Genomic DNA, 216,642 nt, shown 5'->3' with positions numbered 1-216,642 from the left:
GACGAACCTCTGGTGTGCCAGTTGTCCCGCCAGGGGCACTGCTGGTTAGCTACGTTCGGAAGGGATAACCGCTGAAAGCATCTAAGCGGGAAGCCTGTTCCAAGATGAGGTTTCTCACCCCCTTCGCGGGGTTAAGGCCCCCCACAGACCATGGGGTTGATAGGCCAGAACTGTACGCACAGCAATGTGTTCAGGTGACTGGTACTAATCGGCCGAGGACTTACCAACAACACCCACAACATCACCAAACACGGTTTTGGTGTGTTCGCATCCACTATGTACTTCTGAAACAACACACTCCTCCGGGTGGCTTCGCCCCCCGGACACCCCCCAACAACACCACGGTGTGACCGGGGTGGTGAGAGGTGACAAACAAACACACGCACACTACGTGAGCGTGTTGTTTCACAAAGTTACGGCGGCTATAGCGGAGGGGAAACGCCCGGCCCCATTCCGAACCCGGAAGCTAAGCCCTCCAGCGCCAATGGTACTGCACCCTAATCAGTGTGGGAGAGTAGGACACCGCCGAACACAACATCCCATTGTGGCCCCTTGCGATTCGTGAGGGGCCACAATGCTTTTCCAGGTCGAGACGTGATCAGTCGGTGCCCTTCGGAACGACGATCATCGGAACCGACACCGTGCGAAGAATCTTCGCCGCGGTTGTGCCGAGGAAGAGCGTGTTGGGCGCCGCCAGCCGGCTGGAGCCGACCATGACCACATCGCCGTCCTGCCAGTCCAGGGAGCCGACTGCCTCCTCGATGGTCGAACCCTGGGCGATCGCCGAGCTGACCGGAAAGTCCGGTGGCAGTTGTTCTCTGGCCGCCTCGAGACTGCGTCGCGCGTGTTCGCGAGCGTGGTCGAGGGCCCGTTCTTCCGGCTCGGTGCGCCAGGGTTGGACGTCGTCGACGGCCACCAGCGAGATCAGCCGGATGGGCCRATGTGCACGGACACCGCTGCGCAACGCCGTCTGGAACAACAGCTGGGTGCCTGGCCGGCTACCGATCGCGACCGAGATCTCTCGCACCTCGTCGGCCCCGAGATGCGCGAACCCCGGTGGCGCCACCGCCACCGGGACCGATGCGGAATGCAAGATGTCGTTGACCACGGTCCCGAGTGTGTGCCGGCCGCGGATACCGCCACCTGCGCCGCCGATGATCAGCATGTCCGCCGATGTACGCCGGGCCTGCACGACGAGACCCTCCCCGGGGTTGGCGTGTTCGGCGATCGTCGTGGTGGTCTCGATGTCATCGGGGAGTCTGGCGGCAGCGGCGTCGAGCCAGCGGCGGGCCGCACTGTCCAGGGCGTTGGCGAGGCGTTCGACCGAGACCTGTTCGGACGGGTCGGCGCTGTCCGGCTCGGGTGGGATGACGATGCAGAGCTCGAGTTCGGCGTCGAAGGTCCGCGCGAGGCATGCGCCGAGGGCGACCGCGTCGTCGCCTCCCGAGGTGGCGATGTATGCGACGAGCAGCTTCATCGGTACTCCCAGCGTCGGTGTCTCGGTCCCCGGTCATCGCCAGCCTAGTCATCTCCGACGGGGTGCCGGGGGACACGCTTAGATGGGGTCATGGACTCCCTCGTCGACGGTTACCTCAGCCACATCATGGACGAATGCCATTCGGACCGGTCCGGTCATGTCGCCGACTACATCCCGGAACTGGCCGCCGTCGACCCCGAGGGTTACGGCCTGTCGATGTGCGTGCACGACGGCCACACCTACTCACATCGTGACTCCGCGACGGCGTTCACCATCCAGTCGGTCTCCAAGCCCCTCACCTATGCGATGGTCCTGAAGAAGCACGGAACCGCGGCGGTCGACGCGAAGATCGGCGTCGAGCCGTCCGGAGAGGCATTCAACGAGATCAGCGTGGACGAGCGCCGACGCCCGAAGAATCCGATGATCAATGCGGGGGCCATCTTCGCCGCATCGATGCTGTTGCCGCCGACCCGAGACGTGGACGAGGCGGCGGTCGACGCCGCTTTCCGGGAGGTGCTCGAGTTCTACTCCGGATGTGCCGGACGGCGACTCACGATGGACGAGGAGGTCTATGCCTCCGAGGCCGCGACGGGATCGCGCAACCGCGCGATCGCCTACATGCTCGACAGCTTCGGGGCTCTCGAGACGAGCCCGGACGCCGCTCTCGACCTCTACTACCGACAGTGCTCGATTCGGGTGACGACCGACGACCTGGCCGGGATCGGCGCGACGATCGCGAACGGCGGGATGAATCCCCGCACGGGTCGGACGGTCTTCTCCAACGAGACCGCGCAGCGGTTGCTGAGTGTCATGACGACGTGCGGGATGTACGTTGGCGCGGGGGACTGGGTCACCTCCGTCGGCCTGCCGGCGAAGAGCGGCGTCGGTGGCGGGATCCTCGCGGTGCTGCCGGGGCAACTCGGCATCGGCGTGTACTCGCCGCGGCTCGACGGTCACGGCAACAGCGTCCGCGGCGTCGACGTGTGTCGGCATCTGTCCACCGATCTGGGCCTGCACATGTTCAACGTGACACGGGAGAGTCGGGTGACGATTCGGTCGGTCTACGACCTCGCCGACACCCCCGTCAGCGCGGAATGGGGCGAGCAGGAGCGCAGCTATCTGCGGACCTGTCGCGACCGGATCCGTGTGTACGAACTCCAGGGAGATTTGACCTTCGCCGGCGCCGAGAGCGTTCAGCGGCGACTGGAGGCCGACATCGACGCATACACCGTCGTCATCGTCGAGATCTCCCGCATCGGGGTGATCGACGCGGTCGCACGCACGATGGTGCTGAGCATCAAACGGCTGCTGGACGACAGCGGCCGGCGGGCCGCGCTCGTCGACCCGGACGGGGTCGTCCGCGCCAGCGTCGATCGGCACCGTGACGACGCGGCGGTGCCCGATCTCGATGCGCCGCCGGAACTCCGGGGATTCGACCCGGCGCTTCCGCACGTGCACTCGACGATGGACGACGCGGTCGTCGACGCCGAGACGTTTCTGCTGAAGCACTACTACGACGAGTGAGCGGGCCGCGCCGCCTGGTCCCGGGACACACCACTAGGGTGGGCACGTGCGTCTCGTCATCGCGGAGTGTCAGGTCGACTACGTCGGGCGGCTGACCGCCCATCTGCCCATGGCCCGGCGGTTGCTGCTGATCAAATCGGACGGATCGGTGAGCGTGCACGCCGACGACCGGGCCTACAAGCCGTTGAACTGGATGAGTCCGCCGTGCTGGCTCACCGAGGCGCAGGTTCCCGACGGCACGCAGGCGGAGGCGTACTGGGTCGTCACCAACAAGGCGGGCGAGGAACTCCGCATCACCATCGCGTCGATCGAGCACGACTCCCAGCACGACCTCGGCATCGACCCCGGCCTCGTCAAGGACGGCGTCGAGGCGCACCTGCAGGAGCTGCTCGCCGAGCATGTCGAGACGTTGGGTCCGGGTCACACGCTCATCCGCCGCGAGTACATGACCGCGATCGGGCCGGTGGACCTGCTGTGCCGGGACGCATCGGGTGCCACGGTGGCGGTCGAGATCAAACGGCGCGGGGAGATCGACGGCGTCGAGCAGCTCACCCGGTATCTCGAGTTGCTCAACCGCGACACCACACTTGCCCCGGTGGCCGGCGTCTTCGCCGCCCAGCAGATCAAGCCGCAGGCCCGCACGCTGGCCGAGGACCGCGGAATCCGTTGCGTGGTGCTCGATTACGACGAGCTTCGCGGCGCGGAGAGCACGGAGTTCAGGCTCTTCTGAGGGGCTTCGACAAGCTCAACCAGCGGAGGGGACAAGCTCAACCAGCGGAGGGGACAAGCTCGATTAGCGGAGGGCCGTCAGGCGTTGGAGCGGGCCTCCGGCGACCGCGCCTCGGGCGAGAGCTTGCTGTTCAGGAGGTCGAGATCGTCGGCGTCGGACAGCACGGAGTACTCGGAGTCGTCGGGCTGGGCGAGCAGTTCCGGCAACTCGGCCAGCTCCTCGCGGAGCCGGCCGAGGTTGGCGGCGATGTCCTGACGCGTGCGGTCAGCGGCCTGCGCGAGTTCGCGTGATCGATCGAGTCGTTCGGTCGCGATGTCGAGCGCGGTCTGACGGATGTGTGCCGCCTCGTCGAGTGCGCGTTCGCGCTGATCGGCGAGTTCGGCGTCATGGCGTTCCCGCTCGGCCCGGCGTTCGGCGGCGCTGACCGCCTCGAGTTCGGCGACCTCGGCTTTCGCCTTCTCCACCACTCGGCGGGCCTCGTCCTTGGCGGCCTGCATGGTCTTGGTGTGTTCGGCCTCCATCGCGGCGGTGCGCTCGGCGATGAGGCGGGCGGACTCCGACTCGTTGGCGGCCGCGGTCTCCTTGACCTGCCGTGCCCGGGCGGCGGCCTCGTCGACCAGCTTCTTCGCGGCCGTGCGTGCCTCGCCCCGGACGCGCTCGGCGTCGGCCGCGGCCGACGACCGCATGTCGGCGGCCTCCTGGCGCGCGATGGACAGCGTCTCGGCGGCTTCGGCGGCCGCTTCGGCGCGCATCTCCGACGCTTCGTCGGACGCCAGCTGCAGCATCCGCGACAGTCGCTCGCTCATCCCTTGCGCGGTGGTCGGCGGGACCGAGAGCTTGTCGACCTCCCGGCGCAGTTCGGCTATCTCGTCGCGCGCGTCCTCGAGATGCGCGGCGAGTTCGTGTGCGTTGGCGGTGGCGGCGTCGCGATCGGCGGCGAGGACGCGCAGATCGGCGTCGAGGCGCTGGAGGTGATCGGCGACCTGCTCACGGTCATAACCGCGCATCACGATCGCGAAGGGTAATTGCCGTGCGGGACCTGGCATGGCGGCCAGTGTATCGGAGAGAGTGCGGGATCTCCTCGACGTCGGCGACGCCGTGCGTGGAGGTGCCGAGCCGGCCGGTCCACGGATGGGAGCGGCCGGCTCGGCATGTCGAGTCAGCTAGCGGCGCAACGGTTTTCGGCCGTTGCGGCGGATCAGTGTGCGGTGGCGGCGGGTTCCACGAGTTCGAGCAGCACGCCGCCCGCGTCCTTGGGGTGGACGAAGTTGATGCGGGAGTCCGCGGTGCCCCGCTTCGCGGCGGGGTAGAGGACCCGGACGCCGGCTTCGGTGAGTCGTGCCGTGACCGCGTCGACGTCGGTCACCCGCACGGCGAGCTGCTGGAGCCCAGGACCGTTGCGGTCGATGAACTTGGCGATCGTCGACGACTCGTCGAGCGGGGCGAGCAACTGGATGACCGCACCGGTGCCGCCGGCCGGGCCGACCATGGCCTCCTCGACGCCCTGCTCGGCGTTCGTCTCCTGATGCAGCGTCTCGAACCCGAGGTGGGTGGCGTACCACTCCTTGGCGGCGTCGAGATCGGGGACGGCGATGCCGACGTGATCGATGGCGACGATCAGGTCGGAGATGAGTGCGGTGGCGCTGGGGTCCGTTGCTGAGGAAGACATGGGACAACGGTAGCGTTGAGGTGTTGAGCGCACAGAGCGGGCGCTCGGTTGGCCCCCCTATCTAGACACTTCCCGGAGGTTCCCTCATGACTTCGACTGCCGACAAGACCACGGTCATCGTCGCCGGCGCACGCACCCCCTTCGGCCGCCTGCTGGGCTCCCTGAAGGACTTCAGCGGGGTCGATCTCGGCGCGGTCGCCATCAAGGGCGCACTCGAGCGGGCCGGCGTTCCGGCATCCGAGGTCGAGTACGTGATCATGGGCCAGGTGCTGACCGCGGGGGCCGGTCAGATGCCCGCCCGCCAGGCCGCGATCAAGGCCGGCATCGGCTGGGACGTCCCGACCCTGACCATCAACAAGATGTGTCTGTCGGGGATCGACGCGATCGCGCTGGCCGATCAGCTCATCCGGGCCGGCGAGTTCGACGTCGTCGTCGCCGGCGGCCAGGAGTCGATGACCCAGGCGCCCCATCTCCTGCCCAACAGCCGCGGCGGCTTCAAGTACGGCAACACCGAACTCGTCGACCACATGGCGTTCGACGGGCTCTTCGACGCCTTCACCGATCAGCCGATGGGGGCGCTGACCGAGCAGGGCAACGACGCCGACGGGTTCACCCGTGAGCAACAGGACGAGTTCGCGGCACGAAGCCACCGGCTCGCCGCAGCCGCGTGGAAGAACGGCGTCTTCGACGACGAGGTCGTGCCGGTGGCCATCCCGCAGCGTAAGGGCGACCCGATCGAGTTCGCCGAGGACGAGGGGATTCGCGCCAACACCACCGTGGAGTCGCTGTCCGGGCTGCGGCCGGCCTTCCGCAAGGACGGCACGATCACCGCGGGCAACTCGTCGCAGATCTCCGACGGCGCGGCGGCCGTCGTGGTGATGAGCAAGGCCAAGGCCGAGGAACTGGGCGTCACGTGGCTGGCCGAGATCGGCGCTCACGGCGTCGTCGCCGGCCCGGACTCCAGCCTGCAGGCGCAGCCGGCCAATGCGATCGTCAAGGCCTGTGACCGCGAGGGCATCGCACCCGCGGACCTGGACCTCATCGAGATCAATGAGGCCTTCGCGGCGGTCGGGCTGTCCTCGACCAAGCAGCTCGGCGTCGATCCCGAGATCGTCAATGTCAACGGTGGTGCGATCGCCGTCGGACATCCGATCGGGACCTCCGGGGCGCGCGTCGCGCTGCATGTCGCGCTCGAGCTGAAGCGACGGGGCGGTGGCGTCGGTGCAGCCGCGCTCTGTGGAGCCGGCGGCCAGGGTGACGCGCTGATCATCCGGGTTCCGAAGTCCTGAACGAACGAGATGTCTACGACATCTTGTAGTAGTTTGCTGTCCGATTCGGCACAATGAGGGCCATGCTGTCATTCTTCGACCTGACCACTCCCGCCAAGCGCTTCCGGTTCGTCGCCGTCGCCGAGGCGATCACCTGGGCGGTCCTGCTGGTCGCCATGGTCGTCAAGCGGGTCAACGACGACGACGAGGCCATCGCCAAGCCGGGCATGATCCACGGGATCGTCTTCGTGATCTTCGTGGTCGTCGCCCTGATCACGGCGATCCAGCTCAAGTGGAACGCGGTGAAGTGGGAGCTGCCGGTGGGTTCGCGGCGGATCGGAATCCCGATCGTCACCCTGCTGGCGCTGGTCTCGAGCCTCCCGCCGTTCGGCACGATCGTGTTCGAGTGGTGGGCGCGCCGTAACGGCCATCTCGCCGAACTGTCCGCCGACCGCGCGCCCAGGCAGGCCACGGCCTGACCGCCCCGATCCCGCCTTCGATCGCCCCGACGCTCCGGCGCTCCCGCCGCAGCGTCGGGGCGATCTTCGCGCTCAACGGGTTTCTCGCCGCGATGTGGGTGGCCCACATCCCGGTCATCAGTGCCCGCACCGGAGTCGATCACGACCAACTCGGCGGACTGTTGCTGTTGCTCGGCGCGTCGGCGTTCGTCGGCATGCAGGTCTGCGGCCGTCTGATCGACCGTCGGGGGTCCCGGCCGGTGACGATCGGTGCCGCGCTGCTGCTGTCGGCGGTCATCGTCGCCCCGGTGCTCGCCGCCGACGCCCTGACGCTCGCCACCGCGCTCGTCGCCTTCGGATTCGCCAACGGTTGCCTGGATGTGTCGATGAACGCGCAGGCGGTCGTGGTCGAACGGGCCTACGGCCGACCGATCATGTCGTCGTTCCACGGGTTCTTCTCGGCGGGCAGTCTCGTGGGTTCGGGAGTGGTCGCGGCAACCCTGTGGGCCGACGTCGGTGTCGTCCTCACCGTGGCCTGCGCCGCGGCGGCCGGCATCGGCGTCGTGGCGTGGAACGCGCGCGGTCTCGCCGGTCGCGAGGTGGGGACCGACGAAGCGAGTGCACGCGGTGCAGACGCCGACGGCCCCGCGTCCGGGAAGTGGTGGCACACCGTGGACCGGCGCCGCCTGGTGCTGCTGGCGGTGGTCGCGTTCGCACTCATGCTCGCCGAGGGCACCGCCTACGACTGGAGTGCACTGCACGTGGTCGAGACCTTCGGTTCCGCCGAAGCCGTCGGCGCCATCGCGTTCGGCGCATTCAGCGCGACGATGACCGTCGCGCGATTCGTCATCGATCCGGTCGTCGGGTCGGTGGGACCGGTGGCGGTCGTCCGCTACGGCGGCCTGCTCGGCACCGCCGGAATCCTGATCGCGGTGCTCTCGCCCGTACCCCTCCTCGCCATCGTGGGATGGGGCGTGTTCGGACTGGGTCTGGCGGGGCTGATCCCGCAGATCTTCACCGCGGCGGGCAATCTGTCGGGGGAGTCGAGCGGCCGGACGATCTCCGCCGTCGTCGGATGCGGCTATCTCGGCATGCTCGCCGGTCCCGCGGTCGTCGGCTTCATCAGCAGCCGGACCTCGCTGAACACCGGGTTGCTCGCGGCCGTGGCGGCGCTCGTCCTCGCCGTCGTGCTCGCGCCGGTCGTTCGCCCGGACCGCACGCGCACCGCCGCGCCGGACCGAACGCGTTCGCCCGACGTCGTCTGATTCCGCGTGGGCGGTCGTGACACACTGGAGGGGTGACGCGACCAACCAATCGTCAGCAGGCCGCCGCCGCGGCCCGACAGCAGGCGGCAGCAGCCATGGCCATGTCCGGCGCGGTGGATCTCGGCGTACTCAAGGAGCGGGCCGAAGCCGAACGCGCACAAGCGCAACGGGCCCAGTCGCAGGCCGCAGCACGACCTGCCGCGCCCGGTGAGCCGCCCGCCGAGGGCGGGCAATCGCCGGCCGCCGGTGCGGGAACCGCGGCGGCCGCGGTCCTCGACGTCACCGAGGAGACGTTCGAGGCCGAGGTGCTCAACCGGTCGATGCAGCAGCTCGTGGTCATCGACCTGTGGGCGGAATGGTGCGGGCCGTGTAAGCAGTTGTCGCCGGTCCTCGAACGCCTCGCCGCGCAGTCGGGCGGGCGCTGGGTGCTGGCGAAGGTCGACGTCGACGCCAATCCCCGTATCGCACAGGCGTTCCGGGTGCAGTCGATCCCGATGGTCGTCGCGATCGTGCAGGGACAGCCGGTGACCGCCTTCAACGGGGTGCGCTCCGAGGCCGAGATCACCCAGTGGATCGACGACATCTTCGCCCAGATCGGCGACATCCTCCCGGGCGTTCCCGACGGGCCCGCACCCGAGCCGGAGCCCGAGGACCCGAGGCTGGTCGCCGCCGAGACGAAGCTGAACGACGGCGACTTCGACGGCGCACTCGCCGACTACCGGGCGATCGCCGAGGCCGAGCCGGAGAACCTCGAAGCGGTGTCCGCCGCGCGGAACCTCGAGTTCATCCTGCGGGCGCAGGCGCACGATCCCGCCATCGTGGAGTCGGCGTCCCCCCGTGACGTCGACGCGCAGCTCGCGGCCGCGGACGTCCTGCTGCTCAACCAACAGCCCGAAGCCGCGTTCGACCGCATCATCGACGTCGTGCGCGTGACCGCGGGGGAGGAGCGCACCCGGGCGCGCACCCGGCTGCTCGAGCTGTTCGAACTCTTCGATCCCGCCGAGCAGTTCGTCGTGAGCGCCCGCCGCAAGCTCGCCAGCGCCCTCTACTGACGGGCTGAGGCCACTGCCGCGGGAGTTTGAGTGATGTGTTTCGGAACCAGGCGACTGATTCCGAGACACACCACTACTCCCGCGGCACCAGCCAGATCGCCGAGTTGGCGGGCAGCATGACCCGAGCCGACACGGGACGTCCGTGATAGGACGGCCCGTCCGCCGTGATCGAACCCATGTTGCCGCGCCCGGCACCGCTGTAGGCGTCGGCATCGGTGTTGAGGATCTCGTCCCAGACCCCGGCCGAGGGCAACCCGACCTGATAGTCGGCGCGGTCGGAGCCGCTCAGGTTGAACAGGCACGCGACGACCGATCCGTCGGTGCCGTACCGGAGGAAACTGATCACGTTGTTGGCGGTGTCGTTGGCGTCGATCCACTCGTAACCCAGTGAATCGATGTCCTGGGTGTACAGCGCCGGTCGGGACCGGTAGATCCGGTTCAGGTCGGTGACGAGGGCCGAGATGCCGGAGTGCAGTTCGCCCTCCCAGCCCTCCAGCTGATGCCAGTCCAGACTCCGGTTGTCGGCCCATTCGCCGGTCTGCCCGAACTCCTGTCCCATGAACAGCAGTTGCTTGCCGGGGTGGGACCACATGTAGGCGAGGTAGACCCGCACGCCCGCGGCCTTGGCGAACGAATCGCCCGGCATGCGCGTCCACAGGGTGCCCTTGCCGTGCACGACCTCGTCGTGGGAGAGCGGCAGCACGAAATTCTCGCTCCACGCGTACACCAGCGAGAAGGTGATCTCGTGGTGGTGGAAGCTGCGGTGGATCTGATCGCGGGACAGGTAGTCGAGGGTGTCGTGCATCCAGCCCATGTTCCACTTGAAGCTGAACCCCAGCCCGCCGAGATCGGTCATGCGGGTCACGCCCGGCCATGCGGTCGACTCCTCGGCCACCGTGATCACGCCCGGGAAATGTTTGTGCACAGTCGCGTTGGTCTCCTGGAGGAACTGCACCGCCTCCAGGTTCTCGCGACCGCCGTGCACATTGGGGCGCCATTGCCCGGCCGGTCGTGAGTAGTCCAGGTAGAGCATCGAGGCCACCGCGTCGACGCGGAGACCGTCGATGTGGAACTCGCTGAACCAGAACAGGGCGTTCGCCACGAGGAAGTTGCGGACCTCGTGCCGGCCGAAGTCGAAGACGTAGGTGCCCCAGTCGAGCTGCTCGCCGCGCATCGGATCGGCGTGCTCGTACAGCGGGGTGCCGTCGAATCGGGCGAGCGCCCAGTCGTCTTTGGGGAAGTGGGCCGGCACCCAGTCGACGATCACGGCGATGTCACGGGAGTGGAGGTGATCGACGAGGTAGCGGAAGTCGTCGGGCGTTCCGAAGCGCGCCGTCGGCGCGTAGTACGACGTGACCTGGTAACCCCAGGAACCGCCGAACGGGTGCTCGGCGACGGGCAGGAACTCGACGTGGGTGAAGCCCTTCTCGACGGCGTAATCGGCCAGCTCGTGCGCGAGTTCGCGGTAGCCGAGGCCCTGACGCCAGGACGCGAGGTGGACCTCGTAGACGCTCATCGGCTCACGCTCGGGCGCGGACCGTTCCCGGCGCGCGATCCACGCGTCGTCGGTCCAGACATGTTCGGACACGGTGACCCGGGACGCGGTTGCCGGGGGCGTGCTGGTGCGGAAGGCCATGGGGTCGGCCTTGTCGCGGATGACGCCGTCGGCGCCATGGACGCGGAACTTGTAGTGGGTCCCGTCGCCGACGTCGGGGATGAAGACCTCCCACACCCCGCTGACCCCGACCTTGCGCATCGGCGCTACGCGCCCGGTCCAGTCGTCGAAGTCGCCGATCACGGTGACACCGTGGGCATTCGGCGCCCACACGGAGAAGGCGGTGCCGTGCACGTCGCCGTCGGTGGTCGTGTACGACGTCACCCGCGCACCGAGGGCGTTCCACAGTTCCTCGTGGCGGCCCTCGCTGAACAGATGGATGTCGACGTCGCCGAGGCTCGGCAGGAACCGGTAACCGTCGGCCACGACGAATTCCGACGTGCCCCCGGTGGAATCGGGGTAGACGACGCGGTACCGGTAGTCCATCAGGTCGGCCATCGGCACGGTGACCACCCACAGGTCGTCGGTCTGACGGGTCATCGGATGATCGACTCCGCCGATGACCGCCGACACCGAGATCGCGTTCGGGCGCAGGGTGCGCAGGATCGTCGCGCCGCCGGGCGCGTCGTGGGCGCCGAGGAAGGCGTGTGGATCGGGATGGGTCTGCGCCGCGAGCCGACGCAGGTCGTGGTCGGTCGCGTAGGGGTCGGGTAGGTCTGGCGGATCGGTGCGATCGGTCACTGATACCTCACTGGATCCGATAGGCGAGCTGTTGTGCGGCAACAGGTTCGAGGGGCGGCAAGGCGAGGATGTGCGCCACCGCCCGCCAGGGCTCGAGCCGGACGTAGTTGTCCTGGCCCCACCAGTACTCCTCGCCGGAGACCTCGTCGCGGACGGGGAAGCGGTCGTACCACTCAAAGCCGAGCTTCGGCAGGTCGAGCCAGACCGTGGAGTCCTCGGGACCGAACGGGTTCAGGTTGATCACGACGATGACCCGGTCGCCCGACACCGGGTCGATCTTCGAGTAGGCGATCAGCGACGGGTTGTCGACATGGTGGAAATGGATGTTGCGCAGCTGCTGCAGTGCGGGGTGCCGGCGCCGGATCTCGTTCAGCGAGGTGATCCACGGCTCGAGCGACTCGCCGCGGCTCGCCGCCGCCTTGTAGTCACGGGGCCGCAGCTCGTACTTCTCCGAGTTGAGGTACTCCTCGCTGCCCTCGGTCACGGCGACGTGCTCGTACAGCTCGTATCCGCTGTAGACACCCCATGTCGGGGCCAGGGTCGCGGCGAGCGCGGCGCGCAGTGCGAACATGCCCGGACCGCCGTGCTGAAGGCTCTCGTGCAGGATGTCGGGGGTGTTGACGAAGAGGTTGGGGCGGGCCTCGTCGGCGTGGTCGGCGATCTCCCGGCCGAACTGCTCGAGCTCCCACTTCAGCGTCTTCCAGGTGAAGTAGGTGTAGCTCTGGCTGAAGCCGAGCCGGGCGAGGCCGTAGAGCCGCGCCGGCCGGGTGAAGGACTCGGAGAGGAAGAGCACGTCGGGGTGCCGCTTCTTCACCTCACTGATCAGCCACTCCCAGAAGTTCGGCGGCTTGGTGTGCGGATTGTCGACGCGGAAGATGTCGACTCCGAGCCCGACCCAGTGCAGGACGACCTTGAGGACCGCTCGGTAGATGCCGTTGCGGTCGTTGTCGAAGTTCAGCGGGTAGATGTCCTGGTACTTCTTCGGCGGGTTCTCCGCGAAGGCGATGGTGCCGTCGGGCTGGGTGGTGAACCACTCCGGATGCTCGAGCGCCCACGGATGATCCGGTGCGCACTGCAGAGCCAGATCGAGCGCGACCTCGAGGCCGAGTTCGCGAGCCCGGCCGACGAAGTACTCGAAGTCCTCCTCGGTGCCGAGGAGGGGATGGATGGCGTCGTGCCCGCCGTCGGACGATCCGATGGCCCACGGCGAACCGACATCCTCGGGCCCCGCGACGAGGGTGTTGTTGGGGCCCTTGCGGTTGATCTCACCGATCGGGTGGATAGGTGGCAGGTAGACGACGTCGAAGCCCATGTCCGCGACGCGCGGCAGATCCTGGGCGGCGGTGAGGAACGTGCCGTGGACGGGATTGCCCTCACCGTCCCAGCCGCCGGTCGAGCGCGGGAACAGTTCGTACCACGAGCCGAACAGTGCGCGCTTGCGATCGACCCACACCCGGTAGGTACGACTCTTGGTGACGAGCTCCCGGACGGGATGGGCGGTCAGCAGTTCGACGACCTCGTCGGAAATCGCGAGGCCCACCCGGTTCTCGACACGGCGACGACGTGCGCGGAGCTGGCGCGCGGCGTCGAGCAGGAGTTCTCGGTCGTCACCGGCGACCAGGTCGGCTGCGGTGTCCAGTACCCGCGCGCCGGTCTCGATGTCGTTGGCGAGGTCGGCGGCACCCTGCCCGGCGTCGAGCTTCTTCAGAACGGCCGAGCGCCAAGTGGCGTAGGGGTCGCTCCAGGCCTCGATCCGGTACGACCAGAATCCGACGGCGTCGGGGACGAAGGCTGCGTTGAAGGTGTCCGGTTCCGGCGCGGGAACCATCCGGACATCGAACGGCCCGCGTCGCGGAGCCTCGACGTGCAGTGTGACGCCGAGCGCGTCGTGTCCTTCACGCCAGGCCGTGGTGCTGACCGGGAAGTATTCTCCCACAACGGCTTTGGCAGGTTGCTGGCCCGCCGACACAAGGGGTGCGATGTCGTCGATACCCATGCGCCCGATCACGTGGGGCCTCCTGTCGTCAGCTCCCGTGAGTGGCCGGGGTGCGCTGTCGGTCTCGCCTTCGTTGGTATCACCGATACCCAACCTAGTGCCCCGCGGACGGGATTGTCTTGTCATGGATCGCCCGCCGTGTCGGGCGGGCCGGGCGCGGCGGGGTCGGTCGAGGTCAGCCCACCGAACGGGCGGGATCGGTCAATCGGGTCAGTGCCGAACGGACGACCGCGGGGTCGGTGGTACGCCACATCGGGGGCAGCGACGCGAGCAGATAACCGCCGTACCCCGCCGTGGCCAGTCGGGAGTCGAGGACCGCGACGACCCCGCGGTCGTCGACCGAACGCAGCAGGCGGCCGGCGCCCTGGGCGAGCAGCAGCGCGGCGTGGTTGGCCGCCACCGACAGGAATCCGTTGCCGCCGCGCGCATCGACCGCACGCTGCCGGGCGGTCAGCAGCGGATCGTCGGGACGAGGGAAGGGGATGCGGTCGATGAGCACGAGGCTCAACGACGGGCCCGGCACGTCGACCCCCTGCCACAGGGACAAGGTGCCGAACAGGCAGGTCGCCGGGTCGTCGGCGAACCGCCGGACCAGGGTGGACGTCGTGTCGTCACCCTGACACAGCACCGGGTGGTCGGTGCGGTCGCGGATCGCGTCGGCGGCTTCGCGCGCCGCGCGCATCGAGGAGAACAGACCGAGCGTGCGTCCGCCGGCGGAGTTCACGAGCTCGGCGATCTCGTCCATCGTCCGCGACGAGATGCCCGAGCGGTCGGGTCGGGGGAGGTGACGTGCGACGTAGAGGATCGCCGACCGCGGATAGTCGAAGGGCGAGCCGGCATCGAGGCCGGTCCAGCGTGCCGAACCCGAATCGGACGGGACCGCCTTCCCGCTGGCGGTGACGTCGGCTGTGCTCGACCCCGCTGCGGGGCTCGTCTCGTCTGTCACCGGACGGTCGGTCCCGCGCCCCGACGCCGGGAGTCCCCAGGTCGCGGCGAGGGCGTCGAAGGAGCCGCCGATCGTGAGGGTCGCCGAGGTCAGGATGACCGTGGCGTCGGCGAACAGGGAGGCCCGGAGCAGGCCGCCGACCGACAGGGGTGCGATGTGCAGGATGGGCCGGGGCTCGGCCCCGCGGCGTGAGGTGTCCAGTGACGCCCACACGACGTCGCGCCGCTTCGCCTCGTCGGGTTCGTCGAACGCACCGAGTACGCGGACGACGGTGTCGTGCATGTCCTCGAGTGAGGTCAGGGCCGCCGAGCGGGCGGCCGCCGCGCCGTCGTCGGCGCCGGCCATCCGTACCGGTCCGATCGCGGTGCGCGCCTGCCACAGCCGGTCCCGGAGCATCACGAGGACAGCGGTGGCGTCGGACGGCAGGCCGGTCCACTGGCGCATCGGCGCGTTGTCGAGCAATTCGCCCAGCTGTTCACCGGCGCCCAGGAGGGCGTCGGCGGTCTCCTCGTCGACGAGCTTCCCGCACCGGCGTGCGACGAGCGCCACCGAGGCCGCCGACAGTTCGTCGGTGGCCACCGACGTCATCCGGTCGACGAGCTCGTGGGCCTCGTCGATGACGACGACGTCGTGCTCGGGCAAGACGTTGGCCGGGCTCGTGGCGTTGATGGCCAGCAGCGCGTGGTTGGTCACCACCACGTCGACCTTCCCGGACCGACGGCGGGACTGCTCGGCGAAGCAGTCCTCGCCGTAGGAGCAGTTGGCCGCGCCCAGGCACTCGCGGGCGGTGACGCTGACCTGTCGCCACGACCGGTCGGAGACGCCGGGGACGAGGTCGTCCCGGTCGCCGGTCTCGGTCTCGCTGCTCCACTCCCGCAGACGCGTGACCTCCCGGCCGGTGCGCGACAGCTCGAACGGGTCGAACAGCTCGGTGTCCGGCTCGTCGGCGGTACCGGAGTGGATCTTGTTCAGGCACAGATAGTTTCCGCGCCCTTTGAGAATCGCGAAGGTGGGCTCGCGGCCGATCGGCTTCTTCAGCGCCTTGGCCAGGCGGGGGAGATCGCGCTCGATGAGCTGGCGCTGCAACGCGATCGTCGCGGTGGACACCACGACGGTGCGGCCGCTCTCGACGGCGTGCCGGATGGCCGGCACGAGGTAGGCCAGCGACTTGCCGGTGCCGGTGCCGGCCTGGACCGCGAGATGCTCGCCGGTGTCGATGGCATGCGCCACCGCGGAGGCCATCGCGACCTGACCGTCGCGGCGGCGACCGCCGAGTGCGGTGACCGCCGCGTCGAGCAGGTCGGTCACCGGGGGTGTGTTGGGCATGAGGTGTGTTCCGGTTGTCCTTGCTGGGTTCGCCGTGCGCGGGAACGGTGTTCTTTCAGACGTATCGCGGGCCCGGTCGGTTCCCGCTGTCGAGATCGGGATCGTGGTCGGGACCGCGGCGCTGCTACCCGGTCCGACTCGACCCGTCGTAGAGCAGGTCGCCCACGAGTTCGACACCCGCCTGCCGCAGCGCCGAGAGAGCCTTCGACGTCGTCTCGGGCGCGACACCGGCGGTGAAGTTGAGGAGGACGCGGGTGCTGAAACCGGCCTCCACGGCGTCGAGCGCGGTCGCCCGCACGCAGTGGTCGGTGGCGATGCCGACGATGTCGACCGACTTCACCTTCCGTTCCCGCAACCACACGGCGAGGGTGGAGCCGTCGGCGGCCGCGCCCTCGAAGCCGGAGTACGCGGCGCTGTACTCGCCCTTGGAGAAGACCTCGTGTGCCGCCGCGGCGTCGAATTCGCGGTGGAACGCTACACCGTCGGTGCCGACGCGGCAGTGCGGTGGCCAGGTGTCGACGTAATCGGGGTCGTCGGAGAAGTGCGCACCGGGGTCGATGTGGTAGTCGCGGGTCGCGACGACGGTCCGGTACTCGTCGAGGATCGACGTGACCGCCCGTGCGACCGCGGCGCCGCCGTTCACCCCGAGGGCGCCGCCCTCGCAGAAGTCGTTCTGCACGTCGACGACGATCAGCGCGTCGGCGGGACGGGTGCCGTCGCTGCGTTCGGCGCTCATCCATTTCTCCTGTCGTCGGGGGACATCGGTTCCGGGCGTCGGGGTGCGGTCAGCCGAGCTCGTAGCGGGTCGGCACCGCGGGATCTCCATGGGACAGGCCCAGACCCTCCCAGGGCAAGCTCACCAGGCCGGCCGCGAGGTGCGCGCGGGCATCGGTGAGAGTGGGCAGCGACGCCACGGGCGTCCCACCGCGGACGAGCGGGATCTGCAGGTCCCGGATGCCGAGCCCGTCCGGCGCGGGGCGGGTGCCGTCGGCGCGATACACGATCTCCTCGACGATCGTGCCGCTCGACCGGGCCGCCCGCACGGCCGACTTGGCGCCGCCGCGCGACTCCTTGTGACTCGCCCGTTTGGCCACCGGCAGGCCGTCGACCTCGACGAGTTTGTACACCATCCCCGCCGTCGGCGCCCCGCTACCGGTGACCAGGGACGTCCCGACCCCGTAGGTGTCGACCGGTTCGGCGCGCAGCGAGGCGATCGCGTACTCGTCGAGATCACCGGACACGACGATCTTCGTCTCCGTCGCGCCCAGGTCGTCGAGCTGCGCGCGGACCTGGCGCGCCAGCACCCCGAGGTCGCCGGAGTCGATGCGCACGGCACCGAGTCCGGGGCCGGCGACCTCGATGGCGTTGCGCACGCCCTGGGTGATGTCGTAGGTGTCGACCAGCAGCGTGGTACCGATCCCGAGGGCCTCGATCTGCGCGGCGAACGCGGCCTTCTCGTCGGGCCCGTCCGGGCCGGTGAAACCGAGGGTGAAGGCGTGGGCGGCGGTGCCGGCGCTGGGCACGCCGAAGCTTCGGGCCGCCTCGAGGTTCGACGTGGCGGCGACGCCGGCGATGTAGGCGGCGCGCGCACTGGCGACCGCGGCGCGCTCATGGGTGCGCCGCGAGCCCATCTCGATGATCGGGCGCGACCCGGCCGCGCTGACCATGCGGGCCGCGGCCGACGCGATCGCGCTGTCGTGGTTGAGAATCGAGAGGATCAGCGTCTCGAGCAGGACCCCCTCCGCGAAGGGCGCGCGGACGGTGAGGATCGGCGAACCGGGGAAATAGAGTTCGCCCTCCCGGTAACCGTCGATGTCACCGGAGAACCGATAGTCCCGCAGCCAGGCCACCGTGTCCGCGTCGAGGAATCGCTCGACCACGGCGATCTCCTCGTCGCCGAACCGGAACGCCGCGAGCTCGTCCAGAACGCGGCCGGTTCCGGCCACCACGCCATAGCGCCGGCCGTCGGGGAGGCGGCGGGCGAAGACCTCGAATGCGCACTGGCGGTGCGCAACCGGGTGGCGAAGTGCCGCTGCGACCATCGTCAGTTCGTACTGATCGGTCAGCAGCGCGGTGTTGTCGTTGCTCACAATCGCCTACCCTGTCCTCATGGCGCCTGACGAAACTCGTGCGCACGAGGCTACCCCCGGCGGTACGGCGGTTGCCGAACCAGAGGTCGCCGACGGCGCGGCGGGACTCGACAAGCCCTGGATGACGATCGTGTGGGACGACCCGGTCAATCTGATGCGGTACGTCACCTTCGTCTTCCAGAAGATCTTCGGCTACTCCGAGTCCCGCGCCAACGAACTGATGATGCAGGTCCACACCGAGGGCAGGGCAGTGGTGTCCTCCGGGGACCGGGAAAAGGTCGAGGCCGACGTCGCGAAGCTGCACGCCGCGGGGCTGTGGGCGACGATGCAGCGGGATTCGTGACCCGGACCGGCCGCGGACGACTCCGAACCGGTCGGGCGGCCTTCGCGGCGCGGCAGGCACACTGAGACGCGTGCGCACCTGGAAACGCAAGGGGCGCGGCGAGACGATGCGCATCGCATCGCAACTCGACGCGCACGAAGCAGAGCTGCTCGCGTCGATGGTCACGTCGATGTGCGAATTGCTCACCGAACGAGCCGATTCCGCGCCCCGCGACGACCTCGCGAGGCTGACCGGGATCGACGTCGGGCACTCGCAGGCACCCGACGATGTGACCCTGGGCCGTCTCCTCCCGGATTTCCACCGGCCCGACCAGGACGACGTACTCTCCGCCGAGGTCGTCAACGGCGAACTGAACTCGGCGCTGCGGAGCGTTCACGAACCACAGATCATCGACGCCAAGCTGGGCGCCGCCCGGGTGTTGCTCGACACCCTGCCGGCCGGGGGCGGGGACTTCGCCCTGACTCCCGACGAGGCCGCGGCGTGGCTCACCTCGCTCAACGACGTGCGACTGGCACTCGGCGCGATGCTCGGGATCTCCGAGGACACTCCCGAGCAGTTGCCGCCCGACCACCCGCATGCGGCGCATCTCGACGTCTACCACTGGCTCACGGTGATGCAGGACCTCCTCGTCGAGGCCCTGATGTGACTAGTGGTGTGTCTCGGAAATAAGCGACTGGTCTCCGGCGCTCGATCGGCGCCTGGCTGCGTTGTCGTCGGTCGAGATAGCTCCGCTATCCCTCCCTCCTCCGCCTTGCCAGACCACCGATCGCTCCACCGGATACCGGCCACCTGTTTCCGAGACACACCATTAGGGTTCCGTTCGGGAACTTCGTCCGCTTCGACGTCAGGGGTCTCGTGAGCACACTCGGCCGACCGGCCCCGGCCGGCAATCGCATCACCGACATCGCCGGCCTCGCCGTCGGGCACGCGCACCGCGTCGACCCCGACGCCCGGGTCGCCGGTGCACCGGAGGCCCCCGACGGTCACGGGTGGGCCACCGGGACCACCGTCGTACGGGTGTCGGCGCCGGGCGCCATCGCCGCCGTCGACGTCCGCGGTGGCGGTCCGGGTACCCGCGAAACCGATCTCCTCGACCCGTCGAACACGGTCCAGACCGCGCACGCCATCGTGCTCAGCGGAGGTAGTGCCTACGGACTGGCCACCGCCGACGGGGTCATGCGCGCGCTCGAGGCCGACGGGATCGGACTCCCGCTCGACGACCGCGGGCACGTGGTGCCGATCGTTCCCGCCGCGGTGATCTTCGACCTCCCCGTCGGTGCCTGGGACCACCGACCCGGCGCGGACTTCGTAATGGACGCGGTCCGCGCGGCGGACACGGAATTCGCCGTCGGGTGTGTGGGTGCGGGTGTCGGCGCCCGGGCCGGCGCGCTCAAGGGCGGGGTCGGGACGGCGTCGATGACGTTCGACGCCGGTCCCGCGGCCGGCATCACCGTCGGCGCAGTGATGGTCGCCAACCCGGTCGGGGCGGTCATCGACCCGCAGACCGGGCTGCCGTGGGACCTCGGCGAGACCGAACTGGGCCGCCTGGGGTTGCGCCGGCCATCGGCCGCCGACATCGACTCGCTCGCCGACCTCGCGGCGAAGCACACCGTGCTCAACACGACGATCGGTGTCGTGGCCACCGATGCCGTGCTCGACGCGCCGATGACCAAGCGGCTGGCGATGGCCGGACACGACGGTCTCGGGCGGGCGATGAGGCCCGCGCACTCCCCGCTCGACGGTGACACGATCTTCGGCATCGCCACGGGCGCGGTCCGGCCGGCGACACCGATGCCGGCGCCGGCGGGTATGCATGCCGACGTCGCGGTGGTCGCCGAGGTGTGCCGGGCCGCGGCCGACGTCGTCCAGCGGGCGATCGTGAACGCGGTCCTCGTGGCGGAACCGGTCGCATCGATCCCCACCTACGCACAGACGGCCCCGTCGGCTTTCCGCTGAGTCGACTTTCCGCGGACCCGGGGTCGTCGCGAACGGCGAACGGAATAGGTGCCGCGGGGACGATGTTGCGCCTCGGGGAACCCGGGTTTCCCGGGTGCGGACACGTCTGGACAGGAGAATGCGACACCGATGCTGAAGATCGGGCAGGAGCTGGTCGATGCCATGGTCGCGCACGCGCGCGCCGACCATCCCGACGAGGCCTGCGGGGTGATCGCCGGGCCGGAGGGTTCCGACGATCCGCAGCGTTTCATCGCGATGATCAACGCCGAGCGGTCGCCGACCTTCTACCGTTTCGACTCGGCCGAGCAGCTCGCGGTCTGGCGGGAGATGGACCGCCGTGACGAGGAACCCGTCGTGATCTACCACTCGCACACCGCCACCGAGGCGTATCCGAGCCGCACCGACATCTCCTACGCCGGCGAGCCCGGCGCCCATTACGTGCTGGTGTCCACGCGCGACCCCGAGACCGCCGAGATCCGTAGCTATCGCATCGTCGACGGTGCGGTCACCGAAGAAGAGATCGAGATCAGGAGCTGAGCATGTCTGTCACCGTATCCATCCCGACGATCCTGCGTACTCACACCGGCGGGGAGAAGCGCGTCGAGGGGTCGGGTTCGACGCTGGCCGCCCTGATCGACGACCTCGAGACGGGCAACGCCGGGCTGAAGGAACGACTCGTCGCGCCCGACGAGAACGGCACCGCCAAACTGCACCGGTTCGTCAACATCTACGTCAACGACGAGGACGTGCGTTTCTCCGGCGGCCTCGACACCCCGATCGACGACGGCGACGAGGTGACCATCCTGCCCGCGGTCGCCGGCGGCTGAGCGTGGCCCGCTACGACTCCCTGATCGACTCGGTCGGCAACACCCCGCTCATCGGTCTGCAACGGCTCTCGCCGCGCTGGGACGACTCCGACGAGGGCCCGCACGTCCGCCTGTGGGCCAAGCTCGAGGACCGGAACCCGACCGGATCCATCAAGGACCGCCCCGCGCTGCGGATGATCGAACAGGCCGAACGCGACGGGTTGCTGCGGCCGGGCTCGACGATCCTCGAACCCACGAGCGGCAACACCGGCATCTCGCTCGCGATGGCGGCGAAACTCAAGGGCTATCAACTGATCTGCGTGATGCCCGAGAACACCTCGGAGGAACGGCGCTCGCTGTTGCGGATGTTCGGCGCGCAGGTCATCTCCTCACCCGCGGCGGGCGGCTCCAACACCGCGGTCGCGGTGGCCAAGGGCCTCGCCGCGGACAATCCCGACTGGGTGATGCTCTACCAGTACGGCAACGCGGCGAACGTCGCGGCGCATTACGAGGGCACCGGCCCCGAGTTGTACGCCGACCTGCCCGAGATCACCCACTTCGTCGCCGGGCTCGGCACGACCGGAACGCTGATGGGCGTCGGGCGGTTCCTGCGCGAACGCAACCCCGATATCGAGATCGTCGCCGCCGAACCCCGGTACGGCGACGAGGTCTACGGCCTGCGCAACATCGACGAGGGTTTCATCCCCGAGCTCTACGACGACTCGGTGCTGACCCGCCGCTTCTCGGTGACCGGCGTCGACGCGGTCGCGCGGGTGCGGGAACTGATCGACCTCGAGGGCATCTTCGCGGGGATCTCCACCGGTGCGATCCTGCAGGCCGCGCGCGGTATCGGCCGACGGGCACTGAAGGCCGGGACCCGCGCCGACATCGGCTTCGTCGTGCCCGACGCGGGATGGAAGTATCTGTCGACCGGGGCGTACGAAGGTAGTCTCGACGACGCGGAGCAGGCACTCGAAGGCCAGCTCTGGGCCTGACCCCGCTACCGAGGACTTTCCAGCCATGAGCTCGTACACCCCGCCGGTCGGGCAGCAGCCCGCGCGACGCGCGCGTCCGCTGTGGCTGCGTTCGGCGATCATCACCGCGTCCATCGTCGCGGTGCTGTTCGTCATCGAGGCCATCGACGTGGCGACCCACTACGACCTCGACCAGAACGGCATCGAACCACGACAGGTCGACGGACTGGACGGCATCCTGTGGGCGCCGATGCTGCACGGCGACTGGCAACACCTGTTCGCCAACCTGATGCCCGGCGCGGTGCTGTGCTTTCTCGTGTTGATGACGCGGCGGTTCCTCGTCGTCACCGGCATCATCTGGGTGGTGTCGGGGGTCGGTGTGTGGCTGTTCGCAGCGCCGTACTCGATCACCGTCGGGGCGTCGGGCATCGTGTTCGGCTGGCTCACCTTCCTCATCGTCCGCGGCCTGTTCAACCGCGATCTGTGGCAGATCCTCGGCGGCCTCGTGCTGTTCCTCGTGTACGGATCGATCCTGTGGGGCGTCCTGCCCTCGGATCCACTGATCTCCTGGCAGGCCCACCTGTTCGGCGCGATCGCCGGCGTGTTCGCGGCGTGGGCACTCGCGGCCCGGGATCGACGGAAGCCGGCGGTCACCGCACCGGGGGTTGCGCCATAATCGCGGCGGGCGGCCAGGACGCACCCATCGGGATCTTCGACTCGGGTGTCGGGGGACTGACGGTGGCGCGCGCGATCATCGATCTGTTGCCGGACGAGGACATCGTCTACATCGGAGACACGGCCAACGGGCCGTACGGTCCGCTGACGATCCCCGAGATCCGACGCCACGCCCTCGCGATCGGCGACGACCTCGCCGAGCGAGGGGTCAAGGCCATCGTCATCGCCTGCAACACCGCCTCGGCCGCCTGCCTCCGCGACGCGCGCGAGCGATACGCCCCCATCCCGGTCATCGAAGTCGTGCTGCCGGCGGTGCGCCGCGCGGTGGTCGCCACCAAGACGGGCCGGATCGGCGTGCTGGGCACCGAGGCGACGATTTCCTCACGGGCATATCAGGATTCGTTCGCGGCGGCACGCGATGCGGTGATCACCGCGGTGCCCTGTCCGCGGTTCGTCGACTTCGTCGAACGCGGGATCACCAGCGGCCGACAGATCCTCGGGCTCGCGCAGGGCTACCTCGAACCACTGCAGCAGGCCGGCGTGGACACCGTGGTCCTCGGCTGCACCCACTACCCGCTGCTGTCCGGGGTCATCCAGTTGGCGATGGGCGACGAGGTCACCCTGGTGTCGAGCGCGGAGGAGACGGCGAAAGACCTCTTCCGGGTCCTCACCGAGGCCGACCTGCTGCACCCGCACACCGGCCGCGACGCCACCCGCGTCTTCCAGGCGACCGGTGACCCGGAGCTCTTCGCGAAACTGTCGAACCGATTCCTGGGGCCGGTGATCGGAGCCGTGCAGCACGTGTGAGGGGTCAACCGCGCATCGCCGCGCACTTGTGACCCGTATGCCGCCGCCCGCGCGCGGAATCGTGGCACAGTGGGGCCTATGCGTCTCACGGTCCTCGGGTGCTCGGGCAGTGTGGGCGGACCGGGAGCCGCGTGCTCCGGCTACCTGCTCTCCGTACCCGGTGAACAACCGGTCCTCGTGGACTGCGGCCCGGGTGTCTTCGGCGAACTGCAGCGCGTCACCGACCCCAACAATGTCGCCGTCGTCCTCAGTCATCTCCACGCCGATCACTGCCTCGATCTGCCCGCGATGCTCGTCTGGCGTCGGTACGCACCACAGCCGGCACGGCGGCGGGCGCCGCTCTACGGCCCACCCGGCACCGCCCTCAGGATCGGCTACGGGTCGTCGGAATTCCCCGGACAGCTCGACGACATCACCGACACCTTCGACGTCCACGAGTGGAGCGACGACCAGGAGATCACCCTGGGCGGGATGCGCATCCGGGCGATGAACGTCAATCATCCGCCCGACACCTTCGGTCTGCGGATCACCGGTCCAGACGGACAGGTCATCGCCTACAGCGGAGACACCGCGCCGTGCGACGAACTCATCGACCTCGCGGCCGACGCCGACCTGTTCCTGTGCGAGGCGTCGTGGACCCATGCGCCCTCGGAGCGCCCACCGGATCTGCACATGTCGGGTATCGAGGCGGGGGAGGCCGCGACCAAGGCGAACGTCCGAACACTCGCGATCACCCACGTCGCCCCGTGGTCCGATTCGGCGGAGATCCTCGCCGAGGCCCGCAGCACGTTCTCCGGTCCGACGGAGCTCGTCAGCCAGGGACAGGTCTTCGACCTCACCTAGCTGTCGTGTCCGCGCCGGTCGTTACAGTGAGACCCGTGACCACACGAGCTGACGGCAGAGCCGACGACGAACTCCGTCCCATCACGTTCACCCGCGGTTTCACCAGCCATCCGGCGGGTTCGGTCCTGGTGGAATTCGGCAAGACGCGGGTGATGTGCACCGCGAGTGTCACCGAGGGTGTCCCGCCGTGGCGTCGTGGTTCAGGCTTGGGCTGGCTGACCGCGGAGTACGCGATGTTGCCCGCCGCCACCCACGACCGGTCGTCACGTGAATCGGTCAAGGGCCGGGTGGGTGGTCGCACCCACGAGATCAGTCGACTCATCGGCCGGTCGCTGCGTGCGTGCGTCGATCTCGGTGCCCTGGGCGAGAACACCATCGCCCTGGACTGCGACGTCCTGCAGGCCGACGGCGGTACCCGCACCGCAGCCATCACCGGTGCCTATGTCGCGCTGGCGGACGCGATCACCTACCTGCGTGCCGCGGGCAAACTGTCCGACCCGCAACCGCTTTCGTGCGCGATCGCCGCGGTCAGCGTGGGGGTCGTCGACGGCCGCGTCCGACTCGACCTTCCGTACGAAGAGGATTCGCGCGCCGAGGTGGACATGAACGTCGTGGCGACCGACGCCGGCACGCTCGTCGAGGTGCAGGGCACCGGCGAGGGTGCGACGTTCCCGCGCTCGACGCTCGATGCGCTGCTCGACGTGGCCGCGATCGGTACCGAGAAGCTGTTCGAGGCGCAGCGAGCCGTGCTCGCCGAGCCGTACCCCGGCGAACTCCCCGGACGGGCCTGATGTCCTCGGTGCTGCTGGCCAGCCGTAATCGCAAGAAGCTCGCCGAATTGCAGCGCGTCGTCGACGCCGCGGGAATCACCAGGGTGGAGGTCATCGGTCTCGACGCCGTGGCCGAGTACCCGGAGGAACCCGAGACCGGTGCCACCTTCGAGGACAATGCGCTGATCAAGGCCCGCGCGGGCGCTAAGGCCATCGGAATCCCATGTCTCGCGGATGATTCCGGTCTCGCGGTGGATGCCCTGAACGGCATGCCGGGCGTGCTGTCGGCGCGTTGGTCGGGCCGGCACGGGGACGACCCGGCCAACAACGCGCTGCTGCTCGCCCAGCTGTCGGACACCCCGGACGAACGACGCGGCGCCGCGTTCGTCTCGGCCTGCGCGCTTGTGCTGCCGGACGGGACGGAGACGGTGGTGCGCGGCGAGTGGCGTGGGCGGGTCCTGCGGGAGGAGCGCGGGCCGCACGGTTTCGGGTACGACCCGTTGTTCGCCCCGGACGACGAGATCGCCGACGGCCGGTCCGCGGCGGAACTGTCGCCGGCGGAGAAGGACGGGCTCAGTCACCGCGGAAAAGCGTTGGCGCAGTTGGTTCCGGCGCTACGAGCGCTCGCGGGCTGACCCCCCTTTTGCGCCGGCGTCGGCGTCGGCGTCGGGACGAGCGTCAGCTCGCGGTTCCGGTGTACATGTAGACCCCCAACGTGTGCGGCTCGCCGTCGAGCAGGATGTCCATGTCGTCGGCGCCGGCACGCGACATCCCCTGTCGCTCGTAGAACCCGAAGGTGCAGAGCGAGTCCGTGTACAGATGGAAGTCCGAACGGCCACGGTCGCGGAGATGGTCCAGGAACGCCTGATAGAGGGTCGCCCCGACGCCGTGTCCCCGTGTCGTGGAGGCGACGGCGAACAGGGTGAGTTCGTCGTCGAGCGGCTGTCCGGTCTGGGCGCCGAGCCGGTGGGCCACCGATTCGTACGCGAAGAAGCCGCGTAGCGCCTTTAGCTGGGGCAGCCCGAGAATCGCGGCTCGAGCGGTGTGCGCCCAGAGCAGCGCTCGGTTCTTCGTCCGTTCGCGCAGGTGCGGCTCGCCGGCGACACGTCCGAGAATGATCCCCACCACGTGGCCGCCCTTCACCGCGACATGGCTCCAGGTGCTCGCCACCAGTTGCTCGCGCAGATAGACCTCAAGCGCGCTGTCGAGAACGCGGTGCCCGTGGACGTATCGGTGGATGTAGAACGCCTCGTCGATGATCTTCTTCACATCGTCGGCGTCGGTGGATTGGTATGGGCGATAGGTGATGTCGGTCATGACCCCTTCTTTGCGTGTGTGTGGGTGAGAGCGATCAGGTCCGCTTCGAGGGTGGCCCGGTCGGAGTCGTCGAGGACGGCTCCCCACAGGGGAGCGGTGTTCGAGCCGTCGGCGGCCGCGATGATCAGTCGCGTGACCGCCGGGTCGAGACCGTCGTCGGACAGCGCGGCGCGCCAGTGATCGGCGTCCTGCTGGGCGAGGGCGGCCGGGCCCGGTTCGTACATCAGGCTGGCGGCCAGCGCGATCTGGTCGCGGAGGCCGGCGGAGTCCCGCGCGTCGGCGAAACTCACCCGGATGTAGGCCCTGGTCAGCCGTCCCGGCGCGTCGTCCTCCTCGTCGGCGAGTCGCTCGACGGTCGACCGGAACTGGGCCATCAGGTCCGCCGCGAGTTCTTCGAGCAGGCCGTCCTTGGCGGGGAAGTGGTAGAGCAGCCCGCCCTTGGACACCCCGGCCGCAGCGGCGATCTCGGACACCGACACGGCGGCGCCGTGTCGCGCGACCAGACGGGCCGCGGCGTCGAGGATCAGCCGTCGGGTGTCGGCGGCACTCCGCCCGGACGTGCGTGCCATCGGACCCTCCGTGCTCGATGTCCCGGGAACTTCCCGGATCGCTTATTACTATACCGTCCGGACGGTACAGTTTCAATGGACCGTTGATTGTGCGCTCGATCCCGTCGACCGGGCGTCGAAATGCATCGCCTGTGCACGGGGCGAAGCAGAGGGGCGCTCAGCAGCCCGTGTGGACTCCCAACATCCGCGCGACCGACTCGGGCCAGGGGTACTGCGCCGCTCGATGCCGCGCCGCCCGTTCGCGGTCGACGCGGGGGAGGCTGAGGACCTGTCGGATCGCGCTGGCGAAACCCGGGCCGGAGTCCTCGGCAGCCGCGCCACACGTGTCGTCGACCAGGGTCGCGACCGCCGACGACTGCGACCCGATGACCGGTGTGCCGGCGGCCAGTGATTCCAGCGCGGAGAGGCAGAAGGTCTCGTGCGGGCCAGGGGAGAGGGAGATGTCGGCGCTGGCGAGGAGGGCGGCGACCTGACTCCGCTCCGTGAGATGACCGAGGAAGGTGACCGGCAGTCCGCGCGCCAGATGTTGCAGCGGCCCACGCATCGGCCCGTCGCCCGCGATCACCAGGTGCGCCGGCGTTCCCGACCGATGGAGTCTGCCGAGCGCGGCGATGCTGCGGTCGGCGCGCTTCTCCACCGAGAGGCGTCCGCAGTGGGCGATGAGCGCTCCGGTGCCGTCGGACCACCGTGCGCCCAGGTTCGGGTCGAGGTGTCGTGGGTCGAAGACATCGAGGTCGACGCCGAGCGGGGCGCGGACGACGTTGGTCGCCCTCACTCGATTGAACTCCGCGGCGGCGAAGTCGGTGGTGCACACGACGGTGTCGTAGTCACGGGCGGTGGCCGCGTTCGCGCGGTCGGCCAGTGCACGTGCGGAGCGGCCGGGCATGACCTGGCCGAGCAGCCGGTCGAGGCGTTCATGGGACACCATCGTCGAATGGATGTCTCGCGCGCGAGCCCACCGGCCGAAGCCGCGCAGGGTGAGGCGGTCGGACACCTCGAGGGCGTCGGGACGGAGATGGGCGAGGACGTCGGCGACGCGGCGGGCCGACGCCAGGCGGTAGCCGCCCGAGGCGGGAATCCGCGGTGCGGCCACGGTGATCCGTGTGACCCCAGAGTTCAGCGTCTCCTCGCCGGGATCGGCGCCGGGAACGATCAGGACGACGTCGTGACCGGCCCCGGCATACCCGGCGCCCCAGCGGTCCACCGCGGTGCGCAGGCCGCCGGAGCGGCCGCCGTAGAAGTTCGCGAGCTGGACGATCCGCACGGGGTCCAGTCAGCCGGACCCGGGTGAACGGCCGACCAGCGCGAGAAGATCAGAGGTTGAACTGCGCCTTCACTTCCTTGGTGCGCTTGTGCTCGAACCAGAAGGACAGGAAGGGGATGGTGCCCGCGATCGCGGTGATGATGGTCTTGCCGACGCTCCAGCGGACCTTGATAGCGAGGTCGATGGCCATGATCAAGTAGACGAAGTACACCCAGCCGTGCACGAACGGTACGAAGTCCAGAGCGTGGTTGTCGTAGCCGTAGGTCAGGACGAGTTCGACGACGAGCAGCAGCAACCACACGCCGGTGATCCAGGCGAGGACGCGATACCGCAACAACGCGCCGCGGACCTTCTCCACCGGGGCGGCGAGGGCGGGGGCGGTGGGGTCGGTCTCGGTCACTGCGGGCCTTTCGATGAGGGGGTGGGTCGAGCGTCGGTGGTGTGCGCGTCCGCGTCGCGGAGCTCGGCGAGATAGCGGTTGTATTCGACCAGGGCGACATCGTTGGCGGGGTCCGGCGATGTCAACGACGACGCGCTGGGGGTGGTGGGTCGCTCGGGCAGGATGCCCTCCGGGATCTCGGCGACGGAGTTCTTCGCCGCGACCTTGCGGGCTTCCTCGGGATCGCTCTCCAGGATGACGAAGCGGCGATAGGCATAGATCACGGCCGCGGCGAACGCCGGCCACTGCAGGGCGTAGCCGAGATTGAGTCCGGAACCGGATGCGGACTCGTACCGTGACCACTGCCACCACGCGAGCACCAGGCACACCACCGCAGCGGATACGGCGAGCACCGTGAGCGCGGGCCGGTGGGTGCGGCGACGGGTGGGGGACATGGCTACGACGGTACCTGGCCTGCGATGATCAGAACGCGGCCGGTAGGGTGGTCGCCGTTACACTGCGTGACTCACACTCTGGCGAGTCGCGCCCACGCGCGAGTGGCGGAATTGGCAGACGCGCTGGATTTAGGTTCCAGTGTCTCAGGACGTGGGGGTTCAAGTCCCCCCTCGCGCACTCTGTGCTTGTTCGGCGCCGGCCGGCCTGACGGCGTCTGTCGAGGAGAAGCGGAGCGGCATCGATGGTCGACGACACGGGCTCGTCGGCATCGAAGCGGGCGTGGACCTACGCATTGGCACTGGTATCGGTTGTCGCTCTCGCCTTCGTGGTGGTCGGGCTGGTGCTGCCGCCAACCGATCCCGAGCTGACAACGCCGTCCCCGGCGTCCTCAGCGACCGAACATTCCGATTCCGCTGCCGTGAAGACACCGGTTGTCGTCAGCGAGCCGGTCGACCCGAACGCCCCGATCCCTGGATGCACCGTCGTCGAGGCTCCCGACCAGTCGGGCTACACCGCGTACACGGGGATGGGGCAACCGACATACGACAACCCTCAGTTCCCGTGGTTCAACGGGCCGAAGGCGACCGCGATGTCGACAGCGCTGGTGAACGCGCTGCCGGTCGAAGCCGAGATCGAATTCGCGAGTCCGGAGCAGTCATTTGTCTTCCAGCCGATTATCGCCTTCGGCGAGCCGGATCCGGAGCCTCGCGGATTCACTTCGGCCCGAGGCGTATTGATCAATGGTGAGGGCAGAGGCGCTGTTTCGGTCGATGTCCGGCGCGCGTCAGCGCCTGTTCCGTCATGTGTGGCCGGGCAACTCGACGAGCGTCGTACGCTGCCCGACGGCGTGGTGGTCGACGTCCACGACACCTGGCAGGAAGTGGACGGGGTGCGCGCGCTGAGCAGGACGGCACGTGCCTACGTGCCCGACGGATCGTGGATCATCGCGCGAGCCGATGACGCGATCGGCGGCAGCAGGCAGGACCACAGTGGGTCGATCCCGCTGACTGTCGACGAGCTGGTCCGGATCGTCCGTGATCCGGGGCTCCGCGTCAGCACACCGGTCGACCCGGGTACACCGGCGCCGATGGAAAACTGTGAAAGCTCCTTCGGGTCGTACAACGGCCAGTCGGTAACGCGTGAGCAGGCACGCGAACTCGACGCCGTTCTCGCCACCGTCGATCTGGGCAGCACGCGGTTGCCGCCCTTGGTGCCGGTCGGTTCGCCCGCGGAGGGCATGCTGTGCACCGGTGTCGCGGATCTCGGAGATGGTGTGGCACTCGAGATCACGATCGTTGGCGGTCAGCCGAGGCCGTCCGGAGAACGCCCGGTTCCGGGTCGGGGTAGCGAGAAGACGCAACGCACCCTACTCGACGGCACCGTGGTCGAGACCGACGTCGTGCGGCAGTCGAGGCCTTCGACGACCGACCCACGGCAACAGATCAGGGAGACCACCCATTCGGCGGTGGTGACCCGCCCGACGGGCAGCCGCGTCTCGGTCAGTTCTACGGCTGCCTCACCGACCGAGCCGCTGTCGATACAAGAGCTGGAAACGATCGCCCTGACACCAGGATTGGAGCTCTGACCGATGCCGGCCCGAAGCACGTGGACACTGATTGTCGCCGCGGTGGCCGCGGTCGTGACGGTCTCCGCGGCAACCGTGGTGTGGGTGGACCGGGTTCCGACCACGGTGCAGAAGATCACCGGAACGACCGCGGCGACACCGGGTTTGGCGTGGTCGCTCGACCCTGCCGACCGGCTGGGTCGCCCCTTCGCGGCTTTCGCCGACCCGCGCGCGGGCACTGCGTACGGGGTCGGCGAACCCGGAATGATCCGGTCCGGCGACACGCTTCTCACCGTCGTCGGTACCCCGAACGAGGGAATGACCCTCGGTGACCCGTGATGATCGGCATCGACGCGACAAACGGACAGGTTCGCTGGCAGGCTCCGGCACATGACCTCGTCAGCTGCAGTGACGTTCCCCTCCATGGCAAGATCTACTGCCACGCCCTGCGCAAGAACCACGAACTCGTCAGCTATGACATCGACTCGGGTGAATCCGTACGACGCAGGGTGTCCGAGAACATCTTCGCCATCACGACCACGTCGGACGCCCTGTACGTCGCTGAGGGCAACGTCGAGGAGGACGACGTGCGAGTCCACTCGGGCACCTTCGACGACGTGTCCGCCCACTGGACCCGCCGATTCGACATGGGCGCCTCCTATGAGGAGGTGTACCCCAGTGAGGCTCTCACCGTGATCGATGGTGTGGGCCTGGTGCGTACCGGCGGCGACCTCGCGCAATTCGATGCAACGTCGGGCGCAGAATTGTGGACCAACGGCTCACAATGCGTCGGAACGTCGTCACTGCTGCCGGGCGGGTTCCTCGTCCACGCCGACACCGGTTGCCGGTCGGCCGGTCACGCGACCGAGCAACTTCTCCGGGATCCGGACGGGAAGGTGATCGCGTCGAGTTCTGCCCCCACCGTGCAACGACCGGGGTACGAGTCCACGACCGACGCCGACCCCGTCCTGCTCGGCGACTCGGCCTACGACCGCGCCACCGGCGACCGGCTGTGGACCAACGGCGACCTCATTTCGCGCGACTCCAACGCAATAGGAACCGTCACAGCGGTCGTCGACGGCGTTGTGTACCTGCTCGACACCAACAGCAGGGTCCGCAGCGAGAGTGGCATCGACCTCCACACCGGGAAACGCCTGTGGCACAACGTGTGGGACGAGTATGCGAACGCCACGGTGAGTCCAGATGCTTACCGTGATGGTCTGTTGGCCGGTAGTGATGGCACCGCCCTGACCGCTGTCGACGTCACCACCGGCGAGGTCGCGTGGACGGCGCCGTTCCTCGCGATCGATTCCGACCCGGAGGTGTTCGCAACCGGCAGGGCACTCGAGGCCTACGGCGACGGCTGGATCTTCTCGTCCGACCGTCGAATGATCGGGCTCGCGCCGCTCTGAGTCACAGCTCGGCCGAGATGACCTCGACCGCGTCGTCGTCGGCGAAGACGATCTGGTGATCGTCGGTCGAGATCGCCCAGCGGCGTAGTCGTGCGGTGCGCTCGTCGTCGATACGGGTCTCGACGGTGGTGTCGCCGGCCAGGTCCGCGAAGTCGTCGACGACCTCGCCCTCCCTTGTCGAACCGTCGTCGAGCGTGACCCTGACCCGGGCCGCCACGGCGACCTCCCCTGGGGCCTCGCCGTCAGCGTGGTCGGCGTCGACCGACTCGTTCTCCGTTGTGCTCATCCGGTTGTCCTGTCCCCCTCGGGTGGCCTCCGACGGTGACTGCATTGCACGTCGGTGGCACACCATGCGTGGACATCAGTTTATCAAAGATGTCCATTGACAGGATGAAGATGGGGAAGCTGCTGATCGGTGGCGGAATCCGCGCGGCATCTCGATTCGACGCCGCTGCAGGGTTTTTCCGCCCTGCCGACGGAACTCCTTAGGGCAGAACGCAATCGGCGGGGGATCGACAATCAGCCTCGCGGAAGAACAATCGCCAGAGTCCGAGGCATCGGGCTCTGGCGATCAATGTGACAACGCGGTTGGCTACATCAGTGTGCGGAGTTGTATGCCTCGACGATGTCGTTCGGAATGCGGCCGCGTGCGGACACCTCATATCCGTTCTCGGCTGCCCAGTCTCGAATCGAGGCATTCACCGACGCACCACTCCCGGCGGAATTGGTCTTCGTCCGTGCGGATGGCGACCGTCGTCGGCCACCGACCCGGGTCGATGCCTTGAGTAGTTTCGCGACTGTCACCTTGCCCTGCTCGATCTTGTCGAGATTGGCCGCGGACACGTCGAGTTCGTAGTCGACACCGAGCCACGACCACGAAACGGTCTGTGCGTCTTGGGGATCGAGTTCGCGACCGTCCAGGTCGTCGACAAAGGTCACCGTCTGAATTTTCGACACGCCCTCAACGGTAGTCGATAGACGCGCGGGAAGCATGAACCTGCGCTTTCCCGGTGTCGGGATTCTCGGGCGAATTGTCCGACATCGCGATTACCGAATGCGCATCACGGAGTCAATTGAGCCCGGGAATGGCGAACCGGGGCGGTTCGGGATGGCGAATGGATTCTTCCGGACGTGACGGTTCCGATGTTCTCGACGCCGATGACCGGGAGGCTTCCGGCTTTCGCGTCGGCTTGATGCGGGGAGTCGAGTCGGTTGTCGTCCGCCGATTGGCCTCCGCGCCGAGTCCGCTGCCCGTCGTGTCGTCGACGCGTAGGCACATCGACCGGATCACGTGGTGCGCAGTCACCAGCCCGTAGGTCATCGGCAGGCCCAGGACCGTGACGAGCAGTCTGGTGGGTCGTAGCGGGCTGTCACCGAGGATCGACGGCTCGATGACGTTGCCGACTTCCCGGATCAAATGCAGCGCCAGCTTGTATGCATAATGCGCCGCGGTGATCGGCTTGCTGACGGTGAGCTCGTCGAGCGACACGGTCTCCCACGGATCCGCGCCGTGGCCGACGTTGTGTCCGATGCCGAGGAGGATGTCGAGCGGGGCGCCACCGAAGATCGGGATCAGCGAACCGAACAGCGACGCGCCCATCTCGCCGATGGAACGGTCCTCCGCCGGGTCGAGCGGAATGAGGTTGTGGTGAATGCGGATTCCGCGCATGGCGCCGAGAATCCTGGTGGTCTCGGCCCGGATGCGGGGTGCGTCGGCGGGAGTGTTCTCCTGCGCCTGCGCAGACACATACCGCACCAGCCGGCCGAGTGTGAGCGACCCGATCGGCGTACACGTCTCGACATCGGCCAGTGCGAGGTGGTCGGCGATCTCGGCCACCATCGGCGGGATGGGGATGTCGAAATGCACGGTGTCGCTCGCGCGTCCGGCGAGGGCGCGCTGTTCATCGGTGACGCGTGCGAGGCACTGCTCGAGGACCGTTCTCGCGGTGGCCCGCAACAGGGCCTTCACCGCGAACTCCGACGAGAAGACGAACGCCGTGATGAGCCAGTTGTAGGTGACGAACTGGGCGAGGCCGTCGGCCTCGGTCCCGGCGAACGGGCTGCCGAGGTCGGGTGCCGAGCCGATGAGGAGCCGTGCCGGGACCAGGACGGTGGTGAACATGTAGAGCCACACCGTCTCCACTGCCTGGATGACGGTGATGTTCCCGAGCGGAATAGCCTCGGTGTGGCGGCCGTCGCGGATCTTGAGAAGGTTCGAGACCAGCAGTTGGGAGATCGGGTCGCGGTAGTCGAGTGCGGGATCGTCGTCGTCCGCCCCGAGGGTCAGCGGATGTTCGGTGACGGCGAGGGTCGAGATGTGTAGGCGCCGCATGTCGCGGTGCGCCGCTATCCGACTTGCCCGGGCCGACGCGTGCATAGATGGCGGCAGGATGTCGTACACCGCATCGAAGATCGAGTCGTACACCACTGCGAGGGTTGTGAAATCGCCGCTCGCGCATCGCGTCTCGACGCCCTCGAGCGACTTCGGCGTCGGCAGTAGCGGGCTCGTCAGGGTCTCGATGCGCTCGAGTCGCTCCGGGTAGGTCTCGGTCTCCGGGTCGACGGTCGGAGTCAGTTCGTGGACCGGCGTCGCACGCAGGGGTGACGTGGAGAAGGGTGCCGGGCTGCCGAGCACCGCGGCGGTGCCCGACCCGCCGGCAAGTGTGGGCAACGACATCGCCAGTGTGAACACGGCGATCATCCGCAGAACCCATGGCGGTACACCCCGCGCCGCATTGCCCCGACCTGAACTCATGCACCCACTACCCGAATAGTCGTCCGATGACCCGGCGACACCGCCGGCGATCGTGCGCCGCGGCGGCGTCGTGCGTGACCACAGCAGTCCGCGAAGGGAAAGTTAGTCGAACGAAGCTCAAGGTGCGCGGCGAGAACCCGCGCACCGGGTCGGCGAACGGGGATGTCGGTGCGCCGTGCAACGATTCCGGGGTGAGGCGTCGAGCGGCATGGTTGTCGGGAGTACTCGCCGCGGTGCCGGTCGCCGTGGCGCTCGTGTCGTGCGTCGACGTCGAACCCGCCCCGGGCCTCGAGCGCCCCTCATCCGAGCGCACCCAGTCCATGCCCTCGACGACGGGGCCATCGTCACCGCCGGCTGGTGTGTCACCTGATATGCCACCACCGGCGGCCGGCCGTGAACAGGCCGATCTCGCGTCGCTGCAGGTGAAGGGTCGCGCGCCCAAGACCGGATATGAACGGTCGCGATTCGGTAGGGCATGGGACGACGCGGTCGACGTGCAGTACGGCCGCAACGGTTGCCGGACCCGGGAGGACATCCTGCGGCGAGACCTCACCGGCATCATCTTCCATGCCGACGGGTGCCGCGTGCTCGCCGGCACACTGGCCGACCCGTACACCGGTACGACGATGCCGTTCACCCGAGGCGAGGACACCTCGGCGCTGGTCCAGATCGACCACGTCGTCGCGTTGTCGGACGCCTGGCAGAAGGGCGCGGCCGGGTGGACCGCCGGCAAGCGCGTCGAGTTCGCGAACGACCCGCGAAACCTCCAGGCCGTGTCGGGAGCCGTGAACCAGCAGAAGGGAGACGGCGACGCGGCGACCTGGCTTCCCCCGAACAAGTCGTACCGGTGCACCTACGTGAGCCGGCAGATCGAGGTCAAGAAGTCCTACGGGCTGTGGGTGACGCGTGCCGAACGCGACGCGATGAGTCGGGTCCTCGCGTCGTGCTGAACCCGTCGAGCCGCGGGCGCGCCGGTCGTCGGTAGCCTTGGGGACCGTGACCGCGGACCAGGGACGACCCCAGCCACTCGCCGACCGCGCGGATCGTCATCCTCTGTCCGAGCCCGCCGCCGTGGCGGCCCTCGGTGCCGATCTGCGGTCGGCGGGATACACGAACGACGGTGTCACCGAACTGCTCGGCGAAGGCGCTCACGATGCCCTCGTCCGCGGTGTCTGGTGGCCGGCCCTCGCCGCGACGCGTGATGTCGCCGGCGACCACCGTCGGCTGGCGACCCTCATCCGGCTGTTCCTGCTGGGCTCGGACGAACCCGAAGCCGCTGTCGCGGAGGCGTTTCCGACGACGGGCGTCGATGTGCTGGTCACGCAGGGCGTGCTGGCCCGGGTCGATGAATCGCTTCTACGGGCCCGCCTTGACATCCGTCCGCACGCCGACGACACCCGCGACTACCTCGTGATCGCCGACCAGGATGCCGCGATGCGACCCGGACCCGTTGCCCACGACCACGTCCTGGGGATCGGCGGCGCGTCGATCTCGCTGGCCCGGGCCGTCATCCGCGAACCCGTCCGCCTCGCTCTCGACATCGGGACCGGATGTGGCATCCAGGCGCTGCACCTCGCCGCGCACTGCGAGCAGATCGTGGCCACCGACACGAACGACCGGGCGCTGGCGCTGGCCGCCGCGACGGCCCGTCTCAACGGGATGTCGTGGGATCTGCGGGCGGGGAGCATGTTCGAACCCGTCGCGGGGGAGCGGTTCGACCTCATCGTGTCCAACCCTCCGTTCGTCGTCGGCGCGGGCGGGCAGGACTACATCTACCGCGACTCGGGCGTCGTCGGGGACGGGCTGTGTGAACAACTCGTCCGCGAGCTGCCCGGGCACCTGAATCCTGGTGGCACCGCACAGATCCTGGCGAACTGGGTCATTCGCGACGGCGACGACTGGCCGGAACGGGTGCGGTCCTGGCTCGCCGGAACCGGACTCGACGCCTGGGTGGTCCAGCGGGAGGTCGCCGACCCCATCAGCTATGTGTCGCTGTGGCTGTCCGATGCCGGTGAGGACGAGGCGACCGCCGCGCGGCGAGGTGCGGAGTGGCTCGAATGGTTCGAGGCCAACGGCATCGTCGCCATCGGGATGGGCTCGATCACCGCCCGCGCCCCGCTCGACGGTGAGCACCGCGAGCCCGACGTCGTGATCGAGGAGATCACCGGCGCCGGTGAAGAGGTGACCGGGCCCGAGGCCCAGGCGTTCCTCGCGCGACGGCGCTACCTGCGGGAGACCTCCGACGAACAGTTGCTCGCTCGGCGGCTGTCGGTGGCCCCGGTCATGCTCGAGGAGCTCTCGCTCCCGGGGGACGAGGGCTGGCAACAGGTGTCGGCCGCCGTCCGCCGGCCCGGGGGTCCCGGCGCCGTTCTCGGTGTCGACGAGGTCTCGCGCGCACTGCTCGCCGGCAGTCGGGGGCAGGTCCCGCTGGGCGTACTGCTCGAACTCCTCGCCGACTTCCACGGTGTCGACGCCGACGCTCTCGCCGAGGCGGCGCTGCCCGTGGTGCGCGAGGCGATCGGCCGGGGGATTCTGTACGAGGCGACGTGACTCAGGCCGGGAAGGTCGCGTCGAGCGCCGCGGCGAGGTCCGCGATGAGATCGTCGGCGTCCTCGAGTCCGACCGAGAACCGCAGATGTCCCCACTCGCGGAACGGTTCGGGGTAGGCGGCGACCCGCGGTCCGTCGGTGCCGACATGGACGATGAGTGACTCGTCGTGTCCCAGCGACACCGCCGAGGTGATCGTCGTCAACGCCGAGACGAAACGGTTCTGGGTGGCCGGATTGCCGCGCACCGCGAACGCGATCATGGCCCCGAAGCCGCGGCCGCCGAACTGTCGTGCCGCGAGGTCGTGTTCGGGATGCGACGCCAGACCCGGGTACCGCACGTAGGCGATGCGCGGGTCGTCGTCGAGGAAGGCCGCGACCCGCTCGGCGTTGCGTTGATGCTGGGCGAACCGGAGCGGCAGGGTGATCGCGCCGCGGGCGATCAGCCATGCGTTGAACGGCGAGATGACGCCGCCGACGTCGACCATCGCCTGTTCCCGGATCTGCGACATGAGCTCCGACCGGCCGAGCACGGCACCGCCCATGGCGTCGCCGTGCCCGTTGATGTACTTGGTCAGCGAATGGACGACGAGGTCCGCGCCGTCGGCGAGCGGACGGTACAGAGTGGGCGGCGTGAAGGTGGCGTCGACGAGCAGCAGGGCGTCGGCGTCGGCGGCGATCTGCGCCAGCGCGCCGATGTCGGCGACCTTCGTCGTCGGATTGGCGATCGTCTCGGCGATCAGCATGCGGGTGCCGGGGCGCAGGGCGGCCCGGGTCGCGCCGAGATCGCCGACATCGACAAAGGTCGCCTCGATCCCGTACTTGGTCGGCAGCAGTTCCGACCAGAGCTTCCAGGTGGCCTCGTAGGTCGTGTCGGACACCACCACGTGGTCCCCGGCGGACAGGAACGTGAAGAACACCGCGTGCAGCGCGGCCACGCCCGAGGCCAGGACGACGGCGTCGTCGGCCTCCTCCAGCGCGGCCAACTTGTTCTGCAGCGCAACCTGATTGGCGCCGGTGTTGCGTGTGTAGAACAGTTGCTCGGTGCCCGACCAGCTCATCGCCTCGGGTTCGGGCGGGAGGTGATACGAGTTCGCCATCGTGATCGGCGTCCGCACCGACGGGCCCGACGAGTCGTTCCCGGCGTGCACGCTGCGTGTCATCTCACCCGTCACGGATGAACTCCCATCGGCTCGGTCGCACGTGTCCCGGCCGGTGCTGTTCCGGCCCGGACTGGCCCGTCTCGTTCTGGCCCGTCTCCGGCTGTCCCGGTCCGGTCGACGCCGGGCAGGTCGTCGACGACCGGTCCGGGTTCCCGGGTGACGTCCGAGCTCTCCGGGGTGGGGACGCCGGGCTCGGGGCCGAGGACGATGTCGGGTCGATGCGGACGCACGAGCCGGACCATCCGCAGCGGTAGTTTGTGCAGTTTGTCGACGTGCGCGAAGTACCGGAACTCGGCCCACCCCCAGCAGGCGGCGAACACCAGGAGCGCGACGGCGTCCATCGTGACGGTGTTCCAGGGGCGGTGTGCGATGTGGATCGGCACCACGACGAGGGCAATCGCCTGGATGACGTAGGAGTCGAGACTGCGGGTGCCGGCCATGACCAGTAGACGCAGCCAGTCGTGATGCCACCACCTGAGCAACAGTCGGAAGATCCCGTAGACGGCCGGGATGGCCAGATAGGCGCCGATCGCGCGGGCCGGGCGGAAGTCGAGTTTGTCGGCGACCGCCGGTTCGAGATGGGCCCACGGCCCGTAGTCGATGCCGAAGTGGAAGAACAGTGCCACCGCGAGCGCGACGGCGACGATCGCGATGATCCAGCGGTCGACGAACTCCGGCACACGCCACCGCGACCAGTTCCAGCCGATCACCAGTGCCGGGACGAACATGATCTGCCAGCCGGCGACGTTCTGGATGTGCGGTGCCGCCTGGTAGGCGCTCAGATAGAACCAGTCGGGGGAGTGGACCAGCGAGATCAGGTAAAGGGCGATCGAACCGGCGAGCACCCAGCGCGACCAGCCCTGACGCAGGAGGGGGAACAGCCCGAACGCGGAGATGAGCAAGACCATGTACAGCAGCAGGATGTTGCCCCCGCTGGGCAGATAGTCCATGGTCAGCGCCAGGCGCAGGCCGTCACCCCACCCGTCGACCGGCAGCAGGAGCGTCAGCCATCGGTGACCGGCCAGGGCGGCCGCGACCGCGACGAGGGCGATCGCCAGCTGGCACAGATAGAGGACGACGATCCGCTTGGCAAGACGCTTGTAGGCGAAGGCCAGCCCATGGCGAGCGACCCATCGTTGATAGACCAGACCAAGCACGACGCCCGAGAGCATCACGAACGCGGACATGCCGTCGACGTACGGAAAGGCGTGGGTCGGGGTGGCCAGCACGGACTCATGCGCGAAGTGCGCGGTGATCATGCTCCAGATGGCCACCCCGCGGGTGGCATCGATGGCCAGGTCTCGTTTCATTGACTTGCACGATAGACAGCGCCGCGGCCCGGGGGCATCCCGGGCCGCGGCGAGTCGTGAAGAGAGATCCGCTCAGGTGTAGAGGTCGGCGATCGCTTCCTTGTGCGCGTCGTGGATGACGTTGCGCTTGAGCTTCATGGTCGGGGTGAGCTCACCGGTGTCGATGGTGAAATCGGTGTCCAGGATCGAGAACTTCTTGATCGCCTCGGCGTTGGAGACCTTGGTGTTCGCCTCCTTCACCGCGGCGTCGATCTCGGCCTTCAGGTCGGCGTTCTCGACCAGGTCCGAGATCGGGGTGTCGGCGGGGAGGTCATGACGGTCCAACCAACCGGGCACGGCCTCCGGGTCGATCGTGATCAGCGCGGCGATGAACGGCTTGTTGTCGCCGACGACGAGGCACTGGCTCACCATCGGGTGCGCCCGGATGGTGTCCTCGAGCTGCGCCGGCGAGACGTTCTTGCCGCCCGCGGTGACGATCAGTTCCTTCTTGCGGCCGGTGATGAAGAGGTAGCCGTCGTCGAGGGTGCCGATGTCACCGGTGTGGAACCACCCGTCGCGGATCGCGTCGTCGGTGGCGGCCTGGTTCTTCCAGTACCCACCGAACACGACCGGCCCCTTGAGCAGGACCTCGCCGTCCTCGGCGATGGCGACGGTGACGCCGGGGATCGGGCGTCCGACCGAACCGACCTTCTGGTTCTCCTCGTTGTTGGCCGTCACCGCGGCCGTGGTCTCCGACAGTCCGTAGCCCTCGTACACCGGGATGCCGACGCCGCGGAAGAAGTGGCCGAGGCGCGCACCGAGCGGAGCGCCACCGGAGATCGCTCCCTCGCACTGGCCGCCGAGGGCGTCGCGCAGCTTTCCGTACACGAGCTTGTCGAAGACGGCGTGCCGGAGCTTCAGGCCGAGGCCGACCTTGCCGGCCGCCGTCGCCTTGCTGTATTCGATCGCCGTGTCGGTGGCCTTGTCGAAGATCGACCCCTTGCCGCCGTCGTAGGCCTTCTGCTTGGCCGAGTTGTACACCTTCTCGAACACGCGCGGCACCGACAGCACGTAGTTCGGCTTGAACACGCCCAGGTCCGCGACGAGGTTCGTCAGGTCGTTGGTGTGGCCGAGGATCACGCCGTTCTCGACGCAGCCGACGGCGACGACGCGGGCGAAGATGTGCGCCAGCGGCAGGAAGAGCAGCGTCGACTTGCCCTCCCGCATACCGGCGCCGACCGCGTCGCGGGTCGCGGCCGTCTCGGCGAGGAAATTCGCGTGCGTCAGGACGACGCCCTTCGGCCGTCCGGTGGTGCCCGAGGTGTAGATCAGCGTGGCGGCATCCGACGACAACGCATTCGCCTGACGCTGGTCGAGGTCCGCGTCGGCGGTCTTCGCGCCGCGCTTGGTGACCGTGGGGAGCGCGTGGTCGTCGATGACCAGGGTCTCCTTGAGGGTGGGCGTCTCGTCGATGACCCGGAGATGGCGGGTGTAGTGCTCATGGTTCTCGACGAACAGGAGCTTGGCGCCGGAGTCCTCGAGAATCCACTGGACCTGGTCGGGGGCGGACGTCTCGTAGATCGCGACGGTGCACGCCCCGGCGCGCCAGATCGCGTAGTCCAGCACGGTCCACTCGTAGCGCGTCGACGACAGGATCGCGACGCGGTCGCCGGCCTGCACACCCGAGGCGATCAGACCCTTCGCGACCGCGTCCACCTCGTCGGTGAAGTGCTTGGCGGTGACGTTGACCCACTGGTTGTGCGAGCGCTTGCGGAAGAGCGGCATCGTGGGGCGCTCCGCGCGGTAGCGCAGGATCGTGTCGACGGTCGTCGCCTTGTCGTCGATCGTCAGATCGGACGGGGTGGCGTACTGCTGCTGCATGGCACTCCTGAGACGAGAGAACAAATGGACATTCCGGACATCGGTGTGCGTGTGACCGGGACCGATGGCCGGATGAGTGGCACTGACAGTACCAGTATTCGTTAGATGCATCACACCGGTTACCGAACGTGGCTCGTGCCCTGCTCAGGGGGCTGATGCGACCCCGCCCGGGCGTGATGCCGACTTTCTGGTGGACGGCCATTACAGTTGAGGGCGATGAATGAGACTTCCGCCGCATGAGTACCTCGAATCACGGCGAGCACGACGCCCCCGCCGACCCGCAGGTCGGCTCGTTCGACGACCTCGAGATCGACCCGCGGGTACGCGCGGCCATCACCGACGTCGGCTATGAAACCCCGTCGCCCATCCAGGCGGCGACCATCCCGCCGCTCATGGACGGACGCGATGTCGTCGGCCTCGCGCAGACCGGTACCGGCAAGACCGCCGCGTTCGCCATCCCGATCCTGTCCCGCCTCGACACCTCCGCGCGTACCCCGCAGGCGCTGATCCTCGCGCCGACGCGAGAGCTGGCACTGCAGGTCTCCGAGGCCTTCGGCAAGTATTCGGCGCACATGCCCGAGGTGAAGGTGCTGCCGATCTACGGCGGGCAGTCCTACGGCGTCCAACTCGCGGGTCTGCGTCGCGGCGCGCAGGTCATCGTCGGCACACCCGGTCGGGTCATCGACCACCTCGATCGCAAGACCCTCGACATCTCCGGTCTGGAGTTCCTGGTCCTCGACGAAGCCGACGAGATGCTGACGATGGGCTTCGCCGAGGACGTCGAGCGCATCCTCGCCGAGACCCCGGACACCAAGCAGGTCGCGCTGTTCTCGGCGACCATGCCCAGTGCCATCCGGCGCCTCGCGCAGAAGTACCTGAACTCGCCGCAGGAGATCACGGTCAAGTCCAAGACCGCGACCGCGCAGAACATCACGCAGCGCTATCTCCAGGTTTCCCACCAGCGCAAGCTGGACGCGCTGACACGCTTCCTCGAGGTCGAGACCTTCGACGCGATGATCGTGTTCGTCCGCACCAAGCAGGCGACGGAAGAACTCGCCGAGAAGCTGCGCTCGCGCGGGTTCTCCGCGGTCGCCATCAACGGCGACCTCGCGCAGGCGCAGCGGGAACGGACCATCAACCAGCTGAAGAACGGCTCGATCGACATCCTCGTCGCGACCGATGTCGCGGCCCGCGGGCTCGACGTCGACCGCATCTCGCATGTCGTGAACTACGACATCCCGCACGACACCGAGTCCTACGTGCACCGCATCGGCCGTACCGGGCGCGCCGGCCGCTCGGGCAACGCGCTGCTGTTCGTCTCGCCGCGCGAACGCCACCTGCTGCGTGCGATCGAGCGCGCCACGCGGCAGACGCTGACCGAGATCGGCCTGCCCAGCGTGGACGATGTCAACGCACAGCGGGTCGCGAAGTTCGCCGACTCGATCACCCAGAACCTGTCCTCGGACAACCTGGATCTGTTCCGCGGGCTGATCGAGAACTACGCGCGGGACAACGACGTCGCGATGGCCGACATCGCGGCCGCGCTGGCGCTCGAGACACGAGACGGCGGTTTCCTGATGACGCCGGACCCGCCGCAGTCGGAGAAGCGCCCCGAGCGTGAGCGTGCTCCGCGGCGCCCGGGCGCGAGCTTCGCGACGTACCGCATCGCCGTCGGCCGCAAGCACAAGGTGTCGCCCGGTGCGATCGTCGGTGCCATCGCCAACGAGGGCGGCCTGACCCGTGCCGACTTCGGCAACATCAGCATCCGCGACGACTTCAGCCTCGTCGAGCTTCCCGATGATCTCGACAACGAGACCCTCTCGTCGCTGCGGCACACGAAGATCGGGAAGAACCCGATCGACATCCGCAAGGACATGGGCGCACCGCGCACGCGCGGGGGCGCCAAGCGCGGAGCCGGCGGGCACGGCGGCGGTCGGGACGGTCGTCGTGGCGACAACTGGGGTAAGCGTCCGTCCCCGCGTGTCGCGGGGCGCGGTCGCCATTCCTGACCCTGACGGTTCCGCTGCGGCTCGTCTAGCAGAGGGAGCGCATGACTGCGCCCTTCTGAGAGCTGTGTGAGAAAACTTGTCAATTCGAGATCGTTCCGTAACCTGGTCGACGGGGGTCATTCACGCCACGGCCGTCACCCGATGGCCGTCGCGAACGCATGAACACGGACAAATTCGAGCAACAGGATTGGTGAGTCACCGGTGTCAGTGGTGAATTCGATTTCGGCAGTCGAGGCAATGAATCACAGCCGCGAGGGGAACGCGGTCGTCGTCGACGCACGGCCCCAGGTGGTCCGGCATCAGGGGAGTCTGCCCGGTGCCCTCGTGGTTGACCCGACCGAGGTGCCGAAGCGGTTCACCCCGACTCCGTCGGGCACCTTCCCGGTGATCCGCGACCGCGACACCGAGATCGCCGTGGTGTCGGTCCGTTCGGAGGCCCCGCGGATCGCCGAACAGATCGCCGAGTGCGGATACACCAACGTGCGCTATGTCGACGGCGGATACCGCGCGCTGCGTTCGAGTTCCGTCGGCTGACCGGCCCGGTGTCGGGAATCCGGCCGACCCGCGCGGCGGCACGGAGTTCCTCTGACCAGCGTCTTGTAGCGTAGGAGTCGCCGGCGACGAGAGGAACACATCGGTATGCAGGATGACACGCGCGAGACGTTGCGCGATCAGGTCACCCGACTGATGACGTTTCTGGCCGATCTCGTCCGGTCTCGCTCCGGTGACGTCCACGACATCTCCGACCACCCCGGCCATGTCTGGGTCGGTCCGTCCACCGCCGTCGCCGTACGGTCGAACGCGGTGCCGGGCCAGGTCGTGGTGGAGGTCGGCCCGGACGATCCCGACGCCGCTCGGGCCGGCGCGGTCCACGCCGAACTCGCCGCGTTGGTCGACGCGCTCGGCGCGGAGCCCGAAGAACTCGAACTCGTCATCGCGTCCGCACTGGTCACGGTGCGGGACGCAACAGACGCTGACGCCGACCCGTTGGTCCGCGAACATCTCCTCAGTCAGGTTCTGGTCGCCGACCGCGACGCGGACGACACGATCCGGTTCTCGCTCGGGGCGGGCTCGTCTCCCGCGGTTCGCGATACCCATCTGCTCGCTGCTCTCGACGGTCTCGATCTCGCGGGCGCGGTCGGGATCCGCGGCAAGCTGTCGGCGCTGACCTCGGTGCTGTCGCCGAAGACCGCCGAGCTGATGGCCGAGTGGCGCGAGGCGATCGAGGTCGACGCCGAGCGTGTGTCGTTGACGGTCGAGAGCCGGCCCGCGGTGGTCCTCCGCCGTCGCGGGGTGGAGAGTTCCCTCGCGTTCTACGACGCCATCATCGACGACCTGCGGGACGGGGAGTCGGAGGTACCGGTCGCACTGACCCAGCTCGTCCGCCCGATCGAGGCGCCCGACCGACTCGCCGCCCTCCGCGCCCCCGGCGTCCTCGATCCAACGGACCTGGTCGCCGATGCGCTGTTCCCGCTGCCGTCCAATGCCGAACAGCGCGATGTGCTCGCCCGGCTCGGGTCCGACACCGGTGTGGTGGTCGAGGGTCCGCCCGGAACCGGCAAGACCCACACCATCGCCAACGTGACCTCGGCCTTGCTGGCGAAAGGACAGCGCGTCCTGGTCGTCAGCGAGAAAGCCCATGCGCTCCACGTGCTCCGGGACATGCTGCCGCCCGCTCTGCGGGCGCTCACGGTGTCGATCGCCGACGTGTCCCAGGACAGTTCCGAGGGCATCGTCGATGCGGTGACCGAGCTCGCCGAACGCAAGGCGTCGTTCACGCCCGGGGTCGCCGACGCGGAGATCGCCGACCTGGCCGCGCGCCGCGATCACGCTCTGCGACAACGGGATCACCTGCTCCGCGAACTCTGGGACCTCCGTGCGGAAGAGACCGAGGTCCACGAATGGGTCGCGGGGGACTATCGGGGATCCCCGGCGGAGATCGTCCGCCGGGTGCGGGCAGACGCCGCCGCGTTCGACTGGCTGCCCGGGCCGGTCCACGGCGCGGTGCCCCCGCTGGACTCGGCCGAGTTCGTCCGGCTGGCAGACCTGCTCGCGAGCACCGGTGGCTCCGGATCGCGTCTCGCGCAACGGTTCGTCGACCTCGACCACCACCTGCCCGAGCCGGCGGAGATGGACTCCATCTGCACCCGGATCGCCGCGCGGCCCCGCGAGCCGATGGCCGGCGCCGGGACGCTGCTGTCCGTGCTCGACGGGGTCGACAGTGACCGGTTGGTCCGGATCAAGGACATCTGCGACGAACTCGCCGTCGCCTCCGGCGAGGTGGCGTCGTACCCGGAGCCGATCGTCGACATGGCGGACCGGCTGCTCGCCGGACGCGCCGCGCACCTCTGGTCGCGGGTGACGACGCTGTCACCGGTCATCGCCGAGGCCGCTCGTCGGGACCGTGACCTGGGCGCGCACGCGGTCGTCGTCGACGGGGCGCGGCCCGGCGACGCCGCGTTGTTCGACGCCGCCGCCGACCTCCTGCGAGACGGCGGTCAGTGGCGGGGACGGTTGCGACGTTCGCCCGAGCAGCGCGCGGTCGAGGAGTCGCCGGTGCGGGCCACCGTGGACGGAYGGCCTCCTCGCGACGAGGCCTCGTTGCGCCGGGTCGCCGATCACCTCACCGTCATCGACGCGGTACATCAGGTGCATCGCATCCTGGCGGACCTGCACGTCCCGGTGGACGCGTCGGGGTCGCGGTCGGCGCAGCTCGACCACCTCGTCCGCCTCGACAACCAACTGGCGTGGATCTCGAGGCTGCTCACCGGCCGGGAGCATCTCGTCCGTGAACTCGAGGCGATCAGCCCCGGCGGCCCGAGACCACGCACCGTCGCCGAGGCAGCCGAGGTGGCCCATCAGGCGCGATCGGTGGCGGCCGCCAACGACGCGGTCCGCGCCGAACAGGAACTCGCCGACCGCGTGTACGGCCTGACGACCGAACTCGAACAGGGGCCGTCGCCGGAGGGTGACGCGCTGCTCTCGGCACTCGCCACGGCCGACCCGGTCGCGATCCGAGACGCGCGGCGCGCGTTCGCGGCCGCCGCAGCCGAGGCCGACGAGCAGAATGCCCTGGAGCTTCTCGGGCTCCGATTGCGCAGCCGGGCACCCGAACTCGCGAAAACGATGTGGGCGAGCGCGCAGGACCCGATCTGGACCGAACGCGCCCGGGACATGGGCGCGGCGTGGGCGTGGCGGTTCGCCCACACCTGGGCGGAGGAACGCAGCGATCCGTTCGCCGAGGACCGGTTGCAGTCCGACCTCGACGCCGTCGAGGTCGACATCGCGGCCCTCACCACCCGGCTCGCCTCTGCGCGCGCCGTCCGCGAGGTGCTGGCGCGCACCACGGCCGGCGAGTTGCAGGCCGTCCAGTCCTACCGCGACCACATGATCAACCTGGGCAAGGGATCGGGCAAGCACGCCAATCGTTTCCGACGCGCGGCGCGCGAGGCCATGGCCGAGGCGCGCAACGCCGTGCCCGCCTGGATCATGTCGATCAGCCAGGTGGCCGAGACCCTCCCACCGCGCCGCAACTCCTTCGACGTCGTCATAGTCGACGAGGCGTCCCAGGCCGACATCACCAGTGCGTTCCTTCTCTGGCTGGCCCCGCGCGTGATCGTCGTCGGTGACGACAAGCAGTGCGCGCCCGTCGGTCTCAGCGGCACCAACCTCGATTCCGCGTTCGCCGAACTCGATGCGGCGCTGCCCGACCTCCCGACGTACCTACGCGACGGGTTGACGCCGCGGTCCAGTCTGTTCTCGTTGTTGCGCAGCCGTTTCGGCAACGTCGTAGGGCTGCGGGAACACTTCCGGTCCATGCCCGAGATCATCGAGTTCTCGTCGCGCCAGTTCTACGGGTCCGCGCCGCTGATCCCGGTGCGCCAGTATGGTTCCGACCGGCTCGAACCATTGCGGACGGTCGCGGTCGACGGAACGGCCACCGGGACCGGCAACGGCATCAGCAACGAGGCCGAGGCGGCCGCCATCGTCGATGCCCTCCGGGGGTGTCTGGCCGATCCGGCATACGACGATCTGGACTTCGGTGTGATCGCGTTGCAAGGCGTCAAGCAGGTGGAGACGATCGAGAAGGCGCTGCGCGCCGCGATCGACACCGAGACCTGGCGCTCGCGTCGTATCCGCGTCGGCTCACCCCCGGATTTCCAGGGAGACGAGCGGCACGTGGTCTTCCTGTCGATGGTCGTCTCGGACGCCGGTGCGATCTCCGCGCTGACCCGCGCGGAGTCCCAACGCCGGGCCAACGTGGCGGCCACCCGGGCCATGGACCAGTTGTGGCTGTTCCATTCGATCGGACTCGACGAGTTGCGCCCCAACGACCTTCGTGCCTCGCTGCTGTCCTATGTGTCCGCCAACGAGGGTCCGTCGATCGGGGCCATGCCGTCCGACGTGCCCGACGATCGCCGCGTGAGCCCGTTCGACAACCTCCTCGAACAGCGCGTGTTCAACCGTCTCGCGGCGCTCGGCTATCACGTGACCCCGAAGGTCACGGTCAACAACCGGATCGTCGACCTGGTCGTGTTGGGGGCCGATGCGCGCATGGCCGTCGAATGTGATGCCGACGAGTTCGCCGGGACCGGGCAGCAGGCTCGGTCGGATCTGGAACGCGAGCGTGAATTGCGCCGTTGCGGTTGGGAATTCGTCCGCGTGCGCGAGTCGGAGTTCGAACTCGATCCCGACCGCGTGCTCGACCATGTCGCCGCCGTGCTCGACGAGCGCGGATGCAAGCCGGGGTCGCTCGTCGCGGTTCAGACGACGGATGACGTCGGGAGATGGCAGCCGATCGATCTCACCGCGGGGGAGTGACGCCGCACCACGTCAGCCGAGTGACGCGAGCAACGCCGGCAGACCGACGGCGGCGGGCATCCGCAGACTGTGGGTCACGATGTCGGACAGCGCGGACGGCGACGGGTTGAACTCGATGACCGGGATGCCCGCACGCACCGCGCGTTCGGGTAGCGCGGCTGCCGGGTAGACGATCCCGCTGGTCCCCACGACGAGCACGACCTCGGCCGCACGGAACGCCTGATCCGCTCGCTGCCAATCCGATTCGGGCAGTGCTTCGCCGAACCACACGATGCCGGGCCGCACCCTCCCGCCGCAGCGCGGACACGTGGGCGGGTCGACGCGCGGGTCGTCCGGCGCGGTACCGGTGTCGCCGGGATCGGGGAATGCGCCCGGGCCGTCGTACGGGGTCCCACAGACCGAACACCGGGGGGCGAACAGGCTGCCGTGCAGGTGGCTGACGACGTCGCTGCCGGCCCTCTCGTGGAGATCGTCGACATTCTGCGTCACGATCATGACGGTGCGGCTCGTGGCGAGTTCGGCGAGCGCGCGGTGGCCCGCATTGGGCTGCGCGGCAAGCACTTCGCGGGCGCGCCAGCGGTACCACCCCCAGACCAGTGCGGGGTCGCGCGCCCACGCTTCCGGGGTGGCGAGTTCGGCGGGATCGAACTTCTCCCACAAACCGGTCTGGGCGTCCCGGAAGGTGGCGATGCCGCTCTCGGCCGACATACCCGCGCCGCTGAACACCGTGATCCACTCCGCGCGGCGCACGAGGTCGGCCACCGCGTCCGGAATCCGGGTCTCGGCCCCGGTGTCCGGGTCGGGCTCGCCGAAGGTCATCCGACGGACTCGATCCCGGCGCGCACCGCAGCGGCGGTCTCGTCGGGGTCGGGGTCGCGGCGGACGAGGAAGCCCTTGGCGAAACTCAGCTTGTCCCCGTCGTGTCTGGGGACGACGTGCAGGTGGGTGTGGAAGACGGTCTGGAAGGCCGCGCGGCCGTCGTTCAGTGCCAGGTTGACCCCGTCGGCGGACACCGGTCCGGTCTTCATCGCGGTGGCGACTCGTTGACCGGCGCGGAAGAGAGCGGCGCCGAGGGTGGGGTCGAGGTCGTCGAGCCCGGAGGAGTGGACCCGGGGCACGAGGAGGGTGTGCCCGCGGGTCACGGGCCGGATGTCGAGGAACCCGAGGACGTCGTCGTCGGAGTAGACGATGCGACCCGGGGAGGTGCCCGCGATGATGGCGCAGAAGATGCAACTGCTCATGCGGCCGACTCTAGTGGGGTGTCTCGAGGGCACTCGGCCTGCGGCACGGCTGGACCGCGACGCGCAAGGGTGCCCCACATCACATAACGGTTTGATAACGGTTGACCGAGCGAGAGTTCGGGCGCACGCGTACCCCTGGGTATGTTGCCTGGCCTGGCGGTTTTCCGACGCTTCCCATGGTGGTTGACACGGTGCCAAAAGTTACCCGCGCGGTTACTGGTCGGTATACCGACAGGTCACCGACAAACATGAGGTTTCCCTCACTTTCGTGTGTCATCATAGGTGGCACGTTCACGCCGACGCCGGCTCGGGACAAAACCGGTGCGCGCCAATGTTGTTGTGCGGCAGGCGTGTTCCTTTGTTGTACCAGCTAGTTCGACCCGGCGGTGTCGCCACCGCGGCCGGTCGTGCGCGACGGCGGCGAGACCGATCACGTCAGCGCACGGAAAGGCCGCTGCCGACAGCGTTTTTCGCGCCGCAGCGACTCGCAGACCAACCGCACAACACCCACAGACATCTACTGCACCGCACCTACGCACTCCGCAAATCCACACTCTGAGACCGACCACCACAGAGGAGTATCCGTGACCGTCGACCAGTTCCGCTCCGGCTCGCAGGGCGCCGCCAACGCAGAACGGCCCACCACCACGCTCATCGAGCGGCTCACGCAGGGCGAGCCCTACGCGATCAGCTTCGGCGGGCAGGGCGGCGCATGGCTGCCCACGCTGACCGAGCTGGTCGTCGACGCCGACCTGGAACACCGGGTCGCCACCATCGTCGATTCCGCCGAACGGCTCGTCGAGCCGGTTGCCGACGAACTCGTCGTGGCACGGGTGTCCGGGTTCCACCCGCTCACCTGGGTGCACGCGCACGACGCAGGTGAAGACGTGCCCGCCGAGGCCACTCTCGCCGATTTCACCCTCTCGGGTCCGGGTGTGCTGCTCACCCAGCTCGCCGCCGTGGAGGCACTCCGCAAGCAGGGCCTGGACACCGCCGTGCTCCCGCCGAAGGCCGTGGTCGGGCATTCCCAGGGCTCGCTGGCCACCGATGCGGTGGGCGCCGACGGCCGTATCGCCGAGTCCGGTCAGGGCCTGCTGCTGGCCGTCGCGCACCTCATCGGCGCCGCCGGTTCGTTGACCGCGCGTCGCCGCGGGCTGGGTGTCACCACCGACGGCACGCCGATGCTCGCACTCACCAACGTCAGCCCGGCTCGCGTCGACGAGATCCTGGCGCAGTACCGCGCCGGCCTGTCCGACAACGATCTGACGACCGCCCCGGTGGTCGCCATCAAGAACAGCCGCACCGCCGTCGTGCTGTCCGGGGCACCGCGGCACCTCGCCGCGTTCGCCGCCCTCTGTGAGCGGGTCGCCGCGACCGAGGCCGACGAGCGCAAGCGCAAGCTCACCGGCGGGGCGCCGTTCGCGCCGAAGTTCGACCACCTGCAGGTGTCGGTGGCCTTCCACCACCCGGCTATGGCCGAGGCTGTCGAGCTGGTCGGCCAGTGGGCTGACCGCTGTGGCATCGACCGTGACCTCGCCACCCGCCACGCCCACGACATCCTCGTCGGGCACGTCGACTGGGTCGCCTCGGTCGACTCGATCGTGGCCGGCGGCGCCAAGTGGGTCCTGGACTTCGGTCCCGGGGACATCGCGACCCGTCTCACCGCATCACTGGTCCGCGGGCAGGGCGTCGGCCTGGTGCCCGCCGCCCTGCGCGTCGGACAGCGCAACCTGTTCAGCCCCGGCGGCGTGCCCGAGGTCGCGACCCCGTGGTCGCAGTTCGCGCCCACCCTTGTCGAGCTGCCCGACGGCCGTACCGTCGTCGAGACCTCCTTCACCCGCCTCACGGGACGTTCGCCGATGCTGCTCGCCGGCATGACGCCGACGACCGTCGACCCGGCCATCGTCGCCGCCGCGGCCAACGCCGGACACTGGGCCGAGCTGGCCGGTGGCGGCCAGGTCACCGAGGAGATCTTCGCGCGCAACATCGCCACTCTCACCGATCTGCTCGAGCCGGGCCGCGAGGCGCAGTTCAACGCGTTGTTCCTCGACCCCTACCTGTGGAAGCTGCAGCTCGGCGGCAAGCGCATCGTGCAGAAGGCCCGCGCGCAGGGAGCCCCGCTCGACGGCGTCATCGTCTCGGCGGGCATCCCCGAACTCGAGGACGCGGTCGCGCTCGTCGACGAGTTCGTCGAGGCCGGACTCCGGTTCGTCGCCTTCAAACCCGGCACCGTGGAGCAGATCCGGTCCGTCGTGCGCATCGCGGCCGAGGTTCCGCATCACCCGATCATCGTGCAGATCGAGGGCGGCCGCGCCGGTGGCCACCACTCGTGGGAAGACCTCGACGACCTGCTGCTCGCGACCTACGGCGAGCTCCGCGCCCGCCCGAACGTCGTGATCTGCGTCGGCGGTGGCATCGGCACACCCGAGCGCGCCAGTGAATACCTCACCGGCAGCTGGTCGGCCGGCTACGGCTACCCGACGATGCCGCTCGACGGCATCCTCATCGGCACCGCCGCCATGGCGGCCAAGGAAGCGACGACGACCCCCGAGGTCAAGCAGCTCCTCGTCGACACCGCCGGCATCGACGAGTGGATCGGTGCCGGTCACGCCACCGCCGGAATGGCCTCCGGCCGCTCGCAGCTCGGCGCCGACATCCACGAGGTCGACAACACCGCGTCGCGCTGCGGCCGGTTGCTCGACGAGGTCGCCGGTGACGCCGACGCCGTGGCCGCCCGCCGCGACGAGATCATCGCCGCGATGGCCGACACCGCGAAGCCGTACTTCGGCGACGTCGCCACCATGACCTACCGCGAGTGGCTCGACCGGTACGCCGCGCTGGCCGTCGGTGACGCCCGCGGCGAGCAGGTCCCGTGGGCCGACATCACCTGGCAGCAGCGCTTCGTGGAGATGCTGCAGCGCACCGAGGCGCGCATGCACCCGCAGGACTCGGGGCCCATCCCGACGATGTTCGCCGAGGTCACCGCCGCCGCCGATGCGTATGCCGCGATCGACGCGCTCGGCAGCGTGTACCCCGAGATCGACACCGACATCCTGCATCCCGCGGACGTCGCGTTCTTCCTGGAGCTGTGCCGCACCCCCGGCAAGCCCGTCAACTTCGTGCCGGTGATCGACAAGGACGTGCGCCGCTGGTGGCGCAGTGACTCCCTGTGGCAGGCCCACGACCCGCGCTACGGCGCCGACGCCGTCTGCGTCATCCCGGGGCCGGTCGCCGTCGCGGGCATCACCCGCGTCGACGAGCCCGTGGGTGAACTGCTCGATCGGTTCGAGGCCCGGGTCGCGTCCGATCTGCAGGCCACCGGCGAGCGCCCGGTCGCCGTCGCCTCCCGGCACCGGGCCGGGCTGGCCGAGGAGGCCGGCGTGCTGACCTCGGTGCTGGAGTCCGACGACGTCAGCTGGGCCGGCCGGATCGTGGCGAGCCCGATCGCGCTGCTCGGCGATCGCGACGCCTGGACCGTGGTCGGACCCGAGCGGGCCGAACACGCCGTCAGCGGCGCCGTCCTGGAGCAGGTCTCCGCCGACTCCGACGCCACCCGTTTCGATCTCGTCGTCCCCATCTCGGGTGCCTCCGTGCGTATCCCGCTGCTGGCCGGCGAGAGCCTGCGCGACGGTGGTTCGCCGCTGGTGGGCCTCGACGACGCGTCGACCGCGATGCGCGAGATCCTCACCGTGGCCGCCGGCGGCGGCCTGGCCGAGGTGACCGACGGCGTGTCGGTCACGACCGTTTCCTGGCAGCCGGATTCGGTCGCCGATCACGCTGCGGTGACCGGGTTCTCCCTGCCGCCGCACCTGCGTCCGACCACCCCGACCGACCCGTTCGGTTTCGCCGTGCCCGACACCCTGGTCGGCGCGTGCTGGCCGAGCGTGTTCAGCGTCATCGGCGCCGCCCGCACCGATTCCGGTGACCCGGTCGTCGAGGGTCTGCTCGACCTGGTCCACCTCGATCACGCGATCGCGCTGACCGGGGAGATCCCCGCCACCGCAGCCGACCTGACCGTCACCGCACGGACCGGCGCGGTCCGGGATGCCGACGTCGGTCGTGTCGTCGAGGTCACGGTGGAGATCGCCGGACCAGCCGGCCCGATCGCGACGCTCGAGGAGCGTTTCGCGATCCGTGGGCGTCTGGGCGCCGCCGAGCTCACCGACCCGGCCCGGGCCGGCGGTGCACCCGCCGCCGAACTGTCGGCCACCCGCAAGCTGCTCCGGACGGCCACCATCACCGCGCCGAACCGGATGACCGGATTCGCCGTCGTGTCCGGTGACCGCAACCCCATCCACACCGACGCCGCAGCCGCGAAGCTGGCCGGTCTCGGCGACCCGATCGTCCACGGGATGTGGCTGTCGGCCGCCGCGCAGCAGGTCGTCACCGCGACCGACGCGAAGAATCCGACGCCGTCGCCTCGTCCGCTGATCGGCTGGACCGCACGCTATCTCGGCATGGTCCGGCTCGGTGACCGCATCTCGGTGCGCGTCGACCGCGTGGGTCTCGACAACGGCCGCGAGGTCGTCGAGGTCAGCGCCAAGGTCGGCGACAACCTCGTGATGAGCGCGACCGGTCTGCTCGCCGCGCCGCGGACCGTCTACGCGTTCCCCGGCCAGGGCATCCAGAGCAAGGGCATGGGACTCGACGCCCGCTCGCGGTCGAAGGCCGCCCGCAAGATCTGGGATCGTGCCGACAAGCACACCCGTGCGGCGCTGGGCTTCTCGATCCTCGCCGTGGTCCGCGACAACCCGACGACGCTCGTCGCCAACGGGACCACCTACAACCACCCCGACGGCGTGCTGTACCTGACGCAGTTCACCCAGGTCGCCATGGCGACGCTCGGTGTCGCGCAGATCGCCGAGCTCAAGGAGTCCGGTGGCTTCGTCGAGGGTGCCATCACGTGTGGTCACTCGGTCGGTGAGTACAACGCGCTCGCCGCATGTGCCGGCGTCCTCCCGCTCGAGGCCGTCCTCGAAGTCGTGTTCCAGCGCGGCGAGGCCATGCATCACCTCGTCCCGCGAGATGCACAGGGGCGCAGTGACTATCGGATGGCCGCCATCCGGCCGAGCCAGTTCGGTCTGGCCGACGCCGAGGTCACCGACTTCGTGTCCGGCGTGGGCGCCGCGGGCGGCGAGTTCCTGGAGGTCGTCAACCTCAACCTCCTCGGCTCGCAGTACGCGATCGCCGGCACGGTTCGCGGTCTCGAACTGCTCGAGGCCGAGATCGACCGGCGGCGTGCGGAGTTCGGGGGCAAGCGCGCGTTCATCCTGATCCCGGGCATCGACGTCCCGTTCCACTCGAGCGTGCTGCGCGCCGGGGTCCCGGAGTTCCGCGGCAAGCTCGCCGAGCTGCTGCCCGCCGACATCGACATCGACATCCTGATCGGCCGCTACATCCCCAACCTGGTGCCGCGCCTGTTCAACCTCGGACGCGACTTCGTCGAGGAGATCGCGGCGCTGGTGCCGTCGGATCCGCTGAACGAGGTCCTCGCCGACTGGGACGCCTGGGAGGCGACCCCGAACGAACTGGCCCGGGTGATCCTGATCGAGCTGCTCGCCTGGCAGTTCGCCAGCCCGGTGCGGTGGATCGAGACCCAGGAACTGCTGTTCAGCGGTCCCGAGCGGAACGGGCTGGGAGTCCAGCGCTTCGTCGAGATCGGTCTGAAGGGCGCCCCGACGCTGTCGGGTCTGGCCACCAACACCCTCAAGCTCGACGACTACGCCGCGGCCACCACCGAGGTGCTCAACGTCGAGCGCGACACCGACACGATCCTGGCCAAGGACGCCGGGCACGAGCCCGACGAGGACGAGCTCGACGTTCCCGCAGCGGCCGAGACGTCGGCGGCGGACGCGGCTCCGGCCGCCGCGGCGGCGCCCGCGCCTGCTGCTCCCGCGGCACCGGCGGCACCAGCCGGCGGCCCGCGTCCCGACGACATCGCGTTCACGCCGTCGGATGCGGTGAAGTCCGTGATCGCGCTGTGGACCAAGATGCGCGTCGACCAGATCGGGTCCGCGGACACGATCGAGGCGCTCTGCGACGGCGTGTCGTCGCGTCGTAACCAGCTGCTCCTCGACATCGGCGGTGAGCTCGGGCTCGGCGCCATCGACGGTGCCGCCGAAGCCGACATGACCGCGCTGTCGTCGACCGTGGAGACCCTCGCCCGTGGCTACCGGCCGCTGGGTGCGGTGCTCACCGATGCGGTCAGCGACCAGGTCCGCAAGGTGCTCGGCCCGCTGGGCAAGCGCCAGAACTACATCACCGACCGCGTGTCGGGTGTCTGGCAGCTGGGTCCGGGGTGGGGTCTGCACACCACGGTCGCGCTGGCGCTGGGCACCAGGGACGGCGCGTCCGTCCGCGGCGAGGCGCTGGGCAATCTGCTCGACGGCCCGCTGACGAACACCGATTCCCTCGACGCCCTCATCGACAAGGCCGTGTCCGCGGTGGGTGCGGTCAAGGGCATCCCGGTCGGCAAGCCGGCCGCCGAATCCGGTGGTGGCGCAACGGTCGACGCCGCGGCGCTGGGAGAGTTCACCGAGCAGATCACCGGCCGGTCCGGCGCGCTGGCCTCGGCCGCGTACACCCTGCTGGACAAGCTCGGACTCGCCGAGGTCGCCGATCTCGCCGAGGCCGCGGCCGACCCGAATGCCGAGCTCGCCGAGCTGGTCAGCGCCGAACTCGGGTCGGACTGGGCCCGTACCGTGGCGCCGGCCTTCGACGCGGCCAAGGTCGTCCTCATCGACGACCGGTGGGCAACCGCCCGTGAGGATCTCGTCCGACTCTGGCTGACCGACGAGCAGGACCTCGACGCCGACTTCGACACCATCGTCGGCGGGTTCGCCGGAGCCGGTGACACCGTCGCCGACCACGCCACCTGGTGGCAGGGCAAGGCCCTCGCGAACGGAAACGCCGTGCACGGCCGCGTCTTCGGCGCGATCGCGCACGCTGCGGAGAATCCGGAGAAGGGTGCCTACAGCCGCGAGATCGCCGTGGTGACCGGTGCGAGCAAGGGTTCGATCGCCGCCGGCGTGGTCGCCGGGCTGCTGGCCGGCGGCGCGACCGTGATCGCCACGACCTCGCGCCTGAACTCCGACCGTCTCGCCTTCTACAAGAAGCTGTACCGCGAGAACGCCCGGGCCGGTGCCGCGCTGTGGATCGTCCCGGCGAACATGGCGTCGTACGCCGATGTCGACGACCTCGTCGGCTGGCTCGCGGGGGAGCAGACGGAGAACCTCGGCGGCACAACGGCAGTCGTGAAGCCGGCGATGAAGCCGACGCTGCTGTTCCCGTTCGCCGCACCTCGGGTCGCCGGTGATCTCACCGACGCCGGTGGTCGCGCCGAGCTGGAGATGAAGGTGCTCCTCTGGTCGGTGGAGCGACTCATCGGCGGTCTCGCCGACGTCCATTCCGATCACGACATCGCGGCCCGCGTGCACGTCGTGTTGCCCGGTTCGCCGAACCGCGGCATGTTCGGCGGCGACGGTGCCTACGGCGAGAGCAAGGCCTCGCTCGACGCACTCGTCCAGCGCTGGTCGGCGGAGGAGTCCTGGGGTTCCAAGACGACGCTCGCCCACGCCCTGATCGGCTGGGTGCGCGGCACCGGGCTGATGGGTCACAACGACGGGATGGTCGACGCGGTCGAGGCGGCGGGTGTGCGCACCTGGAGCACCGACGAGATGGCGGCGAACCTGCTGACCCTGTGCAGCCCCGAGCAGCGGTCGGCCGCGGTGAGTGCGCCGATCCTGGCCGACTTCACCGGCGGCCTGGACAGCTCGACCGACCTCAAGGCGCTCGCGGCCACCGCGGCGGCGGCTGCCGAGGAGTCCGCGGACACCGACGAGGAGTCGGCGACGACCGTCGCGGCGCTGCCGGCACCGGCGCGCGCCCCGAAGGCGATGCGTCCGCAGTGGCCGTCGATCGACGCCCGACCCGAGGACCTCGTGGTCATCGTGGGTGCCGGCGAGCTCGGTCCGTTCGGTTCGGCCCGCACCCGCTTCGAGATGGAGGTCGACGAGAAGCTGTCGGCCGCAGGCGTTCTCGAGCTTGCCTGGAACACCGGACTGGTGCACTGGGATTCGGCGCCGAAGCCGGGCTGGTACGACACCGCGTCCGGAGACCCGGTGCCGGAGAGCGAGATCGCCGAGCGGTACCACGACGAGGTCGTCGCCCGCTGCGGTATCCGCCGCTACGCCGACGACGGGGCGATGGTCGACAACACCTCGCCGCTGCTGACCTCGGTCTTCGTCGACGAGGACCTGACCTTCACGGTCAACTCCGAGGCCGAGGCGCGAGCATTCGCCAGTGCCAACCCGGAGAAGACCCGGGTCACGCAGAACGCCGACGGTGACTGGCAGGTCACCCGGTTGGCGGGCACCGAGATCCGCGTTCCGCGCCAGTTCGCGCTGACCCGGACCGTGGGCGGGCAGATCCCGACCGGTTTCGACCCGACCCGCTGGGGCGTCAGCCCCGACATGGTCGAGTCGATCGACCGGGTCGCCCTGTGGAACCTGGTGGCCACGGTCGACGCCTTCCTGTCGTCGGGCTTCACGCCGAGCGAACTGATGCGCTGGGTGCACCCCGGCCTGGTCGCCAACACGCAGGGCACCGGTATGGGCGGCATGACCTCCATGCGCGACCTGTACGTCAACACCCTGCTGGGCGAGGCCAACGCCAACGACATCCTGCAGGAGGCCCTGCCGAACATCGTTGCGGCACACGTGGTCCAGTCGTATGTCGGTAGCTACGGCGCGATGATCCACCCGGTGGCGGCATGTGCGACCGCCGCGGTGTCGGTCGAGGAGGGCGTCGACAAGATCCGCCTCGGCAAGGCGCTGTTCGCGGTGGCGGGCGGCTTCGACGACCTGGGTATCGAGGGCATCGTCGGCTTCGGCGCGATGTCGGCGACCGCCGACTCGGCGAAGATGACCGCGCGCGGCATCGACGATCGCCGGTTCTCGCGTGCCAACGATCGCCGACGCGGCGGGTTCGTCGAGTCGGCCGGCGGCGGCACGATCCTGCTCGCCCGCGGCGATGTGGCGGCCGAGATGGGTCTGCCGGTGCTCGGTGTGGTCGCGTGGGCGCAGAGCTTCGGCGACGGTGTGCACACCTCGATCCCGGCTCCGGGTCTCGGTGCCCTGGGCGCGGCTCGCGGGTCGTTGTCCTCGCCGCTGGCACGTGCGCTCGGTTCGCTCGGTGTCAGCGCCGACGACGTGGCGGTCGTGTCCAAGCACGACACCTCCACCAAGGCGAACGATCCGAACGAGTCCGAACTGCACGAGCGGCTCGCGGCGGCCATCGGCCGCGGCAAGGGCGCACCGCTGTTCGTGGTGTCGCAGAAGTCGCTGACCGGTCACGCCAAGGGCGGCGCGGCGGCCTTCCAGCTCATCGGTCTGTGCCAGATCCTGCGTGACGGCGTGATCCCGCCCAACCGCAGCCTCGACTGTGTCGACGACAAGATGGCCGAGTACCCGCACCTGGTGTGGCCGCGCGAGACGCTGCAGCTCGGAGAGCGGTTCCCGCTCAAGGCCGGCCTGCTGACCAGCCTCGGCTTCGGTCACGTGTCCGGACTGATCGCGGTGGTGCACCCGGAGGCGTTCATCGCCTCGCTGAACCCGGAGGAGCGCGACGCCTACCGTCAGCGCGCCGACGAGCGGACCCGCCAGGGCAGTCAGCGCTTCCTGCAGTCGATCTGCGGTGGCGAGCCCGCCTACCAGCGACCGCCGAACCGTCGCTTCGACGAGTCGGTCGACGAGCACGACGCCGAGGCGGGCATGCTCCTCGACCCGCAGACCCGTCTGGACGGCGCCGACGTCTACGTCGCCGGTGAGCCGGTGGCGGGTGGTCGGTGACACCCGGTGACGCGAACGGCGCGAGTGACTCCCAAGGGATGAGCGTGCTCGGTGTGGGCATCGACATCGTGTCGATCCCGGAGTTCGGCGAGCAGCTCCGGCAGCCGGGTACGACGTTCGCCGACCGGTTCACGGTCGGCGAGCGTCGGGACTCGGCCGCCGGGACCGGCGACGACGCCCGGCATCTGGCCGCCCGCTGGGCGGCCAAGGAGGCCGTCGTGAAGGCGTGGTCGGTGAGCCGCTTCTCGCGGTCTCCGCTGCTGCCGCTGATCCGGCACAGCGACATCGAGGTCGTGACCGACACGTGGGGCCGTCCGGCCATCCGCCTGTCCGGCGAGATCGGCGAGCATCTGCGCGACACGACCGTGCACGTGTCGCTGACCCACGACGGGGACACCGCTGCGGCGGTGGCCATCCTCGAGGGCAGGTAGCCCGCACGGCTCTCAGACCGTCGTCGACTCCTCGAGCAGCAGATAGCCCGCGAGCATCCGCTTGAGTTCGGCGACGGTCTCGTCGTGGTCGTGGCCGTCCTGTACGGAGAAGCTCAGCAGCGAGTAGGCCGTGTGGACGAGCACCTGGGACATCATCTCGCGGCGTTCGCGCTGCGACGGCGTGAGCGGCGCGATGATCCGCGCGACCTGTTCGGCGAGCACCCGTTCGTTCAGCGACGCCGTGGCGCGGGTCGCCGGTGTCGACTGGACGGCCAGCCACACCGCCCGCCGCGACGGGTCGGTGCGCCACAGGGCCGCCAGGTGATCGAGGAACTTCTCGAGCAGGCTGGGCCACTCCAGGGACGGCACCTCCGAGGAGAACGCCGTGAGTTCCTCGCGGACGTCGACGGTGTCCTGGCGGTCCAGCTCGCACACGATGACGTACTTGTTCGCGAAGTACTGATAGAGCGTGCCGATGGGGACCTCGGCCCGGGTCGCGATCTCCTCGCAGGTCAGCGATTCGAACCCGACGTCGATCAACAGCTCGCGTGCTGCTTCGAGCATCGCCTGGAACTTGCGCTTGCTGCGTTCCTGAGTGGGCCGCTTGCGCGGCACCAGCGGTTCGGCGGACTCGGGCATCGGGGCCGGCTCAGACGGACAGGTCGCGGCGCAGCTTGGCGACGTGTCCGGTGGCCCGGACGTTGTACTGCGCGAGTTCGATCGTGCCGTCGGCGTCGACCAGGAACGTCGACCGGATGACGCCGGTGACGGTCTTGCCGTACATCTTCTTCTCCCCGAATGCGCCCCACTCGGTGAGCACCTTCTTCTCCGGGTCGCTGAGCAACGGGAACGTCAGGCCCTCGGCCTCGACGAACTTCGCCAGCTTCGCGGGCTTGTCGGGGGAGATGCCGAGGACCGCGATCCCGGCCTCGTTCAGCTCGCCGAGGTTGTCGCGGAAATCGCACGCCTGCTTGGTGCACCCCGGGGTGGCCGCTGCGGGATAGAAGTAGACGACGACCTTGCGGCCGGCGTAGTCCGACAACGAGACCGGGTCGCCGTTCGCGTCGGGCAGCGTGAACGACGGCGCCGTGTCGCCCACGGACAGTCGGGTGGTGGTCTCAGCCATGAGAGCCAGGCTAGTGCATGGCGACATGCCCGGATGCCGGGATGTCGTAGCATCGAGACGCTGCCATCTGGCGGTTCGTCCCCGGCGCCGAGAGGTCGTGCGGCGGCCGGGAAGTGAGAAGACCAACGAGAAGCGCCGGAAGGATGCAACGTGGCCGGAGATACCGAACGTATCGAGCAGGACATCGCCAAGGCCCGTGAGGACCTCGCCAGTACGCTCGACGCGCTGGCCGAGCGCGCCAACCCCCAGCGGCTCGCCGACGACGCCAAGTCGAAGGCTCTCGCGACACTGCAGACGCCTGCGGTGAAGTACGCACTCGCCGGGGTCGGCGCCCTGGTCCTGCTCGTCGTCGTCCGCAAGGTCGCCTCGCGATGACCCGCTGATCCAGCAATCGGCGGCGCGACCTCGTCCGCACGGGCCCGTCGAACGGCAGAAGCCGCTCCGACCAGGCGATTTCACTTCTGCCGCGGGGGTCCTGTAAGGTTCCATCTCGCACCGCCAAGCGCCATTAGCTCAATTGGCAGAGCAGCTGACTCTTAATCAGCGGGTTCGGGGTTCGAGTCCCTGATGGCGCACAGAGTACTCAAGACGTCTCGCATCGAGCGAGGCGTCTTGTGGCGTCTCAGACGGTTTCGACCGCGGCCGGTGGTCGATGAACGGCAGATGAACGTTCGGCGTTTCGGGTGCGCAACACGCCGCTCGAATGGATGACGGCCGAAGCGTTCGGTCCGATTTCTCGTACACTGGTCCGCGACATCGGGGTTCGGAATGTCCGTTTCGGATTCGGGGTGTGCAGTGTTCTCAAGGTTGCGAGGCAGCGTGACCGACCGGTTCGGGGTCGGGGCGTCGACAGGCGGGAGTGAGATGGGGATCGGTCGTACTCGGCGGATGCCGCTGATCATCAGCGGTGTGATGTTGGCAATCGTCGCGCTGGTGACGTCGTGCACGCAGGAGGCGTCGTACTCCGACAACGTCAGCAGTTCGAGTCTCTTCGACGATCTGCTCAAGCCGGGTCTCGAGATCACCGAGTGGGCCGAACGTCCCCTGAACGACAACGCCGTCGGCGTGCAGCCGGGTGCGCCCATCAAGGTGAAGACCAGTGAGGGCACCATCAGCCGGGTGCTGATCAAGAAGTCCGACGGCACCCCCGTCAAGGGCACCCTCGCCGACAACGACACGGTGTGGGTCAGCAACGAGGCCCTGGGCTACAACCGCACCTACACCCTGGAGACCGACGCGGTGGGCATCGGTGGTGCGGTCACCAAGAAGGTCACCTTCACCACGAGCAGCCCCAACAACCTGACGCAGGCGTATCTGACACCGAGTCCCGGCGAGACCGTCGGTATCGGACAGCCGGTCGCGGTGAAGTTCGACGAGCCGATCGCGGATCGTCGTGCGGCGCAGCGCGCCATCCGGATCACCACCGACCCTCCGGTCGAAGGGGCCTTCTACTGGATCAGCCCGAGCGAGGTCCGGTGGCGGCCGGCGGAGTACTGGAAGCCGGGCACCAAGGTGCGGGTCGCGGTCAACACCTACGGCATCGACCTGGGTGACGGACTCTTCGGCCAGGAGAACGTGCGGACCAACTTCACCGTCGGACGCTCGATGATCGTCACGGCCGACGACAACACCAAGCAGGTCGTCTTCGAACGCGACGGCAAGGTCATCCGGACCATGCCGACGTCGATGGGCAAGGCCGGCGACGAGACCGACAACGGCATCTACCTGGTCTCGGACAAGCACGACCACATCATCATGGACTCGTCGACCTACGGCGTGCCGGTCAATTCGTCGAACGGTTACCGCACCCCGGTCGACTACGCGACCCGGATGTCCTACAGCGGCATCTTCTTCCACTCCGCACCATGGTCGGTGTGGGCGCAGGGCAACACCAATACGAGTCACGGCTGCCTGAACCTGAGTCCGGAGAACGCTCTCTGGGTCATGGAGAACACCCTCCGCGGCGACCCGGTCATCGTGAAGAACACCACGGGCGGAACATTGTCGGGCACCGATGGTCTCGGCGACTGGAACATCCCGTGGTCGGTGTGGCGCAAGGGCAACGCCGACAACGCCTGACGCTCAGCACGCCTTCGGACGCCACCGAACCGCAGCGCGGTCGGTGGCGTCCGTGCGTCAGCGGGACCCGACGCGGAACGTGCGACTCGTCCCGGAGACGGGCCTCGTCGACCCGTTCGCATCGCGGCTGTCCCCGAAGTAGCGGATGCGGTACATCCCGGACGCGTCCGTCGGCGACCGCCAGGTGATCGTGATCCGCGACGTGTCGGTGCTGCCGGCCGGGCGCGCCCACCGGAACTCCGTGGACCAGTCGTTGTCGTCGGCGACCGTCGTCCACTCGCTGCCGGTACGCCGCTGCACCTCGAGATAGGTCCGGCCGTGCCGGAAGTCGTTGTTGGGATGCGCGCCGACGAACTGCACGGTCACGATCGAACCGGGGCGGTACGTGGCGTCGGGTTCACGCAGGACGTCGCCGTAGCGTCGGCCCGGTATCGGACGGTCGGCGGGGACCGGGGGCACCAGGTCGGGTTGCAGTCCGGACTTGTCGACCGGCGCCGGACCACGGCCGATCCGGCGTCCGGACGACATGGCCGCGGCGAGCGCGGCGAACTCCTGCAGGTAGGCGGACAGGGTGTACCGCCCGAATTGGGTCTCGCCGCCTTCGTAGTGCTGCAGGTCGTATTCCTCGGGCGTCGTGACGTACTGGGTGTAGGCGTTCGCGAACCCCTGCACGAGGACGTTGTCGACGTCGGTCCGCAGTTCGTCGGCGACCACTCGACGCAGCCGCAGACCCGCGACGACGGTGACCTCGGCGGGTACGGCGACGAGCACGAGTTCGCCGATGCGCATGAGCTGCAGCGGCACCACCGCCGGGATCCAGCCCGAGGGCGGCAGCAGACCGAGCGGGAACGCGATCAGTTTGGGCGCCTGCATGTCTCGCATCCACGGTGCGATCGGCGGGACGCGGTCTCCGCCGAGCGCGGTGACGAGGGGATTGGTCATGCCCTCCACGAGGAAGGGGAGCGGTTGCTCGTAGTTGTCCTCGCTGCTGGTCGCGACCGCGCCGGCACCCATCATCGCGGGGGTGGTCGACGCCGGTCGGCCGTCGGGTGTGTAGGTACCGGAGATCCGGACCGCCGACATGTCGACGTACCGCACGATGGAGTCGACGCCGCCCCGGGTCATCGGGCGGGCCGCCTCGAAGCCTCGCCGTCCGGCGACGTACTGACGCTCGCCGATGAGTTCGCAGTTGCGTCTGTTGTCCGATGTCGGTCCGCGCGGATCGAACTGCGCGAGTGCGAGGTTCGGCGTCATGTCGCCGGAGTTGGTCTGTGGGAACGCGGCCACGAACCCGGGCTGGGTTCGCTCCCACAGGTGGCTCGCGTAACCCTTGTTGTCGCCGGCGATGAGGACGTTGCGGTCGGTGAGAGACGTGCCGTGTGTCGGGAACCAGGTGATGGCACCGACATCCCGGCCGCCGGAGGCGTCGTGCTGCCGCAGTCGTAGCACCGTCACCTGAGGGTCGATCGCATCGGGGAAGTGCCGCTTGTCTGCCGACGGGTTCGCGTCGAAGGCGACCCGGGATCGATTCCGGCTGGCGTCGTGCAGTTCCTCGCGGCCGATCGTGACGCTGCCGGGCGCGAGATTCTCGTGCGCGCGAACGATCGCGGCGAACATGCCGTCGATCTCGGCGTCGTAGGAGTTCTTCTTGAACCCGAACGCGGCGAGCGAATACGCGTAGTCCCAGGACGTGCCGCCGCAGGAGGCGTGCGTGTGCTGTGCGTTCAGATTCACGTTCGATTCGGTGTACAAGGAGCCGAATCGGTTGCGCAGCTTGACCATCAGGCCCATGTGGTGCGACTGGAACAGGCACGCGAGGTCGGCGGTCAGGAAGACGACGCGCTGCCCGGTGGCGGGATCGACGATGATGTAGGCCCGCGCCCAGCAACGCTGCAGGAGCCCGGCCGCGACCTGCTCTGGATTCGAATACCCCATCATGCCCTGGCCGGCGACCGCGCCCGTGACATCTCCGATGCCGCAGCCGACGAGGTAACTCGTCGACCCCGGGGGCGACGCGCCGGCCGGGGCGGCGGACAGGCCGGACCCGAGCCCGGCCGCGGCGGCGGTCGCGGCGGCACCGGCCATCAACTGTCTGCGCGTGAGGTCCACGTGCCGTCCTTCCGGGCGTCGGACGACACCGGCAGACGTGCGGTGTCATCGCGGCACACACCCTGACGGCGCGGCCGTGTGGTCGAGATCAGTTCAGGGCGTCGAACTCAGTCGTTGTCGTCGCCGCCCGGGATCCCGATGATGAACCCGATCCCGATGATGATGCACGAGATCAGGGCAACGGCAGGCATGACCCAGTAGGAAGGCATGTGGTGAACGTTACTGCGAGGCATGCCCATGCGCCCGGCTTCGGGGACTTTCGGGGACGAAGGTCCCCGGGCGCCGTCGACCCCCCGACCCCTGGACTTCAACTCGACCGGCAGACCTCGATCGAAGTCTGCCGGTCGAGTTAAAGTCTGGCGGTCGGGAGGTCACGCCTGGCAGACAACGACGGACCGTGAATTGTCCACAGCAACGACCTGACCGGAGACGCGTATTCGGCAGTGCACCGTCCCGTAGCCGATTGCGGCGATGTACATTGCGGCCGGCCTGGTCGCAGGTCCGGTGTTGAGTGTCAGTGAGTACCGTCCGGCGAGGTTCGAGTACGGAATCACATAGTCCTGCCACTGTCCAGGGGCATACGCGATCGACACGTGAGGGGCATCCGCCTCGATTGTGTAAAGCACGTTGACGCTGGCGTTCGCTGGCACCTAGACGGGGATCTCAGTGTGATACATCGCGGGTTCGGCGYAGTGAGGTTGACACCTATTCGTCCGACTGGACGACGGCTTCTGCAACGAGATCACATCTCGCCCAGCTTCCTGTCGTCTCGGACCGGGTCGGTGAAGAGCCCGGACAGGGCGTCGGCGAGATAGTCGTCCTCGGCGCCGTTGCCGGGTAGTTCGAGCGCGCGGCGGTATGCGGTCGCCGCGCCGCGGTCGTCGCCGAGTTCGCTCAGCGTGAGGGCACGGGCGATGTGAAAGGGCCGGAACCGGTCGAGTTGTGTGTCCGCCTGCAACCGATCGAGCATCGCGATGCCGCGGGCCGGACCGTAGGCACGCCCGACGGCGACTGCGCGACCGACGCGCACCACGGGTCCGGGGTCGTGCGCTTCGAGTAGTCGGTACAGGACGGCGATCTGGGTCCAGTCGGTCTCGTCCGCGGTGGCGGCCTCGGCGTGCACGGCCGCGATCGCCGCCTGGATCGTGTACAGACCGGCGTCTGCTTGTGCCGCAGCGTGTTCCGCGAGCGCGACGCCCTCGGCGACGAGCGCCCGGTCCCAGAGCCGGCGATCCTGGTCATCCAGCGGAACCGGTCGGCCGTCGGAGTCGAGTCGAGCCGGCCGGCGGGACTGGGTGAGCAACAGAAGGGCGAGCAGTCCGGTCGTCTCGGCGCGTGGGAGCAGTGCGCGCAGGGTCCGAGCGAGGCCGATGGCTTCCTCGGTGAGATCGTCGCGGATGTGCGCGTCCCCGGTCGAGCGCGCGAACCCCTCGGAGAACAGCAGGTAGATGACTCGCAGGACCCCGCCGAGCCGACGCGGGAGATCGCCCTCGCGCGGCGGCGCGAACGGAACACCCAGCGCGCCGATCCGCTTCTTGGCGCGCACGATTCGCTGCTGGGTCGTCGGTACCGGGATCAGCAGCGCATGCGCGACCTCCGCGGTGGTCAGCCCGGCGACGAACCGGAGGGTGAGCGCGATCCGGTCCTCGGCGCGGAGCACGGGATGGGTGCAGGCGAAGAACATGCCGAGGCGTTCGTCCGGCAACCCCGGTGGCGGCGCCTCGGCCGGGTCTGCGAACTCCGCAGGGGTGGAGGCACGTTCGCTCTCGGTGTGCAGGCGGGCCAGTTTCCCGGCGAGGACGGATTCACGCCGCACCACGTCGAGCGCCTTGCGTTTGGCCGTCGTCGTCAGCCATGCCTCCGGTGAATCCGGGACTCCGGTACGCGACCAGGTGATCAGGGCCTGCGCGATCGCGTCCTGCAACGCGTCCTCCGCGAGGTCGAGATCGCCGAACTTCTTCGTGAGCGTGGCGAGTACACGAGAACGGACGTCGCGATCGACGGCCGACACCGCCCGGCGGGCCACGGACCCTGCGGAATCCGTGGCCGCCGAACGGTGTGAATTGTTCGTCATCGCTCAGTACGGTGCGAGCGGCCGGATCTCGACATGGCCGCCGGGCGCCGAACCGGGGCTGCGGCGGGCCCACTCGATCGCCTCGTCGACGTTCGCGACGTCGATGACGTACACCCCGCCGACGAACTCCCGCACCTCGGCGAACGGCCCGGACGACGCGACCACCCGCTCGCCGCTGTCGTCGGTGTGCACCACCGCGCGCTCGTCCTCCAGCGCGAAGGAGTTGACGACGACACCGGCCTTGGTGATCTCCTCGTCGAAGGCGAAGAACTCTTCGGGGCTGGCGCCACCGTCCTCACCACAGGCCGGATCGTTGACATGTCCCATGAGCAGCAATGCGTACTTCATCGTTCCTCCAGTCTCGGCCGACTGATGTGGCCATGATGCCGAACCGGATCGGTCCGACACCATGGTGACGTACGGCGATTCCGGATATCGACAGCAAGCCGGGGAAGAGACCGCAGCACCAAAAAGCCCCGCCTGCGGATCGCAGACGGGGCTTCGTCGGGGTGGATGACGGGACTCGAACCCGCGACAGCCAGGATCACAACCTGGTGCTCTACCAACTGAACTACATCCACCATCGGCGTCGGAAACCTGGGCGTCAGCGCCGGGTCTCAGAGCCATCAACACTCTAGCGGGTCGGTGCCGCAGAACTCCAATCGGTTACCCGACCTGCGTGTTCAGGCGGGGCCGAGGTCTTTGACGATCTCGGCGAGGGCATCGGTGTCCGGGCCGGGGGCGGGCACGAACGCCGCGGCCCGGTAGTAGCGGAGTTCCCGGATCGACTCGCGGATGTCCGCGAGGGCCCGATGCGCGAGGCCCTTCTCGGGCTGGCCGAAATAGACCTTGGGGTACCAGCGCCGGCACAGTTCCTTGATCGAGCTGACGTCGACCATGCGGTAGTGCAGGTAGGCGTCGAGTTCGGGCATGTCCCGCGTGATGAATCCACGGTCGGTACCGATCGAGTTGCCCGCGAGGGGGACCGCGCCGGCGGTGGTCACATGCTTGCGGATGTAGTCGAGCACCAGCTTCTCGGCTTCGGCGAGGGTGACGGTGGACGCCCGCACCTCCTCGGTGAGACCCGAGGCCGCATGCATCTTGGTCACCACGTCGGGCATCGACGCCAGCGACTCGTCGTCGGCGTGGATCACGACATCGACACCGTCGCCGAGGATGTTGAGGTCGCCGTCGGTCACCAGGGCCGCGATCTCGATGAGTTTGTCCGACTCGAGTCGGAGTCCGGTCATCTCGCAGTCGATCCACACCAGTTTGTCCTGCACCCGACAACCTTAGCCAACCTCGCGCGCGAATCCGCGGGACATCGGCCCCCGAGGTCTATCGTGTGCTCGTGACCGAAGCCTCCAGTCCGGCGCAGCACATCGCCGCCGGATACGCGTTCAGCACCGCCGCACTCGAACTGGGCGCCGTCTCGGTGGCGGGGCAGGTGGATCCCGCGGCGAAGGTCCGAATCCCGCTGTCGATGATGAACCGGCACGGTCTCGTTGCCGGCGCGACCGGGACGGGAAAGACCAAGACGCTGCAGCTCATCGCCGAGCAACTGTCGAGCAACGGCGTTCCTGTCGTCATGGCCGACATCAAGGGCGACCTGTCCGGACTCAGCCGAGCGGGCGTGGGCAACGACAAGATCGCCGAACGCTCCCACCAGACCGGCGACGACTGGCAACCGGCAGCGCACCCGGTCGAGTTCGTCTCGCTGGGTGCGGAGGGAATCGGGGTACCGATCCGTGCGACCATCACCTCGTTCGGGCCGATCCTGCTCAGTAAGGTGTTGGGGCTCAACGCCACCCAGGAGTCGACGCTGGGCCTCATCTTCCACTGGGCGGACAAGAAGGCCTTGCCGCTTCTCGATCTGAAGGATCTGCGGTCGGTCATCGCCTTCCTCACCAGCGACGAGGGCAAGGCCGAACTGAAGGGGATCGGCGGGGTGTCGCGGCAGACCGCCGGCGTGATCCTGCGGGCGCTGTCGAATCTCGAGGCCGACGGCGGTGACACGTTCTTCGGCGAACCCGAGATCGATCCCGCCGACCTCATCCGGACGGCGCCCGACGGACGCGGCATCATCACGTTGTTCGAGCTCGGTACCCAGGCGGCCCGCCCCGCGCTCTTCTCGACCTTCCTCATGTGGATTCTGGCCGATCTGTTCGAGTTCCTGCCGGAGGTGGGCGACCTCGACAAACCGAAGCTGGTCTTCATCTTCGACGAATCGCATCTGCTGTTCGACGACGCGTCGAAAGCCTTCGTGGACCAGGTCGTGCAGACGGTGAAACTGATCCGGTCGAAGGGCGTCGGCGTGTTCTTCTGCTCCCAGCTGCCGACGGACATCCCGAAAGAAGTGTTGTCCCAGCTGGGTGCCCGGATCCAGCACGCGCTGCGCGCCTTCACCCCCGACGACCAGAAGGCGCTGCGTACGACGGTCAAGACCTACCCCGTGTCGGAGGTCTACGACCTCGAGCAGGTGCTGACCTCTCTCGGTACGGGCGAGGCGGTCGTGACGTGTCCGAGCGCGGTGCGCCGACCCCGGTGGCGTGGACGGTGGTCCGAGCGCCCCGGTCGGCGATGGAGGCGATCGGCGCCGACGCTGTCACCTCGGCGGCGAAAGCCGGGCCGTTGTACGCGAAGTACGGCACGCCCATCGACCGCGAGTCGGCGTACGAGATCCTGGCCGCCAACACCCTCGCACCGGGGGAGCCCGCCGACGCACCGGCACCCGTGCCGCCGACGCCGGCCCCGGAGCCGATGCCGGAGGAGCCAGGGCTCCTGACCGAGGTGCTCACGAGCAAGCCGATGCAGAGTTTCCTGCGATCGGCGGCGAGCGCGGCCGGACGTGAATTCAGTCGCGCGATCTTCGGCACGGGGCGTCGCCGGCGGCGCTGAACGGCGCCCGGACGACTCCTACTCCGCGCTGAACTTGCGGTAGAACCCACCGACGATCGGGGCCACCACCCCGCGCGGTGTGTACCCGCCGGCCACCGACATCGCCTTGGACAGGGTGCCTGGCACGACGCGCATCTTGTTGTGCGCCAAGGCATCCAAGCTCATCTCGGCGACCTTGGCCGAGGAGTGCCACAGGAAGTCCGGGACGACCTTGTCGACGATGGACGCCTCGTCCGGGGTGGGAGTGTGCGTACGCACCGGGCCGGGCGCGAGCAGGGTGACGTGCACGCCCTGCCCGCACACCTCGCCGCGCAGGGACTCGCTGAAGCTGTTCACGAAGGCTTTCGATGCCGCGTACGTCGCGTTGTTGGGAATCGGCATGTTTCCGGCGGCCGACCCGACCATCAGGATGCCGCCCGAGCCGCGCCTGACCATGTGCGGGAGCACCGCCAGGGTGAGGTCGTGGACCGCGTTGACGTTGAGCCGAACCTGCGCGCGTTCGTAGTCGGCGTCGAGGTCGGCGACCGGCCCGAAGGTCGCGATGCCCGCGTTGTTGCAGAGGATCGAGATCTCGCGGCCCGCGAACTCGGCGGCGAGCACTTCCACCTTCGTCGGGTCCGACAGGTCGACCGCGCGGACCTCGACCGAGACCTCGTGTGCCGTGCGGAGTTCGCCGGCTAGTTCCTCGAGAAGGTCGCCCCGACGGGCGACGAGGATGACCGAATGACCCCGGGCGGCCAGCGCGCGTGCGAGTTCCCGTCCGATCCCGGACGAGGCCCCGGTGACGACGGCACGGGCGGTGGCGGAGGGCGGCGGTACCGGCATGTCGCAATGGTAGCCGCCGCCTCTCGCGCCGAGACCGAGCGTCAGTCGATGCCGGCGGCGACCTCGGTGCCCTGCCGGATCGCGCGCTTGGCGTCGAGCTCGCCGGCGTAATCGGCCCCGCCGATCACATGCGTCGTGACCCCGGCCAGCGTCAACGGATCGACCAGATCGCGTACCGACTCCTGGCCCGCGCAGATCACCACGTTGTCGACCTCGAGCACGCGGGTGTCGGTGACGTTGCCCTCGTCGTCGCGGAAGCTCAGATGCAGCCCCTGGTCGTCGATCTTGTCGTAGGTGGCGCCGCTGATCTGCTCGACGCCCTTCATCTTCATCGTCGCGCGATGGACCCAGCCGGTGGTCTTGCCGAGGGACTTGCCCTGCTTACCGACCTTGCGCTGGACCAGGTAGACCTGACGCACCGGCGGAAGCGGCCGCGGCTTGGTGACGAAGCCGGGCTTCTCCGGATCCTCCGTCACGCCCCATTCCTGTTCCCACTCTTTGAGATTCATCGTCGGCGACTCGTCGGTGGTGAGGAACTCGCTGACGTCGAAACCGATGCCGCCGGCACCGATCACGGCCACGCGCTTGCCGATCTCCCGATGTCCGAGCACGGCGTCGGCGTACGACATCGCCATCGGGTGATCGACGCCGGGGAAGCTCGGGATGCGCGGCACGACGCCGGTCGCGACGATCACGTCGTCGAACTTCTCGGCGATGATCTGCTCGGCGTCGGCGCGGGTGTTCAGCCGGACCTCGATACCGAGCACCTCGATCTGACGGGTGAAGTAGCGGATCGTCTCGCTGAACTCCTCCTTGCCGGGAATGCGTGCGGCGATGGAGAACTGGCCGCCGATGGAGTCGCCGCCCTCGAACAGGGTGACCTTGTGGCCGCGCTTGGCGCCGGCGACGGCGGACGACAGGCCGGCCGGGCCCGCGCCGATCACGGCGAGGCGCTTGGCCTTTCGTGTCGGACCCAGGATGAGCGTGGTCTCGCGTCCCGCGATGGGGTTCACCAGGCACGACACGTGTTTGCCCACGAAGGCGTGGTCAAGGCAGGCCTGGTTGCAGCCGATGCAGGTGTTGATCTCGTCGGAACGACCCTCGCGGGCCTTGTTCGCCAGGTGGGGATCGGCAAGGAACGGCCGGGCCATCTGGATGGCGTCGACGCGTCCGTTCGCGAGGATCTCCTCGCCGAGTTCCGGGGTGTTGATGCGGTTGGCCGCGATCAGCGGGATCGAGACCTCGTCGCGGAGCCGTTCGGTGAACTTCACGAATGCCCCGCGCGGCACCGAGGTGACGATGGTGGGAACCTGGGCCTCGTGCCAGCCGATGTCGGTGTTGATGGCGTCGACGCCGTACTGCTCGGCCTTGCGAGCCATCAGCGCGACCTCGTCCCAGGTCTGTCCCTTGCGGATCAGGTCGGCGATCGACTGACGCAGGATCACCGGGTAGTCGCGGGGGACCTGACGGCGGATCTCCTTGATGACCTCGACCAGGAAACGCTGGCGGTTCTCGGTGTTGCCGCCCCATTTGTCGGTGCGGTCGTTGGTGTGAGGGCAGAGGAACTGGTTGATGAGGTAGCCCTCGCCGCCCATGATCTCGATGGCGTCGTAGCCGGCCTTGCGTGCCAGCTTGGCGGACTGCCCGAACGACCTGATGACGTGGCGGATGATCGGCTCGGTCATCTTCAGATGCTTGAAGGGGTGGATCGGCGACGGATCGGTGCCGGGAGCGACCTTGAACGGCGTGTATCCGTAGCGGCCGGCGTGGATCAGCTGCATCGCGATCTTGCCGCCTTCGTCGTGCACGGCCTTGGTCACGCGCTTGTGGCGGGTCATGTCGACGACGTTGGTCATCTTGCCGCCGGCGAAGGCGAGCAAACCCGTCCGGCTGGTGCCGAAGCCGCCGGTGATGATCAGTCCCGCACCGCCTTTGGCGCGTTCGGCGAAGTACGCGGCCAGCTTGTCGGTGTCCCAGAACCGGTCCTCGAGACCGGTGTGCATCGAACCCATGACCAGTCGGTTCTCGATGGTCATGCCGCCGATCTGCAGGGGCGTGAACAGGTGCGGATAGTGCTGGTTCGGTTGTGCCGTCGGGGCTGACATGGCGCGACCTTTCATCTCGGTGAACCTGGGTGGACGGATTTGGCGGTATCGAAGGTGTTGCGGGACTGGCTAACTCAGCTCTCGGTCAATTCCCGTTCGAGTCCGTGGATGACCTCGTCGCACCATTCGATGTATCCCTGCTCCTGGCGGATGCCGCCGCGGAGGACGAGGTACTGGTGCAGTTTGCGGCCGGTGAGCGTGTCGGGATCGGGGTAGTAGTCGGCCTGGAAGCCGGTGTAGAGCTTCAGTTGCGCGAGGTGCTCGTCGCGGTGGGCCTTGAGTTCGCCGATGATGGCGGCGAGGTCGCCGAACTCCGCGGCCCGCAGCTTCACGCCGATGTCGCTGCGGAGCGGTTGCAGTGGGGTCGGACTCATCGCCCAGTCGGCCAGGGCGTCGCGCCCGGCATCGGAGATCGTGTAGACCTTCTTGTCCGGACGACCGTCCTGACTGATCGACTCGACGCTGACCAGTTCGTCGTCGAGGAGCTTCTTCAGCGTCCGGTAGATCTGCTGATGCGTGGCCGACCAGAAGTAGCCGATGCTGCGGTCGAATTGCTGACCGATCTCATAGCCCGTTCCCGGTCGCTCGGCCAGCGACACCAGAATCGCGTGTTCGAGCGCCATGAGAGCAATCTAACACTGCAACAATGCACTATGCAACAAGGTGTATATGAGTCGAGTTGCATATCGGGCGGCGGCGACGCCGACCGAGGAAGACCCGAAGTGAGGCGTCGTCAGCATCCGTGCCGCACACTGTTCGGCATGGGTGAACCGGAGACGAGGTCTCGGAATCTGCTGTCCTGGAAGCTGACCGACAACGCGGTCGTGGCACCGGAGGAACGGCTGACCTGGCCGCGGACGGTCAGCATCGGTCTGCAGCATGTGGTCGCCATGTTCGGCGCGACCTTCCTCGTCCCGGTGCTGACCGGATTCCCGCCGTCGACGACGCTGTTCTTCTCCGGCGTCGGCACGATTCTGTTCCTGCTGATCACCCGCAACCGCCTGCCCAGTTACCTGGGTTCGAGTTTCGCCATCATCGCGCCGGTGACAGCCGCCGTCGCCTCCGACGGGGCGTCGTCGGCGCTCGGCGGGCTCGTGGCGGTCGGCGCTCTGCTCGTCGTCATCGGGCTCATCAGTCATTTCGCGGGTGTGCGATGGATCGAGACCCTGATGCCACCCGTCGTGACCGGCGCGATCGTTGCGTTGATCGGGCTCAATCTGGCGCCGGCGGCCAAGAACAACTTCGTCGCCGATCCCGTCCTTGCGACGATCGTGCTGGTGCTGCTGGTGGCCTCCGCGGTGCTGTTCCGCGGGCTGCTCGGGCGCCTGGCGATCTTCCTGAGCGTCGTGGCCGGATATGTCCTCGCGCTGATCCTCGACCGGACCGACAGCGACAACGACTACATCGACACCTCCGCCATCGGTGACGCCGCCTGGATCGGACTGCCCGACTTCCAGACGCCCACGTTCGACCTGGGTGTCCTGCCGTTGTTCCTCCCCGTGGTGCTGGTGCTCGTCGTCGAGAACATCGGCCACGTGAAGTCGGTCGCGATGATGACCGGCAAGGACTACGACGCGACCATGGGTCGCGCGCTGGCCGCGGACGGAGTGGCCACGATGCTGGCCGGCAGCGGCGGCGGGTCGGCCACGACGACCTACGCCGAGAACATCGGTGTGATGTCGGCGACCAAGGTGTACTCGACGGCGGCCTACTGGGTGGCCGGCGGCGCGGCGATCCTGCTCGGACTGTCGCCCAAGGTCGGCGCCGTGATCGCCGCGATCCCGCCCGGCGTGCTCGGCGGTGTCACGACCGCGCTCTACGGTCTGGTCGGTGTCATCGGCGTCCAGATCTGGGTGACCAACAAGGTCGACTTCTCCAAGCCGATCAACCAGTTCACCGCGGCGATCCCGCTCATCATCGGCATCGCCGACTACACCTGGCAGGTCGGCGACCTCGTGTTCGCCGGCATCTCGCTGGGCTCGGTCGCGGCACTGGTCATCTATCACTCCATGCGCCTCATCGGCGGGTGGCGGGGAACGGTCGACGTCGGCCGGACGGACACTCACCACGGCGACGCATAGGTGTCCGACCGACGAACCTCAACTCGACTGATGGACTTCGATCGAGGTCCAGGAGTCGAGTTGAGGTTCGCAGGTGGACGGTCGCGAGAGGACCGGGATCAAACGGACGACTACTCGAAAGCCTGGCGTGTGTTCGAGTCGCGGCTCACCACGGCAGCCGTAGCGGGATGTCGGGAATCGGCCCCGGTAGGTCGATGTCCCCGTCGGCGCGATCGTTGAAGAGATAGAGCCACCACAGGGGAGCAGGTGCGCCGACCGGTGGCGGGAGTTCGGCGATGTCGGGCTTGCGGGGGACGTAGAGGTCGGGTTCGGCGCCGACGATGACCTTCACCATGTTCTGGAAGGCCGTGGATTCCGGGTCGTTCCAATAGGCACCGTGGGTGACCAGACCCCCGTCGACTGTGCGCTCGTCGAGCTCGACTGTGCCGGTGTCGAGCCTGATCACGCCGGGCGCGGTGTCGGGGTCGTGGCCGTGCGGGTTCCCGGGAAAGGACTGGACGTAGTGGATCGGGTCGCCCGGGAAGGTCAGCGAGTATCGATCCACGCCGTCGGGATGCGGGGTGTCGTAGATGCCGGTGCCCGCCGACGACGCGTAGATGACGCGGTCGGGGGACAAGCCGAGTTGTTCGGCCGAGCCCACGACCGACCCGCCGTAGCTGTGGCCGATGTAGGTGGTGGTCGCGCCGGGTGCGAGATGCGCGATCTCGGCGTCGAGTTCGCGACCGAACAACTCCAGGCGGTGCGCCATGGCTGCGGCAAAGCTCGGACTCGCCGCCGCGCGGAGGTCGGGCGGGAGGTCGCCGTCGAGGTAGAGGAACACCGGGCCGCCGGTGCGTGCCGCGAGTTCGGTTGCGGCCGTGCGGTTGTGGCCGACAGCGGTGTCGAGGTCCGTACCGGTCCCGGGGACGTAGGTCGTCGTGTTCGGGGTGCCGGGCGGCAGCGATCCGATCATCTCGACCATGCGTCCGCGCGGAGTGTTGACGAAGGTGATGAAGGCCCGCTCGACGAGTCCGTCGTCGCCGCGGGGTGTCTCGTCGGCGATCGGGTCGGGGCTGGGCTCGAGGAGTCCGCGCAGGGTCCGAGCTCTTCGGCAGTGCGCGCGACCGGCCGCCATCTCGTCGAGAAGTGCGTTGCGGATGTTGATCTCGTTGGCCTGGGCGCGGATCGCGAACGGGACGCCCGGTAGGTTCCCGATGACGTGCGGGTCGGCCTGCACCAGACGTCGGACGTCGTCGGCACCCATCTGTTCGATGACGTCGCGGACCTGGGTCGGCGTGAGCGTCTCCAGCATGCGGACGGCCTGATCCGCGTCCATCTCGGCGCCCCCGGGCAGTGTGACGTCGGGTTGACCCGCCGTCATCGACGCGAGGTCGGCCGCGAAGGTCTCGAGTCGTGCACCGTAGCGCTCGTCGAGGGCGTCGACGGTGTCGAGAGCCTCGGCGATGGATTCCGCGAGAAGGGCGGCCTGCCCGTCGAATTCGTGCTCTGGATGTGTCACCTCGCCGTCGTCGAAGACGGTGAAGCCCAGCCCCTCGGCTCCCCGGACGACACCAAGTGCGAAGTCGCGGGCGTAGCCGAGGTCGGCGGCGGCATCGGTGGCCTCGTCGGCGATCATCTGCACCACGTTGCGGACCTCGCCGGCATGATCGTGTTCCGCCCAGATGGCGTGGTGCGCAGCATCGTGCGTGCCGCCCGACCACCTCGAGGCGTTGTCGAAGGCACGCACCGCGCGACCGATGCCGGTGTCGATGCGCTCGGCGAGCGTCGAGGCAGCGGACCCGGCGGCGGCGATCGACTGCGGATCCCACGCGCGCAACTGCGAGAGGGTGGGTCGCATCAGCGGTTCCGAAGCGAGCGGAACCGAGTGCCCGACCGCGCGTCGGCGTCTGCCGTCGTCGCGTCGAACGCCCGCAGCATCTGGCTCATCGTCATCAGGCGTTCACCGATGGAGTCCACCGCCAGCCGTGCGGGTCCGATCGTGGCGGCGAGGGCACGCACGACGCGACTCGAGGGTCCGAGCGCCGCTCCGACGGCCTCGACATCCGCGGCGTGGATCGCGATCGCGGCGGCCTGCCAGGTGCGCGCGATGCCCTCGACCTCGGTGGGATCGACACCGAACAGCGATGCTTCTGAACCCTTCTGGTCTCGTCGACCAGATGAGAGGGGCGGAAAACCGGACAGAGAGCGGGGGAGCGTCATGATCCTCCAGGGAGTCGCGACCCACCGAGGTGTGGGGCAGGACTATGACGCACGGCGTGCCCCGAACGGTTCCCGATCCGCTTCGAGCGGTCGGCGACAGGCACATGACGTGCCCCCGGCAGGACTCGAACCTGCGACCTAGGGATTAGAAGGCCCTTGCTCTATCCACCTGAGCTACGGAGGCTGACCGGCGAGCGTGACGTGGCGCACGAGCGGCCGGGCAGAGAGAGTCTACGACACCGTCGTCGCTATGCCGTGCGCCACGGCGGGCCAGGTCGAATTGGGATCACGTCAGTGGCCGGTCCTACAGTTGGAGGATGACCCGCACGTCGACGCCCGCCTCCGCGGAGCAGCATCGCGACGCGATGAACGAACCGCGCGGCGTCGTCACCGCGATCCTGTGGGCATCGGGTTGGCTCGCCGCGATCGTCGCCGTCGCCGTCACCGCGATCTCCGCGGCGTCGGCTCTCCGGCTGACAGGTGTGCCCGATCCGGGGCCGCTGACCACCTACGGCGCACCTGCGCTGACCGCGATCGGCGAGTTCGCCGCGGCGATCGCACTCGGGTCGGCCGTGTTCGCCGCGTTTTTCGTGCCGCCCCAAGCGAGCGGCGTCCTCGACGTCGGGGGTTACCGCGCCATCCGGATCGCGGCGGCGAGCGCGCTGACGTGGACGGTCTCCGCTCTGCTGTTGATGCCGTTCTCGGCGTCGGAGATCAGTGGGGCGCCGCTGGCAGAGGCGATCCGCCCGGCGAACCTGCTGACCGCCTACGGCCAGGTCGCGGAGGTGCGCACCTGGTTCTGGACCGCGGTGTTCGCACTGGTCGCGGCCATCATCGCCCGGATGACCCTGCACTGGGGTCCGACCATCGCGGTCATCGCGTTCTCCGTGTTCAGCCTGATGCCGTCCGCGCTCGCGGGCCATTCCTCGTCGGGTGGCAACCACGACGTCGCCACCAACAGCCTGATCCTGCACATCATCGGCGCGACCCTGTGGCTCGGCGGTCTCGCCGCGGTCGTGGTCTACGCCCTCGCCGACGGACGATGGCGCGCCCTGGCGGTGCGCCGGTTCTCGCGCGTCGCGTTCTGGTGCATCCTCGTCGTGGGCGCCAGCGGTGTCGTCAACGCCCTGGTGAGGGTGCCGCTCGGCGACCTGTTCACCGACACCTACGGCCGTCTGATCGTGGCGAAGGTGGTGGCCCTGGTCGTGCTCGGCGGACTCGGCGCGTGGCATCGTCGCGTCACCATCGCCCAACTGGACGCCGACGACAAGCCGTCGCTGTTCGTCCGCTTCGGACTGGTCGAACTCGCCGTGTTCGCCGCGACCTTCGGCCTGGCCGTCGGCCTGAGCCGTACGCCGCCTCCACTCGTGGACACCACCCAGATCTCGGCGACCGAGAACGCGATCGGTTACGACCTCGACGGGCCGCCGACGTTCGTCCGCCTTCTCACCGAGTGGCGCTTCGACCTGATCTTCGGGCTCGCGGCGATCGTGCTCGCCGTCGTGTATCTCCGGGGAGTCATCCGCCTGAGGCGCCGGGGTGATGCCTGGCCGGTCGGTCGCACCGTCGCGTGGCTCCTCGGGTGTCTGCTGCTGTTGCTGGCGACGTCATCGGGATTGGGCCGCTACGCCCCGGCGATGTTCAGCATCCACATGATCGCGCACATGCTGCTGTCGATGATGGTGCCGGTCCTGCTGGTGCTCGGTGGCCCGGTCACGCTCGCCCTGCGGGCACTGCCGCCGGCCGGTCGGGGCAATCCGCCGGGCCCGCGCGAGTGGATTCAGCTGGGCGTGCACTCGGCGCCGTCCCGGATCCTGACGCATCCGCTGATCGCCGCGGTCATGTTCGTCGGCAGCTTCTACGTTCTGTATCTCGGAGGTCTCTACGAGGCCGTGGTCCAGTACCACGCGGCGCACCTGTTGATGAATCTGCACTTCCTGATCAGCGGCTACCTCTTCTACTGGCTGGTGATCGGCATCGACCCGGCGCCGCGTCAGGTGTCACCCGTGGCAAAGCTGGGCCTCGTGATGGCCTCGATTCCGTTCCACGCGTTTTTCGGCATCGCCCTCATGATGACGACCGCGGTCATCGCCGAGGCCTACTACCGCGGGCTCAATCTCCCGTGGAACTACGGCCTCTTCGACGACCAACGTGTCGGGGGCGGAATAGCCTGGGCCGCAGGCGAGATCCCCCTGGTGGTGGTCCTGCTCGCGCTGTTCGTGCAGTGGCAGCGCAGCGATACGAAGCTGGCGCGACGCTTCGACCGCAACGCGGACCGCGACCACGACGCGGACCTCGGCAGCTACAACGAGATGTTGAAGGAACTCAACAAGCGCGGTTGAGCGGCAACAGGTCTCATCCGGACCCCGTCGACACCGTGCAGACCGACGACCCGGCCTGGATCAAGGCGCCGGCGTGCAGGGGATCGAAGCCGAAATCGGCAGCGGTGCGGCCGGTCGCAGTGATCAGCTGTGGGGGACACCGGAAGCTCGTCACGAGTTCGCCTGCGGCGGCGAGCTCATCGACGATGGCCACGGTGAACTCGTTGATCGCGGTCCGGACCGGACCGAGATCGGACGTCGCAGGTGGGGCAGTCTGCCCGGGCAGCCGCCACTGCGCGAACAGTCCGCGCTGGACGGTCTTGCTCGCCTCGATCTGATCGCGGAACACACTGCGCACGTAGGCGGGGTCGAGACCCCGGTCGGTGGCCAGCTGCGACACGGTGTCGAGGACCACCTGTTCGCGTGCCGGGTCGTCGATGGCCGCACCGGACGCCCACTTCGTCGCGGCGACGGTGGCGGCCAGTGCGAGCCGGCCCGCGATCGCCTCGGTCAGACCGGTCAATGTCGGCGAAGCGACCGGCGCAGCGCCTGCGAGGGGCGGGGCAACCAGCATTGTTGCCGCTGAGATGAGACCTACCAGGAGCCTTCGGATGCGCACCCTGCGAAGTGTATGGGCGGCGAGCGTCAGGTGCATCGCGATCTGTGGGTAACACGTCGAGTTCTCCACAGTCGTGCGGCCTCGACGGTTGACGGCCCCGCTGCGGGTGATGCTGGTGCGGCCACATCTTCCCGTGGCCGACACCCGTAGGAGACGACCATGTTTGAGACGTACACGACCGTCATCGGAACCGTAGTGTCCGATCCCCGTCGGCGGCAGACGACCACCGGGGAGGACGTGATCTCCTTCCGCGTGGCGTGCACCTCGCGTCGCATCGACAAGACCACCGGCGAGTGGACCGACGGTCCCACGCTGTATCTCACGGTCAGCTGCTGGCGGCGTCTGCTGACCGGCGTAGGACTGGCGATCGCCAAGGGACGGCCGGTGATGGCTCACGGTCAGATCAAGACCAACGAGTACCCGTCGGCGGACGGCTCACGTCGCTCCGATCTCGAGATGACGGCCGTGGCCGTCGGACTCGACCTGAGCCGCTGCGTGGTCACCTATCGCGGCACGCCCGCACAGGGGCGTGCGGCCGACGCGTCGGTCGTCGCAACCGCGCCCGAGTCCCGCGAGTCGGCGGCGTGAACGCACGATCGTGGGGTCGAGCCGACTACAACTCAATCCGAACGGTTCCGGACCAGTCGCCAGCGGTTCTTGCCGTCGGCACGACGATAGGCGAGTTCGTCGAGGACGTTGATCGCGATGGCCAGGCCGCGGCCACGCTCGGCGAAGTCGTCGGGCAGGCTCACGGCGTCGAGATCGACGCGGGCGGGACTGCCGTCGTCGGAGTAGCGGGCTTCGATCCGGTCCGGTGCGACCTCCAGCTCGAGGCGCAGGGTGACGGTTGCGCCGTCCCCGGCGTGTTCGATGATGTTGGCGCCGATCTCGGCCACGGCGAGCTCGAACTGCATCGCGTCCATGTCGTCGATGGGGCACTCCGCGAGGAGATCGGCGAGGAGTGCGTGGATGTGGTCCATGGTCTCGAGCGAGGTGATCTCCTCGAGGGTGCGGGTCGCGGTGTTCTCGGTCATCGCCGGGGCCTCGATCTCTGGGTGAGTGGGACGGGTCCCGTCAGGCCCCGTCGAAGGCGTCGTCGGCCGACGGGTGGACGCGCAGAACGCGATTGAGATTGGTCAACTCCAGGACGGTGACCACCTGCGGCGTCGGGGCCGCGATCCGGAGGTCGCCGCCGGCCTGGCGTGCCACCTTCAACCCGGAGACGAGTGCGCCCAGGCCCGAGGAATCGATGAAGTCGGTGCCGGACAGGTCGACGACGATCCGGGCCGAACCGGACCCGACCAACTCGTGCAACTGGTCTCGGAGTCGCGGGGCGACAACCATGTTGAGCCGGCCCTCGGGCCGGATCGCCACGGCGCCGCCGTCGACGCTACGTGTTGCGAAATTCGCCATCACTGCCCTTCCTCATCGGGACCGCGGTACCGCACCGCGGTGATGACAACGCTCAGGATCACCAGATCGAACACTACCCAGAACAGGTTCACGCCGACGCCGAGAACGGAGACGGCGCCCCGGTACAGCTGCACGACACCGATGACCGAGGCCACCACGAGCAACGCCATCGCGATCAGCTGTGGCCGAACGATGTGCCAGGGCAACGCATCCTGCGACTGCTTGGTCTTCGGGGTCACCGCGAAACCGAGCGGACGGTTCATGTAGACGTTGCGAAATGCGGTGGTGCACGCCTTGATCCAGACGGGGAACAGAGCGAGGCTGTACTGCTGGCCGCGCCACGTCGGCGTGCCTCGTGCCACCACCAGGAACAGTATCTGGTTGACCACCAGGAACGGGATCAGCCGCAGGAAGAAGTCCCAGCTGTAGGCCTCGACCGGCAGGATGCCCAGCACCAGGTAGACCACCGGTGCCGCGATGTAGGCGATGGCCGCGAAACCGGCGAGGTAGCTCCACATCGTCGCCCAGTACATGAGTCGCTGAGTGAGGGTGAGGCCCTTCTGTACCAGCGGGTTCTCCCGCAGCATCACCTGGATCGTGCCCTGCGCCCACCTAAGCCGTTGCGTCACCATGGTTTTCAGGTCCTCCGGCGCCAGGCCGAAGGCAAGATTCTCGTGATGGTAGGCGGAGTTCCAGCCGAGGGCGTGCAACCGCATACAGGTCGCCATGTCCTCGGTCACCGAGATGGTGGCCAGGGGCAGCATGGGCTGGGCCTCGTCGGATCGCCCGACGTCGACCGCCGCGACCATGGCGCGGATGGATTCGATGGCGCCGAGCGGCGACCACTCCCGCTCGGCGAGGACCGCGAGCGCGTCGTAGTCGACGGCGCCGGCACCGGCTTCCTGCTCGCTCAGCTCGGTGAGCGCCTCGATGGCCTCGAGGTCGGCGCGCATGGCCTCGACGTCGGCGTCGACGAGCCCGCGTGCCGCCTCGTCGACGCGCGCCTGGAAGCGATAGGTGATCTCGGCCAGTGGTTCTTTCTTCTTCAGCTGCGCGCGTGCGTCTTTCACGGCCTCGTCGACGGCGTCGAGCGCGGCCGAGGCGGTGGGGTTGTCCTTCCCGACCTGCTTGCGCGTCGACTTGAGGACAGAACGCGCGGTGCGCAAGGCGCGATCGATGCCGTCGGAGACGGCGGAGACATACTGGGTGATGCCGAGCTGCATCAGCGCCTCCCGGCGCAGCACGGCGTTGGATCCGCAGAAGAACGCGGCGTTCCACCCGTCCTTGCCCTGCTGGATCGGTCCGTAGAACAGCGGGGCCTGGCTGCCGAGCGGGTCGCCGGGCGGCACGTTCACGAAATACTGCGGCGTCTGGACGAGGGCCATCTTGTCGTCGTGGAAATAGCCGAGCGTGCGGTCGAGGATCTGCGGTTCGGGGATCTGATCGGCGTCGAGGATGAGCAGGAACTCGCCGTCGGTCTGCATCAGGGCGTTGTTCAGGTTGCCGGCCTTGGCGTGCCGCGGTTTGTCGAGCCAGTTCGACGATCGCGTGATGTACCCGATGCCCGCCCGGGCCGCGGCCTCGGCGAGCTCGGCTCGATCACCGTCGTCGAGGATCCACGTGGTGTGCGGGTAGGTGATCGCCTTCGCGGCGACAGCGGTCTTCATCACCAGATCCAGGGGTTCGTTGTAGGTGGTGATGAAGACATCGACGGTGGCGCCCTCGGGCGGGGGAGGCGGATCGGGGCGGTGTTGCAGCCGCCACATCGTCAGCCCGAACAGCAGTCAGTCGATCAGGCTGTAGGTCTCGGCGACGACCAGGGGAACCGCGATCCACCAGGCGTCCCAGTTCACCGAGGCCAGCCAGCGCCACACGATGTAGTTGATCCCGAGGATCGCGGCGGCGACGATCACCAGCCGCAGCCACGGCGACGGGGCCGTGCGTGCGAGGGTGGCCTCCTCGACGCTCTCGCTCATCCCGCATCGTCTCGACGAATGGCCACGACGGTCACATCGTCGATCGGCGGCCGTGAGGCGACCAGTTCGCTCACCATCGAGCACACCTGCGACGGGGTCGAGGTGTCGGCGAAGAGTGCCTGCAACGCCGACTCGTCACCAGACGGCAAGAGGTCCAGCAGCCCGTCGGAGGTGATGACGACCATGTCGCCGGGATCGAGGTGGACCCGGGCGGAGTCCCAGGTGTCGTCGCGCAGGATGCCGATCGGCAGACCGCCCCCGGGGAGCGACTCCACACCTCCGGCGGCCCGGCGGACGATCGACAGACCGTGGCCGGCGTCCACGTATTCGAGCTGCCCCTCGTCGGTGTGCAGGCGTGCATGGAACGCGGTCGCGAACGTCTCGGTGCCGGCGAAGTCGTCGGCGAGCTGATCGGCCACCGTCTCGACCACCTTCGCGAGGTCGGCGTCGGCCGCGGCATGTCCGGCGGCGTCGAGTGCGCGGGATGCGGCTCGGATCGCCGATCGAACCGTCGCCGTGAGGATCGCCGCGCCGAGTCCCTTCCCCATGACGTCGGCGACGGTGAACACCAGGCCGTCGCTCCAGGGGTAGTGATCGTAGAAGTCCCCGCCGACGGCGAAGGCGGGCAGGCACATCGCCGCGATCGACCATCCGGGGACGACTCCGAGGGGCGGCGGCAGCAATTGACGCTGCACCAGTGCTGCGCGTTCCAGGTCGTCGCTGTTCGCGATCTCCCGCTGCGCCCATGCGGCGAGCTCGCGGAACGCCGCCTCTTGATCGGTGGTGAGTTCCCGCGGCCGGGTGTCATAGAGACAGAAGGTCCCCACGGGATGTCCGCCGGGGCCGTACAGCGGATATCCCGCGTAGAAGCGGATTCCGTCGTCGGCGGCGATCTGCGGGATCGCGGCGAAGGCCGGGACCTTCGAGACGTCGGGGATGATCAGCGCCGGATCGTCGGGGTGGTCGTAGGCGCGCGCGACCGTCACCTGGCACACCGTCTGTTCCCGCGGCAGGTTCTGCAGCTCGATGCCGTCGACCGCCTTGAACCACTGCCGGTCCCGGTCGAGCAGCGACACCGTCGACATCGGTACGCCGAACACGGCTTTCGCCATCCGGGTGATCTGCGCGAACCGATCCTCCGGGGGCGTGTCGAGAACGTTCAACTGCTGCATCGAATGCAGTCGTGCCTCTTCGATGTCGGCATCGATGTGCGCGTCCACCAGGGTCACCTCAGTCCCGCTTTCTCGAGTGCATGCGCCATCGCGGCGCCCGCTGCTGCCGTGCTGCCCAATCTCCAGTCCGCTTCTTTGTCGTGGTCGAACCAGACGAAGCCGGTGACGTCGTCGGCGTCGTCGAGGTAGGTCACCAGGTCGGCGATCCAGTCGGCTTTGGAACCACCGGCTTCTGTCGACCCGACCTCTGTGACGAGTATCGGTGTGTCGGAGGACAAGTTACGAAGCTGTGCAAACGAATCGGCGAACAGCTCCGCCGGCGGAGTCCATCGGTGGCCGGGCACCGCGCCCCAGTTGTAGCCGTCGATCCCCAGGACGTCGACGTAGGTGTCGCCCGGGTACCAGCGTGACAGCGGAGCGTCGTCGGAAAGGGGGACATTCGGGGCCCACACCCACTTCACGTTGGTCGCGTTCTTGGACGCGAAGAGGTCGTGGACATGGCGCCACGCGGCGATGTACAGCTCGGGGGAGGTCCCGCCCGCGGGGCTCCACGGGTACCAGTCGCCGTTCGGCTCGTGCGCGAACCGGAGGTAGACGACCCCGCCCCAGGCGACGAGTTCGTCGGCCCAGCGGTACAGGTAGTCGTCGTGGGCTCCGGCCACGATCGACGACATCGTGAACGCGCCCCAGTCGTAGTCGTCACCACCGAGGTGGCGCCACGGCTCCCAGGTGACCACCGGTTCGGCACCCGAGGCGACCACGGCGTCGAGTGCGGCGATCGGGGGGATCGCGGTGAAGTCCTCGAAGAACAGGTTGACGGTCGGCCGGACCCCGACGAGGTCGGTGACCGCGGCGACCTCGGCCGGGCGGAGCGGGCCGCTCGGGGTGCTGACACCGAACCGCAGGCAGTCCCCGGCCGGGCCGTGCAGGGGAGAGATGGTCGGCGGACATTCGCGCGGCGCCGGCTCGCAGGCGACGACGCCCATCGACCCGACCATGACACCCAGGACCACGGACACGATCGTCCATCTGGGTACCGCACCCATCGACCGCTCCCATCGCCTCGCCGCCGCACACCGGCACGGCGCTCACCCATCCCCCCGTTCTTGTCCCCACGACATTCTCTCGGCAAACCTGCCCACCCGCGCGTCAACCCGCGAAAGACGGTGCACCGAACCGGCGCAGACGCACCGGACCGTCGCCCGTCGTGCGACGGCGACTAGGCTGGACCCCATTGTGTGTGCGCCCGGGCGCCCACCCCCCGCGTCCGCGGCAGACAGATCACACGGCATCGAGCAGGTCCGAAGGAGTTTTCACGTGGCTGAGTTCATCTACACGATGAAGAAGGTTCGCAAGGCGCACGGCGACAAGGTCATCCTCGACGACGTCACCATGTCCTTCTACCCGGGCGCCAAGATCGGTGTCGTGGGACCCAACGGCGCGGGCAAGTCGTCGATCCTGAAGATCATGGCCGGCCTGGACCAGCCGTCGAACGGCGAAGCGTTCCTCGACCCCGACGCGACCGTCGGCATCCTCCTGCAGGAGCCGCCCCTCAACGAGGAGAAGACGGTCAAGGAGAACGTCGAGGAGGGTATGGGCGAAATCAAGGTCAAGCTCGACCGCTTCAACGAGATCGCCGAACAGCTCGCGACGGACTACTCCGACGAGCTGATGGAAGAGATGGGCAAGCTCCAGGAGGACCTGGACAACAACGACGCCTGGGACCTCGACTCCCAACTCGAGCAGGCGATGGATGCGCTGCGCTGCCCGCCGGCCGATTCGCCGGTCACCCACCTGTCCGGTGGTGAACGTCGCCGCGTCGCACTGTGCAAGCTGCTGCTGCAGAAGCCCGACCTCCTGCTGCTCGACGAGCCGACCAACCACCTCGACGCCGAGTCGGTGCTGTGGCTGGAGCAGTTCCTCGCGAACTACTCGGGCGCCGTGCTGGCCGTGACCCACGACCGGTACTTCCTCGATCACGTCGCGCAGTGGATCTGTGAGGTCGACCGCGGCAAGCTGCACCCCTACGAGGGCAACTACTCGACCTACCTGGAGAAGAAGGCCGAGCGTCTCGAGGTCCAGGGCAAGAAGGACCAGAAGCTGCAGAAGCGGCTCAAGGAAGAGCTCGCCTGGGTCCGCTCCGGCGCCAAGGCCCGCCAGACCAAGAACAAGGCCCGCCTCGCACGCTACGAGGAGATGGCGGCCGAAGCGGAGAAGACCCGCAAGCTCGACTTCGAGGAGATCCAGATCCCGACGCCGCCGCGCCTGGGCGACGTCGTGGTCGAGGTCTCGCACCTGGACAAGGGCTTCGAGGGCCGGGTTCTCATCAAGGACCTGTCGTTCACCCTGCCGCGCAACGGCATCGTGGGCGTGATCGGACCGAACGGCGTCGGCAAGACGACCCTCTTCAAGACGATCGTCGGCCTCGAGCAGCCCGATTCGGGCACGGTGAAGGTCGGCGAGACGGTCAAGTTGAGTTACGTTGACCAGAGCCGCGCCAACATCGACCCCAAGAAGACGGTGTGGGAGGTCGTCTCCGACGGGCTCGACTACATCGAGGTCGGCCAGAACGAGATGCCCTCGCGCGCCTACGTCAGCGCCTTCGGGTTCAAGGGACCTGACCAGCAGAAGCGCTCAGAGGTGCTCTCCGGTGGTGAGCGCAACCGCCTGAACCTCGCGCTCACCCTGAAAGAGGGCGGCAACCTGATCCTGCTCGACGAGCCGACCAACGACCTCGACGTCGAGACCCTGGGCTCGCTGGAGAACGCGCTGGAGCAGTTCCCCGGGTGTGCCGTGGTCATCAGCCACGACCGCTGGTTCCTCGACCGCACCTGTACCCACATCCTGGCGTGGGAAGGCAACGTCGAAGAGGGGCAGTGGTTCTGGTTCGAGGGCAACTTCGAGGCCTACGAGGCCAACAAGGTCGATCGCCTTGGCGCCGATGCCGCCCGCCCGCACCGGGTCACGCACCGCAAACTGACTCGCGATTAATCCCGGTTCCGCCCGGCGCGGGTGACTAGCATCGGCAGATGTGACGTCACTCGTTCCGGACGCGGTGGACCACTACTTCAGGTCGCGGACCGACGGGTCGGCAGGTGAGTCGGCCGCCGACCGGGTGCGCAGACATCTCGATGACGCGCGGGTCCGCCGCCGCGGAGAGGCGCTGGTCGGGGTCACCGCGGGCGAGGGCGGCACCGTTGAGATCCTCGTCGTCAACGACGACATGCCGATGCTCGTCGAAGCCGTCCTGGCCACGGTCGAGGCGCACGACCTCACCATCGACCGCATGGACCACCCGGTGATACCCGTTCAGCGGGACCCCGACGGCACACTCGTCGCCGTCGACTCCGGCGAGACGACCCCGGAGTCCTGGATCGCGGTCTGCGGCCTCGCACGTCACCCGGGCATCGATCCGGAGCCGCTGCGCGACGACCTCCGCGAGGTCGTCTCTCGGGTCATCGACGTCGACGCCGATGCGTCGGCGATGCGTTCGCGGATGGCCGAGTGCGCCGCCGGGATGGCCGACGCACCGCTGCCGGGGGCCGGAGTCTCCGACGCCGACCGTGGTGAGTACGCCGCGCTGCTCGAGTGGTTCGCCGGCAACCACTTCCACCCGCTGGGCCATGTGCGGGTGGGCGGGGACGGGCCCGCCGGCGACGCCGACCGTCTCGGCGTGTGGCGAACCGACTCCATCGACCGCGACTTTCCGGCGGTGACTGATCGTCCGCTGGTCCCGAGGGTCAGCCGGGTGTTCGTGGCGACCGGCATCCAGCGCACCAATTTCCCTGTGCTCGTGCAGGTTCCGACGTTCGATGCGAATGGCGAACACGACGGCGAGCATCGTTTCCTGGGTACCCTCACCTCCGCCGGCAATCATCAGGCGGTGCTCGACGTCCCGGTCCTGCGCGCCAAGGTGCACGACGTCCTCGCGCAGGCGGGCGTCGWGGAGGATTCCTTCGCCGGTCAGTCCATGATCGAGCTGCTGCAGAACTATCCGCTGGTGGAGATGTTCTCGTCCACCGACGACGAGCTCGAACGCCGCCTGACCGAGATGCTGGACGCGGTGGCGACACGGTCGCTGCGGCTGTTCCTGCGCACCAACTTCGACGGACGCACCGCCGTCGCCCTCATCTACCTGCCCCGGGACCGCTACAACACGTCCACCCGGCTCGCCCTCGAGCGCGCGCTCGTCGCCGAGGTGGACGGAACCGGGCTGGAGTACACGGCGCGTGTCAGCGAGATGCCGTTGGCACTGTTGCAGGTGCTGGTCTGTATCGACCCGACGACGGCGGCCGAGCTCGGATCGGTCGACACCGGATCACCGGCCCACGCACGCGTGCAAGCGGCGCTGGTCGCCGCCATCCGCGGTTGGGACGAGCGGGTGCGCGAACTGGCTGTCGCAGAGGACATCCCGGGACTCGACGGCGGCCCGGACGTGCTGCTGCGCCAGTTGTCCTCGCTGTCGGAGGACTACAAGGAGCTCCGCGAACCGCACGCGGCCCTCGCCGACCTCATCCGCGTCGTGGGTCTGGAACCGGGTGAGATCGACGTGACCCTCGACGCCGCCGAGACGGCGACCGACGGGCGAGAACCGGACCGGTGGATCTTCACGCTGTACCTCTGCGGTGCGTCGGCGACACTGACCGATGTCCTGCCGGTGTTGCACAGTCTCGGTCTCGACGTCCTCGAGGAGCACCCGTACGAGATCCATCGGCTCGACGACACCGTCTGCTGGGCCTACGAATTCAGCGTCCAACTCGCGGCCGGGATGACCGTTGACCTCGACCACGCCGACGACCTCGCCGACCGGTTCACCGAGGCGTTCCGCCGGATCTGGCTCGCCGGTGCGGACGTCGACGCCTACAACGAACTCGTCATCAGGTCGGGCCTGGACTGGCGGTCGGCGGCGATGCTGCGCGCCTACGGGCAGTACCTGCGTCAATGCGGGTTCTCGTACAGTTCGGCCCACGTCGCCAGCGTCCTCGGCCAGCACCTCGCCATCACCCGCGGCCTCGTCGACCTGTTCGTCGCGTCGTTCGACCCCGACACCGCCGACGAACAGCGCCGAAAGCGGGTACGCGACAAGCTCGACGAGGAGATCGGACTCGTGTTGAGCCTCGATGCCGACCGCATCGTCTCCGCGTTCGCGGCGGTGCTGTCGGCGACCGACCGCACGAACTACTTCGTCGACGGCGGGTCGTCGGACTCCGATCACTGTCCGGTCATCTCGTTCAAACTCCGTCCGCGCGACATCCCGCAGACCCCTGAACCCCGTCCGCTGCACGAGATCTTCGTCTACTCACCGCGCGTGGAGGGGGTGCACCTCCGATTCGGCTCGGTCGCCCGTGGCGGCCTGCGATGGTCGGACCGCCGGGAGGATTTCCGCACCGAGATCCTCGGCCTGGTCAAGGCGCAGGCGGTGAAGAACGCGGTGATCGTGCCGCTCGGCGCCAAGGGCGGTTTCGTGGTCAAACGGCCGCCGCCGCCGACCGGTGACGCCGCGCGGGACCGGGAGGCGCAGCGGGAGGAAGGGATCGTGTGCTACCGGCAGTTCATCGCCGGCCTGCTCGACGTGACCGACAACATCGACCTCGCGACCGGTGAGGTCATCCCCGCCCGCGGGGTCGTCCGGCTCGACTCCGACGACACCTACCTGGTGGTGGCGGCCGACAAGGGCACCGCCTCGTTCTCCGACATCGCCAACGACGTGTCGAAGTCGTACGGGTTCTGGCTCGGCGACGCCTTCGCCTCCGGCGGGTCGGCCGGATACGACCACAAGGCCATGGGTATCACTGCCCGGGGCGCGTGGGAGTCGGTCAAGCGGCATTTCCGCGAGATGGGGACCGACACACAGTCGCAGGACTTCACCGTCGTCGGGATCGGCGACATGAGCGGCGACGTGTTCGGCAACGGCATGCTGCTCAGCGAGCACATCCGGCTCGTCGCCGCGTTCGATCACCGGCACATCTTCGTCGACCCCGATCCGGAGGCGGCGGCGTCGTTCACCGAGCGGAAGCGGTTGTTCGGCCTACCGCGGTCGTCGTGGGCGGACTACGACACCGACCTCATCAGTGCCGGCGGCGGGGTGTGGGAGCGCGACCGCAAGTCGATCCCGATCACCCCTGAGATGGTGGACGCGCTGGGCATGGAAGACGGCACGACAGAACTCTCACCACCCGAATTGATACGCGCGATCCTGCTCGCTCCGGTCGACCTCCTGTGGAACGGCGGCATCGGGACCTACGTGAAGGCGTCGACCGAATCACATGCGAGTGTCGGCGACAAGTCCAACGACGCGATCCGCGTCGACGGAAACGAGTTGCGTGCCAAGGTGATCGGGGAGGGCGGCAACCTCGGGGTCACCGAACGCGGGCGCATCGAGTTCGACCTCGCCGGGGGTCGGATCAACACCGATGCCCTCGACAACTCGGCCGGGGTCGACTGTTCCGACCACGAGGTGAACATCAAGATCCTGCTCGACGCGGCGGTCTCGGCGGGCGACCTCGACGCCGACGAACGCGACCCCCTGCTGGAGTCGATGACCGACGAGGTGGCCGAACTCGTTCTCGCCGACAACATCTCGCAGAACTCCGAGCTCGGATTCTGCCGCACATTCGAGCTGCTGCGGGTGGAGGTGCACGCCCGGATGCTCGAACACCTCGCCGCCAAACGGGGCGTCGACCTACGCCTGGAAGCACTGCCCGAGCCGCGCGAGCTGCGCAAGCGGGTCGGCGGTGAGCTCCACCGCGGTCTCACGTCGCCCGAGTTCGCGACGCTCATGGCGCACGTCAAGCTCGAGTCCAAATCCGACCTGCTCGCCACCGACCTCCCCGACAACGACGTGTTCGCACCCCGCGTCGCGCGCTATTTCCCGGACGCGGTGCGCACCGAGTATTCCGACGCGATCAGCGGACACCGGTTGCGGCGTCAGATCGTGGCGACGACCCTCGTCAACGACGTGATCGACCACGCCGGGATGACCCACCTGTTCCGGCTGAGCGAGGGGAGCAGCTGCAGTACCGAGGAGGGCGTCCGCGCGTATGTGGTGTCCAACAAGGTGTTCGGCATGAACGAGGTGTTCGAGGGCATCCGGCATGCACCGGCTCCGGTCGAGGCCGTCGACGAGATGATGCTGTACGCGCGCCGTCTGCTGTTCCGCGCCTCGCGGTGGTTGCTCGCCTTCCGGCCGCAACCATTGGCCATGGCCGCCGAGATCACCCGTTACGGCGAGCGGGTGGCAGCACTGTCCGAGGTCATCGACGACTGGTACGGGCCGAGCTCGGCACGCGATGTCGCCGAGCGCGCCGACACCTACATCGAGCACGGCGTTCCCGAGGACCTCGCCCACAGCGTCGCGGCTAGCCTGCACCGCTTCTGTCTGCTCGACATCATCGACGCGGCCGAGATCGCCGACCGGGACGCCGGCGAGGTCGGCGACCTCTACTTCGGGGTGATGGAGCACTTCGGTCTCGAACAGCTGCTCACGGCGGTGTCGGGACTCGAATTCGGCGATCGATGGCATGCGCTGGCCCGGTTGGCCGTGCGTGACGACATGCACGGTGCGCTCCGTGCGCTGACCCTGCGGATCCTGGAGGTCAGCGAACCCGGCGAGAGCACGGCCGACAAGATCGCCGAGTGGGAGTCCTCGCGGTCGAACCGGCTGAGCCGGGTACGTAGCGTGCTCCGGGAGATCGAGGAGACGGGGACCGCGGATCTGGCCACGCTCTCCGTCGCGGCCCGGCAGCTGCGGAGCGTGATCCGCTGATGCGCAGGCGACGGCTGCCGTCGTCGAATCCATCGCGGTCAGGTGTGCCGAGCGCCTAGCCTGAGCACATGACCCGAACCGCACCGCGCATCTGCCCGCTCTGCGAGGCCACTTGCGGTCTGACCCTCACCATCGGCCGGGACCGCGCGATCGGCGGCGAGATCGTCACCGCCGCGCGCGGTGACGCCGACGACGTGTTCAGTGCCGGCTACCTGTGTCCGAAGGGTGCGAGTTTCGCCCAGCTCGACAACGATCCCGATCGCCTCGACCGTCCGCTCATCCGGCGCGATGGTCGGCTCATCGAAACCGATTGGGACACAGCGCTCACCGCTGCGGTCGACGGGCTGCGCGAGGTGATCTCGACCTCCGGCGGCGAGTCGATCGGCTTCTACCTCGGCAATCCGTCCGCGCACACCGTCGCCGGCACGATGTACGCGCCCTTGCTCATCCGGGCACTCGGTACCCGCAACGTGTTCAGCGCCAGCACCCTCGACCAGATGCCGAAGCAGGCGGCCACCGGTTACCTCGTCGGTCATGCCGGGACCTTCGCCGTCCCGGACCTCGACCGCACCGATCATCTCGTGATCATCGGAGCGAACCCGGTGGTCTCCAACGGCAGTGTGACCACCGCCGCCGACTTCCCCGGAAAACTGACCGCGCTGCGCCGCCGGGGCGGCCGCCTGACCGTCATCGACCCGGCTCGCACCCGCACGGCGAAGCTCGCGGACACCCACATCGCGCCGCGGCCCGGAACGGATGCGGCGCTGCTGTGCGCGGTGGTGCAGTGCCTGTTCGACGAGGATCTCGTGGCCGACGACCTCGGCGGGATCGCCGCGCATGTCCTCGGTGTGGAGGCGCTGCGCGACGAGATGCGCGAGTTCACTCCCGAACGGGTGGCGTCGTTCTGTGGTGTGGCGGCCGCCGACATCCGGGCACTCACCCGGTCGATCGCCGCGGCGGAATCGGCCGCCGTCTATGGCCGGATGGGCACCACCACAGTGCAATTCGGAACCATCGGCAGTTGGCTCATCGACGTGGTGAACATCCTCACCGGCAACTTCGACCGGCCCGGGGGAGTGATGTTCCCGCTCGCACCAACCGTTCCGTCGCCCCGCCCGGCCCGTGCGGGCCGGGGGTTCCGTACCGGGCGGTGGCGTAGCCGGGTCTCCGGTCACGCGGAGGTCGGCGGTGAGCTCCCCGCCGTCGCGATGGCCGAGGAGTTCGAGACGCCCGGCGAGGGGCGGTTGCGGGCGCTGGTGACGGTCTCGGGCAACCCCGTCCTGTCCGCGCCGAACGGCGCACGACTGGGACGCGCACTCGACGACGCACAGTTCGTGGTCTGCGTCGACCCCTATCTGAACGAGACGACGCGGCACGCACACGTCGTGCTGCCGCCGCCGCGCCCGTCGCAGAGTCCGCATTTCGACGCCATCCTGAACAACCTGGCGGTCCGGTCCACCGCCCGCTACTCGCCGCCCGTGTTGCCGCTCCCAGCAGGCCGTCCCGACGAGATCGAGATCGTCTGCCGGCTGATCCTGGGCCTGTCCGGGGCCGGGAGCGACGCCGACCCGGGCCTCGTCGACGAACAGGTCATCGCGGCCACGCTGTCCAAGGAGGTCACCGACCCCTATTCGCCCGTCGCCGGCCGTGACGTCGCCTCGCTCGTCGCGATGTTGCCCGACGCGCCCGGACACCAGCGTCGTCTGGACATGCTGTTCCGCCTCGGGGCGTACGGCGACGCCTTCGGCTCCCGGGACGGCCTCACGTTCGCGGATGTGCTGGCCGCACCGCACGGCATCGACCTGGGACCGATGCGGCCGCGCCTGCCCGGGGTGCTCCGCACGGCATCCGGCAAGATCGAACTCGCTCCCGACCCGCTCATCGGCGACCTCGCGCGCCTGAGCGCAGCGGTGGACGCCGGGGGCGACCCGGCGCCGGCCGCCGACGGCAGCCTGCTGCTGGTCGGCCGCCGCCACCTGCGGTCGAACAACAGCTGGATGCACAATCTCCCGGCCCTCACCGGCGGTACCAATCGCTGCACCCTGCTCATGCATCCCGACGATGCCGACCGACTCGGCATCTCCGACGTCGCCAAGGTCCGTGGTGCGGGCGGTTCGCTGACCGTCCCCGTCGAGATCACCACCGACATCCGGCCCGGGGTCGCGTCGCTGCCGCACGGGTGGGGTCATGATGTCGACGGCATCAGACTGGGCGTCGCTGCCGCCGAGCCGGGTGTGAACGTGAACGACCTGAACGACGGCGCCCTGCTGGACCCGCTCTCGGGGACCGTCGTCCTCAACGGTCTGCCGGTGGAGATCGCGCCTGCTTGACCGGGTCGGGTAGTGCGTAGGGTTGGGCCGGGGTGGCCGCGCTGGCCGCCCGCCGACACCGATCTGACAGGGGATGACGCACGTGCTCAACGAGGACGCCGGGACCACGACCGCTGACGGATACCTGGTCAAGGTGCCGGTGCGCTGGTCGGACATGGATGTCTACGCGCACATCAACCACGCCCGGATGGTGACGTTGCTCGAAGAGGCGCGCATTCCCTGGCTCTTCTACGACGGCCGACCGACCGCGCCCCTGCGCGACGGCTGCCTCGTCGCCGACCTACACGTGAGATATCAAGCGCAGCTGCGTCATTCCGAGGGGCCGATCGAGGTCACCATGTTCGTCGAACGCCTGCGGGCCGTCGACTTCACCGTCGGCTACGAAGTGCGCGCGGCGGGTGCCGACCCCGCCTCTCGCCCCGCCGTGGTCGCCAGCACACAGCTCGTCGCCTTCGACGTGGCGGCCCAGCGCATCGCCCGGCTCACCCCGGAACAGAAGGTCTACCTCGCCGGATTCCGCCGCCCTGCCGGGGAATCGGCCACACGCGGCGGGCCGAGTTGATGGAGCGGTTCATCGAGTTCGCGTCCTCGGACCGGTCGAACGCCCTCGCGTTCCTCTCGCACGCAGTACGTCTCGACGATGCCGCCGTCGTCCGGGTGGTCGCGCGTTCGGACGGTCTGGTGGCCTTGTGGGCACATACCGGGTTCGACGTCCTCGCCACCCGATCGGTGACCGGACGAATCGCGCCGACCGACATCGTGTGCGACGCTTCGACACTGCGTGCGACCGTCGAATCGGCCGGCCCGGGCACGGCGGTCGATCCCGGTTTCTCCCTCGACAGTGCCTGGCGCGGAGCGCTTCCCGCTGCGGTCGGGTTCCGACACATCGACGACGTACCCGCCCGCAGCGTGGTCGAACTGTCCCGGGAAGGCGCCCGGGTGGCGCGCGAGGAGGGGAGCGGGCACGGTCCCGCAACGGGTCTGCTCGATCAGGATGTCCTCGAGGTCACGTCGGAGGAGGGTGCGCTGCGGGCCGCGGTGAGCATGCGATCGGTCTTCGCCCTGACCGGCATGGGATTCATCCGCGACGCGGACGGACGAGCGGTCACCGAGACCTCCGACACCGGGGCGATCGCAGCCGACGAACCGGTACGAATCCGGATGTCGGCGGCGTGGATTCGGATCGATGCACGCTTCGGCTCGGTGTATCAGCGCCGGCACCGCGATCTCGCGGTCACCGTCCTGAACTAAACGGTGTGTCTCACGATGATCTCTCTTGTCGCCTGAGCTCCAGCCATGGTGATTCGCACTGGCCGCCACGCAGACACGATTATCTCGAAGTCGGAGGCCTGTCAGTACGTCGTGGTTCGATTTGTAGGACGTCCGGGACTTGGAAAAATCAAGCCTTGACTCGAACATATTTTCGAGTACGATGGTGTCATGTCATCGGGGGCGGGGGCCGGATCCACGGCGGTGGACCCATCACAGGAGTCCGTCGAACCGCGCTTTCGTCCCGACCATGAACTCTCCGCATCCGAACTCGTCGAGGTCCTCAACCACTGCGCGGGCTTGGCGGCAGCGTCCGCGCATCGAATGATGGTCGTTGCCAGCCTCATTCACGATGAACGCGAGATGGATTACGCGCAGCGCCGCGCCGAGACGCACAGCGGCGAACTCGACTCCATCGAAGCCTTCGAGCACCTATCAGCGCGAGTGGCCGCCGGCGAGAACCCCTACGAGCAGTTCGGGCCCAACGGTCTCGAACAAGCCATCGCCGAAGTCGGCGCCACCCTCACCGTGACACCGGCCGAGGCGAAAGACCTCATCGAGGCCGGCGACGCACTGCGCTACCGACTCTCCTTCACCGGGCACGCACTGGCGTGCGGTCGAATCGACAAGCGCCGCTTCCTCATCGCTCTCAAGCGCACCGATCTCATCACCGACGACGAAGAGATGCAGACCGTCGACGCCCATCTCGCCGAAGCGATCTTCGCCCGCCCACCGATGTCGACGGCCCGGTTCACCGCCATGGTCGATTCGATCGTCGCCAAGTGGGCACCCGACGCGATCCGCCGACGCAAGGAGCGAGTGAAGTCCGACCGCAAGGTGACGGTCACCCCCGATCGGTTCACGCCGGGGCAGTCCCGGATCTCCGGGACGCTGCCCGATGCTGATGCCGCCGAGTTCGACGCCCGCCTGACGGCGATGGCCACCGCGGTCCACGCCGGTGACCCTCGAAAGTTGGCCAATCGCCGGGTCGATGCCCTCAAAGCACTTTCGCGCGGCGAAGCCGCCATCACCTGCCTATGCGACGACTGTCGACCTGCCGCAACCGAACCCGACACAGCACCAGATTTCGACCCAGCGACAGTGGATACCGCCGAGCCGCCTGCACCAGCTGCTGAGATGGTGGATGCGGACACCTTCGTCGACCCGTCAGCCCCCGACACCGCTGCCGATGACCCGGCCGCGCCGACCGACTCGGCGTCGGACTCGCTGGCGCCGCGCGCGACCTTTCACATCGTGGTGAACCTGTCGACCCTGATCGGTCTCGACGACGATCCCGCGTTCCTCGACCGCCATGGCATCATCGACGCCGACACCGCGCGAGAACTCCTCGCCGAAGCGCGACGCACCTACATCCATCCCGCGCCGACCCCCGCCGCGCCACTGGCATCGGCTCCCGAGGCAGACAGTTCGACAACGCGGTACACCCCGTCGAAGAAGCTGCAGGCGCTGGTGCGTGCCGGCGAACTGTGCTGCACCTTCCCCGGCTGCAACGCCCCGGTCTGGCAGATCGACCTCGACCACACCGAACCCTTCGACCACGCCGACCCGCGTCGCGGTGGCCCGACCGATGCGCGCAACCTCAAACCGCTGTGCCGCTTCCATCACCGCATCAAGACCTTCACCAGCTGGCAGGACCACCAAGACGAGTCCCGCACCGCCTGGTTCACCACCCCCACCGGGCACATGTTCGTCGGCAACGCCTTCAGCGGACGCGACCTGTTCAACAAGCTCTTCCCCAGACGATCACCCGATCACCCCGCCCGCGACCGACTCACCAAGCAGCGCGACAACGACTTCCGACGCCACCAACGCGCCGAGAAGCGCTGGAACGACGCCAACCCGCCGCCCTTCTAGCAGCGTTTCACGATTGTCTTGCTTGCTATCGACGGCGGTGAGGTGCCTGCGTGCCCCTCACGTGGTCCGCGGCCGGCTGCCCGAGTTCAGTCACACCAGCCAGGCCGCTGCGTCCGGCGCCAGCATCCCGTCGACGAGAGGCGAACTGACGAGCAGCAATTCGCCGGGCGGAAGGGGCACCGGCTCATCGCCGGCATTCAGCGCACAGACCAGCTGACCCTCGGAACGACGGAACGCCAGGCATCCCTCCGGCGCGCCGTACCACTCGAGGTGCTCACCGGTGAACTCCGGACGGGTCACCCTCAGGTCGATGGCGGCGCGGTACAGCGACAGCATCGACCCCACGTCCTCGAGCTGGGCTTCGACAGTGAGCGCGCGCCACGACTCCGGGATCGGCAGCCAGGTCTCGGACGTCGCACTGAACCCGAAGGGCGGCTCGGTCCCCTCCCAGGGGATCGGGACGCGGCAGCCGTCCCGCCCGCGTTCGGTGCGCCCGGACCGTTCCCACACCGGGTCCTGGAGTGCGTCGTCGGGCAGGTCGTCGACGTTCGGCAGTCCCAGTTCGCTGCCGTTGTAGAGGAAAACCGTTCCGGGCAGCGCCATTTCGACGACGAGCATCGCTCTTGCGCGCCTCGTGCCGCGCTCGAGGTCGAGTGCCCCGGTCTCCGGGTCGGCGACGGCGTATCGCGTGACCTCGCGGGCGACATCGTGATTGGACAGCGTCCACGTCGGAGTACCCGACACCGACAACACCGCGTCGAGTGAGTTCTCGATGGCCTCCCTGATCGCACCGGATTCGAACGGCGCCTTGGCGAGCCGGAAGTTGAACCCGAGGTGCAGTTCGTCGGGACGCAGGTACTCGGCGAATCGCTCGTTGTCGCTGACCCAGATCTCACCGACGTTGGCGGCCCCGGGGTACTCGTCGAGGACCTTGCGGATCTTGCGGTGGATCTCGTGCACCGCATAGTTGTTGAAACGCGGGTCGTCGTCGGAGTTCTGCAGCAGCTTGGTCGCCGACAGATCCATGTCGGGCAGGTCCGCGGGTTTGGCCATGCCGTGCGCGACGTCGATGCGGAAGCCGTCGACACCCCGATCGAGCCAGAAACGCAGCGTCTTCTCGAGATCGGCGAAGACGTCCGGGTTCTCCCAGTTCAGGTCCGGCTGCTCCTTGGCGAAGATGTGCAGGTACCACTGTCCCGGCGAGCCGTCGGCCTCGGTGACGCGGGTCCAGGCGGGTCCGCCGAAGACGCTGTGCCAGTTGTTCGGCGGCTCGTCGCCGTCGTCACCGAGGCCGTCCCGGAAGATGTACCGCTCGCGTTCGGGACTGCCGGGGGCCGCGGCCAGCGCGGCCTGGAACCACTCGTGCTGGTCACTCGTGTGGTTGGGGACGAGGTCCATCGTCACCCGGATGTCGCGTTCGTGGGCCTCGGCGATGAGCTCGTCGAAGACATCGAGGTCGCCGAAGAGGGGATCGACGTCCCGGGGATCGGAGACGTCGTAACCATGATCTGCCATGGGAGAGGCCATGATCGGACTGAGCCAGATCGCATCGATCCCGAGGAGTTCGAGATAGCCGAGTTTGTCGATGACACCGGCGAGATCGCCGACGCCGTCACCGCTGACATCGGAGAACGAGCGCGGATAGATCTGATAGAACACCGCGGACTTCCACCACGTGGTGTCGGCCGGATCCAGCTGCGAGACAACGGGTGGTGCGACCGGTGCGTCGGCGGCGACGACGGCCTCGCCGGCAGCCGGCTCCTCGAGCGCATCGACGTCGGACTCGATCGCGCCGTCGTCGAACGCGACGTCGTCGAACGCGACGTCGTCGGGCTGACCCCCGTCGGATGGCTCGGCGGGGGCGACCTCTGGTGTCTCATCGCTCACCGTGGTCATTGTGCCCTACCTGAGTTTTCTCGGAGAAATCCAGGTCAGTCGGCGAGTCGGGCGGCGTGTCGGGACAGAAAACGCTCTCAGATGGGTGAATTCATCATCGATTGCGCCGCCATCTCCATGTAGTCGATCAGCGCCTGGCGGTGGGGTGCGTCGAGCGTGTCGTCGTCGATGGAGGCGATTGCGGTGTGCATACAGCGCAGCCACGCGTCCCGCTCGATGGGCCCGACGCGGAAGGGGTTGTGACGCATGCGGAGTCGGGGGTGGCCGCGCTCATCGGAGTAGGTTCGCGGACCGCCCCAGTACTGTTCGAGGAACATCCGCATCCGACGCTCGGCCGGACCCAGGTCCTCCTCGGGATACAGCGGGCGCAGCACCTCGTCGCGCGCCACCTCGCGATAGAACACTGCCGTGAGTCGCCGGAACGTCTCGGCACCGCCGACCTCGTCGTAGAAGGTCCGCGCGGGGGTTGCCGGCGTCGGTGGGGTCGGAGGGGATGTGTTGGGTTCGCCAGTCACCCTCGCCATTGTCCTCACCCGGGCGCGGTGTCTCAACGCCGACGCCGGGCCGACCCTGTGAGCTGGCCGGACACCGTGAAACAGCTGTCACGGGGACCGCCACCGTGGTGGACTTGTGCTCGTCGGGGTGGCGGGAGGCGAGATGACGCACAGATCACACGCGAAGACGGGACGCGGGCAGATCCGGCCCGCTCGCTCCGCTCCCGGCGCCGGTGACATCCGGCCCGCTCGCTCCGCTCCCGGCGCCGGGGCCTGGACACGCCGCCGGGTGCTGCTCCTCAACGTCACGTACGAGCCGCTGACGGCCGTGACGGTCCGGCGTGCGGTCGTCCTCATCCTCCGTGATCGCGCCGATCTGGTGCACGCCGACGAACAGGGCGAGGCGGTGCACTCCGTGGGTGGTGCGGTCCCGGTTCCGACCGTGATCCGGCTCCGCAGATACGTCCACGTGCCGTACCGGGCGACCGTGCCGATGACCCGGGCCGCTCTGATGCGTCGTGACCTGACCAGGTGCGGCTACTGCGGTGCGCGGGCGACGACGATCGACCACGTGGTCCCGCGGAGTCGGGGCGGGACGCACACCTGGGAGAACTGCGTGGCGTGCTGTGCCTCGTGCAATCACCGGAAGGCGGATCGTCTGCTCGGGGAGCTGGGGTGGACGCTGCGGACGGTCCCGACCGTGCCGAAGGGCAGGCACTGGCGTCTGCTGGCCACCATCAAGGACATCGATCCGGCGTGGCTGCAGTACCTCGATGCCGGCGCCGCGTGAGGGGCATGATCCGGTCGCACGGGGTCGCCTCACACGTCTACGACGCGCTGTAGGCCCCCGTGGGCCGGGCAGCGGCCAGTGGGTTAGATTGATCAACGATGACCTGCGCCGACAACCGGGCGGGTCCGGCGCGACCATCGAAAGGGTGACATGGACGTCGACAGCCTGATCGTCCCCATCGGAGTGCCAGTCACGATTCTCACGGTGCTTGCTGTTCTGCTCTGTGTTGTCGCGATGGTGTTCTCCTCCGGGGTCAAGTACCCGAAGGTCGAGGAATATACCCTCGACCAGCAGTGGGAGCACGCACCGCTTCTCTTCAGTGCCACCGACATCGAACCGATGGCACTTCCGCGGCATGCGGAACCCGGCGACGTCGATGGGAGCTCGGCCAGTGGCAAATGGTGAGGTTACGCACGCAAATGTGAGCGCCGAGGTCGCGGCCCGGTCGGCCGCCGAACTGCCGCTGGGCGCCGTCTTCACCAACAGCGGCCGCATCTCCGCGGCACGCTACCCGGCCGACGCTCCGACGACGCCGCCGTTCAGCAAGAAGGATCTGATCGCGCTCGACGAGACGCTCAAGGCCGCCAGCGAGAAGGCCCTCGTGCGCTTCTCGGTCTACATCGGCGACCTCGACGGTGAGCTGGAGACCAGCGCCCGTGCGATCCTCGCGAAATCGCCCGAGCCCGCGTACGGCACCCTCATCGCCGTCTCGCCGAACTCGCGTGACGTGGTGATCGTCTCCGGCAACAAGGTGTCCACCCGCGTGAACGATCGCGTCGCGGCTCTCGGTGTCACCGCCGCGGTCACCGGCTTCCGTCAGGGCAACCTGATCGACGGGCTGATCGCCTCGCTGCGCGTGATGGCCACCGCCGCCGCCGGCGGCTGATCGCTCGCACACCCTGATACACGAAGGCCGCCCCACCATTCCGGTGGGGCGGCCTTCGTCGCGGGGTCGTCAGTGGGTGAGGACCTTCTCGTGGGCGCCGCGAGCGGTGGGGTCGTCGTCGAGTTCGTCGTCGACCATGTTGCTCTCGTCGAACGGATCCCGGCCGGACAGCACGTCGTCGACGCGCTGCTTGTCGATGGTGCTGGTCCACGAGCCGACGAGCAGCGTCGCGACCGCGTTGCCGGAGAAGTTGGTGACCGCGCGGGCCTCCGACATGAACCGGTCGATGCCGACGATGAGGCCGACGCCGTCGAGCATGTCGGGGCGATGGGCCTGCAATCCGCCGGCGAGGGTGGCCAAGCCCGCACCGCTGACGCCGGCGGCGCCCTTGGACGCGATGATCATGAACGCGAGCAGGCCGATCTGCTCACCGACCGACAGTGGGTCGCCCATCGCGTCAGCGATGAAGATCGACGCCATCGTGAGGTAGATGGCGGTGCCGTCGAGGTTGAACGAGTACCCGGTCGGCACCACGACGCCGACAGTGGTCTTCTCCACGCCGAGGTGCTCCATCTTCGCGATCAGGCGAGGCAGCGCAGACTCCGAGGACGACGTCGCGAAGATCAGGATGTACTCGCGGGTGAGGTACTTGACGAGTTTGAAGATCGAGACGCCCGACACGGTGCGCAGCAGCACTCCGAGCACGCCGAACACGAACACCAGGCAGGTCAGATAGAACGCGAGCATCAGCGTCAGCAGCTGCTGGACCGCGGCCCAGCCGGTCTGTCCCACGACGCTGGCGATGGCGCCGAACGCGCCGATCGGGGCCACCCAGAGCACCATGGTGAGCACCTTGAAGACGAGCTTCTGGAAGTAGGAGACCGCGGTGAGGATCGGTTCGCCGGTGCGGCCCATCGCCTGGATCGCGAACCCCACGAGCAGCGCGACGAACAGCGCCTGCAGGACACTGCCCTCGGTCAGCGCGGACAGCATCGATTCCGGGATGATGCCCTGGATGAAGTCGAGGGTTCCGCCGGACTCGTGTGCGTCCTCGGCGAGTTCCTGGCCCTTGCCCGACACCGAATCGATGTTCAGGCCGTCGCCCGGCTGGATGATGTTGCCGACGACCAGGCCGATGGCCAGCGCGACCGTCGACATAGCCAGGAAGTAGACGAACGCGAGTCCGCCGACCTTGCCGACCGTCGCCGCCTTGCGAACCGAGCCGATGCCCAACACGATCGTGCAGAAGATGACCGGGGCGATCATCATCTTGATGAGGCTGACGAACATGGTCCCCAGCACTCCGAGGTCCTTGCCGACGCCCGGCGCGACGAGCCCGACCACGACGCCCGCGATCACCGCGATGATGACACCGATGTACAGCCAATGGGTGCGGTCGCGCTTCGCCTTGGATGGCGTGACGGCCGTATCGTCGGGCGTGGTCGCGATGGGATCGGAACCGTCCCCGGCCGGTGAGTCGCCGGACCTGCCTCGAATGTTCATCGGTGATTCTCTCCTCGTACACCTCGGACAACAGTGATGAGGATTGTGGCCCGATGTGGTGACGCGGGTCACGATTGTGTTCATTACGTTCATATTCAGCACGTCCGGAGTCCTCACTTCGGACAGGAACGAGGTCGGCAGGGATGCGGTGGTACCCGCGCACGCTCGCCGGACAGGTCGCCGCGCTCGCATTGGCGGTCTTCGCGGTGGTCGTCGTCGCCGAGAGCGTTCTGGCGGCCGTCGACGCCCGCATCGACGCGGACCGCGCGGCCCGGGCCGAGGTGACAGCGGTGGCCGTCAGCCTGGCGGAGTCGCCGTCGACCGTCGCCGCCCTCACATCTCCGGATCCCAGCGCGGTGCTGCAGCCGGTCACCGAGCGGGTGCGCGCGGCAACCGGGATCGCGTTCATCACCGTGCTGGCGCCCGACCGGACCCGCTACACCCACACCGACCCTGCGCGAATCGGCGAGCCGTATCTGGGGAGCATCGACGCGGCACTGCGCGGGCAGACCGTGACCGAGAACTACACCGGCACGCTGGGCCCGTCGATCCGGACGATCGTCCCCGTCCGTGATGCCGACGGCCGGGTGGTGGGGATGGTCGCCGCCGGGATCACCCAGCGCTCGCTGACGTCGGCGTGGCGTGGCCAGCTGCCGATGATCGCCCTCGCCGCGTTCGCGGCACTGCTCACCGCCGTCGGCGGCGTGTGGTGGATCCGGCGACGACTGCTGCGACAGACCGGTGGACTCGCGCCCGACGAGTTACGGCTGATGTACGACCACCACGATGCCGTGTTGCGCTCCGTGCGTGAGGGATTGGTCGTCGTAGAAAACGGACGACCGGCGCTCGTCAACTCCGAGGCGCACCGCCTGCTCGAGATCGGACCCGACACGGCCCCCGCGGACCTGCCCGCCTTCCTCACCGACGGTGACGAGGAGACGGACGTGACCTACGCCGACCGCGGCCGGGTGCTGCTGGTGAGTCGTTCCCCGGTGGCCGGCCGACGCGCCTCGTCGGTGGTCACCATCCGTGACCGCACCGAGCTCTCGGAGGCGATGGGCGAACTCGACTCGATGACGCGGTTCGCCGAGGCCCTCCGATCGCAGGCGCACGAGGCCGCCAACCGGTTGCACACGATCGTCGCCCTCGTGGAGATGGGCCGGCCCGACGAGGCGATCCGGCTGGCGACGACCGAGTTCGAGCTCTCCCAGCACCTCATCGACCGGATGACCCAGGCGGTGGCCGAGCCCGCGCTTGTCGCCCTCCTGCTGGGGAAGACGGCGCAGGCGGCCGAACGCGGGATTGCGCTGTCCCTGACCGAGGAATCGCAGGTGAGTGACGCCGCCACCGGGCTCCTCACGCCCGGTGAGATGATCACGGTCGTGGGCAACCTGATCGACAACGCCCTGGACGCCTGCGACCCCGCGGACCCGTGGGTGGAGGTGACGGTCGTCGGGGACGACCGCGTGCTCGACATCGTCGTCGCCGACAGCGGCAGCGGCATGGATGCCGACCTGCTCGCACTGGCGACCACTCGGGGTTACTCGACGAAGCCCGGAGGTGACGCCGCCGGGCGCGGCCTCGGTCTCGCCCTCGTCGCCCAGGTCGTCGCCCGTCGGCACGGGACGATGAGCGCCGAGAACACCTACGGCTCGGTCATCTCGGTACGCGTGCGCGACGACGCGGGGGAGCGCGGACGATGATCCGCGTCCTGATCGTCGAGGACGAACCCGTGATCGCCGAGGCGCATCGCGATTATCTCGTCCGGCTGGGCGGATTCGAGGTCGTCGGTGCCGTGTCCACCGCGCAGGAGGCGCTGCGGATGGCCACCGCCGGACCGGTGGATCTGGTGCTGCTCGACCTGGGTCTGCCCGACGCACGTGGCGTGGACCTCGCCTCGGCGCTGTCGGGTGTCCGCCGGCGCCCGACGTCATCGCGATCACCGCCCAGCGCGACCTCGCCACCGTCCGGAGCGCGATGTCGCGCGGGGTGCTGCTCTACCTGCTGAAACCCTTCACCTTCGCCGCGTTCCGGGAGAAGATCGAGCAGTACCTGCGCTACCGCGAAGCCCTCACCGGCGACGCCGACGCGGTCAGTCAGCGCGACGTCGACCGGGCGCTCGCCGAGCTGCGCACGAGCGACACCCGTCGATCGGCGAAGAAGGGCGCGGCGCCGCAGACCGAGGACGCGGTCAGCCGGGCGGTCCGTGACAGCCCCGACGGGCTGACCGCCTCGGAAGTGGCGCGCGCCCTCGGATCGTCGCGGGTCACCGCATGGCGCTACCTCGAGCGGCTCGCCGACGACCACGTACTCGAACGCGATACCGAGTACGGCTCGGCGGGCCGCCCGCAGGTGCGCTACCGGTGGCGACGGCGCTGACCCCCGGCGTCCGCGGGGCTCAGCTCTCCTGCGCGTCGTGGGCGCGCGCCCGCAGCGAGCGGGCCACGCCGTCGCGGCCCTCGGAGATCAGCCGCTTCAGCGCGGACGGGTGGTCCCCGGACAGGAAGTCCTCGGCGAGGTCGAGGGCGTGCTGCGACATCGCCCAACTCGGGTACAGGCCGATGACGACGGTCTGCGCGACCTCGCTCGACCGGCGTGCCCACACCTTCGGAACCGCCTCGAAGTACATCTCCACGTAGGGCTCGAGGAGTTCGCCCTGGCCGGGACGGGCGAATCCGCCGATCATGGTGCGGGTGTACACATTCGACAACGAGTCGTCCTCGATGGCGCGAGTCCAGGTGTCCGCCTTGGCCTCTGCCAGCGGACGCGCCGCCCGCGCCAGCGCCGCCGAACGCGTGCCGGTGGCGGTGTTGTCCCGCTCGGCCTCGGCGTCGATGACCGGGGTCGACTCCGGATCGGTGTCGATCGCCCCGGCGGTGGCCAGCGCGGTCACCAGCTTCCACCGCAGGTCCGTGTCGACGGCGAGACCCTCGAGCCCGTGGTCGGCGGGATCAGCACCCTCGAGCAGCGCCCGGGCCACCTCGGTCTGGTCGTCGTTGATCCGGCCGCCGAGCCAGGTGTTGACGAACGCCAGCTGATGGTCGGAACCTGGCTCGGCCGCGCGGGCGAGTTCGAGCATGCGCGAGCTGAATCCGGGACGGCCCGTGGTGGCCGCCCACTCCGGGTCGGCGTAGGACTCGATGGCGGTCGTCGCCTGTAGCAGAACTCGTTGCACCACACCGATTTCCGACTCCCCGGCGATGCCCTGCCGAACGAGTTCGACGAAGTCACGGGCGCGCATCTCGGCCTGACGGGTCATCTCCCACGCCGCCGACCAGACCAGGGTGCGCGGCATCGGATCGTTGATGTCGCCGATCCGGGCGGTCGCCGTCGCCAGCGACTCCGGATCGAGCCGGACCGAAGCGTAGGTGAGGTCACCGTCGTTCAGCAGCACCAGATCTCCACGATGCACACCGACGAGGTCGGCGACATCGGTGCGCTCGCCCTCGATGTCGAGTTCCACACTGTGAGTCTGCTCGATGGCACCGGATCCGTTGTCGGCGTAGACACCGACGCGCAGTCGGTGTACCCGGGTCTCGCCGGCGCCCGGGGCGGCGCCGTCCTGGACGATGGTGAACCGCGTGAAGGCGCCGGAGTCGTCGACCTCGAAGTCGGGCCGGATGACGTTGATGCCCGTGGTGCGCAACCACTGGTCGCCCCAGTCCGACAGGTCCCGCCCCGACGACTTCTCCAGTGCGCCGAGGAGATCGGCGAAGGTGGCGTTGCCGAACTGGTGTGCGGCGAAGTAGCTGCGCAACCCGGCGAGGAAGTCTTCGAGACCTACGTACGCGACCAGCTGTTTGAGGACCGATGCGCCCTTGGCGTAGGTGATGCCGTCGAAGTTGACCTCGACGGCCGCGATGTCGGGGATGTCCGCGGCGACCGGATGGGTCGAGGGCAGCTGGTCCTGCCGGTAGGCCCAGGACTTCTCGACGTTGGCGAACGTCGTCCAGGCGCTGGTGTACTCGGTCGCCTCGGACTGGCAGAGCACCGACGCGAAGGTCGCGAACGACTCGTTGAGCCACAGGTCATCCCACCACTGCATGGTGACCAGGTCGCCGAACCACATGTGGGCCATCTCGTGCAGGACCGTCTCGGCGCGACGCTCGTAGAGGTACTTGGTCACCCGGGACCGGAAGACGTAGTCCTCGAGGAAGGTGACGGCGCCGGCGTTCTCCATCGCCCCGGCATTGAACTCGGGGACGAACAGCTGGTCGTATTTGCCGAAGGCGTACGGGATCCCGAAGTTCTGGTGGTAGAAGCCGAAGCCCTGTTTGGTCTCGGTGAAGAGGCGCTCGGCGTCCATGTACTCGGCGAGCGATGCGCGGCAGTAGATGCCGAGCGGGATGTCGCCGTGCTCGTCGGAGTAGACGTCGGTCCACTCCGCATACGGCCCGGCGATGAGTGCGACGAGATAGGTGCTCATCGGTACCGTTTCCCGGAAGCGGTGCACCACAGCTGATGTGGAGCCGTTCGGCGAGCCAGGGGCCTCCGCGTGCGCGGCGTTGGAGATGACCTTCCAGTCCGCGGGAGCGGTGACGGTCACCGTGTAGGTCGCCTTGAGATCGGGCTGATCGAAGCAGGCGAACATCCGCTTGGCATCGGCCGTCTCGAACTGTGAGTACAGGTACACCGAGTCGTCGGACTGGTCGACGAACCGGTGCAGACCTTCGCCGGTGTTGGAGTACGCGCAGTCGGCGACGACGGTGAGCGTGTTCTCGGCGGCGAGGCCCGACAACGGGATACCCACCGATTCGTCGAAACCGGAGACGTCGAGGTCGGCTCCGTTGAGCGTGGCCGAGATCAGGGTGGGTGCAACGAGATCGACGAACGTCTCGCCGCCCTCCGTCGCGGTGAACCGCACCGTCGTCGTCGAGCGGAAGGTCTCGGTACCGGGCGCGCCGGAACCGTCGGTGAGGTCGAGGTCGATCTGGTAGTTCGACACGTCGAGAATCGCTGCGCGGTCGCGGGCCTGGTCTCTGGTGAGGTTCGGAGCAGTCACGCAGGCCAGCTTATCCAGGTCACGACTCCGGCGGTGCTCCATGCAGTCCGGCGGGGTTCAGGATCGCCCGTGCGATCGTCTCGAGTTCGGCGGCGACCCCGGGCCGGGACCGCAGTTGCGGCGACTCGATGATCTCGCACGTGTAGCCGAACAACGCCTGGGCGAGCGCATTCGCGTCGGCCGCGGTCAGCAGTGGGTTCCGGGACCGGATCGCGTCGATCCATTCGGCCCGGTAATCCATCTGCGCGTTCCGGAGCTGCGTCTGCTCGGTGTCCGGGAGATACATGAGGTCGCTCGTGAAGACGGGCATGATGCGGCCGTGGACGTAGAGTGAGTACTCGACGAAGACGCGGATGAGCACGTCGAGCGGATCGTCGGAACCGGCGCGGCTCAACGCATGGGCGGTGACGTAGAGGATGCCCTGCACGCCGCGCCACAGCACCGCCCGCAGGAGATCGGATTTGCCGGAGACCTCCTGATAGAGCGTCGCGATCGAGACATCGGCGGTACGGGCGATCTCGTCGATGCGGACGTCGGTGAAGCCCCGCTCGGAGAACAACTGGGTGGCGGCGTCGAGAATGCGCTCGCGACGGGAGGCGGGGCGACGGTGCGCGGGCGCGCGCTCGGCATCGGGGTCCGGCTCCGGTGGCCCCGGCAGCCGGCACGCGAGGATGGAGTCCGCCACGGCGCGCTGGACCTCCATGAGGCGGGCGGGCGACAACGAGCCCCGCATCTCGGAGGTGTTGGAGTACACGCTGAGTGCAGCGGCACCCAGCATCGCCGCCTCCGACGGCGCGACGTCGGGACGCGCCGCGGCGATGAGCGAGGCGAAGTGTTCGCTCAGCTGGCCGAAATAGCTTCTCATCACATCGAGTTCGGCCGGCTGCAGATGGCGTTGCTCGCGACGCCACAGCGTCGACACGTCCCGATGTGCAGTGAGGTCACCGAGCCCGTCGAGCAGAAGTGCGAGCTGCTCGACCGGCGAGCGGCCGTGCTCCTCGGCGTCGGCCATGAGTGTCGCGACGAGCTCAACCTGCGTCGTCAGCGCTTGCGAGAGGATGTCGTGTTTGCCGGGGAAATGTCGCTACACCGCCGGCCCGGTGAGACCGACCGCGGCGCCGATCTGCTCGATGCTGACGTTTCGGAATCCCGCGTCCTGGAACAGTCTTGTGGCGGCCCGGACGATCTGTGCCGAGCGCTGTCCGAGAGATCGGGGTTCGAGCGGCCGGAGACGCGCGACCACCCGGGCGGGTTCGTCCGGATCGGACGGTGGCGACGACGGCATCCCGGGTCCTCTTCCTCGGCGGTTCTTGCACCATCTCACACCGTGCCCGGACCGGGCCCCGCGAATCCACAGCGCCGGCGACTGCTCCGCGCATCGGGAACAGTTCGAACCGCCGGGGTGTTGAGCCGTCCGACGGCGCCACCGGCCGATCGTCGGCGGCCCGTGCTCATTGTCGACTCTCGAGAGGATGTTCCATGTCAGAGCAGGCCCAGCCCACCGATCGCGTCGATTTCTGGTTCGACCCGCTCTGCCCGTGGTGCTGGATCACCTCACGCTGGATCCTCGAGGCCGAGAAGGTCCGGCCGATCGAGGTCAATTTCCACATCATGAGCCTCGCCGTCCTCAACGAGGGCAAGGACATCCCCGAGGAGTACCGCGAGGGCCTCAAGCACGCCTGGCGTCCGGTCCGGGTCATCGCCGCCGCCGCGGCGCAGAAGGGTGACGAGATCCTGGCGCCGCTCTACACGGCGATGGGGACCCGCATCCACAACCAGGGCATCAAGGATTTCGACGAGGTCATCGCGGGCGCGCTCGAGGAGGTCGGCCTCGACGCCTCACTCGCCGAGGCCGCCGACGGTACCGAGTTCGACGAGGTCATCCGCGAGAGCCACCACGCCGGAATGGACAAGGTGGGCGACGATGTCGGGACGCCCACCATCCACGTCAACGACGTCGCCTTCTTCGGCCCCGTGTTGTCGCGGATCCCGCGTGGCGAGGACGCCGGGACGGTGTGGGACGGTGCGCGCGCACTCGCGTCCTACCCCCACTTCTTCGAGCTCAAGCGCACGCGCAATGAGGATCCGCAGTTCGACTGATCGGGTTCGGTTGCGCGCCAGCGGTTCCGTACGTCAGAAGCGTGGTGGCGGGTCGATGCCGTTGGGCAGTCCATCGGGCGCGAGCGTCGCCGGATGGGGAGGCGGCGGCACCGCCACCACGTTTCCGCTCCCGACGCCCCGGACGATCTGGCTGGGACGCAGCAGCATCGCCCCCGCGCGGGTCCGGTCGCGAAGCGCGGCTGCCCGCCAGGTCAGCACCGGATGCGACGACATCGCGTTGGTCAGGAAGGTGAAGAACCCGCGCTCGTGGGTCGCCCGGTCGGCGAACTGGTCGAAGTCCACCGCCGAGAGCATGTACTTGCCGGCGGCCAGGACCCCCATCGCCCCGGGCGCCCCACCGGGTCTGGCGTAGTACCCGTAGTTGTCCGCGCTGTACTCCTGCGCGCGGGACAGGGCGGCGCCGAGCACCGGGATGTTCATGCCGACGATCGTCGAGAGCTGTCGCCAGTACGAGGTGTGCCCGGCGGCGATGTGCCCGACCTCGTGGCCGATGATGAACTCGAGCGCCTGCGGGTCCCGGGCGGCGCCGCCCACCTCGAACAGGTCGGAGTACACGACGACGAATCGCCGGAACCCGTGCCCGGAGGCGAATGCGTTGATCGCGCCGTTGCCGAGGACGACGTAGGCATCCGGCACGTACTCCAGTCCGAAGCGGGCTGCGGCTTCGACGACCATCCGGTGTCCGTCGGGGAACTGGGTCGGCGTCATCTGTACGCCGTTGACCCGCGGTGATGCATAGGTCAGGCCGCGAATCACGAACAGCAGGAGCGGAAACAGCAACGCGCCCAACAGGAGTTGATCGAGGGTGCCCAGCGCCACGAGGACGATGATCGCCGCGTACCCGAGCACCGTCGCGAGGATCACCAGCACGAGGGTGGGGATCTCCCAGGGGTGCAGCCGCGGCCGCGCGGCGTAGTGCGCCGGGCGCAGCCACCGGCGACCGGGGTCGGCGGGCGCGGGTGGTGGCGGGTCGGCGACACCGGGCACGTTGGGGATCGGCGCCCCGGAGGCGGGTGCGCCGGCGGCCGGCTCGCGGGGGACGGGCAGGGGCGTGTCCACGCCCTCAATCTATAGTGACGCCATGCGTGTCTACCTCGGTGCCGACCATGCCGGATTCGAACTCAAGAACCAGATCGCAGACCATCTCGAGGCCACCGGCCACGAGGTCGTGGACTGCGGTGCCCACGAGATGGACCCCGCCGACGACTACCCGGCGTTCTGCATCGCCGCCGCGGCCAAGACCGTCGCCGACCCCGGCAGCCTGGGAATCGTGCTCGGCGGCAGCGGCAACGGCGAACAGATCGCCGCGAACAAGGTCCCCGGCGCGCGTTGCGCACTCGCCTGGAGCGTCGAGACCGCCCAGCTCGCCCGGCAGCACAACAACGCACAGCTCATCGGCATCGGCGGCCGGATGCACAGCACCGCCGAGGCGCTGGCCATCGTCGACGCGTTCCTGGCCACCCCGTGGTCGGAAGAGGCGCGGCACCAGCGGCGCATCGACATCCTCGCGGAGTACGAGCGCACCGGCGAGGCTCCTGAGGTGCCGGGGGCCCCGGCCCAGTAGGTCTCGGCCGAGTCCGTGCCCGAGGGCCACACTCTCCATCGACTGGCCCGCCGGCAGCAGCGACTGTTCGGCGGGCAGCGGGTTCGCGTCAGCAGCCCGCAGGGTCGCTTCGCCGACGGTGCGGCGATGGTGGACGGACTCACCTTCCACGCGGCCGAGGCCTGGGGCAAGCATCTCGTCCATCGTTACCGGGACGGGCGTGCCGAACGAATGGTGCACATCCACCTCGGGCTGTACGGCTCGTTCACCGAACTCGCGGTGCCCGTGCCGGAACCGGTCGGGCAGGTTCGACTCCGCATCGAGACCGAGACCGCCGGAACGGACCTTCGGGGTCCGACGGCGTGTGAGATCTACCACCCCGCCGATCTCGAGGCGTTGGTCGCCCGACTCGGTCCGGATCCGCTGAGACGCGACGCCGATCCCGGCCGGGCATGGTCGGCGATCTCGCGGTCCGCGCGGCCCGTCGGCGCCCTGCTGATGGACCAGAAAGTCATCGCCGGGATCGGCAACGTGTATCGCGCCGAGATCCTCTTCCGCGCCGGCATCGATCCGATGAGGCCCGGAAAGCATGTTCTCCGAGACGAATTCGACGCTCTGTGGTCCGACCTGGTGACTCTCATGAAGATCGGCGTGCGTCGTGGACGCATTCACGTGATCCGGCCCGAAGACGATTCCGGGGCGCCGTCCTACGCCCCGAACCGTCCGCGGACCTACGTGTACCGGCGGGCGGGCGAGCCATGCCGGATCTGCGGGACACCCGTCCTGATCGCCGATCTGGAGGCCCGAAAACTGTATTGGTGCCCCGTCTGCCAGACCTGACAGGTTACTGCCCGGTCGGTGTGGATAGCCGAACCTTAGTAGCATGTGCGGAGCCGTGAGGTTCTTACTCATGCGAACGGTCGGGGAGACAAGAGGGGCAGTGTGACAATCAGCGAAAGCATCCGGTCTCATGCCGGACTGATCTCGCGGGGCGAGGTGTCCCCACTCCGAGACGTACCTTTCCACGGCGCGGCCGACGCGCCGATCACCCGTCGTGTGCTGGCCGGTGGGGACCTTTTCCCGGAGGCGGAGAAGCGCGTCGTGGCACATGAGATGCGGGCCGTCTCGGCGGCTTCACGTGACTACTGCGAGCCGCACGTGCACGACTGCCCGGAGATCAACATCCTGCTGTCGCTCGACCGTCTGGTCTACGAGATCACGCTCGGGGACGAGGTCTATGAGGTCGAGGCGCCCGCGAGCATCTACATACCGGCCGGCCTGGTGCACAGCGCCAACGTGATCGAGGGCAGCGGTTTCTTCGTGGCGATCATCGAGACCGCCGACTACGTAGCCAAACCGCCACCGGCGCAAGCATCCTGATCGGTCACGGCTGCGAGGTGCGGGCCGCGGCGCCATGACACGGTCGAGGTGGGAATCTCAGGGAGCCCTCAGCGCTCCTGCGGGCGGTTCATACGTCCGGGACCCACCATGGGTGAGGTGCAGCATGTCAGAACCCGGCCCCGGCCCGGCAGGACGCCGACGATCACCGTCTTCGTGGTCGGCGGGACGGGGGAGTCGTACCCCGGTGACCCACGGGCCGAGGTGTCCGGGCTCCTCACCGGAGTGGCCGACGAACTCGATGACCGCTTCGACTGTCGGTGGATCGGATACCCCGCGAGCTATGGTCCCGCCCCGCGTCCGGGCGGGATGAGTTTCGTCGAGAGCGTCGGGATCGGTGCGGGCCGACTGCGGGCGGCCATCCGCGCCACGGCAGGACCGGTCGCGCTGGTGGGTTACTCGCAGGGGGCCGTGGTCATCCGATCCGCGGTCGCCGATCTGGCGACCGGGGACGCCGAGACTGCATCCGACCTGGACCGGGTACTCGGTGTCGGGCTGGTCGCCGACCCGCACCAGCCGCCGGGCGTGGTGCCCGGTTGCGACGGGTGGGGAGTCGCCGGCCCGGGAGCGGATCTGCCGACCGGGCTGCCCGTGTACTGGGTGGGCGCGTCCCAGGACGTGATCTGCAACGCCGACGCGGACTCGCTTGTCCGCGACGTCGCCGACCTCACCGGCTCTATGACGCTGGCCGGGCTCGGCCGATGGGGGAGGAGTGCGTGGGATGTGTTGCGCGCCAACGACTTGCAGAACGCACGGCGGACGTCGGTCCGGCCGGCGCAGTGGCGGCGCGACCCCGGGCGGATGCTGGCGGCGTGGCGTGAGGTCAGGTGCTACCTCCCGTCGCGCATCCGGGTGGGTGGTGTGTGGCTGACCAACGCCGTGGGTGGCCGGCACACGTCGTATCGGAGCGACCCCTATCGGCGGACCTCGGTCACCGATCCGGCGTCCACCGGTTGTCAGGTCATCGCCCAGTGGCTTCAGGTCCAGGCGACGTTCGCCGACCAGGCCGCCACCTGGTCACACGACAGAGGGCCGGTCACCTGACGGTGACCGGCCCTCGTAGTCTGCTCGAGACTAGGTGTTCTGATACTTCCCACCGATGGTGTTGCGCACCACGATCGGGGTGTTGCGGGGAACGTTGTCGTAGACCCACTTGGCGTGATCGTTGGTGACGTTGATGCAGCCGTGGCTCACGTTGCTGCGACCCTGCTGATTGACCGACCAGGGGGCGCCGTGGATGAAGATGCCGTCCCACGACATCCGGGTCGCGTACTCGACGTAGGTGCGGTAGCCCTCGGCGGAGTCGACCGGGACGCCGTACGTGGACGAGTCCATGTACATGTCGCGGTACTTCTCCTTGGTGTAGTACACGCCGTTCGAGGTGGGGTTCTTGTCCGAACCCATCGAGATCGGCATCGTCCGGACGACCTTGCCGTTGTGCCACCAGGTGATGGTGTGGGTGTTGTCGTCGGCCAGGGCGATGTAACCGGTCTCGGTCTTGACGTTCGGGATGACCGGCCCGGCCGGCTTCTCCTCGGTCGTCGACGGCGGCGGCTGCGGAGCTTCGGGGGTGGTCGGCGCCGGCGGGGTCGGCAGACCGGGGACCGCGGGGATCTCGACCGGCGGCAGGCCGGGGATCACGGTGACCGGGACGGCGTTGGCGACGCCGGGAAGTGCGAGGGTCATGGCCAGGACGCCGAAGACGACAGCCGCGAGTCGTCGAGCCGAACGGCGGCGCGAGGCGCGCGGGGTCGGCAGGTGAGAGTTCAACACAGGTCGTACCTTCGGTTCGATGGTTCGTTCGCGCATCGGCCTGAGCGCGGAACCATCGTTACACAACCGTTGCCTTGGGTCCAAGGAGCGGGTCACGCCGAATGACGCCGCCATCGCGAACCCTCAGTACGACGTGGCAAAACCCAAGGTAGCGCCGTTGTCGACACCGCGTGTGACGGTCGTCACATTCGAGGTCGCGCATACGCAGCGGGTTCCGGCGTGGACTCATTGTGGCCGCTGGACCCTCGTATGCAACAGGATCGTTTGTCCCACTGGGGACTGCTCGTTCGGGGCGCCGTGTTCCCGCTCAGGCGGGTTGTGGATGTTCGGTGCGAAGGTGTTGCGCAGGTTGCGAACACGCCTCGTCCCGGCAGACGAGCATCACGTCGACGCGACCGATGCCGGCCTCGGACTCGGTCACGTCTCGGCGGACGTACAGGGGTGCGCCGCAGGATCCGCACCGGCGTTGGGTTTTCGTGTGGCTGGAGGACATGGGTCAACGGTACGCCAGGTGTGGCGTGGATCACAGGACGAGTCCGGACCGGCGGGATGTGGTCCGGTTGGGTGACTTGGGCGGGGATCTGTGACATCGCCGACCCGAATCGCATGTGGTTCGCAGACAGCGGAGGAACGTGAGGGAAACGCCAGGCCAGTTCGCGCCCTGCCCACCACCGATCGTCTCGACCGGCCCCGGCGATTCGTCGGCACCCGGGCACCCGGAGGAGGAGGCGACTCCCGAGATCGTCTACGAGTACGCGCCCCTGCCGTTGCCGTGGAACAAGCCGCCGGAGCCGCCCAACTAGGCGCACGGAGTAGCCCGGACCGACGAAAAAGGCTCGGAGATAGTGTCTCCGAGCCGGTGGAGCGGGTGACGGGAATCGAACCCGCGTAGCTAGTTTGGAAGACTAGGGCTCTACCATTGAGCTACACCCGCGTTGCTCGCGGTGACCGTCGAGATCCCGGCGTCGCGTGCGATGAGTGACTGTACCGGCAGCGGCGCCGGAACCGAAATCGGGGTGGATGCGACGAGGTGGCATCCGACGGACGACCATCGGTTCCGGCGTCGCCGCGGCACCCGTGCGCGGGCCCGGCCGCGGTGGCACGTACTATCTCTTGTTGGCCCTGATGCGCGGTCGCCCTCCGGGGTTCCCTCGCGTGTTCGGACCCCGGGATGTGGCGCAGCTTGGTAGCGCATCCGCTTTGGGAGCGGAGGGTCGCAGGTTCAAATCCTGTCATCCCGACTTGATCGATGTGGCCCGACCGGTCACCCGGTGCACGGCCCGCGAACGACCGAACTTCCACCACCGTAGATATAAGGAGTATTCAGGCGTGAAGAGCACTGTCGAGCAACTCACCCCGACCCGGGTCAAGCTCAACGTCGAGGTCCCGTTCGAGGAGCTGTCGGCAGACTTCGACCGGGCCTACCGGTCGTTGGCCCAGCAGATCCGGATCCCCGGATTCCGTCCGGGCAAGGCGCCCGCGAAGCTGATCGAGGCCCGTGTCGGCCGCGATTCGATTCTCGCGCAGGTCGTGAACGACGCCATCCCGGCCAAGTACTCCGAGGCCGTCGCCGAGACCGAGACCAAGGCCATCGGCCAGCCCGAGATCGACCTGTCCGAGCTGAAGTACGGCGAGTCGGTCACCTTCACGGCCGAGGTCGACGTCCGTCCCGAGATCACCCTGCCCGACTACTCGACCCTGTCGGTCGAGGTCGACGCGATCGAGGTCGACGAGGCGGCGGTCGACGAGCAGCTCGAAGGCCTGCGCGCCCGCTTCGGCACCCTCAAGGGCGTCGAGCGCGGCGTGGAGAACGGCGACTTCGTGTCGATCGACCTGGCCGCGACCGTCGACGCCGAGGCCGTCGAGGAGGCCACCACGGAGGGGCTGTCCCATGAGGTCGGCTCCGGCCAGCTCATCGACGGACTCGACGAGGCGCTCATCGGCCTGAAGGCCGGCGAGGACAAAGAGTTCACGACCAAGCTCGTCGCCGGCGATCACGCGGGCGAGGAGGCCCTCGTGAAGGTGACCGTGCAGTCGGTCAAGGAGCGCGAGCTGCCCGAGGTCGACGATGAGTTCGCCCAGATGGCCAGCGAGTTCGACACCGTCGAGGAGCTGCGCGCCAGCCTCGMCGAGCGGGTCGAGCAGTCCGCGAAGCTGGAGCAGGCCAACAAGATCCGCGACGCGGTGCTCGACAAGCTCCTCGAGACCGTCGAGATCCCGCTGCCGGAGAAGGTCGTCGACGAAGAGGTCGAGGGTCAGCAGCACCAGGTCATCCACGCGCTCGGACACGACGACGAGCAGGTCGCCAAATTCCTCGAGGCGCAGGGTAAGACCCGCGAGGAGTGGGATGCCGAGTCCCGTGCTGAGGCGGAGAAGTCGGTCAAGCAGCAGCTGCTGCTCGACGCGATCGCCGATCAGCAGGACACCGAGGTCAGCCAGGACGAGCTGACCCAGCAGATCATCTTCACCGCCCAGCGCTACGGCATGCAGCCGCAGGAGTTCATCCAGCAGCTGACGCAGGCCAACCAGGTCGGCGCCGTCTACGCCGACGTCCGGCGCGGCAAGTCGCTGGCGAGCATCGTCGGCGACGTGACCGTCACCGACACCAAGGGCGCCACCGTCGACACCGCCGAGTACTTCGGCGGCAACGACGACGCCGACGAGTCCGCTGCGGACGAGTCCGACTCCGACAACTGATCGGGCTCCCGCGGTCCAGCACAGCCGCACTTTTCTCCGCGATCGCCGGTCCTCGAAGTACGAGGGCCGGCGATCGCCGTCGGTCCACCATCACACACGGGCCGTTCACGGTGCCGAAGGCCGTTCTGCTCTCAGCGAAGAGGCGTGTCCTCGGGAGTGTCCGCGGGTGTCGATTGGTTAGTGTCGGTGAGGACGTCATCAGAGAAGCATTCGATGTGCGTGCGCGTCACCCGCGGGTGACGCGCAGGTCATGACAACAAGGCAAAGGTAGGAACCCGTGAGTGAGCCGACCATCCACACACCCACGATGAGTTCGGGTGTGGCTGGGTTGAACCTGACCGATTCGGTGTTCGAGCGTCTGCTGCGCGAGCGCATCATCTTCCTGGGCACCCAGGTCGACGACGACATCGCGAACCGGCTGTGCGCGCAGATCCTGCTGCTCTCGGCCGAGGACCCGCAGAAGGACATCCACCTCTACATCAATTCGCCCGGTGGATCGGTGACCGCCGGAATGGCGATCTTCGACACCATGCAGCTCGCAGAATGCGACGTCGCGACCTACGCGATGGGTATGGCGGCGTCGATGGGCCAGTTCCTGCTCGCCGCCGGCGCCAAGGGCAAGCGACATGCACTGCCGCACGCGCGCATCATGATGCATCAGCCGTCCGCCGGCATCGGTGGTACCGCCGCCGACATCGCCATCCAGGCAGAGCAATTCGCGCTCACCAAGAAGGAGATGAACCGGCTCAACGCCGAGTTCAGCGGTCAGCCGCTCGAGAAGATCGAGGCCGACGCCGACCGCGACAAGTGGTTCACCGCGGAAGAGGCCAAGGAGTACGGCTTCGTCGACAAGGTGATCGCGCGCCCGGGTCGGTGAGACCCCGGTCCGACGACCGCTCCCGTACCCACCGCCGAGCCACCTCTACCCAATGGAGCAACAGATGACCAACTCCCTTTCCTTCGACGGCATGCCCGCCGAGGTCGCCGCCGGCATCCCCGCGTCGGCCCTGGCGCTGAAGAACATCGAAGCGCGGTACATCCTGCCGTCGTTCATCGAGCACACCCCGAACGGCCAGCGACAGTACGACCCGTACGCGAAGCTGTTCGAAGAGCGGATCGTGTTCGTCGGCACGCCGATCGACCAGGTCGTGTCCAACGACGTCATGGCGCAGCTGCTCGTCCTCGAATCGCAGGACCCCGACCGCGACATCACCATGTACATCAACTCGCCCGGTGGCAGCGTGCCCGACATGCTCGCCATCTACGACACGATGCAGTACGTGCACTGTGACATCGTGACCGTCTGCCTCGGTGAGGCGGCCTCGGCGGCGGCGATCCTTCTCGCCGGCGGAACCCCGGGCAAGCGTGCGGCGTTGCCGAACGCCACGGTCCTGATCCACCAGCCGCGCACCGGCGGCGCCTACCAGGGTCAGGTCTCCGACCTCGAGATCCAGGCCGCCGAGATCGAGCGCATCCGCGATCGCCTCGACGAGATCCTGGCCAGCCACACCGGTCAGGACAAGGAGAAGATCCGCAAGGACACCGACCGCGACAACATCCTGACCGCGGCCGCGGCCAAGGAGTACGGCATCGTCGACGAGGTCTTCGAGTACCGCAAGAAGTCGATGAAGAAGTAGTCCTGGCCAAGAAGTAGTTGTGGCAGTGCAGAAGTCCCGGTGATTTTCTGCCGCGACATTTGGCCTTATCGGTCGAAGTTCGAGCGACACGCGGGTACCGTCGGGTTACTGGGCATTCGAGTGTCGATCAAATGACCCATGCCCGGCTGCGTGCGACGCGACGGACCAGACACGACAGTCCGGCAACGAGGAAGTAGGTACAGCGCGAGATGGCACGAATCGGAGACGGCGGCGACCTGCTCAAGTGCTCTTTTTGCGGCAAGAGCCAGAAGCAGGTGAAGAAGCTCATCGCCGGCCCCGGCGTGTACATCTGCGATGAGTGCATCGACCTGTGCAACGAGATCATCGAAGAGGAACTGGCCGAGAACGGCGACGTCAAGCTCGACGAGCTGCCGAAGCCGACCGAGATCCGTGACTTCCTCGAGAAGTACGTCATCGGCCAGGACACGGCGAAGCGGACGCTCGCGGTGGCGGTCTACAACCACTACAAGCGCATCCAGGCGGGCGAGAAGAAGGACGCCCGGACGGGTGAGACCGTCGAGCTGATGAAGTCGAACATCCTGATGCTCGGCCCCACCGGATGCGGCAAGACGTACCTGGCGCAGACCCTCGCGAAGATGCTCAACGTGCCGTTCGCGATCGCCGACGCAACCGCGCTGACCGAGGCCGGATATGTCGGCGAGGACGTCGAGAACATCCTGCTCAAGCTGATCCAGGCCGCCGACTACGACGTCAAGCGTGCCGAGACCGGCATCATCTACATCGACGAGGTCGACAAGATCGCCCGCAAGAGCGAGAACCCGTCGATCACGCGCGATGTGTCCGGTGAGGGAGTCCAGCAGGCGCTGCTGAAGATCCTGGAGGGCACGCAGGCGTCGGTGCCGCCGCAGGGTGGACGCAAGCATCCGCATCAGGAGTTCATCCAGATCGACACGACGAACGTGCTGTTCATCGTGGCCGGCGCGTTCGCCGGTCTGGAGAAGATCGTGTCCGAGCGGATCGGCAAGCGCGGTCTCGGCTTCGGCAACGAAGTGGCGAGCAAGGACGAGGTGGACACCTCGGATCAGTTCGCCGACGTCATGCCGGAGGACCTGATCAAGTTCGGGCTGATCCCGGAGTTCATCGGCCGTCTGCCGGTCGTCGCGTCGGTGACGAACCTGGACAAGGACTCGCTGGTGAGCATCCTGTCGGAGCCGAAGAACGCGCTGGTGAAGCAGTACACCCGGCTGTTCGACATGGACAATGTCGAGCTGGAGTTCACCAAGGACGCCCTCGAGGCGGTCGCCGATCAGGCCATTCACCGCGGCACCGGTGCCCGCGGCCTGCGGGCCATCATGGAAGAGGTCCTGCTGCCGGTGATGTACGACATCCCGAGCCGCGACGACGTCGAGAAGGTCGTCGTGACCGGGGAGACCGTCCGCGACAACGTCCTCCCGACGATCGTGCCCCGCAAGGCTTCCAGCGACGAGCGTCGCGACAAGAGCGCCTGACGATCACGATCATCTGACGACGAGAAGCCCCGCCCGGCGCTCCGGGCGGGGCTTTCTCTTGTCCATCTCGCCCCGCGGCGGTGCCGCATCGAGCACACTGAGCGATGTGACTCAACACGGATCGGATACCTCGGTGCTCGCCGGCCTGGTGCTGGCGGGCGGACGTTCGCGACGGATGGGCAGCGACAAGGCCGCGCTCGACTGGGACGGTGAACCCATGCTCGCGCGAGTGGTGCGGGTGGTGTCCCAGCGCTGCGATCCGGTGCTGGTCGTCGCGGGCGAGACGTCCGCCGCATTCCGCGGCGTCGACGACATCCGCGACCGGGCGGCGCCGGGGATCGACTCGTCGAAGGTGCACTGGGTGACCGACGAACAGGAGGGGACGGGTCCGCTCGGCGGGCTCGTCGCGGGCCTGTCCGCGGCGGCTGCCGCGGGTGCCGAGTTCGCGTTCGTCTGTGCCACGGACATGCCGCTGATCGCGCCGGAACTGATCGACGAGCTGCGGCTGGGGCTGACCGACTCGACGCAGGCGGTCATCGCCCACGACGCCCAGCGGGATCATCCGATGGCGGGGATCTACCGCACGGATGCCGCGGCGATGATCGCGGATGTCGTCGCCGGCGGCGAACGGCGCATGCTGGGCGCGATCGAGGCGCTCAACACCCATCGGGTGGGGATCTCCGATCCGGACTGGCTGGTCAACGTCAACGCGCCTGAGGACCTGCACAGATTGCGCGTCTCCGCGGGTTAGCACGAAGCGCTCGGGCGCGGACGGGTCCCGGGCGAGGTCCGGCCCGGCGAAAACATAGAATAGCGGCCGTGACATCACCCGACCAGACATCCGCGTTGCCCGAGACAGCGTCGCCCCGGACTGCCGTACCCGAGACCGGGTTGCCGAAGTCCTGGGACCCCGCTGAGCACGAGGCGTCGCTCTACCAGGGCTGGGTGGACGCCGGGTACTTCACCGCGGACGCGGCGAGTGACAAGCCGCCGTTCTCCATCGTGATCCCGCCGCCGAATGTCAATGGCTCGCTGCACATGGGCCACGCCTACGAGCACGTCCTGATGGACGCGCTCTCGCGTCGTCGTCGGATGCAGGGCTACGAGGTGCTGTGGCTCCCCGGCATGGACCACGCGGCGATCGCGATGCAGACGATGGTCGAGCGAAAACTCGCCACCGAGGGCAAGACGCGCGACGACCTCGGCCGGGAAGCGTTCATCGACCGCGTGTGGGCCGAGAAGGCCGAGATCAGCGGCAACATCGGCGAGCAGATGCGCCGGCTCGGCGACAGTGTCGACTGGTCGCGCGAACGCTTCACGATGGACGAGGGTCTGTCGCGCGCGGTGCACACCGTCTTCAAGAAGATGTTCGACGACGGGCTGATCTATCAGGCCGAGCGCCTCGTCAACTGGTCGCCGGTCCTCAAGACCGCCGTCAGCGACATCGAGGTGAGTTACGCCGACGTCGAGGGCGAGCTCGTCAGCTTCCGCTACGGGTCACTCGACGACACCGAGCCTCACATCGTCGTCGCGACGACCCGACTCGAGACGATGCTCGGCGACACCGCGATCGCGGTGCACCCCGACGACGAACGGTATGCCCACCTGGTCGGCACCGCACTGCCGCACCCCTTTGTCGACCGGATGATCCCGATCGTCGCCGATGATTACGTCGACCCCGAATTCGGCAGCGGCGCAGTCAAGATCACGCCGGCACACGACCCCAACGACTTCGCGCTCGGGCAGCGACACAACTTGCCGATGCCGACGATCATGGACGAATCGGCCCGGATCGCCGACACCGGAACCGAATTCGACGGCATGGACCGCTTCGAGGCGCGTGTCAAGGTGCGCGAGGCGCTGGCCGAACAGGGCCGGATCGTGAAAGAGGTGCGTCCGTACCTGCACAGCGTCGGGCATTCGGAGCGCACCGGCGAGCCGATCGAACCGCGCCTGTCGATGCAGTGGTGGGTGGCGGTCTCCACGCTGGCCGCGGCGGCCGGCGACGCGGTGCGGGACGGGTCCACGGTGATCCACCCGAAGTCGATGGAGCCGCGCTGGTTCAGCTGGGTCGACGACATGCACGACTGGTGTATCTCGCGTCAGCTGTGGTGGGGTCACCGCATCCCGATCTGGTACGGACCCGACGGCGAGGTGGTGTGCGTCGGACCCGACGAGCAGGCCCCCGAGGGTTACGTCCAGGAGACCGACGTCCTCGACACCTGGTTCTCCTCCGGGCTGTGGCCGTTCTCCACGATGGGCTGGCCCGATCAGACCGCGGATCTCGAGAAGTTCTATCCCACCTCGGTTCTCGTCACCGGGTACGACATCCTGTTCTTCTGGGTGGCCCGCATGATGATGTTCGGCACCTATGTGGGCAAGGATCTGGGTCCGGGCAACGAGATCCCGTTCCACAACCTGTTCCTGCACGGCCTGGTGCGCGACGAGCACGGCCGCAAGATGTCGAAGTCGAAGGGCAACGGCATCGACCCGCTCGACTGGGTGGAGCGCTTCGGGGCCGACGCCCTGCGCTTCACGCTCGCCCGCGGTGCCAACCCCGGTTCGGACATCTCGGTCGGCGAGGACCACGCCCAGTCGTCGCGCAACTTCGCCACCAAGCTCTACAACGCCACCAAGTTCGCGTTGATGAACGGCGCGAAGGTCGGCGAGCTCCCCGACGCCGAGACGCTGACCGACGCCGACCGGTGGATCCTCGGCCGGCTCGACGAGGTGCTCGCCGAGATCGACGCCGGGTTCGAGTCCTACGAGTTCTCGAAGGCATGCGAGGCGCTCTACCACTTCGCGTGGGACGAGGTCTGCGACTGGTACCTCGAACTCGCGAAGGTGCAGTTCGCCGAGAACGACGAGAAGCGTTCGGAAGCAACGTCGCTCGTGCTGGGCGCGGTCCTAGAGCCGTTGCTGCGCGCGCTGTCGCCGGTGATGCCGTTCGTCACCGAGGTGCTGTGGAAGGCGCTCACCGGGGGTGAATCGCTCGTGGTCGCCCCCTGGCCGACCACTTCCGGACGCGATTGGTCGTCGGATTCGGCCGCCCGCGTGGACGATCTGCAGCGACTGATCACCGAGGTGCGGCGTTTCCGCAGCGATCAGGGTCTCCGTCCGGGCCAGCGCGTCGCCGTGCAGTTCGACGGACTCGGCGAAGCCGGGCTCGAACACCTGCTGCCGTACGTGACCTCCCTCGCGCGCCTGGACCCGGCCGGTCCCGACTTCGGCGCGACCGCGACCATCGAGGTCCGCCTGAGCGTGGCCACCGTGGTCGTCGCGATCGACACCTCGGGCACCGTCGACGTCGAAGCCGAACGCAAGCGGCTCGCCAAGGACCTGGCGGTGGCCGAGAAGGAACTGTCGACGACCTCGGCGAAACTGGGCAACGAACAGTTCCTGTCCAAGGCGCCCGACCACGTGGTCGCCAAGATCCGGGACCGTCAGCGGATCGCGACCGAAGAGGTCGAACGGTTGAACGCGAAGCTGGCGAGTCTGGCCGGCGCGTGAGCGACGACACCGGTTTCCCCGAAGAGGATCCAGCCGTCCTGGGAATGGATGCGGCAGGCGACCCCCTGGGTCTCTCGGCGATCCTGGGGGAGGACGAACCCGATCCGGATGCCGAGCCGGCGCGGCTGCGCGTCACCGACAGCGCCGACGATCTCGCCGAACTCGCCGAGGTCGAGGCCGAGCTCGACACCCGGTGGCCCGAGACCAAGATCGAGCCGTCGCTGACCCGCATCGCGACGCTCATGGATCTGCTCGGATCCCCCCAGCACGGATACCCCGCGATCCACATCGCCGGGACGAACGGCAAGACGTCGGTCACCAGGATGGTCGACGCGTTGCTGTCCGCGCTGCACCGGCGCACGGGCCGGATCACGAGTCCGCACCTGCAGCGCGTCACCGAGCGGATCTCGGTCGACGGCAAGCCGATTCCGGCACGCACCTACATCGACACCTATCGGGAACTCGAGCCGTACATCACCATGGTCGACGATTCGTCGACGGCGGCGGGTGGACCCCGGATGAGCAAGTTCGAGGTGCTGACCGCGATGGCGTATGCGGTCTTCGCCGAGGCGCCGGTGGACGTCGCCGTCGTCGAGACGGGCATGGGCGGTCGGTGGGATGCGACCAACGTCATCGACGGCACGGTCTCGGTCATCACACCGATCGCGATGGACCACGCGGACTATCTCGGCGACACCCTGACCGCCATCGCGGGGGAGAAGGCCGGCATCATCAAGCCCGCCGAACCCGATGCGGTCGGCACCGTCGATCCCGTCACGGTGATCGCCGAACAGGGCCCCGAGGTCATGGACGTCCTGCTGCGCGCGGCCGTCGATGCGGGCACCATCGTCGCCCGCCAGGGATCGGAGTTCGCGGTCCTCGACTCGGTCATCGCCGTCGGTGGGCAGATGCTCACCATCCAGGGGCTCGGCGGTGTCTACGACGAGATCTTCGTGCCGCTGCACGGAGCACATCAGGCGGCCAACGCCGCGCTGGCCCTCGCGGCGGTGGAGGCGTTCTTCGGTGCGGGCGCCGATCGTCAGCTCGACATCGACGCGGTGCGTACGGGTTTCGCGTCCGTCGCCAACCCCGGACGGCTCGAGCGACTGCGCAGCGCCCCGACGGTGTTCGCCGACGCGGCGCACAATCCCCACGGAGCCGCGGCGCTGGCACAGGCGCTGGCCGAGGAGTTCGACTTCCGTCGACTCGTCGGCGTCATCGGCGTGCTGGGTGACAAGGACGCCCGCGGAGTCCTCGAAGCCCTCGAGCCGGTGCTCGACGCGGTCGTCGTCACCGACAACGGGTCGCCACGGGCCCTGGACCCCGAGACGCTCGCGGAGTACGCGCGAGAGGTGTTCGGCGAGGACCGCGTGGTCGTCAAACCCTTCCTGCCCGACGCCGTCGAGGAGGCCATCGCACTGGCCGAGGAAGCCGACGGCGAGCGCGTGTCCGGTGCGGGCGTGGTCATCACCGGGTCCGTCGTGACCGCCGGTGCCGCGCGAACACTCTTCGGTAAGGAACCCTCATGACCCGGTACACCCCACCCACGAACGATCCGTGGAAGGGGCTCCGCGGCGTGATGGCCGGCACGATGATCCTCGAGGTCATCGTCGTGATCCTGGCGTTCCCGATCGTGTGGCGCCTCGGCGACGGGCTGACCTGGTTGTCGGGCGGATACCTCACGCTCGTCGTCATCGCGATGATCCTGGCCGCCGGGATGCAGGGCCGGCCGTACGCGATCAACCTCGATCTCGGCCTGCAGGTCGTCCTGATCGTCGGCGGTCTCTTCCACTGGTCGATCGCGGTGGTGGGAGTCGTCTTCGGGTCGGTCTGGCTCTACATCCGCTACATCAAGGCCGACGTCGAGAAACGGGTCGAACGCGGGATGCTGCCCGGCCAGGAGCCGATCGAGTAATCGGAACCGGCGGCCGCGGCCGTCTCGCCCCCGGCTGTCCCACCAGCGGTGTTCTCTTTGCTCAGGGCGGGGTTTGGTGGCCGCAAGACCTGTGGCCGGACCGTTATCGCCGAACCCGGGCGGCCAAGTGGGCTTGCTGTAACAATGGCCCATGCCGCGGGGGCGACAAGTCGATCCTCGCAGCTTGTCGAAACCTTCCCGAGACACCCGATGTGAGGACATACGTGCAGTTCCAGCTCTTCCGGACCACCTCCGCCCGAACCCGACGCCCCGTGCTCCCCGTCGTCGTCCTCGCGGGCGCGGCGCTCGCACTGACCGTCCCGGCCACGGCGGCTGCCGAACCGGAGCAGGACCAGGCACCCATCGGGATCGCGAACCTCATACCCGCCGCGGACGCACCTGTTCCCGTCGGTCCGGGGGAGTACAGCTATGTCGCCACCCACGAGATCACCCAGCGTGCCGCGACCATGAAGGCGCCCGAGGCCATCGCCAGCCTCCCGGTGCCCGCCCAGTACCGGCCCGCGAATCTCGGTCTGGCGCAACAGTTCGATCTCGCGCTCGCCGGCGCGCTCGCCTCGCCCGGCGGCTGTCTGCAGGTGGTCGTCGATCCGCGCTCGCGCACCGGCAGCCTCTTCGACTACGGCTTCTTCCCGGTCGCCGGTGAGTACTGCTCCTGACCGGTACGTGACCGTAGCCGGTCGATAGGGTGTCAGTCGTGACTGAACGCACTCTCGTACTCATCAAGCCGGACGGCGTCGAACGCAACCTCGTCGGCGACATCATCAGCCGTATCGAGCGCAAGGGCCTGACCCTGGTGGCTCTCGAACTCAAGACCGCGAGCGACGAGGTCGCTCGCGGGCACTACGCCGAGCACGAGGGCAAGCCGTTCCACCCCTCGCTGCTCGAGTTCATCACGTCCGGCCCGCTGGTCGCGGCCGTTCTCGAGGGGCCCCGCGCGGTGGCGGCGTTCCGCCAGATCGCCGGCGGTACCGACCCGGTCGAGAAGGCCGTGCCCGGAACGATCCGTGCCGACTTCGCGCTCGACACCCAGTACAACCTGGTCCACGGGTCCGATTCGCCCGAATCGGCACAGCGCGAGATCGCTCTCTGGTTCCCCGGACTCGAGGGCTGAACGCGAGCGCCTCGGCTCGACGCGCAACGTCAAACGCTCATCCTTTGCGGTCATCCGACCGCGATGTGGGATACTTGCACAGTTATCGCCGACACACTTTGTCGACGACGACCGGATGACGCGCCCCGGTACCGGCGCGTCGCGGTGCGGCACTGACGCACCGCGACGCCACGGAACCGCAGCTGACCCCACCGAGTTCGCCCTGCTGCCAGCGGGCGAACACTCAGGTTCCGCCTGTGCCCGGTGGCGTGGAAAGCGATCAGGGACGCGGTCATCGACACAGCAAGAGCGTCGTCGGACGATCCGTGAGACGGACCGCCGCGACGACGCGCAGACCACACAACACCGGTCCGATGAGGACCGGGACACAGAGCAGACCCTCGCGTGGCCGCGTCAGCCCGACGCGCCCGGGGGTTCGAGGAGACTGAGTGACCGACAACGGGTCGCCGGCTGACGCGAACGCAGCGTCGGAATCGGCGGAAGAATTTCCCAGCAAGCTTCGTGTGCACGCCCTGGCCCGCTTCCTGGGCCTGACGAGTCGACAGGTACTGGCTCACCTGGCGAATCTCGGTGTGCAGAGCCGCAGCCCGCAATCCAGCGTTGATCGTGACCTGGCGAAAGCCGTGGCCGAACGGGTGCGCTCCGGCGTCGACGAGACCGGCGAGACGCCCCCGCAGGCCGCCCCGGCCGGCGACGCGGCTCTGAGTGACGCCACTGCCGGCACGACGGCGGCCGAGGCCCCTGCCGACACCTCGCCGACGGACGCGGCACAGGCCGAGGCGGCATCGGTCGAAGCCGTACCAACCGAGGCGGTGTCCGCCGAAGCGGCGCCCGCCGACGACGCATTGACAGCCAAAGTCGCATCGACCGAGGATGCTGCACCGACCACCGCCGACGACTCGCCCGCGGCATCGACCGCGGCCGAGGCCCCGACGTTGTTCTCGGCCGCCCAGTACGACGCACCGGTTGCGACCCCGGCCGCGGAGACCGACGCCTCGACCGGCGCGCAGCCGCTGTTCCTGCAGCCTCAGGCCCCGGCCGACAAGCCACGCGCCGCCCGCTCGGGTCGTGCGAAGACCCGCGCTGAGACGGGCGCGAAGGACGAGTCGGCGGACACCCCGGCAGACGAGTCCGCCGCTGCCGAGACCGCGACCTCGACATCAGCGGACGCGCCCGCCCGTTCGGACAGGTCGAGAGCCGATGATTCGACCACAGCTGACCGAGACGCCGACGTCCCGACCCCGGACGACTCCGGCGCCGACGACGCCGATGATTCGAACGCTGATGATTCCAACGCTGATGATTCCGGGTCGGGTCGGAGTCGCCGGCGTCGACGCGGACGTCGTGGACGCGGGCGCGGTCGGGGAGACCAGGGGGGCGACTCTGATTCGGACACGGATGAGTCCGACGCCGAGGCGTCCGATGCCGATGAGTCGACCGACGACGGGGCAACCGATGCCGACACGGACTCGGAGGACACCACGTCCGACGAGTCGGCCGAGGACTCGCGCTCGGAGGAGGGCCGTCCGTCGGGCAAACGCACCCGCCGCCGCAGCCGTCGTTCGGGTGCGGACAAGGCGGAGGACTCCGAGGCGTCCGGCGCCGCGGGCGACCGCGCCGACGAGTCCGGCGACGATGCCGACACCGCCGATAGCGAAGACGCATCCGATGACGACGACTCCGGTGACTCCTCGTCGACTCGCCGCCGCCGTCGCCGGCGCCGCCGCAAAGGCGGCGGCGAACCCGATGAGGCGTCTCCCGACGATCCGCCGAACACGGTGGTGCACGAGCGCGAGCCGCGCAGCAAGCGGGCACGCGACGAGGTGCAAGGCATCTCGGGGTCGACCAGACTCGAGGCCAAGCGTCAGCGCCGGCGCGACGGGCGCGATGCCGGCCGGCGTCGTCCGCCGATCCTGACCGAGTCGGAGTTCCTGGCGCGCCGTGAGGCGGTCGACCGCGTCATGGTCGTCCGAGAGCGCAGCGCGAACAGCCGCATCTCCGGTAACGACGGGCACGAGCACGCCGCGGTCGAGGACTACACGCAGGTCGCGGTCCTCGAGGACGGTGTCCTCGTCGAGCATTTCGTGACGACCGCGACGTCGTCGTCGATGGTCGGCAACATCTACCTCGGACGCGTCCAGAACGTCCTTCCGGGTATGGAAGCCGCATTCGTCGACATCGGTCGCGGACGCAACGGCGTGCTCTACGCCGGTGAGGTCAACTGGGACGCTGCCGGACTCGACGGCGGTTCGCGCAAGATCGAGCAGGCGCTCAAGCCCGGCGACAACGTGCTCGTCCAGGTCAGCAAGGACCCGGTGGGTCACAAGGGCGCCCGTCTGACCACGCAGATCTCCCTCGCCGGCCGCTACCTGGTGTACGTGCCCGGCGGTTCGTCGACCGGGATCAGCCGCAAGCTGCCCGACGTCGAGCGCAAACGTCTCAAGCAGATTCTGGCGAAGCTCGTCCCCGACGAGGCCGGGGTCATCATCCGCACCGCGTCGGAGGGAGTCAGCGCCGAGGAACTCGGTGCCGACATCGCCCGCCTCGAGTCGCAGTGGAAGTCCATCGACGAGGCGGTGGCCCAGGCCAAGAAGGGTGGGTCGTCGAGCCCGAAGCCGCTGTACGAGGAGCCCGACCTCCTGGTTCGCGTCGTCCGTGATCTGTTCAACGAGGACTTCAAGAAGCTCGTCGTCGAAGGTGACAAGGCCTGGAACCTGGTCGAGGGTTACGTCAGCTCGGTGGCCTCGGATCTCATGGAGCGGGTCGAGAAATTCGACAAGCCGCACGCCGACGCGCCGGATTCGTTCGTCGTGCACCGCATCGACGAGCAGCTCGCGAAGGCGCTCGACCGCAAGGTGTGGCTGCCCTCCGGCGGCACGCTGATCATCGAGCACACCGAGGCGATGACCGTCGTCGACGTCAACACCGGCAAGTTCACCGGCTCGGGTGGCAACCTCGAGGAGACGGTGACGCGCAACAACCTCGAAGCCGCCGAGGAGATCGTGCGGCAGATGCGGTTGCGCGACATCGGCGGGATGATCATCGTCGACTTCATCGACATGGTCCTCGAGTCGAACCGGGATCTGGTGCTCCGCAGGCTCACCGAGGCGCTCGCTCGTGATCGCACCCGTCACCAGGTGTCCGAGGTGACCTCGCTGGGCCTCGTCCAGATGACACGTAAACGTCTGGGAACCGGTCTGCTGGAAGCGTTCTCGACCACCTGCACCGCCTGCAGCGGTCGAGGCATCATCGTGCACGCGAATCCCGTCGAGGTGAAGACCGACGACTCTTCGCGTGGCGACGGTGCCGGTTCGAAGCGGTCCCGTCGAGGCAAGAAGAAGGCCGACGCGCAACCGGAGGCAGCTGCCCCGGCCGTCGCGCCCGCTCACAAGCCGGCCGAACACCCGATGTTCCGGGCGATGGCGGCGCACGCGCACGACGACGAACACGACCAGGAGTCCGGCGCGACCACCGACGGTGACACCACGAGTCAGGCCGAGGACGCGCCGAAGCCCGTCTTCGAGGCGTCGTCGCCGCAGCAGACGGCCGACAGCCGGGTGGACACCGCTGTTGCCGAGCCGACCGAGACCCTGCCGTATCCGGTGGCGACGGAACCGGCTGAGATGGATTCGGCTGGGACGGAATCGGCTGAGTCCGAACCTGCGGCGGTCGAGACGGAGCCCGAGCCGGCCGGCTCGGCCACCGACGGACAGGCTCCGGCGGCCGCACGGCGTCGTCGGCGGGTCGTCCGGCGTCCGGCGCAGACGACCACACCGCCCGACACCGTGGTGATGACCGCGGCGGATGTCGCCGCGGAGACGCCGGTGACGACCTCGGGTCCGGTCTCCACCGGGAACTCGGAGGCGGCGGTCGCGGTACGGCGCCGGCCGCGCAAGCGCAGCGCGGGCCGTCCCGCGGGACCGCCACCGGCCGACGACTGATCCGGGTGACCGGGCCGCGTCGGACCCGGGTCGGGCTAGTTTGACCCGACCGCCGACGTTCCCGTAACCTTGGAAAGTCGCCTCCCGCGGAGGGTCTGCGCTGTTCTGCCCGCTTCGGCACAGCAACGGTGCGTAGTCCGTCGGCAGGCCCTCTGGTGCGAACCGCAGCTTCCCCGGCCACATGCCCGGGTGCCCTGCGGCCCGCCCCGGCACGCACAACACAAACGCCCCAGGAGCGCTCGCGCCCCCAGGGTCCGAGTAGACGAGTAAGAGGAATACTTCGATGGCAACGTACGCGATCGTCAAGACCGGCGGTAAGCAGTACAAGGTCGCTGAAGGCGACACTGTGAAGGTCGAGAAGATCGACGGAGAGATCGGCAGCACGGTGAGCCTGCCGGTCGCGTTGGTCGTCGACGGGTCGAACCTGACCACCGATGCCGACAAGCTGGCCAAGATCTCGGTCACCGGCGAGGTCGTCGACCACGTCAAGGGCCCCAAGATCCGCATCCACAAGTTCAAGAACAAGACCGGCTACCACAAGCGCCAGGGTCACCGTCAGAAGCTGACGGTCCTCAAGGTCACCGGCATCAAGTAGTTCGACCCGCTTCGAGAAGACCTCAGGAGGACTGACACATGGCACACAAGAAGGGCGCGTCCAGCTCGCGCAACGGTCGCGATTCCAACGCCCAGCGACTCGGCGTGAAGCGCTTCGGCGGCCAGCAGGTGAGCGCAGGTGAGATCCTGGTCCGCCAGCGCGGCACCAAGTTCCATCCCGGCGTCAACGTCGGTCGCGGTGGCGACGACACCCTGTTCGCGCTCGCCGCGGGCGCGGTGGAGTTCGGCTCCAAGCGTGGCCGCAAGACGGTCAACATCGTCCCGGAAACCGCTTCGGTCTGACCTGAGCAACCGGCACGACAAGCTCTTACACAGGGCGGGCAGGGTCATCGCGTACCCCGCCCGCCCTGTTCTTTTTTGACGGAAGAAGGATTTCGATGTCTCGGTTCGTCGACCGCGTGACCATCCACGTCGCCGCGGGGAACGGCGGCCACGGCTGCGCGTCGGTCCATCGCGAGAAGTTCAAGCCTCTCGGCGGACCCGACGGCGGAAACGGCGGCAACGGCGGGTCCGTGCGGCTCGTCGTCGACCCCCAGGTGCACACGCTCCTCGACTTCCACTTCCACCCGCACGCGAAGGCCTCCAACGGCAAGCCCGGGGCCGGCGACAACCGCGACGGCGCCACCGGCGGCGACCTCGTCCTCAAGGTTCCCGACGGCACGGTCGTCCTCGACGAGCGCGGCACGATCCTCGCCGATCTGGTCGGCGAGGGGACGGTCTTCGAGGCCGCGCAGGGGGGCCGCGGCGGGCTGGGGAACGCGGCGCTCGCGTCGAAGGCGCGCAAGGCCCCCGGCTTCGCCCTGCTGGGCGAAGAGGGGCAGCAGCGTTCGCTGGTCCTGGAACTCAAGTCGGTCGCCGACGTCGGGCTCGTCGGTTTCCCGTCGGCCGGCAAGTCGTCGCTGGTGTCGGTGCTCTCGGCCGCCAAGCCGAAGATCGCGGACTACCCGTTCACCACGCTGGTCCCGAACCTCGGGGTCGTGCAGACCGCGGGCGACGTGTTCACCATCGCCGACGTCCCCGGTCTGATCCCGGGCGCCTCGACCGGCCGCGGGCTCGGCCTCGAGTTCCTCCGCCACCTCGAGCGCTGCGCGGTGCTCGCGCATGTCGTCGACTGCGCCACACTGGAACCCGGGCGCGACCCGATCTCCGACATCGATGCGCTCGAAGCCGAGCTGGCCGCGTACGTCCCGGCACTCGACGACGACCACGGACTCGGCGACCTCGCCTCCCGCCCCCGCGTGGTGATCCTCAACAAGCTGGACGTACCCGACGCCGCCGAGCTCGCCGACCTCGTCGAACCCGAACTGGCCGAACGTGGTTGGCCGGTGTTCCGGATCTCGGCGGTCGCCCACGAAGGTCTGCGCGAGCTCACCTTCGCGCTGGCGCGGATGGTGCGCGAATACCGAGAGGCCCAGCCCGCCAAGGTCGCCCGGCGGGCGATCATCCGCCCCAAGGCCGTCGACGACATCGGCTTCACGATCGAGACCGACCCGGACAACGAGGGCGGCTTCATCGTCCGCGGTTCGCGCCCGGAGCGGTGGATCGCGCAGACGCAGTTCGACAACGACGAGGCCGTCGGCTACCTCGCCGATCGGCTCAACCGGCTCGGCGTCGAAGACGAACTGGTGAAGCGGGGTGCACAACCGGGTGCGCCCGTCACCATCGGTGCGGTCACGTTCGACTGGGAACCGTCCACGCCGATGGGCGACGACGTCCCGATCACCGGGCGCGGCACCGACATCCGGCTCGATCGTTCCGATCGCGTCGGCGCTGCCGAACGCAAACAGGCTCGTCGCCTGCGGCGCGGGCTGCCGGACGAGGACGGCGGGGAGCGGGACCTCCCGTGAGCACCGGTTCCGCCGACCGCGTTCGCGAGGGGTCGGTACGCGACCGGATCGCGCACGCGCGCAGCGTGGTCGTGAAGATCGGGTCGTCGGCACTCACCGACCTCACCGAGGGACTCGACCGCAACCGCCTCGACGCACTGGCCGACGCGCTCGAGGTCCGGATGCGGGCCGGGTCGGATGTGATCGTCGTGTCCTCGGGGGCCATCGGGGCCGGGATCGCCCCGCTCGGACTCAAGAAGCGGCCCACGGATCTCGCCACCAAGCAGGCGGCGGCAAGCGTCGGGCAGCTGGCCCTCGCACATGCGTGGGGTACGTCGTTCGCGCGCTACGGCCGCACCGTGGGGCAGGTCCTGCTCACCGCCGACGACATCTCCAACCGCGGTCACCACGCGAATGCCCAACGGACACTTGACCGTCTGCGTTCACTCGGCGCCGTGGCGGTGGTGAACGAGAACGACACCGTGGCCACCAACGAGATCCGTTTCGGTGACAACGACCGGCTGGCCGCGCTCGTTGCCCATCTGTCGGGTGCCGATGCGCTCATCCTGCTCTCCGACGTCGACGGGCTCTACGACGGTGATCCGCGCCGGGTCGACGTCGACGGCCGTCGTGCCCGGTTGATACCCGAGGTCAACGGCCCCGAGGACCTCGACGGGGTGATCGCCGGCTCCGGCGGCGCGCTGGGTACGGGTGGTATGGCGTCGAAACTCGCCGCGGCCCGGTTGTCGGCGGATGCGGGCGTGCCCGTATTGCTGGCGGCCGCCTCGTCGGCGGCGCAGGCGCTGGCCGACGCCTCGGTGGGCACGGTGTTCGCCGCGCGGCCCGAGCGGCTGTCCGCGCGTCGGTTCTGGGTGCGTCACGCCGCCGACGCGCGGGGTCGGATCGTGCTCGACGACGGCGCCGTGGACGCGGTGTCGCGCAAGCGGCGTTCACTGCTCGCCGCGGGGATCGTCGGGGTCACCGGCAGGTTCTACGAGGGCGACGTCGTCGAACTCGTCGACCAGTACGACACGGTGCGGGCCAGGGGAGTCGCGGCCTACGGCGTCGACGACATCGCGTCGATGGTCGGCCGCTCCACCGGCGATCTTCCGCCCGAACTACAGCGCCCGGTGGTGCACGCCGACGATCTGGTGGTCGTGGGCCGCTGACGCGTCCTGCCTCCGCTCCCTGAGGAGGCCAGGAGTTTGCGAAGGGCCCTCCCCACTGCTCCCTGAGGAGGCCCGGAGCTTGCGAAGGGCCGTCACGAAGGGTCGTCGCAACAACAGCCTCAGAAAGTCGTGAGCGCCGGGAGCACGAACCCGGCCTCGTGATCGATCTTCAGGGTCGCGATCTCGTCGGCACGGGTGACCCCGCGGTTCACGATGATCAGCGGCTTGCCGGCGCGGTGCGCGCGCCGCGCGAATCGCAGGCCGGACATGACGGTGAGCGACGACCCGACGACAAGCAGGGCGTCGGCCTCGTCGACCACCGAATACGCCTCGTCCACAACGTCTTTCGTGACCGTCTCGCCGAAGTAGACGATGTCGGGCTTCAGGATGCCGCCGCAGTTCGGGCAGTCGATCATCATGAAGTCGGACGTGTYGGACAGGGTGGCGTCGGCGTCCGGCGCGACTTCGATGGCACCGCGGCCGCTGACCCGACGCGCGAACTCGGTGTTGATCTCTTCGAGTTGTCCGGCGAGCCGGTGACGGGAGATACGCCAGTCGCAGTTCAGACAGCGGACACGGCCGTAGCATCCGTGGAGTTCGATGACCCCGCGGGTGCCGGCCTTGGTGTGCAGCATGTCGACGTTCTGGGTGAGCACCCGCGACATCCACCCGCGCTGCTGGAGTTCGGTGAGCGCCAGATGGGCTCTGTTGGGGACCGCGGCGTCCATGTGCCGCCAGCCGAGGTGGTTGCGTGCCCAGTAGTGGCGTCGGAAGTCCGGCGACGAGAGGAACATCTCGAGGGTCATGGGCGTCCGCGGCGGCGAGCCGGGACTCCGGTAGTCGGGGATGCCGGAGTCGGTGGAGATGCCGGCGCCGGTCAGAACCGCGAAACGGCGTCCGGCGAGGATGTCGGCGGCCAGTGCGATCCGGTCCGCGACGTCATCGTCGAGGGGGGTGTGTTCGGCCGGGGCGGAGCCGAGCTGGAGACGAGTACGCACCCTGCCCAGGATAGGCAGGGTGCGTACTCGAGGTGTCTGCGAGAGCCGTCAGGTGACGGGCGTCTCCGCGTGCTTGCCGGCCGGCTGCGGCACGGTCACCAGCGGATACACGCCGTTCTCGTCGTGGACTTCGGTGCCCACGACAGGCGGGTTGAACACGCACAGCATGCGCATCTCGGTGTCGGCGGTGACGGTGTGCCGCTCGTGGCCGTTCAGCAGGTACATCGTGCCCGGCGCGAGCGGATAGGTCTCGCCGGTCTCTCGGTCGAGGAGCGTGCCGGTGCCTTCGACGAGCCAGACGGCCTCGACATGGTTGGCGTAGTGGAACTCGTTGACCGAGCCGGCCTTGATCGTGGTCTCGTGGAACGAGAAGCCCACATTGTCGCCGCCGAGGATGATGCGCTTGGAGACCCAGTTGCCCTTGGGGTCGGCGACGTCGCGGTCGGTCCCGGTGATTTCTTCAGTGGTTCGGACGATCATCCGAGCACCTCCTTGACTGCATCGGACAGGATGGACAGGCCGCGGTCGAGGTCCTCGCGCGAGATGGTCAGCGGCGGGAGCAGCTTAACCACCTCGTCGGACGGGCCCGACGTCTCGGCCAAGAGTCCCGCGCCGAAGGCCTGCGCGCAGACCTTGCCCGCGGCGGTATGGTCCTCGAACGCGAGTCCGCGCACCATGCCACGTCCCCGGGTGGAGATGCCGTCGTAGCGGTTGCACAGGTCGGTGAAGACCTCGTGGATCCGCTCGCCCTTGGCATGGATGTCGCGGGTCAGCGCGTCGTCGGCCCAGTAGGTCTCGATCGCCTTGGCGGCGGTCACGAAGGCCGGGTTGTTCCCGCGGAAGGTGCCGTTGTGCTCGCCGGGGGTCCACACGTCGAGCTCGGGCTTGAACAGGGTCAGCGCGAACGGCAGCCCGTAGCCGCTGATCGACTTCGACAGTGTGACGATGTCGGGCTTGATGCCGGCTTCCTCGAACGAGAAGAACTCGCCGGTGCGGCCACAGCCCATCTGGACATCGTCGACGATCAGCAGGATGTCGCGTCGCTGGCAGAGATCCGACAGTGCCCGCAGCCACTCGGCACGAGCGACGTTCACGCCGCCCTCGCCCTGGACGGTCTCGACGATGACCGCCGCCGGGCGGTTCAGGCCGCTGCCGGAGTCGTCGAGCACACGCTCGAACCAGGCGAAGTCCTCCATGACGCCGCCGAAGTAGTTGTCGAAGGGCATGGGCGTCGCGTGGACGAGCGGGATACCAGCGCCGGCACGCTTCATCGAGTTACCGGTCACCGACAGCGATCCGAGCGTCATGCCGTGGAAGGCGTTGGTGAAGCTGATGATCGACTCGCGACCGGTCACCTTGCGCGCCAGCTTGAGTGCCGACTCGACGGCATTCGTACCGGTGGGGCCGGGGAACTGGATTTTGTAGTCGAGTCCGCGCGGCTCGAGGATGTGGCTGGTGAACTTTTCGATGAAGTTTCCCTTGGCGACGGTCGCCATGTCCAGACCGTGGGTGATGCCGTCGGCCTCGATGTACTCGAGAAGGGCCTTCTTCAGGACCGGGTTGTTGTGGCCGTAGTTCAAGGACCCGGCGCCCGCGAAGAAGTCGAGGTATTCGCGGCCGTCCTGATCGGTGATGTAGGAGCCCTTGGCGGTGGTGAACACAGCCGGCCAGTTACGGCAGTAGCTGCGCACCTCGGATTCGTGGGCGGTGAAGACTGAATCGTCCATGTGGGTGTCGAGAAGTGGCATGTCGTGTGCTTCCTTCTGGTGTGACAACGTGGGGTTCATGTGCCCGGCTCGAGGTCGCCTCATCGCGATCGCCGGGTTCGGCTGAGCCCTACGGGCTGGGGTCGGCCTTTGGTCGGGATGTCATGCGGGACTACCGATTACGGGGTCGGCAGGATGGAAACCTAGCGCGCGTGCCGCATCTGAGGCGTCGGCCCTGTGGTCATGGCGACGACCGGGATCGCGCCGGACTCAGGGCTCGGGGATCTCCGGCTCGAGCATGTAGAGATCTTCCGGCTCGTGGGAGTCGGGGAATGCGTTCGCCGCGAACAGGTCTCGACGTTCGAAACGAAGTCCGCGGACCTTGGCCACCGAGGCGAACAGGCGTTGGGACGGGACGTTGTCCGGGCTGATCGTCGTGTGCATGGCGACCATGCCGTGACGGTTGACGCGGTCGAACAGCTCGTGCAGCATGGTCGCCGCGATGCCGTGTCCGCGCACCTCGTCGTCGACGGCGACCTGCCAGACCATCAGGGTGGAGGGGTCGCTCTGCCGCCGGTATCCGGTGACGAAACCGACTGCGCGGCCGTCGACTTCGGCGACGATCGAGGTGGTGGCGAAATCGTGGCACCACAGCACATAGGAGTAGCTCGAGTTGACGTCGAGAACCTGTGAGTCCGAAGCGATTTCCCAGAGGCGGATACCGTCGTCGACCGTGGGAACCCGGTAATCGACGGTGAGGGTTGTTGTCGGGGCCGTTCTTGTTTGGGAAGGGCTCATAACGCAAACGACGTTAACAATGCGTGTCGTAGAAGTCATGTACCTGCGGAAATTGGTCCGCGGAACGCCTACCTTGTCCCTGTTCAGACACACAATGTGAAGCGGGTCACAAAGACGTGATTCCGGATTGGTTCGGCTGGCTTCCGGGGTTGCAGAATGGCCTCATGACGAGGATCATCGCCGGCCGGTTGGGTGGGCGCCGACTGCGTGTTCCGGGCGAGGGCACCCGGCCCACCTCCGACCGGGTTCGCGAATCGGTGTTCAACATATTGGCCGCCCGATCCGATCTGGACGGACTCTGGGTCCTCGACTTGTACGCGGGTTCGGGGGCGCTGGGTCTCGAGGCGATCTCGCGTGGTGCCGCGGGGGCGACGTTCGTCGACTCCGGGCGCCGGGCCGCCGTCACGATCGCCGCCAACGTGCGGGCCTGTGGGGTGGGCCCGCACGCCACCGTACATACGCGCACGGTGTCGGCCTACCTCGGCGGCGCCGCGGAACGGCGGTTCGGCCTCGTCTTCTCCGATCCGCCGTACGACCTCCGGGCCGACCGGATCACCGCGGACCTGGAGCTGCTGCGGTCGCACCTCGACGACGACGCGCTGATCGTCGTCGAACGCTCGACGCGGTCCACCGGCGAGATCTGGCCATCCGAGTACGAGGTGGTCGTCGACAAGTCCTATGGCGACACCCGGGTGGAGATCGCCCGCCTGGTCTGACCGGTAAGTTCGGGCCATGACGACGGCAGTGTGTCCCGGTTCCTTCGATCCCTTCACCCTCGGCCACCGATACGTGGTGGAACGCGCCGCGGCGTGTTTCGACGAGGTCGTGATCACCGTGGTGGTCAACCCCAACAAGCGCGGCATGTTCGGTGTGGACGAGCGGATCGAACTCATCGAAGAGGACTGTGCGGACCTGGCGAACGTGCGGGTCGACCGATGGGAGGGCCTGCTCGTCGACTACCTGCGGCAGGAGTCCATCCACACCATCGTGAAGGGGCTGCGCTCCGCCGTCGACTTCGACTACGAGGTGCCGATGGCGCAGATGAACCGCGAGCTCGCCGATGTGGAGACGGTCTTCCTGCTCACCGACCCACGATTCGCCCACGTCTCGAGCTCGCTGGTGAAGGAGGTGGCGAAGTTGGGTGGAGACGTGACGCCCTTCTTGTCCGCACATGTCCACAAGAGCCTGATGAGCCGGTTGTCCGGCGAGCTCTCGGCCTGACCCATCGGTCGGGCGCGACACACCCCACGCGCTTCACGAGTCACAAGCGCAACATTCGGCACAATAGTCACAGAATCACCAACTGTTGCAACCAGGCAAGCGCCGGATTGGGGTGGCTGTGTACCGGGTATTTGAGGCTCTCGACGAGCTGGTCGCGATCGTCGAAGAGGCGCGGAGTGTGCCGATGACCGCCGGGTGCGTCGTGCCGCGCGGCGACGTGCTGGAACTCCTCGACGACATCAAGGACTCCATCCCCGGCGAACTCGACGACGCGCAGGACGTCCTCGATCAGCGTGACACGCTGATCGGGGATGCCCGCGAGCACGCCGAGACGACGGTGTCCAAGGCGGATTCCGAGTCCGAGGCGGTCCTCGCGCACGCTCGCGCCGAGGCCGACCGGATCCTCTCCGAGGCGAAGGCGCAGGCCGACCGTATGGTCGACGAGGCGAGCGCGCACTCGGGCTCGCTGGTGGAGGACGCCGCCGAGGAGGCACACCGTCTGCAGACCAGCGCGGCGCGCGAATTCGAGGCCGTCACCGGCCGGGCGCGGGCCGAGGCGCAGCGCACCATCGACGCCGCCAACAACTCCTACGACAAGTCGGTGGCCGACGGTATCGCCGAGCAGCAGCGCCTCGTCTCCGAGACCGAGGTCGTCGGTGCGGCGAAGTCCGAGGCCGAGCGGATCATCGACGCCGCGCACGCCGAGGCCGACCGCCTGCGCGGTGACTGCGACGTCTACGTGGACGAGAAGCTCGCCCAGTTCGAAGAGATCCTGACCGGCACGCTGCGATCGGTGAACCGGGGCCGGCACCAGCTGCGGACCGGCGCCGGCATGCACGACTATGTCGAGTACCCCCGCGGTGTCGACGAGTCCGGGCGAGGCGACGGTGCGCGTTCGCGCGAGTCCCGCGGCGACGATCCCCGCTCGCGCGAGACCTCGGCCCGCCACACCTACGACCGCGACCACGGTTCGCCGCTCGCGGTGTGACACGCTCGTCGACCCGGCTGTCCACACGCCGCCGGCGTCGGTCGATCATTCCCGGGTGCGAGCGTATGGTGGGCGTTTGTGGCTGATCATGCTGTGACATCAGAGCCGTCGCACGGTCCCGGTTCTACTCCCAGGCGCGAGCCCTTCGTGCTGGATGTGCGTTCGATGGGACGCCGCCCGGGCACGATGTCCGAGGTGCACCGTACTGTCCGGACACCCGAACGGCTGGGCGTCGAGATGGTCGGAATCCCAGCGGATTCCGATGTCGACCTCGACCTCCGTCTGGAGGCGGTGTCCGAGGGAATCCTGGTGACCGGGACGGTGTGCGGTGAAACCGTCGGTCAGTGCTCGCGCTGCCTCGAGCCGATCGACGGCACGGTGACGGTCTTCCTCACCGAGTTGTTCGCCTACCCGGACAGCGCGACCGAGCAGACCACCGACGCCGACGACATCCATCGCATCGCCGACGACCGCATCGACCTAGAACAGTCGATCATCGACGCCGTGGCACTCGAACTGCCGATGTCGCCCCTCTGTTCGTCGGACTGCGAGGGTCTGTGCCAAACCTGCGGGGTGCGTCTGGCCATCGCCGAACCGGGTCACTCCCACGAGGTCATCGACCCGCGCTGGGCCGGACTCGCCGACAAGTTCGCCGACCTCGGGAAGGACGATTCGCCGACGGACGGTGCCGCAAACGACCCCGACACGGAACGACATCGTGACTGAGGCCGTGCGTGCGGACGGTCCGCGTGCGGCCCTGCTCGACGCGCTGGACACCGACATTCCCGACGACCTGCTGACGCTGGCACTGACCCATCGTTCCTACGCGTATGAACACGGCGGTCTGCCGACCAACGAGCGCCTGGAGTTCCTCGGGGACTCGGTGCTCGGTGTCGTCATCACCCAGCGTCTCTACCTGCGTTATCCCGATCGACCCGAGGGCGAGCTGGCGAAGATCCGGGCCAGCGTCGTCAACATGCATGCGCTCGCCGACGTCGCGCGTGGTCTCGGGGACGAGGGCGGTCTGGGCAAGTACCTGTTCCTCGGCCGCGGCGAGGAGATGACCGGCGGGCGCGACAAGGACTCGATCCTGGCCGATGGTCTGGAGTCGCTGTTCGGCGCGGTCTTCCTCAGTCACGGACTCGAGACCTCGCAGCGCGTCATCCTGCGTCTGTTCGACGAGCGCCTCGAACGTGCCGGCAACCTCGGCGCAGGGCTGGACTGGAAGACGTCGCTGCAGGAGTTGAGTTCGGAGCGCGGGTTCGGTCCGCCGCAGTATCAGATCAGCGCGACCGGTCCCGACCACAACAAGGAGTTCACCGCGACCGCGCTGGTCGCCGGCGAGAGCCTCGGCGAGGGTGTCGGCCGGACCAAGAAGGAAGCGGAGCAGCAGGCCGCCGCACACGCCTGGAAAGTGCTGACCGAGCGCGCGTCGGCGTCGTGAACCCTTCTGTCAGCCGGCTTTTCGCGATCTGCGATGCCTGAACTCCCCGAGGTCGAGACCGTCCGCATCGGTCTCGAGACCCATCTCGTCGGTCGGGTGGTGGCCTCGACCGAGGTCCTTCATCCGCGCGCGGTCCGTCGTCACGCCGGCGGTGAGCCGGATCTGATCGGTCGGCTCGCCGGCAAGCGGGTGACCGGCGTCCGGCGCCGCGGCAAGTACCTGTGGATCGATGTCGCCGACTCCGCCGACCGTGCGGCGCTCGTCGTCCACCTCGGGATGAGTGGCCAGATGCTGATCGCCCGGACCGGAACCCCCGACCACACGCACCTGCGTATCCGCGCGGTCCTCGACGACGAGAACGAACTCCGCTTCGTCGATCAGCGGACCTTCGGCGGCTGGCATCTCGACGACTACACACCCGATGTGTACGCGCCCCCGGGGAATACGGAGACGACCGACCCGTCGCCCGCCGACATCCCGGTCTCGGTGGCACACATCGCGACCGATCCGTTCGACCCGGCCTTCGATCCCGTCCGCGTGGTGGATCGCATGCGCGCCAAACACTCCGAGATCAAACGGGTCCTGCTGGATCAGACGGTGATCTCCGGCGTCGGCAACATCTACGCCGACGAGGCGCTGTGGCGCGCACGTCTGCACGGCTCGCGGATCGCCGAGACGATCAGTCGCAAGAAACTGCGCGAACTCATCGATGCCGTCACCGACGTGATGGCGGATGCGCTGAAGGTCGGCGGTACCTCGTTCGACGCGCTCTACGTGAACGTCAACGGACAGTCCGGCTACTTCGAGCGGTCCCTGAACGCCTACGGGCGGGCGGGGGAGCCGTGTCGCCGATGCGGCGCGATCATGCGCCGCGAGCAGTTCATGAACCGTGGCTCGTTCTCGTGTCCGCGGTGCCAACGGCCGCCGAAGGCGAACCCGGGCTGACGCGCAGGCGGAGCCGCGCCGGGAACAATCGACGTGCCGGGGCTCTTACTATTGGTCGCGATGCCGGCGGCGCCGGCCGACAACATCTTGAGAGGACCCGCCTCGATGACCACCGAAGCAACTGCCCCCGCCTCCGGGGTTCCCGCCGACCAGGCCCACACCGATCTGTGGGTCGAGCGAACCGGCACACGCCGGTACACCGGTCGCAGCTCGCGCGGCGCGGAGGTGCTGATCGGCTCGCAGGACGTCGAGGGCGTCTTCACCCCGGGTGAACTTCTCAAGATCGCGCTGGCCGCCTGCACCGGCATGTCATCGGACCGGCCGCTGGCGCGACGCCTCGGTGACGACTACGACGCGACGATCCGCGTCAGCGGCGACGCCGACCGCGAGAACGAGGTGTACCCGCGCATCGAGGAGATCCTCGAGATCGACCTGTCCGAACTCGAGCCCGACGCCGCGGCCCGGTTGCTCGTCGTCGTCGAACGCGCCATCGACGCGGTGTGCACGGTCGGACGCACCGTCAAAGCCGGTGCCCAGGTGGACCTGCGGATCGAGACGGACTGACCGTCATGAGCGCGCACAGCACCGACCCCATCCGGCTCACCGCGCACGTCCACGGGCACGTGCAGGGCGTGGGCTTCCGGTGGTGGACCAGAGCGCGTGCTCTCGAACTCGGGCTCGTCGGCTACGCGTCGAACCAGGCCGACGGCCGGGTGCTGGTCGTTGCCGAGGGGCCACGGGACAAGGCCCGCGCCCTGCTCGACGCGCTCCGGTCGGGAACCACGCCCGGACGGGTGGACCTGGTGGTCGAGCGTGTGGATGAACCGCGCGGGGACCTCGACGGCTTCGTCGAACGGTGAGGAGAGCCGAAACACGTCGCGATGGTGAGTAGTCTGTACCGTCGTGCACCTCAAAAGCCTGACCCTGAAGGGCTTCAAGTCGTTCGCCTCGGCGACGACCCTGCGCTTCGAGCCGGGTATCACGTGCGTCGTCGGTCCCAACGGCTCCGGTAAGTCGAACGTCGTCGACGCCCTGACCTGGGTGATGGGCGAGCAGGGAGCGAAAGCGCTGCGCGGCGGGAAGATGCAGGACGTCATCTTCGCCGGCACCTCGGGCCGTCCTCCGCTGGGCCGCGCCGAGGTCACCCTCACCATCGACAACGCCGACGGTGCGCTGCCGATCGAGTACTCCGAGGTGTCCATCACGCGCCGGATGTTCCGCGACGGCGCCGGCGAGTACGAGATCAACGGCAGTTCCTGTCGCCTGATGGACGTGCAGGAGCTGCTGTCGGACTCCGGTATCGGTCGCGAGATGCACGTGATCGTCGGCCAGGGGCGGTTGTCGGCGATCCTCGAGTCCCGGCCCGAGGACCGCCGCGCGTTCATCGAAGAGGCGGCCGGGGTCCTCAAACACCGCAAGCGCAAGGAAAAAGCGGTCCGCAAGCTCGACGCGATGCAGGCCAACCTGGCGCGTCTGAACGATCTGACGGCCGAACTCCGTCGCCAGCTCAAACCGCTGGGACGCCAGGCCGAGGTCGCCCGCCGGGCCCAGACCGTCCAGGCCGATCTCCGCGACGCCCGGTTGCGCCTGGCCGCCGACGACCTCGTCACCCGCCGCGCCGAGATGGCCGAACACGCCGCCGTCGAGGACGAGGTCCGGCGTCGGCAGGACGAGGTGGCCGCCGAACTCGACCGTGCGAACGCGGAAGTGGCCGAACACGAACAGCATCTCGCCGAGATCACGCCCGCCGCGGCCGCGGCCAACCGCGCCTGGTTCCGGTTGTCGGCGCTCGCCGAGCGCGTCGACGCGACCCGCCGGGTGGCCGCCGAACGCAGCCGGTACCTCAGCGAGCCGTCGAGCGAGGCGTCCGGGCCCGACCCGGAGGAGCTCGACGAGCAGGCCCTCGAGGCCGCCGAACTCGAAGCCGAGCTGACCGAGGGTGTCGAGATCGCCGCCGAACAGCTCGAGAGCGCCCGCGAGGTGCTCGGCGAACGCGAGTCGATCGCGGAGGCGGCCGAGGCGGCTCACCTCGCGGCCGTCCGGGCCATCGCCGACCGTCGCGAGGGTCTGGCGCGCCTCGAAGGGCAGGTGGACAACCTGCGGACGCGTTCGGAGTCGGTCGACGCCGAGGCGCAGCGCCTCACCGCGGCCATCTCRGCCGCCACCGAACGCGCAGAAGTCGCAGTCACGCAACAGGATTCGGCGGCAAGCGAGTTGGCGCAGCTGGAAGCCGCCGAACAGGCGCTCGACGAACACCACGAACGATGCGTGGCCGCGCTGAACCTGTCCAACGAGCGCGTGGCCACCCTGCAGGCCGCACACCGCGACGCCGAGCACGCCATCGCCTCCTTGTCGGCCCGGGCGGACGCACTCGCCATGGGACTCGAGCGCGGCGACGGCGGCGCATGGCTCCTGGAGAACGCGCCCGACGGCCTGCTTGGACCGATGTCGGAGCTGGTCACGGTCGAAGCGGGTTTCGAGACGGCCATCGCCGGGGCGCTCGGACCCGCCGTGGACGGCATCGTCACCGTGGACGGGATCGCGGCGGTGCGGGCGCTGGCGGCCCTGAAGTCGGGCGACGGGGGACGGGCCGCGCTGATCTGCGGCGGACTCACCGGCCCGGACCGATCGAGCGACGTCGCGCTGCCCGACGGGGCGAGGTGGGCGGCCTCGGTGGTCGACACCCGGCCGGAGATCCGCGGTGCGATCGACACCGTCCTGGCCGACACCGTCATCGTCGACGACCCTGCGCAGGGGCTCGAACTCGCCCGCCGTCTGGGCGTGCGCGCGGTGACGCCCGCCGGCGACCGCATCTCGGCGGCGTCGGTCGAGGGCGGTTCGTCACGCCGCCCCTCCACGTTGGAGGTCCAGTCGGCGATCGATGCCGCTACCGCCGAACTCGCCTCGACCCGCAGGCGCGTCGAAGAACTCGAGGCGGCGCTCGCCGGTGCGCTCACCGAGCAGCACGATCGGCGGGAGGCGGCCGAGGAGGCGCTCGCGGCGCTGCACGAGTCCGACGCCGGCGTCGGCGCCGCGTATGAGCAGATGGCCCGGCTGGGCCAGGAGATCAGAGCCTCGCGTGCCGAGGCCGACAAGCTGACCCGACAGCGGAATCTGCTCGAGAAGGGCCGCGAGGAAACCCTCGAGAACCTGCAGGAACTCACCGAGCGACTGCGTCTCGCCCGCGATGAGTCCGAGGTGGGGACCGAGATGTCCGCCGACGACACCGACCGCGCGAACGCTGCGACAGCCGTCGGCGTGGCACGCAGCGCCGAGATGGAGGCGCGCCTGACCCTGCGGACAGCCGAGGAACGCCTGGCGTCGGTCCGGGGCAAGGCGGACTCGCTGCGGCGGGCCGCACAGCGCGAGCGCGAGGCACGCGAGCGGGCTCGTCGGCAGGACGAGATCCGACGCCAGGCCGCCGGGGTCGCGGCAGCCGTCGAACGCGCCGGTGCACAGGTCAGTGAGCGTCTCGCCGCGGCGGTGGCCTCGGCGCAGGCCGGGCGCGACGAACTCGAGGAGATCCGGACCGCCCGCACCGCGACCCTCGACGCGCTCCGGGTCCGGGCTGGCGAACTGACGACCACGCTCAATTCGCTGCGCGACACCGTCCACCGCGACGAGGTGGCGCGGGCCCAGGTCGCGCTGCGGATCGAACAGCTCGAAGAGCAGGTCCTCGAGACCTTCGCGATGGCGCCCGACGATCTGATCGCCGAATACGGTCCCGACGTGCCGATGCCTCCGTCGGCGCTGGAGATGGCCGAGTACGAACAGGCCCGGGAACGCGGCGAGCAGGTCGTCGCACCGGCCCCGATGCCCTACAACCGGGCGACGCAGGAGGCCCGCGCCAAGAAGGCACAGAAGGATCTCAACACGCTCGGCAAGGTGAACCCGCTCGCGCTCGAGGAGTTCGCCGCTCTCGAAGAGCGGTACAACTTCCTGTCGTCGCAGCTCGAGGACGTCAAGGCGGCCCGCAAGGACCTCCTCGACGTTGTGGAAGAGGTCGACGCCCGGATTCTGCAGGTGTTCACCGAGGCGTACGCCGACGTGGAACGCGAGTTCGGCCAGGTCTTCCAGACCCTGTTCCCCGGCGGGGAGGGCCGGCTCGTCCTGACCGAACCCGGCGACATGCTCACGACGGGCATCGAGGTCGAGGCGCGTCCGCCCGGTAAGAAGGTCAAGAGGCTATCGCTGCTCTCGGGCGGGGAGAAGTCCCTGACGGCGGTCGCGATGCTGGTCGCGATCTTCCGCGCGCGCCCGTCGCCGTTCTACGTCATGGACGAGGTCGAGGCCGCGCTCGACGACACCAACCTGCGGCGACTGATCACGTTGTTCGCCCAACTGCGGGAGAAGTCGCAGCTCATCGTCATCACCCACCAGAAGCCCACGATGGAGGTCGCGGATGCGCTCTACGGAGTCAGCATGCGCGGCGACGGCATCACGACGGTCATCTCRCAACGCATGCGCGGAGTGAACATGCCCGTCGGTCAACAGGAGGACACCAGCCAGTGAACACCGGAATCATCATCGGCATCGTCGTCGCGGTGCTCGTCGTGATCGCGCTGATCGTGCTCGGGCTGGTGCTGTCGCGCCGCCGGCGCATCTCGCTGACCGACGAGCGGCAACCGGAGATCGTCGACGGGACGACCCGCCAGGTCGACCGGTCCGGGGGCTACCAGGCCGGATCGGGGTTCAGCTTCAGCCGCGGGGAGGCCGCGGGTGACACCGCCCTCGCGGAACCGCCGCGACGGAGGCCGGAACCCCCGGCTCCGGAGTCTGCGACGCCGGCACCCGAGGTGGTCCGGCCGCCCGGAGAGCGCACCGATGTCGACGGTCAGCCGGGCGTCGGTGACGACTCCGCGGTGCCGCGGGATTCGATCCGGCGCGGCGTCACCGAGGTGTCGCTGCCCGAGCCGGACACCTCCGAACCCGAGACCGCAGAACCTGCGACCGCCCGCCCCGAAACCGTCGAGCCGGAAACCGTCGAGCCCGAGACGGCGAAGCCGGACGTCGCCGAGCCCGCGTCCGCCACAGCCGCAACCGCCGAACCCGAGGTCGCCGAGCCCGAGGTCGCCGAACCCGAACCGTCCACCGCCGAGCCGGCAACGACCGAGCCGGCAACGACCGAGCCCGGGACCCGGGTACCCGACGATGTCGCGGAGGCGACCACCGCGCCGCCGCTGGACGAGATCGCGCCGACGGCGGGCCGGATCGGTCGTCTGCGCGGCCGGCTGTCCCGGTCACAGGGCGCGATCGGCAAGGGTGTGCTGGGCCTGCTGGGCGCCGGCGATCTCGACGAGGACAGCTGGGAGGAGATCGAGGACACGCTGGTGATGGCCGATCTCGGTGCGTCCACGACGGCCACCGTCGTCGAGACGCTGCGCACCGAGCTCGCGGCCAACCCGGTCCGCACCGCGGGTGAGGCCCGGGCGTTGCTCAAGCGGGTCCTGGTCGAGCAGCTCGACCCGACGCTCGACCGGTCGATCCGGGCGCTGCCACACGCGGGCCGTCCCGCCGTCGTCCTCGTCGTCGGCGTCAACGGCACCGGCAAGACCACCACGACCGGCAAGCTGGCACGCGTCCTGGTCGCCGACGGGCGTCGTGTCCTGCTCGGCGCGGCGGACACGTTCCGCGCGGCTGCCGCCGACCAGCTGCAGACGTGGGGCGAGCGGGTCGGCGCCGAGATCGTGCGCGGCAAGGAACAGGCTGATCCCGCCGCCGTCGCATTCGACGCCGTCGACCGGGGCATCGAGAGCGGCGTCGACGTGGTCATGATCGACACCGCCGGCCGGCTGCACACCAAGACCGGCCTGATGGACGAGCTGGGCAAGGTCAAGCGCGTCGTGGAGAAGAAGGCGCCGGTCGACGAGGTGCTGCTGGTGCTCGACGCGACCGTCGGACAGAACGGACTGATGCAGGCCCGGGTGTTCGCCGAGGTCGTCAACATCACCGGCGTGGTGCTGACCAAGCTGGACGGCACCGCCAAGGGCGGCATCGTGTTCCATGTCCAGAAGGAACTCGGCGTGCCGGTCAAGCTCGTCGGACTGGGGGAGGGCGCGGACGACCTCGCGCCCTTCGAACCGGACGCATTCGTCGACGCCCTGCTCTGACGCCGGCGGACGCTGCCGTGAAGTCGGCATCTGTGATCGGAAATGTCGGGTCAGACATCGGCCGCCGAGTCTGAGAGACAGCTCAGAGCCGAACTGGGATGTTACATGGGCGAAATACAAACCGCCCAGGGGGTTACGCGCCCGAAACGTCAGGGCACCACGGCCGAAACCGACTGCCGACAATCTCTTTGGAGGCGCCGAGCCGTCGGCGCATCCTGAGGAGGTTTCGTAGTGGAGTTGGCTCAGTTGCCAAACGAATCGTTTGGCCCGATCGACACGGGTAACACGGCTTTCATGCTCGTGTCGGCCGCGCTCGTGTTGCTGATGACCCCAGGCCTCGCGTTCTTCTACGGGGGGTTGGCGCGAGGCAAGTCCGTCCTGAACATGATGATGATGTCCTTCGGAGCACTCGCTTCGATCAGCGTCGTGTACGTGCTGTGGGGCTTCTCGATGTCGTTCAGCGACGGGATCACCGGCAGCAGCGACATCGGCGGCATCTTCGCGAACCCGTTCGCGCTCTTCGGGTCCGACCAGCTGATGAGCACCATCGGCGAGGGCGACACCGAGATGTACGTCACCGGCGGCCTGACCATCCCGGCGATCGTCTTCATGGGATTCCAGCTGACCTTCGCGGTCATCACCGTCGCCCTCATCAGCGGTGCGCTCGCCGAACGCGTCAAGTTCTCCACCTGGATGGTCTTCACCGTCCTGTGGGCGACGATCGTGTACTTCCCGCTGTCCCACATGGTCTGGGGCGGGCTCGTCGGTGGCGGCGGCCTCCTCGGCGGCGGTGAGGACGGTCTGGCGGCCAAGATGTTCGGCACCACCGACGGCGAGGCCAACGTCGCGCCGATCGACTTCGCCGGCGGCACGGTCGTGCACATCAACGCCGGTATCGCGGCGCTGGTCCTGGTCCTCATCATCGGCAAGCGCGTCGGCTTCGGGCGCACCGCCTACCGTCCGCACAACATCCCGTTCGTGATGCTGGGCGCAGCACTCCTCTGGTTCGGCTGGTTCGGGTTCAACGTCGGTTCCGAGCTGGGCGCCGATCTGCTCGCCGGTCAGGTGTGGGTCAACACCACCGCTGCCACCGCCGCGGCGATCCTCGGCTGGCTCGCGGTGGAACTCATCCGCGACAAGCACGCCACCAGCGTCGGCGCCGCCTCGGGTGTGGTCGCCGGTCTGGTCGCCATCACCCCCGCGTGTGGTTCGCTGACCCCGGTCGGCTCGCTCATCCTCGGTGTCATCGCGGGTGCTCTCGCCGCCGTCGCGATCGGCCTGAAGAACAAGTTCGGCTACGACGACTCGCTCGACGTCGTCGGTGTCCACCTCGTCGCCGGCCTCTGGGGCACGGTGGCCATCGGCCTGATCGGCGAGGACGTGGGCCTCTTCTGGGGTGGCGATTACAAGCAGCTGGTGGTCCAGGTCGTGATCGCCTTGTTCGCGCTCGTGTTCACCGGTGTTCTCACCGCGATCATCGCCCTGGTGCTCAAGCCGCTGGGTTGGCGAGTCAGCGACGAGGACGAGAAGAGCGGCATCGACGAGGCAGAACACGCCGAGACGGCCTATGAGCTGGCATGACGCTCGAAGCCATTCGCTACTACGCTGAATCCTGTGGAGAGGGATAACTAATGAAGCTGATCACTGCAATCGTCAAGCCGTTCACGCTCGAGGATGTCAAAGCCGGGTTGGAGCAAGCCGGCATCCTGGGCATGACCGTGAGTGAGGTCCAGGGCTACGGCCGCCAGAAGGGTCACACCGAGGTCTATCGCGGCGCCGAGTACTCGGTCGACTTCGTACCCAAGGTCCGCGTCGAGGTCGTGGTGGACGACGCTGCCGTGGACAAGGTCGTCGACGTGATCGTCGAGGCCGCCCGGACCGGCAAGATCGGTGACGGCAAGGTGTGGGTCTCGCCGGTCGAGTCCGTGGTTCGCGTCCGAACCGGCGAGCGCGGTGGCGACGCACTGTAGCGAGCCCGCCGAGGCGTCGACGAAATCCCGGTGAACGGCCCCGTGCCCGACGACCAGTCGGGCGCGGGGCCGTCGGAGTTCCACACCTCTTGTTCCCTTCTCTCCCACACACTTTGGAGGCAGTCGTAAGCGCCGCAGACCTGGCCAAGACCCGACGGCAACTCACCGAATCCGGCCGATCGGGAAAACTCGACGCACCGGCACTGCGCCAGGTGCTCGTCGACCTGCACGAATTCTGGCTGACCAGCAAGGGCGCCGAACTCGGCATCAAGCCGCACAGCGGGTTCGCGATCGTCGCCGTGGGCGGACTCGGTCGCGGTGAGATGCTCCCGTATTCCGACCTCGATCTGATCCTGCTGCACGACGACATGCCCGCCGAGCGGGTGTCCGAGGTCGCTGACGGACTCTGGTACCCGTTGTGGGACGCCAACATCCCGCTCGACCACAGTGTGCGGACGGTGCCGCAGGCGCTGCAGGTCGCCGGCGACGACGTCACCGCGGCCCTCGGCCTCCTCGAGGCGCGCCACATAGCCGGCGACGAGGATCTGTCCACGTTGCTGATCGGCGGGGTCCGCCAGCAGTGGCGCAACGACATCCGCAATCGGTTCCCCGAGGTGGTCACGCACGCGCAGGACCGCTGGCGGCGAGCCGGCGACATCGCACATCGCGCCGAACCCGACCTCAAGAGCGGCCGGGGAGGTCTGCGTGACGTCCAGCTCCTGGGGGCGCTGGCGATCGCCCAGCTCACCAGCGGGATGGCGAGCTTACGACCCGATTCGCCCGGTGCCGGACCGCAGGTTGCCTACACGCGGCTCCTCGACATCCGTACCGAACTGCACCGCATCGCCGGGCGTCCCCGCGAGCACGTGCAGGCCCAGGACGCCGACGAGATCGGGGCGGCCCTCCGGATCGGGGACCGGTTCGATCTCGCCCGCGTCATCAGCGACTCGGCCCGCACCATCAGCTACTCCATCGACGCCGGCCTGCGGACCGCGGGCAACGCCCTGCCGCGTCGCGGTCTGGCCAAGCTGCGGCGTTCGCCGCTGCGCCGCCCGCTCGACGAGGGCGTCGTCGAGCACAGCGGGGAGATCGTGTTGGCGCGCAACGCGATTCCGAGCAAAGACCCGGGACTCATCCTGCGGGTGGCCGCCGCGTCGGCCCGAACCGGCCTGCCGATCAGCGCGTCGACGCTGAGCCGGCTGGCCGATTACGCGCCGGAACTGCGTGAGCCGTGGCCGGCCGAGGCGCTCAGCGACCTGCTGGTCCTGCTCAGTTCGGGACATCACATGGTCGACCCGATCGAGGCACTCGACCGCACCGGCCTGTGGGGCCGGCTCCTGCCGGAATGGGGTGCGGTGCGCGACCTCCCGCCGCGCGATGCCATCCACACCTGGACCGTCGACCGGCATCTCGTGGAGACCGCGGCGTACGCGAGTGCGATGACCACCCGGGTGTCCCGGCCCGACCTGCTCGTCCTCGGTGCGTTGATCCACGACCTCGGCAAGGGCCGGGGTGCCGACCACAGCATCGTCGGCGCCGATCTGGCGGTTCAGGTCGGCAATCGGTTCGGGCTCTGGCCGCAGGATGTGGCGATCCTCTCCGACATGGTGCGGCACCACCTGCTGCTGCCGCAGGTCGCCACCCGCCGGGACCTCGACGACCCGGCCACCGCCGAGTCGGTCGCCGACACCCTGGGACACAACCGGGTGCTGTTGGAACTGCTTGCCGCACTTGCCGAAGCGGATTCGCTGGCCACCGGCCCGGGGGTGTGGGGGGAGTGGAAGGCCTCGCTCATCCACGACCTCGTCCGCCGGTCGATGCGACTCATCGACGGCGAAGAGCCGAGCGCGCCCGAGCCGCTTACGGCCGAGGACCTGGCCACGGCGGCGGAAGGGGACTACGCGGTCCGGCTCGTCCGGGCCGACGGGCAACACACGTACCGCGTCACCATGGTGGCGCCTGATCAACCCGGCCTGCTGTCGAAGGTGGCCGGGGTCCTTGCCCTGGGCGGGTTGCGGTCCCACTCGGCGTGTGCCCAGAGCGCCGACGGGAAGGCGATCAACTCGTTCCTTGTCGTCCCGATGTTCGGCAGTCCGCCCGATGCCGGCCTGTTGCGCCAGCAGCTGATCGCGGCCGTCGACGGCAAGATCGATGTCCTCGCGCGGCTCGACGCGCGCGAGCGGGACTCGCCGATTCCGACGATCGGCACCGTCACCACGATTCCCGGCACCGTGGTGACCATCGGCGCCAGCGCCGGGAGCACCGATCCCGAGGTCGACGGGGCCGGGCATCCGAAGAACGCGGTACCCGCGCTCTTCGCCGTGGCGCCACCGCGGGTGACGTGGCTGGACGCCCCGGTGGGTGAGGCGGTGCTGGAGGTCCGCTCGGACGACAGGATCGGCCTGCTCAGCCGGGTCAGTGCGGTCCTGGAACGCCACGGCGCCGACATCCGATGGGCCAAGGTGGCGACCCTGGGCGCCACCGGGGTCGACATCTTCGGCCTGCGGCTGGCGACCGACACCGAGGACGCACGGGCAAAGCTGGCCGAGGCCGTCGTCGCGGTCTGCCCGCCGCCGCAGCCGGCGCGCGAGGAGGACGGCGACGGACCGCAGTCCTATGGCGGAACGGGACGGTCCGGAGTGCCGATCTCCTAGATGTTCCGTCCCGGGACCCGCATGGAAGGATGGGACCATGTTCGATTCCCTCTCCGACCGGTTGACCGGTGCCCTGAAGGATCTGCGTGGCAAGGGGCGGCTGTCCGACGCCGACATCGACCGCACCTGCCGCGAGATCCGGCTCGCCCTGCTCGAGGCGGACGTCTCGCTCGCGGTGGTCCGGTCCTTCATCGCCCGGATCAAGGAGCGCGCCAAGGGTGCCGAGGTCTCCGCGGCACTCAACCCGGCGCAGACGGTCGTCAAGATCGTCAACGAGGAACTCATCGGAATCCTCGGCGGGGAGACCCGGCGGGTGCGGTTCGCCAAGAACCCCCCGACCGTCATCATGTTGGCCGGTCTCCAGGGTGCCGGTAAGACGACACTCGCCGGAAAGCTGGGCAACTGGCTCAAGCAGCAGGGTCACACCCCGCTGCTCGTCGCCTGTGACCTGCAGCGTCCGGGCGCGGTCTCCCAGCTGCAGATCGTCGGCGAGCGCGCCGGCGTGCCGGTCTTCGCGCCGCATCCGGGCACGAGCGTCGGCGGCGAGGGTGTGCTCGGTGTGACCTCGGGCGATCCGGTCTCGGTCGCGCAGGCCGGTGTCGACGAGGCGCGGAGCAAGCACTACGACGTGGTGGTCATCGACACCGCCGGTCGCCTCGGCATCGACGCCGAACTGATGAAGCAGGCCTCCGACATCCGCAACGCCACCTCGCCCGACGAGGTGCTGTTCGTCGTCGACGCGATGATCGGTCAGGACGCCGTCACCACCGCCGAGGCCTTCCAGGAGGGTGTGGGCTTCACCGGCGTCGTGCTGACCAAGCTCGACGGCGATGCGCGCGGCGGTGCGGCGTTGTCGGTACGCGAGGTGACCGGCCAACCGATCATGTTCGCGTCCTCGGGCGAGAAGCTCGAGGACTTCGACGTCTTCCATCCCGACCGCATGGCCAGCCGCATCCTCGGCATGGGCGACGTGTTGTCGCTCATCGAGCAGGCCGAACAGCACTGGGATGCGCAGCAGGCCGAGGCCGCGGCCGCCAAGATCACCCAGGGCGAGCTGACCCTCGAGGACTTCCTCGAGCAGATGCTGATGATCCGCAAGATGGGTCCCATCGGCAACATCCTGGGGATGCTGCCCGGCGCCGGCCAGATGAAGGACGTGCTGTCGCAGGTCGACGACAAGCAGCTCGACCGGGTACAGGCGATCATCCGCGGCATGACCCCCGCCGAGCGCGACAACCCGAAGATCATCAACGCCTCTCGCCGCATCCGGATCGCCAACGGGTCGGGTGTGACCGTCAGCGAGGTCAACCAGCTCGTCGACCGGTTCTTCGAGGCCCGCAAGATGATGGCGCAGATGTCGGGTCGCATGGGCATGGGCGCGATGAACCGCAAGTCCAACCGCAAGGGCAAGAAGGGCAAGAAGGGCAAGAGCCGCGSCCCCACCCCGCCGAAGGCGGCGCGCGGCGGCTTCCCTGGTATGCCCGGAGGCATGCCGGCCGGGTTCCCGGACCTGTCGAACATGCCGGCCGGTCTCGATCAGCTGCCCCCGGGTCTCGAGGGCATCGACGTGTCGCAGTTCCAGCAGCCCAAGAAGAAATGACGGTGGGTGGCCCGGAACAGGGTGCAATGGCCCGCCACTACCGGGGCACCGATCCGCTCACGTCCGAACCGGTCGAGTTCTGGGTGTCCGACGACACCATCAGCCTCACCGCGGTTCCCGACGCCGAGACGGCCGTCGACGGCGGCTGGATCCTGCCGGGCCTCGTCGATGCCCACAACCACGTGGGGATCGCGCCGGGCCTCGGGGTCGACATCGAGCAGGCCCGTGGCTACGCCTACGCCGACGCGCGCACCGGCACCCTGCTGATCCGCGAGGTCGGGTCGCCGCTCGACACCCACCCGCTCGACGACGATCCGGCGTGCCCACGGTTGATCCGCTCCGGCAAACACATCGCCCGGCCCAAGCGGTACCTGCGCGACTACGGCGTCGACCTCGACGATCCGGACGAACTGGCGGCCGAGGTGGCCCGGCAGGCGCAGGCAGGCGACGGCTGGGTGAAGATCGTCGGGGACTGGATCGATCGCGAGGTCGGGGACCTGGCCCCGCTGTGGACCCGCGCGCAGATCGAGTCGGCGGTGGCGGTGGCCCACGAGCACGGCGCGCGAATCACCGCCCATGTCTTCGGAACCGATGCTCTCGTCGACCTGATCGGGGCCGGTGTCGATTGCATCGAGCACGGCACCGGGCTGACTCCCGATCTCGTCGACCAGCTCGTCGACCGCTCGATCGCGTTGGTGCCCACCATGATCCAGGTCGAGAACTTTCCCGGGATCGCCGACGGCGCCGAACGCTTCCCGACCTACGCCGCCCACATGCGCGCCCTGCATGCGGGCGCCCCGGCGGTGTTCGCCGCCGCGCGTGAGGCCGGCGTCGCGATCTTCGCCGGGACCGACGCGGGCGGATTCGTCGAGCACGGACGCATCGTCGACGAGATCGAGGCGCTCTCGGACGTGGGCCTGGGCCCGGCGGGTGCGATCGCGGCGGCGTCGACGAATGCGCGTGCCTGGCTGGGCGCCGACCTCCTGGAGGACGGTCACCGCGCGGACTTCGTCGTGTACGCGGACAACCCGTGCGACGACCTGGGCACGTTGCGACACCCGGTAGCAGTGGTGTCTTCTGGTCGCCACCTCGTGTGAGCAAAGCCACACGGTAGTAGCTGGTTGCCTTTCTTACCGCCGCGTAACGTAGCAACGGCGTTGCAACGGTTCGGCCAGGACGAACCGGATCAGTCCACCTCGGATCCGCGGCCCGGATCCGAGAGCGCGGGCCCGTCGGAGCCGGGGGTCGAGGGAGGCTCCGGCGGTGTCGCGCATCAGGCGGATGAGCCGACACCGACAGAGTGACGGAAGTGACGTTCGGCATGTGGTCGTCCTCGCGGGGTGGGTGACCACATGCCGGTCCATCGGCTGTTCCCTGTGCAGGCCGATCACCGGATTCGGTACTCACCGCCCGGTCTGGCACAATGATTCGCTGGTTCGTCGGATCCGGTCACGGCCGCCCGACGGTCACACCACTACAGACGCAAAACCGGGTCCGCCACTCCGGGCGGATTGCTGAATTGCGCAGTGACCACACGAAAGAGAAGTAGACATGGCTGTCAAGATCAAGCTCACGCGGCTCGGCAAGATCCGCAACCCGCAGTACCGCATCGTCGTCGCCGACGCCCGCACCCGCCGCAACGGCCGGGTCATCGAGACCATCGGCAAGTACCACCCCAAGGAAGAGCCCTCGCTGATCGAGGTCGACTCCGAGCGCGCGCAGTACTGGCTGGGAGTCGGCGCGCAGCCGACCGAGCCCGTGGCCGCGATCCTCAAGGTGACCGGTGACTGGCAGAAGTTCAAGGGCCTGCCGGGCGCCGAGGGCACCCTGAAGACCGCCGAGCCCAAGCCGTCGAAGCTCGACCTGTTCAACGCCGCGCTCGCCGCCGCCGACAACGAGCCGGTCGCCGCCGCGACCACCCCCAAGAAGAAGGCCGCCAAGAAGGACGACGAGGCTGCCGAGGCTCCCGCCGCCGAGGGTGACGCGTGAGCGCAGTCGTCGCCGACGCGGTCGAGCACCTGGTCCGCGGAATCGTCTCCAACCCCGATGACGTCCGGGTCGACCTCGTCACCGGCCGTCGCGGCCGGCTCGTCGAGGTCCACGTGAACCCCGACGACCTCGGCAAGGTGATCGGTCGCAACGGTCGTACCGCCACCGCGCTGCGCACCCTGGTCTCCGGGATCGGCGGCCGCGGGATGCGTGTCGACATCGTCGACACCGACCGCTGACCGAGAACCCGAACACCGAGCGCATCGTGGATCTCGTCGTAGGCCGTGTGGTCAAGTCACACGGAATCCGTGGTGAGGTCGTCGTGGACGTCCGCACCGACGAGCCCGAGATGCGTTTCGCCCCGAACTCGGTGCTGCGTGGCCGTCTGCCGCGCGGTGCCGGGGAACGGGACTTCACCGTCACAGCCGCCCGGGATCATTCCGGGCGGCTGTTGGTGTCCCTGGCCGGCATCGCGGACCGGGATTCCGCCGACGCCCTGCGCGGCACCCTGTTCCTCATCGACAGTTCGCAGGTGGAGCCCTCCGACGACCCGGACGAATTCTACGACCACGAACTCGAGGGCGTGCCCGTACAACTCACCGACGGCTCCGCGGTCGGCGTCGTCGAATCGGTCCTGCATCTGCCCGGCGGCGAGTTGCTGTCGGTACGTACCACCGACGACCGTGAGGTACTCGTGCCGTTCGTGCGCGAGATCGTGCCGAGTGTCGGTCGCGAGCTGATCGTGATCGACCCCCCGGAGGGGCTGCTGGATCCGGATTCGCTCGACGAGGCGCCGTGATGCGCCTCGACGTCGTGTCGATCTTCCCCGAGTACCTCGATCCGCTCCGAGTTGCCTTGCTGGGCAAGGCGATCGACGCCGGACGGATCACCGTGGCGGTCCACGACCTACGCAACTGGACGCACGACGTCCATCGCAGCGTGGACGACTCGCCGTACGGCGGCGGGCCCGGCATGGTGATGAAACCCGACGTCTGGGGGCCGTGCCTGGACGAGGTGTGCCCCGACGACGCGCTGCTGATCGTGCCGACCCCTGCCGGTGTGCCGTTCACCCAGGAGACCGCGCGTCGCTGGAGCACCGAGCAGCATCTGGTGTTCGCCTGCGGCCGGTATGAGGGTATCGACCAGCGTGTCTTCGACGACGCGGCCCGACGGGTGCGCGTCGAAGAGGTCTCCCTCGGCGACTTCGTCCTCATCGGGGGAGAGGTCGCGGTCATGGCCATGATCGAGGCGACCGTCCGGCTGCTCGACGGCGTACTCGGCAATCCCCGCTCGCATCAGGAGGATTCGTTCTCCGACGGGCTGCTCGAAGGTCCGAGTTACACGCGGCCGGTGTCCTGGCGCGGTCTGGACGTCCCGCCCGTACTCCTCAGCGGCGACCACGCGAAGGTGGCACGCTGGCGTACCGAACAGGCCCTCGAGCGGACGCGCGCGCGCCGGCCTGATCTCCTCCCGGACCCTGTGGACTCCTCCGCGGACCATCCGGGCGATACCGACTAGGATTCGGCAGAGGTTCGACTCGGACGGGGGTCCAGCAGACGATGCAGGGGTATTCGGCCATGGTCGAGGAACTCGACCGGCAGCGCACCGAACTCGAACGGGTCCGGAAGTCGTTGTCGCAGCTGACCTCCCGGGCGACCAGTCACGACCGGCTCGTCGCGGTGACGGTCGACGCGCGCGGCCGTGCGGTGGACATCACGATCGAACCCTCCGCAATGCGTCGATACCGCGCGGATCAACTGTCCGCCCTGCTGACCACGCTGATCGCCGAGGCGGACACCGCGCTGCGCACCAGATCCGCCGACATCCTCTCCGGCGCACCGGATCTGCCGATCGACTACGCCGACGCCCGCCTCGACAGTGTGGTCGCCGATGACCGACCCTGACCTCTCGCCGGCGGCCGACGCCGGTCCCCGGGTCGCCGCCGACCCCGGTGCCGCCGCCGTCGTGGCGACGCGACTGCAGGCAGCGGCGGCGGAACTCACGGCGATACAGACCGAGCTCGCCGCCCTGCTCATCGACGTCGACATGGCAGTAGGCACCGGGAAATCGGCGGGTGCGTTCCGGGCGGGGTTCTCGCCGGCGGCCGCGGCGTCGACGGATCGTCTGCACGACGTCGGGAACCGTCTCGGACAACGCCGCCGCGCCCTCGTCGCCGGCATCGACGACCTCCTCGACCGAGATGCCGAGGCCTCGGCGCGTATCGGCCGGGCCGACGCATGACGGCGCGTGGCGAGGCCGAGCGGATCGCCGAGGAACTGGCCCCGGGGGTGTGGCCGACCGCCGACGCGGCGGCACTGAGCGACTCGGCACAGCGCGTGCGGGCACTCGCCGAGAGGGTGGCCGGCCTCGCCGAGGCGGTGGCGTCGGTGACCGACTCGTACGCGACGGGGGACTCGACCGCGGGCGGGTTCCACGATGCCGTCGTCGACGGGCTCGGACAGATCGCCGGTGCCGATCTGCCCGGAGCGGCGGAACGGCTGCGCGCGCTCGGGACGTCGCTGGACGCGTATGCCCGAACGGTGATCGACACGCAGCAGCAGATGTCGGTGGTCGCACTGATCGCCGACCGCGACATCCGGCGGGCCGAGGTGAACGCCGCGATCGGTGACGACACGTGGCGGGTCGAGGCCGCGAGCACCGGCCGGATGGCCCTCACCGCGGCGGGGGATGATCACACCGAACGGTCGGGTGAGGCCGGGCAGAGCGCCGCTGCACCCGCGGCGACGAGCGGGATGATGCCGATGATGCCGCTCGGGGCACTGGGTGCGGCGGGTGCGATGGCTGCCGGTCTCGGGGGTCTGGCCGGCGCGCGGGCTCGCGCCGACCGCGACGTGATCGGCGCGAACGACCTGACCTGGTTGCGGGGGCGAGCCGAGCGACTCCAGACCACGGTCCCGGCATCGATCGCAGGTTGGTTCCGGACCGCGGTGGGCGTCGGGATCGGCCCGCGGGGAGCCCCGGTGGTCGTCGTCGGGACCAACGACCCGCAGCCGTATCAGCGGGTGGGGATGGAACTCGCCGACGACGAGGCACTCACCGCCAACGGCCAGGCGCCCGAACTCGCGGTCCGCGACCACATGGTGCATGCCGGTGTGACGCCGAGAGCGATCGCCGCGGCGACGCCGATGGAGCCCGCCACCATCTCGGCATTGCAGGCCGACGACGTCGTGATCGTGGCGCCACGGACGTAGCGGCTCCGCGATTTCGTCGGCCCGGGGTGTCTCTGGCACAATAGTCGGGTTGCCTGCCGACGATGCCCCGTGTCCGGGGCTGTCTCTCCGAGACCGCCGGCTGCGACGCCAACGACTCGGAGCACGAACCGGTCGAGCCCACGGGCCGCCAGGTTCCTCTGCTCAACGTTCTCCGCCAGACAAGGACCACGACACATGAACACGCTCGACTTCCTCGACAAGCAGTCCCTCCGCGACGACGTGCCGGACTTCGGCCCCGGTGACACCCTCGACGTCCACGTCAAGGTCATCGAGGGCAGCAAGGAGCGCGTGCAGGTGTTCAAGGGCGTCGTCATCCGTCGTCAGGGCGGCGGCGTGCGCGAGACCTTCACCGTCCGCAAGGTGTCCTTCGGCGTCGGCGTCGAGCGCACCTTCCCGGTGCACAGCCCGAACATCGCCAAGATCGACGTCCTCACCCGCGGTGACGTCCGTCGCGCCAAGCTCTACTACCTGCGCGATCTGCGCGGCAAGGCAGCCAAGATCAAGGAAAAGCGCTGACGCGTCTAACCTGACGAGGTGGCCGACACACAGCGACCCCACGATGCCCCCGACGACGACCGCGCCGACGACGCCAAGCGTCCGTGGAGGTTGAAGACCGACCCGGCCGAATCCGATGCCGACGAGCGCGGCAAGCGCAAGTCCGGCTCGGATTCTCTCCTGCGCGAAGTCGTCATCATCGTGGGGTGCGTCCTTCTCCTCACCTGGGTGCTGCAGACCTTCATCGGTCGGCAGTACGTCATCCCGTCGGAGTCGATGGAGTCCACCCTCATCGGGTGCGACGGCTGCACCAACGACCGCATCGTGATCGACAAGCTCACGTACCGGTTCGGTGATCCGCAACCCGGCGACGTCGTCGTCTTCAAGGGCCCGTCGGAGTCGTGGAACGGCGCCTGGGTGTCGCCCCGATCGACGAATCCGGTGATGCACAAGGCGCAGGATGCGCTGTCGTGGTTCGGGTTCGCGCCGCCGGACGAGAACAACCTCGTCAAGCGGGTCATCGCGACCGGCGGTCAGACGGTGGAATGTCGCAACGACGAGGGCGTCGGCGTGAAGGTCAACGGTCGCCCGTTGCGCGAGCCCTACATCGACATGAAGCTCCAGGAGGAGACGGTCGCGTCGTTCGGGCCCGGTGTCGCCGGGCCGGGCGACCAGGTACCTCCGTGTCTCGGGCCGGATTTCGGTCCGATCACCGTGCCCGAGGGCAACGTGTGGGTCATGGGTGACAATCGACTGAACTCGCAGGACTCGCGCTACCACGTCGAGGACCAGTACCAGGGCACCGTCCCGGTCAGCGACATCCGCGGCAAGGTCCGGTTCATCATCTACCCCTTCTCGCGGATCGGTGGTGTCGGTTCGTTCAATCCGCAGCAGGGGTGAGACAGCTGTGACGACTCGATGGCCACCCCGCTCACCCGTCCGCCGTGCCGCGGGCCTGCGGACGTTCGAATTCGCCTTGCACCGGCAGGGTCTGGGGCCCGTGGCGGGGGTCGACGAAGCCGGCCGCGGAGCGTGCGCGGGCCCGCTGGTCGTGGCGGCCTGCGTCTTGAAGCCGACGCAGCTCGTCTCCCTCGCCGACCTCGACGACTCGAAACGTCTGACCGAGCGCACCCGCGAGGAGCTGTACCGCTCGGTGACGCGCTACGCGCAGAGCTGGAGTGCGGTGATCATCGAAGCCGCCGAGATCGATCGCATCGGCATCCACGTCGCGAACATCGAGGGCATGCGCCGGGCGGTGGCCGCCCTCGACGTGAAACCGGGGTACGTGCTGTCCGACGGTTTCGCGGTGCCGGGACTGACGGCGCCGTCCCTGCCGGTGATCGGGGGAGACGGGGCGGCCGCGTGCATCGCCGCCGCCAGCATCATCGCCAAGGTCACCCGAGATCGCATCATGGTCGCCATGGACGACGACCTGCCCGGGTACGACTTCGCCATCCACAAGGGCTACAGCACGGCGTTGCACATGTCGCGCATCGACGCCGCCGGCCCCTCACCACAACACCGCATGTCGTACCGTAATGTCGCGGCACGTGTGGTCACCAGCGCAAACGACAACAGGGATAGGCTGACAGGATGAGTGCTGAGGATCTCGAGAAGTACGAAACCGAGATGGAACTCTCTCTGTACCGCGAGTACAAGGACATCGTCGGGCAGTTCACCTACGTGGTGGAGACCGAGCGGCGCTTCTATCTCGCCAACGCGGTCGAGATGATCCCGCGCAACACCGACGGCGAGGTCTACTTCGAACTCCGCATGAGCGATGCCTGGGTGTGGGACATGTACCGCCCGGCGCGGTTCGTCAAGCAGGTCCGCGTGATCACGTTCAAGGACGTCAACATCGAGGAACTCGAGAAGTCGGAACTCCGCCTGCCCGACGAGCCCTGACCACGCGCAATCTGTTGACAACGCCCTGATCGTTCACAGATCAGGGCGTTGCTCGCTTTCGGACGGTCGGCGAAACCGGTTCTGCGCGAATCTTATCGGCATGAGTGCACAAGCGCGCGACCATCCTCGCCCCGATCGCCGCGGTCATATCGGCCGGCTCGGTGAGGACGTGGCCGCGGATTACGCGATATCCCTGGGCTGGACTGTCCTGGAGCGCAATTGGCGTACCCGCTATGGCGAACTGGATCTGGTGGCCGCGGATGGGTCGGTCCTGGTGATCGTCGAGGTCAAGACCCGCGCGAGCCGCACGTACGACGATCCGGTCATGGCGGTCACGCCGTCGAAGCTCGCCCGGATGCGCCGACTCGCGGGGATGTGGCTGGCGGCGCAGGATCGGCGATGGACGCAGATCCGGTTCGACGTCGTCAGCGTGCGCCTCGACCAGGCCGCTCCCGACGATCTGGCTCGTGCGCAGGTGCGGCATCACCAGGGTGTGCACGTGTGAACCCGGATGTCACAGCTTGCTCAGATCGGTCCGGATCAGCATCACGTTGTAGTCGCTCCACCGCGATGCGTTGAAGTAGAGCTCCTTCGAATCCCCCTGCAGCGCGGGGGAGTTGGGGAGCATCATCGGTCCGTAGACGACGAGCGCACCACGGGGCACGATGGTCTTCGGTGCACTCCACGGACCTTCGGGATGATCGGCGGTGCGCAGCGTGATGTCGTTGTCGCCATCGAGCATGACGTACTTCTCGAGGTACGGGCTCCAGGCGACCGATAGTTCGGTGACCGGTTGTCGGACGACGACCGCCGAGCCGTCGTCGGGGATCGCGGCGATGTCGTCCACCCAGCCGCGACTCTTCCCGGCCCAGTACTCGTACGCGTCGAGGTCGAGGATGTCCGTGGGTTTGAACCGCGCGAGAAAGGCGGCGCCGAATCGTCCGTTCGGGGTGCCGTATTGGTAGACGTACTCGGCTTCGGGTGTCCCGGGCCGGCCGCGGACGTACGCGTTCTGCTGGAACTTGCCGTTGTTGAACTCGATCGGACGGAACTCGCCGGGCAGTCGGAGCGAGACCGGAGCATTGATGAGGATGGTGTCCTGATCGGTGACCCAGGTCTGGCCGTTGTCGTCGGAATGGGCGATCGCCGAGAAGTTGGTGACCCAGTTGCCCGGCGAACCCCACGAGCGGACCGACATGTAGTTGATGTACTGGCGGAAGCCGTCGCCGTGCGGGAGGGAGATGGCCGCCGTCGGGATGGTGGTGACCTCGACGTTGGAGATGCCCAGCGACGGGATCAGTTCCTGCGCGTAGTTCGGTTGGCCGGGCGCGATCACCGAACCCGACGCCACGTCGCCGGCGCGGCCGGCCGGGACGGAGAGTCCGTTGGCGAGGTTGTCGTCGTCGGTGCGGAGCAGCACGTTGTGCCGCCACTGCTGTCCCGGCGCGTTGCAGTTGCCGAAGGTGTCTCCGAAAGCCATCAGCGTCTGGCCGCGGCCGTTGTCCCAGGAGACTCCGAGATCGGTGCCGCCGATACCGAACCGGCTGAATGTGCGGTTGGCGCTGAGCGGTCCCGTCACCCACCCGACGGTGCGGGATTTGGACCCGACATAGGGGATCAACGGCCGCTGCGGTCCCGGGTTCGGGATGCTCGAGCTGCCCGACGAGCCCTCCGATCCGCTGGAGCCACTCGAGCCGCTGGAACCGCTGGACCCGAAGCCCAGGAAGCTCGAGCCCGTGCTCGCGTTGCCGCATGGCGCGGCGTGCGCGACGCCGGCACCGGTCGTCAGCGCGACCGCGGTGCCGCTGAATGCGATGACCCCGGCGAGGGCCAGTCGGACACTCGTGGTGAGACGGCTCGACACGCGCGTCCTCCAGTTACTCTTGCGACAGAAGTGATTGACGTGACTATTGTTACTGGAGTTACATGCGGATCGCGCGGTCCGCGGGGTCACGATCTGGTGTCAGCGCACGAAGAAGCGTTCCCCGGCGGACGTCCGTGACTGCCAGCCGACACGTTCGAGCTCCGGTGTCTCGGAGTCGTGGGCGGGGTAGCCGACACACAGGTAGGCGACAAGCTTCCAGGCCGGCGGTACCGCAAGTGCCTCGGAAACCTCCTCGGGTTCGAAGATGGACACCCACCCCACCCCGACGCCTCGGGCCCGCGCCGCCAGCCAGAGTGTGGAGATCGCGGTGACGACCGAATACTCCAGCGTCTCGGGCACTGTCTGTCGGCCGAGTCCCCGACCCTGCGCGACAGCGGGCTCGCAGAACACGGCGAGGTGGACGGGAGCGTCGTCGAGACCGGCGAGCTTGAGCGACGAATACAACTGTGCGCGTTCGCCCGTATAACCGTCCAGCGCGTCGGCGTTGCAGCGAGTGAAGCTGTCGCGCACCGATTGCCGGGCTTCGGTGGAACGCACCTCGACCCACCGCCAGGGCTGGCTGTTGCCGACCGACGGCGCGAGTTCGGCCGCGTCGAGGATCGCGGGTAGCACATGTGGTTCGAGTGGCTCGCGACTGAAGCGGCGGACGTCGCGACGCCATCGGAGCAACCGGTCGAGATCGCCGACGAACGCATCGTCGAAAGTTCCGTCGTTCATCGGTTGTCGAGCCTAGTCGGGCTGCTGTGAACGGTGGTGCACAACCGAGAGGTCATCCACAGATCGGCTGTGTGAGTGGTTCGGCGCCGCGCGCCACGCGTGTTCCCGGCGAGACTGTGCCCATGTTGGGGCAAACACAGGCGGTGGGGCTCAATGCCTTTGTCGCGCAGGTCGTCGACGTGCAGGCGAGTGTGAGTTCGGGTCTGCCGGGGTTCGCGGTGACGGGTAATCCGGATTCGTCGGTTCGGGAGGCGCGGGACCGGGTGCGGGCTGCGATCAAGAACTCCGGGTTCAGTTTTCCCGAGTTGAAGGTGACGGTGGCGTTGTCGCCGGCCGATATGCCGAAGATCGGTCCGGGGTTCGATCTGTCGATGGCCGTGTCCATTCTGGCTGCCACGCAACAGGTGTCGGCGGAGAAGTTGTCGTCGACGGTTTTTCTGGGCGAGCTCGGTCTGGACGGCACCGTGCGGCCGATCCGCGGGGTGTTGCCGGCGGTGATCGCGGCGCGGCAGGAGGGGTATCGACGGGCGGTCGTGCCGGTCGAGACCGTCGCCGAGGCGGCGCTGGTCGAGGGGATGGACGTCGGTGGAGCGAGCAGTCTGAAAGAGGTGACGCAGTGGCTGGCGGGTGACCACGTGCTCGACACGGTGCATGCGGCGGCGGCGACGCAGGCGCCGCCGGTCCCCGACATGGCCGACGTGGTCGGGCAGCACGAGGCCCGGCATGCGCTCGAGATCGCCGCCGCGGGAGCTCATCACGTCCTGATGACCGGATCGCCGGGGATCGGCAAGACGATGCTCGCGCGGCGGTTGCCGGGCATTCTGCCGCCGCTGGGTCTCGAGGACTCGTTGGAGGTGACGGCGATCCATTCGCTGGTGGGGGAGCTGTCGCCCGGACGTCCGCTGATCACCGAACCGCCGTTCGTCGCCCCGCACCACAGCTCATCGATCACAGCCCTGCTCGGTGGCGGTACCGGATTCGCCCGGCCGGGCGCGGCGTCCAAGGCGCATCGAGGAGTGCTGTTCCTCGACGAGTGCGCCGAGATGAGTGTCAAGTCGCTCGAATCCCTGCGGGAACCCCTCGAGGACGGCGAGGTCCGGGTGCCCCGGCGTGACGGCATGGCGGTCTATCCCGCGCGCTTTCAGCTGATCCTCGCGGCGAACCCGTGTCCGTGCGCGCCCGCCCACGACGTGGACTGCGTCTGCACGGCCGTCGTGCGGCGGCGCTATCTGGGCAAGCTGTCCGGACCGCTGCTGGACCGCGTGGACATCCGCGTGCGGATGGACCCACCGGGCAACACCGCGCTGATGAGCGGTGCCGGGGAGTCGAGTGCCGACGTCCGGGCCCGCGTCACCGCGGCGCGAGCCACCGCGATCGAGCGGTGGTCGGAATTCGGGTGGCGCACCAATGCCGAGGTTCCCGGGTCCGCGCTGCGGCAGCGGTTCCGGCTGCCGCCCGACGTGCTGCGGCCCATCGAACTGTTCCTCCGAGACGGCCGCGTGACCGCCCGCGGTGCCGATCGCGCTCTGCGGCTGGCATGGACCCTCAGCGATCTGAGCGGGTCCGGGCGTCCCGTCGAAGACGATGTCGCACAAGCACTTCTGTACCGAGACCGAGGAGCGACCTGGTGATCTCCGCCCATCCGTCGGAACCCCGGTCGCCGGAATCCATCGCCTGGGCCTATCTGGCGCGGGTCGCCGAACCGCCGTGCGCCGCGGTCATCGCGCTCGTCGACGACATCGGTCCGGTCGAGGCGGCCGCGGCGATCCGCCGACGCACCGTGCCCGGCGGCCACGAGGCGGTGCTCGCCGCCACTGATGCCCGGAGCGAATCCGACTGTGCGATCGATGATCTGGACACCGCCGAGCGGATCGGTGCGCGCCTGGTGGCCCGTGCCGATCCGGAGTGGCCGGCCTGGTCGCTGCTGGCGCTGGGGCAGGCCGACACGGCCGCTCGTGGAGGTGAACCGCTCGCCCTGTGGGTGCGCGGTCCGGCCCGGCTCGACGACCTCGCCGCTGCGTCGGTCGCGTTGATCGGGTCCCGTGCCGCGTCGTCGTACGGCGAACACGTCACGCAGACGCTCGCGTCGGGGTTGTCGGCCCAGGGTTTCGCGGTGCTGTCCGGCGGGGCGTTCGGCATCGACGGCGCCGCTCACCGCGCGGTCGTCGCGGCGGGCGGGGTGACCGCGGCGGTGATGGCGTGTGGGATCGACCGCGACTATCCGGCGTCACACTCGTCGCTGCTGACCGCGATCGCGCGTACGGGCGCGGTGATCAGCGAGTACCCGCCCGGGACGACAGCGGCGAAACATCGATTTCTCACCCGGAACCGACTGGTCGCCGCGATGAGCGGCGCGACCGTGGTCATCGAGGCCGGGCGACGGTCCGGCGCGGCGAACACTGCGGCATGGGCGCGCAAGCTCGGCCGGCCGCTGGGAGCCGTTCCCGGTCCCGTCACCTCGGCGACCTCGGTGGGATGCCACCGGATGATCGCCGACGAGCTCGCCGTGCTGGTGTCCGACGTCGCGTCGGTGGTCAACCTGGTACGACCCGACGGTGGGGGCGACATCGGCCGCGGCCGCGCGAAACCGACCGACGCGCTCGACGCCGAGCAACTACGGGTCCACGACGCCATTCCCGGCCGCGGTGGAGTGGGGATCGACGAGATCGCGTTCGCCGCCGGCCTCGACATCGGAACCGTCCGCGCGGCGCTCGCGCACCTCGACATCAAGGGGTACGTGCAGAACGTGGACGGACGATGGCGGCTGGCGTGACCTCAGCGGCGGGTGAGGACGTCGATGATGACATGCAGATCCTCGACCGTCGCCTCGTTCAGACGGCCATGAGCATGGACGTAACCGATTCCCGCGTACAGAAGCGTCGTCGCGCGAGCGTGTGCCTCGGCCTCCGAGAACCCGAGTTCGCGCATGGCCGAGATCGCGATCGAGAAGATCCGGCAGTCGAGTGCATCGACCGAGTTCGCGATCGACTCGTCCGTCTGGGCCCAGCGGCGCAGGGCGGACTCCATCGCCCAGCGGCGAGGATCCGACAGCAGGCGCGCCATCCCTTCGACCCGTTCGACCGGTGGTAGGGCTTCCAGTGCCTCGATCCGGTCGGCCGCCGCCGACTGTGCCCGTCGGCAGTGTTCGGCGAGCGCGGTCTTCAGCGCCCCGATGTCGGTGAAGTGCCAGTAGAAGCTGCCCTTGGTCACACCGAGGCGCGCACTGAGGCGCGAGATCTTGAGGGTGTCGATCCCGTCGTCGACCAGGATCTGGGTCGCGGCCTCCAGCCAGTCGTCCACACTGAGCCGCGAGCCGCGGCGCGGGGTGGACTGGTCCACGGGCTGATCCGGCATGGAGTCACCTCTGGTCGGGTCTCGCGACGTCTGACTTTAGGAATGGCAAAGTCTCGAATTCACATCGCTTGATCGATAGAAAACCTTACAACCGCGGATGGGTGGTTCGCCGCTCTAAAGCTAAGGGTGGCCTAATCTCGTAGGCGTAGGGTTGACCCGAAAGGGAGGTTCGATGGCGAAACGCGTGAACACGATGACGGTGCTACGGAGAGAGCGGATCAGCCCGCATTTCGTACGCCTGTACCTGGGCGGGGAGGGGTTCGACGACTTCCTACCGGCGCTGGGCAAGTCCGGGGAACCCGACACCGACATGTATGTGAAGTTCGTCTTCGCCCCGCCGGGTGTCAGCTATCCCGAACCGTTCGATCTCCAGGAGATCCGTACGAACGAGGCGCCCGAGCGGCAACCCGTGTTGCGTACCTACACGGTGCGCCGGATCGACGCGGAGGCCCGCGAGCTCGTCGTCGACTTCGTCGTGCACGGCACCGAGGGCATCGCCGGCCCCTGGGCGGCCTCGGTGGAGCCGGGCGAGACGATCCGCTTCATCGGGCCGGGCAGTGGCTACCGTCCGCGATCCGATGCCCCCTGGCATCTCATGGCGTGCGACGAGGCGGGTCTCCCCGCGGTGGCCGCCGCACTCGAAGCCCTTCCCGCCGACGCCGTCGCCAAGGTCTTCATCGAGGTCGCCGGCCCCGACGACGAACTCGACCTCGACGCACCCGCCGGGGCGCAGGTCTCCTGGGTGCACCGCGGCGGACCCGCGGCGGACGTCGACGATTCGCTCGCCGGTGACAACGGCCCGCTGATCGCGGCCGTGCGCGCGACGGAATGGCTCGACGGCGAACCGCACGTGTTCATCCACGGAGAGGCGCAGGCGGTCATGCACAACCTGCGTGCCTACATCCGCAAGGAACGCGGCGTGAGTGCGGCCAACGCCTCGATCTCCGGGTACTGGCGGCGCGGCCGGACCGAGGAGGGGTTCCGGCAATGGAAGGCCGACCTGCGGGCCGAGGAGGAGGAGGCCGTCGGCGCCCAGGGCTGAGGCCCACAGGCCGGACAGGCACCGATTCGGCCACGACGCCGCGTGTGCGGTTGCACTCGGGTGCCCGACGGGGTGAGGTCGTGACCATGCTCGACGACTTCGCCGATCACCTGCGCCTGGAGAAAGGGCGCAGCGAGCACACGATCCGCGCCTATGTCGGTGGGGCTCGCGCCCTCGTCTCGTTCGCCGGTGCCCGCGGAATCGCGGTGGCCGACATCGATCTCCCGCTGCTGCGGGCCTGGCTCGCGGAACTGACCCGGCGCGGCGCCGCGCGCACGACCGTGGCCCGGCAGGTCTCCGCGGCGAAGACGTTCTGCGCGTGGGCGGTCCGCGAGGGCTACCTGGCGGCCGACCCGTCACAGCGGTTGAAGGCTCCCAAGGCGCACCGGACCCTGCCCGCCGTACTGGCCCCCGCCCAGGCAGAAGCCGCGATCGCGGCCACCGGAGTGGATCGTGCCCCCGACGACCCGATCGCCCTGCGGGACCGGGTCATCCTGGAGTTGTTGTACGCCAGCGGAGTTCGAGTGGGGGAGTTGTGCGGGCTGGACGTCGGCGACATCGACGCCGGGCGACGGGTGGTGCGGGTGATCGGCAAAGGCGACAAGGAACGGTCGGTCCCCTACGGGGAGCCCGCCGCCCGCGCGATCGACGCCTGGCTGCGTTCCGGACGTCCGGCCCTGGTGACCGACGCGTCCGGGCCGGCGCTGCTGCTCGGTGCCCGCGGCGGGCGGCTCGACCAGCGGATGGCGCGCTCGGTCGTGTCACGCGCGGTCGAGGCGAGCGGAGGCCCGGCGACCGGGCCACACGGACTCCGGCACAGCGCCGCCACTCATCTGCTCGAGGGTGGTGCCGACCTCCGCGTCGTCCAGGAACTGCTCGGACACTCGTCGCTCGCCACGACGCAGATCTACACGCATGTGAGCGTCGAACGTCTGCGGGCCGTCCATCGACAGGCGCACCCGCGGGCGTGACCGCCGTCAGTCGACCGGTTTGAGCCGGACGCGCACGGCCCCGAGCAGGCCCAGCGGGTCCAGATAGTCCGCCGCACGTCCGCTGCCGCGTCGGGCGCCCCAGTGTAGGCAGGCGGGCACCGGGCACCCCTGATGACCGGTCATCACGGTCCCGATGACCTCGCCCCGCGAGACGTGATCACCCGCGTCGACACTCGCCTCCACCGGCTCGTACGTCGTGGTCACGCCGTCCGGATGGGACACCGAGACCACCGGCCGGCCGGCGACCGTTCCCGCGAAGCGCACGCGACCGGCGCCCGCCGCGCGGACGGTCTGGCCGGGCCCGGCCGCGAGGTCGACGCCCCGGTGGCCGGGTTGCCATCGCTTCTCGGGCTCGTCGTAGGCGGTCACCACGGTGGGCCGGGGCGACAACGGCGCCGCGTACCCACCGACGGACGCAGCGGCGGGGACCGGACCGACGACGCAGAGGACAGTCGGCAGGAACGCGGCGAGGACACGCGGTGATCGGGATGGCACGCTGATTGGACGCAGCGGAAGCCGGATGGGATCCGCCCACAACCGTCTCCGACTGCATCACCACAACCGTCTCCGACGTGGTCGAAGGCGTTTTGGTGTTCCATCCGTCGCGGCGTAAACTCTCCCACGCACCTCATCGCCCGTTGATGAGGTGACTTCGCGCGCCTGCACTCAGGTCTGTGACGCTCCGGGCTTTGACGCCCTGACCAGCGCAGTCGAGAAACACACGCCAAGTGAGCAGTCCCGGAACGGCCCATGCCGTCTCGGGTGGCACTCGGCCGCAGGCGCCAGGGTCGGTACCGACGGTACCGACGACAACTGCGAGAAAAGGACGATCATGGCTGTCGTGACCATGAAGCAGCTGCTGGACAGCGGCGCACACTTCGGGCACCAGACCCGCCGTTGGAACCCGAAGATGAAGCGATTCATCTTCACCGACCGCAACGGCATCTACATCATCGATTTGCAGCAGACGCTGACCTACATCGACAAGGCGTACGAGTTCGTCAAGGAGACCGTCGCCCACGGCGGCACCATCCTCTTCGTCGGCACCAAGAAGCAGGCACAGGAATCGATCGCGGCGGAGGCGACCCGTGTCGGCATGCCGTACGTCAACCAGCGCTGGCTCGGTGGCATGCTCACCAACTTCTCGACCGTCCACAAGCGCCTGCAGCGCCTGAAGGAGCTCGAGACCATGGAGCAGACCGGCGGTTTCGAGGGACGCACCAAGAAGGAAATCCTCATGCTCACGCGTGAGAAGAACAAGCTCGAGCGCACCCTCGGCGGTATCCGCGACATGGCCAAGGTTCCGTCGGCCGTGTGGGTCGTCGACACCAACAAGGAGCACATCGCCGTCGGCGAGGCGCGCAAGCTGAACATCCCGGTCATCGCGATCCTGGACACCAACTGCGATCCCGACCTCGTCGACTACCCGATCCCGGGCAACGACGACGCCATCCGCAGCGCAGCACTGCTCACCCGCGTCGTGGCCTCGGCCGTGGCCGAGGGTGTCCAGGCCCGTGCCGGCGCCGCCAGTGGCGACGCCAAGCCCGAGGCCGGCAGTGGCGAACCGCTGGCAGAGTGGGAGCAGGAACTGCTGACCCAGGCTGCGGCACCGGCCGGCGACGCCGCCGCGACCGACGCCCCGGCTGCTCAGTAGTCCCGACTGCTCGCAGTCCGGTCCCCAACACTTTCTCTAAGGAGGCTCGCCGACGATGGCGAACTACACCGCAGCTGATGTGAAGCGTCTCCGTGAGCTCACCGGCTCTGGAATGCTCGACTGCAAGAACGCGCTGGCCAACAACGACGGCGATTTCGACAAGGCCGTCGAAGAGCTGCGTATCAAGGGCGCCAAGGACGTGGGCAAGCGCGCCGAGCGCTCCACGGCCGAGGGCCTGGTCGCGGCCAAGGGCGGCGCGCTCATCGAGATCAACTCCGAGACCGACTTCGTCGCGAAGAACGGTGAGTTCCAGCAGCTCGCCGATGACATCGTGAACGCGGCGGCCGCGGCGAAGACCAACGACCTCGACGAGCTGAAGAAGGCTCCGCTCGGCGACGGCACCGTGGACGAGGCCGTGGCGGCTCTCTCGGCCAAGATCGGCGAGAAGCTCGAACTCCGTCGCGTGGCCTACTACGACGGCCCGGTGGCCGTGTACCTGCACAAGCGTGCCTCTGATCTGCCTCCGGGCGTCGGCGTGCTGGTGTCCTACACCGGTGAGGGCGAGGCCGCCGAGGAGGCCGCTCGCGGCGCCGCGATGCAGGTCGCCGCGCTCAAGGCGCGCTACGCCACCCGCGACGAGGTCCCCGCGGACGTCGTCGAGAACGAGCGTCGTATCGCCGAGCAGACGGCCAAGGAGGAGGGCAAGCCCGAGCAGGCCCTGCCCAAGATCGTCGAAGGTCGCGTCAACGGCTTCTACAAGGACGTCGTGCTGCTCGACCAGGCCTCGGTCCAGGACTCGAAGAAGTCCGTCAAGGCCCTGCTCGACGACGCCGGTGTGACCGTCAAGGCCTTCACCCGGTTCGAGGTCGGCCAGGCCTGATCGAACGCGTTCCACATCGCCCCGTCTCCGTCCAGGAGACGGGGCGATGTGCGTTCACGGGGTCCGTCGCGTCCGCAGAGCGGCGGCGAGTGCCCCGATCGCCACGGCGACGAGACCCAGCATCATCAAGGTCGTCTTCAGCGCGGCCAGGAAAGTCCGAGCGGTCACCGACCGGGCCGCATCCTGAGTCCAGGGCCGTGCCTGCGCGGCGACCGCGGCGACCGCAGGCGACGTCGGTCCGCCCGCGCAGGCGGGCGCCGGTCGCTCCGGATGTGCGGACCGCAGTTGATCGCTCGCGCAGGATGCGAAACGATCGGCGACCGCCCCGTGCAGCACCGGGCGAACCGGTGACTCCGACAGCGACGCAACGAGTTCGGCTCTCACCGCCGGAACCGTCTCGCTCGTCTGGCCGGCGACCTGACCGAAGAAGAAGAGGGTGACGACCGCCAGCCCGATCGAGGCGCCGATCTGCTGAACAGTGGGGATCGTCCCGGTTGCCGTGCCCACCGTGGCTTCGGTCGTGTCGGACAGGATCACGGCCTGCAGCGGTGCGATGAACACACCCGTCCCCAGACCGCCGAGTACGAGGGGACCGAGGATGCCGGGCACCGGCAGGGTCTCCGCAGCCGGTTCGATGATCATCGCGAGCCAGACGAATCCGGCTCCGACGGCGACGGATCCGGCCATCAGGGTGTGCGGTGCGGTGACGCGGGCGACCACGCGTGGTGAGGCGAGTGAGCCGACCGCGGCGCCGATCGCGAAGGGCAGGGCCAGCATCCCGGTCCGGAATGCCGAGTAGCCGAGTCCGAACTGAGCCGAGATCGACACGGTGAAGAAGAACCCGGCGAACACGCTGAAGAACAGGAGCGACAGGAGAAGCCCGACCGCGAAGCGGCGCGAGGCGAACAGCCGTGGTCGTAACAGGGGAGTGCCACCGCGGGCGTCGACGCGCACCTCGTGAAGAGCGAACAGCGTCAACAGGATTCCGGCCGTCCCGATCATCGCCCACAGGATCGGGGGCCACCCCAACTCGCGTCCGAGGGCCAGCGGGTACAGCAGCAGGAACAGCGCCGTCGCCGACAGCACCACACCCGGGACGTCCACGCGTCCCGGCGTCGGCTCGCGCGCGTCGGGTAGGCGGCGGTGGGCGAGCAGGCACGAGAGCAGGCCGAGCGGGACGTTGACGAAGAAGATCGCGCGCCAGCCCCATCCGAGAACGTCGGCGTCGACGAGGAAGCCGCCGATCACCGGACCGAGGATGGCGGCGATACCGGCGACGGCCCCGTAGACGCCGAAGACCAGTCCGTGGCGCCTCTTGTCGAACAGGGCCGCGATGAGAGCCAGGGTCTGCGCGGACATGAGCGCCGCACTCACGCCTTGTATTCCGCGACAGGCGATGAGTTCAGCAGGACCGGTCGCCACACCGCACAGCRCCGACGTCACGGTGAAGGCCACCATCCCGACCACGAACATCCGCCGGCGTCCGACACGCGCCCCCAGTGTCGCTGCGGTCAGCAGGGTGCACGCGAACGACAGGGTGTACACCGTCAGCACGAGGAGTTGCTGCGACGTCGACGCGCCGAGATCCCGCGCGAGATCGGGCAGAGCGATGTTGACGATGGTGGTGTCCAGCATCTGCATGAACACCCCGAGCAGGCATCCCGCGAGAGCCGCCCAGGCCCCCGGACGATCGCGCAGAGCGCCCGTCGCCTCCCGGCCCGCCGCGGGGCCGGCGGTCACGGTGCGAGTGCCGGCAGCGAGGGTCGGTAGTCGCCCAGGTCGGCAACCGCGGACATCACCGCGACGAATCGTTCGACATACTGCGTGACGGACTCGCGCGCGATCTCGGTGTCGGGGTACAGCAACGTGATCGAGGTCTGGCCGGAGAACCGATTGACCCACATGTACACCTCTTCGCTGCTACCGCGATTGCCGAAGAGGCACCCGTTCCCGGCTTCGAAGATCTCGACACCGGGTAGTTTGCGGACGTCGATGTAGGACACCATCGGCACCGCCCAGCCGGACCGGACCGCGATCTCGTCGGCGGGTTCCACGAGTTCGAGAACCCGGTGAAACGAGATGTCGGTCAGTTCTTTTCCGGACTCGTAGCTGCGCGCAGCCTCCGGCGCCAGGGAGCGGAACGTGGTGTCGTCGTCGACGGTGAGAGGAACGGGGATCAGGCTCGTGAACCAGCCCACCGACTTCAACTCCGCGGCGCCCGATCTCGTGCTCTTCGGCGTCATCCCGAAATACTCACTTCGACCGGTGAATTCGGCGTACACGAGGGCGGCCGCCGTCATGATCCCGGCAATCATGTTGGCGCCCAGATCGCGACAGATCTGCTCGAAGCGCGCGGCGGTCGGCTCGTCGAACAGGGTCGAGTTCACGATCGCGCTGCGCGTGTAGGTCTGCGCGCCGGTGCCGAGCGGCAACGGGAAACCGGGTAGTCGTCCGCCGTTGGCCTGCACCAGGTCGATCCAGCGCTGGACATGCGGTGAACGACGGGTCAACTGACGCGACACGGCGCGTTCGCGCGCGCAGTAGTCGAGATAGCTGCCGACCGGGGGCAGCTCGGCGTCGCCGCCGAAGGCCGCATTCATGTAGAGGGTCAGCAGGTCCACGCAGGTGATGGCCTGGGAGATCCCGTCGGTGTTGAGATGGTCGGCCGCGGCGTAGAGGGTGAACCCGCCTTCCCACTCGATGGCGCCGAAGGTGAAGCAGTCCCAGTTGAACGGCCCCGAGGTCTCGTCCTGCACGTGCGTCCGCAGCTGCGGGGCGTCGCGGTCTCCGTATACGACCGGAATGAGTTCGACGGCCTCCGGGGGCACGAGATGGCGGAGGACCGAACCGTCGTCCTCCATCGAGAACCACGACCGGAAACTGTCGTGGCGCCGCACGAACTCGTTGACCGCGCTCGTCATGGCGGACACGTCGAGTGGGGCCGAGACGTCGAACGCCATCAGGCAGAGCCGCGCGAAACGGAACCCCGCGGACTCGTTGCGCCACGCCACACGCAGGTACTCCTCCTGCTGGTGGGACGGTGGGGAGGGATGCACAGGAGCCCGATCGGCATTTGTCACCGAAGCGAGGGAGGCCACCCAGCTGGTCAGGTGACCGGGACGGGGCTCCCATTCCTCGATGAGGCCGAACTTCATCATGTGTGCTCCTCGATTCGCCTGCGGGAAAGTGGATCCGGCGACCGACGCACGAAAGATGTCCGAGGTGTCCCCGACGGTGGAGCGGCCGACCGGGACGCACCCTACCGCACGGTAACCTCGACGGCCGGGGAAACGGGACAACCGTGGTGCGATGAGACGTTGTATCAGTCCCTGTCTCTCTGTCTCATCGAATGCCGTTGCGGTGCTGGACGATTGACCCATGTGGACATCGGGCGGCGCGTCGGGCACACTGCCGGGGTTACGCGTGTGACGCCGGTCGCACCCGAATGAAGGCGAGGGGTATGGACGACGGGTCTGCCAACAGGGACCGACCGGGGAACCTGCACATGACGGTGCGGACCGCGACCGTCGTGATCGCGCTGCTCGCTGCGACACTCGGGCTGGCGGCGCCCGCCGCGACACCCGCGCCCGCTCGCATCGTCGGCGAGACGGTACAGCGCGGGGGTGAGATCGAGGTCGCCGTCCGGTCGGTGGCGATGCGTCGGGTGGTCCCGGTCAAGGTGTGGCCGGCCCGCGGACAGGGGCCCGCCCCGACGCTCTACCTCCTCAACGGCGCGGCCGGCGGGGAAGGTGGGAGCAGTTGGTTCGACCGGACCGACATCCGGACCTTCTTCGCCGACGAGAACGTCAACGTCGTCGTCCCGATGGGCGGCGCGGCGAGCTACTTCACCGACTGGCAGCGGTCCGACCCCGTGCTGGGGCGGCAGAAGTGGGCGACCTTCCTCACCGAGGAGTTGCCGGCAACGATCGACCAGCGCTTCGACGGCACCGGACGCAATGCGATCGCCGGGATCTCGATGGCGGGCACGTCGGTGTTCCAGCTGGCCCTGCATGCGCCGTCGGTCTATCAGGCGATCGGCTCGTTCAGTGGCTGCGCCCAGACCAGCGATCCACTCGGACAGGCCGTCGTCCGGATGGTCGTCGAGGGCCGCGGCGGTGCGAACACCCTGAACATGTGGGGACCGCCCGATGACCCCGCGTGGCGTGCCAACGATCCGTACCTGCATGCCGAGGCGTTCCGGGGTATGTCGATCTACGTCTCGAACGGATCCGGGATGCCGGGCCGGTACGACACCCTCGACGGCCCCGGCATCGAGGGTAACGGCTCCAAGCTGTTCGACCAGATCGCGGTCGGGGCGGTGATCGAGACCGCCACGGCGCAGTGCACGAGGAACCTCCAGCGGCGGATGCGCGACATCGGTGTGCCGGCGACGTTCCACCTCTACGAGGGCGGGACCCATGCGTGGCCGTACTGGCAGGACGAACTGCATCGTGCCTGGCCGCAGTTCGAGGCGGCCCTACGCGGCTGAATCCCCAGGGCACCCTCGCGCGGCGCGCACGACGCGTATCGCGGGTCGGTTCCGGTGACGACGTACGATAGTTCACCGAACCGACGAGTGAGGAAGCCGATGAGTGAAGCGTCCGACCCCATCCGGCGGGATGGATTCCGTAGGGTCTTGCTGAAGTTGGGCGGCGAGATGTTCGGTGGCGGCGAAGTCGGGCTCGACCCCGACGTCGTGGGTACCGTCGCCGACCAGATCGCCGACGTCGTCAATTCCGGTGTCCAGGTCGCCGTCGTGATCGGCGGCGGCAACTTCTTCCGCGGCGCCGAACTCCAGCAACGAGGGCTCGACCGAAGCCGCTCGGACTACATGGGCATGCTCGGCACGGTCATGAATTGCCTTGCGCTGCAAGATTTCCTGGAGAAGCGCGGGATCTCGACCCGGGTGCAGACCGCCATCACGATGGGGCAGGTCGCCGAGCCGTATCTCCCGTTGCGTGCCCAGCGGCACCTGGAGAAGGGCCGCGTCGTCATCTTCGGCGCCGGCATGGGGATGCCGTACTTCTCCACCGACACCACCGCGGCCCAGCGTGCGCTGGAGATCAAGGCCGAGGTGGTCCTGATGGCCAAGGCGGTCGACGGCGTGTACGACGCCGACCCGCGCACCAACCCCGACGCCACCCTCTTCACCGAGATCACTCACCGCGAGGTGCTCGACAAGGAGCTCAAGGTCGCCGACGCGACGGCCTTCAGCCTGTGTATGGACAACAAGATGCCGATCTTGGTGTTCAATTTGCTCCAGCAGGGCAATATCGCCCGTGCGGTCGCAGGCGACCGCATCGGCACCCTGGTCAGCACCTGACCCGGCGACTGACCCGAGATCGACGAGAACACCGACCGAACGGAACAAGGACGAAGATGATCGACGACGCGTTGCTCGACGCCGAGGAGAAGATGGAGAAGGCGGTCAACGTCGCCAAGGAGGACATGGGCTCCATCCGCACCGGGCGGGCGAACCCGGCCATGTTCAACAAGGTCAACATCGAGTACTACGGCTCGATGACCCCCGTGACCCAGGTCGCGAGCATCAACACGCCCGAACCGCGACTCGTCGTGATCAAGCCGTATGAGGCGTCGACGCTGCGCGACATCGAGACCGCGATCCGCAACTCCGACCTCGGGGTCAATCCGACCAACGACGGCACGATCATCCGGGTCGCCGTCCCGCAGCTCACCGAGGAGCGTCGCCGCGATCTGGTCAAGCAGGCCAAGGGCAAGGGTGAGGACGCGAAGGTGGCGATCCGCAACGTGCGCCGCAAGGCCGCCGACGAGCTCAAGCGCATCCAGAAGGACGGCGAGGCCGGCGAGGACGAGGTGTCGCGCGCCGAGAAGGAACTGGACAAGACCACGGCGACCTACGTGCACCAGATCGACGACTTGGTCAAGCACAAAGAAGACGAATTGCTCGAGGTGTGAACGAGGTTCCGCAGCGGGGCGATGAGAAGAAGTCGCGCGCCGGCCGCGACCTGCCGGCCGCGATCGCGGTCGGCGGCACACTCGGTATCAGCATCATCGCGATCCTGATCTTCGTCCCGAAGGTCTGGTACGGCCTCGTGGCGGTCGCGTTCGCGGTCGCCACCTGGGAGGTCATCAAACGTCTCCGCACCGGTGGCTACGACGTCGCCCTCTGGCCGCTGCTCATCGGTGGCCAGGCCATCATCTGGGCGAGCTGGCCCTGGGGTCCGACCGGAGCCCTCGTCGCCTTCGTTGCGACGGCCCTGGTGTCGATGGTGTGGAAGCTCCTCGGGCAGGGCATCGACAAGGCGCCGGTCAACTACCTCCGCGACCTCGCCGTCACCGTGTTCGTGCTGGCGTGGTTGCCGCTGCTCGCGTCGTTCGGCGCCCACCTGGTGGTACAGGACGACGGGGCTGCCCGAGTGGCCACGCTGATGGTCGTGGTGGTGTGCTCCGACGTCGGCGGCTATGCCGCGGGCGTGATGTTCGGCAAGCACCCGATGGCGCCGGCGATCAGTCCGAAGAAGTCCTGGGAAGGCATGGTGGGCTCGCTCGTCGTCGGCACTGTCGGTGCCGTCGGCTGCGTGGTGTTCCTGCTCGAGAGCCACTGGTGGATCGGCATCATCCTGGGGCCGGTCCTGGTGGTCTGCGCGACCCTCGGCGATCTCGTCGAATCCCAGGTGAAGCGCGATCTCGGGATCAAGGACATGGGCACGCTGCTGCCCGGCCACGGTGGCATCATGGATCGGCTCGACAGCCTGCTGCCGTCGGCGTTCGTGGTGTGGGTCGTGCTCACCGCGCTGCTCTGAGCACGCGCCACCGCGCCGCCGGACGCTACTTGGCTGCCTTCTTCAGCGCGCGCCGCAGTTGCAGCATCCGCAGGCCGCCCACGAGCGCGACGACCAGTGCACCGGCGATGGCCGCGATCAGCAGGCTGACCCCGAGGGGCAGGTTGACCTCCCAGAACAGCAAGTCGATGGTCTGCGACTGGAGGTTCTGCACGATGAAGACGAGCAACAGGACCAGGATGATCGCGCCGATCACCACGCCGAACCAGGTGGCGCGCGTCCGCGTGTGCTCCACGTCGGCGACCGTGCGGCGGAGACGATCGCGATGGTCCGGGTCAGGGGCGTGCTGCTCCGGGGTGTGCGCGTGACCGGTCGCCGGTGGCGGTGACCCGGCGGGCTGTTCGCCCCACGCCGGTACCGAACCCGTGTGCCGTCGGTCCTCGGGTGTCGTCATCACTTCATCATGACATGCGACAATGGCGAAATGACCTCATTGCCACTTGTGTTCGACGCGCCCAAGCGTGGGCGGCCGCCGACACACTTCGCCGACCTCGACCCCGCCGGTCGCGTCGCGGCGCTGGCCGACCTGGGGCTGCCGAAGTTCCGGGCCGATCAACTGGCCCGCCAGTACTATGCGCGCCTCAACGGTGACGTCGACGAGATGACGGATCTGCCGGCGGCGTCGCGCGAATCGGTGCGGGACAAGCTCTTCCCGCAGCTGCTCACCCCGGTCCGGCACATCTCCTGCGACGACGACTCCACCCGCAAGACGCTCTGGCGCCTGCACGACGGCACGCTCCTCGAGAGCGTCCTCATGCGCTACACCGATCGCAACACGCTGTGCATCTCCAGCCAGGCGGGTTGCGGCATGGCCTGCCCGTTCTGTGCCACCGGGCAGGGCGGACTGGACCGCAACCTGTCGACCGCCGAGATCGTCGATCAGGTGCGGGCCGCGGCCCGCGCGCTGCGCGACGGGGAACTCGGCGAGCCCGGACGCCTGTCGAACGTCGTGTTCATGGGTATGGGTGAGCCGCTGGCCAACTACAAGCGCGTGGTCAGCGCCGTCCGGCAGATCACATCGCCGGCGCCGGAGGGCCTCGGGATCTCCGCCCGCTCGGTGACCGTGTCGACCGTCGGTCTCGCGCCGTCGATCCGCCGTCTCGCCGACGAGGGGCTCGCGGTGACGCTCGCCGTCTCGCTTCACACGCCCGACGACGAACTGCGCGACACCCTCGTCCCGGTCAACAACCGGTGGTCGGTCGCCGAGGTGCTCGAGGCGGCCCGCTACTACGCCGACACCACCGGACGGCGCGTCTCCATCGAGTACGCACTCATCCGGGACGTCAACGACCAGCCCTGGCGGGCCGACCTGCTGGGGGAGAAGCTGCACCGGGCCCTCGGGTCACTCGTTCATGTGAATCTCATCCCGCTGAACCCGACGCCGGGTTCGGAATGGGACGCCAGTCCCAAACCGGTCGAACGCGAGTTCGTACGCCGGGTCCGCGAGCAGGGAGTCTCGTGCACCGTTCGCGACACGCGCGGGCAGGAGATCGCGGCTGCCTGTGGACAGCTGGCGGCCGAAGAGCGCTGAGACCTCGATGTGCCGGACAGGGACCGGCTCAGACCGCGCAGACGACAAACGCCGAGCGGATCACCGCTCGGCGTTTGTCGTAGATGTGGCGAGGTGGCCGGTCAGGACCACTTTCCGCGGTTCATCCACCATCCGCGCACGGCGAAGAACAGGGTGCCCGCGGCGAAGGCGATGAGATACAGGTCCTCGATGCGTCCGGTGTGGTTGCCGATGATCATCGCGAGTAGGAACAGCGCGAAGAAGATGGCCGCACCGTAGAAGGTCTTGGTTGCCGCTCCGTGCCAGCCGAACCGGGCGGACGGGGCATCGGCGGGCTCGCGACGCCAGCCGGTGTCGATGACCTCGACTTCGCCATGCCCTCCATCGCCGTGCCCCACAGTGTGCTCAACATCGGTGCTTGCCACAGCCACTCCTCACAGCGCGGACGTCAGATGTCTGACGATCGGTAGTAGTTCTCCGAGCAGCATAGCGGCACCCCCGCCCGCAGGTCGGTCCGGTGTCACCGGCGGCGGTTCGTCGACGAGGATGGTCCAGAATGGGTGCGTGCCCACACGCGTGCTGATTCTCGGCTCCACCGGTTCCATCGGCGTCCAGGCTCTCGAGGTGATCGCCGAGCATCCGGATCGTTTCGAGGTCGCCGGTCTGGGTGCCGGCGGGTCGAATCCCGATCTGCTCGCCGATCAGGCCGCCGCGTTCGGCGTGCCGGCCTCGCGGATCGCCGTCGCGGACGCCACGCGGGCGGACGAGCTCACCGAACGCCTCGGCGACCGGGTCCTCGGCGGTGCCGACGCGATGTGCGACCTGATCGACGCCGTCGCCGCGGACACCGGGGTGGATGTGATCCTCAACGCCGTCGTCGGCTCGATCGGCCTGGCGCCCAGTCTCGCCGCACTCCGATCGGGTGCCCGGCTCGCGCTGGCCAACAAGGAATCACTCGTCGCGGGCGGGGCACTGGTCCTCGACGCCGCTGCGCCCGGGCAGATCGTCCCGGTCGACTCCGAGCATTCCGCGATCGCACAGTGTCTGCGCGCGGGGACGGCCGCCGAGGTGGACCGACTGGTCCTCACCGCGTCGGGTGGCCCGTTCCGCGGATGGACCCGTGCGCAACTCGAGGACGTCACGCCCGAGCAGGCCGGCCGACATCCCACGTGGTCGATGGGCCCGATGATCACGCTCAACTCCGCGACCCTGGTCAACAAGGCCCTCGAGGTCATCGAGGCGCACCTGCTGTTCGACGTGGACTACGACCACATCGACGTCACCGTCCACCCGCAGTCGATCGTGCACTCGATGGTGACCTTCGTCGACGGGGCGACGGTGGCGAAGGCCTCACCGCCGTCGATGAAGTTGCCCATCGCCCTGGCCCTGGGATGGCCGGACCGGGTGCCCGGATCGTCGACGGCCTGCGACTTCTCGRCTGCGTCGTCGTGGACATTCGAGCCTGTCGACGACGCGGTGTTCCCGGCGATCGAGCTGGCTCGACGCGCCGGTGCGTCGGGAGGCAGCCTGACGGCCGTGTACAACGCCGCCAACGAGGCCGCCGCAGCCGGGTTCTTCGCAGGTGCGATCCGGTTCCCACGCATCGTCGAGGTCATCGAGGAGGTGCTCGGCGAGGCAGATCAGTGGCACCGAACGCCAGGTACTGTGGAAGAGGTCTTCGCCGCCGATCGGTGGGCCCGGGATCGCGCTGCGCAGCTGGTCGCGGCCGCATCCGTCTGATCGGCGGCCCTCGTGAGCGGGTACGCCCCGTGATCCGGATGGAGTAGGTACGTGAGTTTCGCGATCGGCGTCACGCTGTTCGCCGTGGCGCTGTTGCTGTCGGTCGCCTGGCATGAGTGCGGCCACATGTGGGCCGCGCAGGCGACGGGCATGAAGGTCCGGCGGTACTTCGTCGGCTTCGGTCCCACGATCTGGTCCACCCGGCGCGGCGAGACCGAGTACGGGATCAAGGCGCTGCCGCTCGGCGGTTTCTGCGACATCGCCGGGATGACCCCCCACGAGGAACTCGCCTGGGACGAGAAGGACCGGGCGATGTACAAGCAGAAAGCCTGGAAACGCCTGGTCGTGCTGTTCGCCGGACCGGCCCAGAACTTCCTCCTCGGTTTCGTCCTCATCATCATCGTCGGACTGACGTTCGGCCTGCCTAATCTCAACCCCGGCCCGACTCCGGCAACCGTCGGCGAGACCCAGTGCGTCCCGTCGACGATCACCATCGAAGGCAACAAGCAGACCGACGCGCCCTGCACCGGCACCGGCCCGGCGGGCGCCGCCGGGCTGCTCCCCGGTGACGACATCGTGGCGATCAACGGTCAGCCGGTCGGGCAGGCGTCGGATCTGACCCCGGTGATCCGCGAGTCCAGCGGCCCGGTCGCGCTGACGGTCGACCGCGACGGTCAGCGACTCGACCTGACGATGACCCCCGAGCCCACCACTGTGACGGCGACGAACGCCGACGGCACCTCCGAGACCCAGACCTACAACATGGTCGGCATCGCCTACGACGTCCCGCCGAACGTCATCACCTACAGCGGCCTCGAGATCGTGCCCGGCGCGATCGGATTCACCGGCGAACTGGCGGTCGAGACCTGGAACGCGCTGCTGTCCCTGCCGTCGAAGATCGGTGCGCTGTGGACGGCGGTCACCGGCGGTGAGCGCGCCCTCGACACCCCGGTCAGCGTGTACGGCGCCTCGGTGCTCGGCGGTCAGGCCGTCGAGCGTGGTCTGTGGGACATGTTCTGGATGCTCCTGATCAGCATCAACTTCTTCCTGGGACTGTTCAACCTGGTCCCGCTCCTCCCGCTCGACGGCGGCCACATGGCGATCGTGGGCTACGAGAAGGGCCGCGACACCGTGCGGCGCTGGTTCGGCCGGGCACCGGGTGGGGCCGTCGACTACTACAAACTGCTCCCGATCACCTACGCCGCCGTGGTGATCATGGCCGGCTTCATGGTGCTCACGCTCACCGCCGACATCATCAACCCGATCAACCCGTGGCAGTGACCCGGACGATCCGGGTCGCCGTCTGGCGCCGAATACCACCAGAGAACCGAAACCCCCAGAGGTGAACGAGATGAACGCCCCGACTCCCGCGACCGCTGTGCCGATCGGACTCGGCATGCCCGCCGGACCACCGCCGGTGCTCGCCCCGCGTCGGAAGACCCGGCAGTTCTTCGTCGGCTCGGTCGGCGTCGGCAGCGACCACCCGATCTCGGTGCAGTCGATGACGACCACCAAGACCCACGACATCAATGCCACGCTGCAGCAGATCGCGGAGTTGACGGCCTCGGGGTGCGACATCGTGCGCGTCGCGTGCCCGCGTCCCGAAGACGCCGAGGCGCTGCCGATCATCGCCAAGAAGTCCAAGATCCCGGTGATCGCCGACATCCACTTCCAGCCGAAGTACATCTTCGCCGCGATCGACGCCGGCTGTGCCGCCGTGCGCGTCAACCCGGGCAACATCAAGGAGTTCGACGGCCGGGTCAAGGAGGTCGCCAAGGCAGCCGGTGACGCCGGGATCCCGATCCGGATCGGCGTCAACGCCGGGTCCCTCGACAAGCGGATCCTGCAGAAGTACGGCAAGGCGACCCCGGAGGCGCTCGTCGAGTCGGCGCTGTGGGAGGCCGGGCTGTTCGAGGAGCACGGCTTCGGCGACATCAAGATCTCGGTGAAACACAACGACCCGGTGATCATGGTGGAGGCCTACCGCCAGCTCGCCGCCGCCTGTGACTACCCGCTGCACCTCGGGGTCACCGAGGCCGGGCCCGCCTTCCAGGGCACGATCAAGTCCGCCGTCGCCTTCGGCGCGCTGCTCAGCGAGGGCATCGGCGACACCATCCGGGTGTCCCTGTCGGCCCCGCCGGCCGAGGAGATCAAGGTCGGCGACCAGATCCTGCAGTCGCTCAATCTCCGCCCGCGCAAACTCGAGATCGTCTCGTGCCCGTCGTGCGGCCGCGCCCAGGTCGACGTCTACAAGCTGGCCGACGAGGTCACCGCCGGACTCGAGGGCATGGAGGTCCCGCTGCGCGTGGCCGTGATGGGGTGCGTCGTCAACGGCCCCGGTGAGGCCCGCGAGGCCGACCTCGGCGTGGCCTCCGGGAACGGCAAGGGGCAGATCTTCGTCAAGGGCGAGGTCATCAAGACGGTTCCCGAGGCGCAGATCGTGGAGACCTTGATCGAAGAAGCGCTGCGAATCGCCGAGGAAACAGGAGAAACTGGAGACGGTACTCACGTGGGCCCGCCCGTGGTGACCGTTTCCTAGGTCGGCGGCAGGCTCGAGAGGGAGGAGCGGCGTTGCTGAAGCTACTGGGCGACAAGCCGCTCGGCGCTCGTGATGCGGCTGCTGTCGAACGTGTCCTCACCTCGGACCCGGTGGCGATGTGCATGGTCGCGGCCCGCTTCGAGACGCACGGGATCAACCCTCGGCTATTGGGCGGCGAGCTGTGGACCGCGCAGAATCCCGCGTCGTCCCTCTGCTTCTCCGGCGCCAACCTGATCCCGCTCACCGGTTCGCCCGAGGATCTCGACTACTTCTCCGACCGCGCCATCGCCGGACCGCGGGCATGCTCCTCCATCGTCGGCCGCGCCGACCTCGTGATGCAGATGTGGGAACAGATCGAGCCGGTGTGGGGTCCGGCGCGTGAGGTCCGGCCGGTGCAACCACTGCTCGCCCTCACGTGTTGTGCAGCGGTACCCGCTGACCCGCTCGTGCGGCTGGTGACCCTCGACGACCTCGACGCGTACATGCCCGCGGCCATCGACATGTTCATCGGCGAGGTCGGCGTCGATCCGACGGCCGGCGACGGCGGTCGTTCCTACCGTCGGCGCCTCGCCTCGCTCATCACCGCGCAGCGGGTGTTCGCTCGCTTCGACGGCCCCGACGTCGTGTTCAAGGCCGAGATCGGCTCGCTGTCCCGCCGGGTCGGCCAGATCCAGGGAGTCTGGGTGGATCCCGACCGGCGCGGTGAGGGACTGGGACTGGGTGGTACCGCGGCCGTCGCCGAGGCCGTCGCCGCTCACGGCCGCATTCCGAGTCTGTACGTCAACAGCTTCAACGTGACCGCGCGCGCGGTGTACGACCGCATCGGGTTCACCGAGGTCGGCACCTTCGCGACCGTCCTCGTCGACTGAGCGCCCGCCCCGCGTGGCGTCGCGGGATTCCGGCCGGGCCACCCTAGACTCGACTGCGATGTGGCGCATGCGAACTCGATGGACCCCGGCGGTGATCGTCGCGGTGTGTGCTGCCGTGACGGTGGCCACGGTCGGTTGTTCGGCTTCCGAGGACGACGGGCCGCGCCGCGCCGCGGAGCGCTTCCTGCAGGCCTACGCCGATCGTGAGGTCGCGTCCGCGGCGGCGCTGACCGACACACCCGCTGCCGCGGAGTCCGCGATGGAGTCGGCCTGGGCCGGACTGGGTGCCGAGGCGCTCGAGTCGCAGGCCGGGCGGGTCCGCGTCACCGGGGACACCGCCGAGGTGGACGTCGATTACACCTGGGCGCTGCCGCGGGGCCGCGACTGGGCCTACGACGCCACCCTGCGGATGGGCCGGTCCGACGACGGCTGGGCGGTGCGCTGGGCGTCGACGAACATCCATCCGAAACTCGGTGCCGATCAACGCCTTTCGCTCCAGATCGTCGAGGCGCCGCGCGCGACGGTCAACGAGTCCGACGGTTCGGAGGTGATGGTCAACGGCACCGTCGTGGGCGTCAACTTCGATGCGACCGCCGCCGCCGAACAGGGCGCGTCGGTCGCCGAGTCGGTGACCGGTGCGGTCGCGGTACTGCGCCGGTTCAGTCCCTCGCTCAACGAGCAGACGATCATCGAACAGGTCACTGCGAACCGGCAGCAGTACCCGCTCGCCCGGCTGTCCCACGACCAGTTCGACCGCTTGCGCGACCAACTGGCGATCCCCGGCGTCGTGACCAACGAACAGGCCGAACTGGTCCCCGAGGACCCGAGATTCGCGCCCGCCCTGCTGACCGAGGTCAAGAAGGTCGTCGACTCCGAGGTGTCGGGGCGGGCGGGCTGGCGGGTGGTGACGGTCAACCCCAACGGCCTCGACGCCGACGTCCTCGCCGACCACGACCCGGACCCCGCGCCGGCGGTCTCGTTGAGTCTGTCGCGGACGGTGCAGAACGCGGCCCAGCGAGCGGTCAACGCCACCAACCGGTTCCAGATCGCGCTGGTCGTCGTGCAGCCGTCCACCGGCCGCATCCTCGCGGTCGCCCAGAATCCCGCGGCCGACCGGTCGGGGCCCATCGCGACGACCGGTCTGTACCCACCCGGGTCGACCTTCAAGATGGTGACCGCCGCGGCCGCCATCAGCCATCGGATGGCCACCCCCGACACCCCCGTCGGATGTCCCGGCGCCATCCAGATCGGTCCGCGCCTGATCCCGAACTACGACGGGTTCTCGCTGGGGACGGTGTCGATGCTGCGGGCGTTCGCGCAGTCCTGTAACACCACGTTCGCCAAACTCGCCAGCGAGATGGGGCCGTCGGATCTCGCGCACGCCGCGGCCGCGATGGGCGTCGGACAACACTACGAGATCGCCGGCCTCGATGCCGTGTCCGGCTCGGTGCCGATCGAGAACGAACTCGTCGCCCGCAGTGAGGACGGCTTCGGGCAGGGCAAGGTCCTCGTCTCGCCGCTGGGGCTGTCCCTGGTGGCCGCCACCGTTGCGAACGGTCGGAAGGCCCCGGTGCCGCAACTCATCCTGGACAAGCCCACGAAGGTCGAGGGACCGACGCCCACGATGGCACCCGAGGTCTACGCCCAGCTGCGCCCGATGATGCGTGAGGTCATCACGAGCGGTACGGCGTCGGTGATCGACGGCCAGGGTGCGGTGTTCGGCAAGACCGGTGAGGCGGAGTTCGCCGGCGGGTCACACGCCTGGTTCGCCGGCTACCGCGGCGACATCGCGTTCGCCACCCTCGTCGTGGGCGGCGGTGACTCGAACAACGCGGTGGCCGTCACCCGCGACTTCTTCGCCGGTCTCGGTCCGGGCTACGCGGTGCGCCCTCTCTCCTGAGACGCCCTCACCAGTGCGCACCATCTTCTAGGCGCTACCGGGTGTCCGGACGGGGAGAATCACCCGTCGCCCGGCATGCTCGATCACCTCGACGGGGTGGTCGTAGGTGTGGCTGAGCAGGTCGACCGTCATCACCTCCGACGTCGGCCCGATCGCGAGCAGCCGGCCGTCCTTCATCACGGCCACCCGGTCGGCGTAGGCGGCGGCGAGGGTGAGGTCGTGCACCACCAGCAGCACGGCGTTCCCGGCATCGCGGTGGACGCGCAGGATGTCGAGAACCTGCTCCTGATGGTGGATGTCGAGTGCCGCGGTCGGCTCGTCGAGCATCATGACGGGGGTGTCCTGGGCGAGGGCACGACCCAGGGAGACGCGTGCCTGCTGGCCGCCGGAGAGTTGTCCGAACGGGCGGTCGGCGATGTCGCCGAGCTCGCACAGTGCCATCGCGTCGGCGATCACGGCGGGGGAGTTCGCCGCGCGCGGTGTCCGCAGCCACGGGTAGCGGCCCATCGCGACGACCTGGGACACGGTGAAGGGGGTGTCCACCCGGTTCTGCTGGGTCACCAGCGAGCGGTGGCGGGCGAGTTCGCGCATCGAGGTCGTCGCGACGTCCCGGCCGTCGACCTCGATGTGGCCGCGCTGCGGTGTGCGGGTACCGGACAGCGCCGACAGCAGCGTGGACTTGCCACATCCGTTGGGACCGACGAGGGCGACGAGTTCACCACGGGAGACGTCGAGGGTCACCTCGCTCACCACCTCGCGTCCGCCGAGCACGACCGAGACGTCTCGTGCGTGGATGCCCGGGGTCGTCGTCACGGCGGTTTCGGTCACCATCCGGCACCCGCGTGACGGCTGCGACGCAACAGGATGAAGAAGACCGGGCCACCGATCAGGGACGTGAACATGCCGAGCGGGAGGTCGGCGTCACCGAGCATCGTCCGGGCGGCGAGGTCGGCACCGGTGATGACCAGCGCTCCACCGATCACGCTGGTGGGTAACAGGATCGCGTGGCGCGGTCCGACGATGAGGCGCATCACGTGCGGCACGATGAGGCCGACGAAGGCGATGATCCCGGCGAAGGCGACCGCCGCGGCGGTCAGCACCGCGGTGAGCACGATCGCCTGCCGGCGGACGGCCTCCACGTTCACGCCGAGGGAGGCGGCCTGGATGTCGCCCAGCGCGAGCAGATCGAGCTTCGAGACCAGGAACAGGCAGGCCGCGACACCCACGACGACGAGCGGTGCGACGACCCAGATCTCGCTCCAGGTGCGTCCGGCGAGCGAGCCGAGCTGCCAGAAGATGATCTGCTCGCGGGCGGCGGTGGTGGCCACGAAGGTGAGGAACGCGATGATCCCGGCCGCGAACGCGTTGACCGCGATACCGGTGAGCACCAGCATGATCGCCGACGACGACCCGTCGCGAAGGGACAACACGTACACCGCCGCCGCGGTGATGAGGCCGAACACGAAGGCGGCCCCGGCGAGAGCCCAATTGCCCGCCGCGCCACCGGCTCCGGCGGTCCCGCCGGCGAGCACGATCATCAGACAGGCGCCGACCGCGGCGCCGGAGGAGACGCCGATGATCCCCGGTTCGGCCAGCGGGTTCGCCAGCACTCCCTGCAGGAGGCAACCCGCGGCGCCGAGCGCGGCTCCGACGAACAGTCCGAGCACGATGCGCGGGAAGCGCACATTCCACAGCGCGCCTTCGCCGTTCGGGTGGGAGGGGAGCGGTCCGAGATCGAGGTGGAAATGGTGGGCGAGGCTGCCGAGCACCTCGAGCGGCGGCACCGACACCTTTCCGGTGCCCGCGGACACGATGACGAGCACGACCAAGGCGACCAGCATCACCGCCACCACCGTGAGGTCACGGACCCGATGCGACGTGCCGGCCGGGGGAGCGACGACGGCCGACGGGGTAGTCGGCTCGGTCGCCGGGTCCGTCGTGGTCCGCGCTGGGTCGGTCATGCGTAGATCGACCTCGCCAGCGCACCCAGCACCAGTCCGACCTCGGGGCCGAACGCCAGGATCTGACTCTCGTCCATCTGCACGACCCGTCCGTTGCGGCCGGCCTCGGTGTCGGCCACACCCGGCAGGGTCAGCACTCCCTCGGGTCCGCCGACGGTGGCCGCACCCTGGGTCATCACGAGGATCACGTCCGGGTCGGCCGTGATCATGGCCTCGGCGCTGATCGCGGTGAACGCGCCGGTGAGATCGGCTGCCGCGCCGGCATCCCGGCCGCCGAGCGCCTCGATGAGGTCGTCGGCACCCGATCCGGGCCCGGCCAGCAGCAGCAGGTTGCGTCCGCGGATGTAGAGGAACGCCATGGTGGGATCTCCGGACGGATCCGGGACCAGCGCGCGCGCCTCCTCGATCTGGGCGTCGGTCCGGGCGACGAGCTTCTCGCCGGCATCGGCGACACCAAGTGCGGCTGCGACCGAGCGGATCAGGGTGTCGTTCGACTCCAGATTGCGGGCGGCCGGGAACACGACGACCGCGACGCCGGAGTCGCGGATCTGGTCGACGGCGGCGGTGGGCACAGTGGACTCGCTGACGAGCAGGACGCTCGGGTCAAGGGCGAGAACGGATTCGGCGCTGAGGCTGTGTCCGCGGTTGGTCACCACCGGCAGCGATCTCGCCGACGGGAAGGCGGTGGACGTGTCGCGCCCCACCACGTGGGACCCGAGTCCGAGGGCGTACACGATGTTGCCGAGGGTTCCGTTGATGTCCACGGCGATGATCCGGTCGGCATCGGCGACGGTCACGTCCCCGTACCGGAGCGAGTCGACGGTGGCGGGCAGCCGGGGTGCGGGGTTCTCGACGACGGGGGTGACGTCGGACTCCGCGAGCGTCGCAGTCTGCGGGCCGTCGCGCAGATGCGCGCCCGGCGAGTGCCGCTCCTGCTCGATCGGGGTGACGAAGCACGCCGACAGGCTCAGCACGGTCAGCACCATCACCAGCGCCGCCGGTAACCCCCTCGTCCGCACCGCACACCTCCATCGTCGACTCCGATGCCCTCCCATCGGCTCCTCCCGGCGAGCTTAGTGACGTTCGCCGCGGTGTCCGCCCACGGGCCTCGCCGCGACGGGCCGGGATAGTCTGGTCGCATGCCAGTTCGCAGTGCCCTCACGCCGGGGATCGTGTCGCCCATCCGGTCCGTGCCCGACTCCATCGAACGTCCCGAATACGTGTGGAAGCCGACGGTGAACGAGGGCCATGAGCCCTGGGTGCAGACCGCCGAGACGATCGAGAAGATGCGCATCGCGAGCAAGATCGCGGCCAACGCACTCGCCGAGGCGGGCAAGGCCGTCGCCCCGGGCGTGACCACCGACGAACTCGACGCGATCGCGCACGAGTACATGATCGACCACGGTGCCTACCCGTCGACCCTGGGCTACAAGGACTTTCCGAAGTCGTGCTGCACCTCGCTGAACGAGGTGATCTGCCACGGCATCCCGGATTCGACGGTGATCGAGGACGGGGACATCGTCAACATCGACGTCACCGCCTACATCCACGGCGTGCACGGCGACACCAACGCGACCTTCCTCGCCGGCGACGTGGACCAGGAGGCCGCCGATCTCGTCGAGCGGACGCGGATCGCGACCGAGCGGGCCATCAAGGCCGTGAAGCCGGGTCGCGAGCTGAATGTCATCGGTCGGGTCATCGAGTCCTACGCGAACAGGTTCGGCTATACGGTCGTGCGCGATTTCACCGGCCACGGCATCGGTGAGACCTTTCACAACGGACTGATCGTGCTGCATTACGACGAGCCGAACGTCGACACGGTCCTCGAACCCGGGATGGTCTTCACCATCGAGCCGATGATCAATCTCGGCGCACTGCCGTGGGAGATGTGGGACGACGGCTGGACCGTGGTGACCGCCGACCGCCGGTGGACCGCGCAGTTCGAGCACACCCTCGTCGTCACCGACGACGGCGCCGAGATCCTCACTGTGCCGGACAACTGACATCGGGCCCGACAACTGAGGTTCGGCCGACAGCCGAGACGTTCAGGCGGGGAAGCGGACGGGTTGCGGTTCGCTGCTCGTCGTGGTCGTCCCGTTGCCGAGCTGACCCTGGCCGTTGAGGCCCCAGCAGTACATCTCGTCGTCCGCGACCGCGCACACGTTCGCCGAACCGGTGGTGACTTCGGTGACCCCCGACAGTCCGTTGACGCGGTCGGGGCTCTTGTCCGGCTGATCGCTGCGCGAACCCCAGCAGTAGGCGGAGCTGCCCGCGGCGGCGCATCCGCCATAGGCCGCCGTGGACACCTCGGTGGCCCCGCGGACGTCGATGCGGGTCGGGGTCCGCCGGTTCTGCTCGGTACCGTCGCCGAGTTGGCCGCTGGTGTTCTGGCCCCAGCAGAACACGCCGCCGGAGCCGGCGACCGCACACGTCGAGTACAGGCTCGTGCTGATCGACGTGGGCGAGTCGAGTCCGAGGACCCGGGTCGGGGTGAGGCGGTCGAGTGTGGTGCCGTCGCCGATCTGGCCTTCCCGGTTGTTGCCCCAGCAGTACGCCGAACCGCCGGCGATGGCGCAACTCGTGGTGTGCGACGTGGACACGGCGGTCACGTCCGAGAGACCGGCGACGCGGGTGGGCACGTCCACCGACCCGGTACTGCCGTTGCCGACCTGGCCGCTCGCGTTGTTGCGCCAGCAGTAGGCGTCGCCGTCGCTGATCGCGCAGATCGTCAGCCCGACCGACACCGCCGACACCCGGGACAGGCCGGACACCTTCGTCGGCAGCGGCACGTTCTGCCCGGGCGGTCCGATCCCGTAACCCCAGCAGTAGAGGTCTCCGTAACTGATCGCGCAGGTCGTGCCGAGGCCGCCCATGCTGACCGCCGAGACGTCGGAGATGCCGGTGACCGGGACCGGGCGCGGGCGGTCGGTGGTCGTACCGTCGCCCAGCGTGCCCCGTTCGTTGTCGCCCCAGCAGTACAGCTCGGCCTCGCGCACCGCACACGTGCTGTCGCCGCTGGAAGCGATGGACTCGAACTCATCGCTGCCGGTGGAGGATCCGCCGGAACTGCTCGGCGCCGTCGTCGATGACCCGGCGACCGGCGCCGTCCCTGGACCCGACCCCGATCCGCTGAGGGCGATCGCGGCCCCGACGACACCGACGACGAGGACGACGACACCGAGCACCGCGGCGACGATCCACGCGGTGCGTGAGCCCGTTCCCCGTGACCCCGGGCCGGGTCCGTGGGGTCCGCCGGGCCCGGTCACATATCCGGGTGGTGGACCCGGCGGCGGTCCGCCGGGACCGTACGCCGGGAACGGTGGGTGACCGCCAGGTGGCTGGGCACGGTGGGCCACCGGGTGCACCGGCGCCTGCTGGGTGGGCGGCGGTGGGGAGAACGGACGGCCGGGTGCCTGCGCCGCGACGACGGAGGGCGCCGTCGACGCGATCTCGACCGCCCGGGCGAGCGCCGCGGCAAACTCGGAGCAGGACGCGAACCGGTCGGCGGGGTTCTTGGCGAGGGCGCGCGCGAACACGGCATCGACGTGGACAAGGTCGGGGCGGCGCTCGGAGATCCGCGGTGCGGGCGTGTTGACGTGGCCGGCGATCAGGGCCATCGGGGTCTGCCCGGGGTAGGGCTGCGATCCGGTGAGCAGCTGGAACGTCGTGCACGCGAGCGCGTACTGGTCCGACGCCGGGATCGCCGGTTCGCCGGTGAGGATCTCGGGTGCGGCGTAGGCGAGGGTGCCGACGAACAGGTTGGTCGCGGTCATCTTCGCGCCGTCCATCAGGCGGGCGATGCCGAAGTCGAGCACGGTGACCCGGGTGATCCGGCCGTCGGGGCCGCGGGCGACCACGATGTTCGCGGGTTTGATGTCGCGGTGGATGACGCGCCGGGTATGGGCATAGTCGAGCGCGTCGGCGACCTTGCCGACGACCGTCACCACGTCGTCGACCGGCAGGGCCGACGCGGCGGCGAGGTCCTCGCCTTCGAGGTAGGACATCGAGAACCACGGGCTGCCGTTCTCCACGCCGTGGGTGTAGACCGTGACGATGCCGGGGTGATCGAGGGCCGCGGCGGTGCGGGCCTCGTTGCGGAACCGCTCGGCGAAACTGGGATCGGCGGGGTTCGGCGAGATGATCTTGAGGGCCTCGCGGCGGCCCAGGGTGGGGTGTTCGACGAGCCAGACCTGTCCCATGCCGCCGCGCCCGAGCATCGAGAGGACGCGATATCCGGCGAACACGGACCCGGGCTTCACGACCTCCACGTCCGATGACCCCCTCGACTCTGAACGACCGGCTGTCGACCTGTTCGTCCGGGTCACTGTATCCAGACCCGCACGACCGCGAGGTGAACGGTGGGACTTGTGAACGACGCCACCGTGGTCGCGGCCTCGGGTCCGGCCTCTAGTCTGTTCCGGGTGGACGGACTCGGTGGCGCATTGCTCGTGGGCGGTACCAGCAGCGATGCCGGGAAGAGCCTCATCGTCGCCGGGCTGTGCCGTGCGCTGCGGCGCACCGGTGTGCGGGTCGCACCGTTCAAGGCGCAGAACATGTCCAACAACTCGGTGGTCACCCTCGACGGCGGCGAGATCGGTCGTGCCCAGGCGTTGCAGGCGTTCGCCTGTGGCCTCGAACCCTCCACCAGGTTCAACCCGGTGCTGCTGAAACCGGGCAGTGACCGCCGCTCGCACGTGATCCTCCGCGGTCGGCCCGCCGGAGACGTCGGGGCCGCCGACTACCTGCACTGGCGGGCGCGGCTGCGTGCCGTCGTCGCCGACGAGTTGGCCGGTCTCCGACGCGACTTCGACGTGGTCCTCTGCGAAGGTGCGGGTTCGGTCGCCGAGATCAACCTGCGCGCCAACGACATCGCGAATCTCGGTCTCGCACAGGCGGCGGACCTCCCGGTGGTGCTGGTCACCGACATCGACCGCGGCGGGTCGCTGGCCCATCTGTTCGGTACCACCGCGGTCCTCGATGACGCCGATCAGCGGCTGATCGCGGGGTTCGTGGTCAACAAGTTCCGTGGTGACCCGTCGATCCTCGAGCCGGGACTGCGGCAGGTCGAGGCGATCACGGGACGGCCGACACTGGGGGTGGTGCCCTTCGCCGACGACCTGTGGCTCGACGCCGAGGACTCGCTCGCGGCGCCGGTCGGGCGGCGGGTCGGGCCGCCGCGCTCGTTCACCGAATCCTCCGCGACCGGAGGACCCCGATTGCGGGTCGCCGCCATCCGCCTGCCCCGGATCTCCAATTCGACCGATGTCGAGGCGCTGGCCTGCGAACCCGGTGTCGACGTCACCTGGGTCGACGACCCGGCCGGGGTGGCGGCCGCCGACCTCGTCGTGCTGCCCGGCACCCGCGCCACCGTGACCGACCTCGAGTGGCTGCGGGCGCGCGGTCTCGGGGAGGCGCTCACCGAACGTGCCGCCCGCGGACGTCCGATCGTCGCCGTGTGCGGCGGATTCCAGATGCTGGGCCGCACCCTCGACGACCGGGTGGAGTCCGGTCGCGGGCGGGTGCCCGGGCTGGGGTTGTTCGACCTCGACATCGAGTTCCACGCCGAGAAAACCGTGCGGCAGGTGACCGGGACCGGCGGCGACTCGTCCGGCGTCGCGATCAGCGGCTACGAGATCCATCACGGCCGGGTGACCCGCTCGGCCGAGGACACGTGGATCGTCGACGACCGGCACGGTCCGGAGGGCGCGGTGCGGGGGGCGGTCCGGGGTACCCACTGGCATGGACTGCTGGCGTGCAACGACTTCCGGCGTCGTCTCCTCACCGACGTCGCGGCCGAGGCCGGGGTCCGTGGGTTCCGCGTGGCGTCCGACACCGACGTCGACGAGGTACGCCGCCGGCAGGTCGACCAAATGGCCGACCTCGTCACCGAACACCTCGACCTCGACGCCATCATGCGGCTGATCCGACAAGGACCGCCACGCCACCCCAAGGTCATCCGTCACCACCTCGAGGACTTGTAGACGCCGGGGTCGTGGAGACGGGTTATCGTGGGCGCCATGACTGAAGACCGCCCCATGATCGACGACCGACGTCAGGTGACCGTGGGCGGCCTCACCTTCGACGTCCGGATCGGGGGACCGGAGACCGGTCCGTGGGTTCTGCTGCTGCACGGGTTCCCGGTGAACGGGAGCTGCTACGACGACGTCCTGCCGCGCCTGCACGAGTCGGGGCTGCGGACACTGGTCATCGATCAGCGCGGGTACAGCCCCGGCGCGCGGCCGCCCGGGGTGGACGACTACCGGCTCACCCACCTCGTGTCCGATGTGATCGGGGTTCTCGACGCCCTCGGCATCGGCTACGCGATCCTCGTCGGGCACGACTGGGGCGGCATCGTCGCGTGGCATCTCGCCGGGAAGTACCCCGACCGGTTCACCGGTCTCGTCGTCGCCAGCACCGGGCATCCGTCGGCCATGCGCGACGCTCTCGTCGGTAGCGACCAGCGTGAACGTTCTTCGTACATCCTCGATTTCGTGGCCGACGGGGCCGAGGAGAGGCTGCTCGCCGACGACGCCGCCGAGCTGCGGGCGGTGGGGATCTCCGAGGACGAACTCGCCCCGCTGCGGGAACCGGGCGCCCTGACCGCGGCGCTGAACTGGTACCGCGCGAACTTCACCGGCGACATCAAGGCGACGATGGCGTGCCCGCCGGTCGAGATCCCGACCACGCTGCTGTGGAGCGACGCCGACACCGCCCTGGGTCGCGAACAGGCGCAGGGCAGCGGCCGATACGTCTACGGCGACTTCCGCTACTGCGAACTCGCGGGCGTGGACCACTGGATCCCGCAGCGCGCGGCCCCGGCCCTCGCCAGCGAGATCGCCCTGCGCTCAACGATTTTCTGAGGTCGCGCGGAGGGCCTGGCCGTCAGATGTCCAGGCCGAGGATCGCGTTCTCCAGGACCTCGGGCATCGCCGGGTGGATCCAGTACTGGTCGCGGGCAAGTTCGTGTGCGGTCTGGCCGAAGTGCATCGCCTGGATGACCGGCTGGATGACCGTCGGTGCCTGCGGGCCGATGAGGTGTGCGCCCAGCAGCCGGCCGGTGCCGCGTTCGGCGATCAGCTTGCAGAATCCGGTGGTGTCCTCCATCGCCCAGCCGTAGGCGACATCGCCATAGGCCTGGACCTTGACGGCGAAGTCGTGGCCGGCCTCGCGAGCCTCGTCCTCGGTGAGGCCCACCGCGGCGATCTGCGGGTGGGTGAACACCGCCGCCGGGACGTACCGGTGGTCGAAGGCGTCCAGATCGGTTGCGTCCCAGCCTTTCAGGAGATTGGCCTGCACCACCCGCTGTTCGTGGTTGGCGACGTGTTTGAGCTGGTACGGCGAGCTGACGTCGCCCAGCGTCCACACTCCGCGGGCAGCGGTGCGACCGTGCTGATCACAGCGCACGCGACCTTCGTCATCGAGCTCGATGCCGACGGAGTCGAGGTTGAGCCGGTCGCCGTTCGGCTGCCGGCCGGTCGCGATCAGCAGGACGTCGGCCTCGAGTGTCGCGCCGTCGGAGAGCCCGACCCGCACACCGCCGTCGGGCAGGTCCTCCGCCTCGGTGATCGTGGTCTCCAGCCGCACGTCCCACTTCTCCCGGGCCACCTTTGTGAAGCGGTTGGAGATGTCGGCATCCTGCTTCCGGAGCAGAGCCGGGCCGCGCGCGATGATCGACACATGTGAGCCCAGCGCGCCGAAGACGTGTGCGAATTCCGCTGCGATGTAACCGCTCCCGACGATGATCAGGCGTTCGGGCAGCTCGGGAAGACGCATGACGTCGTTGTTGGTGTAGTAGGTGACCCCCGAGTCGGCGACGATCTGGGGGATGACCGCGCGCGATCCGGCGGCGAGCACGACCTCGTCGGCGAGGACCGTGTCGCCGTCTCGCGTGACCAACCGGTACCGGCCGTCGTCGTCGCGGCCGTCGAATTCGACATGGGAGTCGTACACGGTGATGTTCTCGCACCGGTCGACCCGGTACTCCTTGCCGCCCTGCGACAGCGGGTCGATGCGGCCGAACACGCGCTCGACGATGCCGGGCCAGTCGACCGAGTCCACCTTCGAGTGCACGCCCAGGCGCGCACCGTGCGTGGCGATCTCGGCCACCTCGGAGGCGTAGACGAACATCTTGGTCGGGATGCACCCCACGTTGAGGCAGGTGCCGCCGTAGACGCCCTCCTCGAAGATCGCGAGGGTCTTGTCCGCGAAGCGGTCATCGGGAATGGCGTTGCCGCTGCCGGAGCCGATGATGGCCAGGTCGACGACCTGCGTGGCGGTCATAGGGGATTCTCGCTTTCGGTTGAGAGGACGGCGGACAGCCAGTGGTCGACCTCGCGATAGGCGTGCTCGCGGGCGTGCGCGACGGAGAGGAAGACGTCGTGCCGGGCGTCGGGGATGGGTACCGCGGTCACGCGGCCGCCGAGGCACCCGCTCCAGCGGGCGATGTGGGTGACGTCGAGGACGGCATCGGCATGATCGGTGGACGCCGAGTAGGTCCTGGCGAAATGCGTTTTGTCCGAACGTAACACGAGTGCGGGAACCCCGACGTCGATGCCGCGGTGCAGGCGACGCTGACCACTGCGCACCGCGTCGAGGAAACCGAAGGTGACCGGGAATCCGCCCAGCGGTTTCGCCGCCAGGTCGTAGTTCCATTCGCCGTGCGCGCTGTCGTGCAGGCTCTCGCCGTAGGCCTGCGAGAGTTCCTTCGGTATCACCCTGGTCGGCGCGACGGCGGCAACCGCCTTGATGAGCAGCGTGACCGGAAGGGTGCGCAGTACGGCGTCACCTTGCAGATCGAACCAGGGTGAGTTGAGCAGGAGTCCGTCGACCGCCGCGTGCAGCGCCGGTGCGCGCTGCCGCAACCGGTCGAGCCAGAGTGCTGTGATGAGGCCGCCCGTCGAATGCCCGGCCACCACGACCCGGCAGTCGGGTCCCAGCTCGTCGAGGATGATCCGCAGCGACGCGTTGAGCTCTTCGTCGTACATCGCGAGGTCGGTGGTGAAGTGCGGCGTGTGGTGCGATTGCCGCGATCGCCCGCATTTTCGCAGGTCGACGGCATAGAACGCGTACCCGCGGTCGACGAAGAAGTCGGCGAGCGGCTCGTGGAAGAAGTAGTCGGTGAACCCGTGGACGTAGAGCACGGCGCCGCGCGCGGGTGACGACTCGGCGCGTCGCACCAGGGTCGCGGTGATCGGCGATTCACCGTCGGGATCGGGGCCCAGGGGGAGGACGCGTTGCCGGTAGTCCTCGAGAAATCGGTCGGGCTGCCAGTCGGCGGCTGCGGATGCGCTCACGGCGACCAGCATAGTGACAGGTCAGGACTGCCCGGATGTCGTGCAGCACACAGTTGCGAAGGTCGATTCTCGTGCTGGACGTGCCATGCTGGACAATGACGGTTGAGAAGGACCGGGTGAGAAGTGCCCGGTCGACAAGTTGCCATCCGGGACGACGTGCCGCGACGAACACCGGTCACAGTGTCCCTCCAGGTGAAGTGGAGTCCAGGTGTCGAAAACGGTGATCACGACCGACGTCGCGTTGGTGGGTGCGGGRATCATGAGTGCGACGCTCGGAGCGCTGCTCCGACAGCTTCAGCCCGACTGGTCGATCAGCCTGTTCGAGCAGCTCGACGCCGCCGCCGCCGAGAGCAGCGACCCGTGGAACAACGCCGGCACCGGACACTCGGCACTCTGCGAGCTGAACTACACGCCGAAGACCGCCGACGGCGACGTCAACATCGACAAGGCGCTCACCATCAACGAGCAGTTCCAGGTGTCGCGCCAGTTCTGGGCCCACGCCGTCGACAACGGCATCCTCGGTGACCCGTCGGAGTTCATCAACCCCATCCCGCACGTCGCCTTCACCCACGGCGCCGAAGGCCAGAAGTACCTCCGCAAGCGCTACGACAATCTCGCGACCCAGACCCTGTTCGAGGGCATGGAGTTCATCGACGACCCGGCCGAGTTCACCGCACGACTGCCGCTGATGTCGGAGGGACGCGACTTCGCCGATCCGGTCGCGCTGAACTGGTTCGACCAGGGCACCGACGTCGATTTCGGCGCGCTCACCCAGCAGCTCCTCAATCATGTCGCCCAGGGCGCCGACATCTACTTCGGCCATTCGGTCACCAATCTGTCCAAGCAGTCCGACGGCAGCTGGATCGTGAAGGTCCGTAACGGCCGGACCGGGCAGAAGCTGTCCGTGCATGCGAAGTTCGTGTTCGTCGGCGCCGGCGGCGGTGCGCTGCACCTGCTGCAGAAGTCGGGCATCAAAGAAGCCAAGGGGTTCGGCGGGTTCCCGGTGTCCGGTGAGTTCTTCCGCTGCACCAACCCCGATCTCGTCGCCGAGCATCACGCGAAGGTCTACGGGCAGGCCGCCGTCGGTGCCCCGCCGATGTCGGTGCCGCACCTCGACACCCGCGTCATCAACCACAAGCCGGGCCTGCTGTTCGGCCCGTACGCCGGATGGTCGCCGAAGTTCCTCAAGAGCGGCAAGATCACCGACCTGCCCGCCTCGATCAAGCCGGGCAACCTGCTCCCCATGGTGTCGATCGCTCCCAAGGAGTTCGGGCTGCTCAAGTACCTCATCAGCGAGCTCGCCGCCGGGCCGGCCGACCGGGTGAAGACGCTGTCGGAATTCGTCCCCCGCGCGCTCGGCGCCGACTGGGAGCTCATCACCGCCGGACAGCGCGTGCAGGTCATCCGCAAGACCGGGATGGGTGGTCAGCTGGAGTTCGGCACCGCGGTCGTCGCGGCCGGCGACGGCACCATCGCCGGGCTCCTCGGTGCGTCCCCCGGCGCCTCGACCGCCGTGCCGGCGATGATCTCGGTGCTCGAACAGTGCTTCCCGAAGGAGTACGCGGGCTGGTCGTCGAAGCTGACGGCGATCATCCCGTCCTTCGGTCAGAAGCTCAACGACAACCGCGACCTGTACCGCCAGGTGTGGGACTGGACGAACAAGACGCTGCAGCTGACCGACCGGAACGAGGTCCCGGCCGAGACCGGCCGGCTCGCGCCCGCCACCGCCGGCTGATCGCGCGAGGTGAAGTCCGGTCGCCTTGTGTGCTAACCACGACACATGATCTCTGAACCGCGGGTGCACCGCGCCCTGGCCGACGACATGGACGCAGCCACGCTGTATCGGGTCCTCCGGCTGCGGGTCGAGGTATTCGTCGTCGAGCAGGCCTGTCCGTATCCCGAGCTCGACGGCCGAGACCTGGAACCGACGACGCGCCAGTTCTGGATCACCGAGGGTGGGGATCGGCCCGACGGAGGCGACGAGGACGGGCCGGACCCCGGGGCGGTACTGGCGACGCTGCGTCTGCTCGAGGAACCGGAGGCCGACGGCGGACAGGTCTTCCGGATCGGCCGCGTCTGCACCGGACGCAACCATCGGGGTCACGGTCTCGTGGCGACCCTCATGACGGCCGCGCTCGCCGAGGTCGGCGAACGTCCGTGCCGGATCGAGGCGCAGACCTACCTCACCGAGATGTACGGCAAGTTCGGCTTCGTCCGCGACGGCGACGACTACCTCGAGGACGGGATTCCCCACGTGTCGATGCTCCGCGCCGGGTCACGATGACGACCGTCGGTGAACTCCCCGCTTCCGTGGACCCGCACGCTGACGTGCGCTATCCGTTCAGCGCCGTCGTCGGGCAGGAGCAGCTCAAGCTCGCACTGATCCTGTCGGCCATCTCGCCGGGTATCGGGGGTGTCCTGATCCGCGGGGAGAAGGGCACGGCGAAATCGACCATCGTGCGCGGGCTCGGTCCGCTGCTCAGCGTCCCCGGTGCCACGGACGACACCGCCGGCCGCGTGGTCGAACTGCCCATCGGTGCAACCGAGGACCGTGTGATCGGCTCGCTCGACCTCACCTCGGTGCTGCGGGACGGCCGTGCCGAGTTCACTCCCGGTCTGCTCGCCCGGGCGCACCGCGGGGTGCTGTACATCGACGAGGTCAACCTGCTCGCCGACCACCTCGTCGACGTGCTGCTGGATGCGGCGGCCAGTGGACGGGTCACGATCGAACGCGATGGTGTGTCGCACACCATGGCGGCCGATTTCGTACTCGTCGGCACCATGAACCCGGAGGAGGGGGAGTTGCGCCCGCAGCTGCTCGACCGGTTCGGGCTCGCCGTCGACGTGGCCGCCGGCCGCGAGGTCGACGAACGCGTGGAGGTGGTGCGCCGCCGCATGGCGTACGACGCCGACCCGGCGTCGTTCGTCGCCGCCCACGCCGCCGCCGAACACGAACTGACACAACGAATCGCGAGCGCACGAGCCGCCGTGGGTGCGGTGGCCCTGCCGGACCGGGAGTTGCGCCGTATCGCCGGGATCTGCGCCCACCTCGACGTCGACGGACTCCGCGGCGACATCGTGGTGGCCCGGACCGCGCTCGCTCATGCCGCCTGGCGCGGGGCCACCGCCGTCGAGGACGTCGACGTCCGGGCGGCCGTCGAGCTCGCGCTGCCGCATCGGCGCCGCCGCAACCCCTTCGACGAGTCGGGGCTCAGCCGCGACCAGCTCGACGAGGCGATGTCGGCGGGCGAGGACGCGGCCGGACCCGACTCACCCGATGACGACCCGGAACCGCCCGAGACACCACCGCCCGGTGGCGGCGGCGAGGCCCCGGACTCCGCATCCGACACCGGCCCGGCGCCCGACACCGACCCCGACTCCCATGCGGCGCCCGAGACCGGCGACACCGACGCCCCGCAGCACGCGCCCGGACCGGCGTTCGGGTCCGTGCCGACCTCGACGGCTCGCCGTATGCCGACCCTGCGAGTCGACGGACTCGGCGACGGTGACCCGGGTCGCCGCTCGAAGGCGCGGAGCCGTCGCGGACACACCACCCATGCCGTGGACTTCGATGCCGGCCGACCGGTGCATCTGTTCGGCACGGTGCTCGCCGCCGCGGGCCGGGCCGGTCGCGGCGGGGACGGGTTCGAGCGCGGTGTGCGGATCGCCGCCCCCGACCTGCGGTCGGCGCAACGGGTCGGCCAGGAGGCCAACCTCGTCGTCTTCGTGGTCGACCTCAGCGGGTCGATGACCGCCCGGCGTCGGCTGGCCGCGGTGTCCGAACTCTGCGTGGAGATGTTGCGCGACTCATATACCCGCCGCGACCGCGTCGCGGTGGTCGTGGCGCGGGGTTCCTCCGCGACGCTTGCGGTGCCGCCCACCAAATCGGTCGAGATCGCGGTGCGCCGCCTCGAGGAGATCCGTACCGGCGGCCGGACACCGCTCGGCGAGGGCCTGCAGCTCGCCGCCGATGTCGTGCAGCGGTGTCGCCGCGCCGAGCCCGACCGGCGGCCGCTGCTGGTGGTCCTCACCGACGGTCGTGCCACCTCAGGACGAGGCGCGATGGCACGGGCGCGGGAAGCCGCGGACGGTATCCGTCGTCGCGGCATCGGGTCCGTGGTCGTCGACTGCGAGCAGGGGATGGTCCGGCTCGGACTCGCCGGCGATCTCGCGGCCCACCTCGGCGCGAGCCTGATCCCGATGGACGAACTGTCCGCCACCGCGCTGACGGGACACGCACCCGCGCGGGGAGCGGCCTGACCGCCCCCGCCACCCCGAACTGAGACCAGAGGAGAAGTCGAGTGCCCCAGGGAGTTCCGGTCAGCATCCCCGATGACGGCTTGACGACGCGACAGCGCCGCAATCAGCCCGTCCTCGCGGTGCACACCGGCGACGGCAAGGGCAAGTCGACCGCCGCTTTCGGGATGGCGATGCGCGCGTGGAACGCGGGTATGCGGGTCGCGGTGTTCCAGTTCGTGAAGAGTGCGAAATGGAAGGTGGGGGAGGAGTCGACGATGCTCACCCTCGACCGGGTGCACGCGGAGACCGGCGCCGGAGGGCCGGTGGAATGGCACAAGATGGGTCAGGGCTGGTCCTGGTTGCGGGCCAACGACGACCAGGACGACGACCACGCCGCCGCCGCCCGGGCCGGGTGGTCGGAGATCGCACGCCGTCTCGATGCCGGCGAACACGACTTCTACGTCCTCGACGAGTTCACCTATCCGCTGCACTGGGGCTGGGTGGACACCGCTCAGGTGCTCGACACCCTCGCCCGCCGACCCGGACGCCAGCATGTGGTCATCACCGGCCGGCGCGCCCCGCAGGCCCTCGTCGACGCTGCCGATCTCGTGACCGAGATGCACAAGATCGCCCACCCGATGGACGCCGGACGCAAGGGGCAGAAGGGGATCGAATGGTGACCTCCGTGCGGGCGTCGACGCCCGCCGTCGTGATCGCCGCGCCGTCGTCGGGCAGCGGCAAGACCACCGTGACGACCGGCCTCATCGGCGCTCTGCGGGCGGCCGGACACCGGGTGGCGCCGTTCAAGGTCGGCCCCGATTACATCGATCCCGGATACCACGCCGTCGCGGCCGGACGACCCGGACGCAATCTCGACCCGAATCTCGTGGGCGCCGAACGCATTGCGCCGCTCTTCGCCCACGGCGCCGCGGGCGCCGACATCGCGGTCGTCGAGGGCGTGATGGGCCTCTTCGACGGCCGGATCGTGGATTCCGACAGCGGCAACGGCACGGGCGGCAGTCCAGGTGGCGATGCCGGTTCGCTCGGCGTCGGCTCCACCGCGCACGTCGCGTCGATCATCGGTGCGCCGGTGATCCTCGTCGTCGACGCCGCGGGCCACAGCCAGTCGCTGGCCGCCGTGCTGCACGGGTTCCTCTCCTACGACCCCTCGGTGTCGATCGCGGGCGTCATCCTCAACCGGGTCGGTTCGCCGCGCCACGAGATGGTGCTGCGACAGGCCGCCGCGCGGGTGGGACTGCCGGTTCTCGGTGTGCTGCGGCGCCACCCGTCGCTGACGGTGCCCTCCCGGCACCTGGGCCTGATCCCGGCCGCCGAACGCAACGCCGACGCGGTCGCCGCCGTGAACGCGATGACCGCGCACCTGCGCGGCGCCCTCGACCTGCCGGCGATCGTGGCCGCCGCCCGCGGACGTGCGGTCCCCGACGCCGCGGCCTGGTCGGCTGCGGAAGCCGTCGCGCCGTATCGTCCCGCCGCGTCGGCCGGTTCGCCGGTGATCGCGGTCGCCGGGGGCGCGGCGTTCACCTTCGGTTACGCCGAGCACGCCGAGATGCTGACCGCCGCCGGCGCGCGCGTCGTCGTCTTCGACCCGCTCGTGGACCGGTTGCCCGCGGAAGCGGCCGGCGTGGTGATCGGTGGCGGATTCCCGGAAGAACACGCCGAGGCGCTGGCCGCCAACGATCTCCTGCGCGCCGACCTCCGGGCGCACGCCGCGGCGGGTCGGCCGATCCACGCCGAGTGCGCGGGCCTGCTGTACCTGTGCACCGAACTCGACGGGCACCCGATGAGCGGCGTCCTCGACATCCCCGGCCACTTCGGCCCGACCCTGACGCTGGGATACCGCGATGCCGTGGCCGTGGGCGACTCGGCCCTGTTCCGGACCGGCGAACGCGTCACCGGTCACGAGTTCCACCGCAGCGGAGTCGGCGACGGCGCGCTCGCCCCGGCCTGGGCCTGGCGGGATTCGGCGGGCCGCGCGTCGATGCACGGGGTCGCGACGGCCGCAGTGCACGCCTCGTACCTGCATCTGCATCCGGCCGCGATCCCGGAAGCGTTGTGCCGCTTCGTGTCCCGATCCGCCGATAGTGGGCGGGTGCCGACGCCCCAGTCCGTCGGCGACGCCCCSGGGGCGTCCTGATGCTGGCGCACCGGCTCCGCGAGACGCTCGACGCGCTCGCCGATCACGGTGCCGACGATCCCGCCCTGCTCCGGGAACTGCTGGAGGCGGTGCTGGTGGTCGGGCAGGGGGTCGAACTCGACCGCGCGCTGCAGCGCATCGTCGAGGTCGCGGCGGGACTCGTGGATGCCCAGTACGGTGCCCTCGGCGTGCGCGGACCGGACGGCGGGCTGAGTGAATTCGTRCACATCGGCATCACCGACGCGCAACGCGCCACCATGGGACATCTGCCGGTCGGCCGCGGGGTCCTCGGCCTGCTCATCGACGACCCCCGCCTGCACCGCATCCACGACCTCGGCGCTCATCCGACGTCGGTCGGGTTCCCGCCCAACCACCCGCCGATGCACACCTTCCTCGGTGCTCCGATCATGGTGCGCGGCGAGGTGTTCGGCAGTCTGTACCTGACCGAGAAGCGGTCCGCGGAGGACTTCTCCGAGGTCGACGAGACCGTCGTCGCGGTGCTGGCGGTGGCCGCCGGGATCGCCGTCGACAACGCGGGTCTCTTCGAACGGGCCCGCACCCGCCACCGCTGGATGCAGGTCCTGGCCCGGCGTGGGTCGGAGCCGCTGGCCGGAATCGCGCTGTCGGACACCATGTCCCGGATGTGCGCCGATGTCGCCGGTCTCGTCGGCGCGGTCGATGTCTACCTGCTCACCGAGATGGCGGGGGAGGTGGAACTACGCGGGCACACCGGCGATCCGGTGGAGATCGAGAACTTCATCCCGCCGGACGCCACGGCGCTGCGGGTGCAGCGTTCCGGCCAGATCGCCGAGTCGCTGATACGGGGCGGCGCCCGCTGGACCTCGGTGCAACCCCTCCAGCGCGCATCGGGGGCGTTCGGCTGGATGCTCATCACCCACCGTAACCGCCCCTACTGGGACGACGAGGAGATCGCCGGGCTCGCCGGTGTCGCCGAGGTCGCCTCGCTGGCGGTCGTCTACGCCGAGCAGCAACAGATCGCCCGCGATCTCGAGGTCCTCGAAGACCGGCACCGCATCGCCCGCGACCTGCACGATCATGTGATCCAGCGACTCTTCGCGGTCGGGATGTCGGTACAGACGTTGCTGGCCGGGACCACCGATCCGGCCGCCGCGGCCGCGCGCCTGGAGCAGATCATGACCGACCTCGACCGCACGATCGCGCAGATCCGCACCTCGATCTTCGACCTGCAGACGCCCTACGGAACCGACATCGGCCCGACGCTGCGGCGGCGGGTGCTCGACATTGTCTCCGAACTGTCCGGGCACGCGTCGATCTCGCCGAGCGTGGAGTTCGACGGCCCCGTCGACACGGTGGTCCCGGACTCCCTCGGACCACACATCGACGCCGTCCTGCGAGAGGGCTTGAGCAACGCGCTCCGGCACGCGCGGGCCGACCACATCGCGGTGTCGGTGACCGCCGACGACGTCCTGACCGTCGAGATCAGCGACGACGGGGTCGGCATCGGCGCCGACGTCACCTATCGGGGTCTCGAGAACCTGACGCGCCGCGCCGAGGACTGCGACGGGACGTTCAGCATCGTCACCCGCCCGCGGGGGACGAGTGGGGGCGGGACGAGCGAGGGCCGGACCAGCGGCGGCGGGACGACGCTCACCTGGTCGGTGCCGCTGGTGGGTTGACTCACTCCTTGCCGTCGCGGAGTCTGGTCGCCATCACGGCGACCTGGGTGCGTCGCTGCATGTCCAATTTGCCCAGGATGCGGGACACGTAGTTCTTGATCGTCTTCTCCGCCAGGAACATCCGGCCGGCGATCTGCCGATTGGTCAGGCCCTCGCCGATGAGGGCGAACACCTCGCGCTCCTGATGGGTGAGCTCGGCGAGCGGATCCTTCTCGGTCTGCTTCTCGTTGCGCAGCTTGGCGAGCAGGGCCGCCGTGGACCGATCGTCGAGCAGTGAACCGCCCCGACCGACGGTCCGGACCGCGGCGACCAGGTTGTGCCCCAGGATCTGTTTGAGCACGAAACCCGAGGCGCCGGCGAGGACCGCGGCGAGCAGTGCATCGTCGTCGGCGTAGCTCGTGAGCATCAGGCACTTGATCCCCGGTTCGGCCGCGCGGACGTCCCGGCACAGCTCGACCCCGTTGCCGTCGGGCAACCGGACGTCGAGCACGGCGACATCGGGCTTGGTCGCCAGGATGCCGACGAGGGCTTCGCCGACCGAGGCCGCCTCGCCCACCACCTCGATGTCGCCGGCGGTCCCGAGCAGGTCGCGCAGACCGCGCCGGACGAGTTCGTGGTCGTCGACGAGGTAGGCGCGGACCGGATTCGGGGACGGGGTCGGATCGGCGGTGGCCGAATCGGTCGTGGCAGGGGACATGGGTCTGAAAGTACCGGATGTGCGGCGCCGGGAAGTCGCGACGTCGGACCCCATACAGGCGGGACCTTCGCCTCACGAGCACCACCCGTCCCGCCGCGCAGAGTGGATGGTACGACCCCCGCTGTGATCAGGAGAGCACGTGACCACCCTCATCGGACCCCCCGACGCCGAACCCGCCGACCGCGGCATGACCGGTTCGGATCTACTGCGTGAACTGCTGCCCGTGTGCGAGACCGAGGTCGAGCGGCACATGAAGATGACGCGCGACTGGCACCCGCACGACTACGTGCCCTGGGACGACGGACGCAACTTCGCGGCTCTCGGCGGACTCGACTGGGATCCGGCACAGTCCCGGCTCTCCGACGTCGCCAAGGCCGCGATGATCACCAACCTGCTCACCGAGGACAACCTGCCGTCGTACCACCGGGTGATCGCCGACAACTTCACCCTCGACGATGCCTGGGGCTGGTGGGTGGGGCGCTGGACGGCCGAGGAGAACCGCCACTCGATCGTGATGCGCGACTACCTGGTGGTGACCCGCGGTGTCGACCCGGTCGAACTCGAAGAGATCCGCATGGCGCACATGACGTCGGGGTTCAACCCCCTGCCCGACGACGACGGGCAGCGCGACCACAGCTTCGACATGCTGTTCGCGGTCGCGTACGTCAGTTTCCAGGAACTGGCCACCCGGGTCTCGCACCGCAACACCGGGAAGGCATGCGGGGACCCGATCGCCGACCGCATGCTGCAGCGTGTCGCGGCCGACGAGAACCTGCACATGCTCTTCTACCGCAACATCGTCGCCGGCGCGCTCGACCTCGTTCCCGACGAGACCATGGCCGCCATCCACGCGATCGTGACCAACTTCCAGATGCCCGGCGCGACCATGCCGAACTTCCGGCGCAACGCCGTGTTGATCGCCAAGGGCGGCATCTACGATCTGCCGCAACACATGTCGGACGTCGTCATGCCCGTGCTGCGGAAGTGGCGCATCTTCGAGCGCGACGACTTCGGGCCGGTCGGCGAGCACTACCGCGAACGCCTCGCGGAGTTCCTGGAGGAGATGGACGTCAAGGTGCGCAAGTTCGAGGAGTCGCGGGAGCGGGCGCTGCAGCGCCAGCACGCACGAGAACTGCGGGCCCGGTGACCGACGTGACCGTGACCGAAGTGAGGGGGACCGGCGCTGGGAAGTCCGCCTCCGCCCCTGCCGGCTTCGCCACCGCGATCGCCATGGCCGAGGCCGCCGTGGATCGGAACCCGCTGTGGTGGAACCAGATCCGGATCAACGCCGACGACTCGCTGGATGCCGCGTTCTGCACGTCGAGCCTGCTCGGGGCGCTCCTGCAGTCCGCGGCCCACCGGCTCGGTGTCCCGGCTGCCGATGTGTGGGCCCACGTCCGCCGGACGGGTGAGTTGCCGCTCTAGATCAGCTGTCCCGGTAAGGTCAGCTCCCATGTCCGAGCCTGCCTCCGCCGTGTCTAATGTCCCGGGGTCGAATGTATCGGGGTCGAATGTCCCAGGACCCCCGAACGTCCCCGGGCCCGATGCTTTCCCCTCCGGCGAGGGGCACTACCTGGTCGGCCTCGACCTCCGCGGACGCAAGGTCGTCGTGGTGGGCGGCGGGTCGGTGGCGCAGCGGCGGCTGCCYAATCTGGTCGCTGCGGGTGCCCACGTGCACGTCATCGCGCTCGATCCCACCCCGGCCGTCGAATCCTTCACCGGCATCACCGTCACCCAGCGCCGCTACGCCGACGGTGATCTCGAAGGCGCCTGGTACGCGATGGCCTGCACCGACGATCCCGCCGTCAACGAGGCGGTGGTGGCCGAGGCCGAGCGCAGGCACACGTTCTGCGTCCGGGCCGACGACGCCCGCCACGGCACCGCCGTCACCCCGGCGTCCGGCCGTCACCGCGACGTCCAGTTTGGCGTCCTCGCCGGCGGCGACCACAAACTGTCGGCCGCACTCCGCGCCGCGATGAGCCGTGCCCTCGCCGAGGGGGCGCTGAGTGTCGACGACGCCGCCCCGCACGCCGCCGGCGTGGCCCTCGTCGGTGGCGGTCCCGGCGACCCCGACCTGATCACCGTCCGCGGCCAACGGCTCCTCGCCGAGGCCGACGTGGTGGTGGCCGATCGGCTCGCGCCCCCCGAACTGCTCGCCGAACTCGGCCCGCAGGTCGAGGTGATCGACGCCGCCAAAGTGCCCTACGGCCGCGCGATGAAGCAGGAAGCCATCAACGACGTCCTCGTGGAGAAGGCCAAGGAGGGCAAGTTCGTGGTCCGCCTCAAGGGCGGCGACCCCTATGTCTACGGGCGGGGTTTCGAGGAACTGCAGGCTTGTGTGGCCGCCGGGGTCCCGGTCACCGTGGTGCCGGGGATCAGCAGCTCGATCGCCGCACCGGCATCGGCGGGCATCCCGGTGACGCACCGCGGCGTCACCCACGAGGTCGTGATCGCCTCGGGCCACGTGCCGCCCGGCCACCCCGACTCGCTGATCGACTGGTCGGCCATGGGCAAGCTGCGCGGCACCCTGGTCCTGATGATGGCGGTCGAACGCGTCGAGGTCTTCGCCGACGCCTTGCTCGAGGGCGGCCGGCGGCCCGACACCCCGGTCGCGATGATCGAGAACGGATCCCTGCCGACCCAGCGTCTGCTGCGTACCGATCTCGCCCACGCCGGCGAGGTCGCGGAGGCCGAGGGGCTGCGTCCGCCCGCGATCGTCGTCATCGGCGACGTGGCCGCGTTCACCGAGGGCGCCTGACCGGATCAACCCAGACCGGATCAACGCAGATTGGCATGTCCCGGCGGTCGGCCGGTACGGTCGTTCTCTATGTCGACTCCCGGAGCTGCGAACACCGGAACCGTGAACACTGGAACGGTGAACACAGGAGCGGGGAACAGCGAGCAGTTCCGTCCGGTCTTCGGCCTGCCGATCCTGGTGCTGTCCGGGATGCAGTTGCTCGTCGTGCTCGACGGCACCGTGGCCGCGCTGGCGCTCCCGAGCATCCGCGACGCGCTCACGCTCTCGGAGTCCAGCGCCAATTGGGTCATCAGCAGCTACGTGCTGGCGTTCGGCGGTCTCATGCTCCTCGGCGGCCGACTCGGTGACACGTTCGGGCGCAAACGGATGTTCATCGTCGGCGTGGTCGCCTTCACCCTCACCTCGCTGCTGTGCGGACTGGCCTGGAACGAGGCGAGCCTCCTCGCCGGCCGGGCCCTGCAGGGCGCGTCGGCGGCGATCGCGGCGCCCACCGCCATGGCGCTGGTCGCCACCACCTTCGCGCCCGGCAAACCGCGCAGTCAGGCCTTCGCGGTCTACGCGGCCATGACCGGCGTGGGATCGGTGGCCGGGCTCATCCTCGGCGGGGTGCTGACCGAGCTGTCGTGGCGCCTGGTCTTCCTCATCAACGTGCCGATCGGTCTGATCGTCGTCGTCGGGGCGATCGTTGCGCTGCGGGAATCCCAGGGTGAGCGGCTGCCCCTCGACGTGCCCGGCGCGGTCCTCGGCACCCTCGGTTGCACCCTGCTGGTGCTCGCGGTGAACGAGGGGCCCAACGGTTGGACGGCGCCGGTCGTGGTCGGCTCGTTCATCCTCGGCGCCCTCGCCCTGGCCGCGTTCATCGTGGTCGAACGGCGCGCCCGGAACCCACTGCTGCCGTTCTCCCTCTTCGACAACAGCTCACGCGTCGCAGCCCTGCTCGCCATCCTGCTCGCCAGCATGATCATGATGTGCATGGCGGTGTTCATCTCGCTGTACCTGCAGGGCATCCTGCAGTACTCGCCGATCCAGAGCGGGCTCGCGGTCGTGCCGTTCGCGTTCGGGCTGGGCATCGCCGCGGCGATCGCGTCGAAGCTGGCGCTGATGATCCAGCCGCGCTGGCTCGTCCTGGTCGGCGGCGCGGTGATCCTCGTCGGCTGCCTCTACGCATCGTCGATCGCGACCGACTCACCGGACTACTTCCCGAGCATCTTCGTCCCCGTAGTCGTGATCGGCTTCGGCGTCGGTCTGGCAGTCATCCCGCTGACCTTGTCCGTGGTGGCCGGGGTGGGCACCACCGAGATCGGCCCCCTGACCGCGCTCGCGCAGGTCGCGCAGAACCTCGGCGGGGCCGTCGGCCTGGTTGCCGTCGGTGCGATGGTCACCTCGCGCGCGCTGTCGAAGGGCGGCACCACCGCGCCGGTCGAGACGATGAATCCCACCCAGCTCGCCGCGCAGGCCGAGGGTTACGGGCTGGCCTTCGCCGCCTGCGCGGGCATCGCCGTCCTCGCCGCGATCGTCGTGCTGTTCATGCGGTTCACGCCCGAGCAGGTCGCCGAGGGACAGGCCGCCCAGGAAGCCGCCGACGCCGGGCTCGACGCCGGGCTCGACGCCGAGCCGAACACCCCGGGGTCCGACACCCGGCGATGAATTCCGGGCGGACGCACGGTCGGTCCCGGTATGGACGCCAAGAATCTCGCTGAGCTCTACGACATCGGCACACTCGACTGGCAGCCCGTCGCGGCCCGATTGACCGCCGGGGTGTCCCAGGCGCCGGGGACCGGTGGTCCCGACCGGCACACGTGGTGGATCGCCACGATCAACGCCGACGGCAGCCCGCACGTCACCGGAATCGGGGCGCTGTGGCATCGGGACGCGATCTGGCTGGAGACCGGTCCGTCGACCCGGAAGGCGCGCAACCTCGCCCGCGACCCGCGCTGCACCCTGTCGGTGGCACTCGACGAGGCCGACCTGGTGGTCGAGGGCGACGCGAACCTGGTCACCGAGCCCGCCGTCGTCGCCGAGATGGCGGAGCTGTGGGCGGGCGACGGGTGGCCGTGCCGCGTCGACGAGTCGGGTGCCGCGCTGACCGCCGACTTCAGTGCGCCGTCGGCCGGCCCGCCGCCCTGGTATGTCTACCGGGTGACGCCGCGACGGGCGACCGTCCTGCAGACCGTGGAGCCCGGTGGCGCAACCCTCTTCGACTTCGACGCGCGGTAGCGTCGCGGACCTCGGTGCCGGGTCAGTCGGTCAGTACGACGATGCGGTCCGGCGCTTCGATCTCGACCCGCTGCCCGGCGTCGGCGAGGACCGCGGCCACACCGTTCACGTCGCGTACGGAACGCCGCGTGCGGACCAGCTCGCGGGCCATCAGACCTTTGTAGTGCTTGTTGAAATGGCTGACCACCTTGCGTGAGCCGTCCGGTTGTTCGGTCATCACGGTCGCCGTCACCGCGCCGCGCACCGGACCGAGCTGGTGGTAGACGCCCGAGCGCAGGTCCACGACGAAGTCGTCGACCGCGTCCAGCGCGGGGGACAGGTCCGGTTTCCACAGCGCCGCCAGGGTCGGCATCCCGGGCAGTTTGGACCCGCCCGAGAGTCGATACGCGGGAATCGGATCCGGTGCCCGCACGACACCGAACAGCGCCGACCCGATCGCCAGCCGGTCGGCGGCCTTGGTCTTGCCTGCCCGAGTCAGCGACCGGTGATCGAGGGCGTCGTAGAGGACGCCGGTGTAGCGCTCGAGAGCCGGCCGGGTGGGGGACAGCCACAGGTCGGCGTTGCGGTCGACCTCGTCGAGCTGGGTGGCGCCGAGCCCGAGCGCGGTACGACTGGCCTCGAGGTCGGCAGCCAGGGCGACGAGCGCGTCGGCGACCTGCTTGCGGACCGGGTTCAGCTCGGGGAAGGACAGCGTGTCGAGATCCAGGGGAGCGCCGCGCCCGCCGTCGGATTTCGTTTCGGAGGGAGGCAGGATGACGAGCACCGCAACACCATAACTAAGCTGGTTGGTCGTGATCACACGCATGTCGACCCTGTTCCTGCGGACCCTGCGCGACGACCCCGCCGACGCGGAGGTCCCCAGCCACAAGCTGCTGGTCAGAGCCGGCTACATCCGCCGAGTCGCGCCCGGTGTGTACTCGTGGCTGCCGCTCGGTCTACGCGTGCTGAAGGCGATCGAGAACGTCGTCCGCGAGGAGATGAACGCCATCGGCGGCCAGGAGATCCTGCTGCCCGCCCTGCTGCCCCGCGAGCCCTACGACACCACCAACCGCTGGACCGAATACGGCGACTCGCTCTTCCGCCTCAAGGACCGCAAGGGTGCCGACATGCTCCTCGGCCCGACCCATGAGGAACTGTTCGCGACGCTGGTCAAGGGCGAGTACTCGTCGTACAAGGACATGCCGGTCATCCTCTACCAGATCCAGACCAAATACCGCGACGAGGAACGGCCGCGCGCGGGCATCCTCCGCGGACGTGAGTTCGTGATGAAGGACGCCTACTCCTTCGACCTCGACGACGACGGACTCAAGACCGCCTACAACGCGCACCGTGAGGCGTATCAGAAGATCTTCGAGCGGTTGCGGATCGAGTACGTCATCGTCGCCGCGACCTCCGGCGCGATGGGTGGCAGCGCCTCCGAGGAGTTCCTGGCCGAGTCGGCGGTCGGCGAGGACACGTTCGTGCGCTGCGTCGAATCCGGCTACGCCGCCAACGTCGAAGCGGTCATCACCCGCGCGCCCGACCCGCTGCCCTACGACGACCTGCCCGCGGCGGTCGTCCACGACACGCCCGGTACCCCGACGATCGACAGCCTGGTCGACTGGGCGAACGCGACGCTCGACGGGCAGTACACCGGCGCCGACACCCTCAAGAACGTGCTCGTGAAACTCCGTGTGCCGGGCGGTGACTGGGAGATCACCGGCATCGGTGTCCCGGGCGATCGCGAGGTCGACTTCAAGCGTCTCGAGGCGTCCGTCGAACCCGCCGAGGTCGAATTGCTCACCGACGCCGACTTCGCCGCCAACCCGTTCCTGGTCAAGGGATACATCGGACCGAAGGCGCTGGCCGACAACGGCATCCGCTACCTCGTCGATCCGCGGGTGGTCGAGGGGACGTCCTGGATCACCGGCGC

At 68.7% G+C, this 216,642-nt stretch carries 187 protein-coding genes, 6 tRNA genes, 2 rRNA genes and 3 pseudogenes (1 of these 198 running past the window's edge); 128 read left to right on the top strand and 70 right to left on the bottom strand.

The features are described 5' to 3' along the window. Positions 1–228 (top strand): 23S ribosomal RNA (locus A9310_RS01505); the annotation flags it as partial. Between the two features lie 186 nt (positions 229–414). Continuing rightward, positions 415–531: ribosomal RNA gene (gene rrf, locus A9310_RS01500) — 5S ribosomal RNA — on the top strand. Positions 532–598: 67 nt separating this feature from the next. Here the strand turns inward: rrf and A9310_RS01495 are convergent. Beyond that, complete coding sequence (locus A9310_RS01495) at positions 599–1,477, bottom strand: universal stress protein (protein ID WP_065629065.1); 879 nt, start codon at positions 1,475–1,477, stop codon at positions 599–601. A gap of 90 nt (positions 1,478–1,567) precedes the next feature. On the opposite strand from A9310_RS01495, the gene glsA reads away from it, so the two are divergent. Further along, complete coding sequence (gene glsA / locus A9310_RS01490; RefSeq protein ID WP_065629064.1) at positions 1,568–3,001, top strand: glutaminase A; 1,434 nt, start codon at positions 1,568–1,570, stop codon at positions 2,999–3,001. Between the two features lie 46 nt (positions 3,002–3,047). Then, positions 3,048–3,731 carry an endonuclease NucS gene (nucS, locus tag A9310_RS01485; RefSeq protein ID WP_058249976.1) on the top strand — a complete coding sequence of 228 codons (684 nt, stop codon included), beginning with the start codon at positions 3,048–3,050 and terminating at the stop codon, positions 3,729–3,731. A 77-nt stretch (positions 3,732–3,808) separates the two neighbouring features. On the opposite strand, the gene A9310_RS01480 is transcribed toward nucS, so the two are convergent. Next, entirely contained in the window at positions 3,809–4,777 is a 969-nt protein-coding gene (locus A9310_RS01480; RefSeq protein WP_065629063.1) for a hypothetical protein, read from the bottom strand. A 152-nt stretch (positions 4,778–4,929) separates the two neighbouring features. Next, the gene (gene mce, locus A9310_RS01475) at positions 4,930–5,400 is read right to left on the bottom strand and encodes a methylmalonyl-CoA epimerase (RefSeq protein ID WP_058249978.1); all 471 of its coding nucleotides are present in this window, start codon (positions 5,398–5,400) and stop codon (positions 4,930–4,932) included. An 86-nt stretch (positions 5,401–5,486) separates the two neighbouring features. Here mce and A9310_RS01470 point away from each other — a divergent pair, with 86 nt between their 5' ends. The 4 genes from A9310_RS01470 to A9310_RS01455 all read left to right on the top strand — a co-directional run bounded on the left by A9310_RS01470 (position 5,487) and on the right by A9310_RS01455 (position 9,443). Then, complete coding sequence (locus A9310_RS01470) at positions 5,487–6,689, top strand: acetyl-CoA C-acetyltransferase (RefSeq protein WP_065629062.1); 1,203 nt, start codon at positions 5,487–5,489, stop codon at positions 6,687–6,689. A 62-nt stretch (positions 6,690–6,751) separates the two neighbouring features. Continuing rightward, on the top strand, positions 6,752–7,147 hold the full coding sequence (locus A9310_RS01465; RefSeq protein WP_058249980.1) for a DUF3817 domain-containing protein: 396 nt from the start codon (positions 6,752–6,754) through the stop codon (positions 7,145–7,147). A 92-nt stretch (positions 7,148–7,239) separates the two neighbouring features. Further along, a complete protein-coding gene (locus A9310_RS01460) occupies positions 7,240–8,391 on the top strand; it encodes an MFS transporter (protein WP_175401042.1) in 1,152 nt (383 codons plus the stop codon). Between the two features lie 95 nt (positions 8,392–8,486). Beyond that, a complete protein-coding gene (locus A9310_RS01455; RefSeq protein ID WP_175401053.1) occupies positions 8,487–9,443 on the top strand; it encodes a tetratricopeptide repeat protein in 957 nt (318 codons plus the stop codon). Positions 9,444–9,516: 73 nt separating this feature from the next. Here A9310_RS01455 and glgB read toward each other — a convergent pair whose 3' ends face one another. The 5 genes from glgB to A9310_RS01430 all read right to left on the bottom strand — a co-directional run bounded on the left by glgB (position 9,517) and on the right by A9310_RS01430 (position 18,097). Then, on the bottom strand, positions 9,517–11,739 hold the full coding sequence (gene glgB, locus A9310_RS01450) for a 1,4-alpha-glucan branching protein GlgB (RefSeq protein WP_065629060.1): 2,223 nt from the start codon (positions 11,737–11,739) through the stop codon (positions 9,517–9,519). A 7-nt stretch (positions 11,740–11,746) separates the two neighbouring features. Continuing rightward, positions 11,747–13,747: a maltotransferase domain-containing protein gene (locus tag A9310_RS01445; RefSeq protein WP_065629059.1), complete on the bottom strand. Its 2,001-nt coding sequence runs from the start codon at positions 13,745–13,747 to the stop codon at positions 11,747–11,749. A 163-nt stretch (positions 13,748–13,910) separates the two neighbouring features. Then, positions 13,911–16,007: an ATP-dependent DNA helicase gene (locus A9310_RS01440; protein WP_058249984.1), complete on the bottom strand. Its 2,097-nt coding sequence runs from the start codon at positions 16,005–16,007 to the stop codon at positions 13,911–13,913. A 124-nt stretch (positions 16,008–16,131) separates the two neighbouring features. Then, positions 16,132–16,743 carry an isochorismatase family protein gene (locus tag A9310_RS01435; RefSeq protein ID WP_058249985.1) on the bottom strand — a complete coding sequence of 204 codons (612 nt, stop codon included), beginning with the start codon at positions 16,741–16,743 and terminating at the stop codon, positions 16,132–16,134. 49 nt (positions 16,744–16,792) lie between these two features. Further along, positions 16,793–18,097, bottom strand: a complete 1,305-nt coding sequence (locus A9310_RS01430; protein ID WP_065629058.1) for a nicotinate phosphoribosyltransferase — start codon at positions 18,095–18,097, stop codon at positions 16,793–16,795. Positions 18,098–18,116: 19 nt separating this feature from the next. Here A9310_RS01430 and clpS point away from each other — a divergent pair, with 19 nt between their 5' ends. From clpS to rdgB, 11 genes are all read left to right on the top strand, one after another. Further along, complete coding sequence (gene clpS / locus A9310_RS01425) at positions 18,117–18,440, top strand: ATP-dependent Clp protease adapter ClpS (RefSeq protein WP_058249987.1); 324 nt, start codon at positions 18,117–18,119, stop codon at positions 18,438–18,440. Between the two features lie 70 nt (positions 18,441–18,510). Continuing rightward, positions 18,511–19,086: a DUF2017 domain-containing protein gene (locus A9310_RS01420; RefSeq protein ID WP_065629057.1), complete on the top strand. Its 576-nt coding sequence runs from the start codon at positions 18,511–18,513 to the stop codon at positions 19,084–19,086. A gap of 209 nt (positions 19,087–19,295) precedes the next feature. Continuing rightward, a complete protein-coding gene (locus tag A9310_RS01415; RefSeq protein WP_065629056.1) occupies positions 19,296–20,396 on the top strand; it encodes a P1 family peptidase in 1,101 nt (366 codons plus the stop codon). A 129-nt stretch (positions 20,397–20,525) separates the two neighbouring features. Further along, positions 20,526–20,933 carry a Mov34/MPN/PAD-1 family protein gene (locus A9310_RS01410; protein ID WP_065629055.1) on the top strand — a complete coding sequence of 136 codons (408 nt, stop codon included), beginning with the start codon at positions 20,526–20,528 and terminating at the stop codon, positions 20,931–20,933. A gap of 2 nt (positions 20,934–20,935) precedes the next feature. Next, positions 20,936–21,223 carry a MoaD/ThiS family protein gene (locus A9310_RS01405; RefSeq protein WP_065629054.1) on the top strand — a complete coding sequence of 96 codons (288 nt, stop codon included), beginning with the start codon at positions 20,936–20,938 and terminating at the stop codon, positions 21,221–21,223. Positions 21,224–21,225: 2 nt separating this feature from the next. Continuing rightward, positions 21,226–22,197, top strand: coding sequence for a PLP-dependent cysteine synthase family protein (locus A9310_RS01400; RefSeq protein WP_065629053.1), 972 nt, complete (start codon positions 21,226–21,228; stop codon positions 22,195–22,197). A gap of 25 nt (positions 22,198–22,222) precedes the next feature. Next, entirely contained in the window at positions 22,223–22,852 is a 630-nt protein-coding gene (locus A9310_RS01395) for a rhomboid family intramembrane serine protease (protein WP_065629052.1), read from the top strand. Next, positions 22,852–23,658 (top strand): glutamate racemase, encoded by an 807-nt coding sequence (gene murI, locus A9310_RS01390; protein ID WP_175401051.1) that lies wholly within the window; start codon positions 22,852–22,854, stop codon positions 23,656–23,658. Before A9310_RS01395 ends, murI begins: the two co-directional genes overlap by 1 nt. Positions 23,659–23,736: 78 nt before the next feature. Beyond that, positions 23,737–24,501 carry a cyclic nucleotide-degrading phosphodiesterase gene (locus tag A9310_RS01385; protein WP_058249993.1) on the top strand — a complete coding sequence of 255 codons (765 nt, stop codon included), beginning with the start codon at positions 23,737–23,739 and terminating at the stop codon, positions 24,499–24,501. A gap of 35 nt (positions 24,502–24,536) precedes the next feature. Further along, positions 24,537–25,292 (top strand): ribonuclease PH, encoded by a 756-nt coding sequence (gene rph / locus A9310_RS01380; protein WP_058249994.1) that lies wholly within the window; start codon positions 24,537–24,539, stop codon positions 25,290–25,292. Further along, positions 25,292–25,906 carry an RdgB/HAM1 family non-canonical purine NTP pyrophosphatase gene (gene rdgB, locus A9310_RS01375; protein ID WP_065629051.1) on the top strand — a complete coding sequence of 205 codons (615 nt, stop codon included), beginning with the start codon at positions 25,292–25,294 and terminating at the stop codon, positions 25,904–25,906. Before rph ends, rdgB begins: the two co-directional genes overlap by 1 nt. Before the next feature lie 43 nt (positions 25,907–25,949). On the opposite strand, the gene A9310_RS01370 is transcribed toward rdgB, so the two are convergent. From A9310_RS01370 to A9310_RS01350, 5 genes are all read right to left on the bottom strand, one after another. Next, the gene (locus tag A9310_RS01370; RefSeq protein WP_065629050.1) at positions 25,950–26,588 is read right to left on the bottom strand and encodes a GNAT family N-acetyltransferase; all 639 of its coding nucleotides are present in this window, start codon (positions 26,586–26,588) and stop codon (positions 25,950–25,952) included. Next, positions 26,585–27,157, bottom strand: a complete 573-nt coding sequence (locus A9310_RS01365) for a TetR/AcrR family transcriptional regulator (protein ID WP_065629049.1) — start codon at positions 27,155–27,157, stop codon at positions 26,585–26,587. The genes A9310_RS01370 and A9310_RS01365 overlap by 4 nt, the downstream gene beginning before the upstream one ends. Before the next feature lie 157 nt (positions 27,158–27,314). Beyond that, complete coding sequence (locus tag A9310_RS01360) at positions 27,315–28,421, bottom strand: glycosyltransferase (RefSeq protein ID WP_065629048.1); 1,107 nt, start codon at positions 28,419–28,421, stop codon at positions 27,315–27,317. A gap of 49 nt (positions 28,422–28,470) precedes the next feature. Next, positions 28,471–28,821, bottom strand: a complete 351-nt coding sequence (locus tag A9310_RS01355) for a DUF3817 domain-containing protein (RefSeq protein ID WP_058249999.1) — start codon at positions 28,819–28,821, stop codon at positions 28,471–28,473. Further along, complete coding sequence (locus tag A9310_RS01350) at positions 28,818–29,255, bottom strand: transcriptional regulator (RefSeq protein WP_065629047.1); 438 nt, start codon at positions 29,253–29,255, stop codon at positions 28,818–28,820. Before A9310_RS01350 ends, A9310_RS01355 begins: the two co-directional genes overlap by 4 nt. A 96-nt stretch (positions 29,256–29,351) precedes the next feature. On the opposite strand from A9310_RS01350, the gene A9310_RS01345 reads away from it, so the two are divergent. The 4 genes from A9310_RS01345 (at position 29,352) to A9310_RS01335 (ending at position 32,232) form a co-directional block, all read left to right on the top strand. Further along, positions 29,352–29,433, top strand: a tRNA-Leu gene (locus A9310_RS01345). A 64-nt stretch (positions 29,434–29,497) separates the two neighbouring features. After that, complete coding sequence (locus A9310_RS01340; RefSeq protein ID WP_065629046.1) at positions 29,498–30,841, top strand: hypothetical protein; 1,344 nt, start codon at positions 29,498–29,500, stop codon at positions 30,839–30,841. A 3-nt stretch (positions 30,842–30,844) separates the two neighbouring features. Further along, positions 30,845–31,159, top strand: a complete 315-nt coding sequence (locus A9310_RS26165; RefSeq protein ID WP_254661146.1) for a hypothetical protein — start codon at positions 30,845–30,847, stop codon at positions 31,157–31,159. Continuing rightward, positions 31,159–32,232 carry a PQQ-binding-like beta-propeller repeat protein gene (locus A9310_RS01335; RefSeq protein WP_254661145.1) on the top strand — a complete coding sequence of 358 codons (1,074 nt, stop codon included), beginning with the start codon at positions 31,159–31,161 and terminating at the stop codon, positions 32,230–32,232. Before A9310_RS26165 ends, A9310_RS01335 begins: the two co-directional genes overlap by 1 nt. 1 nt (position 32,233) lies before the next feature. Here A9310_RS01335 and A9310_RS01330 read toward each other — a convergent pair whose 3' ends face one another. The 3 genes from A9310_RS01330 to A9310_RS01320 all read right to left on the bottom strand — a co-directional run bounded on the left by A9310_RS01330 (position 32,234) and on the right by A9310_RS01320 (position 34,987). Continuing rightward, positions 32,234–32,518: a hypothetical protein gene (locus A9310_RS01330; protein WP_058250002.1), complete on the bottom strand. Its 285-nt coding sequence runs from the start codon at positions 32,516–32,518 to the stop codon at positions 32,234–32,236. Positions 32,519–32,829: 311 nt separating this feature from the next. Further along, entirely contained in the window at positions 32,830–33,189 is a 360-nt protein-coding gene (locus A9310_RS01325) for an Lsr2 family protein (RefSeq protein WP_226513021.1), read from the bottom strand. Positions 33,190–33,301: 112 nt separating this feature from the next. Further along, positions 33,302–34,987 carry a hypothetical protein gene (locus tag A9310_RS01320; RefSeq protein ID WP_254661144.1) on the bottom strand — a complete coding sequence of 562 codons (1,686 nt, stop codon included), beginning with the start codon at positions 34,985–34,987 and terminating at the stop codon, positions 33,302–33,304. Positions 34,988–35,061: 74 nt separating this feature from the next. On the opposite strand from A9310_RS01320, the gene A9310_RS01315 reads away from it, so the two are divergent. Beyond that, positions 35,062–35,937 carry an HNH endonuclease family protein gene (locus A9310_RS01315; protein WP_254661143.1) on the top strand — a complete coding sequence of 292 codons (876 nt, stop codon included), beginning with the start codon at positions 35,062–35,064 and terminating at the stop codon, positions 35,935–35,937. A gap of 46 nt (positions 35,938–35,983) precedes the next feature. Beyond that, positions 35,984–37,537, top strand: coding sequence for a methyltransferase (locus A9310_RS01310; protein WP_065629044.1), 1,554 nt, complete (start codon positions 35,984–35,986; stop codon positions 37,535–37,537). Position 37,538: 1 nt separating this feature from the next. On the opposite strand, the gene A9310_RS01305 is transcribed toward A9310_RS01310, so the two are convergent. From A9310_RS01305 to A9310_RS01295, 3 genes are all read right to left on the bottom strand, one after another. Beyond that, positions 37,539–38,696, bottom strand: a complete 1,158-nt coding sequence (locus A9310_RS01305; protein WP_065629095.1) for a PLP-dependent aspartate aminotransferase family protein — start codon at positions 38,694–38,696, stop codon at positions 37,539–37,541. A gap of 8 nt (positions 38,697–38,704) precedes the next feature. Beyond that, entirely contained in the window at positions 38,705–40,006 is a 1,302-nt protein-coding gene (gene opgC, locus A9310_RS01300) for an OpgC domain-containing protein (RefSeq protein ID WP_065629043.1), read from the bottom strand. Between the two features lie 72 nt (positions 40,007–40,078). Beyond that, complete coding sequence (locus A9310_RS01295; RefSeq protein ID WP_065629042.1) at positions 40,079–41,866, bottom strand: long-chain fatty acid--CoA ligase; 1,788 nt, start codon at positions 41,864–41,866, stop codon at positions 40,079–40,081. Between the two features lie 236 nt (positions 41,867–42,102). Between A9310_RS01295 and A9310_RS01290 the strand changes: the two genes are divergently transcribed. The 3 genes from A9310_RS01290 to A9310_RS01280 all read left to right on the top strand — a co-directional run bounded on the left by A9310_RS01290 (position 42,103) and on the right by A9310_RS01280 (position 48,696). Next, the gene (locus A9310_RS01290) at positions 42,103–43,875 is read left to right on the top strand and encodes a DEAD/DEAH box helicase (protein ID WP_065629041.1); all 1,773 of its coding nucleotides are present in this window, start codon (positions 42,103–42,105) and stop codon (positions 43,873–43,875) included. Between the two features lie 201 nt (positions 43,876–44,076). Next, positions 44,077–44,409 (top strand): rhodanese-like domain-containing protein, encoded by a 333-nt coding sequence (locus tag A9310_RS01285; RefSeq protein WP_058250009.1) that lies wholly within the window; start codon positions 44,077–44,079, stop codon positions 44,407–44,409. A gap of 105 nt (positions 44,410–44,514) precedes the next feature. Continuing rightward, a complete protein-coding gene (locus A9310_RS01280; RefSeq protein ID WP_065629040.1) occupies positions 44,515–48,696 on the top strand; it encodes an AAA domain-containing protein in 4,182 nt (1,393 codons plus the stop codon). A 12-nt stretch (positions 48,697–48,708) separates the two neighbouring features. On the opposite strand, the gene A9310_RS01275 is transcribed toward A9310_RS01280, so the two are convergent. Then, positions 48,709–49,515, bottom strand: a complete 807-nt coding sequence (locus A9310_RS01275) for an NAD-dependent deacylase (protein ID WP_065629039.1) — start codon at positions 49,513–49,515, stop codon at positions 48,709–48,711. Continuing rightward, positions 49,512–49,937, bottom strand: coding sequence for an HIT family protein (locus tag A9310_RS01270; RefSeq protein WP_065629038.1), 426 nt, complete (start codon positions 49,935–49,937; stop codon positions 49,512–49,514). The genes A9310_RS01275 and A9310_RS01270 overlap by 4 nt, the downstream gene beginning before the upstream one ends. A gap of 584 nt (positions 49,938–50,521) precedes the next feature. Between A9310_RS01270 and A9310_RS01265 the strand changes: the two genes are divergently transcribed. Next, positions 50,522–59,785: a type I polyketide synthase gene (locus A9310_RS01265; protein ID WP_065629037.1), complete on the top strand. Its 9,264-nt coding sequence runs from the start codon at positions 50,522–50,524 to the stop codon at positions 59,783–59,785. Positions 59,786–59,823: 38 nt separating this feature from the next. Continuing rightward, a complete protein-coding gene (locus A9310_RS01260) occupies positions 59,824–60,216 on the top strand; it encodes a holo-ACP synthase (protein ID WP_055474732.1) in 393 nt (130 codons plus the stop codon). Positions 60,217–60,228: 12 nt separating this feature from the next. Here A9310_RS01260 and A9310_RS01255 read toward each other — a convergent pair whose 3' ends face one another. Both A9310_RS01255 and bcp read right to left on the bottom strand, forming a co-directional pair. After that, positions 60,229–60,855, bottom strand: coding sequence for a TetR family transcriptional regulator (locus A9310_RS01255; protein WP_055474733.1), 627 nt, complete (start codon positions 60,853–60,855; stop codon positions 60,229–60,231). A 10-nt stretch (positions 60,856–60,865) separates the two neighbouring features. Beyond that, positions 60,866–61,342, bottom strand: coding sequence for a thioredoxin-dependent thiol peroxidase (bcp, locus tag A9310_RS01250; RefSeq protein WP_055474734.1), 477 nt, complete (start codon positions 61,340–61,342; stop codon positions 60,866–60,868). Between the two features lie 150 nt (positions 61,343–61,492). Between bcp and A9310_RS01245 the strand changes: the two genes are divergently transcribed. The 3 genes from A9310_RS01245 (at position 61,493) to A9310_RS01230 (ending at position 63,421) form a co-directional block, all read left to right on the top strand. Beyond that, positions 61,493–61,717, top strand: coding sequence for a DUF3618 domain-containing protein (locus tag A9310_RS01245; protein ID WP_058250014.1), 225 nt, complete (start codon positions 61,493–61,495; stop codon positions 61,715–61,717). Positions 61,718–61,844: 127 nt separating this feature from the next. Next, positions 61,845–61,917 (top strand) — tRNA-Lys (locus A9310_RS01240). 313 nt (positions 61,918–62,230) lie between these two features. Continuing rightward, positions 62,231–63,421, top strand: a complete 1,191-nt coding sequence (locus A9310_RS01230) for an Ig-like domain-containing protein (protein WP_058250283.1) — start codon at positions 62,231–62,233, stop codon at positions 63,419–63,421. Positions 63,422–63,478: 57 nt separating this feature from the next. Here A9310_RS01230 and A9310_RS01225 read toward each other — a convergent pair whose 3' ends face one another. From A9310_RS01225 to orn, 5 genes are all read right to left on the bottom strand, one after another. Then, on the bottom strand, positions 63,479–65,530 hold the full coding sequence (locus tag A9310_RS01225) for a neutral/alkaline ceramidase (RefSeq protein ID WP_065629035.1): 2,052 nt from the start codon (positions 65,528–65,530) through the stop codon (positions 63,479–63,481). 742 nt (positions 65,531–66,272) lie between these two features. Continuing rightward, complete coding sequence (locus A9310_RS01220; protein ID WP_065629034.1) at positions 66,273–67,604, bottom strand: RNA polymerase sigma factor; 1,332 nt, start codon at positions 67,602–67,604, stop codon at positions 66,273–66,275. Between the two features lie 3 nt (positions 67,605–67,607). Beyond that, positions 67,608–67,952, bottom strand: coding sequence for a YciI family protein (locus tag A9310_RS01215; RefSeq protein ID WP_010841666.1), 345 nt, complete (start codon positions 67,950–67,952; stop codon positions 67,608–67,610). 160 nt (positions 67,953–68,112) lie between these two features. Next, positions 68,113–68,185: transfer RNA gene (locus A9310_RS01210), tRNA-His, on the bottom strand. A gap of 102 nt (positions 68,186–68,287) precedes the next feature. After that, positions 68,288–68,887 (bottom strand): oligoribonuclease, encoded by a 600-nt coding sequence (orn, locus tag A9310_RS01205; RefSeq protein WP_065629033.1) that lies wholly within the window; start codon positions 68,885–68,887, stop codon positions 68,288–68,290. Between the two features lie 68 nt (positions 68,888–68,955). Between orn and A9310_RS01200 the strand changes: the two are divergent. After that, positions 68,956–70,502 (top strand): annotated as a pseudogene (locus A9310_RS01200) (helicase HerA-like domain-containing protein). An 18-nt stretch (positions 70,503–70,520) separates the two neighbouring features. Here the strand turns inward: A9310_RS01200 and cmrA are convergent. From cmrA to A9310_RS01185, 3 genes are all read right to left on the bottom strand, one after another. Then, positions 70,521–71,327, bottom strand: coding sequence for a mycolate reductase (gene cmrA / locus A9310_RS01195; RefSeq protein ID WP_065629032.1), 807 nt, complete (start codon positions 71,325–71,327; stop codon positions 70,521–70,523). Positions 71,328–71,368: 41 nt separating this feature from the next. Beyond that, positions 71,369–73,432, bottom strand: a complete 2,064-nt coding sequence (locus A9310_RS01190; protein ID WP_065629094.1) for an NADPH-dependent 2,4-dienoyl-CoA reductase — start codon at positions 73,430–73,432, stop codon at positions 71,369–71,371. A 74-nt stretch (positions 73,433–73,506) separates the two neighbouring features. Next, the gene (locus A9310_RS01185; RefSeq protein WP_058250020.1) at positions 73,507–74,055 is read right to left on the bottom strand and encodes a PadR family transcriptional regulator; all 549 of its coding nucleotides are present in this window, start codon (positions 74,053–74,055) and stop codon (positions 73,507–73,509) included. 138 nt (positions 74,056–74,193) lie between these two features. Between A9310_RS01185 and A9310_RS01180 the strand changes: the two genes are divergently transcribed. Further along, complete coding sequence (locus A9310_RS01180; protein WP_065629031.1) at positions 74,194–75,513, top strand: uracil-xanthine permease family protein; 1,320 nt, start codon at positions 74,194–74,196, stop codon at positions 75,511–75,513. A 145-nt stretch (positions 75,514–75,658) separates the two neighbouring features. Here the strand turns inward: A9310_RS01180 and A9310_RS01175 are convergent, their stop codons facing one another. From A9310_RS01175 to A9310_RS01165, 3 genes are all read right to left on the bottom strand, one after another. Continuing rightward, a complete protein-coding gene (locus tag A9310_RS01175; protein WP_065629030.1) occupies positions 75,659–77,350 on the bottom strand; it encodes an alpha/beta hydrolase in 1,692 nt (563 codons plus the stop codon). Further along, the gene (locus A9310_RS01170; protein WP_065629029.1) at positions 77,350–77,712 is read right to left on the bottom strand and encodes a hypothetical protein; all 363 of its coding nucleotides are present in this window, start codon (positions 77,710–77,712) and stop codon (positions 77,350–77,352) included. Before A9310_RS01170 ends, A9310_RS01175 begins: the two co-directional genes overlap by 1 nt. A gap of 110 nt (positions 77,713–77,822) precedes the next feature. Continuing rightward, a tRNA-Arg gene (locus A9310_RS01165) sits at positions 77,823–77,896 on the bottom strand. A gap of 133 nt (positions 77,897–78,029) precedes the next feature. On the opposite strand from A9310_RS01165, the gene A9310_RS01160 reads away from it, so the two are divergent. Then, a complete protein-coding gene (locus A9310_RS01160) occupies positions 78,030–80,054 on the top strand; it encodes a cytochrome c oxidase assembly protein (protein WP_065629028.1) in 2,025 nt (674 codons plus the stop codon). Positions 80,055–80,067: 13 nt separating this feature from the next. Here A9310_RS01160 and A9310_RS01155 read toward each other — a convergent pair whose 3' ends face one another. Beyond that, positions 80,068–80,652, bottom strand: a complete 585-nt coding sequence (locus A9310_RS01155; RefSeq protein ID WP_065629093.1) for a chorismate mutase — start codon at positions 80,650–80,652, stop codon at positions 80,068–80,070. Between the two features lie 159 nt (positions 80,653–80,811). On the opposite strand from A9310_RS01155, the gene A9310_RS01150 reads away from it, so the two are divergent. Continuing rightward, positions 80,812–81,240 carry a single-stranded DNA-binding protein gene (locus tag A9310_RS01150; RefSeq protein ID WP_065629027.1) on the top strand — a complete coding sequence of 143 codons (429 nt, stop codon included), beginning with the start codon at positions 80,812–80,814 and terminating at the stop codon, positions 81,238–81,240. 32 nt (positions 81,241–81,272) lie between these two features. Here the strand turns inward: A9310_RS01150 and A9310_RS01145 are convergent, their stop codons facing one another. The 5 genes and pseudogenes from A9310_RS01145 to A9310_RS01125 all read right to left on the bottom strand — a co-directional run bounded on the left by A9310_RS01145 (position 81,273) and on the right by A9310_RS01125 (position 86,259). Beyond that, positions 81,273–81,686, bottom strand: coding sequence for an ATP-binding protein (locus tag A9310_RS01145; RefSeq protein WP_065629026.1), 414 nt, complete (start codon positions 81,684–81,686; stop codon positions 81,273–81,275). A 40-nt stretch (positions 81,687–81,726) separates the two neighbouring features. Next, a complete protein-coding gene (locus A9310_RS01140; protein WP_058250027.1) occupies positions 81,727–82,065 on the bottom strand; it encodes an STAS domain-containing protein in 339 nt (112 codons plus the stop codon). Continuing rightward, positions 82,065–84,041 (bottom strand): annotated as a pseudogene (locus A9310_RS01135) (glycosyltransferase family 2 protein). Before A9310_RS01135 ends, A9310_RS01140 begins: the two are co-directional and overlap by 1 nt. Beyond that, the gene (locus tag A9310_RS01130) at positions 84,038–85,270 is read right to left on the bottom strand and encodes a PP2C family protein-serine/threonine phosphatase (protein WP_065629025.1); all 1,233 of its coding nucleotides are present in this window, start codon (positions 85,268–85,270) and stop codon (positions 84,038–84,040) included. Before A9310_RS01130 ends, A9310_RS01135 begins: the two are co-directional and overlap by 4 nt. Next, the gene (locus A9310_RS01125) at positions 85,267–86,259 is read right to left on the bottom strand and encodes a glycoside hydrolase family 26 protein (protein WP_065629024.1); all 993 of its coding nucleotides are present in this window, start codon (positions 86,257–86,259) and stop codon (positions 85,267–85,269) included. The genes A9310_RS01130 and A9310_RS01125 overlap by 4 nt, the downstream gene beginning before the upstream one ends. Before the next feature lie 271 nt (positions 86,260–86,530). Between A9310_RS01125 and ettA the strand changes: the two genes are divergently transcribed. The 6 genes from ettA to A9310_RS01095 all read left to right on the top strand — a co-directional run bounded on the left by ettA (position 86,531) and on the right by A9310_RS01095 (position 98,452). After that, positions 86,531–88,204, top strand: a complete 1,674-nt coding sequence (ettA, locus tag A9310_RS01120) for an energy-dependent translational throttle protein EttA (protein WP_065629023.1) — start codon at positions 86,531–86,533, stop codon at positions 88,202–88,204. A gap of 40 nt (positions 88,205–88,244) precedes the next feature. After that, on the top strand, positions 88,245–92,978 hold the full coding sequence (locus tag A9310_RS01115) for an NAD-glutamate dehydrogenase (protein WP_065629022.1): 4,734 nt from the start codon (positions 88,245–88,247) through the stop codon (positions 92,976–92,978). Between the two features lie 68 nt (positions 92,979–93,046). Beyond that, positions 93,047–95,308, top strand: a complete 2,262-nt coding sequence (locus A9310_RS01110) for a molybdopterin-dependent oxidoreductase (protein WP_065629021.1) — start codon at positions 93,047–93,049, stop codon at positions 95,306–95,308. 73 nt (positions 95,309–95,381) lie between these two features. Beyond that, the gene (locus tag A9310_RS01105; protein ID WP_065629020.1) at positions 95,382–95,870 is read left to right on the top strand and encodes a thioesterase family protein; all 489 of its coding nucleotides are present in this window, start codon (positions 95,382–95,384) and stop codon (positions 95,868–95,870) included. Then, entirely contained in the window at positions 95,870–96,559 is a 690-nt protein-coding gene (locus tag A9310_RS01100) for a hypothetical protein (RefSeq protein WP_058250035.1), read from the top strand. Before A9310_RS01105 ends, A9310_RS01100 begins: the two co-directional genes overlap by 1 nt. A gap of 189 nt (positions 96,560–96,748) precedes the next feature. Continuing rightward, entirely contained in the window at positions 96,749–98,452 is a 1,704-nt protein-coding gene (locus A9310_RS01095) for an HNH endonuclease signature motif containing protein (RefSeq protein WP_065629019.1), read from the top strand. A 90-nt stretch (positions 98,453–98,542) separates the two neighbouring features. On the opposite strand, the gene A9310_RS01090 is transcribed toward A9310_RS01095, so the two are convergent. Next, complete coding sequence (locus tag A9310_RS01090; RefSeq protein WP_083207206.1) at positions 98,543–100,348, bottom strand: glycoside hydrolase family 13 protein; 1,806 nt, start codon at positions 100,346–100,348, stop codon at positions 98,543–98,545. Positions 100,349–100,425: 77 nt separating this feature from the next. After that, positions 100,426–100,872, bottom strand: coding sequence for a globin (locus A9310_RS01085; protein ID WP_254661142.1), 447 nt, complete (start codon positions 100,870–100,872; stop codon positions 100,426–100,428). Between the two features lie 133 nt (positions 100,873–101,005). Between A9310_RS01085 and A9310_RS01080 the strand changes: the two genes are divergently transcribed. The 3 genes from A9310_RS01080 (at position 101,006) to A9310_RS01070 (ending at position 102,518) form a co-directional block, all read left to right on the top strand. Further along, positions 101,006–101,632 carry an HNH endonuclease gene (locus tag A9310_RS01080; RefSeq protein WP_065629018.1) on the top strand — a complete coding sequence of 209 codons (627 nt, stop codon included), beginning with the start codon at positions 101,006–101,008 and terminating at the stop codon, positions 101,630–101,632. A 150-nt stretch (positions 101,633–101,782) separates the two neighbouring features. Further along, positions 101,783–102,037 carry a hypothetical protein gene (locus tag A9310_RS01075; RefSeq protein ID WP_058250036.1) on the top strand — a complete coding sequence of 85 codons (255 nt, stop codon included), beginning with the start codon at positions 101,783–101,785 and terminating at the stop codon, positions 102,035–102,037. Continuing rightward, positions 102,024–102,518 carry a DUF5130 family protein gene (locus A9310_RS01070; RefSeq protein ID WP_171011575.1) on the top strand — a complete coding sequence of 165 codons (495 nt, stop codon included), beginning with the start codon at positions 102,024–102,026 and terminating at the stop codon, positions 102,516–102,518. The genes A9310_RS01075 and A9310_RS01070 overlap by 14 nt, the downstream gene beginning before the upstream one ends. A gap of 69 nt (positions 102,519–102,587) precedes the next feature. On the opposite strand, the gene A9310_RS01065 is transcribed toward A9310_RS01070, so the two are convergent. Then, positions 102,588–104,021 carry a cation:dicarboxylase symporter family transporter gene (locus A9310_RS01065; protein ID WP_065629017.1) on the bottom strand — a complete coding sequence of 478 codons (1,434 nt, stop codon included), beginning with the start codon at positions 104,019–104,021 and terminating at the stop codon, positions 102,588–102,590. A gap of 143 nt (positions 104,022–104,164) precedes the next feature. Here A9310_RS01065 and A9310_RS01060 point away from each other — a divergent pair, with 143 nt between their 5' ends. After that, entirely contained in the window at positions 104,165–105,724 is a 1,560-nt protein-coding gene (locus A9310_RS01060; protein ID WP_065629016.1) for an ATP-binding protein, read from the top strand. After that, a pseudogene (locus tag A9310_RS01055) lies at positions 105,721–106,400 on the top strand (response regulator). Before A9310_RS01060 ends, A9310_RS01055 begins: the two are co-directional and overlap by 4 nt. Before the next feature lie 19 nt (positions 106,401–106,419). Here A9310_RS01055 and pepN read toward each other — a convergent pair. The 3 genes from pepN to A9310_RS26535 form a co-directional block, all read right to left on the bottom strand. Next, complete coding sequence (gene pepN / locus A9310_RS01050) at positions 106,420–109,023, bottom strand: aminopeptidase N (RefSeq protein WP_065629090.1); 2,604 nt, start codon at positions 109,021–109,023, stop codon at positions 106,420–106,422. Between the two features lie 19 nt (positions 109,024–109,042). Further along, positions 109,043–110,035, bottom strand: coding sequence for a TetR/AcrR family transcriptional regulator (locus tag A9310_RS01045; protein WP_368072710.1), 993 nt, complete (start codon positions 110,033–110,035; stop codon positions 109,043–109,045). Between the two features lie 72 nt (positions 110,036–110,107). Next, a complete protein-coding gene (locus tag A9310_RS26535; RefSeq protein ID WP_368072709.1) occupies positions 110,108–110,308 on the bottom strand; it encodes a TetR family transcriptional regulator in 201 nt (66 codons plus the stop codon). A 194-nt stretch (positions 110,309–110,502) separates the two neighbouring features. Between A9310_RS26535 and A9310_RS01040 the strand changes: the two genes are divergently transcribed. Then, complete coding sequence (locus A9310_RS01040) at positions 110,503–111,123, top strand: DsbA family protein (RefSeq protein WP_065629015.1); 621 nt, start codon at positions 110,503–110,505, stop codon at positions 111,121–111,123. Positions 111,124–111,156: 33 nt separating this feature from the next. On the opposite strand, the gene A9310_RS01035 is transcribed toward A9310_RS01040, so the two are convergent. Then, entirely contained in the window at positions 111,157–112,203 is a 1,047-nt protein-coding gene (locus A9310_RS01035; RefSeq protein ID WP_065629014.1) for a M48 family metallopeptidase, read from the bottom strand. A 22-nt stretch (positions 112,204–112,225) separates the two neighbouring features. Here A9310_RS01035 and A9310_RS01030 point away from each other — a divergent pair, with 22 nt between their 5' ends. From A9310_RS01030 to A9310_RS01015, 4 genes are all read left to right on the top strand, one after another. Next, a complete protein-coding gene (locus tag A9310_RS01030) occupies positions 112,226–112,708 on the top strand; it encodes a ribose-5-phosphate isomerase (protein WP_058250044.1) in 483 nt (160 codons plus the stop codon). Positions 112,709–112,723: 15 nt separating this feature from the next. After that, positions 112,724–113,527 (top strand): Fpg/Nei family DNA glycosylase, encoded by an 804-nt coding sequence (locus A9310_RS01025; RefSeq protein WP_065629013.1) that lies wholly within the window; start codon positions 112,724–112,726, stop codon positions 113,525–113,527. 102 nt (positions 113,528–113,629) lie between these two features. After that, a complete protein-coding gene (locus A9310_RS01020) occupies positions 113,630–114,067 on the top strand; it encodes a homocitrate synthase (protein WP_078113594.1) in 438 nt (145 codons plus the stop codon). Between the two features lie 108 nt (positions 114,068–114,175). Beyond that, complete coding sequence (locus A9310_RS01015) at positions 114,176–115,129, top strand: PE-PPE domain-containing protein (protein WP_065629012.1); 954 nt, start codon at positions 114,176–114,178, stop codon at positions 115,127–115,129. Positions 115,130–115,159: 30 nt separating this feature from the next. Here A9310_RS01015 and A9310_RS01010 read toward each other — a convergent pair whose 3' ends face one another. Then, positions 115,160–115,858: a L,D-transpeptidase gene (locus A9310_RS01010; RefSeq protein ID WP_065629088.1), complete on the bottom strand. Its 699-nt coding sequence runs from the start codon at positions 115,856–115,858 to the stop codon at positions 115,160–115,162. 307 nt (positions 115,859–116,165) lie between these two features. After that, on the bottom strand, positions 116,166–116,351 hold the full coding sequence (locus tag A9310_RS26530) for a hypothetical protein (RefSeq protein ID WP_058250048.1): 186 nt from the start codon (positions 116,349–116,351) through the stop codon (positions 116,166–116,168). A gap of 139 nt (positions 116,352–116,490) precedes the next feature. Between A9310_RS26530 and A9310_RS25800 the strand changes: the two genes are divergently transcribed. Continuing rightward, positions 116,491–116,661, top strand: coding sequence for a hypothetical protein (locus tag A9310_RS25800; RefSeq protein WP_175401035.1), 171 nt, complete (start codon positions 116,491–116,493; stop codon positions 116,659–116,661). A gap of 57 nt (positions 116,662–116,718) precedes the next feature. Here A9310_RS25800 and A9310_RS01000 read toward each other — a convergent pair. Then, a tRNA-Gly gene (locus tag A9310_RS01000) sits at positions 116,719–116,792 on the bottom strand. A gap of 233 nt (positions 116,793–117,025) precedes the next feature. On the opposite strand from A9310_RS01000, the gene A9310_RS00995 reads away from it, so the two are divergent. The 16 genes from A9310_RS00995 to proB all read left to right on the top strand — a co-directional run bounded on the left by A9310_RS00995 (position 117,026) and on the right by proB (position 135,790). Then, a tRNA-Pro gene (locus tag A9310_RS00995) sits at positions 117,026–117,099 on the top strand. Between the two features lie 88 nt (positions 117,100–117,187). Beyond that, on the top strand, positions 117,188–118,555 hold the full coding sequence (tig, locus tag A9310_RS00990) for a trigger factor (RefSeq protein WP_065629011.1): 1,368 nt from the start codon (positions 117,188–117,190) through the stop codon (positions 118,553–118,555). Positions 118,556–118,832: 277 nt separating this feature from the next. Further along, positions 118,833–119,432, top strand: a complete 600-nt coding sequence (locus tag A9310_RS00985; protein WP_078113597.1) for an ATP-dependent Clp protease proteolytic subunit — start codon at positions 118,833–118,835, stop codon at positions 119,430–119,432. Between the two features lie 64 nt (positions 119,433–119,496). Then, the gene (locus tag A9310_RS00980; protein ID WP_058250292.1) at positions 119,497–120,192 is read left to right on the top strand and encodes an ATP-dependent Clp protease proteolytic subunit; all 696 of its coding nucleotides are present in this window, start codon (positions 119,497–119,499) and stop codon (positions 120,190–120,192) included. 209 nt (positions 120,193–120,401) lie between these two features. Next, a complete protein-coding gene (gene clpX, locus A9310_RS00975; protein WP_058250051.1) occupies positions 120,402–121,682 on the top strand; it encodes an ATP-dependent Clp protease ATP-binding subunit ClpX in 1,281 nt (426 codons plus the stop codon). A gap of 106 nt (positions 121,683–121,788) precedes the next feature. Continuing rightward, the gene (locus tag A9310_RS00970) at positions 121,789–122,433 is read left to right on the top strand and encodes a molybdenum cofactor guanylyltransferase (protein WP_264186770.1); all 645 of its coding nucleotides are present in this window, start codon (positions 121,789–121,791) and stop codon (positions 122,431–122,433) included. 95 nt (positions 122,434–122,528) lie between these two features. Next, positions 122,529–125,192, top strand: a complete 2,664-nt coding sequence (locus A9310_RS00965; RefSeq protein WP_139104505.1) for a valine--tRNA ligase — start codon at positions 122,529–122,531, stop codon at positions 125,190–125,192. Further along, entirely contained in the window at positions 125,189–126,721 is a 1,533-nt protein-coding gene (locus A9310_RS00960; protein WP_065629009.1) for a folylpolyglutamate synthase/dihydrofolate synthase family protein, read from the top strand. Before A9310_RS00965 ends, A9310_RS00960 begins: the two co-directional genes overlap by 4 nt. Further along, the gene (locus tag A9310_RS00955; protein ID WP_065629008.1) at positions 126,718–127,107 is read left to right on the top strand and encodes a DUF4233 domain-containing protein; all 390 of its coding nucleotides are present in this window, start codon (positions 126,718–126,720) and stop codon (positions 127,105–127,107) included. The genes A9310_RS00960 and A9310_RS00955 overlap by 4 nt, the downstream gene beginning before the upstream one ends. A 272-nt stretch (positions 127,108–127,379) precedes the next feature. Continuing rightward, complete coding sequence (locus tag A9310_RS00950) at positions 127,380–127,784, top strand: hypothetical protein (protein WP_249356198.1); 405 nt, start codon at positions 127,380–127,382, stop codon at positions 127,782–127,784. A gap of 38 nt (positions 127,785–127,822) precedes the next feature. Beyond that, positions 127,823–128,239: a nucleoside-diphosphate kinase gene (ndk, locus tag A9310_RS00945; RefSeq protein WP_058250057.1), complete on the top strand. Its 417-nt coding sequence runs from the start codon at positions 127,823–127,825 to the stop codon at positions 128,237–128,239. Between the two features lie 428 nt (positions 128,240–128,667). Continuing rightward, entirely contained in the window at positions 128,668–132,180 is a 3,513-nt protein-coding gene (locus A9310_RS00940; protein ID WP_065629006.1) for a translation initiation factor IF-2 N-terminal domain-containing protein, read from the top strand. 283 nt (positions 132,181–132,463) lie between these two features. Beyond that, complete coding sequence (gene rplU / locus A9310_RS00935; protein WP_004019625.1) at positions 132,464–132,775, top strand: 50S ribosomal protein L21; 312 nt, start codon at positions 132,464–132,466, stop codon at positions 132,773–132,775. A 38-nt stretch (positions 132,776–132,813) separates the two neighbouring features. Beyond that, a complete protein-coding gene (gene rpmA / locus A9310_RS00930; protein ID WP_004019626.1) occupies positions 132,814–133,077 on the top strand; it encodes a 50S ribosomal protein L27 in 264 nt (87 codons plus the stop codon). A 95-nt stretch (positions 133,078–133,172) separates the two neighbouring features. Continuing rightward, positions 133,173–134,642, top strand: coding sequence for a GTPase ObgE (gene obgE / locus A9310_RS00925; protein ID WP_065629005.1), 1,470 nt, complete (start codon positions 133,173–133,175; stop codon positions 134,640–134,642). Beyond that, complete coding sequence (gene proB / locus A9310_RS00920) at positions 134,639–135,790, top strand: glutamate 5-kinase (protein WP_065629004.1); 1,152 nt, start codon at positions 134,639–134,641, stop codon at positions 135,788–135,790. Before obgE ends, proB begins: the two co-directional genes overlap by 4 nt. Before the next feature lie 119 nt (positions 135,791–135,909). Here the strand turns inward: proB and A9310_RS00915 are convergent, their stop codons facing one another. The 4 genes from A9310_RS00915 to ectA form a co-directional block, all read right to left on the bottom strand. Beyond that, a complete protein-coding gene (locus tag A9310_RS00915) occupies positions 135,910–136,788 on the bottom strand; it encodes a Sir2 family NAD-dependent protein deacetylase (protein ID WP_065629003.1) in 879 nt (292 codons plus the stop codon). A 48-nt stretch (positions 136,789–136,836) separates the two neighbouring features. Further along, positions 136,837–137,268 carry an ectoine synthase gene (locus A9310_RS00910; RefSeq protein WP_058250063.1) on the bottom strand — a complete coding sequence of 144 codons (432 nt, stop codon included), beginning with the start codon at positions 137,266–137,268 and terminating at the stop codon, positions 136,837–136,839. Beyond that, positions 137,265–138,536 carry a diaminobutyrate--2-oxoglutarate transaminase gene (ectB, locus tag A9310_RS00905; RefSeq protein WP_065629087.1) on the bottom strand — a complete coding sequence of 424 codons (1,272 nt, stop codon included), beginning with the start codon at positions 138,534–138,536 and terminating at the stop codon, positions 137,265–137,267. Before ectB ends, A9310_RS00910 begins: the two co-directional genes overlap by 4 nt. A 228-nt stretch (positions 138,537–138,764) precedes the next feature. Then, positions 138,765–139,292, bottom strand: a complete 528-nt coding sequence (gene ectA, locus A9310_RS00900) for a diaminobutyrate acetyltransferase (RefSeq protein WP_065629002.1) — start codon at positions 139,290–139,292, stop codon at positions 138,765–138,767. A gap of 164 nt (positions 139,293–139,456) precedes the next feature. Here ectA and rsmD point away from each other — a divergent pair, with 164 nt between their 5' ends. The 27 genes from rsmD to A9310_RS00765 all read left to right on the top strand — a co-directional run bounded on the left by rsmD (position 139,457) and on the right by A9310_RS00765 (position 164,351). Beyond that, positions 139,457–140,008 carry a 16S rRNA (guanine(966)-N(2))-methyltransferase RsmD gene (rsmD, locus tag A9310_RS00895; protein WP_065629001.1) on the top strand — a complete coding sequence of 184 codons (552 nt, stop codon included), beginning with the start codon at positions 139,457–139,459 and terminating at the stop codon, positions 140,006–140,008. Positions 140,009–140,024: 16 nt separating this feature from the next. Continuing rightward, a complete protein-coding gene (gene coaD / locus A9310_RS00890; RefSeq protein ID WP_058250066.1) occupies positions 140,025–140,513 on the top strand; it encodes a pantetheine-phosphate adenylyltransferase in 489 nt (162 codons plus the stop codon). Between the two features lie 118 nt (positions 140,514–140,631). Next, complete coding sequence (locus tag A9310_RS00885; protein ID WP_058250067.1) at positions 140,632–141,501, top strand: DivIVA domain-containing protein; 870 nt, start codon at positions 140,632–140,634, stop codon at positions 141,499–141,501. A gap of 93 nt (positions 141,502–141,594) precedes the next feature. After that, complete coding sequence (locus A9310_RS00880; protein WP_175401048.1) at positions 141,595–142,227, top strand: DUF177 domain-containing protein; 633 nt, start codon at positions 141,595–141,597, stop codon at positions 142,225–142,227. Further along, positions 142,220–142,945, top strand: a complete 726-nt coding sequence (rnc, locus tag A9310_RS00875) for a ribonuclease III (protein ID WP_065628999.1) — start codon at positions 142,220–142,222, stop codon at positions 142,943–142,945. Before A9310_RS00880 ends, rnc begins: the two co-directional genes overlap by 8 nt. A 33-nt stretch (positions 142,946–142,978) precedes the next feature. Beyond that, the gene (mutM, locus tag A9310_RS00870; protein WP_065628998.1) at positions 142,979–143,890 is read left to right on the top strand and encodes a bifunctional DNA-formamidopyrimidine glycosylase/DNA-(apurinic or apyrimidinic site) lyase; all 912 of its coding nucleotides are present in this window, start codon (positions 142,979–142,981) and stop codon (positions 143,888–143,890) included. A 105-nt stretch (positions 143,891–143,995) separates the two neighbouring features. After that, on the top strand, positions 143,996–144,454 hold the full coding sequence (locus A9310_RS00865; RefSeq protein WP_065629086.1) for an OsmC family protein: 459 nt from the start codon (positions 143,996–143,998) through the stop codon (positions 144,452–144,454). Between the two features lie 5 nt (positions 144,455–144,459). Next, a complete protein-coding gene (locus A9310_RS00860; RefSeq protein WP_065628997.1) occupies positions 144,460–144,750 on the top strand; it encodes an acylphosphatase in 291 nt (96 codons plus the stop codon). A 43-nt stretch (positions 144,751–144,793) separates the two neighbouring features. Beyond that, the gene (gene smc, locus A9310_RS00855) at positions 144,794–148,402 is read left to right on the top strand and encodes a chromosome segregation protein SMC (RefSeq protein WP_065628996.1); all 3,609 of its coding nucleotides are present in this window, start codon (positions 144,794–144,796) and stop codon (positions 148,400–148,402) included. Then, entirely contained in the window at positions 148,399–150,000 is a 1,602-nt protein-coding gene (ftsY, locus tag A9310_RS00850) for a signal recognition particle-docking protein FtsY (RefSeq protein WP_065628995.1), read from the top strand. Before smc ends, ftsY begins: the two co-directional genes overlap by 4 nt. A 231-nt stretch (positions 150,001–150,231) precedes the next feature. Then, entirely contained in the window at positions 150,232–151,581 is a 1,350-nt protein-coding gene (locus A9310_RS00845) for an ammonium transporter (RefSeq protein ID WP_175401040.1), read from the top strand. A 50-nt stretch (positions 151,582–151,631) separates the two neighbouring features. Next, positions 151,632–151,970 (top strand): P-II family nitrogen regulator, encoded by a 339-nt coding sequence (locus tag A9310_RS00840; RefSeq protein ID WP_004572306.1) that lies wholly within the window; start codon positions 151,632–151,634, stop codon positions 151,968–151,970. 113 nt (positions 151,971–152,083) lie between these two features. Then, positions 152,084–154,624 (top strand): [protein-PII] uridylyltransferase, encoded by a 2,541-nt coding sequence (locus A9310_RS00835; RefSeq protein WP_065628993.1) that lies wholly within the window; start codon positions 152,084–152,086, stop codon positions 154,622–154,624. 37 nt (positions 154,625–154,661) lie between these two features. Then, positions 154,662–156,224: a signal recognition particle protein gene (gene ffh, locus A9310_RS00830; RefSeq protein ID WP_065628992.1), complete on the top strand. Its 1,563-nt coding sequence runs from the start codon at positions 154,662–154,664 to the stop codon at positions 156,222–156,224. A gap of 26 nt (positions 156,225–156,250) precedes the next feature. Further along, positions 156,251–157,321 carry an amidohydrolase family protein gene (locus A9310_RS00825; RefSeq protein WP_065629085.1) on the top strand — a complete coding sequence of 357 codons (1,071 nt, stop codon included), beginning with the start codon at positions 156,251–156,253 and terminating at the stop codon, positions 157,319–157,321. A gap of 454 nt (positions 157,322–157,775) precedes the next feature. After that, a complete protein-coding gene (gene rpsP / locus A9310_RS00820; protein WP_058250078.1) occupies positions 157,776–158,213 on the top strand; it encodes a 30S ribosomal protein S16 in 438 nt (145 codons plus the stop codon). Further along, positions 158,210–158,452, top strand: coding sequence for an RNA-binding protein (locus A9310_RS00815; RefSeq protein WP_004572301.1), 243 nt, complete (start codon positions 158,210–158,212; stop codon positions 158,450–158,452). The genes rpsP and A9310_RS00815 overlap by 4 nt, the downstream gene beginning before the upstream one ends. A gap of 26 nt (positions 158,453–158,478) precedes the next feature. Beyond that, positions 158,479–159,012: a ribosome maturation factor RimM gene (gene rimM / locus A9310_RS00810; protein WP_065628991.1), complete on the top strand. Its 534-nt coding sequence runs from the start codon at positions 158,479–158,481 to the stop codon at positions 159,010–159,012. Beyond that, a complete protein-coding gene (trmD, locus tag A9310_RS00805; protein ID WP_065628990.1) occupies positions 159,012–159,731 on the top strand; it encodes a tRNA (guanosine(37)-N1)-methyltransferase TrmD in 720 nt (239 codons plus the stop codon). The genes rimM and trmD overlap by 1 nt, the downstream gene beginning before the upstream one ends. A gap of 41 nt (positions 159,732–159,772) precedes the next feature. Next, the gene (locus A9310_RS00800) at positions 159,773–160,117 is read left to right on the top strand and encodes a YbaB/EbfC family nucleoid-associated protein (protein WP_065628989.1); all 345 of its coding nucleotides are present in this window, start codon (positions 159,773–159,775) and stop codon (positions 160,115–160,117) included. Further along, positions 160,104–160,454: a hypothetical protein gene (locus A9310_RS00795; protein WP_065628988.1), complete on the top strand. Its 351-nt coding sequence runs from the start codon at positions 160,104–160,106 to the stop codon at positions 160,452–160,454. The genes A9310_RS00800 and A9310_RS00795 overlap by 14 nt, the downstream gene beginning before the upstream one ends. Then, positions 160,451–161,425, top strand: a complete 975-nt coding sequence (locus A9310_RS00790) for a hypothetical protein (RefSeq protein WP_065628987.1) — start codon at positions 160,451–160,453, stop codon at positions 161,423–161,425. Before A9310_RS00795 ends, A9310_RS00790 begins: the two co-directional genes overlap by 4 nt. A gap of 195 nt (positions 161,426–161,620) precedes the next feature. Beyond that, complete coding sequence (gene rplS / locus A9310_RS00785) at positions 161,621–161,962, top strand: 50S ribosomal protein L19 (RefSeq protein WP_004572295.1); 342 nt, start codon at positions 161,621–161,623, stop codon at positions 161,960–161,962. Positions 161,963–161,980: 18 nt separating this feature from the next. Further along, positions 161,981–162,841, top strand: coding sequence for a signal peptidase I (gene lepB / locus A9310_RS00780; protein WP_065628986.1), 861 nt, complete (start codon positions 161,981–161,983; stop codon positions 162,839–162,841). Positions 162,842–162,848: 7 nt separating this feature from the next. Beyond that, a complete protein-coding gene (locus tag A9310_RS00775) occupies positions 162,849–163,538 on the top strand; it encodes a ribonuclease HII (protein ID WP_058250085.1) in 690 nt (229 codons plus the stop codon). Continuing rightward, positions 163,535–163,846: a DUF2469 domain-containing protein gene (locus A9310_RS00770; RefSeq protein WP_004572292.1), complete on the top strand. Its 312-nt coding sequence runs from the start codon at positions 163,535–163,537 to the stop codon at positions 163,844–163,846. The genes A9310_RS00775 and A9310_RS00770 overlap by 4 nt, the downstream gene beginning before the upstream one ends. Positions 163,847–163,946: 100 nt before the next feature. Next, complete coding sequence (locus A9310_RS00765; protein WP_065628985.1) at positions 163,947–164,351, top strand: YraN family protein; 405 nt, start codon at positions 163,947–163,949, stop codon at positions 164,349–164,351. Between the two features lie 9 nt (positions 164,352–164,360). Here A9310_RS00765 and A9310_RS00760 read toward each other — a convergent pair whose 3' ends face one another. Continuing rightward, positions 164,361–165,710 (bottom strand): DUF4185 domain-containing protein, encoded by a 1,350-nt coding sequence (locus A9310_RS00760; RefSeq protein ID WP_065628984.1) that lies wholly within the window; start codon positions 165,708–165,710, stop codon positions 164,361–164,363. A 99-nt stretch (positions 165,711–165,809) separates the two neighbouring features. After that, a complete protein-coding gene (bluB, locus tag A9310_RS00755) occupies positions 165,810–166,448 on the bottom strand; it encodes a 5,6-dimethylbenzimidazole synthase (protein ID WP_065628983.1) in 639 nt (212 codons plus the stop codon). Positions 166,449–166,570: 122 nt separating this feature from the next. Between bluB and A9310_RS00750 the strand changes: the two genes are divergently transcribed. Together A9310_RS00750 and dprA are read left to right on the top strand one after the other, a co-directional pair. Further along, complete coding sequence (locus tag A9310_RS00750; RefSeq protein ID WP_065629084.1) at positions 166,571–168,079, top strand: YifB family Mg chelatase-like AAA ATPase; 1,509 nt, start codon at positions 166,571–166,573, stop codon at positions 168,077–168,079. Then, positions 168,079–169,221, top strand: a complete 1,143-nt coding sequence (gene dprA / locus A9310_RS00745) for a DNA-processing protein DprA (RefSeq protein WP_065629083.1) — start codon at positions 168,079–168,081, stop codon at positions 169,219–169,221. Before A9310_RS00750 ends, dprA begins: the two co-directional genes overlap by 1 nt. 2 nt (positions 169,222–169,223) lie before the next feature. On the opposite strand, the gene A9310_RS00740 is transcribed toward dprA, so the two are convergent. Continuing rightward, the gene (locus tag A9310_RS00740) at positions 169,224–169,802 is read right to left on the bottom strand and encodes a TetR/AcrR family transcriptional regulator (RefSeq protein ID WP_065628982.1); all 579 of its coding nucleotides are present in this window, start codon (positions 169,800–169,802) and stop codon (positions 169,224–169,226) included. A 172-nt stretch (positions 169,803–169,974) separates the two neighbouring features. Here A9310_RS00740 and A9310_RS00735 point away from each other — a divergent pair, with 172 nt between their 5' ends. Both A9310_RS00735 and A9310_RS00730 read left to right on the top strand, forming a co-directional pair. Further along, positions 169,975–170,844, top strand: a complete 870-nt coding sequence (locus A9310_RS00735; protein WP_065628981.1) for a siderophore-interacting protein — start codon at positions 169,975–169,977, stop codon at positions 170,842–170,844. Between the two features lie 86 nt (positions 170,845–170,930). Continuing rightward, positions 170,931–171,815, top strand: coding sequence for a tyrosine recombinase XerC (locus tag A9310_RS00730; protein WP_065629082.1), 885 nt, complete (start codon positions 170,931–170,933; stop codon positions 171,813–171,815). Between the two features lie 6 nt (positions 171,816–171,821). On the opposite strand, the gene A9310_RS00725 is transcribed toward A9310_RS00730, so the two are convergent. Continuing rightward, positions 171,822–172,295, bottom strand: coding sequence for a M23 family metallopeptidase (locus tag A9310_RS00725; protein ID WP_139104504.1), 474 nt, complete (start codon positions 172,293–172,295; stop codon positions 171,822–171,824). Positions 172,296–172,668: 373 nt separating this feature from the next. Here A9310_RS00725 and rpsB point away from each other — a divergent pair, with 373 nt between their 5' ends. Beyond that, positions 172,669–173,490 carry a 30S ribosomal protein S2 gene (gene rpsB / locus A9310_RS00720; protein WP_058250093.1) on the top strand — a complete coding sequence of 274 codons (822 nt, stop codon included), beginning with the start codon at positions 172,669–172,671 and terminating at the stop codon, positions 173,488–173,490. A 55-nt stretch (positions 173,491–173,545) separates the two neighbouring features. After that, positions 173,546–174,370, top strand: coding sequence for a translation elongation factor Ts (tsf, locus tag A9310_RS00715; protein WP_058250094.1), 825 nt, complete (start codon positions 173,546–173,548; stop codon positions 174,368–174,370). A 54-nt stretch (positions 174,371–174,424) separates the two neighbouring features. On the opposite strand, the gene A9310_RS00710 is transcribed toward tsf, so the two are convergent. Then, positions 174,425–176,011, bottom strand: a complete 1,587-nt coding sequence (locus A9310_RS00710) for an MFS transporter (RefSeq protein WP_083207210.1) — start codon at positions 176,009–176,011, stop codon at positions 174,425–174,427. A 95-nt stretch (positions 176,012–176,106) separates the two neighbouring features. Next, positions 176,107–177,528 (bottom strand): condensation domain-containing protein, encoded by a 1,422-nt coding sequence (locus A9310_RS00705; RefSeq protein ID WP_065628979.1) that lies wholly within the window; start codon positions 177,526–177,528, stop codon positions 176,107–176,109. Between the two features lie 302 nt (positions 177,529–177,830). On the opposite strand from A9310_RS00705, the gene A9310_RS00700 reads away from it, so the two are divergent. The 4 genes from A9310_RS00700 to A9310_RS00685 all read left to right on the top strand — a co-directional run bounded on the left by A9310_RS00700 (position 177,831) and on the right by A9310_RS00685 (position 181,155). Beyond that, positions 177,831–178,859 carry an alpha/beta hydrolase family protein gene (locus A9310_RS00700; protein WP_065628978.1) on the top strand — a complete coding sequence of 343 codons (1,029 nt, stop codon included), beginning with the start codon at positions 177,831–177,833 and terminating at the stop codon, positions 178,857–178,859. Between the two features lie 99 nt (positions 178,860–178,958). Further along, positions 178,959–179,693, top strand: a complete 735-nt coding sequence (gene pyrH, locus A9310_RS00695) for a UMP kinase (protein WP_058250098.1) — start codon at positions 178,959–178,961, stop codon at positions 179,691–179,693. Between the two features lie 56 nt (positions 179,694–179,749). Continuing rightward, positions 179,750–180,307 (top strand): ribosome recycling factor, encoded by a 558-nt coding sequence (gene frr, locus A9310_RS00690; protein ID WP_058250099.1) that lies wholly within the window; start codon positions 179,750–179,752, stop codon positions 180,305–180,307. Beyond that, complete coding sequence (locus tag A9310_RS00685) at positions 180,304–181,155, top strand: phosphatidate cytidylyltransferase (protein WP_065628977.1); 852 nt, start codon at positions 180,304–180,306, stop codon at positions 181,153–181,155. Before frr ends, A9310_RS00685 begins: the two co-directional genes overlap by 4 nt. 25 nt (positions 181,156–181,180) lie before the next feature. Here A9310_RS00685 and A9310_RS00680 read toward each other — a convergent pair whose 3' ends face one another. Continuing rightward, positions 181,181–181,588 (bottom strand): lipopolysaccharide assembly LapA domain-containing protein, encoded by a 408-nt coding sequence (locus tag A9310_RS00680; protein ID WP_058250101.1) that lies wholly within the window; start codon positions 181,586–181,588, stop codon positions 181,181–181,183. A 30-nt stretch (positions 181,589–181,618) separates the two neighbouring features. Here A9310_RS00680 and rlmN point away from each other — a divergent pair, with 30 nt between their 5' ends. Next, positions 181,619–182,725: a 23S rRNA (adenine(2503)-C(2))-methyltransferase RlmN gene (gene rlmN / locus A9310_RS00675; protein ID WP_065628976.1), complete on the top strand. Its 1,107-nt coding sequence runs from the start codon at positions 181,619–181,621 to the stop codon at positions 182,723–182,725. 101 nt (positions 182,726–182,826) lie between these two features. On the opposite strand, the gene A9310_RS00670 is transcribed toward rlmN, so the two are convergent. Beyond that, on the bottom strand, positions 182,827–183,129 hold the full coding sequence (locus tag A9310_RS00670; protein WP_065628975.1) for a DUF2631 domain-containing protein: 303 nt from the start codon (positions 183,127–183,129) through the stop codon (positions 182,827–182,829). Positions 183,130–183,268: 139 nt separating this feature from the next. On the opposite strand from A9310_RS00670, the gene dxr reads away from it, so the two are divergent. From dxr to A9310_RS00645, 5 genes are all read left to right on the top strand, one after another. After that, on the top strand, positions 183,269–184,444 hold the full coding sequence (gene dxr, locus A9310_RS00665) for a 1-deoxy-D-xylulose-5-phosphate reductoisomerase (protein ID WP_065628974.1): 1,176 nt from the start codon (positions 183,269–183,271) through the stop codon (positions 184,442–184,444). Positions 184,445–184,495: 51 nt separating this feature from the next. Then, positions 184,496–185,725, top strand: a complete 1,230-nt coding sequence (locus A9310_RS00660; protein WP_065628973.1) for an RIP metalloprotease — start codon at positions 184,496–184,498, stop codon at positions 185,723–185,725. A 70-nt stretch (positions 185,726–185,795) separates the two neighbouring features. Further along, complete coding sequence (gene ispG / locus A9310_RS00655; RefSeq protein WP_065629080.1) at positions 185,796–186,983, top strand: flavodoxin-dependent (E)-4-hydroxy-3-methylbut-2-enyl-diphosphate synthase; 1,188 nt, start codon at positions 185,796–185,798, stop codon at positions 186,981–186,983. A gap of 32 nt (positions 186,984–187,015) precedes the next feature. Continuing rightward, positions 187,016–187,852 (top strand): GNAT family N-acetyltransferase, encoded by an 837-nt coding sequence (locus A9310_RS00650; protein WP_065628972.1) that lies wholly within the window; start codon positions 187,016–187,018, stop codon positions 187,850–187,852. A 58-nt stretch (positions 187,853–187,910) separates the two neighbouring features. Continuing rightward, the gene (locus A9310_RS00645; protein WP_065628971.1) at positions 187,911–189,752 is read left to right on the top strand and encodes a penicillin-binding transpeptidase domain-containing protein; all 1,842 of its coding nucleotides are present in this window, start codon (positions 187,911–187,913) and stop codon (positions 189,750–189,752) included. A 27-nt stretch (positions 189,753–189,779) separates the two neighbouring features. On the opposite strand, the gene A9310_RS00640 is transcribed toward A9310_RS00645, so the two are convergent. From A9310_RS00640 to A9310_RS00630, 3 genes are read right to left on the bottom strand one after another with little or no spacing between them, the layout of a single operon-like run. Then, on the bottom strand, positions 189,780–190,583 hold the full coding sequence (locus A9310_RS00640; protein ID WP_065628970.1) for a heme ABC transporter ATP-binding protein: 804 nt from the start codon (positions 190,581–190,583) through the stop codon (positions 189,780–189,782). Further along, entirely contained in the window at positions 190,577–191,713 is a 1,137-nt protein-coding gene (locus A9310_RS00635; protein ID WP_058250109.1) for an iron ABC transporter permease, read from the bottom strand. The genes A9310_RS00640 and A9310_RS00635 overlap by 7 nt, the downstream gene beginning before the upstream one ends. Further along, the gene (locus A9310_RS00630; protein WP_065628969.1) at positions 191,710–192,732 is read right to left on the bottom strand and encodes a hemin ABC transporter substrate-binding protein; all 1,023 of its coding nucleotides are present in this window, start codon (positions 192,730–192,732) and stop codon (positions 191,710–191,712) included. The genes A9310_RS00635 and A9310_RS00630 overlap by 4 nt, the downstream gene beginning before the upstream one ends. A gap of 120 nt (positions 192,733–192,852) precedes the next feature. Here A9310_RS00630 and map point away from each other — a divergent pair, with 120 nt between their 5' ends. After that, on the top strand, positions 192,853–193,716 hold the full coding sequence (gene map, locus A9310_RS00625; protein WP_058250111.1) for a type I methionyl aminopeptidase: 864 nt from the start codon (positions 192,853–192,855) through the stop codon (positions 193,714–193,716). Positions 193,717–193,758: 42 nt separating this feature from the next. Here the strand turns inward: map and A9310_RS00620 are convergent, their stop codons facing one another. Next, positions 193,759–195,972, bottom strand: coding sequence for a protein kinase (locus tag A9310_RS00620; RefSeq protein ID WP_254661141.1), 2,214 nt, complete (start codon positions 195,970–195,972; stop codon positions 193,759–193,761). Positions 195,973–196,134: 162 nt separating this feature from the next. Between A9310_RS00620 and A9310_RS00615 the strand changes: the two genes are divergently transcribed. Both A9310_RS00615 and A9310_RS00610 read left to right on the top strand, forming a co-directional pair. Then, positions 196,135–197,694 carry a cobyric acid synthase gene (locus A9310_RS00615; protein ID WP_065629079.1) on the top strand — a complete coding sequence of 520 codons (1,560 nt, stop codon included), beginning with the start codon at positions 196,135–196,137 and terminating at the stop codon, positions 197,692–197,694. A 54-nt stretch (positions 197,695–197,748) separates the two neighbouring features. Beyond that, positions 197,749–198,573, top strand: a complete 825-nt coding sequence (locus A9310_RS00610; RefSeq protein WP_058250113.1) for an alpha/beta fold hydrolase — start codon at positions 197,749–197,751, stop codon at positions 198,571–198,573. Positions 198,574–198,595: 22 nt separating this feature from the next. Here A9310_RS00610 and mtr read toward each other — a convergent pair whose 3' ends face one another. Together mtr and A9310_RS00600 are read right to left on the bottom strand one after the other, a co-directional pair. Then, a complete protein-coding gene (gene mtr, locus A9310_RS00605) occupies positions 198,596–199,993 on the bottom strand; it encodes a mycothione reductase (RefSeq protein WP_065628967.1) in 1,398 nt (465 codons plus the stop codon). Further along, entirely contained in the window at positions 199,990–201,018 is a 1,029-nt protein-coding gene (locus A9310_RS00600; RefSeq protein ID WP_065628966.1) for an alpha/beta hydrolase, read from the bottom strand. The genes mtr and A9310_RS00600 overlap by 4 nt, the downstream gene beginning before the upstream one ends. 196 nt (positions 201,019–201,214) lie before the next feature. On the opposite strand from A9310_RS00600, the gene mqo reads away from it, so the two are divergent. The 6 genes from mqo to A9310_RS00570 are packed head-to-tail and all read left to right on the top strand — an operon-like array spanning position 201,215 to position 209,058. Continuing rightward, entirely contained in the window at positions 201,215–202,741 is a 1,527-nt protein-coding gene (gene mqo, locus A9310_RS00595) for a malate dehydrogenase (quinone) (protein WP_065628965.1), read from the top strand. A gap of 45 nt (positions 202,742–202,786) precedes the next feature. Next, the gene (locus A9310_RS00590; protein ID WP_065628964.1) at positions 202,787–203,290 is read left to right on the top strand and encodes a GNAT family N-acetyltransferase; all 504 of its coding nucleotides are present in this window, start codon (positions 202,787–202,789) and stop codon (positions 203,288–203,290) included. Continuing rightward, positions 203,287–205,266 carry a VWA domain-containing protein gene (locus A9310_RS00585; RefSeq protein WP_065628963.1) on the top strand — a complete coding sequence of 660 codons (1,980 nt, stop codon included), beginning with the start codon at positions 203,287–203,289 and terminating at the stop codon, positions 205,264–205,266. Before A9310_RS00590 ends, A9310_RS00585 begins: the two co-directional genes overlap by 4 nt. Before the next feature lie 41 nt (positions 205,267–205,307). After that, the gene (gene cobO / locus A9310_RS00580; RefSeq protein ID WP_065628962.1) at positions 205,308–205,925 is read left to right on the top strand and encodes a cob(I)yrinic acid a,c-diamide adenosyltransferase; all 618 of its coding nucleotides are present in this window, start codon (positions 205,308–205,310) and stop codon (positions 205,923–205,925) included. Beyond that, positions 205,919–207,400, top strand: a complete 1,482-nt coding sequence (locus A9310_RS00575) for a cobyrinate a,c-diamide synthase (protein ID WP_065628961.1) — start codon at positions 205,919–205,921, stop codon at positions 207,398–207,400. Before cobO ends, A9310_RS00575 begins: the two co-directional genes overlap by 7 nt. Then, a complete protein-coding gene (locus A9310_RS00570) occupies positions 207,400–209,058 on the top strand; it encodes a GAF domain-containing sensor histidine kinase (RefSeq protein WP_065628960.1) in 1,659 nt (552 codons plus the stop codon). Before A9310_RS00575 ends, A9310_RS00570 begins: the two co-directional genes overlap by 1 nt. 1 nt (position 209,059) lies before the next feature. Here A9310_RS00570 and A9310_RS00565 read toward each other — a convergent pair whose 3' ends face one another. Next, the gene (locus A9310_RS00565) at positions 209,060–209,755 is read right to left on the bottom strand and encodes a response regulator transcription factor (protein ID WP_065628959.1); all 696 of its coding nucleotides are present in this window, start codon (positions 209,753–209,755) and stop codon (positions 209,060–209,062) included. A gap of 139 nt (positions 209,756–209,894) precedes the next feature. Here A9310_RS00565 and A9310_RS00560 point away from each other — a divergent pair, with 139 nt between their 5' ends. The 5 genes from A9310_RS00560 (at position 209,895) to A9310_RS00540 (ending at position 214,730) form a co-directional block, all read left to right on the top strand. Next, positions 209,895–210,902 carry an acyl-ACP desaturase gene (locus A9310_RS00560; protein WP_065628958.1) on the top strand — a complete coding sequence of 336 codons (1,008 nt, stop codon included), beginning with the start codon at positions 209,895–209,897 and terminating at the stop codon, positions 210,900–210,902. Positions 210,903–210,907: 5 nt separating this feature from the next. Then, positions 210,908–211,180: a hypothetical protein gene (locus A9310_RS00555; RefSeq protein ID WP_254661140.1), complete on the top strand. Its 273-nt coding sequence runs from the start codon at positions 210,908–210,910 to the stop codon at positions 211,178–211,180. Positions 211,181–211,208: 28 nt separating this feature from the next. After that, positions 211,209–212,513: a uroporphyrinogen-III C-methyltransferase gene (cobA, locus tag A9310_RS00550; protein WP_254661139.1), complete on the top strand. Its 1,305-nt coding sequence runs from the start codon at positions 211,209–211,211 to the stop codon at positions 212,511–212,513. A 189-nt stretch (positions 212,514–212,702) separates the two neighbouring features. Further along, positions 212,703–214,160: a DHA2 family efflux MFS transporter permease subunit gene (locus A9310_RS00545; RefSeq protein WP_065629077.1), complete on the top strand. Its 1,458-nt coding sequence runs from the start codon at positions 212,703–212,705 to the stop codon at positions 214,158–214,160. Positions 214,161–214,190: 30 nt separating this feature from the next. Further along, on the top strand, positions 214,191–214,730 hold the full coding sequence (locus A9310_RS00540) for a pyridoxamine 5'-phosphate oxidase family protein (protein WP_065628956.1): 540 nt from the start codon (positions 214,191–214,193) through the stop codon (positions 214,728–214,730). Between the two features lie 22 nt (positions 214,731–214,752). Here the strand turns inward: A9310_RS00540 and yaaA are convergent, their stop codons facing one another. Beyond that, complete coding sequence (gene yaaA, locus A9310_RS00535; protein WP_171011579.1) at positions 214,753–215,535, bottom strand: peroxide stress protein YaaA; 783 nt, start codon at positions 215,533–215,535, stop codon at positions 214,753–214,755. Here yaaA and A9310_RS00530 point away from each other — a divergent pair. Further along, positions 215,534–216,642: the 5' portion of a proline--tRNA ligase gene (locus tag A9310_RS00530; protein ID WP_065629076.1), read on the top strand. 622 nt of this gene lie beyond the right edge of the window; the window shows 1,109 of its 1,731 coding nt (coding positions 1–1,109); its start codon is at positions 215,534–215,536; its stop codon lies beyond the right edge, outside the window. The genes yaaA and A9310_RS00530 overlap by 2 nt on opposite strands.

This window comes from Gordonia sp. UCD-TK1, from assembly GCF_001691435.1.
Taxonomy (GTDB): domain Bacteria; phylum Actinomycetota; class Actinomycetes; order Mycobacteriales; family Mycobacteriaceae; genus Gordonia; species Gordonia hongkongensis.
Note: the sequence above shows the minus strand (reverse complement) of the source record. Positions and strands in the feature narration are given on the sequence as shown.

Excerpts from the sequence above, each read along its gene's own strand:
- glsA (WP_065629064.1), top strand. The coding sequence starts at position 1,568 with ATGGACTCCCTCGTCGACGGTTACCTCAGCCACATCATGGACGAATGC.
- A9310_RS01480 (WP_065629063.1), bottom strand. The coding sequence starts at position 4,777 with ATGCCAGGTCCCGCACGGCAATTACCCTTCGCGATCGTGATGCGCGGT.
- mce (WP_058249978.1), bottom strand. The coding sequence starts at position 5,400 with ATGTCTTCCTCAGCAACGGACCCCAGCGCCACCGCACTCATCTCCGAC.
- A9310_RS01470 (WP_065629062.1), top strand. The coding sequence starts at position 5,487 with ATGACTTCGACTGCCGACAAGACCACGGTCATCGTCGCCGGCGCACGC.
- A9310_RS01465 (WP_058249980.1), top strand. The coding sequence starts at position 6,752 with ATGCTGTCATTCTTCGACCTGACCACTCCCGCCAAGCGCTTCCGGTTC.
- A9310_RS01460 (WP_175401042.1), top strand. The coding sequence starts at position 7,240 with ATGTGGGTGGCCCACATCCCGGTCATCAGTGCCCGCACCGGAGTCGAT.
- A9310_RS01455 (WP_175401053.1), top strand. The coding sequence starts at position 8,487 with ATGGCCATGTCCGGCGCGGTGGATCTCGGCGTACTCAAGGAGCGGGCC.
- A9310_RS01440 (WP_058249984.1), bottom strand. The coding sequence starts at position 16,007 with ATGCCCAACACACCCCCGGTGACCGACCTGCTCGACGCGGCGGTCACC.
- A9310_RS01435 (WP_058249985.1), bottom strand. The coding sequence starts at position 16,743 with ATGAGCGCCGAACGCAGCGACGGCACCCGTCCCGCCGACGCGCTGATC.
- clpS (WP_058249987.1), top strand. The coding sequence starts at position 18,117 with ATGGCGCCTGACGAAACTCGTGCGCACGAGGCTACCCCCGGCGGTACG.
- A9310_RS01410 (WP_065629055.1), top strand. The coding sequence starts at position 20,526 with ATGCTGAAGATCGGGCAGGAGCTGGTCGATGCCATGGTCGCGCACGCG.
- A9310_RS01405 (WP_065629054.1), top strand. The coding sequence starts at position 20,936 with ATGTCTGTCACCGTATCCATCCCGACGATCCTGCGTACTCACACCGGC.
- A9310_RS01395 (WP_065629052.1), top strand. The coding sequence starts at position 22,223 with ATGAGCTCGTACACCCCGCCGGTCGGGCAGCAGCCCGCGCGACGCGCG.
- A9310_RS01385 (WP_058249993.1), top strand. The coding sequence starts at position 23,737 with ATGCGTCTCACGGTCCTCGGGTGCTCGGGCAGTGTGGGCGGACCGGGA.
- rdgB (WP_065629051.1), top strand. The coding sequence starts at position 25,292 with ATGTCCTCGGTGCTGCTGGCCAGCCGTAATCGCAAGAAGCTCGCCGAA.
- A9310_RS01370 (WP_065629050.1), bottom strand. The coding sequence starts at position 26,588 with ATGACCGACATCACCTATCGCCCATACCAATCCACCGACGCCGACGAT.
- A9310_RS01365 (WP_065629049.1), bottom strand. The coding sequence starts at position 27,157 with ATGGCACGCACGTCCGGGCGGAGTGCCGCCGACACCCGACGGCTGATC.
- A9310_RS01350 (WP_065629047.1), bottom strand. The coding sequence starts at position 29,255 with ATGTCCCCCACCCGTCGCCGCACCCACCGGCCCGCGCTCACGGTGCTC.
- A9310_RS01340 (WP_065629046.1), top strand. The coding sequence starts at position 29,498 with ATGGTCGACGACACGGGCTCGTCGGCATCGAAGCGGGCGTGGACCTAC.
- A9310_RS26165 (WP_254661146.1), top strand. The coding sequence starts at position 30,845 with ATGCCGGCCCGAAGCACGTGGACACTGATTGTCGCCGCGGTGGCCGCG.
- A9310_RS01335 (WP_254661145.1), top strand. The coding sequence starts at position 31,159 with ATGATCGGCATCGACGCGACAAACGGACAGGTTCGCTGGCAGGCTCCG.
- A9310_RS01330 (WP_058250002.1), bottom strand. The coding sequence starts at position 32,518 with ATGAGCACAACGGAGAACGAGTCGGTCGACGCCGACCACGCTGACGGC.
- A9310_RS01320 (WP_254661144.1), bottom strand. The coding sequence starts at position 34,987 with ATGAGTTCAGGTCGGGGCAATGCGGCGCGGGGTGTACCGCCATGGGTT.
- A9310_RS01305 (WP_065629095.1), bottom strand. The coding sequence starts at position 38,696 with ATGACACGCAGCGTGCACGCCGGGAACGACTCGTCGGGCCCGTCGGTG.
- opgC (WP_065629043.1), bottom strand. The coding sequence starts at position 40,006 with ATGAAACGAGACCTGGCCATCGATGCCACCCGCGGGGTGGCCATCTGG.
- A9310_RS01295 (WP_065629042.1), bottom strand. The coding sequence starts at position 41,866 with ATGCAGCAGCAGTACGCCACCCCGTCCGATCTGACGATCGACGACAAG.
- A9310_RS01290 (WP_065629041.1), top strand. The coding sequence starts at position 42,103 with ATGAGTACCTCGAATCACGGCGAGCACGACGCCCCCGCCGACCCGCAG.
- A9310_RS01275 (WP_065629039.1), bottom strand. The coding sequence starts at position 49,515 with ATGACCTTCGGCGAGCCCGACCCGGACACCGGGGCCGAGACCCGGATT.
- A9310_RS01270 (WP_065629038.1), bottom strand. The coding sequence starts at position 49,937 with ATGAGCAGTTGCATCTTCTGCGCCATCATCGCGGGCACCTCCCCGGGT.
- A9310_RS01260 (WP_055474732.1), top strand. The coding sequence starts at position 59,824 with ATGAGCGTGCTCGGTGTGGGCATCGACATCGTGTCGATCCCGGAGTTC.
- A9310_RS01255 (WP_055474733.1), bottom strand. The coding sequence starts at position 60,855 with ATGCCCGAGTCCGCCGAACCGCTGGTGCCGCGCAAGCGGCCCACTCAG.
- bcp (WP_055474734.1), bottom strand. The coding sequence starts at position 61,342 with ATGGCTGAGACCACCACCCGACTGTCCGTGGGCGACACGGCGCCGTCG.
- A9310_RS01230 (WP_058250283.1), top strand. The coding sequence starts at position 62,231 with ATGCCGCTGATCATCAGCGGTGTGATGTTGGCAATCGTCGCGCTGGTG.
- A9310_RS01220 (WP_065629034.1), bottom strand. The coding sequence starts at position 67,604 with ATGACGAACAATTCACACCGTTCGGCGGCCACGGATTCCGCAGGGTCC.
- A9310_RS01215 (WP_010841666.1), bottom strand. The coding sequence starts at position 67,952 with ATGAAGTACGCATTGCTGCTCATGGGACATGTCAACGATCCGGCCTGT.
- cmrA (WP_065629032.1), bottom strand. The coding sequence starts at position 71,327 with ATGCCGGTACCGCCGCCCTCCGCCACCGCCCGTGCCGTCGTCACCGGG.
- A9310_RS01190 (WP_065629094.1), bottom strand. The coding sequence starts at position 73,432 with ATGTCAGCCCCGACGGCACAACCGAACCAGCACTATCCGCACCTGTTC.
- A9310_RS01185 (WP_058250020.1), bottom strand. The coding sequence starts at position 74,055 with ATGGCGCTCGAACACGCGATTCTGGTGTCGCTGGCCGAGCGACCGGGA.
- A9310_RS01180 (WP_065629031.1), top strand. The coding sequence starts at position 74,194 with ATGGGTGAACCGGAGACGAGGTCTCGGAATCTGCTGTCCTGGAAGCTG.
- A9310_RS01175 (WP_065629030.1), bottom strand. The coding sequence starts at position 77,350 with ATGCGACCCACCCTCTCGCAGTTGCGCGCGTGGGATCCGCAGTCGATC.
- A9310_RS01170 (WP_065629029.1), bottom strand. The coding sequence starts at position 77,712 with ATGACGCTCCCCCGCTCTCTGTCCGGTTTTCCGCCCCTCTCATCTGGT.
- A9310_RS01160 (WP_065629028.1), top strand. The coding sequence starts at position 78,030 with ATGACCCGCACGTCGACGCCCGCCTCCGCGGAGCAGCATCGCGACGCG.
- A9310_RS01150 (WP_065629027.1), top strand. The coding sequence starts at position 80,812 with ATGTTTGAGACGTACACGACCGTCATCGGAACCGTAGTGTCCGATCCC.
- A9310_RS01145 (WP_065629026.1), bottom strand. The coding sequence starts at position 81,686 with ATGACCGAGAACACCGCGACCCGCACCCTCGAGGAGATCACCTCGCTC.
- A9310_RS01140 (WP_058250027.1), bottom strand. The coding sequence starts at position 82,065 with ATGGCGAATTTCGCAACACGTAGCGTCGACGGCGGCGCCGTGGCGATC.
- A9310_RS01125 (WP_065629024.1), bottom strand. The coding sequence starts at position 86,259 with ATGGGTGCGGTACCCAGATGGACGATCGTGTCCGTGGTCCTGGGTGTC.
- A9310_RS01110 (WP_065629021.1), top strand. The coding sequence starts at position 93,047 with ATGACCCGAACCGCACCGCGCATCTGCCCGCTCTGCGAGGCCACTTGC.
- A9310_RS01105 (WP_065629020.1), top strand. The coding sequence starts at position 95,382 with ATGACGCACGTGCTCAACGAGGACGCCGGGACCACGACCGCTGACGGA.
- A9310_RS01100 (WP_058250035.1), top strand. The coding sequence starts at position 95,870 with ATGGAGCGGTTCATCGAGTTCGCGTCCTCGGACCGGTCGAACGCCCTC.
- A9310_RS01095 (WP_065629019.1), top strand. The coding sequence starts at position 96,749 with ATGTCATCGGGGGCGGGGGCCGGATCCACGGCGGTGGACCCATCACAG.
- A9310_RS01090 (WP_083207206.1), bottom strand. The coding sequence starts at position 100,348 with ATGACCACGGTGAGCGATGAGACACCAGAGGTCGCCCCCGCCGAGCCA.
- A9310_RS01085 (WP_254661142.1), bottom strand. The coding sequence starts at position 100,872 with ATGGCGAGGGTGACTGGCGAACCCAACACATCCCCTCCGACCCCACCG.
- A9310_RS01080 (WP_065629018.1), top strand. The coding sequence starts at position 101,006 with ATGACGCACAGATCACACGCGAAGACGGGACGCGGGCAGATCCGGCCC.
- A9310_RS01075 (WP_058250036.1), top strand. The coding sequence starts at position 101,783 with ATGGACGTCGACAGCCTGATCGTCCCCATCGGAGTGCCAGTCACGATT.
- A9310_RS01065 (WP_065629017.1), bottom strand. The coding sequence starts at position 104,021 with ATGAACATTCGAGGCAGGTCCGGCGACTCACCGGCCGGGGACGGTTCC.
- A9310_RS01060 (WP_065629016.1), top strand. The coding sequence starts at position 104,165 with ATGCGGTGGTACCCGCGCACGCTCGCCGGACAGGTCGCCGCGCTCGCA.
- A9310_RS01045 (WP_368072710.1), bottom strand. The coding sequence starts at position 110,035 with ATGGCCGACGCCGAGGAGCACGGCCGCTCGCCGGTCGAGCAGCTCGCA.
- A9310_RS26535 (WP_368072709.1), bottom strand. The coding sequence starts at position 110,308 with ATGCCGTCGTCGCCACCGTCCGATCCGGACGAACCCGCCCGGGTGGTC.
- A9310_RS01040 (WP_065629015.1), top strand. The coding sequence starts at position 110,503 with ATGTCAGAGCAGGCCCAGCCCACCGATCGCGTCGATTTCTGGTTCGAC.
- A9310_RS01030 (WP_058250044.1), top strand. The coding sequence starts at position 112,226 with ATGCGTGTCTACCTCGGTGCCGACCATGCCGGATTCGAACTCAAGAAC.
- A9310_RS01015 (WP_065629012.1), top strand. The coding sequence starts at position 114,176 with ATGGGTGAGGTGCAGCATGTCAGAACCCGGCCCCGGCCCGGCAGGACG.
- A9310_RS26530 (WP_058250048.1), bottom strand. The coding sequence starts at position 116,351 with ATGTCCTCCAGCCACACGAAAACCCAACGCCGGTGCGGATCCTGCGGC.
- A9310_RS00980 (WP_058250292.1), top strand. The coding sequence starts at position 119,497 with ATGACCAACTCCCTTTCCTTCGACGGCATGCCCGCCGAGGTCGCCGCC.
- clpX (WP_058250051.1), top strand. The coding sequence starts at position 120,402 with ATGGCACGAATCGGAGACGGCGGCGACCTGCTCAAGTGCTCTTTTTGC.
- A9310_RS00955 (WP_065629008.1), top strand. The coding sequence starts at position 126,718 with ATGACCCGGTACACCCCACCCACGAACGATCCGTGGAAGGGGCTCCGC.
- rplU (WP_004019625.1), top strand. The coding sequence starts at position 132,464 with ATGGCAACGTACGCGATCGTCAAGACCGGCGGTAAGCAGTACAAGGTC.
- rpmA (WP_004019626.1), top strand. The coding sequence starts at position 132,814 with ATGGCACACAAGAAGGGCGCGTCCAGCTCGCGCAACGGTCGCGATTCC.
- obgE (WP_065629005.1), top strand. The coding sequence starts at position 133,173 with ATGTCTCGGTTCGTCGACCGCGTGACCATCCACGTCGCCGCGGGGAAC.
- A9310_RS00910 (WP_058250063.1), bottom strand. The coding sequence starts at position 137,268 with ATGATCGTCCGAACCACTGAAGAAATCACCGGGACCGACCGCGACGTC.
- ectB (WP_065629087.1), bottom strand. The coding sequence starts at position 138,536 with ATGCCACTTCTCGACACCCACATGGACGATTCAGTCTTCACCGCCCAC.
- ectA (WP_065629002.1), bottom strand. The coding sequence starts at position 139,292 with ATGAGCCCTTCCCAAACAAGAACGGCCCCGACAACAACCCTCACCGTC.
- rsmD (WP_065629001.1), top strand. The coding sequence starts at position 139,457 with ATGACGAGGATCATCGCCGGCCGGTTGGGTGGGCGCCGACTGCGTGTT.
- coaD (WP_058250066.1), top strand. The coding sequence starts at position 140,025 with ATGACGACGGCAGTGTGTCCCGGTTCCTTCGATCCCTTCACCCTCGGC.
- mutM (WP_065628998.1), top strand. The coding sequence starts at position 142,979 with ATGCCTGAACTCCCCGAGGTCGAGACCGTCCGCATCGGTCTCGAGACC.
- A9310_RS00865 (WP_065629086.1), top strand. The coding sequence starts at position 143,996 with ATGACCACCGAAGCAACTGCCCCCGCCTCCGGGGTTCCCGCCGACCAG.
- A9310_RS00860 (WP_065628997.1), top strand. The coding sequence starts at position 144,460 with ATGAGCGCGCACAGCACCGACCCCATCCGGCTCACCGCGCACGTCCAC.
- A9310_RS00840 (WP_004572306.1), top strand. The coding sequence starts at position 151,632 with ATGAAGCTGATCACTGCAATCGTCAAGCCGTTCACGCTCGAGGATGTC.
- A9310_RS00825 (WP_065629085.1), top strand. The coding sequence starts at position 156,251 with ATGGCCCGCCACTACCGGGGCACCGATCCGCTCACGTCCGAACCGGTC.
- rpsP (WP_058250078.1), top strand. The coding sequence starts at position 157,776 with ATGGCTGTCAAGATCAAGCTCACGCGGCTCGGCAAGATCCGCAACCCG.
- trmD (WP_065628990.1), top strand. The coding sequence starts at position 159,012 with ATGCGCCTCGACGTCGTGTCGATCTTCCCCGAGTACCTCGATCCGCTC.
- A9310_RS00800 (WP_065628989.1), top strand. The coding sequence starts at position 159,773 with ATGCAGGGGTATTCGGCCATGGTCGAGGAACTCGACCGGCAGCGCACC.
- A9310_RS00795 (WP_065628988.1), top strand. The coding sequence starts at position 160,104 with ATGACCGACCCTGACCTCTCGCCGGCGGCCGACGCCGGTCCCCGGGTC.
- A9310_RS00790 (WP_065628987.1), top strand. The coding sequence starts at position 160,451 with ATGACGGCGCGTGGCGAGGCCGAGCGGATCGCCGAGGAACTGGCCCCG.
- rplS (WP_004572295.1), top strand. The coding sequence starts at position 161,621 with ATGAACACGCTCGACTTCCTCGACAAGCAGTCCCTCCGCGACGACGTG.
- A9310_RS00770 (WP_004572292.1), top strand. The coding sequence starts at position 163,535 with ATGAGTGCTGAGGATCTCGAGAAGTACGAAACCGAGATGGAACTCTCT.
- A9310_RS00765 (WP_065628985.1), top strand. The coding sequence starts at position 163,947 with ATGAGTGCACAAGCGCGCGACCATCCTCGCCCCGATCGCCGCGGTCAT.
- bluB (WP_065628983.1), bottom strand. The coding sequence starts at position 166,448 with ATGAACGACGGAACTTTCGACGATGCGTTCGTCGGCGATCTCGACCGG.
- A9310_RS00750 (WP_065629084.1), top strand. The coding sequence starts at position 166,571 with ATGTTGGGGCAAACACAGGCGGTGGGGCTCAATGCCTTTGTCGCGCAG.
- A9310_RS00740 (WP_065628982.1), bottom strand. The coding sequence starts at position 169,802 with ATGCCGGATCAGCCCGTGGACCAGTCCACCCCGCGCCGCGGCTCGCGG.
- A9310_RS00735 (WP_065628981.1), top strand. The coding sequence starts at position 169,975 with ATGGCGAAACGCGTGAACACGATGACGGTGCTACGGAGAGAGCGGATC.
- A9310_RS00730 (WP_065629082.1), top strand. The coding sequence starts at position 170,931 with ATGCTCGACGACTTCGCCGATCACCTGCGCCTGGAGAAAGGGCGCAGC.
- rpsB (WP_058250093.1), top strand. The coding sequence starts at position 172,669 with ATGGCTGTCGTGACCATGAAGCAGCTGCTGGACAGCGGCGCACACTTC.
- tsf (WP_058250094.1), top strand. The coding sequence starts at position 173,546 with ATGGCGAACTACACCGCAGCTGATGTGAAGCGTCTCCGTGAGCTCACC.
- A9310_RS00705 (WP_065628979.1), bottom strand. The coding sequence starts at position 177,528 with ATGATGAAGTTCGGCCTCATCGAGGAATGGGAGCCCCGTCCCGGTCAC.
- A9310_RS00700 (WP_065628978.1), top strand. The coding sequence starts at position 177,831 with ATGGACGACGGGTCTGCCAACAGGGACCGACCGGGGAACCTGCACATG.
- pyrH (WP_058250098.1), top strand. The coding sequence starts at position 178,959 with ATGAGTGAAGCGTCCGACCCCATCCGGCGGGATGGATTCCGTAGGGTC.
- frr (WP_058250099.1), top strand. The coding sequence starts at position 179,750 with ATGATCGACGACGCGTTGCTCGACGCCGAGGAGAAGATGGAGAAGGCG.
- A9310_RS00680 (WP_058250101.1), bottom strand. The coding sequence starts at position 181,588 with ATGACGACACCCGAGGACCGACGGCACACGGGTTCGGTACCGGCGTGG.
- rlmN (WP_065628976.1), top strand. The coding sequence starts at position 181,619 with ATGACCTCATTGCCACTTGTGTTCGACGCGCCCAAGCGTGGGCGGCCG.
- ispG (WP_065629080.1), top strand. The coding sequence starts at position 185,796 with ATGAACGCCCCGACTCCCGCGACCGCTGTGCCGATCGGACTCGGCATG.
- A9310_RS00645 (WP_065628971.1), top strand. The coding sequence starts at position 187,911 with ATGTGGCGCATGCGAACTCGATGGACCCCGGCGGTGATCGTCGCGGTG.
- A9310_RS00640 (WP_065628970.1), bottom strand. The coding sequence starts at position 190,583 with ATGGTGACCGAAACCGCCGTGACGACGACCCCGGGCATCCACGCACGA.
- A9310_RS00635 (WP_058250109.1), bottom strand. The coding sequence starts at position 191,713 with ATGACCGACCCAGCGCGGACCACGACGGACCCGGCGACCGAGCCGACT.
- map (WP_058250111.1), top strand. The coding sequence starts at position 192,853 with ATGCCAGTTCGCAGTGCCCTCACGCCGGGGATCGTGTCGCCCATCCGG.
- A9310_RS00610 (WP_058250113.1), top strand. The coding sequence starts at position 197,749 with ATGATCGACGACCGACGTCAGGTGACCGTGGGCGGCCTCACCTTCGAC.
- mtr (WP_065628967.1), bottom strand. The coding sequence starts at position 199,993 with ATGACCGCCACGCAGGTCGTCGACCTGGCCATCATCGGCTCCGGCAGC.
- A9310_RS00600 (WP_065628966.1), bottom strand. The coding sequence starts at position 201,018 with ATGCTGGTCGCCGTGAGCGCATCCGCAGCCGCCGACTGGCAGCCCGAC.
- A9310_RS00590 (WP_065628964.1), top strand. The coding sequence starts at position 202,787 with ATGATCTCTGAACCGCGGGTGCACCGCGCCCTGGCCGACGACATGGAC.
- A9310_RS00585 (WP_065628963.1), top strand. The coding sequence starts at position 203,287 with ATGACGACCGTCGGTGAACTCCCCGCTTCCGTGGACCCGCACGCTGAC.
- A9310_RS00565 (WP_065628959.1), bottom strand. The coding sequence starts at position 209,755 with ATGTCCCCTGCCACGACCGATTCGGCCACCGCCGATCCGACCCCGTCC.
- A9310_RS00545 (WP_065629077.1), top strand. The coding sequence starts at position 212,703 with ATGCAGTTGCTCGTCGTGCTCGACGGCACCGTGGCCGCGCTGGCGCTC.
- A9310_RS00540 (WP_065628956.1), top strand. The coding sequence starts at position 214,191 with ATGGACGCCAAGAATCTCGCTGAGCTCTACGACATCGGCACACTCGAC.
- yaaA (WP_171011579.1), bottom strand. The coding sequence starts at position 215,535 with ATGCGTGTGATCACGACCAACCAGCTTAGTTATGGTGTTGCGGTGCTC.